This is a genomic window from Halioglobus japonicus (assembly GCF_001983995.1).
GTDB lineage: Bacteria > Pseudomonadota > Gammaproteobacteria > Pseudomonadales > Halieaceae > Halioglobus > Halioglobus japonicus.
Genome location: NZ_CP019450.1, coordinates 115,344 through 346,029, shown reverse-complemented (window position 1 = coordinate 346,029; position 230,686 = coordinate 115,344). Strand labels below are relative to the sequence as shown.

Genomic DNA, 230,686 nt, shown 5'->3' with positions numbered 1-230,686 from the left:
GGGAATCGCCATTGGACGCATCGACCACCTGGTCCGTACCACTGGCGTCAGTGACGTAGATTTTAGCCATTACTTGTCTCCTTGGTGTATCAGCGAGTTTTTCATTGCCTCGGGTGTGCGATGACCTGCATGTCCTTAATGCCGTGAACGAAGCTGTGTTCGACGCGCTCCGGTTCGCCGACCACTTCCAGCCTTTCGAAGCGCTTGAGGATCTCTTCCCATACGATGCGCAACTGGGCTTCGGCCACACGGTTACCCATGCAGCGGTGAATGCCAAACCCAAACGCCATATGGCGGCGGACATTGGCCCGATCGATAATAAATTTGTCGGCGTCTTCAAAGAACGATTCGTCGCGGTTGCCCGACGCATACCACATGGCAATCTTGTCGCCCTTCTTGATCTGCTTGCCGCCGATCTCCACGTCTTCCTTGGCGGTTCTGCGCATGTAGGACAGTGGCGTCTGGTAGCGAATGATCTCAGATACGGCTGAGGGGATCAGTGCCTCATTGTCCTTCACCTTCTGGAACTCCGCCGGGTTGTCATGCATAAACATTACACCCGCTGACATGGAGTTGCGGGTGGTGTCATTCCCACCCACGATGAGCAGCATCAGATTGCCCAATAGCTCGACGCCATTCATGTCGGCTGTGGCCGGGTTGTTTGCCAGCAGTGAAATGAAGTCCTGGCTTTCATTGCCTTCGAACTTACGTTCATGGAACAAGGAAGTAAAGGTCTGCAGACATTCACCGAGATGGTTTAGTCGCTCTTCAATTGTAAGGCCCATAAGAATAGGCGGGGTAGTGATCACTTCAGACCAATAGGTGAGTTTGCGACGGTCCTCGAAGGGGAAGTCGAACAAGGTTGCGAGCATACGCGTAGTCAGTTCGATAGAGACCTTGTCCACCCAGTTAAAGGGGGTGCCAACAGGCAATTCATCGAGTACTTCCACCGTGCGTTCGCGAATCAGTTTGTCGAGGTCCTTGAGCCTGACAGGCCCTACCGCGGGTGTGACCGCACCGCGCTGCTCATTGTGCTTTGGCGGATCCATGGCAATGAACATGGGTGCCCGTTCCTCGCCCAGCACTTCATCGTACAAGGCAATGGAGGGCTCGGAGGAAAACCGTTCGAAGTCGCTGTCCACAGCCATGATGTCTTCATAGCGTGTGAGTGACCAGTAGGGGCCAATCTCCGGGTTCTTGTCGTGATAGTGGACCGGGTTTTCCTGGCGCAAGCGTTTGAAGTATTCGTGGTGTTTCTGGGCCTGGAATATTGAGCCTGTGGCAAGGTCGATATCTTCCAGAGCCAGCGCCCAGGGGTCGGCCTCCGGCGTGGTGGTGGGGGAGCGGTAAAACTCTTCCGGGTTGGCTTCAACGTTCTGATCTGCGGCGTTATCCATGATCATCAGCCTCGTTTGTTGTCATCGTTAACATTATTGGCAACAGACTATACAACAGTTTAGTTTGTCGGGAACAGGCTTCGGCATCATGAGCTGGAAGTCGTTTTGGGCTACAGATGGGCAGCTGTTGTCAGGTGAAGATTCGCGCGGCTTTGAGGGGGGTGACGTATTTTACTGTCGCATCGTCTTTAGCCAGCGGCCGGGTGGCGTAGCGCCCCAATCGCCCGGCGGGTGCGGGGCTCATGGAAGCAAGGGACGCTACTCGGTTGGTAATTACTGGGGTGTGATTATCCAGCCCTGAGAGTCTGAGCCATTACAGGCGGTGGTATAGCTATTGCCACCCAGCAAGGGCCCAGCGCCTGCACTATTCCCGTCCATGCAATCATTTAGCGACTCTCTGAACTTCGATTGAAGTGTGATGCCGTGCTCTACAGGCTCTTCGTCTATCAGCGGTTGCAGGGTGCCGAATAGCCAGTCCCAGAACAAGGTGATAGATGTGTAGTTGGTGTCCATATACAGCAGGTTCTAACCGTGGTGGAAACGGTGACAGCTGGGGGTTGGCAGCACGTACTCCAGTGGCCCGTAGCGCCCTTGTACCAGTTTAGGGCTGATATGCAGGAACTTACCCCAGACACCATCGATCAGGCTGATCACTATAATTACTTCGAGGGGAATACCTACAAACACGACATTTTTGAGCGGCGCTGCGTAGGCGTGTACAAAGCTCTCCTGGTTACTGACGACAGTCAGGTAGAGCATCTCAGCCACTGAGATGGTAATGGACGCGGCAAAGAAAATGCCGCTGATCTGCGCGAAAGACACCGGTCCAATTGACCGGTACCCATTTGCCGGCACCACTGTTGGCGCCTGCGATGCTGTGGTTATTATGCCAAAAAGTATATCGTGAGATTATCGATAATCACAGCAAGTGGCTCCGCACTGGCCTAGGGTTCGTAGATGACGAACACCTTGGTGGTCGGCTCGAGCACTTCCCATTCACCCTCGAAGCCGGCAGGGATGCACAGCTTGTCTCCGGGGTTGAGCTCGACCTCATGGCCGGCGCTGTCCCGCAGAATGGACTTACCCGTGAGAATGTGAAAGTACTCATTCTCCGAGTAAGTCACTTTCCAGCAGCCTTCTTCCGCGCCCCATTCCCCAGCGAAGAACGTCTCGTCGACAGCAAAGTGGGTTGTAGCATGTTGCATCGGCGTGCCGCGCAGGCGCTTTTCCTCAGGGGTAGGGTAGCGCTCTGTTTCAGCTGTACTTGTCGCGAAATTGATAACGTCGTTTAGCGTCTTGGCCATGTTGGGTTCTCCATTGCGTTGCTGTAAAGCATAGGGGTGGGGGGCGACGCTGACTATTACCTCAGAGAGGTATGCCTCGGATAAAGCGGGTTCAACTGAACGGTCACACGGCTAACCGACACGCGGTTAGCCGTGGAATTGCTGGAGAAAGCCTTAGTTTCCCTGGGGTTTCATGGTGCCGATCTGAACGTCGACGCGACGATTCTGAGCGCGGCCCTCCCGAGTGTCGTTACTGACGCTGGGGCTTCGTTCGCCCATGCCACTAACGTCCATCAGGTTGGCGGGCAGACCCTGCTGGGCAAGGAAGTTCGCCACGGTCTCAGCACGGCGCATGGACAGTCCCTCGTTATAACTCTCAGCGCCCAGATTACAGGTGTGCCCAGTGATCTTGAGGTCTTTCAAGTCAGAGCCATGCTCTTTAATGTATGCGGCGAGTTTGCGTAGGTCTGCCTGACCTGTAGAAGACAACGCAGCGCTATTCAGCGCAAACAGAGTGTTGGCTGACAAAGTCTGCTTTTCGTAGGTCACTTTCGGTACTGGTGCCATGAGGGTGTCTGCCACAAAAGCCGTCATTGCATCCGGCGAGGCCAGGTCTGAGGCCGCGGTAACCCCGCCGCAGCTGGCACCGCCAGTAATGTCCGCGATCAACGCACCTTTATCTCGGTAGTCGCCGACGGGAATGGCATAGACGCAGAGCCTGTCGCCATGTGTGCCCCGCATGCTGGTCACGGCAGACAGCGCGGAGGCGGACTCTTCCCACTCGAAATCGCTGACAATGAACACCGCCAGGTTACCCGTGGCTTCGGCCAATGCTGAGGCTGTCTGGCCTAGTGCGTCGCCACTGGGAGTGCTACCTCCAGTGCACTCGATTGCGTTCAGAGCGTTGCGAAAGTCAGTTTTGTTGTGAGGGCTTACGCCGTAGATCTGCTTGGCCATGCTGTGGCCAGCACAGTTGCCGGCACCTTTGCCAAACAAGACCAATCCTGAATTGATGTCGATGGCTGGAACGGCCTGGTTAAAGCTGGCGACGCTATCCAGCGCCGTCTGAAACTTGTCTTTCTGGCCATCACTTTCTTCCATGGAATCTGAACTGTCCAAAAGCACGACAAAGGTATCGACTTTGGGCGTGAAGTCGTTGAGGTCGACGGCCTGGGTGCCACCGTCGGATGGCGTTCGCGGGCTGCCCGCGCATGCGGTCAAAAGGATGAGTGCGCCAATGCTTGTCATTAGCGATATACAGGGCTGTTTCATATTGTGCGGTCTCCTATAAGAACTTAAGGCCAATGGCTGCCCCGACGAGGCCCACGCGAATACCCGAGAATGGTTGGCTGCTCCAAATTGGTGCACGTTGTTCAGCGGAGCATCATCCCGTCGGCGTTTGCCAGAATTGGGGCGAAAGCCTGAGTGGCCTTTCGAGGCTGTTTTTTCAGCGTAGTTTGGAAGTGGAAAAGACGCAAGAAAGGGAAGAGCTAACCCGCGTGCAGGCCGCTCAATCTGTTTGATATTGCTGCTGTCTCTGCTTTAGCTGATGCAGAGGCAGCGCAATGCGTGGCTCACTCGCTGTCGTGCTCCGGAGCACCGGCTGAGATTGATGCGTCGTGAATATGCGGTATCTCAGGCGCCAACAAGTTGTCCAGGTAGCTGGCTTTTTCCAGAGGCTTGAAGCGCCCTTTTTTTCCACGGGGTAACGAATGGGTTGGCCCGGGACAACCTCTAGCACTTTCGAATCGTCCAATACAACAATGCCATTGACCAGCACATAGGGAATGCCGGTGGACGGCAGGCCATCCCTGCCTGCAAGTTAGTTGGCGGTATCGGTGATGGCGATGATACGGCCGTCGCGGATGCCGACATTGCGAACCTCGTCAAAATTGGTCTCCGGGTCCATCACCCGGCCATCGGAGATAACCACGTCATAAGTTTCGGCGTACACGGTGCCGGAGAAGCACAGGGCCAGTGTAGCGAGCAAAATTTTTCGAGAGGGCATACAGCGCCCTAAAGGCTGTGAAAGGTGATTCGCAGGTAAGAATGTCTTATCCCTTACTTCAAGTCTATGGCTGACACCAGGGCTCGGAGAAGTTACCACCAACCCCGCTTGACTAACACCTTGATATTAAGGCGCAGCGTAGCCAGGCAGAGATGGCTGCGATCCAGGTTTGTTGGACCGGTCGACAATAAATTGCGCTATTTCGCCTACTCTTCGCTCACCGGTATCAAGGTAACTGAGCGGAGTTGGATTGGGTTCCAGAGTGATTCTTGCGGATGTACCTGGATCTTTGATTCACCTGGCATCAGAGTCACTCGGCCGAGCGACTGCCGCTGAAATCGCGCCTCGCTATCAGTGGGTGTTAGGATGAATGGGGCCTCTGTATCGTTTACTATCATCAGGAATCCGGCGGAATTTTTCGCGCTAACCTCGGCATATAGCTCGAACGTCCCACCTTTGTCGATCTGCACCAACCAATCTATCTGGCTGCGATAGTCCGTCCACCCGTCCAGATAGGCTGGTGAATCATCCTCCTGGCGCAACTCCAATCTCCCCCCGTATCCAGGGTTATGAATATTGACGTCGTCCAGGGCCAGCACAAGGGCACCATCGCTGTCCTGTTTTGGGAGTATTCTCTCGACCTCAAGCGTACCTTTGACTTTTAGCACGATGACCGTCGCAGTCTTGTCGAGCGGTTTTTCCGGAAGTTGCAGGACGGTGCCGGTTGCGGTCTTTTCGACGGGGATTTGTTGTTGAAAATCGGCCATGAAGTAAGCGCCAGTAACTTCACTGTGCAAGCCGTCTACTCTAAGGATGCCGTCGCCCGGCCAGTCGAACACGTGCAGATACAAGACTGTTGCGTTGGGAAATTCCTTCTTGGTGGCCCGCCCCCATTTAAGACGCACGAAGGGGCTGGCGGTCGTGCCATGTATCGACGCGCCATTGATGCTCATCCATTCCCCGACATCGCTCAACCGCTCGATACTTGGCTGTGGAATCTCACCCGTTGCCATGGGTCCGACATTTAATAAATAGTTGCCGCCTTTGCTGGCGACATCGATAAGGTTTCTGATGAGCTGTTCGCTCGATTTCCAGTCGTCATCGTAGGATTTATAACCCCAGGTGGTGTTCATGGTTTGGCAGGCTTCCCAGTCGAAATCCAGGCCGGTTGCGGGAATGTGCTGTTCGGGTGTACGTAGGTCGCCATCAACGCCGTACAGCAGCCGGTCATTCACAATGATTCCAGGCTGAAGGTCGATCAGCCCGTCAAACATGGAGGCCCGCTCGGGTGTCATGTCGATGGGTGTGTCCCACCAGAGAATCGACACCTCGCCATAGTTGGTCAACAACTCCCTGACCTGGGGGACGGCGATATCGCGGAGATAGTCATCCATGCTGCCCTCCTGCGCAGGATCCCAGCGCCCCTCCCATGTCGAGCCACCAGGATGGACCCAATCCTGGGCCTGCGAGTAGTAGAAACCGAGTTTTATGCCGTGTCTCTGGGCCGCTTCTGCCAGGGGCTTGAGAACATCTTTACCATAAGGCGTTGCCTTCACGATGTTCCAGTCGCTTGCTGTCGTATCGAAGAGCGCAAAGCCGTCATGGTGTTTTGCCGTAATGACGATGTACTTCATCCCGGCGTTCTTGGCCATACGCACCCAGGCATCGGGGTCATAATTGACGGGGTTGAACCCTTTGGCGTACTGCTGATACTCGGCGACCGGGATCTGCCCATAGTGCATGATCCACTCACCAATATTGTCAATCTGTTGGCCCTTGTGGTTGCCCGCGGGCACAGCGTAAACGCCCCAGTGTATAAACAGCCCGAATCGTGCTTCACGCCACCAGGCCAGGCGTGCATCGCGTTGCTGTTCTGTCTCGCCGGCGTAGGGACCCTGGAAGACGGGCTCCGCTGTAAACCCGGCGACACAGTAACCGAGTAATAGGAGCGAAAGAAGAATGCGTTTACCAAAGATCTCCAAGTCAAAGGCTGTTTGGCTCATTAGCTTATCCTTCATGCGGACACGGGCCATCGTCACCCAACGTGCCTTACTGACGCGAGGTTAGCATTATGCGAAGACCGGTATGACATTGGTTAATTTTCTTTTTCAATCGCCTCAGCAAGCTTTCGTGAGGTCATGTGCCGCACGGGTAACCTTAACCGATTCTTTCGGAATAATCAGGTTTTACCGCGCCGAGTAGCGATTGTAATCAAACAACCCAAATTCAATGCCATCCTGTGCTCGGGATATCCGGTGGAACTTGTCGCTCACCCGCCAGAACCACGTAGCGTTACGGCGTACTCCGTAGCGTGCTTTTAAAGCAGCAAAGTCGCTGCGAGACTTCATCGCCTTCAGCTCTGCGGCAAATAGCGGAATCTGCTTCTCATTCACTTGGAAGAAATAGTTCGGGTAGGCTCCGAGAAAGCCGCGCGCCACGGTGAGCGTGTCTTCTGCAGGCAGGCGCCGTTCCTGCTCCCTGAACAGCTGGGCAATATTGGAATAGCCAGCATTGTTCACCAGCGTATACACATCGTCGCGCTGGTCGCCGATCACGTTGATAAAGCTCACCTGAGGCAAGAAGCTGTTGTGTATTCCCGTGGCTTTTTCTAGCTCGCTAAAAGCTTTTGCCATATCGGCACTGGCTGACTGTCGATAATCGTAGCGCTCGGCCTGGGCGCCGTGAATACGCTCGCGTAGCTTCTGTAGCAGCTCGGTTTTTGGATCGTCGGTTTCAAAGTGGATGTCTGAGGTTCTCACGTTCAGACCGCTGTTGTCGGCGAAATACTGCTTGCTGCCCTTGCGTGAATCTCGATACCAGTGTTTCCACAGCGCTTCCCGCTTCTCTTCGGGCATGTATAGCAGAAAGTTAAACTCGCCTTCCATACGCAGGAAGTCCATATACAGCCTCGACTCCAACTGGTGTGACGCTGCGCCATACACATCGAAGCCTGCCACGAGCAGGTAATGGATTTTCTCCAGCAGGGAATAGCCAATGACCCAGGCGGTCTTGGGTGTCTCGCCCACAAATCCTTTGACCACTGACGCGGTGTCGAAATGCCGGAATACGGTTAGCGCGGCATTGTCGTTGTGGCCTTCCCCGTCCCAGATCGACTCGATGTCCAGATTGCGCAGTTCGCCGCTGGAATGGTTCTCGATGTAGTTCGCCCGTGCCTGGTGGTAGTTACTGTTTGCCTTTGCGTAGCTTCGCCAACTAAACAGATCGAGTAGCGTGCCTGTCCGCGGCGTGGGTAGGTAGAGGTTGTCCATTTCCTGCGCCAGAAAATTACCGGCCTCGACGGGGTCCAGTCGCTCTGGATTGACGAATATCACCCAGAAATGATCGTCGATAACATTCAGGGCTATCCGCCCTCTACACACTGGGCCCTTGATGAAGTTCATGATAGTGAACTGCGCTTCCTCGAGGAGGAAACGGTAGCGGGCGTAAACCGGGATTGGTTCAAAGCGTTTGAATGGGTTTGCCCTTTGGTTGGGGTCGTAGGCTGGCGGAGCGTCCAGTTGCCAGTCATCACCCAGAAACAGGTCCCGATACCAGTTGAGCCGGGCCCGGTCGAATCGATAGGGCATATGCGTTTTCGCCAGCGGTGAGGTAGGCATGCGCTGTAGACGGTAATAGAAGCGATCAGTGCCCGGATCATCATAGGGCCGCCTTGTTGCGATGACGTCCAGTGGCTCGCCCGGGGCAGTGCGCGATCTCACCAAGCGGAACCAGGCAGGATTTTCCTCTGTTTCGAGATACAGTGCTGCCAGGAACAGGTGCTCGTAAAGGTAGCGGGCTACGAGTTGTGTACGGTTGTCCTTGGCATTAAGGAAGGTTTCCCAATCCTGCCAATTGGCCTTTTCCGCGCCGGTCAGGGCCGGCAGCTCTGGCGCGGGTGCGCCTCTTTGCAGCCAGGTGGTCAGGGTGGTGTGTTCCTCTGGGTTCAGGCCGGGCAGACCGAACGGCATACCCCATTGCGGGTGCTTGCTGGCGTAGCTGTTAAAGTCGTTCTGTTTGGGGCAGGTCTGTTCCCGGTACAGTGAGAAATCAAAGTGACTGGGCAGATCTCCTTCGGTGGGTAGCGGGTTGTCCTGCTTCAGCTGCAGCATGCGGTACATAACGCCGTGCTTGGGCTTCTCCTGGTCGATCACAGGGTGAAAGCCTTTGTCGCGCCATTCCTGCTCCGCTTGGGCGTCATCAAACAACCGGGTCAGTTCCGCGGCGCGCAGCCGCCCGCCATCGTACACGGGGGCCAGTGTGCCACCGCGCACCACGCCGTCGTGCGCCTCCAGCTTCAGCTGACAGGGAGCGTCGTAACAGCCGTGGCAAACGACGCACCGCTGCTCCAACACCTGGGTCGCCGTCAATGGCGTCTTGTCTGCGGCGCCAGCCAAGGAGCTGAGCATGCAAAAAACGAAAGCGAATAACGGGGGTTTCAAATACGGCATGGCGTGACAGTTGTAGGTTTGCGGGAAACCCAAGTATAGAACGGAATTGATCTCACACTGCAGCGGGCAGACCTCTAGACTTAATAGCGCTATGAAATACAAGCATAGAGCGGCCGCGATACTCAAAGATCACCCGCCTGAAAAAGGTTAGACGCCGAGCTGGTGGTTCTATCGGGCTTATTGCCTCATGACCCAAAGCAGAGCAGATTGACTCACCGCTTTGGCTTAAGAACCAGCTATCGTATGGCCCTGCTTCTCTTTCCGCTGATAGGACGGAGCGCGATAGCCAGTAGTGCTAGTGCTGTGAACAGCAGTGTAATGGCCGAAGATGTGGGTACCGCAACCGGAGGTGGCGCGGGAGCCGGCGGTGGAGAAGGCGTGGGAATGTCTCGAAACAGCCATGCGCCTATGTCCGAAGCGGGATTGTCCTCGGGGGCGCCAAAGTTGCTGTCAGCAGTGTCCTGAAGACCGTCGGCCCCATCAATCATCGTGGGTGCTGCCACAGGGAACCCTATGTTCTTAGTGTCACGAGACATAGCAATGATGCAAGTGCCACTACAACCTGTGGATATGAAACCGGCGGCGAAGAAGGCGGGCGCCCACGCCGAGTCGATTTCGCTGATTGATTCTGGTCCTACCAGCGGCGGTGAGATTCCGAAAGAATTAAACAGGGCGTTTACGTCATTAACATTGGCCCATGTGTAGCCCGTGACATCGATGGCGCCCAACATGCCATTACACGCGCCGGTATTCGAATCGCAAATGGCGGCAACATCCAGCCATGACAGGTTGAGAAATTCCATAGGCTGTAGCCATTCCCTGCTATCGACCTCCACGGCCTTGGCTGGAATGGAGACGACCATGGTAGTGATTACCAATAGAAATGCTCTGGAAAACATGTTGGCGCCTTTTATGTTGATGACTGTATCACTCGCTGTCGTGGCGAGAGATTAGCCTTATCCTTGTTAGAAAAAAGACTAAACGTTCTGAGTGGGGACTGCCAGTGTGACTGGGCACGATGTTGCCACAGATTCGTATCGGGATTCTTGGTGGTTCACACGTCCTCCATACGACTCAGGATCTCATGCGGCACGTCACAGCTTTGCCCCTGACCATAGTCATAGTATACGAGAAGTCCCTCACCCTCAGCGGCAATAGCATCGAGTTTTTCGCTGTAGACCGCATACTCCATATTGATTTTCTTAGGCGATGGAACGGTGTATCGCGCGCCAATATGGATGCGATCAGGGAAAGCTAGCGGCAGTCTGAAATCACATTTTGTTGCCGCTAAGATGGGGCCGATATTGTGCTTCTCCTTGTACGCATTCACCCCGGACCGATTGAAGAACTTCCATCGAGCGTCTTCAAAGTAACGAAAATACACCGTGTTATTGACGTGCTGAAACGCATCCATATCGCCCCAGACCACATCCTGAATGAGAATGATCGGATAGTCTTCTTCTAGCTTACTCATATTCGGTTACATCCTGTGTCTGCTAAATCTTATCAATATTCGGTAGGCTCGGTAATTGGGGAGGTACTTAGCGAGTCCGATTATGCACAAGCATCTCACATGCTCAACTTCGAAGGTTTAACGAACTCTTTGGTAGCGTTTGCGTAGCTCCCCGGGGGTCGTGTTGAAATGTTTCTTGAAGGCCTTGCTGAACGCGGCCTCTGAAGCGTAGCCGGCGCTCTCAGCAATGCTGAGAGTTGATTCAGCGGTAGATTGAAGCTTTATCCGAGCTTTCAGTAATCGAGTATTTGTCAGGTAAGCCTTGGGTGTAACACCGACCAGCTCTGCAAACCTCCGCGTAAATGTTGTGCCGCTCATGGCGACTGCACGGGACAGCGATTCAACCGACCATTTCTTTTCCGCTTCAGTATGTATGAGGTTCAAGGCTTGACCGATGTTTTGGTCAGCCAGAGCTGCCATATAACCGCTGGGGCGTTGTGCTTCGCGAATGTGTGAACGCAGCATCTGAATGAATAAAACCTCGCTAAGATTATTTACCATCAGACTTTTGCCAGGGTAGGATGAGGCGGATTCTTCGGCGAGTAAGCCGGTCAGAAGTTTAAGTGTCCTGCGTTCGTCATTGGTTCGGGGGCCTACGTGTATGAAGCAGGGGAGACTTCTGAGGAAGGGGTGCTTCAGGCTGGCGTCATATGATAGCGTCGTACAAAACAGCACTGTGCTTGTGTCAGAGCCCGGTGTTTCGTTGGGCGTTTCCGAAGAGTAGTCATTGGATGTGAATGCCCTAACGTCACCATTTTTTAGCAGTAACAGGTCCTCATCCCCGCTGACAGTAACCACGTTTTCTGACGGTAGGTTTTGGCTGTCGGGAGTATCGCTGATCCAATGAGCTCCACCGGTTGGAAAAGCCACAGCATCACCTTCCTGCAGCAGAATTGACTCCTTCTGGCCACCTTCCCGTAAGTAGCATTGCCCCTGCAACACGATATGGAAAATTCCCTCAGGACGATACTGGAATTGCATATTCCAGGGCCCGCTCAAACCCTCGCAGAAGTAGGTCTTGGCGGAGAGTCCTATGGTTTTCAGAATATGTGTGAGGGCGTCCATTTTCTCCATGGTAATCCAATGACCACTCGCTTGCATGAGTGGTCAGGGCTTATAGAGAGAAATGACAAGAAATACGGCGAAAAAACGTGTCATTATTGACAGCGTTTAGTGAGACTCGGCTTTTTTAAGCACCCGGACTATTTCCGAGATTGAAAAGAGGTTGTTTATGGCGGACATCAAGCTTTATGGATACTCCACAAGCCCCTATGTGCGAAAAGTGGGTTGTTGCTTGTATTACAAAGAGCTGCCTTTCGAATTCGTGCCCGTCAATCCGATAGAAAACAGCCAGATCCACTTTACGGGTCAGACTCAGGTCCCAGTGCTGGAGATCGATTGCGAGTGGCGTTTGGATTCTACACCCCTGGCTCTGTGGCTGGATGAAATGTTCCCGGAAAAGCCTTTGTTCGGCAAGACTCGCGAGGAGCGAGAAGAAATCGTGCTGATTGACCAATGGGTTTCCGAGAGCCTTATCGTCAGTGGTTTCAAAACTGTTTATGAAACACCAATGAACTCAAGGTTGCGTGCCATGGCGTGGCGTATGGCAAATATCGTCAGCAGCCAGACACCCCTGTCGGATGAGGTGCGCAATGCCTGGCCCAAACTGTTGCAGACGGCACCTTTTATTAAACAGATGGTCCGTTGTTCTGACACTACCGAGTCCGCCAAGGCGATGCGTGATCGGGTGGGTTTTGAACTGTTTCAGCACTTCGGGGGAGGACCCTACTTCGGATGTAGATCAGAGCCCTCGCTGGTCGATTTCGCGATCTTTCCCCAGATCGTATTCGCATACATGGTTGGTCTTGAAGATGAGCTGGCAATTGCTCAGGTTCCCGATTTGCACGATTGGCTACTCAGAATGTCCCACTGTCTGCCGAAAAATCCTCTGTTGGTAGAGGACTTCATGATTGTCAATTCGCTGGAATAAATCACCGTGGCAGGATGGCCCGTTCGATCACCTAACAGACAGTTAAACGCGAGATAGAAATTAGGTAGAGCCAGTGGAAGAAGCTTGGCAGCTTTTCTGTTGTCAGGAGAGCGCGCCGCAAAAACGGAAGCTATTCCGAACCTGGTCGAATTCGATCTGCCGGGTCGGTGGTAAAAGTTGGAAGGTTCCTAAGCGGCTTTTCGTGCCGATTTTCCAAACTGGTGCCGAAGCGCTAGATCACTCAATAGACGAGTATGTCTTATCATTCTGTGCTGATCAGGATGGCTAGCCGCGTCACCATTCTAGAGCGCTATCTCAATTAGGGAGGCGGATATTTGAAAAGGGTTCTCTCTGATCACGTTACTCGCTTGCAGCGTTGTGCCTCGCAAATTGCGAGATGAAGTCCGAATTTTGCTAGCAAACTGAGAACTTCCAAGCTGTGGTACAGATGAAAGACTTTCATCTAGCTACCACAAACCTCTGATATTAAACGAATAAAGAAAATTCCAGTCGCTGGCATTGATATTGCAAAAATGAGGTCTCGCCACAACAGACGGTGCCATCCATGCAGGGACTTAGCAGTCAGAGGCAGTTTTGGTCGGCTTTCGTGTCGCCGATATCGGCACGCTGTTCTGCGATTCCCTGTAAGTCAGCGAAGTTCCGCCTGTCGTCGGGCAAGCCACCCCAGCTATCAGCGCAAGGTGCGGAGGCGTTCCCAGTTCCGTGTAAATATGGACATTCTGGGGAACGAGCCCCAACAAAGACAACACCACCAGCTTTGCCCAGCTCGTTCCAATCGGGGAGCTTGCTGTGAACTCCCTCCTAAATGCTTGCGAACACCAAGCCCGTGAGCACGTCAAAGCTTCATTCAGACAAGGTTTCCTCAAGCTTACGAAGTTGATGTGTTGCCTAGTGGTAGTGGCGCTGTCAATGACGGTGTCCGCTCAAGTCACGAATCCTAACTTTAGCGTGTCTGTAAACGCTGGTCTGAATGCGCCGAACAGTACACTTGTGTACCCAGGTGAGAAAACCAGTCTCAGAGTTACTCTGTCTAACGGATCGACAACTACTGAAATTACTGGCGTTAGTTTCAGTAATGCGCTACCGACCAGCGCCCTCAGCGGTTTGTTGGTCGACGGCGAAGCAGAGATTAGCGGCCCAGGTTGCACTTCCGGGACTCTGACTACCCTTCCCGGTGAACCAGATATATCGCTTGGCAACTTGACTGTTCCAGTTAGACAAGAAGGTGTCGCTGGTTCTGGCGAGTGCTATCTCGATATTCCAATAGTGGCTTATTCTGCCGACGGTGAGAGCACGACGTTAGCGTATTCGCTACTCGCTGGCACGGTTAACTCTGACCTGGGCGACAATGAAACCGGTGGGGGGCAGGGCTTCACATTGCGTTCTACAGTGGCGCCGGAGTGGAGTAAAGGTTTTGTCGGGAAGAAACCTGGAAACACCTTGATCGTTGGAGGAAGCTCCAGCACTTTGCGGTTCACGCTGCACAATCGAGATCCGAACATCAGTCTGACTAATATTAGGTTCATTGATATCTTCCCTGTGGCTGGTAGTGCTGGCGCAATCATCGAGCCGACCGGCGCAGTGGCCTCCGGTAGTTGCGGCGGCTCTGTCGGATTGACGACCGGCGCTGATGCACGGGTAACGGTATCTGGCGTCGACCTGACGCCGAACAGTAGCTGTACAATTGATATAGCTGTGCAGGCCCGTCACTCCAACGGTGTACACACAGTCAGTCGAACTAATGTCGTCGCTTCTGACGCCTTCATAAGTGCAGAAGGACTAAAGCCGGTGAACAACGCTTCAACGAAAGTTCGGGCTCGCTCCCCCTTGGCAGTCGATAAGCGTTTCAGGCCCGATGTAGTGGCTAGCGGGGAGCCCAATATTCTTCGTATCACATTCACCAACAGCGGAACAGACGATCTACCCGTAACTAGCTTTACAGACAGCCCAATTGCTGCAGAACCCTTTGTTGGCCACCTTTCCATAGCTGCCGCAACCGACATTTCTAATTCTTGCGGTGGAATTGCATCCTTGGTTGATGCGGGCAACGGTTTCAGTCTCTCTGGGTTCTCGATTCCCGGAGGCGGCAAGTGCACAGTCGACGTCACCTACTCGGGCATTACTCCCAGTGACGATACACCCACGACTTACACCAATGCTATCCCCGAGGGTGCGGTTCAGACGATCGCTGGTGTGGTGAGTCAAGCGAGGTCGGCAACCGTTCTCGTCGCAGATCGTCTGCGGGTATTGAAGTCTGTCGCTGCGGACGATGCGGCCCCGGGTGACCCTGTGAACTATTTGATAGAGGTCCAAAACTACTCTACTAACTCTCTTACAAACGTTGACGTCACAGATCGACTTCAGAACGGATCGACTCTGCTGCTAGATGAGGGTTTTGCGCCTTCCTTAAGTGGTGAGTGTGGTGAACTTGACCTGAACGGCGCGGTCACCGGACAGACGTCGGTGACCTTCACCATATCCACTATTCCCGGACGTAGCTCGCTAACTAATACCCCTGGCAGTTGCGAGATTTCGTTTTGGGTTATGTTAGATCCAAATGGTAACGGCAACACTCAAAATGAAATTGCCGCTGGCGACGTGTGTTACGGAACCTCACCCCGAATCTGCAACAATGTCGGTTCCGGCTCTATCGGAGTGAAGCCAGTCCAAACCATGACTCTGGTCAAACAGTTTGACGGTGAGGATAGCTTGTCACTCAACGAGGGTACTCCTGCGAGAATGAGTTTTACCGTAAGCAACAGGTCAATCACCAATCTTATAAATCTTACACTCAGTGATACATTTCCATCAGCAGGCCCTTTTCAGCAACTGCGTGTTGCGGACCCAATGAACCTCACGAACACCTGTGGTGGGGATATTACTGTCAGCGCTGGTTCTACTTCTTTTGCTCTCAATGGAGGTAGTGTCCCTGCGCGCGACGGCAACAGTCCCGGTACTTGCAGCGTTGCGATCGACACAGTTGGGCCGGCTGGCAGTTATTCGAATACCGTAAACGGCTCTGCTGTGCATCAGAACGCAGATGGATCTACCAGTGTCCTGAATGAATCTGACAGCGCGACCCTTACTTATATCGACGCGCTTTCGGTGAATAAATATTTTCTCCTTGAATCTGTTGGATCGGGTGGGCGATCTACAGTTAGCATTGAGCTGGCCAGTTTTGATGACGCACGCCCGATTACAGGAATTAGTCTCACCGACGATTTGCCTACCGGTATGGTGGTGGCAGATCCTGACAACAGCTATACCACCTGTAGCGGGCCAACAATTATAGATGCTGTCCCCTTCAATAGTAGCGTTAGCTTTAGCGGCGCAACCCTGGCCCCGCTTGCGAGTTGTGAATTGCGTTTTGATGTTATTGCCACCGGTAATGCTAGCTGGGTGAATGAAATACCTCCAGGTGGTGTTACGGCTGATGGTGGATTACTTAACCGTAATCCAGTCAGTGCTACATTGAACTACATCCCATTGGAGTTTCCGCTGATATCCAAGTCCATTTCGCCGGGTACGGTAGTGCCCGGCGAATCGGCGCTACTAACCATTAGCATAACCAATGCGGATCAGAATCTTACTAATGTGGAGGTTACTGACTACTTTAGCCTCGATGGTACGAGCGGCGCGTTGCCCAACGGTATGAAGTTGGCACCAGCCCCAGAAGCAAGTACCGATTGTCCCGGAGGTATCGTGGCTGCGGTGCCAGGTTCAGACCGTCTCGGCTTATCGGGTGCATCGTTAGGAGCCAACGCGAGCTGCATAGTGCAGGCGAGAGTTATCTCAACAACCGTGGGTGCGATCATTAATACTATTCCTGAGAGCAGTATGATCTCTGATCAAGGCGCGACCAATGCGAGCTCATTTGCCCAGAGCACGTTGAGTACAACCTCAGATGCAGGTGTGAGTAAGACGTTTACCCCGTCTGTAGTTGGCCCTTATGAAGTGTCGACATTACGGATAACGATCTTCAATGCGAGGGCCGAAAGCATTACCGCTATGGAACTTGTCGACGACCTGCCGGTTGGAGTCCTCATTGCAGATGAGCCGAACGCGTTCTCAAACTGTGGCGGTAGCGCTGTGGTCGATTTCCCAAGTGAGGAGAGCGTTCGTCTTCAAGGAGGAGCCATTGGACCTGCCCAGGGTGATGAGGCAGCGTATTGCTATCTCGAAGTTGATGTGTTCTCCATTGCGGAGAACAGCTACCTCAATGTTATTGAGGCGGATGCGCTTACCTCCAACGGTGTTCCAATCCCCCACCCTGAGGCGACGGCCAATCTGGAAGTACGTCAACGCTTGATCGTCAATAAAGCATTTGATGACCTGACTTTGGATGCAGGTGATCCCATGGAATTTACGACCGGCGTTGCATCTCGCTTGCCTGGAGAGAACGCGTTAATGACTATTCGTATCGAGAACCCTAATACCGGGACTCTCACACAGGTAAATCTGATTGATAGTTTGCCCGATGGACTGGTGCTGGCAGAGTCACCGGACATTGCGACTGACTGCCTAGAAGGTGTTCTAATTGGTGTTCCTGCTGGTCGCGAGTTGCGCCTGATCGGTGCGACATTACCACCCACGGGTGAGCCGGGAGCGGTTTGTACGATTACGGCGGGAGTAGTAAGTAACATTCCAGGCACATACACAAATGAAATTGCTGCTGGGGATGTGACCAGCTTGGAGGGTATTGATAATCTGCCGGGCACGCAGGCTCAGATTGTAGTGGCGAAACTGCCATCAGTATCCAAAGAGTTTTCGCCGCCCGTAGTGGCGCCTGGCGTTGCCTCAACACTGAGCCTTGTAATCGGCAATGACAATGACGCCGATGCGACGCTTTTGGCTGATCTAGTCGACAACCTGCCCGTCCAGCCCGCTCAGATGGTAGTAGCCAACCCTCCAAACGTGACCACAAGTTGTCCCGGTGGTGTGGGTATTGTCGATGCTGATGCCGGTGATACTGTCGTTGCTGTCGAGAGCGAGACGGTTGTGCCTGCAGGAGGCTGCATGGTCACCGTAGAAGTGGTTGCACCGGTCTCTGGTGAGTACCTTAACGAAGTCCCGGTGGGAGCCTTGGTCACTGATTTTGGAACCAACCTAGTACCTGCTGAAGCTCCACTCAAGGTTAGTACTTTGGGCTATGTTTCCGGCAAAGTTTTCTTAGACAACCAGTTATACCCGGACGGGCAATTCCTGCCCGGTGATTCAACTCCGATCGTGGGTAACCCCATCGAGTTACGCAGTGGTTCTCAGTGTAGCGGCGCTTTACTTGAATCTACTTTGACTGATGATAGTGGAAACTATTTATTCAGTGAGCTGATTGCTGGTTCATATTCCGTATGCCAACCCATTCAGCCAGGCGGAACTCTTAACGGACTCGTTGTCGCCGGAACGATAGAAACCTTTGGCGACAGTACAGGCACACCAGGTACTGCGTCTAACCCCATAAACGGCTCTCCGACCAGTCAGATCGTAGCAATCACTCTTAATAATAGTGGTGAGCAAGACGAGGTCAGCGGCTCACCTGGTAATGATTTTACAGAGATAGCGCCAGTCAGCATCGCTGGTAGCGTGTACTTCGATGCCAATGATGACGGCATTTTCTCCGTCGATGAGAATGGGATCGAAGGTGTGACGGTAGCGCTATCTGGTCCGGTTGATCTGGCGGTGATTACGAGTCCGGATGGAAGCTATATCTTCGACAACCTACCTCCAGGTGATTACACAGTAACAGAGACGCAACCGGAAGATTGGACTGATGGTAAAGATACTGCAGGCAGCGTCGATGGTGTAACGCGCGGGAATGATTCTGTGAGCGATATTATCAGCGAGATCATTCTCGCGCCGGGCGAAAACAGCACAGGGAACAACTTTGGCGAAACCCTCTCGTCGGTTGCTTTGGGTATGAACGGCACTGCTGCATGTATCCAGAACGCCGCCTATATCAATTACAAGCTCGAAAATTACAGAGGTAACGATGTAACTGTGGAGTTGTTCAGCACTGGTGGCAGGCTGGTGCAGCGGTTACTAAACCAGCCATCGGGTGGGCGTTTACTATGGCCGGGCATGGTAGTCGATGCATCTGGCAATGGCGTTGGTTGGCCTGGTTGGGCGCTAGATTCAGGTGAATGGGTGCAGGTCGCTGACGATCGGGTGCCACAGTTAATATTGCGTCTCAGTGTTAACCCTGCAGTGGAGCAAACGTTTGACTACCCACCTGCCACGCCTGCATGTCTTACTCAGCCGCCGGAGACTTTGCCTGAGCCGCCCGAGCCGCCCGAGCCGTCTGAGCCGTCTGAGCCGTCTTTGCCTCCTAAAGCGCCCACGCCTCCTGCCGATATATCAAGGGATCTTGGTGTTCCCCCACACGTAGTCCCTGTGGCTCCGCGAGCAATGTTATGGATTCTGGTGCTGCTCATACTGGCTATAGGTGCCTATAAGACTCGGTCATCGGGTGGTTTCACGACGCAATGAGGATGCTTGCTCATAGAAATTCCAAGTCTCTCTGGAAGCCTTAGCACGCGTCTGTACATGGTTAAAAACTGTACTACACTGAACAAGACTCAACACAGGAGCGGCATCATGGAGAAATTTTTTTCACTCTCTAAGCGTTTTCTTGACCTTTGGATATCGGGCGCCCTAGTGGCACTTTCAGTGAGCGTTCACGCTTATGAGATGGATCGCTCGCACCTGCCGATAGCTGAGCCCGCGCCGCCAAAATTTAAAGAGTTGGATGTCCGCAATGTTGAGGCACCACCCCTGTTTACGGTGGAAGCGCCCGAGGGTGCGCCTAATGTCATCATCGTGTTAATTGATGATGTTGGTTTCGGTGCAACCACTCCGTTTGGTGGCCCCATTAACACGCCCACATTGGATCGTTTGGCAGAGGGCGGTTTGCGTTACAACAACTTCCACACGACGGCTCTCTGTTCGCCGACCCGTAATGCGTTGAAGACGGGCCGCAACCACCACTCGACCAATACGGGCTCCATTATGGAGACCGCGACGGCTTTTCCGGGTAACACCGGGCAGGTTCCTAACAGGGTTGCCCCTCTTGCTGAGATGCTCCGACTGAACGGTTACAGTACGGGAGCTTTCGGTAAGTGGCATGAGACAGCAGCGTGGGAAACGAGCGTTTCAGGTCCCTTTGATCGCTGGCCAACTCACTCGGGCTTCGACAAGTTTTACGGGTTTATCGGTGGTGAGACAGACCAGTGGTACCCGCTTGTTTACGATGGCGTGACCCGCGTCAATCCGCCGCATGTCGAGGGCTATCACTTTACTGATGACATGACCGATCAGGCGATTGGTTGGATGAAGGCACAGCAGTCCATGACGCCCGACAAGCCCTTCTTTATCTATTTCGCGACAGGTGCGGTCCACGCACCGCACCACGTCCCTAAAGAGTGGGCAGACAAGTACAAAGGCAAGTTTGATGAGGGATGGGACCAGACCCGGACTGCGACTGTCGCCAGGCAGAAAGAGATGGGCATCATCCCAGAGACCACGCAGTTGGCGGACCGCCCCGAGGATCTCAGTGCATGGGCAGATTTACCTGAAGATCATCGCAGGCTGTTTGCGCGGCAGGCTGAGGTGTTTGCTGGGTTTATGGAGCACACTGATGTTAACGTCGGGCGGCTTGTTGATGCCGTGGAGGATATCGGTGAGCTGGATAACACTCTGATTATCTACATCGCCGGTGATAATGGCACCAGCGCAGAGGGCGGTTTTATCGGAATGTACAACGAGATGACCTACTTTAATCAGGTTGTCGAGAAGGTCGAAGATCTGTTGCCGCGACTTGACGATTGGGGGGGGGAATACACCTTTCCGCATATGTCGGCGGGTTGGGCGGTGGCTTTCGACGCGCCGTTCAAGTGGACTAAGCAGGTTGCATCTGATTTCGGTGGTACCCGCAACGGCATGGTCATTCATTGGCCTGACAGAATCGAGGGCGGTGGCGGGATTCGCAGTCAGTTCTCCCATGTGATCGATATTGCGCCGACTATTCTTGAGGCAGCGAACCTGCCCGAGCCTACCAGCGTTAACGGTACAGTTCAGGAGCCCATGGCTGGCACCAGTCTGCTGTTCAGCCTGAACGATGCTGACGCACCCGAGCGGCATACCATTCAATACTTTGAGATGTTCGGTAACCGCGCACTGTACCAGGACGGCTGGTTCGCACGTGTGCTGCACCGGGCTCCCTGGCAGACGGGCGAGCAGAAACCACTCGAAGATGATGTGTGGGAGCTCTATAACGCAAAAGAGGACTTCAGCTTGGTGAACAATCTGGCTGATAAGTACCCCGAGCGTGTAGCAGCCATGGAAGCGAAGTTCATGGAGGAGGCGGAAAAGTACAACGTATTACCGATCGATGATCGTTCTGTAGAGCGCGTTAATCCCGCCATCGCTGGACGTCCTGATTTGTTGGGCGATCGCAAGTCACTCACGCTTTATGAAGGCATGAACGGCATTTTGGAGAATACGTTCTTAAACTCCAAGAACACCTCTAAGACAATCACTGCGGAGGTAGAGGTCGATAAAGGCACCACAGGCGTGATCCTGACACAGGGTGGGCGCTTTGGTGGCTGGTCGCTCTACATGAAGGATGGTAGACCCATCTACACCTACAACTTCCTCGGTCTTGAGCGATTTACCGTGGCTGGGAAGAAGCCGATCGCCCCTGGGCCGGCCACTATCGTGATGGACTTCGATTATGACGGTGGCGGTTTGGGGCAGGGTGGCGATGCGACGATCACGGTGAATGGCAAGAAAGTGGCCTCAGGTCGTATTGAACGAACCCAGCCGCTCATCTTCTCAGCCGATGAGACCGCTGATGTAGGCCTAGATAACCAAACGCCCGTAGCTGAGGATATTGGCGTTGGGCCGGTTGAGACGCGCTTTACCGGTACCATCAATAAGGTGGTGATCGCGATCGAGTAACTGCGGCATCGGTGGCATTGGTGCATGCCATCAGTCACCGAGTTGTGGGGCTTGTGGAGCGCCGGGGGTTGTTGGCACGTGATATGGAGAGCAGTTATCTGGCGTTGGAATCGGGTGACAACAACGCCAGATGGCCGCCGGTGGTTAAGCTGGATTCTGTACCCTGGACGTCCAGATCAAAAAAACAAAGCTATGATCACAAAAGCCTGTAACCGCAGACCACAGCACCATGGGCAAGGTCAGACTTTGCACCCATCGACTATGGATAACCAGATGTAACCGATATCTCCGGAATAATCGGGCGCACTAGCTAAATCTATATTTATGAATGGCTAGATAAATGGTGGGCCCAGAAGGACGTGAACCTTCGACCTTCCGATTATGAGGAGCTCGAACAGAGCCAGGCTGGAACAGTAAGCTGAAGAAAGTTACGGGATTTTGTTGGCCGATACCGAACTCACAGCTAGGAACGAAGCTATCCCGAACTTGCCCAGGGTCGGTTTCGGTGCCTGCTGGCACTATGTCCAGGATTTCTAACAGCTTTTCAAGACCGAACTCCGAACTGGAGCCGAACAATCTCTCTAGCCGACCTCGCACAGAGAGTGGCATGCGGCGATTCAAATCAACTGGGCAGGCCCCGAAGTTCCTGGTTGCCCATGCAGTGGCTTGAGGTCGCATTCGATTGCATGAATTAGATTTTTAGTCTCAGGTTACTAATTTAACGATATCGGCAGTGTTGGAACACTTCTCAAAAGGATGCCTTCTGGTATTGCTCCCTCACCTGCCAACTTAATATTAGGGAACCGATCAGCCGTTATTCGCAGCGCAGACGCCAAATTCTTTTGAGCCAGATGCATGCCCGGGCAGGTACGCAAGCCTGGGCCAAAGGTCAAAAGGTTTTTTGCTTTTCGACTAATATCGAAGATATCTGGATTGGGAAAAACACGAGGGTCGCGGTTCGCAGCAGCAATCCCAAACAGAACCGCGCTATTGGGTGACATAGTGACACCACTAAACTCAATTGTGCGATCTGCCGGCGTGAAGCGCGGTTGCGCCGCGACTGGAGGGTTCCACCTGAGAAGTTCATTGACGGCACCAACCTGCATCTCTGGCTCTTCCACACATTGCTGCCAGGCATCCTTATGGGTCAGCAATGCATGAAACAGGTTGCTCATGGCGTCGGACGTAGTGGTAGCGCCTGCCGTAAAGAACAACCGGACGTGAGCAAACATAGATTCATCACTAATTTGCTGTCCTTGAATTTCGGTATCTAACCAACGACTTATTTGGTCCTCCTGCCGTTCTTTACGCCGGGCATTAATGACATCCCTTACAATGGATGTAAGTATCCTATCCGCAGCCTGGCTCTTCTCCAGGTCCCGCCCCCCAAACATTAAATTCATAGACCACTGATAGTATTCTCCTTCCTCCTCTATCGGCAGGCCCAGCAGTCGGCAGATCACACGAAATGCAAATAGGCGCGTAAATGCGGTAACGAAATCTATGTTGTTTTGGGGCTCAATCTGATCTAGTAATTCATGGCCAATAGAGTCCAGTAAGTCTTCATCTATCTCATCAATGGCATGGCGACGGAAAGATGGCGTCATTGGAGGGCGCCATTCTCGATGCTGATCCTCATTCATTGACATGAAGGTCTCGCCAATAAAGGGTAAGGAAATAATTTGGTAGGCATGCCCTGGTGGAAAACAATCAGCGCTCTTGAAGGCATCGCTCAGGGCTTTGTGGCCGACAATATAGAAGATCGACATGGAGCCCTCCATGGCCATTGCAGGCACAATATCCGCCTGGTGCCGCAAGTTGTGGAGTTCAGCTGCAAACTCGCCTCCCCGCAACTTATCGTAATACCAATCAATCACTTTTTGCCTCCATCGCAATAAGACGCGTGTCTCATTTTTATCGAGGCCGAGAAAGGTGTCAAGACGCGTGTCTCATAAATAGGTATTATCCCAACTAATAGGTTCTTCTAACGATCAGCATTGGGCCGAATTTCATGACCGCACAACGCCAGCACGAAAGTATGAGCCGTACCCAGCAGGCCACGCGGGAGAAGATCCTGCATGCAGCATGGAATCTATTGGATGTAGAGGACCAAGAAAGCGTAAATATGATGGATATCGCAAAGGGAGCCGGTATTGGTCGAGCTACCTTGTATCGCTATTACGAGACAAAAGAATTCATCATCAGAGACCTGACCCTGGAATGGGGGCGGCGTTTCTCAGCCAAACTTTTTGCGCAACCGCTAGACGGCGTGACCGTTGGCGAAAGGATCTGCTATATAGTACGCAGTATTCTCGTGGAGGCCTACGCTCACCCCCACATTATTCGCGCAGCTTTGCCTGTAATTGTTGCTAAGAATGAAAGCATGTCTGGTTCACGAAGCGGAATTCGGAGTTTATTGCCGGGCCTTGTTGAGCCAGTTATTGCTGATATCAAGATTGTCGAGAAAGAGAAATGTCTGGCTGCGACTCACCGGCTACTGTTGGGTAGCTTGTACATGGTGAATTCTGGTAGCGATAGCATCAGCATCTCAATGGATACCATTTCGTTTACTCTTCGAAAGCTGCTCGGGGAAAGAGCCTGGCAGCGGGCACTGCCTGGTTAAGGTGCGGGAATTGCGCTCTCCAGCGCTACATCTGCTGACACCAGTCAAAGAGACAGTGACCATCGTCGCGTGCTCTACGCAGTTATAAGCCAATGATTTTTGCTGAAAATGGTGGGCCCAGAAGGACTTGAACCTTCGACCTGCCGATTATGAGTCGGATGCTCTAACCAACTGAGCTGTAGGCTTGTTGCGAGGGAGCGGAGTTTATAAAGAATTGGTCGCTCGCCCACCCGCGGATCACGCGCCATATCCTCGCAAAATGACTGTAACAGGGGGCCATATATGGGGTTGCACGGGTGGGTGGCTTCCACTCACCGTGATTGCAGTTCGCGCGTGCCCCATGAGTTGGCCGTTGCGTCCAGCGCTGTTATCGGAGCGACATGTGTCCCAACCGTAAGAAGTCTGGCTTCATGACATAAGAACGATTAGGGGCGGTAGGGCTCCCCATGAACGTAATGACACCACCATTCATGTGAACCCTTGTGCACATCCAACACGTCTGGATCTGCTATCGCGTAAGGTCGACGTGGTTGAGTACCTACCCCTCATAGTTGCCGGATGATGACACGGAGGTGCCCTGAGCCTCATTCTCTTTGGCTAGAGGCACGTCGCCAGTTGGCACCTTCGCGATCGGAGGTTCATCTACACCTGTGTCAGCGCAGCCCGACAGGGCATGACGGTTACAGGTCTTTCTCGCGTAACTTGAGCAACCAGGAACTCTTGTTTTTCTCGGCGTCATAAAACACCGCCATCGTGAAGAAAAACATGAGAATGAGCACAATATGCGCAGCAACGCTGAGCCCAAAATAAATGATACTACCGAAATATACTGCGAAGGCACCGCTCCACATAAACGCGAGTATAGTCATGATGAACATTCGGCTAGTGGGATCAGGTATGTGCCGCAGTGGATTTTTACTGGAGTCGAAAACGTAGTTGTAAGCGTCATAAACGCGTAAAGCAATTTTCTTCATGGTCTACCCTCATTCGAGAATATTCATAAATGATACGGTCGCCACTCGTGCTTGGATTTTTTGGGCTGAATGGCTTTTACGCTTGTGGCCAACGTAGTTTCATGCAATCAAAAGTGTTCACCTAGTACATTTGCGATGGTATGTCGTTCCTGCAGAAATCGCGCATGCCTGTGAGCAAGAGAAACTAACAATAAAGCCATTTGCTAAATGGGTATCTATCAAACTGGGATTGCGTTGAAACCGGCTGGCCCAAACAACTCAATCTTGAAATGTGAGTCCACGCTAGTCTGGGATACACATGTGTATTTCTCTGTAAAGGTGGCCGAGCGCGGTCACAAGGTTGCACCTCCAGTACATAGAAATACTGAGATAAAAAATATGCGTGTACGACGTGCAGTTGGAGTAAATGTGAGCTTTGAAAGGCGCTCGATATAGATACGGAACCGCAATTACGCACAAAAATTGTTTTTAATGTAAGCGTCCCCTCGACTTGGCCACACGTTGTCAAGTGACGCTGGATGTCGTCGGCCAGCTGCTTGATTGAGTTATGCGCGAAGAGGGCACCTGAGGTGCGTAGGGCAGAGATTGCCGCGAGGAGTTGGGACCTAAATGCACTTGATTTTTACCCGTGTGGACGCTGGAGTAGCAGTGTATAGAGCATAGACGTTCCTGTGCCTGGTGACAGCATGCTAAGTCGAATGCAAGAGAGTTGAAGTCAAACATAATGGGGCAGTGAACCTTGGCGGGGAACATCCGAGCCCATCAGCAGCTTGGTTATATTCGAGCAAATCAGGTTTCACTCACCGACTTCAGTTTATTAGTCGGTACACATAGTGTGGAGTAGATTAGCTTGCTTACAGCGATCCGGACGGCCTGTGGGTGGTTCCGGATGGCTGCATGAAAGACCTTAACAACCAAATGTTGGTGTATATCGCTTACGACATGGGGTATGCCCAGAGCATAGAAATCAAACGCCTGTTCACGGGTGTGATTGGCGATGAAACTACCAGCCTTATCACCACACGATATTGCCGGCACCATGTTCATTAACAAGCAGCACCACGGTAACGACGAAAGGCTGCTAGTAACTTACCTGCTTAGCCCTATGAGGTGACGACACGAGTGACAGCACCATCGTGATCGCGCGCAACGTTGGCTGTGTGGTCGGAGGCTGACCTCTTATTGTAGCCGAAGGGCGCCATCGCGGGCGTTCCTTTTTGTGTAGTCGATCTACAGGTAAATGAGCTATGGATATGAGTGGCATCGGAGTTTGGCAGTCCCTAATTATTCTCATGATCGTGAGTATTCTTTTCGGCACAAGCGCCTTGGGTCACTGGGCGCCGATCTTGGCAGTGCACGCCGGGGTTCTTTAAAGCGTGGGGGAGTTGACCCTCCGGAGGCCGCTGGGCAGTATAATGGTCAGATGGTGCGCGCAGCTATGACAGCGGCGGCTGAGCCCCACTCCACGAGCTTTCTCCAGCCGATGTAGAAAGGCCCTTCGTCTCCGCTGCGCCTGGTCCGAGCGTCCTCGCAGTGGTGGCCTTCATCGCGCATAAACTGGGTCAGGATTAACGCCACCTCCGGGTGAAGGTCGTTGAGCGTCAACCGGTCGATTTGCTGCTGATAATGTTTCACCACGAAAGTCTCCACGGCGTCGATGGTCGCAAAGACACCATTGCGACCCCCGGTCGACGCGAGTGCTCCCAGTATCCAGCCGGAAGCGCACCATGCAGGGAGCAACAAACTCTTGATCGATCGAGGAAGCCACTGCTCGAAAAGCTCTAGGTGGTCTTGTTCGGTCTCCAGGTGCTGCTCAGCGAAATCCCGCACCACCGGGTCGCGGCTGCATCGAAGAATACCGCGATAAATCCACACGGCCCCTGTTTCACCTGCGTGATCTGAACGCAGTTCGGCCTGGAGCCATGTAGGCAGGGTTCTAGGGTCCGGGAGTGCGCCGATGGCGGTCACGTTTGGCCTCATGTCGATTCCTTCATGCATTTACACAAGGTACGACTAGCCGCCGGATGCGGTTTGCGGCGATTAATGATTTGTCCAGTTTGAAACCAGGTTGGCCACTGAGTTGACTATAGGCGGACGAATCCTGGTCATATTGGCATCCTTAAAATATAACCCCGGTCGCTGTGGCTTGTTTGCTACAACGGTGTCGCGATAGCTTGAGCTACTTTCGTATGAATATTGAGTTCAATATTGGCTGAGAAACTAAGCACCCGGTCCGTCGGAGCGTCGCGACGAAGTGGGCTCTCACCTGGTGGTGAAAAACTAGTGATTCGTATGAGGCCCATTCTGTATAGAACGGAGCGTAGTACGATTCCACTATGAGTCCTTCCTCGACAAATCTCTGGTTCCTAACGCCGGGGAGCCAGGGCGTACGCGGAACCACATTGAGTCGGCTGGCAGAGGGTGATCACCCTGATATGGATCTGGAACCCTTGGATACAGCGATCTTCAGATCGAGGACGATACCGGGCAACGAGCTTGCTCCAGGTATGCCAGCCATCATAAGGGAGATAGCCTGGTCTTCGCCGATTTTGTCAGGCGATTAAGCCTGATGGCTCCGTTTCTTGTCAGCTACGCTCCTCCTAGCTTCACCTACATGATTACACAGCAATGGCCATCAGATGTTCGATATCTCGAAGGCTGCGTCCCAGTTGACTTGGCAGCACCATGAAAAAGCTAGAAAAACAGCGAGATATGGTGAGCGCAGAGGGACTTGAAACTTCGATCTGCGATCTTACGAGAAGCAACGGGAGACTGCTCCGAATGTTGCGCTCGCCTGTTAGGATGCACTGCGCCACCCGGCACGCCCAGCCATGGACGGTTTACTCCACGGCGATGGACGAGGCCTGCCAGAGGCTGTCTATCAATATCGCGAACATATAGAACGCGTTGGCTTTCACGTTGAGGCTTGAGGGGAGATTCGTGTTGTTGGCTAATAAGCCCTCTGTGCATAATCCCTGACAGCATCTCGACAGAAAGAGCAGCGAGAACTTATTCGAGCTACGGTTTCGTGACTGTCAGTTGGTGGCCTAGGGCTGATAGCGTATGCCAGGAGCTGGACTTTATCGGTCTGAGTGTGAAACTTGTGGGGGGATCTTGTTGAATCTATTTCGTCTTAAGCAGCGCAAGAGTGCTCTATTCGCAGCCGCACTGGGAGCCGCGCTGGCACTGTTGGCGAGCGCCGGTGTTCGCGGTTACGGCCAGGCTGATAACGAAGATATCGGAGCAGACGCTAACGAGCGTCAATATACGTTCTCATGGCAGCACGCGGTGTCGGGCGACATGGCGCCGCGCGGCGGTACCACGCAGGGAGCTGAGGTAATTTTGGTGACGGAACCATCACCAGAGTGGTTGCGTCTGCAGGAGCCTGGGATAAGCAAAAAAGAACGTGACAGGCGCGCTATCCTGAGCATGGCAGGCCCTTACCGAACAAGCTTCGATTTCATTGAGACTATTGGCTTTACTCACGGCTATGCGCCAAGCAATCCCTATCAATCTTGGGGGACTGAGTACGTCTATGTGGTCACCGATAAACCGGACATGATCCAGCTACAACACATCCTTGTGATGGAAGTGAAGAAAGAGGACGGTTCGGCCATGGATCCAATCGTTGTCAAACACTGGCGCCAGGATTGGATGTTCGAGGCGCCCACGATGCATACGTTTAAGGGTAACCGTGAGTGGAAAAAGCAAGCGGTTAGGGCTGAACGCCGCGGGCACTGGGTACAGGCCGTCTACCAGGTGGATGACTCACCTCGCTACACGGCGGCAGGTGAGTGGCAGCACACGGCCAACTTCTCCAGCTGGAAAAGTGATGAGACTTGGCGACCATTACCGCGCAGGGAATTTAGCGTGCGTCAGGACTACGACGTCTTGATTGGCACTAACCATCACACGATAACGCCGACTGGCTGGGTACAGGAAGAACAGAACTTAAAAGTGGTACTTAATGGCCGGGGTGGAGCCGCAGAGGTGCTCGCGCGAGAGAACGGCTTGGCGCGCTACGAGCGCATCGCTGAGTTCAACTGGCTGCCGGGGGATGATTACTGGGAACGCACTAAACCCTTCTGGGCTAAAGTCAGGGCGTACTGGAGCGAAACCTTTACACGCGAAGACCACATAGTGATCGCCAAGCAAGCTGATGGCGCATACATGTTTACGACTCTGTTCCAAATGGCCGAAGAGCCTGGCATCGACTGGAGTGCGAGTTCCGAGCAAGCTAACCTTGAGGCAGTTATGGCTCGCTATGTGACTTTCCCACCCTAAAGTTTTCTGTGCGGTGCCACTATGACGCATGTCATACTCGGACGGAGAGTCTATCCCCGGTCTTATGAATCCTGTCTATGACCTGTATAAATGAAAACCATACTCTGACAGGCGTAGCGTCGTATAATAGTGGTCAAAGAACGGTGCTGGAGGTGTTGCGTGGAATTCGACCCTATTGTCTTGGCCCGTATCCAGTTCGCGGCCAACATCAGCTTTCACATTCTCTTCCCGGCGATCACCATTGGTCTAGCGTGGTTATTACTCTTTTTTAGGGTGCGGTTCACTCTGACCGGTGATGCGGCGTGGGAATATGCGTATCAGTTCTGGGTCAAGGTCTTCGCATTGACCTTCGCGTTGGGGGTTGTTTCCGGCATCACAATGAGTTTCCAGTTCGGCACCAATTGGCCGGGGTTCATGGAGCGTGCGGGTAACATTGCCGGCCCGCTGCTTGGATATGAGGTGCTCACTGCCTTTTTCTTGGAGGCTTCTTTCCTCGGCATCATGCTGTTCGGCAAGCAGCGCGTATCCAATCGGGTTCACCTCATTGCGACTTCCCTTGTCGCCGTTGGAACGTCTCTGTCGGCATTCTGGATTCTCGCACTCAATTCCTGGATGCAGACCCCGGCAGGTTTCAGTATCCAGAACGGGGAGTTCTACGCCGAGAGCTGGGCGCAGATAGTGTTTAATCCCTCCTTCCCCTACCGGCTAGCGCATATGATGCTCGCGAGCTTCCTGACTAGTGCATTTTTGGTCGCCGGCGTCTCGGCCTGGCGAGTGCGCCGCGGGGTTGATGGGCCTGCAACCTGGAAAGTTCTGAAGACCGGTGTCTTCGTGGCCGCCGTCCTGATCCCCGTACAGGTGCTCGTCGGTGACCTGCATGGTTTGAATACCCTTGAGCACCAGCCGGAAAAAATCGCAGCGATGGAGGGAATATGGGAAACCGAGAAGGGCGCGCCTTTCACGATTATCGGCATCCCCAACGAGGAAGAGAAACGCACTGACTTTGCTTTGCAGATTCCCAACGCAGCAAGCCTGATCCTGACCCACCGGCTCGATGGTGAAGTTGAAGGGCTCGAAGCCTTCGAGCATCATCCCCCGGTGGCACCGGTCTTCTGGTCGTTTCGCATCATGCTGGCGACGGGCGGGTTGATGCTGCTCGTGTCCTGGTGGGGTGCTTGGACTTTTGCCCGCGGTCGTTCCCCGAGCACCGCGCTCATTACCGCGCTGTCGATCATGACCTTTTCCGGCTGGGTTGCGACACTGGCAGGTTGGTATGTCACTGAGATTGGCAGGCAGCCCTGGGTAGTGCACGGCCTGTTGTCGACATCTCAAGTCGCGGCTTCTCACCACAGTGCCACTCTCATAGGCACGCTGCTGGGCTATATCGGACTCTACGTGTTCCTGCTTTACTCCTATATCCACGCCCTGCGTCACCTCGCGACTAAACCTGCTGGATCGTTGGCGCTGTTGCCGCGACGCAAGGTAAACACGGTGGAAGGTGTCGCGACATGATCGAACTTCTGCCGCTATTCTTTGTGTTCGCCATGGGCTTGGCGCTGTTGATATACGTGTTGCTGGATGGGTTTGATCTTGGCATCGGCATCCTGTTGCCTTTTGGTAATGAGCGAGAGAAAGACATCATGGTCGCCTCGATAGGGCCCTTCTGGGATGCCAACGAGACGTGGATTGTTCTGGGTGTGGGCGTGCTCCTGATTGCCTTTCCGAAGGCGCATGGCATTGTACTGACTGCATTGTATATACCGGTGACGATCATGCTTTTCGGGCTGACGTTGCGTGGAGTGGCGTTCGATTTCCGCGTTAAGGCCGGGACGACCGGCGCTCACTATGGAATGCGGCGTTCTGTGCGGGATCGTTAACCGCGTCTATGGCTCAGGGCTGGATGCTCGGCGCCTACATCACCGGTTTGCAGAACACGGGCACCAGTCTCGCGTTTTCCTCCCTGATAGCGCTAACGCTGCCGGCACTGTATATCATGCTGGGAGGCGCCTGGCTGATGATCAAGACCGAGGATGTATTGTTCGACAAGGCGGTGCGATGGTGCCGGCGGGCGTGGTTACCCATGGGTCTGGCTTTGTTGCTGGTGTCTATTGCGACGCCACTGGTCAGTGAGAGCATTGCCAGTCGCTGGTTCACTATGCCCAGCGTGATCGGGCTGCTACCGATACCGGTGAGTTGCGCCATCGCTTACTTCGGCATCGGCTGGATTTTGCAGCGCCCCGAGATACTGCACGCGGGCTATGGCTGGCTGGTGTTCGTTGCGCTGGTGGTAATATGCCTGATGGCGGCCATTGGCCTGGCCTACAGTATCTATCCCGATATAATTATTGGACAGATGAACTTGTACGAGGCGGCGGCGGCCACCGGGTCGCTGGTCATTATTTTCTGGGGGGTGGCTATTACCTTACCCTTGATCGCAGCCTACTCTGTGTTTGTCTACCGGGTATTCGGCGGCAAAGCAACAGAACTACGCTACGACTGAGCGCGTACCGCGATTGTCATGAGGCGTTACGCCGGGCTTGCTGCTGCAGCTCGCTCACCGCGAGCGCAGGCAGCATGGTCAGTGTGACGAGGGCAGCCCCGAGAATCCCGACATGACGATAAGGTCAACGCCGCGATAGAGCTTGGTACCCGCGCCGGGCAGAAACACGAATGACGCGAGTCCAAACAGGGCTGTTATTGTTGACATGGCGGTGGGCCTCAGGCAGATCTCCACCGCTTCTGATACGGCTTCGATGGCCGCCATGCCGGCCTCTGAGAAATTCTGTACTGCACGATCTACCGGGATCGGGCTGTTGACGATCGTTCCCATCAGGATCTGACTTTTCCAAGTGACTAAACCAGACGTGTAAGACCCTTGATGGGGAAGCTGCCTGCAACCAGGATGGGCAGCGCGGCTAGAAAGCCCAACAATACGACTGGCAATGCTGGCACGCCATAAGGACTACTAGCTGCGATCAAAGGATTACTGCAAAACGCTCCTGCGCTCGGATAGGGAGCAATGCCATAACCTTCACCACCTCGACACTGGCAATTGCACCCGGCCCTGCACCGAAGGTCTCAGAAATCGCGCTTAATAACTTCCGCACACCTTCTGGGCATACCGCGCGGTAGTCCCGGAGGATCAGGGAAAACGCCATAGGCAGCAACATCAGGGAGGAGACGGGCATGGGCACGGACACAGCCCCCGGAGACGAGTTATCTGACAGCAAAACCTAGGTCTGTGCGCCCCGTAGATTGTGCATGAGTGAATTACGTATAAACAAGAGTCAGTGGAACAGGCGCAAGCCTTGCCGCGCTCATATAACGTCTCAGCGACTAACTTTGCAAGGCTAGTAGGCTGTCACTTTCTTATCCATTGAGGCGAGTACCCTAGTCGAAGAACCCCGAATTTCGGCAATGGCCTTGCTGATTCTGCCTGCGGGCCTGTCATGAAGAGCTGTCTTGTTAGACATCTCTGTCATTTCCTATGAGCAAGCAAATGCTATTTTTAAATTCAGGCTCGACCATCGTTGAGAACGAATCTAAGTAGTGTTGTAATCTTCCAAGCTGATCTCTTCGTGCAGCCCCTTATATTCCTTGAAATTTCCTGGAAACAGGAAAGGGGCGTGACCGGCCGCATTGCGGTAATAACTGTGACAGTCGCTGGCCCCCCAGGTAAACCGACCAAAACGATCGGCCATCCACTCGTTGTATTCATCAAACGCTGTCTTTTTGACTTCGATGGCCTTGGCATTCCCCGCTTCCTTCTCGACCAGTAACCGTGCAATCGTTTCGGCATTCTGCTCAGCGGTTACAAAATACGAGACGTTTAGTACCAGACCATTCGGACCTACCGCGAAAAAATAGTTTGGAAAGTCAGGCACTGCGATACCTTTGTGGGCCCTTGGATTGTCGCCCATTGCGTCCGCCATAGACGTACCGCTAACCCCGGTAACTTTGATGCGGTCGAAATCGAGTATGCGGTATCCGGTACAGTAGATAATAATATCTGCTTCAATGGCGCGTTTTTCCGCCGTAACAATACCGCTCGGAGTAACCTCCTCTAGAGCGCTGGCCACCAAATCTACGTTGGGTCGGTTTAAAGTTGGGTAGAAGTCATCAGACACCAGACCGCGCTGACAGCCATAAGGGGTAGATGGGACGAGCGCTTTTCTAGTGACGGGGTCGTCCACAGTCCTATCTATAAATCTTAGCACCCGGGATTCGAACTGCCCCATACGTTTATGACCCTTGGTGACTGCATATTCTACCTGTCCCATTAGCAATCGCTGCCATTTCCGAATGAGCTTAATAAGTGCAGGGTAGCGTCTCGCCCTGTGTATCTGCCTCTGAGTGTAGAACTTTCTACCGCGCGGCATGATCCAGTTGGCAGACCTTTGTAATACGGTCAGGTGACCAACTTTAGGAGCGATCTCGGGAATGATCTGGACGGCGCTAGCCGCAGACCCGACCACAACTACCCGCTTTCCGGTTAAATCTACGTCGTGGTTCCAACGCGTGCCGTGCCAGCTGTCGCCGAGGAAAAGGTCTAGGCCCGGTACGTCTGGGAATCGAGGTGTGTGTTGATTGCCCATAGCATTGATGACAATGTCAAAAACGTAACTTTCTCCCGTCCTAGTTTGCAGTTGCCACGTTCCATCTCCTTGATAGTCGGCGCTTTCGATATGGGTATTCAAGATGAGGTGAGGATCTAGCCCGAACACCGTGGCGCACTCTGCCAGATACGCCTGAATTTCGGGCTGTTCAACAAAGTTAGCTGACCAGTTTGGGTTGGGTGCGTACGAAAACGAGTAGGAGTGAGCCCAAACGTCGCAAGCTAGACCGGGGTAGGAGTGAAGATGCCAAGTGCCTCCGGGGGCGCTCAGAGAGTCAAAAATTGTCAAGTCACTGAAGCCTCGCTGCAATAGCTCTCGCCCTGCGGCAATGCCAGCGGGACCTGCACCGATTACAGCAATACGTAGGTTGAGCTTATCTATCATAGTGCCCCCACAATAATTGAAGTTGTAATCAAAAGTCGCTCCATGGGTTCTGTCGTATCATTCTTCAACTCGCGGGAGCAGCGAAAGCTGAGTTTCTGCCCCGATGGGCTTGATGTGACCGCGAACTTGCTGGCCCGCGCCAAGGATTATCTGCAGGCGGAAAACATAGAAATCATTGTGTTTGTCAGCTTTCAAAACACGTTCACCTAGGGCTCTCGGAGGCATAGGGTCTGCGGTACGAACTGACCTATACCGTGAACAATACCCCAATGATTCACTCGCAGTAGCCACACATGTTCATGCTCGGTCTGCTCCTAAACTTGTTCGCTGGTGTAAACGGTTTCGTTGATACACAGCATGTGTAAACTATCAAGTTGACCGCTGGCAGCCCATCGCATTGTCGCCAATGACTCGCCAGAGCCGTCACCGAGAACTGAGACGATCGCTTCAACGTCGAGTGCAGCGATATTTACCACCGGTTCGTCCAGTTTGTCATGTTCAATATTTGCTCGTACGACAGCCATTGCCGATTAGGCAAAAACTGGTTCTATTTACATGCAAGTAATGCTAGCAGCACCGGTTACTCTGGTATTTTCTTCTTCAAATAAGTTCATTGCTAAATCCTATATCCAGATTTGATACTTTACTATCAGTCGCGCTACACCACCGGACATCACGTTGCCTAGTGTCTCGGCGGCGTTATAAGTCACTACAGCGCAAGCTAATAGGGAGATTGCTGAAGGTCAACCGCCGGCGGTTCATCAATGTGATCAACGCGTCTGAACAAAGCGCGTCGTCATAAGATACTCTTTTAAAACGTCGCAGCCTCGAATTTGCCAGCGCTCATTGTGGAAGGAAGGAATGTAAGGCCACGCTCTTGCAGGGAACACCACAAACAGAGAAGTAGTCTCAGATAAGAATAAGTGATGATAAAAAGTATGCTTTTAGCGATCACAATCACCATCTGCTGTGCTTGCTTGCGTAGTTACGGCCTGCCCAGTGATTATATTTGCTATAGTTCTATTTGAAGCGTTGAATCTTGATCATCTATTTAGGCTACCGAATACTGACAAGTTATAAGTTTCGGCGCTGCTATTACTTCTGAATGCTTTTAGTTTCACGGCGGCAGCAGTGTAGCCGATAGATTATTTGTTAGCACTAAGGCCTTGAGTCTGATCATCTTCCGGTGCGCAAACCCGTAGAGCCCGTTCAAGCTCCGATGAAAGATGTGTCAGGTAGTGATGCAGCCAAGGTGCATATTTGGCAGGCTGGCCACGTACATCTTCCAACAGTTCTTCCCATGTTACATAGTCGTACTGCGCGATCTCGCTTGGATTTGGCTGAGGGCTCGCGTCGATTCGGCAAACAAAAATATGTGCTATTTCGTGCTCGACCAACCCTGAGTCAACATTAACGCAATATCGCGTAGCCGTCAGCGGCCTTAGGCAAGCCCGTAGCCCAAACTCTTCATTGAGTCGGCGCACTGCACCTGCCTGTACGGTTTCACCGGGACGGGGATGACCGCAACAGGTATTTGCCCACAGACCCCCACAGTGATACTTGGACAGTGCACGCTGCTGGATTAGCACTCGTCCCTCCGTATCGACACCAAATACAGAAAAAGCTCTGTGCAAGCTACCGTTTCGGTGTGCATCGAGTTTTCCGGCATAACCTATTACGCGGTCCGATGTGTCCACAAGTAAAACGCGTTCATAGTGGTCATTCACTTGCATAGGGAATGTCTCTGACAAAACCATCGATCAATATCATATGCGGCACCGTCAACGCTGCCAGTAACTGGAATGTCGCCTTGAGCGGAATACCTAACGCCTCATTTGCGTCCCATTGCGAAATGGCCAGCGCAAAACCAATAGCAATAGCCACCAGTGTATACGCAGATGCTATGAATACTGTACGCGAGTTTGGAAGAAACCCGGTGCTAACAAGGTGACGCATGCTATGTAGGCCGCAGAAATAAACTGTAAAATACAACAGAGGCGGCAGCGTCCAGGCTAGCGTGAAGATCATCACCATCTCTACAACAAGATGAGGGTTGCGACCTAAGGCGGCCGAGCTCACGACGACGGCACCCACAAGCGCTATCGGGGCCAACATGCCCTGTACGGCGACTAAGCTATGCAAAGACTCGCCCGTGATTGTCGAATACAAGACGACCATCTGCTCGGCGTTAAACGCCGCTGGCAGGCTTAAGACCATGATGCCCAGTATCCAGCAACCTGCGCGGTTGGTGACTCCACACCAGTCGCCGCCGAAGTGCCATGAAGAAATCAACAAAAAGCCGGCTAGGCACCAAGCCGGAGCGAATGACCAAATAACGAGAACGAAAGCTACTAGGGCGAGGTAAAACACATGAAAACCTAGTAAGCGCCTGGTAGTACTAAATAGGCCGAGACGCTGCGAGATCACCACATCCAAAGCCCCGTGAGGTAACCCAAACACTGCTACGACGATCACCACCAGCGCGATCTGTGAGTGAAACGAAAGGCTTAGATCAACAGCTGTCCACGCTACAAGGCAGACTAGGCCTACGAATATGAAGAAAATATTGTCAGCTCGCAGAATCATGACGCGCTTCCAAGGGATAACATAGTTTTGCGGGCAGCCCGCATGAAGGGAAGCGAGGGCAGTGCCCAGGCAACGCGCAGCCAGTCGAACATGCCTGCTTTTCCAGACATGAATATTGCAAAGCGCCTGGGGCCTAGTGCGCGAGCAATTTGCAAGAAATACACACCTCCTTGATCAGGACGATCAACTAGCGCCTGCAAGAAAATACGATCCATGAACTGCTCGATCCCTGGCTGGGGCGGATGCCCACAGGGAAGGCCTGTTTGACGAATGTGACGAGTGCAGAGCTCAGCCCAAGTTTGGATACGTGAAAAGCCATAGCCTGATGACGGTCGAAGTGCGCCACCAGCAATACCGGCCTGCACAATGCGCCCCGTTTGGTCTGGCACTTTCTTTGGCTGTGGCCAACCCATGGGCAGTATTGCGCCTTCTCGGTATTTGATTTGAAACTGAGCGTGGCCGCACACGGCATTGAGATCCTGCTCTAACTCTGAGCTTAGAGAACTAACAGTGCGGGGCGACGGGCTAAACCGTGTCGTTTCGACTAGTGCACGCGACCCCGAAAATGGCAAAATGTATCGGAACCTGAATCCGTCGGCGTCTGTCGACATATCGGTCATCAGCCCGGCACTCGCTGACTCGAAGATGGCTCTGTCTGTCTCAATTTCAACGCCGCTGAAACACTGATACAAGTGCGGTTTTTGCAGCGGTATAGCCGGATCATTGCGGGTATCGACGATTGCTCGCGTACGAATAACTGAGTCGTTTGTGTGTACAAAGATATCCCGCTCACCTCTCTCGAAATGTGTTACCGAGGTGTCCAGTCTCAGCTCACATTTCCCACTGTTATTTATCGCCAGCTGTGCATCCTGATAGAAATCAGAGCTACGAATGGCTTGGTATGAGTAAGCGTAAGAGCGGTGCGAGACACCTTCGCCATCAGCAGTATCCATTAGCCACTCGTTCCAATGGTTCGATACAAGATGCTGCAGAGCGTGCGATTTACTTTCCCAGAAGCACCAGGTGCGGTCGTTTCGATAGTGGCTCCGCGGCTCAAGAACCAGCACACGCTGGTCCAGGTCGGCGACGGCTAGATTGCGCGCCAAAGACAGGCCTGCACATCCGCCTCCGACGATCACGAGATCATAGCTTCTATGGTTCATCCTAACCGCCGGATAATGCGTTGACACCGGGCAGGCCGATAAGTGCTTCGTGCAAAGCTGCTCGATGTGAAGCTCCTGCTCGGTGTAGCTGTGGTGTTGAAAAAAAACGCAGGGCAGCGCCAAAGCCGTGCTGCATCTTTTCCGGAGTGGACAGAGAGGCGCGCTCGAGCCAATATGCGTAGTCGCGGGCAGCCAGAGCAGATCCGATGCGCCGATAGAGAGCAGATGCTAGGTAGATGGTAAATCGCGCGCGAAGTGGCAGGTAGGCCATTCCACTAGCGGCGCTGTCGTAGTAGGTGTCTGCTACAGAAAGCAGTCGCTTATTGGCGGCCCGCAGATCATCTTCAGTGGACGGCTCTGGCTCTACCAGATAGTTCAGGCTCGACGCATCAATCCAGCTTGCAGGCAAGTAGCGCCGACCCATCTTCGCATCCTCGGATATATCGCGAGCAATGTTTGTAAGCTGCATCGCTATACCAAGATCTATGGCGAACGGGTGAGCTTGATCAGTTTCTACGTCAAGGACCTTGCACATCATCAGCCCTACCACGCCTGCCACGTGATATGCATAACGCAGCAGACCGTGCTCATCGGCAATCGCAACATCCCCCAGGTCGCTTCGTACACCAGCAATCAGCAATACGCCCAGCTGCCGGTCCATTCTGGTTTCCTGGCACAATCCTATAAAGTCGTCTGCAATTGGGTCCCCCGTGGTTACACCCCTATCGAGGATGACACTAAGGACAGATAGCTCCTCACCTGCGCGTGATCGGTTTGGCGACTCATCGGCGAGGTCGTCGACGTAGCGACAGAATCTGTAGAGTCGGGCGGCTCGGTTAGCATGTCGCTTACTTAGGAAAGGTTGGGCGAAATGAAACGTTTTCCCGTGCCTTCTGAGCACCGCTTCTGGACTTTCGCCAGCCGCGGCGGAGACCGGAGCGCTCATGCCAATGCCAAGTTAGACTTGGACCGCGCGTCGACGCCAGCTGCTCGGGGCACTAACACTTCGAGTACTTTGGCAGAACACAATACACCGGGAAGGCCGGCTCCGGGGTGAGTACCAGCACCTACGAGATAGAGGCCATTAGGGCCTTCCGCTTTGTTGTGGTATCGAAACCAAGCAGATTGATAAAAAGTAGGGGCAATTGAGAAGCCGGCCCCGTCGGGGCTAAGATAATCCTGCTGGAAGTTCTCCGGAGTCATAAAGAAATCGCTGCGTATGCTCTCTTTGAGACCAGGCAGTAGTGTCGATCCCAGGGCTTCGACGATACGGTCTCGCAAACGAGGTCCCTCAATATCCCAGGCCACGCTGCCCTCCAGGTTAGGAACCGGGACTAGCGCGTAGAAGCTTTCGTGCCCCTCTGGTGCAAAAGATGGATCAGTCGCGGTCGGACGGTGAAGGTAAATAGAAAAGTCGTCAGCTAAAACCTTGTGAGTAAAAATGTCGGTCAACAACTCCTTATAGCGGCTTCCGAGCCAGATGGTATGGTGAGCCACGTCGGGGTATAGCCTGTTCGTTCCGAAGTAAAGTACGAATAGGCCCATGCTCTTGCGGGCATATCGGGTTTTGATCCGTGCACTTAAGCAGCTATCCTTGCGCTCCAGCATATTGTCATACAGGTGAGCGGGATCCACGTTGGATATCACTACATCTGCAGCGGTAAAACCATGCTCTGTGAGCACGCCTTTCGCACGGCCATTTTCGACGCAGACAGATTCCACGGTCTCTCCCAGGCGAATAGTGATGTCCTCTTCGGCCATCAGTCTGCCCAGCGCATCCGTCAAAGCTCCCGTCCCGCCCATGGCAAAATGGATGCCGTGAGCCCGCTCAAGAAAATGAATGAGATTGTATATGCTGGTGGTCTGGAACGGATTACCCCCAACCAGAAGCGGCTGTATTGAAAAAGCCTGGCGTAACCGCTCTGATTTTAAGTGCCGACTGACCAAGTCCCAGACGGAGCGATAGCTGCCGAGCTTCAACATCGCAGGCGCCTGAACGCATAGCTCGCTCAGACGGTGAAAGGGCTGGTGCGCGAGTTGCTCAAATCCCAGTTGATATATGGCCCTTGAGGCATCCAGCAGATCGAGGTAACCCTGCTTATCAGCCGGCTCTATCTGCTCAATCTGTGCGAGCGTGTCCTCTATAGAGCCGCCGTAGTCAAACTGTATCCCGTCTTGGAAGTGAAATCGGTACCAGGTGTCCAATGGTTTGATGGTGACGTAGTCTTGGATACGTTTACCAAACAACTCGAACAGTTCTTCGAACAAAAAAGGAGCCGTGATAACAGTAGGGCCCGCATCGTGGCGGTAGCCATCGCGCTCAAAAACCTGCGCGCGGCCACCAACTTTTGAACAACGATCTACGACCGTAACATTGTAGCCCTTCGCGCGGAGCCGCAGCGCAGCAGCGATGCCGCCGAACCCTGCACCGATGACAACGGCAGTTGTATTGGTCACGCTACTCGCTCCAGTGCCGATGACAAACGACGCCGGGCCATCTCGGCCATTGTTTCACCAGCTCCATCCGGCAAGGCAGACGCCTGACATGCGGCAGCTGCCCATGCCTCGTCGGCAACTCTGATAGCCATTGCGACTGGGTCCACAACGCCATCAACATTCTGCAATACGGCCACCGCGTTGGGGGAGCCCTGTGCGGCGTCCCGTAACTGATCCTCAATGTCGTCGCTGATTTGATAGGCAAGCGCAAAGTTGGTGGCTGCCTCTCTCGCTAACATCAACCAGTCATCCCGAGCGGCTGTAATTAAGCTAAGCTCTAGCGGCAATGCAAGGAGCGGGGCCGACTTGGCGGTTGCGATTCGTGAGTAGCCGCTGAATGACAGCCCGGCATTCGAAACGACCTCGAGGTCCTGACACTGCCCATGAATAGTTTCGAGGACACAGCGATTAAAAGTTAGTAAAAGTTCCGGAAGCACTGGTGCCCTGGTAAGCGCAAGCATTGTCGCTGCGTTGCTCAACATAGCGTCGCCAACACAAATGGCAACGTCCATCCCAAACTTAGTCCACACGGCGGGCCTACCCCGCCGCAGCTGCTCTCCGTCCTGTATATCGTCGTGTATCAAAGACGCATTGTGAACCAATTCGCTGCTTGCTGCGATCGCTGTAATGGTGGTTTCATCTAGGCTTAACGCGACTCCGGCGTCAACCGCCAGCCTGGCCCTAACTCTTGAGCCACCGCCCTCTAAATGATGTAGCGCAGCGCGCCCCAAAGTCTCGGAAGATGAGCCAAAGGCCGATACCATCTTGGCTTCGACCTTCGAGAGCAATTTCCTGCGAGTGCCCTTGCTCATAACGCCAACTCAGGCACTGGCTTTTTCGTCGGCATCTGCTGCTGTTGCAGCAGCCCAAATCACGACGCCGAAGGCAATCTTGTTGACAAAGTCCGCCAAGTTGTAAATCAGATTCAGTGTGTCGGCATTACCATCGGCGCCATATCCCCAGACATAACCGAGCGGGTAAATCGCCCAGCCAAAGGTCACGATCAGTCTAAGAGCGTTAAATGCTTGTTGGGATGCGATAGTGCCTTCCGCAGCGCTAATCTTGCTGGCTTCTCCTGCGAAAATCTCGTAAATGATGTACAGCCAGGCAGCAGTTCCAAGGACGAATAGACCCCATAACATACTGCTGTTGTTAGAGTTCACCTCCCCGAGGTACCCAGCTACCAGCATGACGACGGATGCGATCAGAAGCTTCCAGAAAAGCGCACTCCTTACGACCGCAATTGCAGCAAGGATGAGATAAAACTCGACGATCTGAAGAGGAACAGTGAGCAACCAGTCCACATATCTGAACACGGTTGGACTCTCGCCGGTCATGACCCACACTTCCCGCATGTAGAAATAGTGAATTGCGGCGATCCCTGTGACCATCGCTGCGACTGTGAGTGACGTTTTCCACTTGCCGGTGGCTCTATCGCGTTCGACCCAGAAGAAGAAAGTAGCTGCGACCATCGCTGCCGAGATGATCCAAAAGCTCACGCCCACGTAATCGGACGGGTTTAACATTAACATCTTTTCCATAGCGCACCCCTTTGGTGTTTGGCACTTGTTTTGTCGGTACGCTTTGCGACGATGCTGGAGATCAGAGCTGTACAAATTTTGACCACAAAGCCAGGCCGAAGCTTTTTCTGCGGCGAAAGAAGCCTAATTTTCCTCATGTCGACGGGGCTGAGTTGACAGATGACCTCAAGCTTATCGATCCCGTGTTTATGTCTTGTCGAGTTATTCCAATCATTTCGCGTACGTCTGGATGGTTTGTTTGTCTTATTCCCGTCTCTATCTTTGAGTCTAGACGTAGGTGAGAAGCGTCTAGCCGCGGATTTGCAGGGGAAGCCGCGCCCAACGACGTCAAGGATCTTTGCGCAGAATCTGCTGTCGTCGAAGAGGTCGTGGCCGAGGCACTCGTGGAAAACCGTTTGCTAGAAAAGCGTGACCGGGGACGGGGGCGGTATGCGTGAGAATTGGCCACAGAGGAATATGGAATTATCCGGCTGTCGGATCAGTCCAGCCTGTCGGTCAAACACACACTGCTTCGCGTGTATCCGCACTGAGATGCATTCTAGGCCTAGTTGAAACACTAAGGGGCCGTGGGTATTGATGTGCTTGAGGTTCGTAAACTTAGTCCCCGGTCAGCCTAGAATAAACTGCTTGAGGATGAACAGGGCGCCATCGTAGACCCGGCGCTGGAGAAAGCGGCACTTTCGCCTCGGGAAATTGCCTGCAACATATCGGCGAATGTATAAACTAGTGCTAACGCAGGCGTTACCCCGAAATACTCAAAAATCTGACGCCAGCTGACACGCAGTATGGTCGCTGACGGCAGGTCCTGAATCGCCGTGAGGAGATTAAACTGTAGACCTTGTTGATGCGCCGAAAGATGCATTGTGCTGATCAGCACAAACGACAGACACGTAAGTTCTGAAGTGCATCTCAAATCAGATCGAGATCTGTCCAGGGGGTTGTGACAACGTACAATTGTTAGTGTTAGTTTCCTTTAACCCATGGTAACCAACGCAGTGTCGGCGAGATTCTGCAAGCACTCCTCGATAGCTCCCTGGTGAACTAAGTACCAAGCTCCGAGATGTATTACTTGAAATCGTTGAGCACTGACAACATACCGCCAATGCAGTAAGGAACAAATAACGGCCCGTCGTAGCCAGGGTGCGAAATAGAAATCCCGTATCCAAAAAGCTGGCCACCCACCAACCGGTGGATGTCATCCTTAGTAGTAACCATCCGGAAAGCTCAAAACAAACCCCAAATGATGGCTAGATGTTTGTAACGTAAAGTCGCATTGTCCCGCCAAGATCATCTGTCGCTCCGGTAGATGCGTATTCACACGCAGTGTCATGTGTCTTAAAGCGTCGTGTTAACGGGAGGGATCAAGTTGAGCAGAACCGTGAATAGTGAAGAAATTAAACGCTACAATCAGCTTGCGCACACGTGGTGGGATCCAACGGGTCCGATGTGGCCCCTGCATCGACTGAACGCCGCACGCACTCCATTTGTCGAGCATACCATACGGACGAAATTACGCCCGGGAGCAAATATAGAGAGACCGCTGGCAGGCCTCAAGCTGCTGGACATCGGCTGCGGGGCAGGACTTCTGTCTGAATCCATGGCTAAGCTCGGTGCAAGTGTCACGGCGGTCGACCCGGCCGAGCGCAATATCGACATAGCTCGATCTCACGCTCGGTTGAGCGGATTAGACATCGATTATCGGTGTGCTGCGATAGAAGACATCGATGCGGAACCGTTCGATGTTGTGCTCAACATGGAGGTAGTTGAGCACGTGGAAGCGTTGCCCGATTTTATGGCTAAGTGCTGTTCGCTCACGGCGCGGGGGGTTTGCACTTCGTCGCAACGATAAACCGGAATCTATTGTCGTGGTTGGTTGCTATCGTCGGGGCTGAATATATTTTAGGCTGGTTACCTAAGGGTACCCATCAGTGGCGCAAATTCGTTACGCCAGAGGAAACCGCAGCGATGTTAGCTGGGGGAGATATGTCGATCGTTGAAAGGTGCGGCGTATCTGTCAACCCGGTTACTCGAGAGGTCAAGATAGGCAGCTTCACTGGCATTAATTATATGGTCGCGGCAATGCGTCATAGCGGGTAATTCAGCCTTCCTTAGGTGTTGGACAAGAGCGTGACATTCGCTGGTATTCCTGAACTGCGCCAACGATTGGCGCGTAGCAATGTTACCTACAGCAGAGGTATCCGCAGCATGCGCTATGAAGCCCCCCTCAACGACTTCTTATTTTTACTTTTCGACGTTCTTGGCGTAGAACAACTACAACATCATGACAAATATGCTGAAGCTACACCCGATCTGATAGGCGCCATCCTGTCAGAAATGGGCAAATTTTCTGCCGACGTCATACAGCCTACAAACCAGGCCGGCGATATCCAGGGTTGTACCCTTGATCCAGAGACTCACGATGTCACCACGCCAGAAACATTCAAGAATGCATATACGAGCTTTGTCGAAGCGGGATGGACATCGCTGGATGCACCCGTTGAGTATGGTGGGCAAGGGTTGCCGCACGTGTTGAAATTTATTGTAGATGAAATGGTGTGTTCATCGAATATGGCATTTGGCATGTACGCAGGACTTACCCATGGGGCTATCAGCGCGCTGTTCGCGCATGGTTCCGATGAACTGAAAAGCATCTATCTGGAGAAGTTAGTGAGTGGAGAGTGGACGGGCACGATGTGTCTGACTGAGCCCCAATGCGGTTCAGATCTTGGCATGATTCGCACGCGGGCGACCCCCAGGGATGATGGGAGCTATAGTTTAGAAGGCAGTAAGATATGGATCACCGGCGGCGAACACGACCTTACCAGTAATATCGTACATCTTGTCTTGGCTAAGCTTCCCGGCGCGCCCGACACAAGCAAGGGAATTTCACTGTTCGTTGTCCCGAAGTTTCTAGAAAACGGAGAGCGCAACGGCGTGTATTGTGGTGGTCTTGAGCACAAGATGGGAATCAAGGGGTCCGCCACATGTGTAATGAATTTTGAGGGTGCGACAGGGTGGCTGGTCGGAGCGCCAAATGATGGGTTGCGAGCCATGTTTACGATGATGAACGAGGCGCGGTTGATGGTGGGAATGCAGGGCCTTGGTATCTCCGAAATGGCTTTCCAGGAAAGTTTGGGATTTGCGCTAGATCGCTTGCAGGGGCGAGCTCTGAGAGGGGCTGAGAACCCTGAAAGCCCCGCCGACCCGATCATCGTTCACCCTGACGTGCGACGCATGTTAGTCCGGCAGAAAGTTGTGAATGAAGGCATGCGCGCACTTGCCCTGTTCACTGGACATCAATTGGATATCTCTGTTTCACACCCTAACCAAGAAAGTCGGCAGGTCGCAGACGATATGGTCCAGCTGCTGACTCCAGTCGTTAAGGCGTTCCTGACTGACGAGGGATTTACTAATGCTAATCTGGGATTGCAGGTTTTAGGCGGGGCCGGATACACCAGCGACTGGCCGCTGGAACAGTTGGTCCGCGATGCAAGAATCACTAAAATTTACGAGGGTACCAATGGCATACAAGCCATGGACCTCGTGGGCCGAAAGCTTGGCTTGGCCGGTGGTCGGGCGATCAGCGCTCTGTTTGCACTTATTGAGAATTTTATCACCGAGGATGAAGAAGTACCTCATGCCAAAGAGTTACGTGCAGCGCTTAACAGGTTGCAGGAAGCGACTTCTTGGATCGCTACAAATGGCGCGGTAGATCCTGAGCAGGCAGGCGCAGTAGCGACACCGTACCTAAGGCTGATGGCTCTCACCGTGATCGCTTATTTGTGGTCACGTATGTCCGCGGTCGCGAGTAGAAAATCCGCTATGGGGGAGGGCACCCAGGCGCTCATGAATGGTAAGGTGCTCAGCGCACAGTTCTACTACGACAAGGTGTTGCCAGAGACAGAGGGATTGCTTACGGATATTCTCAGCGGCGAAGGGGGCATGATGGGTCTCAAGGAAGACTACTGGGCGGCGTGAGCCATTGATGGCTCTGCAGGCTCCCTTAGAAGCGCTAGAAGGCTTTATCAAACTGCATCGTAACTCCGATGTGGGGTAGCACTGGACAAAATAGGACTTGCGCTGGCGTGAGTGAGATCCGGGTCGAGTGTTCGAGCGGCAAATCACTGGCATCCCAAACCCTATTCTTCCGGGCCGTAACGATCGAGTGAGAGCTTCCCGGTTGTTTGCCCTCCGAATAGACTGCATCGGGATGCTTGCGCATGCCAAAAGCGGTATGCCTACGCCAGGGCGGCCAGATCATTTAAACTAGAATACAGAGAGTAGTTTCGTCTATAAAACACTCTGCAGCACGGTGCGGCTATAAGACAGTTTCAGGCCCAGGCTATCAAAATATCTAAAAATGATAGTCTCGGACTACTAAAATCAATACAAAACTTGCAACACGATCCAATATTCCAGAGTACACATGACCCAGAAAACAGCCTTACTTTTAATTCAACTTGGGACGCCTGACAGTCCATCAACGAAAGATGTCAGGCGCTATTTACGAGAGTTTCTTAACGACCCGCGTGTTATAGACTTGCCATGGCTAGCAAGAAAAATTTTGGTTAACGGCGTTATCGTGCCGTTTAGAGCGCCTAAATCCGCCAAGATATATCAGGAGCTTTGGCAAAAGAGTGGAGGCTCATCTCCTCTCTTGTCCCATACTACCAACGTACAGGACCAGCTTCAGGCGCGTCTTCAAGGCGAGGTAGATGTCTACATGGCAATGCGCTATCAGAATCCCTCCCTGTGCTCTGTTACCGAGGCGATGAAGGAAAAAAACTACGAACACATCATTATTCTACCGCTGTTTCCTCAATATGCGAGTGCATCAAGTGGTTCAGCGATAGCGTTAGCTACAAACTTGATAAGTGAGTGGTGGGCTATTCCTCAGATGTCAATCATCAATCAATTTTGGGACAACGAAGGCTACATCGATTCTATTGTTGCAAGAGCGAGTGATTTCAATCTGGCAGACTATGACCACATTTTATTCTCATATCATGGTTTGCCGGAGCGTCATGTTGACAAGGTCTATCCGGGGGATCAGCTTTGTAGGGATCAATTCTGTGAAGATGAGATCAATGGCACAAACGCACTTTGCTACAAAGCAACCAGTTACGCCACTACGAGAGAGCTCGCTAGAAAACTTAGGCTTACTCCCGAGCAATATACAGTTTGTTTTCAATCACGCCTCGATAAGGAATGGCTTACACCTTTCTCTGATGAAGTCGTAAAAGAGCTAGCCCAAAAAGGCTCACAAAAGATACTGGTGTTCAGTCCAGCATTCGTGGCGGACTGTCTAGAGACCGTAATTGAAATTGGAGATGAATATCAGGAAATATTCACTGAACACGGCGGGAAAACGGTGCAACTTGTTCCGAGTTGTAACGACCATCCCCGTTTTCTGGATGGTCTCGAAGAAATAGTGCGTCAGAAGATGTAAGCGTCGTCTGATTGCTTCTGCTCCTGTCAAGAGGCAGTTTTATCCATAATTCTTTAGTCACTTATAGATACACATTCTTGTTTTGTGCCTCCAGATCTATGCGCTTGTCCGACAGGCCGCAGGTAAAGCTCGTGTTGGTTTGCCACCGTTCGAGCTCCTTCAGTGGCTTATGGCGAGCATTAAGTTATTCAGATGGTAACTATGAGAGGTTGGGCAGTTCAACAGCGCCGCAGCTTTGAGGGTGGTTCTCTGAAAACCAGCAGCTTTTGAGTCTTCTTAAAGATAAGGGCGAATCCACATGTTGGGGAAAGCTCCTTAGTCTACTTTATATAGGAGATACTGGTTTAGTACGGCAAGGTGAGGAAGCTGTTACGAATAACCATAGTGTCGTTATGGTCCAGCTGCATTGCTACTATAGTTGCTTTGTGCGCCGCCGAAATCCACCATGCACCTTGAAACAGATTTAGGTAAGCTGACACAAACAACAGCAAAAATTGAACGACCATGGACTCTTCAGATCTGGCCTCTCTGATTACTCGCTACTATCTGGCGTTTTTTTTTAGTGCTGTTGCACTTTTTTATACAATGAGGGTGCTAAAACTTAAACGAAGAACATCACGAGACATCATTTTTCCTGGAGATCGTTTCTGTCGTACATGGTGGAATCATTTCTTCTTCAGAGTATTCAGAGTCATCATTTGGCTGATTTGTGTATCTCGTGCTGTGTATTTTTCCGTTGATGAGCACCTGATTGTGTTTGAGTTTCTCTACCAGCCAATATTGCTTATCAGTGGCTGTATAATGCTTACAATTGGATTTGTCATAACGGTTCGAATTCATTGTAACTACGGAGATCAGTGGCGCTCAGGCATAGATCCAAACGGTCCAGATAAAATAATTACACATGGCTGGTACGGAATCTCCAGAAACCCAATGTTCTTATCTATTGGGCTTGCGCAAACAGGATTCTTCTTCGCTCTTCCCTCAGCCTTCAGTCTAATATGTTTATGCTTTGGATTGTGGACCCTTTTTCGTCAGGCCCATGCAGAGGAAAAACATCTAAAGCGCATTTTTCCAAATGAGTATTATATCTATGCCACCCATGTGCCACGATGGCTATAGGATACTGAAATTACTCACAATGATAGGATGACCCTTAGCGGCTCGCGTATTCGACGCCTCAAGAATACTGCAATAGTTGTATAAAATTTCCACTTCTCGGCGTAGCTACCATAGTATCCTGCAAGCTAGCGCCTTTTCGCATCAGCCCATATCCTATTGCCTATAAAGTCCTCTTACAGGCACCGAGCCACTATATAGAGAGTTCACAGGAGATTCGCTAGTGAGCTCGCATCCTTCATGTTCCAGCGACTAATTGCTGAAGTCGCGGGTTCGGTCACGTACTTGAAATCCGCTCTCCATTTCGACAACTGTGGGTTCGGTAATTGCGTTGATCACGGCCGTTACATTTACCGATTCAACTGCTTGAGTTACGTATGTTTTGTAATAATAAACGGCGTTCAATGTATCAGCTGCCGACGTCCACAGTGTGTAATCAGTGAATGGCACATCTTCATCTGCTTCACGGATGGCACCTTTGGGAATGTCGAAAACATTGAGGATATGGAACGCCTTGAAGATGGCCTCATCCACTGTTTCAGATGGAAGTGAACTGTTTGCAAAAGCCGCCGCCCGTACAAAACGTGTCGGCGACGTCATATCACCTGGCAGTCCGAGCATACCGCTGCCCTGCCCAAAAGGCGAAATGATCTCTGAGCCTACCTCTATCGCTTTCACGTTGCGTGGTTGAAGCCCGACGTAATTACTTAGGTTCGTGAGATGCCAATCATAGGTCGGGTTGTTGGTCACAACGTTTACAGTGTTCTGGTGTACTTTTAGTCCATCTTTAGTATATTCGATCACAACTGCTGCGCCTGTCCGATCTGTAACTGCATAGTGAAACGGAACTCGGCCACCTATTTCTTCAACGTAGGTACCAACCACTTCGATGGAAGGCAACGCGGCAATTACCTCGTCGACCGTGGCAAATTGGCCGAGAATCCAATTGCCCATTTCCTCAGAAGAAACGGCACGGTCGCGATTCTCATCGCTAACGGTTCCAAATTCAGCCTCGCCAGCGAAATAGAAAGCACCATAGTAAAGTCCCTGTGTATTCATTCCGTCGAATACGATCGGCTTGTCGAGGCCGTTTGCACCAAGGAAGCCGTATTTCGCCTTGAATGTGAAGCCGGTGTTGTCTCTGTCCAGGACTAAGGTGTCGATTTCTGTGCCAGCCGGAATAGCGAGTAGGTTAGATTCTATATCGAAAGCAAATTCCATGGTCCGTGCTGGAACAGTTGCACCATCATTTGAGCGTAGGATGATGCCCGTACATGCCAGCGCTGCTTGGCTGCCAAGAATCAATGCCATAATGACAAGAGTCAAAGTTTTCCCGTAGTTACGTTTCGAAATAAAAAGCATCGTTGTTCTCTCTTTGATTCATTCCGTCCAGCCTTAGTTCTGCGCAAAGCACCAGTCTAGAAAGGATCTCTATAAGTTTTGTTAAAACATTAGCTCAATTCTCGAGCTTTGGCCTGAGATTAGATCAAATAAATCGAGAAGATCGATCTTGTGAATCAAATCTAATCGCCTTCTAGCTACTACGGCGACTATGCTTAGGTAGCCCCTGCGTACCTATAGACTATTGATCCAGTGCTTAATCGGCAGTTGCCCATGAGAGACCTCTTTTTACTAGTTGAGGCTCGAGGAGGTCTGAAAATGGTGGCACGGCGAACTGATCGGTGCTTGGCCATGTGGAGAGCAAATAAAAGTCCTCGGGCTTTATGCTGCCCTTGTGGGGTTCCACCTGGCAATTCTGAGAGCGGCTCTCTTTGATCCTATTGCTGAAGCCAGGGCTGCTGTCGCTCATACCGCTGTCTTAAATTTTACTGCTCTCTCTGTTCAATTATGCAAACACAAGCCCTGAACCTACAAGCACCCCTAAAAAACACACAGTTTCGCTCCAAAATAGGGCAGAAGCGGTTCAGGCCGCATACCCGATAAATATTCCTTGCGCGCGGTATTTGGCGTAGGTCTAGTTGGATTTTGGCGCTACGCGTTGCGTGTAATTTGGGAACTGGCGAGACAGGGTTTGCTATTTTTGCAGCTGTGTAGCATGAGCTTTTTCCGAAATTAGGCACTGGTAACGAGTGCGGCGGTTAATCTTCGTCCCTTTCCAGGACAAGCACTGGAAGACGGCGGCTTGTCGCCTTCTGGTAGCGAGCGTACTGCGGGTTGAAGCGTACAAGGTGTTTCCAGATAGCCGCCCGTTCCGCACCTTTTAACTCACGGGCGTTCATCGGACCAACGTAACCCCGAAAAGTCGCGTAGCACTTGTCGTTGGCGCGCAGATTGTGCACCCAGGCCGGGTCGCGCTCCTGACCCCAGTTCGATCCCACCAATACAAGGTCGCGACCCATTGGCATACACAGTGTTGCAATGGTGCGCCTCTGACCGGAACGAGCGCCGGTGGTGTCGAGTAGGACCACTGATTGCAGGCCCGTGTTTAACCATCCCCTGGTAAGTCGCAGCAACGCCTTGTCAGTTGGGGGAACTGTCCTCTTCAAAACCGAAACGAATATGTCTGAGGCCAGGGCGTTTTTTAACAGGTCGGACCGGATAAGTTCCATGATAAATATCCTGATGCATGTAAATTAACCTACGGTTCGGCTGCATAGCTGGATTAGGTATCATGGAATGAACATTTAGATCTATTGAGGCCCAAATCATAGAGCGACTCGATCAAACACGAGCCTGAGCAGCGCAAAACTTCGCTGGAAAGTATCTTCGGAATCCGGCGACAGTTCTGCCCACGATGTATGCTAATCTCGGTGTCGTTTTAAGAATTGGAACATCTAATGTTAGGTGATGCTTTATATGCAGTTTTAAGAGGCGGCATACCAATGCTCGTGCTTTCTTTCGGTATGGTGTCATGGGCAATATACCGCGGGTGGCTATCGGGCGACAGTGTTAGTGAGATGCAAGAAAGTATTGCGGCTCTGGGCGAACACCAAAAGGATAGAAAGCGTCGACGTCGAATGAATCCTGTCATGGATAAGTGGTTTCAGTTCGGGGGAGGATTTTACGGCCTAGTGGCCTTTTACACCTGGCTGTTGCTCGAGTGGCCTGACGTTAAAACTTTCATCAGCAGCATGAGCGAACTGTTATTCAGCTTTGAAGCCGGTGCGGTTTTTCATGTTGTTCTGCAACTGTTCATCGACTCGCTGATCAATTTCGGGCTGGCGATCGCCTGGCCCGCTTATTGGCTGCAAGATAACCGCGGCCCCTGGGAGTTGCTGTTCGTGGCTTACGGTGGGTACTGGCTAGGGATCAGAACAGCACAATATGCATGGCAACAGGGGTGGACGAAGTCAGCCGCTGAAGGCCTGCAGGCACGATGGAAATCGCTGATCGCCACCACCGACCGGGAGTAATATCCAATGGGCAGTATGACGCGCGAGAGGCGAGAAGCATACTTAGCAGAGCCCCGCATCGCCGTACTGGCGCTGATTGAGCAAAACAGCGGGCCACGGGCAGTGCCTGTTTGGTGTTGAGATGAACCGGATAGTGATCTTTAGTTTGAGACAAAACCTGAATCGCGTAGAAGTCCAGTACTGGCGGTCGATACGCGCGTTGGCTTCTGTGTACAGAAAACAGAAATCTGATCGCCTATGCAAGCATTGAAGGGCCCGTTATAGAAATCGCCGAGGGTGATCGGCGGCTGGATGAGATCCAGATGGACCAGTGTTACCTGGGCGAAGGAAGAGGTCTGGCTTATACTTAGGGCTTTACGACTACCAGTCGGAACAGCCGATGGGGTGTTATCGTGATTATTGAGCAAATTATTGATTTTTTAAAAGAAGCAGCGAAAATATTCTTAACTAAATTTGCTCAAATGCTATCCATATTTTCGATCGGCACCGGGGCCGCGGCTATTGCATGCTGGGTGTATGACGCGCCTATGAGCCTTTCTCTAGTTGGCGGCATAATGGCTCTTGGGATTTCATTAGGTGTTTATTGGTATTTGACCGAATGGTAGTGCCTTTAACAACTGCGATATCGCCCTTGCTGGCGGGTTTTTTTCATGATTACCGCCCTTTTTCATGCCGCGCTATTCGATCGCTGCCTGCCACTGCTCGTGCCAAAATTGCAGTAATGGTTCGTTACGCCCGATAATAAGATCGGCTCTTGACGCTGCGATACCCTGCTGACATTGGGGTGCTATTGCCAAGTCCTCATTCTCGAACACGTCGCCACCGAACTCATAAGCTAACCGTGCCTGATCCAGATCGCTCCCGGGTTTGCTAACACCTGCGTAAGTTACACGACAGTGACCGGGGTCTTTCCCGGGCTCCGCCCTTATCATTTGTGCGCCTAGCGCGTTGACCACAAACATCACTCCGGGATAGAGGGTGTAGGTACAAGAGCCACGAAGTATATCCGGCCACGCACTTTCTTCTGTGTTACTCAGTTCGGTGATGGTTTGCAAGGGGAAGGCCCAGCGACTGTGACGACCTATCACGTCAAACACCGCGTTGCTTTCCAGTAGCTTGGCAACACTGTTGCGATGCAGCGCCGCGAAGTGATAACTCTCGAGGCTCAGATCTGTCACCAGTTTCCAGTTTGCCGCGACTTCAAATTCGCGTCTTTCGATCGCGCGGTACTCATGGAAACCGTATGATTTCAGCTCTTGCTGCAACCCGGCCGGCGCGTTGTCAAGATCGGCCTGAGGCATACCGGTTTGAAGCGATACAAATACTACGCCGCACTGTTCAGAAACGGGCAGTGGTTGAAGTTTGAGCTGGTCTGCGTCGGTGCAGAAGTAACTATCACCAGGCCTTCCCTTCAGAGCGCCATCGTGGTCATAGGCCCAGCCGTGAAATGGGCATACCAGCGAGCGGCTAGCGCCGCTACCATGACTGACCTGCGCGCCGCGGTGCCGGCAGGCGTTGATGAAGGCTCGTAATTGTCCTGCTGTGTTGCGCGTAAGCAGCACCGGCGTATCTAGCACATTAATAGCCAGCGATGTTAGAGGCTCGGGCAGCTCACCTGAGAATGCCACAGGCTGTGGTGTATGGGTGAATAGTCTGTCACGCTCAAGTGCGTGGGCAGCGGCGTCTAGTAAGATATCGCAAGACAGACGGGCCTCGCTGTCAGCAAGCTCTGTGGTCCCGCTCGTTACATGCGCGAGCAGGCGTCGGTTGAGAGCGGTAGCTGTTTCTCGGTTCACGATAGCGCCTCAGTTGGTTGGATGGCAGGCAGGGGCAATACTGTTCTATATTTCCCCAGATGGCCAGCCCGCGGGTGGGATACTGTCACAGTGGTTGCATGTGGTTGGATGTCCGGGTTTGGCTGTCTCATCGCTTCGCTAACCTATGGCAGGACGATCGCGTTAGTGATGCCTTGGAAGCCATATTGGCAGCCCATACAACCGTGACGCTGTCGATTTTCACACAGCCATCCTAGTGTCGATGATAATCTCACTTTTCTTTTCAGTTGAGTAGGCTGTTACTAGCGTATCCCACGGTGCGGGCACCAGACTAGCGCAATGACAGAACACAGAGTGGCCCGCGATGCTGTGTCAGCGGCTATTCGCCGAGGCCTTCGCTTGGGTGAGCGCTATGCCGGCCAACACGAACAGCAGGCCCAGAAACTGGCTTGGACGCGCACTTTCACCGAGGAAAAGCACCCCGGCCGCGAAAGCGATCGCTGGGATGATGTAGTTAATGATCGACAAAAAAGATGGACCGCAGTCTGCCACGACGCGGAAGTATATCCAGGTGGCCAGGCCAGTGGAGGCGACGCCCAGCGCTAAAGTTGCACTGAGCGCAGGCAGCGTCGGTGCTGTCCAGGTCTCAGCCTCGAGATACAGCGTAACAGGCAGGAGGAGGACAGCGCCGACCGATAGCGACCCGGTCGCAACCGCGAGCGAATCAATAGGCGGTAACCGTTTGGTCTGCACCGCGTTACTGGCGTAGGCGAGTGTTGCGAGTAATACTGCAATTTGTGCCAGCAGGGTCCCGTCGCTTCCTTCCCGCAGCGGTGCGCCGCCTATCAGAATCACAACGCCAGAAAATCCTAGCGCTACGCCGAGTAAACGGCGCGTAGTCAGCGCTTCTTCGTGTACGAAAAAATGGGCGAGAACCATGGTGCTGATAGGCATCAAGGCCATGAGCAACCCCGCCTGGGAGCTACTGATCTCAGTTTCGGCCCAGGTTATGAGCGAAAAGGGGATAAGGTTACCGAGCAGAGAAAGTAGCGCGAACCGCCCCCACCAAATCGGTTCGTGCGGCAGCCGTTGCCCTTGCCATCGCATGATGACGTACAGTGTGGCCGCGCCCACGACGAGACGGATATTCACGATAGTCAGAGGAGCAAACGCGTGCAGCGCAACTGCGATGAGGTAGAATGCAAAGCCCCAGGCAAGGCTGAGCAGTAGGAGAAAAAACCAGTGTTGTACTGTTGGTGATTGCATGTTTTTTTGTCACTGCTTTAACTAGGTGCGGTTTGATACGACAGTGCATCTGCACTGTCTGCGACGCGTCAAAAATCAAGAAGAACACCGGCACTCGACATTCCGGAGTCAGCTTCCGTATCCCACTTCAGGTGGCCCGCGCTGATGTATATTTTATAGAAAATGTAAAAAGTAAAGCATTTGCCAAGAAATGCCATGTCTCCGTCCAGTTCAACGGAACTCATCGAGACAATGTCTGCGGAAGCTAGCCCGCCTTTTCATATGTCAGATATCGGGACACGGGGTAAATACGCGACGCCGAAGAGGTTCACTGAAGAACCATCAAATTCGACGTTGCTATCGTCTTACTCACCTAGATCGTAGCAGCCCAGCTCAGGCGAGAATATCAAGAAAAACGTGTCGGGAAACTGGTATCTAAGAAACGCTTTGTACTCAGTTGGCCCCGTCACCTTATCGACAGGAATCATATTCGCAGTTCTGTCGGAGTGAGTTCTGGATTCTGAACTTCCTTCTGTGAAATGTGTGAGTCCGCATCGGCAGGCCAAACGTTTACATCCTGCCGAGCCTGATGAGGTTCTGGGTTGCCGCACGACTCATCTGAGACTGATCGCCGATCGAAAAAGCCCGCCCTTTGGCTCTTCTAGGTTATTGCAACGCACTTTACTCTGAGCCAAAGGATTCTATGTCGCTAAGATAAACTGCTTCTTCATTAGAATTGACTCAGTTGCTGGTTACAGGCCAAAGAAGGTGTGGTACAAGACAGCATGAATAGTACAGACTTCGATAGAGCTAGTGGTAGATTGTTGCGCGCAGGAGATTTTCGCCGGCTAGTGGCGCTCTGCAGAGCGATGCGAGCTGAGAACCCCCTTTACGCCGACGCATGGTTTCTCGAGTCGGTCGCTGCCGAGGTGGGAGGAAATCTGGGTGCGGCGTTGAAGTTGGTTGATAGGGCTCTTGAGATCGATCATGCGAATCCTGAATACCTGACCCAAAAGGCAAGGTATCACTCATCGGCCAACCAAGACGCCGAAGCCGGCAATGCCGCCGATATGGCAGTTAGCGTAGGTGTCCGATCGCCTCAATCAATGAATACCCTAGGTGTGGTCTACACCCGATTGGGTAGACACGAGAATGCGCTGAAATTGTTGACTCAAGCTGCTGGCCTTAAGCCTGCGGACCCGGAGGTAATTTTCAATCTGGCAGCCTCAATGCAGTTTATGGGCAGGCATGATGATGCTCGTAAGAATTACGAGCGTGTGACTCAGTTGCAGCCTGACAATGCGAGAAGTTATTGGGCGCTTTCTGAACTGGAAAAAGTGGACGTCAGCGATCGTTATGAGAGTGCGATGAGAACGCTGGCCCAAAGGCCTGGGCTTAGTGATCGGGACGAACTTTACTTAGCCCATGCTTTGTCTCGCATAGAGGAGTCTCGTGGAGAATATTCTTCGGCGCTGCGAAGACTTCGTGCCGCTAAAACTCGGCGCAGGGAGTCTCTCGAATACGAGTTTGATCAAGACGCTGCGCTTTTCAATGCCGTGATCGAAAGCTTCACGACGCTACAGCCGACAAAGAATGCGGATGCCTCGTCGGTGCCGTTGCAAACCCCTCTGTTTGTCGTGGGGCTTCCGCGGACCGGCACAACGCTAGTCGAACAGATACTGACGGCTCACAGTAAAGTTGCCAGCTTAGGTGAACTTCAAGACTTACCATCCGCCGTAAAACGTCTGTCTGGTGACACTGGTTCCAAGATCATATCCCCCGAGGTCATTGAATCAACAGCACGCGGCGAAATTCCCTTAGAGCGTGCTTACATACATTCGATCGCCCCCCGGCTCAAAAATATACCCGCCGGTACTAGCTACTTCATTGATAAAACACCGTTGAATGTTTTTATGCTTGGATATGTCATGCGATTCATGCCAAGGGCAAAAGTAATACTTTTGCGCCGAGATCCAATGGATACGGTGCTATCCAACTACCGCCAACTTTTTTCAACTGACTACTCGTATTACAACTACAGCTACGATCTAGAGGATACGGCGTGTTACGTAGCAGCATTCGAGGCATTAGTAGATCACTGGAAGACAGTGCTAGGAAAAAGAATGCTTGTCATCGACTACGAGCTTTTAGTTGGAGATTCCGAATCCTACTCACGGGCCATGTTTGACTATCTGGACCTAGATTGGGAGCCTAGTTGCCTTCGCTTCTTCGAAAATAAACGAGCTGTAGCCACACCCAGCGCGCCCCAAGTTCGGACGCCTGTTTACTCTTCCGCTGTCGGGCGCTGGAGGAAGTACGGCTCTATTATCGAGCCTGCTAAAAATAAGCTAGCGGAGCTAGGTATTACTCGCACCGCGAGTTAAAACGTGATTCAAGATGGGTCGCACTAACGGCATTAAGGTAGCTCTGCTACGTCCGATACCTCAACTCATGAGGCTGTTTGAGATCGGAGTACTTTCCACGGCTTAGACAAAGACGCCGTCATTGCTGACGACGTCGCAGGAGACGTCAAAAGCCGTAGGTGGCGCGCAAACCGATAGTACGCGGAGCTCCCACGAAGTTTCCATATGATCTCAGCGTAAATCCACCGATATTGTTTCCCGGCCCCGTCCGCTCGTCCTGTAAGAACCTTCTCGTTGTTCGGGTACCAGTTACGTACTCCTCATCAAGAAGATTGTCCACAAAAGCCTGCAACGTCCAACTGTCTTTGCTGAGCGTCGCCGAGAAGTGATGCACGTCGTAAGAGGGTATAGCTTCGCCACCAAAATCCCCGGGGTTTCCATCGCTATCAACTAGGGGATCGTCGCCACCGCCTGTGACATTCAATACATCGCTGGAGTATACAAAGCCGTAGTTAATGTCTAGATCCATTTCCCCGAGACTCGTGCTGTAGAAAATATTGAAAGTGCCTTGATGCTCTGCGTGTCCTGGCAGGCGTGCCCCGCTAAGTGCTGTAAAATTGCCTACCAGGCCCGGCGCGTCCTCGACTAACTCCGCGTTCGTATATGCATACGTCAACGTTGCTTGCAGCTTTGAGGTCAGCGCCCAGGATCCCTGGAACTCCAAGCCCTTACTCTCGGCGGCAGAGCCATTGCCTGTGATTGGCAGGCTACCGAAATCGGTGACCGTGCCGACCTGTAGGTCAGTCCAGTCGATATAGAACAGGGCGGCCTGGATAGACATGGCTCCTTCAAGTAAATAGCCCTTGTAACCGAGCTCATAGTTGTCGATCTGATCAGGGTCTACAAAAACTTCGTCGGGGAGAGCACAGAGTTGCTGTGTACCACTATTGATCTGCTCATCGGTGCAGGCAGGCACCGCATTGACGCCGCCATTCCGATATCCCTCAGAATAAGTCGCATAGATCATGTTGTCTTCGTCGATGTCAAACGAGGCGTTGAGCTTTATCAGATCTCCATCGTCGTCCCCCACGTTGGTACCTAAATCGATATTTATAGAATCCTGCGGTTCGCCTAGGAATACTGTTTCGAACAGTGGCAGACCAAAACCACTGGTGTTGTCCACCTCGAACTCGTACGCCCGATAACCAACCGTAAATTCAAGGCGTTCGTCCAACATTCTGTAAGAGATCTCACCGTAGAATGCGGTTTCTTTTTCGCTGTTAAAACCACGAGAGATATATTCGAGGCTATCGGGGCGCAGTTGAACACCGCCAAAGTTTTCAACGGCAAACTGGTCAAAGCCTGGCGTGAACTCGCGAGACTCATTAAACGCTTCCAGTTCGTTCTGGAAATAGCCAGCTACCCAGGATATTGGTCCGTCATGCTGCGAAACTAAGCGAATTTCAAGCGTGTCGGTTTCCTGTTCCACAACTTCTCTGGTGAAAGATGAAAACTGTGGGAAAGCCTCATATCCATACTCGAAATTGAGCAGCAGGTCCGTTTGATCACGCTGTCCCAGTTCGTCAAAGTCAGTTTCGCCGTACACGAAAACTGCCTCTGCGAAACCAAGATCGGCCTTCACATCAACGCTGATGAGCTCGTTTTCATAATCGTTTGGCTCTAAGTAGCGAAGTCCTGACTCATAGAAACTCGTCCCAAAGGCCAACTCGTGGGATATTTGTCTGCCACCGCTTTCGGTATCCTGGTTGAGATACCACAGGCTAGCATCCAGCCAATCGTTTGGAGTCCAGCGAAGATTGACCCGGATGGATAAGGTTTCTTCGAAATTGACGTCTTCAGCGTTTCGAAGGTTCGCCTCTACTTCATCAGGGTTATCAAAGTCTGGTTCTGGATCGGAAGCCCCAGACTCCCGAACTACGAATGAATAGTCGATGAAGCCTGGGTCGTCCAGGCGGTCAACATTTGCTCGGAGCGCCAATTGACCCTTGATGATCGGGAGGTTGACTGTGAAACCGGCGTCATTAAGGAAATCATCGGCCTCGCCACTTTGACTAATGACCCCACGAACGTCGAGACTGAACTCCTCTGAATCAGCGCGCTGTGGTAGGTATCGGATGGCGCCGCCCATGGTGCCTTGACCATAGAGGGTTCCCTGCGGCCCGATGAGCACCTCCACGCGCTCAAGGTCGACAGGCTTTACATCGAAGGCTACGGGTATGTCTCCGAAGTATGTAGCCACTGTATTTGAAGAAAATCCTGGTCCCAGTCCTGTGGTGTTCAATCCTCGCACGAGAATATCTGGCACTTCGTCTCTTGGGCCACGGTCTATCACTTGCAAACCAGGTACATATCTAGAGATCTCGTTGATCCCAAACAAACGCAGCTCGTTGATTTTTTCGCCGGTGACCGCCGAAATATTGATCGGGATATCTTGGACTGATTCACTACGGCGAGATGCGGTAACAACTACTTCTTCGAGCATGGCTCCGCTAGAGTCTTGCGCGAAGGTATGAGGTGTGGACATCGCAATAGCTGGTGCAGATGCCATCGCTACAGCGTGTGCAAGGGGATTTCTACGTTTCCTGATTCCAGCAGGCATTTTGTTGGTTCTCCTCTCGTTAGAGTACGGGTGATCTCGCATTCTCTGCGGTTAATCGCCGTCAAAGACGGCCGATAAATGGTATCCATCGCTTTTGGGTGATATTTTCCTCGAGATCATGGGGAGGCGGTAAGGCAATACCTTAAGAGTACCCCCTCTTATGAATTAGATTAAAGTATGCAATGTTTGCGCCAGTGACGAAAAGTTATGCGAAAGCCACAGAATGACATCAAAAAATAGCGCTGCGCTGTGGATAGGCACTTTAGATGAAGCCGATATTGAACTCGCGCTGCGCCATATTGGTGCATGACTCTTGCCGGTCGTGCAAATTTCTTCGTTGGCGATGTACTTGATACCTTTTCCGCGCCTAGCTGCTGTGACTAGTGCACAATATCGCTTTCTTGGCGCCAGGACGCCTTGGTAACGAGTGAGGTTGACGCATGCTTTGGGTTCCAGGGTAGTCAGACGGGCAAAGAAATCCATTGGTTCGAAGGCCACCTCGCTCGCTCCATCCCGGTGCGGTCTCTTCAGGGTCTAGATCACTTTGCCCGTGGAACTCAATGAAAGCCGGTGAGCTGCCACGGCGAGTCGGGAAATGTATCGACACAGGCGCTCAGGCCCGTCTTTCTGATATCCCTTACAGCTGACCTCGGCGTGCACAGAGACGCCTTGGGCCTTGGCCACTCGCTCCAGTCCAGACTCAGGCTGGTAGCGAAGCGCTCACGGGTTCCTGTTCTAGCAAGTCTTGGCGTTCGAGGCAGCGGCCAACGCGCTGGCTGATCAGTTGAGCCAACTCTCCCAGCTCGCCTTTGTCCGGTGGCTTGACGCGTTGAAATCGGGACGGCCTGTTGTAGCGATAAACATAGATGCCCTCCAGGACCTGGATGTGACAGTGAATATTCAAGTTGAGAGCGAATCCGAGCGGCCGAGTGGCAGGCGTACGAGGAGGTCAATCAACAGTTTTGCGATGCCCAGCGGACCTTCGACGAGGGTATGATCGCGGGCAACGTTGATCTCATATATCGATTCGACAATGGCATGCTACAAAATGGTGATGTCAATTTGACTGCCTGCACAATCATGGTAGGTGGCTACTTGGTGGATCTGGAACTCAGATCGCCGCTTGCCGGCATGAAGTTATGACAGCCTATGCGTTTGTCGCTATGTGGGTGGTCTGCGGTGGTATCGCCTGGAACACCGCATCAGGTCGAGGCGGGAGCAGCGGTCTATGGGCGCTATTCAGCCTGTTGCTAGGACCGTTTTCGATTCCCCTAACGTTGCTCGTCAGTCCACAGGGCAAGTCCTGGTGCCGCACACGAACACTGGTGGGGGGCAAACAACGTGACTTTTGCGGCTGTATACGTGCGTTCGCTGGCGCTATCATGCCCACATCCCCTTGACTGAAAGAGATCGTCCCCGATGATGCGTTTAATTCGCGTTGTACTATCGCTAGGTGCCTTTTTCTTCGCTGCGCCTTCGCAAGCGGCCAGCCTGGCAGACTGTGCCACGATCACTGCCGACACGCAGCGACTCGCCTGTTACGACAAGCTGGCCCGGAATGCGGCGCAGTTCTCGGTCGAGCCGGTCGCCGCTGAAGAGCGCGAGGAACACACAGGCCCACTCACCGCGCGCCTGGAAAAGGAGGAGGAACTCGTCGACCAGATCTGGGCCATTATTCCTCACAAGCGCAATTATCTGTTGCCCGTCACCTACAACAGCACACCGAACGAGGAAGCCTGGACCGATATCTTCCCGGACGCCGAGATGGATAAGATTGAGGCGAAGTTTCAGATCAGCTTCAAGGCGATGTTATGGCGGGATATTTTCGGCGAGGGCACCGATCTGTGGGCTGCCTATACACAGGAAAACTGGTGGCAGGTATACAACTCCGATGAATCTGCGCCGTTCAGGGAAACCAATTATCAGCCCGAGGTGATGCTCACCCGCTCGAACGACTTTAAAGTGCTGGGTTTCCGCAATACCATGCTCGGACTCAGCCTGACCCACCAGTCTAATGGACGCGGCGACCTGCTCTCACGCAGTTGGAACCGGGTGATAGGCAGTGCGACCTTTGAACGCGAAAACTTTGCCCTGATCGCCCGCGCCTGGTATCGACTCCCAGAGAGTGAGGAAGACGACGACAATCCCCGTATTTATCGCTACATGGGCTACGGTGACCTGAACGGTGTGTGGCAGCTAGGTCGGCAAGAGCTCGGCTTTACCCTGCGCAACAACCTGAATAGCGAAAACAAGGGCGCCATCCAGCTTGACTGGACGTTCCCGCTCGGGAGCAGCGATCGTTTTCGAGGATATGTGCAGTATTTTAATGGTTATGGCGAAAGCCTGATCGACTATGACGAATCCACCAATCGCATCGGCATCGGTGTGACCATGACGGATTTACTGTAACCACAATACATTGCGGGCGATATATATCTGTGGCTTAAGTCCCGGTTTTGCCTGGCGCGGAGGACGATCTCGGCGCGATCCGGTTCGATAATTGCCTGCGCCTCCAGCCTCGAAGCTCCTTGCTGGCGGTGTCTACCTCGGGATAGGCCTGCTCCCAGAGCGTGCGCAATTCTGCTGCGGGGTTGGCGTGGCTCTGGGTGCCCCCGACACAGCGGGTACGGTCCCGGGCTCAGGAACGGGCGCTCCGCCGTGGTGTCGTTCGCGAAAACCCTATTAGATACAGTGCCCTCGAGCCAGATTAGGTGCGGCCTCCTGGACTGGAAAGGCAGTACATTCTCTGCGGTGATCGATGCGTTCAAGGCCTGCGCCAGGTGCTGAGTGGTAGCGCCTGTCCCGCTGCCCATATCGGCGAAAGCTGGCTCTTTTGCTATCTTCCAGGTCGCACAGAACCGTTGAAGTCAAACACAGTGTGACTGTGAGCCTTGGCGGAGAATATAAGAAGTATCAGTCGCTTGAGTAAATTCGAGCCGCTCTGGTTACTTCCAACGATTGGTGGACAGACTGTGGTGCTCAGAATGAATCGGGTATTTATTCACTTATACTGACCCATTATTTAGTCGGTTTAATAAAGGTTACTCTTAAGAATGAATACGATTAAGTTGGTTGAGGAGAGCTTCGCGAAACTGCCCGATGGACAGAGGTTTGCAGAGCTCTTCTATCAAAGAATTTCAGAGCAATCGCCGCATCTGATGCCACTCTTTGCGAACACCTCGATGACAAAAATGGCCAATAAACTGCTTGCTGCTTTAACCGCCATGGTTGCGGCTTTGCATGACCCTGATAAATTGCAGAATATGCTGGGGCCACTGGGGCAGCGACATTTGTCTTATGGTGTGCTGGAGTCACATTATTCTATAGTGGGCCAAACTCTGCTTCAGACCCTTGAGGAGCAGCTAGGTGAGCTATGGACGGATGACTATGCCGTAGCCTGGTCAGAAGTTTATAGCAACGCTGCTAAAATCATGCAGGCGGGTGCGGCGAGAGCGCAAGCGCAAAACCCAAGCACAAGCGATTCCGCAAAGAAACCACAAAAAATCAGTGCTTTAGGCTGGCTATACTCTTTGGAGGTGCCAGCGTTATTAGTATATTGGTTGGTGTTTTCGGCGGTGGTATTGCAGATTGCCGCGATTTATGGGGTTCCGGATTGGACCAGGTTACTCAGCGCGTGCTCCTTGGTGCTGTTAGTGCTGACGATGCTTCGCGGCAATAACGACGCAGTAAAGGCCGGACTGCTTGAATGCTGGAAAACGATTGACAGTTCCAACGGCGTGAAGATATCACGGGCGAGACAGATTGCGATGGAGCGTCTGAATCAAAAGAAATGCGCCATGAACAGAATGGAGCTGTCAGAAGCAGGCCTGATGGATATGTCATTAGATGGTGCTGACCTGAGTGATTCAAATCTCAGTAAGGCAGACCTAACGGAATCATCGCTAGTTGGCGCGAACTTTACGAAAGCCAGATTAGATAAAGCATTATTGGTGGGTGTCTATGCGCCGAAAGTAGACATGTCATTTGCCACTTTGGCGAAGGCTAATCTATCTTCATCTGATTTGGAAAAGGGCTCGTTCCTTTTCTGCAATATGAAAGGCGCCAATTTGTCGGGCGCCAATTTGCAGGGTGCAAACTTAACCGGCGCACTGATGGATAACAACACCTATTTATCAGGGGCTGATCTCCGAGGTGCTGTTATCGATGACAACACCTTGAATCAAGCATACGCCATTGGAGCGATCAGACCAGACGGCAGCGTAGTGACCGAGGGGTAGGGCTCCACTGAGTGGGCATGTTATTTTGAGATTAGACCCCCTCGTTGATTTCGTCGACTGAGCCAGCTTATCAGGGGAAGTGTCCCCTTGTTGATCCAAAAATCCTGTTCACTGCCTTGGGCATGCTATTCATATCCGTTCATTCCCAAACGAGAATAGGCAACAACTCGTACCACGAGATTTTCATTAGCGTCCTTGCTGACTTGGGTTCGTGGATTTGCTTCCTGCGAAAAGTAGTTATGCCTAAGTCGACGTTTTTGGCCGGTGTTGCCACGTGTGGCAGTGCAGTGGCGTTCTGCTCCTTTCTCTCAAGATGAGCAAGAAACCTATCGATGATGTACTGACCTTCGCTTCACGTGATAACTCTGTCAGATCTACTGCAGCGACCACAAACTGCAATATCGATACTGAATACTCGCTTTGTGCGCCGCTGGTCTGGTTGTGCGCTCCGGATGGGAAGGCGGCCCTGTATGCTTGGTTGGGCATGAGCACGACTTAGTTTAGTTTTCTGCTACTCGTTGCCACCCTTCCCCTTGCGGCAGTCGGTGGGTGAAAGACTCTATAAGTCTTTGAAAATCGATGAGAAATGGTGGGCCCAGAAGGACTTGAACCTTCGGCCTGCTGATTATGAGTCGGAGCCGCTAACCGATCTAGTGACGGGCTGAAGCTGGTCAGCCCCTCTGATCGCGGTTGCGGTTGAGCGATAGTTTCCGCACTTTGAATTTGCGGCCCTTGATCTTGCCGTTGGACAACTGCTTCAGGGCGAGCTTGGACTGCGACCGCTCGATGGCGACATAAGCCACGTGCTCCAGCACGTCTATTTTGCCCACTGCATTCCCTTCGATACCGCCTTCTCGGGTCAACGCACCGAGTATGTCTCCCGGACGTACCTTATTTTTGCGTCCGCCGGCAATGGCCAGGGTCACGAAGGTGGGCGGTGGCAGACTGGCCGCTGTGGGGCGCAGCGTCTCGACGGCTTCGAATTCCACTTCGCGATCAAGGTATTGGCCGATCGCATCCAGGCGATAGCGCTCTTTGTCTGTGAACAGGCTCAGGGCCAGGCCGGACTTGCCTGCTCTGCCGGTACGGCCGATGCGGTGCACGTATTGCTCGGTTTCCCTGGGGAGGTCGTAGTTGATCACTGCGGGGAGGTCGTCGATGTCCAGGCCGCGGGCAGCTACGTCCGTCGCCACCAGCAGGCGCACGCTGTTGTGCTTGAATTGCACCAGCACCTGGTCGCGTTCGCGTTGATCGAGGTCGCCGTGCAGGGCCAGGGCGTCATCGTGGGCGTCGCTGAGAGCTTGGGTTACTTCCCGCACGCTCGCTTTGGTGTTGCAGAACACCACTGCCCTGTCGGGCTGGTGTTGGGCAATAATCTGCAGTAGGGCCTCTCGCCTGGCGGCAGGCTGGCAGATGTAGAACAGTTGCTCGATCTGCTGGTCCTCGGCCTGAGGCGCCACCTTTATCATCTGGACGTCGTCTGACTGGTAGCGGTGGCTCAATCGCCTGATATCGTCCGGGTAGGTGGCAGAGAATAGCAGGGTTTGCCGCGATGTTGGTGTGGTGCTGATGATGTCGCCGATGTCCTCTGCAAAGCCCATCTCGAGCATCCTGTCCGCCTCATCCAGTACCAGTGTGTTGACGCGGGATAGGTCCAATGTCTGTTTACGCAGGTGATCTTTAATTCGCCCGGGAGTGCCCACGATTATGTGGCCACCGTGTTCAAGTGAGCCAATTTGTGGGCCGATGGACTGGCCGCCACACAGGGTGACCACCTTGATATTGGCCTGATAGCGCGCCAGTCGCCTGATCTCTGTTGCAACCTGGGTGGCCAGTTCACGGGTTGGGCACAGCACCAGGGCTTGTGCGCCAAAATCCCGGGGGTTCAGCTTGCAGAGCAGTGGCAGGGCAAAAGAGGCGGTTTTACCGCTGCCGGTTTTGGCCTGGGCGATCAAATCCTGGCCCGCCAGGGTGAGCGGAAGTGAAGCAGCCTGGATCGGCGTCATCTCGCGATAGCCGATTTGCTCGAGATTCTCCAACTGGGCAGGTGGTAGCGGTAGCTCTGAGAAGGAGCTGTTCATCTGATTAAAGTGTCCTGGAGCCTATGGCCAAGTCTGTTGCCGGAAATGTGGTGCGTTAACAGCGATTCGAGGCCTGAACCTTCGCTATCCGATCTCTGAAGGTTTCGGGTACCTCGATGACGCAGCTGGCCTGATAATCAAAGAAAAGTAGTGTTGTGACTACCCGGGCCAGCTCGCGGTCCTGAGTCAGATTCTGGATACGATACACCAGATTAAAACTCTTTCGGCCCAGGTTGCTGGGTGTGAGTTCAATCAGCAATTTCTCTCCGTACTTGGCTTCCGACAAATACTGTACTTCAGAGTGCGCCATGATCAGCCCTGCATCTTCGAACGCCATGGCGTCTGTGTAGCCCAGGCGCTTGATAAAGCGCAGTTGGGCCTCCATGGCGATGGGGAGCACTCGATCTGCACCGAGGTGATTGGCGGAGTTCACATCCGAGTAGAGAACCTCGTACTCGGTCGAGAAAATAAAGCTTTCGGGAAGATCGATGTGCTTCCGCTGTACGTTTTCGTCCTGTTGCTTCATCGGAACCTCATCATTCCGTGCGTTGATTGCGTTCGCAGTTGCCGCCCCTGCAATACGCAACCAGCGGGGTGGGCCAGAGCCCGCTTTACGCCGCCTCATCCTCCGTCCCCAGGCTCGCCTTCAACTGCGCCAGCTCATTCCTGACTTCCTTCAACTTTTGGTTTTGCTCGGCGTTCGCGCCGCGAGCTTCCTTGAGCGACTTTTCGAGCAGTTCATTGGCTTTGGTCTTCTCAGCCAGTTTTTTCTTGTTCGCGTCCAGGTTCTTCTTCATTCGGGCGGGATCAAACTGGGCCAGGGTCTTCACCTGCTGGCGTTCTTCAGCCAGGTCTTTCTGCAGATTTTTGATTCGCTGCTTCAGTGTAGTCACCTCGTCCTGCAAATTCTGGCTGCGGTTACTCAGTTCGCGGTTCTGCTGCTCCACTTTCTCATTGGCTACCGCGCTGGCGGTAAGCTGCTTAATGCTTTCCAGTTGCTGGTCGATGGTCGTCTGCAGCTGCTCCTGCTGATCAGCCAATGCCGCTCTATAGCGTTCGGCCTCGGCGGTGAGCGCATCCAGTTTGTCCTGGTATTCAGCGCGAAGGTTTTGTTCGAGTTCGATGATTTTTTCGAGTTTACTTGCGGTTAGCATGAGCGGTACAGCGGGCCTCTTGGATATCGGGGAGGCCTCCGACCATGGGCTACTCGTTGCCACCCTTCCCCTCGCAGGCAGTCGGTGGGTGAAAGACTCTATAAGTCTTTGATAATCTATAAGAAATGGTGGGCCTAGAAGGACTTGAACCTTCGACCTGCCGATTATGAGTCGGATGCTCTAACCAACTGAGCTATAGGCCCTTTGCGAGGGAGCGGGGATTATAAGGAAGAATCGGTCGCTCGCCCACCCCCGAGTCACGCGCTGTCCCGACGTGTAGCTTGCACTTACTGCCATTCCGGGCAGAATTGACCACACTGATAATAACAAACGTGGGTCGGTTCCAATGCAACGACGTTCAGGTGTTCTGTCCTTAGTGGCGGGTTGGGTGGTTCTGTTTTCTCTTATGGGGTGTAGTGGCAAAACCCTGGATCCCGGGGTGCCAGCGGCGCAGGAGAATCCAGGTGAGGTCGAGAACCTCAGCTGGTGGAGCCGGGCCGCCATGGATGCCTATCTGCGCCAGGATGTCTGGCGCGGCAACCGCGCCGGCTATGTGCTGATGTTTGCCCGCGACGGTGTGCCAATTCACGCCAATGCCTACGGCTGGGCCGATATCGCCAGCGAACGGCCGATGATGCTCACCACCCCTATGCGCTTCGCCTCGATGACCAAGCCCGTGATCGCCGTGGCCGCTATGCAGCTGGTCGAGCAGGGGCGCATGGATCTGGATGATCCTGTCGCAAAATATATACCTGCTTTTGCTGACAGTCAGGTCGCGGTAAGTCAGGCCCGCAATGCACAGGGTGACTTTGATACCCGGCCTGCTCAGCCGGTGCTGGTCCGCCACCTGTTGATGTTTGCTTCGGGTATCGGCCCCGGGCGGGATGAAGAAACCGAACTCTGGCAACACTGGCAGGCCAACAGCCCCCGCGAAGAGGGCGCCGGCACATTGCAGGGACGCATTTCGGCCATGGCCTCATTGCCCTTGTTTGAAGAGCCGGGCACCCGTTGGCGCTATGGCTGGTCGGCGGATGCCCTGGCCGCGGTCGTGGAGGTTGTATCCGGGCAGCGTATCGATGCCTATTTACAGGCAAATGTGTTTGAACCACTGGGCATGGGGCACACGCGCTACCTGGTCAATATGGCGGATCGCAGTGGCCTGGCCACTGTGTATCGTCACGATGCCTCGGGAGAACTGATCGATTTTGGTTCTACCATTGATGCTGATTTCCCCGAGGGCGGCAGCGGGTTGGTGTCTACGGCAGGGGACTATCTGCGGTTCGCCCTGATGCTGTGGAATGATGGCACTTACCAGGGCGTGCAGGTGCTGCAGCCCGACACGCTCGCACAGATACAGGCCCTGCATGTCCCTGGTGGGGTGATGGCTAATGAGGGAATTGAAGGCATTGGCTGGGGCCTGGGGTTTGCGGTGGTGGCTGATGACGAAGCGAGCGTGACACCCGATCGCACGGGTGACTTCTGGTGGGCGGGGTACTTCGGTACCCATTTCTTCGTCAGCCCGGAAACCGGGCTGGTGGGGGTATTCCTGTCCCAGACCGAGCCCTCCCCCGGCAACGAAGTTCCCTTTGCCCTGTACGTGGCTCAGGCTATTGCCTTTGCCGGGCTCTGATCAGTCCACCACTTTGGCTTTACCGTGGATGAGGGGGAGGTCCAGGTAGGTCTTGATCCCGGGTTCGGCGCGGCATACGAAGGGGATGCTGTTCACACAGTGCATGGCCGTGGCCACCATGCCGGGGTTGCGCCGGTGGACTTCGCTCCAGTCCATGTCCCGGGTGGGGTGTACGCCGTGCGTCTGTATGTACACTGGCGGATCACCCTCTACCCGCATAGCAAAGCACTCACCGCTGGCTGCGATTTTGTCCGCCTCAAACCAATCGGTTTCGATATTGTCGGTGCCCATGTACCAGTTCACCTCAGCCTTCACCACCGGCTCGCCGTTGCGCAGGCCCTCCCAGCGAAAGCGCTGGGCGGCCACGTGGTCAGGCTGTATCGCACCCATGGGAGTGTCGATGGGGGCGGTGGCGAGGGCGAAATCGTGACTGGCGCGCAGTGGGCCATCCAGAGTAAAGCCCATGGCGTCTGCGATCATGTGCACTGACTGGCCGAAGCCTGAGCCCAGCAATTGCAACATGGGACTGTTGGCGGCGTCCTCGGGTGTTCTGCCGAACAGCATAATGTCGTGTAGCACATCGGGTGCGCCGTAGGTGCGACAGTCTGAATACTCTTCGCAGCTGACATAGGTCACATCGCGTGAGAACGAGGACATCACCAGCGGCCATTTTTCAGTCACGCCGCCGGGGTGAATGCCAGTGCCATGTAGCGTGCTCTGGCCCTGCTCACAGGCGGCGTCGATGGCGGCTGTTTTCAGGTCGCGGGGATAAAACCAGCCCAGTGGCGTCACCACGTTAATACCCGCCTGGAGAAACGCGAGGATCTCGCTTTCGATGGGGACCAGCGGGCTGTAGAGAATACAGTCTGGCGCAAGCCCGATCAGGGCATCGATATCGTTGGTGGCTTTAACGCCGGTCACCAGGTCGGGGCGATCAGCCAGCGCGCCAGCATCCTGGCCAACCTTGCTGTCGCTGTGCACCCATACCCCCGCCAGTTCCAGTTCCGGGTGGGACACAATGCCCTCAATGGCGGGCCTGCCGAGATTGCCGGTTGCCCACTGCACCACTTTATACGTCATGCTCCGAACTCCTGTTGTGATTATTGTTGGTGTTACTGGCTGCGGCTTAGCCGCGGTATAAACCCTTGCCGGAAATTTTGGGCAGATCAAAGGCCGCGACCATGCCGGGGGCGTGGTTCACCACGGCCGGAATGGCATTGACGATGGCGGTGGCAGTCTGGATAACACCGGCCACGGCATGATCACCGTGTTGATCTTCCATATCCATGCTGATTTCCATGCGCGGTTCGCCCTCGATAATGACGCGATAGCCCTTTCCCATGGGCCATTCAGGCGCGATGTTATCGGTGATGCGGGTAATGTGTTCCAAGACGATGGCGTCTTTGCCATCGATCACGCCGCGCACTTCAAAGCGCATGGCCCCGGTGGTGCCGGCCTTGAAAATACCCATAGCATTTTCAGTGTCAGATTCCAGCGGCAGGCGCTCGTGTACCTCGTACACCCGTTCCAGTTCGACCCCCAGCCCGGCTGCCACCGAACGCACCGCGCCGCCCCAGCCCAGGGACAGGGCGCCGGGTTCGAATAGCATGCACTTGTGATCCACGGGGTAGCCGAAGCCCATCACCTCACGAATCGTTTCTTCCTGCTCGTAGGTCGAATAGTTGATGATTTCCTGCATGCGCACGTGAGTCCAGTATTCGGACAGGCCGGTGAATACCAGCGGCATCGTGTCGTTGGCAAAGCCGGGGTCGATGCCGTTGTTAAAACAGGTGCTCTGGCCTGCTTCACAGGCGGCCTTGATGGGTTCGGCCAGGAAGCCCACATCGGGACTGTCAGGCTGTTGCAGCATGAACAGAGAGCTGGCCACCACGTTAATGCCCTGTTGCAGGCAGCGGGCCTGGTCCTTGGCGGCCTCCAGCATGCGGGTTTCCGAGTGGGCGGTGTAGCACACGCAGTCGGGTTTGAGCGCGAGCATGGCGTCAATATCGTTTGAGGCGAGGATGCCGGTTGGCGTGTCCAGCCCGGCGAGTTCGGCGGCATCCTTGCCGGCCTTGGCATCGCTGCTGACGATGTGGCCCACGAGTTCGAGTTCAGGGTGGTTGATAACGGCGCGCAGGGCGTATTTGCCTACATTGCCAGTACCCCAGGTAACGACGCTTAACGGCATGGTAGCTCCTTATTTTTATGCAACGTACAGAGCTTATACGGCGTTGGTATATCGCTGGACTGTTAGAGTGCAAGGGAGTGCGCGATTCTTAGCGGTGGGATGACATGCTGGACTACCGCGCTGAGCGCAGCGCCGATCTGGGCGGGATCCTGATATTCGTCTAACGCGACTATGCGTCCGTCTGCAACCTTGCAGATCGCAAAGGCTTGCAGCGCGATCTCGGTGTAGTCTGCTGTGCTGGGTGGAGCACGGGCGGCTGGGATAAGCCTCGCGCTGACCAGCCAGCCGAACCAGTTGCTAAGGGCATCCCGCTGTAGTCCAGCCGCAGCGCGAATACGCGCCCAATCCTCCCCGAGCAGAAAACGTGACGCCACAGCTTCGTCGGTAGCGACATCGACCGCATTGATGTTGACTTGTCGGTCGGTTTAGAGCGTGGCCATGGTGGCCGGGTCGAACAGGGTGGTGGTGCCGGAGAGGCCACAACCAGGGTCGCTAATATTGGCTTTACCCGACATGCGCGCCAGTGGCGTGTCGAAATAGGGCGAGTGCACCCTGCCCAGCACATTGCCTACATCATCAAACAGCAAAGCCGAGTGGTCATCTAGCGATGCAATTCACTCTGCCTCCGGCGCTGGTGTACCGTCGCATATCCACAGTTCCAGATTACGCAGTGCCTCGCGCGCCATGTGGGGCCGATGTAGCCAGTGCCGCCGAGTATCAGCGTCTTGCGTCAGGGATAGTCACTCTTTCACCAGCCCCGCGCCTTGGTCAGTGTTGCAGAGGCGATTGCCCTGGCGGTGATGCCGGCCTGGATAGAGCGAAATCTGCGTGCGTCCATGATGGTCTTTTCCTAGGTCTCTCAATGACTGCTTCGAGCGAATAGTAGACCTGATACCCACACGGCACTGATATGTTATGGCGTTATCTAGGACTCGCCACCAAAATCGGCCGCAGTGTGGCTGGCCATGACCTCCAGGAACCAACCCGGAAACTGGCTGATAAATTTGTTCATGTCCCAGTAATCGCTCCAGCGATAAATCAGGCCGTTGCGTATCTCGTGCATCGTGGCGAAGGTGTGCTCGGCTGTTTCACCAGTTTTGAAGATCCACTTCTCGGTGTGGTCGAGAAAAACTACATCGCCATCGGCAGCAATATGGTGGGTGATCTGTTCCTGTCGCTCGATATGATCCCAGGCGATGGAGAGCCGGCGAACAACATTTTCCGGGCCGTGAGCACCTGGGTCGTCACTGGGCATATCGCGGTAGTGAATGTCTGGATGCAGGCAGCTCTTGAGAGTGTCCCAGTCGTGCTCGGCCAGGGCGCGCCACATCTTCAGTGCCAGCGCTTTATTATTTTCCGACATTATTTCTATCCTGTGGGATGGCGGGTCGCAGGGCTTATTAGCGCAGGTTCACCGCAGCGCGTCAATGTGCTTTAACCGCAATAGTGGATGCACTAGACTGGCGCGCCCTTCTCCAAACGGTATTTTCTCGTGAGCGGCAATGCCCCGGGTCTAACTACTATGACAGCGCGCAGCCAGCAGAACTTCCTGCTCGCTGCGGCGTTCATCATGCCGCTGACGTTTTCGGTGTGGCAGGCGCTGCTTAACAACTTTGTCGTCGAGCAGGCGGCCTTTACCGGTGCTGAGATCGGCATGCTGCAAAGCCTGCGTGAGGTGCCAGGCTTCCTCGCGTTCACCGCGGTGTACGTGCTGCTGGTGATACGCGAGCAGCGCTTTGCATTGGTGTCACTGCTGGTGATGTCCGTGGGCGTGGCGCTAACGCCTTTCTTTCCCACAACCTATGGGCTGTATGCCACAACCGTGTTGATGTCGCTGGGCTTTCACTATTTCGAAACCATTAATAAGTCCCTCACGCTGCAGTGGGTGCCCAAAGCCGAAACCCCTCACTTTATGGGCCGCGCCATGGCGGTTAAGGCAGCCGGTGCGATGCTGGCTTACGGCGGCATCTGGGTGCTGATGGAGCTGGCGGGCGTAGGGTTTAGCGGCATGTACCTGTTGGCGGGCGGGTTGGGCATTGTCATCACTTTGGCGCTGTGGGCGCGCTTCCCGCAGTTTCCCGAGCAGGCGCAGCAGCACAAGAAGCTTCTGGTACGTAAGCGCTATTGGTTGTACTACGCACTGACGTTTCTGGGCGGGGCCCGCCGTCAGATCTTTATGGTGTTTGCCGGATTTATGATGGTGGAGAAGTTCGGCTACTCCGTCGCAGATATCAGCTTGCTGTACCTGGTGAATTACCTGTTTAACCTTTTCTTTGCGCCCAAAATAGGCGCCTGGGTAGGGCGAGCGGGCGAGCGTCGCGCGCTACAAGTGGAATACGTGGGCCTGATCGTGGTGTTCACTGGTTATGCGTTTGTGGAGAGCGCTACCGTGGTGGCGGGGCTCTACATTGTCGATCACCTGTTCTTCGCCCTGTCGATTGCCATCAACACCTATTTCCAGAAAATCGCAGACAGTCGTGATATTGCCGCTACCGCCAGTGTCAGCTTTACCATCAACCACATTGCAGCGGTGTTTATCCCCGCGCTGCTGGGTATTCTCTGGCTGAGTTCCCCGCCCGCGGTGTTTCTCATTGGGGCGGGGATTGCGGTGGTTTCGCTGGTGCTGTGTAACCTGATTCCCAATACCCCTGAGGACGGGCATGAGCTGCGCTGGGGACGCGCTGCCTAGTTCGAATCTCGCAGCCGGCCCCGGTATTTGTTGCGGGCCAGTTCCTGCATGTCTTCAACCGTGTCGCTTTCGTCCATGATCTCCCGGCCCAACAGGGTTTCCACGGCATCCTCGAGCGTGACTATACCTTCGGTCTGGCCATATTCGTCCTCCACCAGGAACATGTGCTCGCGGCGCTTAATGAATAAATCCAGCAGCCTTAATACGGGCAGCTCGCCGGACACGCGGTTGATCGGAATTATGAAATCGCGCAGCGGACGGTTCTCGCCATCCTCCCGTTCGACCTCATGCAGTGTTGGGCGCAGGGCCATGCCGACGATGGTGTCGAGGCTCTCCTCGTAAACCGGCAGCCGGGTAAACGGCACTTGCGCCAGCTTCGCCAGGGCCTCACCGACGGTGAGCGAGGCATCGATGGCGCTGACCACGGTACGGGGGGTGAGAATATCCTCGGTGCGGGTCTGGCGCAGCTTGAGCATGTTCTCCAGCAGTTCACTTTCCTGGGATCCCAGCGAACCGTGGCTGGCGCCAAGACGTGCCATGGCGGCTAATTCGTCGCGGCTAATGGCGCTGGAGTGGCCGCCGCGGCCAAACAGGGCGGTGAGCTTGGCCGAGAACCACACCAGGGGGTACAGGAGTTTTACCAGCACCTGGATCACCTGCGCTGCAGGCAGGGCTAGCTGCTTCCAATAGCGAGCGCCGAGCGTTTTGGGAATGATCTCTGAGAGATACAGAATCGCCAGGGTGAGCAGAAAGGCCACCAGTGTTTCGTATTGGGTGCCGAACACTTTCAGGGCCTGAGCGCCGACGCCGGCTGCGCCCATAGTGTGGGCAAAGGTGTTCAGAATCAGAATGCTGGAGATGGATTCATCCAGATTCTCTTTGACGTTTTTGAGTGCTTTGGCACGTCGTGGTTTGTCAGTTTGTTGGCTGGCGACAAAACCCGGGGTGACCGAAAGCAGGACCGCTTCAAGAATCGAACAGAGAAAAGATACACCGATTGCGATCAGCAGGTAGGTGAGCAGTAGTGTCATTCAGGGTTCAAGACCGCGTGTTTGGGAAACACGATTATAGGTCAATAGTGGGTTTGTCCCAAGGCGTGCTTGGCAATGTAGTGTGTGAGGTGTTTAGGGGAGAAAGCGGCCGGCACAGGGGTGTGCCGACCGAAGCGGGATAGTACTGAGAAATCTTACAGGGCCGGCAGCAGTACGCTGTCTATGATCCACACAGTGCCGTTGTCGGTCTTAACTGCGGTGCAGTCAACTTCTGCCATGTTCACCCTGGCCTTGCCGTCTGCACGGCCGAAGTACACTGACTGGCCCTGGAGCGTGGCTTTACGCTTCGCGATATTGTCGAAAGCGCGACGGGGGTCGGGAGCACCAGTGGTCACGTGGTAGGTCAGTACCGCAGTCAGCAGATCGGTGTCTGCGACCACAGCATCAACCAGCGGTGCAGGCAGTGCGCCGAACGCGTCGTTGGTGGGGGCAAATACAGTGATGTCGGGAGTAGTGGCCAGGGTATCTGCCAGGCCTGCTGCTACCACCAGATCAACCAGGGTGCTCAGGTCCGGGGTTGCGATAGCGGCGTCAACAATGGTGCCATCAAAGGTTACCTTGTTGGCAGAGGCACAGTCGCCGAAGCTCTGTGCATTCGCGCCAGTGGACAGGGACATTGCCATGGCAGCGGAGGCGGCCAGCGTCATTAATTTTTTCATAATCAGCTCCAAAAAAGTTCAGGGTTCAAAGAGTAAGCCCGGTGTTTGGCAGCTGTTGCTGTCCGTGCAGCGCTTACTTGAACAAAACTACGGGGCCATGATTTGTCCAGATCAGGGGGTGGTAGCAAAAAGCGGGTTTTGTCCGATATTTGTCCAGAAGAGGGGGCGGGAAAATTGATTTTTGTTTAAAAACTGACCGGGACGAACGTGCTACACGAGCGCCCCGGCGCTTGATCAGCTTACTCGTCGAGGAAGCTGCGCAGGTAGTCGGAGCGCGTGGGGTGACGCAGCTTGCGCAGCGCCTTGGCTTCGATCTGGCGAATCCGCTCGCGAGTTACGTCGAACTGCTTGCCCACTTCCTCGAGGGTGTGGTCGGTGTTCATGTCGATACCGAAACGCATGCGCAGTACCTTGGCTTCGCGGGCGGTGAGGCCGGCCAGTACTTCCTTGGTGGCTTCCTGCAGGCCCTGGCCTGTGGCGGCGTCCACCGGTGAGGAAATGGTGTTGTCCTCGATAAAGTCGCCCAGGTGCGAATCTTCGTCGTCGCCGATGGGCGTTTCCATGGAAATCGGCTCTTTGGCGATCTTCAGTACCTTGCGGACCTTGTCTTCCGGCATGTCCATGCGCTCGCCCAGCTCTTCAGGTGTGGGCTCGCGGCCCATTTCCTGCAGCATCTGGCGGGAGATACGGTTGAGCTTGTTGATTGTCTCGATCATGTGCACCGGAATACGGATGGTACGGGCCTGGTCCGCAATAGAGCGGGTAATGGCCTGGCGAATCCACCACGTAGCGTAGGTCGAGAACTTGTAACCGCGGCGGTATTCAAACTTGTCCACGGCCTTCATCAGGCCGATATTGCCCTCCTGGATCAGGTCGAGGAACTGCAGGCCGCGGTTGGTGTACTTCTTGGCGATCGAGATCACCAGGCGCAGGTTGGCCTCAACCATTTCTTTCTTGGCACGGCGGGCACGGGCTTCACCCATGCTCATGCGGCGGTTGATTTCCTTGATCTCCGTGACCGTCAGGCCGCACTGTTCTTCCAGCTGCTGGATGCGGCGCTGGCAGCGCTGAATGGCTTCTTTCTCGGCGCTCAGCTTGGTGCCGTAATCTTTCTTACGGGCGTGACGAGAGACCCACTTGAGGTCGGATTCGCTGCCCTGGAAGGAGCTGATGAACTCCTTGCGTGGCATGCCGCAAATGCGGGTGGCCAGACGCATGATCTCGCGCTCCTGGTCACGCACGCCAACCAGGATGTTGCGCGGCGAATCCGTCAGGGGATCGAAGACACGGGGGGTGAGCTTGAAGAACTTGAACAGCTCGCCCAGCTTTTCCATTTCTTTCTGGCTGGTGGCGTCATCGCGGCCTTTGGCGGCAATGGCCTTCTCGGTTTTGTTGTACTGGCGCTTGAGCGCTGAGAAGCGCTTCTTCGCTTCTACCGGGTCGGGACCGTTGTCCGACTCTTCGTCGTCATCATCGTCGCTCTTGTTGGCAGCGGCCTCGGCCATTTCTGCCGCAGAGGGGACATGCTCCGCCGGATCCAGGTAGCCGACCATGATGTCAGCCAGACGGCGCTCTTCCTTGGCCACCAGGTCGTATTCGTCGAGAATGCTTTTCACGGCACCGGGATACAGGGCCAGGGCGGCCATCAGCTCACGGATACCCTCTTCGATACGCTTGGCGATGACAATCTCGCCTTCGCGGGTCAGCAGCTCCACGGTACCCATTTCGCGCATATACATGCGCACCGGGTCGGTGGTGCGGCCGGCTTCGGTTTCTACCGCGGCCAGGGCGGCAGCGGCTTCGGCTGCGGCGATGTCGTCGGCGGAGGAATCGCCTTCGGTCATCAGCAGCTCATCGGCATCGGGGGCGGTCTCGAATACCTGGATGCCCATGTCGTTGATCATCTGGATGATGTCTTCGACCTGATCCGGATCGGAAATATCCTCCGGCAGGTGGTCGTTAACCTCGGCGTAGGTCAGGTATCCCTGTTCCTTGCCTTTGGCGATTAGCGACTTGAGTCGGGACTGTTGTTGGACGACATCGTTCATGTAACTGAACCTTTGAAATTCGCGGAAAAAAATCAGCCGGCAATTATATCCGGAAACTACACGCTTAACTACAGCTAAGTAGGGCGAATTAGCCGTTTATTTGGCGCAAATACCCTCACAATCGCCCCAGAATCAGCTTTGCTTATGTATGGGCGACCAGCTCGATTACAAGGGGGTCACGCTCTTCGGGTGCGGAGGTCCATCGGGGCGGGTTTTCCGCCTCCCCAGCGTCGGCAACTTATGCCTTTGGCACGCCTATGTTTGGCGATGTTGGCACTTACTTGCGCTGCGCATCCCGCTGCTGCTTCTCTTGCAGTAGCTCCCTCAGGCGCTGCTTTTCCAGCTCGCTGAGATCAGCGTAGTTGGTGCTTCTGAGTTTGTCGACCTGAGCGGTCAGTTTTGAATGATGCGGGAGCTGGTGGGCCAGCTTGTCGATCGTGTCGAGGAATTGCTGCTCAATGCCCTCGGTGGGGATCAGGCGCTCCAGCCCCGCCAGGCGATTCAGCAGTTCGCCTTCGGTAGTGCCATACCAGTGGCCGAGCAACATGCCGGTATTGGATTCCGGGCGCCGGTGTACCAGCTCCAATAGTTGGCGTAACAGCGCGCCGTCACTGTCGCCGAGCTCAGCCAGGCTGCCGGGGTCAACGCCGCGTGCAATCTCGGGCTTGTGGAGTACCAGGGCAATGGCGCCCTGGGCGAGGTTGGAGTAGCCCGCGGGCAGTTGCATGGCCGGCCGTTGGCGGGGTTGGTGCTCGTCACCGGCCTCCGGGTCGTAGTCGGGGTAATCGGCCAGTTCGGGCGGTGGCGCATCGTCATCCGGTCCGGGGCCCGCCTCATTTGCAGGCCACCCCTGTGCCTGATTAGCATGTCTCGTTGCCTGCCCATCGGTGCCCTGGCTGGGCCCCTGGCTTGCCAATGGCGGAGGCTCCGGTGCGCTCACCTCAAGTTTCATGAGGCTTTCAAGTTCCAGCCCGGTGCGCTCGGCGAGGGCCTGGAACATGAGCTGGCGATACACCCCTTCCGGGAGCTGGCGCAAGTAGGGCAGGGCCAGCTTGCTCATGCGCGCCCGTCCATCGAGTGTGCTGGTATCCAGCCCCTCGGCAACCGCTTCGAACAGGAAGGTTTCCAGGGGCATGGCCTGGCTCAGCAGTGTTTCAAACTGTTCCTTGCCGTTGGCGCGTACCATGGTGTCCGGGTCTTCGCCTTCGGGCAGGAACAGGAATCGGGCCTGGCGCCCGTCTTCCATGCACGGCAGGGCGGCCTCTAAAGCGCGAAAGGCTGCCTTGCGGCCGGCCTCGTCGCCATCGAAGCAGAAGATGACTTCAGGGCAGCGGCGATAAACTCGCTCCAGGTGGGCTTTGCTGGTGGCGGTGCCGAGGGTGGCGGTGGCGTAGTTAATGCCGTACTGAGCCAGCGCTATCACATCCATATAGCCTTCGACGACCAATAGGCGGTCGAGCTTGCGATTGGCCTGCAGTGCCTCGTAAAAGCCGTAGAGTTCGCGGCCCTTGTGGAAAATCTCGGTTTCCGGGGAGTTGAGGTACTTGGGTTTATCGTCGCCCAGTACTCGCCCGCCAAAGGCGATTACCCGGCCGCGCTGGTCGCGGATCGGGAACATGATGCGATTGCGGAACCGGTCGTAGACGTTGCCCTTGTCGTTTTCCACCAGCATGCCGGTCTGCATGAGTTGCTGGTTGTGAGCCTGGCTGTCGCCCAGGGTCTCGCGCAGGTTCTGCCAGCCGGGGGGCGCAAAACCGATGCCGAAATCCCGGGCAATCACGCCGGTGAGGCCGCGATCCTTAAGGTAATTGACGGCCTGGGCGGCCTGGGGGTGGCTGCGCAACTGCTGCTTGTAGAAATCCGCTACCTGCTCCATGAGTTTGTAGAGCGATTTTTTGCCGTCTTCCTTTTCGGCGCGCGCCCGGGCTGCAGGCCCCTCTTCCCGAGGTACTTCCAGGCCGACGCTGGTCGCGAGGGTTTCCACGGCCTGCGGGAACTCTACGTTCTCGTAGTCCATGACGAAGCCGAGGGCATTGCCACCGGCGCCGCAGCCAAAGCAGTAGTAGAACTGCTTGTCAGGGTTCACGGTGAAGGAGGGTGTTTTCTCCTCATGGAAAGGGCAGCAGGCGGAGTAGTTTTTGCCGGTTTTTCTTAGCTTGACGCGCCGGTCAACCACGTCGACGATGTCGACACGGTCCAGCAGGTCATCGAGAAAAGCTTGTGGAATTCGTCCGGCCATAGGGAGAGTAGTCTAGCCTTGCCGGTGCCGTTGGCGCCACCGATGTTGCGCCGGGAATGTATTCAGGCGGTGAGGCGCTGCTTCACCAGGCCGCTGACGGCGCCCATATCGGCGCGGCCGGCCAGTTTTGGCTTGAGCTGGCCCATGACCGGGCCCATGGCCGCCATGCCCTCGGCGCCGGAGGCGGCGATGGCCTCGTCAATCAGGGCAAAAATTTCGTCTTCGGAAAGTTGCTGGGGCAGGAAAACCTGCAACACCTCGATCTCGGCGTTTTCTTTTTCCGCCAGTTCGGTGCGGCCCGCATCAATGTACTGCTGGGCAGAATCGCGGCGTTGCTTGACCATTTTGTCCAGCACAGCGAGCGCCCGAGCGTCGTCTACTTCGACGCGCTCGTCCACTTCGATTCGCTTGAACTCGGCCTGAATCAGCCGGATGGTGCCCAGTCGCTCTTTGTCCTTGGCCTTCATGGCCGCTTTCATGGCGGCCCTGATGGTGTCCGTGAGGGACTGATCACTCATAGGAGGGAAGCTCTAGCGTCTGTTAGTACAGACGAACGCGCTTGCGGTTCTCGCGAGAAACCTTCTTCAGGTGACGCTTAACAGCAGCAGCGCCAGCGCGCTTGCGTACAGTAGTGGGCTTCTCGTAGTGCTCGCGCTTACGAACTTCAGCCAGAACGCCAGCTTTTTCACAGGAACGCTTGAAGCGACGCAGTGCTACGTCGAAAGGCTCGTTTTCCTTGACCTTGATGTGGGGCATTAACTCTATACCTATTTCTGTGTTGGGTGCATTTCCCGGGCTTTCGGTCCGAGATTGCCTAAAAGGGCGCGCATTCTATACTCACAGGCCCCCGTAATCAAGTATGATGCGCGTCGTGAAACAGAGTGAATTTTCCCTATGCTAATCCTCGGATTGGAGACGTCCTGCGACGAGACAGGCGTGGCCCTATACCACACAGAACGGGGGCTGCTGGCGCATGCCCTGTTCAGCCAGATAGACATCCATGTGGAGTATGGCGGCGTGGTGCCGGAGCTGGCCTCGCGCGACCATGTACGCAAGACCTTGCCCCTGCTTGAGCAGGTGATGGCCGAGGCCGGTGTGACCGCGGCAGATATCGATGGTGTGGCCTACACGGCGGGCCCCGGGCTGGTGGGCGCCCTGATGGTAGGTGCCACCCTGGCGCGAGCGCTGGCCTGGGGTTGGGGGTGCCTGCCCTGGGTGTACATCATATGGAGGGCCATTTGCTGGCGCCCATGCTGGAAGAGGAACACCCCGAATTCCCGTTTGTGGCCCTGCTGGTGTCCGGTGGCCATACCCAGTTGGTGCGTGTCGATGGTATTGGCAAGTACAAGCTGCTCGGCGAGTCCCTGGATGACGCCGCCGGCGAGGCTTTCGATAAAGTGGCCAAGATGCTCGGTTTGCCCTATCCCGGTGGACCACATGTGGCCAAACTGGCGGCCCAGGGCAACTCAGAGCGGTTTGATTTCCCCCGGCCCATGGTCAATCGCCCCGGGCTGGATTTCAGCTTCTCCGGGCTCAAGACCTACACCTTGAATACGGTGGAAGACTGCAAGATTGATGGCGTACTGGGGGAGCAGGACCGGGTGGATATTGCCCGTGCCTTCGAGGATGCCGTGGTATCTACCCTCACCATTAAGTGCCGCAGGGCGCTGCAACAGGAAGGGCTCAAGACCCTGGTAATGGCGGGCGGAGTAAGCGCTAACTTAAACTTAAGGGCAGAGCTGAAAAGGGCTCTGGCGAAAGAGCAGGCGGCGGTGTTCTACCCTGCGCCGCAATTTTGCACCGATAACGGCGCCATGATTGCCTATGCGGGGCCCAGCGCCTGCGCGCCGGACAGATCGATGCTGCCGATGTCGCCGTGCGCCCGCGCTGGCCGATGGATCAATTGCCCCCGATCGAGGCCGCGTAATGGACATTGTGTATATAGAAGGCCTGCAGGCTGATGCCGTAATCGGCGTGTATGACTGGGAGCGCGATATTCGCCAGCCCCTGGTGATCGATCTGGAGCTGGCCTCAGACAATCGCCGGGCCGCGGCTAACGATGCCATCGCAGACGCGGTGGATTACGACGCCATCTCCCAGGCGGTGGTGGCCTATCTTCAGGCCAGTGAATTTGAGCTGATTGAAACCCTGGCAGAGCGGTTGGCGACGCTGGTGCGCGAGGAATTTGGTATTGGCTGGGTGCGCCTGCGTTTGGCCAAGCCCGGGGCCGTCAAGGCCGCTACCAGTGTCGGCGTGATCATTGAGCGCGGGGAGCGCCGCTGATGGCGCAGGTGTACCTAGGCCTGGGGAGCAATATTGAGCGCGAGCGCTATATCACGGCGGGCCTTGATGCCCTGGCCCAGCGTTTCGGTGAGTTGCAGGTGTCGCCGGTGTACGACAGTGCCGCTGTAGGTTTCGAAGGTCAGCCCTTTCTTAATCTGGTGCTGGCGCTGAATACGGACCTGCCGCTGGGTGAGCTGGCCCGCACCTTGCGCCACATTGAGATCGAGCATGGGCGGCCGCCCAATGCGCCGAGGTTTTCACCGCGCCAGCTGGACATCGATATTCTTACCTATGATGACCAGGTGGGGATGATTGAAGGCGTGGAGCTGCCGCGGGGAGAAATTCTCGAAAACGCGTTTGTACTGCGGCCGTTGGCTGACCTGGCGCCGGCGGGTGTGCACCCTGTTGCGAAATGCACGTACCGTGAACTCTGGGCAGATTACGATCAATCCTCTCAGGAGATTGTTGCGGTGGCTTTCAGCTGGCGAGGGCGAACACTCTAGCGTAGGTGCGCTTAGTCGACGCCCTGGCTAGCGCGCAGTGCATCCAGTCGACGAATCTGCTCCTCTGCCATGGCCTGGCCAATGGCGGGCCCTTCAAGATCGGGGAATTGCGAGGCGTTCACTGTTAGCGCGATGTCCCGGGCCTCGCGCAAGTAATTCGCCTGGGGATAGGGGCGGTCTTCCAGCCCCGTTCTTCCGCGGGCATCGGCCTCGCAGGCGAGCAGAAAGTTTTCCCACCGCTGGGGCTGACGCAGCCCGCCGGTTTCCTTCAGCAGCTTGAGCAACGTTTTGCCTCGCAATTCCATCGCGCGATGGCTGTGCAGGTGGTATTCGCACACAGCCAGGGCCAAATCCCGGTACTGATTGGGGCCTTGAGCCGTTTGCACGCCTTGCGCACGAGTTTGACGCCGCGTTTCTCATGGGCGAGATGGCGCGGCCATTCGGCCTCTGGCGTGGTGCCCTTACCCAGATCGTGCATCAGTACCGCAAAGCGCACGACTTTGCTGCCGCCCAGGACAACGGCCTGTTGCAGAGACAGCAGCGTATGGATTCCGGAGTCGATCTCCGGATGATGCTCTGGCGTCTGGGGTACGCCGAACAAGGCCTCGAGTTCAGGGATGAGGTGTTGCAGTGCCCCGCATTCACGTAGGACCTCGATGAACACCTCGGGATTGCGTTCTCCCATTGCCTTTTCCAGCTCCACCCAAATGCGCTCTTTGCTCAGGTGGGCCAATTCGCCTGCGGCAACAATGTCTGCCATAAGCGCCATGGTTTCCGGTGCCACTGTAAAACCCAGGTGATGGAAGCGGGCCGCAAAGCGTGCTGTGCGCAAGACCCGCAGCGGGTCTTCCACAAAGGCATCTGAAACGTGCCGGAGCAGCCTGGCTTCCAGGTCCTGCTGGCCGCCATAGGGGTCGATAATGTGGCCCTGGTCATCCTGCGCCATGGCATTCACCGTCAGATCCCGGCGCAGCAGGTCTTCTTCCAGGGTGACTTCGGGTGCGCAATACACATCGAAGCCATGGTAGCCGTGGCCGGCCTTGCGCTCGGTGCGGGCCAGGGCGTGCTCGTCTTTGGTCTGGGGGTGGAGGAAAACGGGGAAGTCTTTGCCTACCTGCTGGTAGCCGAGGTCGAGCATTTGTTGGGGGGTGGCGCCGACAACGACCCAGTCCTGCTCTATTATCGGGTAGTTCAGGAGTTGGTCGCGCACGGCGCCGCCGACGAGATAGGTATCCATGTCAGTGTACTGGCTGGCCGTCTTTGCAGCGGCAGTGGGTCCAGGCCCTGGTGTCCAGGCAATACAAGGAAAGCGAGCCCCCCCATATGCAGCCGGTGTCCAGCCCAATGGCATTGGGCGTACTGGTGCGTCCCTCGAGTGCTGCCCAATGGCCAAACAGAATGGGATCGTCGGCAGCTTTGCGATGCTTGTGGGCAAACCATGCGTCGACCTTCTTGCTGCCCTTGGGGGCTTCTGCGCCCTTGCTCTCCAGGTCCAGTTTCCCTTTGCGGGTGCAAAAACGCATGCGCGTCAGATAATTGGTGATGACGCGCAGCCGCTCCATGCCTTCCAGGTCGCCTGACCAGATCGCGGGTTCATTACCATACATCGCTTTAAAGAACGCGATGCAGTCTGGCCCGCGCAGCACGGACTCTACCTCGCGGGCGCGTTTCAGGGCCTTTTTGATCGACCACTGGGGCGGGATGCCGGCGTGCACGAGGGTGTAGCCGTGTTCGTGGTGAATCAATGGCTGATGGAGGAGCCAGTTCAGCAGTGGCTCACGATCGGGTGCTTCGAGAATGGCGTCCAGGGTATCGGAGCGCGAGGGTCGACGGGCGCCACTGGCCACCGCCAGCAGATGCAGGTCGTGGTTGCCCAGCACCATCACCAGGCTGTCGCGCATGTCGTAAAGGAAGCGCATTGTACCCAGGCAATCGGGACCGCGATTGACGATGTCGCCGGCGGACCAGAGCACATCTACCTCGGGGTCGAATTTCACCGTCTGCAGCAGGCACTTCAGAGGCTCGAGGCAGCCCTGTATATCGCCCACGACATAGGTGGCCATGTCAGTTCAGCGCCGTGGGCGTGTGCAGGGTAAACGCAGGAATGGGCACTTCGAAGGTCGGCAGATCTTCCGGGGGAACTTCCATGGGGTCGCGTACGACCATAAAGTAGCTCCCCTCCATAAAGCCGACCGGCGTCTCCAGACTGGCCCCGCTGGTGTAGCGGAAGGAATCGCCCGGTGGAATTACCGGCTGTTCGCCCACCACGCCTTCGCCTCTCACCTCCTGAACCTCGTTGTTGGCATCGGTGATGACCCAGTGACGCGACAGCAACTGCACCGGGCTGTCACTCGCATTGCTGATTGTAATGGTATAGGCGAACGTGTAGTGATCTTCGTCCGGGCTGGAATGGCTGGGCAGATAGGTGGTGACCACGTTAATCCCGATCAGGGATGTCTTGAACGGTGCGTTAGGCATTGAGCCCCCTGGCAATGTCTACAAACTGATCGAGTTCCAGCGTTTCCGCCCGGGCGCCCGGATCGATGCCCAGGGATTCCAGCTGCCCGGCGCTGACCAGGCCCTTCAGGTTGTTGCGCAGGGTTTTGCGCCGCTGGGCGAAGGCGGCCTGTACTACCTTGCCCAGCTCGCTTTCGCTGCAGTCCGGCCAGGGCGACTCGCTGCGAGGCGTGAGTCGCACGATTGCCGACTGGACCTTGGGCGGCGGGAAAAAGGACTCTGGCGGCACGTCAAACAGGTGATCTACCTGGCAGTGGTATTGCGCCATGATGCCCAGGCGCCCCCAGTGTTTGCTGCCCGGGGTAGCTGCCAACCGCTGCACGACTTCCAGCTGCAGCATGAAGTGCATGTCCTGAATGATGCTGGCGTTCTCAAGCAGTTTGAAAATTAGTGGCGTGGAGATGTTGTAGGGCAGATTGCCCACCACCCGCAGCCTCTCGCCCTCATCGGTGAGCGCGGCAAAGTCAAATTTCAGGGCATCGGCGCTGTGTAGCTTGAACCCCGAGTAGACGCTGAAAGCGGCCAGCAGGCCCGCCACCAGATCGCGGTCCAGTTCCACCACATCCAGCCGGCATCCCGTCGGCGCCAGGGTCTCGGTGAGCGCGCCCTGGCCGGGGCCGATTTCCACAATATGGTCAGCCTCCTGTGGGTTGATAGCGGCGGCTATGCGGCCGATGACGCCTTCGTCGGTCAGGAAATTCTGGCCGAAGCGTTTGCGGGGGCGATGGCTTGAGGGTTGTTTTGACATAGGCGCATTGTACCCGTCGATTGGTTAAATACTACCGACCCGCGGCATTGTGGTGACGAATTCTGTTACACTCCGGCACCATTAGTTGGACCGATCGGGCACTCGAATTCACACCATGACGCTTTACCAGTATTTCAGTCTTATCAATGTGCAGGCACGTATGCTGCTCAAGGCTGATGCCTCCAAGTTCAAGCTCGGTTTCATGTGGTGGTTTCTTGAGCCTCTGATGTGGGTGGGCGTGTTCTACATCGTGTTCAGTCTGATTCTGGATACCGGGCGTAAATCCGGTGATTTTATTTTCTTTCTTGCCTGCGGCAAATTCGCCTTTATCTGGTTTTCCAAGACGGTTATCCAGGCCTCGGGCAGCATCGTGGCCAGCCAGGGCCTGATCGGCAAGGTGAACATGCCCAAGTCACTGTGGCCCATGTCGGGGATTCAGGAGAGTTTGTATCGGCAGTCGTCTGTGTATCTGCTGCTACTGGTAATCCTGTTAATAGGCGGCGTATCGCCCAATGCGGGCTGGTTGCTGCTGCTGCCGATTGCGGCGGTGATGTATCTGTTAATCGTAACCTGCGGATTAATCGGCGCGTGCCTTGTCTGTATTGCCCGTGATTTCCAGAAGTTCATCCCCCTGGGTATGACCTTCCTGCTGTTTACCTCCGGTATTTTCTGGGATGTCCGTGACATACCCAACCAGGATAAGGCCGAGATGTTGCTGACGGTCAATCCGCTGGCCTTCCTGCTGCACTGTCATCGTCAGGTGCTGCTCTATAACGAGACACCGGATATGGCGCATCTGCTATCGCTGGCGGCGATCTGCTGTGCTCTGATTGGCCTGACGGTGTTGTATATGCGTCGCTACAGCAAGTACCTGGCGCTGAAGGTGTTGACCTGATGAGTGACGACAACCGCAAGGTCATGCTGGAACTCAAGGACGTGTCCCTGAATTTCCGCACCAGTCGAGGCACCTTCGATCACGGCGTACATCACGTGCTCGACCAGGTGTCATTCAAGCTCTACGAGAACGAGACGCTCGGCATTATTGGGCGCAATGGGGTGGGTAAAACCACGATGTTGCGGATTATGGCGGGAATTCTGGCGCCGACAGCGGGTGAGGTTGACACACGACCGGGCAAGACGGCTTCGCTACTAACCATCGGGCTTGGCCATAAGGTGGATTTGAGTGGTCGAGACAACGCTATGTTGTCTGCCATGCTACAGGGCGCAACGCGAGACGAGGCGCTCGGCTTTCTGGAGCAGATCAAGGAGTTTTCCGAGCTGGGTGACTCCTTCGAGGAACCCGTGAAGACCTATTCTGCGGGCATGAAATCCAGGTTGGGTTTTACCACCGCACTGCTTACTCGTGTTGATATCCTTTTGGTAGATGAAGTGCTGAGTGTCGGTGATGCTGCGTTTCGCCAGAAGGCAGAACAGGCGATGAAAGAGCGAATCAGTGGCGAGCAGACGGTTGTATTTGTGTCCCACTCGGATGCTCAGGTAAAGGCGCTTTGTGATCGGGTGATCTGGATCGATGAAGGGAAGATATGCGGTGAGGGTGAGCCGAAAGTAGTTATCGCTAAATATCGAGCGTCGCTCAAGAAGTAATTTCTCTATTCAATGTCAACGCTGCAATTCTTGACTACTTCCTCGTGGCTTTTGCTGTAGTCTCGCCTTAGCCCGTCCCACACCGCGCTGGCTGTGATCGACAGGAACTTTTTGTACTCGAATTTTTCATAGAACCTGAAGGTCATGAAAAAGCTTGGTATCTTCACTAGTAATACCAGTGGATACCATATTCCGGAAGCAATGCGGAATAGTTCTAGCCGGTTTCGGTAGGTGTAATAGACCTTCCACAGTGGGCGGTAAACGTCCTGTTGGTTGACCAAAGTCTCGCAGTCGTGGCGAAATTTCATAGTCGGCACAAACCAGTGGCGTAATCCTGCCTTGCGTGAATCCAGCAAGTAGATGATATCGTCTGCATATATAAACAGCTCGCTGCGAGGTAGCCCAATTTTTCCATCACGAATGTTCGCGACGCGGATGAAGCAACCCACGAACGAAGAGGTATCAACATCCAGAGGTATTTCGCTGTCGTAGGATTCATCGCTGACGTGAAAGCCCATCCGGCCTTTGCGCGCGGTTCCTATAAATTGACCAAAATGCCAGAACGGGTTGTTGCTGGGTCTGTTCATTTCACTGATTCGTTTGCCATCCGGCAGGTAAACGGCTCCGGCCATACTGCCCACATCTGAGGGAATCGATAGTGCGTTGAAAATATCAACTACACCCTCTTCCGGATAGGCGTCGTCATCAAAGCAGACCAGCCAATCGGCTTTCGGTAACTTCTCGACGACGTAGGCGAAACCTTGGTTGAATCCACCGGCGCCTCCGAGATTGGTTGGGCTGTGAATGATTTTCAGCCTTGTGTCTGAGAGGGAGTCTAACCAGTCTCGGCTGTTGTCGGTAGAGGCGTTGTTGACTACGACGATCTTGTAAAAGGCATTATCCAGGGTGCGGGCTATCGTCTCTTTCAGCTTTTCGAGGCGATTGAATGTGACGATGACAGCAACGAGATTTACAGGATGAGACACGTTAGATTGGCTCTACGAAGAAGGGAGGAATTTTCCTCCCCTGTTCCACCAATGTCAAAAACTCATTGGCAGCCTCGAGGGCCTCGGCGATCGTTACGTCCATGTCGAGATAGCGATAGGTGCCAAGCCTGCCCACAAAAGAAACCCCTTCCTCATCCCGAGCTTTTTGAACGTAATCCCTGAGCATGGCCTCTTCCTGAGTAAGTCGGATAGGGTAGTAGGGGATATCTTTTGGTCCACAGGCGCGGCTGTATTCTTCGAAGCAGATAGTTTTCTCGTGTTTTTCCCAGGGGGAAAAATGCTTGTGTTCGGCGATCCTAGTGTAGGGAACGGACTCGTCACCGTAGTTCATTACCGCACAGCCCTGATAGTCGCCCTCGGCACGAATCTCCTTGAAATCAAGTGTCCGGTAACCGAGGCGCCCCAATTCGTAGTCGAAAAAACCGTCTATTGGACCGCTGTAAAACACATGGTGGAACTCTTGGACATGCTCCCGGGTGAATTTGGTCCCGAGTTCTACCGAAATGCCGGGGTGATCGAGTATTTTCTCTACAATGGCGGTATAGCCATCCCGCGGCATCCCTTGATACTTGTGGAAGAAATAGTTGTCATCGTAATTGAAGCGTATTGGTAACCGTTTGAGGATGCTGGCGGGGAGCTGGTTGGGCGAGCAGCCCCACTGCTTCTGGGTGTAGCCCTTGAAGAAAGCCTCGTAGAGGTCTCGACCGACAAAGCGCAGCGCCTGTTCTTCGAAAGTCTGTGGGTCCGCGATGTTGAGATCAGCCTGCCCTTCGATAAATGCCATTGCTTCAGTTGGTGACATTGCCTTGCAAAAAAACTGGTTGATGGTCAGCAAGTTGATGGGTAGAGAGTAGACTTTATTGCCGCTGGTGGTCTTTACCCTATTGGTATATGGCATGAGTTCTGTGAACTGGTGCAGATATTCCCAGACTCGTTCGCTATCGGTGTGGAAGATATGTGGCCCATAGCGATGTACCATCACGCCCGAATCAGGGTCACGCTCTGTATGGCAGTTGCCGGCAACGTGGTCACGGATGTCGAAAACCTTGACTCGATAACCGGCCTCAACAAGACTTCGAGCGATGACTGCGCCGGAAAAACCTGCGCCTACTGCGGCAATATGCTTCATAGGTGTGGTAGTACTCGAGTCAATATGCGTTTTTGTGGATAAAGCCCCTGAACAGGGTGAGGAAGATGATTTTCATGTCTAGCCAGAACGACCAATTGTCTATGTAGTAAAGGTCGTGCTCAACCCTTTTTTGCAAATCGGTATCGCCGCGCCAGCCATTGACTTGGGCCCAGCCGGTGATGCCGGCTTTGACCATGTGTTTTTGCATGTAACTGGGTATTTCGTCCTTGAAGCGTTCGACAAAGACCTTTCGTTCCGGCCGGGGCCAACGACGGACATGTCACCTTTGATGACATTCCAGAACTGGGGCAGCTCGTCCAGGGAGGTCCTACGCAGCAATCCGCCTACCGCGGTAGCCCGTTTCTCGCCGGCCTTTGCCCAGACTGGACCACTCTGGTTTTCTGCATCAACCGGCATGGTCCGAAATTTGTACATTTCGAACTCGCGACCGTTCCAGCTTAGGCGAGTCTGTTTGTAGAATACCGGGCCGGGGCTACTCATCTTGACAGCGAGTGCAATTACTAACATCAACGGACTAATTAGCAGCAGAGTCACCAATGAAATAACCTTGTCTTCCAGTTCCTTAATCCAGCGGTTGACGCCGTCCATCGGTGTCACAGAGAGATTTATTACGGACATACCGGCTATGGAGCTAATGGAGTGATTGATAAGTCGGTAGCCGAAAAGGTCTGGCACTAGGCGGATGTCTGCAGTGACATCGCGTAATTTCCCCATAATCTCCTCAATCAGGTCCTCTTCCCGCAATGGCATTGCCAACCAGACTTGGTCAATTTGGTGAGTTGTCACATACTTTATGCCTTCTTCTATGCTGCCGGTTTGGGCTGTTTCGATGGCTTCGCTGGGCATCTTGGAAGAGTAGTATCCGACGATATTGAACCCCGTCTCGGGATTTTCGCGAAGTTTTTGGAGTACTTTTTCGCCCGTTTCACCCTCAGCCAATAAGATGATATGTCGCAAATTTAAACCTTTTGCACGCATTCGACGTAAGACCGCGCGCAGCAGGACACGCTGTGCCATTAGCGTGGCGTATCCAACCACGTACCACATCATTAGCCAGGCCCGTGAGAAGCTCGCAGTTGTCTTTGTGATTACCGCAATGAAAATCAGGACGCCAAACACGATGGTCCAAGCCAATAGTAACCGAGTGAATTCTTGCACCTGGTCTTCGCCGCGCCAGGCACGATAGAGTTCGGTTGCGTTAAAAGTCACCAGCTGCAATAGCAGTGCAAGAATGACGGAGATCTGATAAAGGAGAAAGCTAGGGGGGGTCGAATCCGCGAAAACAATCCTATAGGCAAGTGCACAGCAAAAGAGTGACAGCAATAGGTCTGACGTACGCATTAGCCACAGAAGCAGGTCTGAATGTTCGCGTAGATAGCCTTTGTGCTGCATATGCAGGATTAGCCTGTATTGTCGTCAAGTGTTGCCTAGGTTACTGTGAGGCGTATTCAGTGGCAATATAATTGAAAATTGCATTGCGAAGGTAACATTGAATTGTGAATCATTGAACAATGCTTACAGCTCCTCGTTGAGATAGCTTCGATCACTAGAGAATCAGTTGAAAGGCGCAACCCGTGTGTAAGTGGACAATTCCACCGAAGAGGCTTTATGGGATCCGATTGCTATTCGATAGGAATTCTGCCCGTATCCCTGCAAAGGGTTCCTGGCGGTTTATTTAGCTCACCAAGCTACCTTCGAGCTTGATATAGCGAGCGGAGCTGGTCGTCAATCCCGAGTTGGCTCAGTATCACCACGGTATCATTATAAGAAGCCACTATTAGAGTAGAGCGTTGGTTGTTCCTTCTAGCACCGCGGTGATCGGGTTTATGTCTTTCTTGTTACTAATTCGGTTCAATGTCAACACCCGAATAGTTAGGCCGCTTGCGGACAGTCATCAATTCAAACAGCGGCAAGTGATTATCTGCAGGGCACTGTTATCTCCGTATTTTCTATTATTTTATACGGGCGTCATCATTGATCGCTGGGGCCGCAGTTTTATATACGTTGTGGCTTATCGGAAGTAGGTGGTGCCGTTCAAGTCGCCAGCCTGTAGTTAAACCGTTACGGGTGGTAGCATCTGGGCTTCAATATATAAAAGTCGCTGTTGGTGATAGGGTACAACCTCTGAGTAGCACAAGTTAAGCAGCGTCAAATGTTCAGGGTCACGTTAATTCTTTAGGCGATGTCAAATCAGCGAAAACTCATACTGCACCTCGGCTGCCACAAAACTGGCACCTCGGCTATTCAGGGTGCGTTGTATAAGTCGCGAGCTCTCTTGAGCGATCAGGGCTTTACGTTGTTTTGCAAAAATCCTGATGGCACTGAACGAGTCTCAGGCGATGCGTTGACCTGGGTGCGTTTTAGGTTTTGTCCGCACAGGCGGGTTCACGGCCTCGTTAGGCCCGGTTTTGCAGAGGCATTGGCTGCAAGCGAGGGTAATGTGATTGCATCTGCAGAGACTCTCTCTTGGATTTTCGACCCGAAGGAAATTCATCAACTGGCAGAAAACTTATATCAACATTTTGATAGTGTCCGGCTTGTGAGTTACGTTCGGAGGCAGGATGAGCAAGCGGTGTCCCACTACCAACAAGCGGCCAAACACAGCGGATTCATTGCCTCCAGGTATTTTGGCACCGGAAACAGGGCTTTACCTGAGTATGGCGAGCACCTGCAGCATTACCTGAATTATAGCTGTCGCTTGGGCTACTGGGCGGACGCTTTCGGACAATCTAATGTTAGTATCAGAGTTTTCGATCCGAGAAAACTAGTCGGTGCCGACGCTGTAGCCGACTTTTTCGAACTGACCGGGCTGCCTTGGAATGGGAAGTCCGAGAGGAAGAACGAGTCGCGTGGACTTGTATTTACCAAAACAGCCAGGCTGCTTAGCCAAGGTAGGCTTGACTATACTAGCTGGAAAGACCTGATGCAGCATATTCCGGACTCGCAACCCATGCTTCCTTCGCGCAAAAGTGCCCGAGAGTTTTACGAGCACTTCAGAGAGGGAAATCTTTTGCTGAACGAGAAATTCAAGATTTCTAAGGATACAACGCTCTTCACCGAAGACTTCAGTAAGTATCCGGAATCGGATATGGATTGTTGGGATGAAGATAGCGCGAATGCGGCTCTTGAAGCGTTAATCAAGGGTTTTCTGTCCGCAAACCCGGTTTCAAGCCCGGATATTGAGGTGATTCGACGTGCTGCAAATGCGATTCAACCGTTAGATCCGAGCTTGAGTTACGATCTGATAAACGTTGCTAATTCCTTGGGCGGGATCCGACCAGACCTTAAAATTGAAGCCGGTTTTCGCTCTAGAGTTAGGTCTTTCTTGCGCAAGCGTCCTCTTTTTCCATGGGGGCGATAAAATTGACAGGCTTTAGTCTACTTTAGCGGCACTGCTGACTCGCCTTTCGAGGTCAAAGTCTTATTATGGTCCAGTATCCGGTTAAAGCTGAGAAAGTGCGTTTTGAGATAGTGCAATAATGAAAACAGTATTCATTCATATTGGCAACTTCAAAACTGGAAGTTCTGCCATTCAAGAGTATTGTCTCGAGCATCGCGGCGCCCTTTTGTCTGCCGGGTTTGATTACATACTCTCGGGGCGACCCAGTAATCGGAAAAGTCCTAACCATGGTAAAATCCCACTCAGCTTTCTATCTGATCTTGGAGAGCACACTCCAGAATGGTATGTCGATTCCGAGCGCTTTGAATCTGTTGTGCAACGCGTAAGAGCTGAGATAGAAAACAGTTCGGCTGCGAACATCATATTGTCCTCTGAAGAATTTTACTTCCTCGGCACCCGAAGTCACGTTGTGAAAGAACGAGCAAAAGAATCCTTTCAAGCGTTGTTTCATGGAATGACAGTTAAGACAATCTTGTTCGTCAGAGAGCCATATGACTTTATTTGCTCTTGGTACAATCAGGCGAATAAAAGTCAGAGTTTGCGTCCCAATCGACGTTTCACGGATTTTTTTTTCATTACCAATGATAAATTGATGCTTCCGCGAGAGACTTCTGATTTTTGGCGTGATTGTTTTGGGTACGACAGTGCCATTATCCTTCCGTATCGAAATGAGCCGCAAGAACATCTGAATATGTTCAAGTGTGCTCTAGGGATGGAGTGTCAGGACCTCAATGCTTCATCACCCTCCCGGGTTAATGTAAGTGGCAATCTTAGAGCGCTAGAGATAAATCGGCTCAACAAAATCAGACTCGTTTGGCCAAGAGAAACTCGCCGAACCTATTTATGCAGCCAGATCTTAACGAGTCGCGAGAATATGGAAAAGCTGCATCGTAAGGTAGATCAGATCAATGAAAGGTATGAGTCTTTCTGTCGAGAGGAGGGGCTCCCAGCTGCCAAGTCGCGATTTACGATGAACGATCTGATTGTTCACGAGGAGCTTGTTAACAGAAACGATGCCATTCTTGATCAGCGATTCTTTCCGTTTCTCGGGCAGGTTTTGAAACTGTTGTCTGTGAAAAGCTATCGGAAGCTTAAAAGAGCATTGTGGTAATGCAAGACCCAAGACGGGAAAATGAATCAGCTTATCGCCGGTTTTTACGGCGAATCTACTACACCAAGCCTGGCCAGTTGCTTTGGCGCGCAATCAGCTCGATAATTTCGCATCCTCGCAGCAGAGTCTTTATCGATAAGGCCCTGTCTTCAGAGTTCGCGCGTGGAAAGCTGCCGCACGGTCAATGTTTGGTGCCCACTATCGAAGCATCCTCTGACCTTGACCGAAGGGCGATTCTCCTGGTTCTACCGTTCCATGGGTCTGATGCGTCGAGCATTTATGTCGACAGTATTTGTAGGCAGTTTGTTGCCCAAGGTTACAAGATCGATACGGTAATCTATGGGCACAATAGCTGGCAGCCTCGGTCCAAGCTATGGGACAACGCCTATTATCTGCGATCCGGCGTAGATGTCACCAAGTTAAGTGAGTCGCTTACGCCGACGAATATTAACAATTTAGATGCTCTATGCGGTTTTGACCTTATCCAGTTTATAGCCTCCCTAGTGCACTTAAAGCGATATGAGCATTGCATAGTTAGTTATGTGTATTTGAGTCGTGTTTTCGAGTATCTGAAACCTGAAACCAGTAAGATATTGGTCAGTCACGATGTTTTTTCCGACAGAAACCAGCGCATTTTCGACAGTATTGGTGACAATACCGCATTTTTCTATTCACTCGATCGGAATCAAGAAAAGAAAGGTTTGGAGCGTGCTGATCTGACTATTGCCATCACCAACGAAGAAGAAACATTCTTTAGGAGTGAATTGGGAATAACTGATACGATCACCTTACCCTATATCCCGGCAGAATCGATTTCCATAAACGAGCTCAAACCTAGAGCGGGCTCACCCCTTATTCTCGGATATTTGGCCTCATCCCATAGACCAAACGTCAACGCAATACGCAATTTCATCGCGCAGATTAGGAAGCGCTGTAGTTATAGGCTCATAGTGGCTGGTAGCGTCTGCGGTGATTTGGCCGGTGATCGCTTGCCTCCGGAGGTAACGTTGCTTGGTTTTGTAGACAATGTTGATCAACTGTATGAACAATGTCACATTGTTATTAATCCGGATACTTTGGTCTCTGGTCTTAAAGTCAAGAATGTGGAGGCACTTGCGCACGACAAACCCCTACTGACTACCAGGGCTGCGAGTGCAGGCCTGGATGCGACTTCCATATTTCATTTGTCTCAGGACAGTAAAGCATTGGTTGCACTTGTCGAGAAAATTGCCGAGTGCCCGGAGATGCTTGTTGAGGCACACCGGGATAGCCGAGACCTTTACAAGGCTTACATCAAAAAATTCGAAGGTGTCGATCTCGTTTCGACGATTTCAGGTGTGGTTAATAGAGATGCTCCCGCTTCAACCTGAGGATGCTATCCGAGGTTACATTTTACAGTCTTACGAGGCTTCGCGAATAATCGCTAGTAGCGGCTTCGACATGACAGCTTCATTTACGGCTTCGCGAAGTGCATCAGACGGCTGAATACGCAGGTGTGGGGGCCAGTCGTCAACCAACTGGATACTCCCAAAAGAAGACTCAGTCGGGCGAATCCCGGTGACCTGTTGGAAAACATTTTCAAGATAACCTGCTGATTGCTTCCTGGCAATTGAGAAAGTGGTTACGGGTGCGCCGCGTTCTATTATGGCGTCGAAGCCATCCTGGCTCTTTGCGTACTCTTGTTAAATATAATTGGCAAAGTTCTCTGCCTTTTCTTTTGTGCTGTCGCCCACTAACCCTCCGCACCAAGGCATGGACAAAATAGATTGTGCCACCTCAAGAGGGTCCCTAAGACATTGTACTACACTGATTTCACACCCTGCGAAGTCGTCAATGAGTTCTGGCAGATATTGTTCGATGCCTGGAGTTTTGTTACCTACGATTTGGCACTCTTCGACTTTATTCCGACTACCTGAGTCCCACAGCGCTAAATGAATTCTACGTCGCCCTTCTAGCAACATGTGATCATTAAGACCTCTCCAAGACTCCCGTTCGTGAGCAAATCCTTGGTTATAGTCGCGCCAGAATGTCCAGAACGACGGATGACGGTAAGCATGTCACTCATCCGTAATGTGAACTGCACTGTGCTGATTCAATAGTGACGCCGCAAATGTTGTAGAGCTCCGTGGCATTCCGCCGATAAATACGAAACGCCCAAAGTTCGACATTACTAACAATCCTTCAGGGCTACAAGTGTCCAGATACCTATGTACATCTTGTATTCGCGGTCGATTCTGTAATGAAGACTTGAAAGGTATTCTTTGCAACTTGCTGCTGTTGCATCGGTCACTTCCACGACGATGACGGGGCTGTCTCGTTGAATCAACTTCTTCGCGCTCTTAAGCACATCTAACTCCATTCCCTCAACATCGACTTTGATTAGACCGACAATATCTCTTATGGGAATTCTATCGATACTTATGCTCGGAGATCCTTGCCCTTCTCGCGGTGAGTATGCGACGCCTCCAAGATTGCCCTCTGGATTATGTGAAATCTCATACTCAAGATCGAGATGGCTGACAACCCGTCCCAGGTACGCGAGGTTAATATTCGTCAGCCGGTTGAGTCTGCAATTCTCGATCAATGTTTGGTATGCAGCCGGGTTTGGCTCGAATGGGATCACCTCCTTCGCTCCATAATATTTTGCGTAGAATACTGTGTGGTTGCCCACGTTTGCACCAATATCGAGTATAAGCGTATCTTTGGGGACGAAATCTTGAGTATATTTGAGCAGAGATTCTTCGTAGAACCTTCCTGATCCGTGATAGCCCCCTGAATGGCGTCTTCCGAATCGCAAACCATAAAAATTGAGCCATCACCCTCGAAATTCACTACTGAGCAATAAGGTGTGCGTCCTACAGGAATTGCATTGAATGGCCGGACCGTTCCAATGTTGAACTCTCTATCTCCAGCGCATGCGACCAATCCGAGCCCTTCCTCCGCGATTTTCTCAACTTGCAGTGTAAGAAGAAAGCCAGACTTGGAAGCGCCGGGCTCATCAGGGAATCGAGTTGCCATAAAGTCAGTTTCTAAATTTATTTCCGCACTCGAGACAATGCCTTTTTCAGCATCGACTAGTGATATTCTCTGAATAATATCCTTTCTAAAGACGGCATAGCCTTTTATAGAAATTATTCCGGCTTCTGACGCAAGGTAGTTTCGCTCGTCTACGAACAAAGACAGGAACTCTGCTGGCTTTACGATATCGACTAGCAGGCCTTGTTCAGGTTTAGCAATCATTGGATAAGGTTTGACCATTTTGACTCGTAAGACTCCTTCGAAATTTGAACCTTGAGCTTCCTCGAAGTCTCTAATCGCTGCTCATAAACCTCGGGGTCCGATAAAAGCGCTACAATATCTGCTGCCATGTAATCAGATTCTGCAACAGACTTGCCTCTGACATTCCATAGGCCATCAAGATCGAAGCCTCGCATAGCGAACTCAGTAGCGGCAAAACACAGCTCTTTAGATATTACTGTATGCGTCTTGATCGGTATGCCCGCGCCATCAATATCTGGAAGTATATTGATCAGCGCAAAGTCATAGATATTGGCTAGGCTATGCAGATAGCCGACTCTATGTATTCTTTTGTTTAACTCCGAAGAAATATTCAATTTAGATCCGATCGACCCTACCACTAGTAGAGAGGTATTTTCAGTCTGACGGAAGACCTCTTCAATAAACCAATTTAGTGAGTTTACATTTGCCGGATGTCCGTCTCCTATAAAAATGAGGTCGTATTGCTCCTTCAAATCAACGGATAAAGCAGTCTTATCATGTGATTCACTTTCAATGAGGCGATGGAGTGTTTCGTAGCTGGTATCTTCTGAACTTTCGTTGATATAGGGCGAAATAAAGACTGATTCGGTCGATACCAGTTTCTTGAAAAAGCAATGCTCCGCATGGTTAAGGTTTACCAGAACGTCAAACCTCTCCAGAAGTTGAAGTTCAGATATCAATGACTGCTGATAGCTGACTTGGTTACCTAGTTCGATCTTCTCTTGTCTCGCTTGGACATCATGTGTCTCGATAATACGCCTATTTGGGGTGAACAGCTTTTCCATCATGAGCGTATTATAAATATGGTTTGTGATCTCAATCTCAACTGGATTCTGCTTAAAAAACCTCGCGAGCGGTTTGTCGATCTTACCCCAAGCCCGCTTGATCGTTCGCTGCTTCAAACTACTTTCACGCCGACGCTGTAAAAGATAGCTTAAAAGGTCGGATAGGTTCGGTGATTTTGGAATTACACGAGCGATTGAGGCACCTACATACTTTCTGTTGCTCCTAAGAATCTCCGCCTTCCAGCGGGATAACTTACTGTCATCAAAGACAGGGAGACCACTATTGATAAATAATTCAATAACAAAGTAGTCGTTATCCAGAGTAGACTGAAGCTGGGCTTCAAAGATGGAAGTACTTCCACATCTATGCCAGGACGGTTTACTTTGTACTGCTATAGGCTTGTTCTTGAAGTGAGTCCAACCATCTGCGCACTCAAGGTGCTCGAAAACTGTTCTATTCGAATTTTCATTATAAAAATCTGAGCAATCGTAAGATGAATTTACTATTTGAGCTGTTGCTTTTGCGGCAGTCTCTACATTCTCAAAGGTGCCAATGGGATCCTTAATGTGAACTGCATCTGCGATCCTCTTCCAGCATAAGCATGGGGTACCAACAAGCGCCGCCTCGTTCAGGATTCCTGAAATTCGATTAATATACTCTTCGCCATAAGGAATGAATATGACATCGGCATCAGCAATAAGCGTTATATATTCTACGTAGCTCGGCAAAGTTTCGTAATACGTCACAAAGGAATACTCCGCGAGCTTCGGGCCTAACTCAAGGAGAACGCTTTTGTGAACCATCAAACAAAGCTCTGGAATTCCCAGAGAATCTAGGTAGTGCGCATAATCGAGGACGGACGAAAAATTCTTGTCGCCGCGATATGCTCCAGGAACAAAAACCAACTTCGTTCCTGGCTGTGCTCCTTTCTTTCGGTCGACATTAGCTAATATGGCTTTATCATTGACATCGGCAACGACTTCCGTCCTTGCTCCATACTCTATGTCAGCAACACGTTGTAAGTTGCTGCTTGTGACCAGTATTTTGCTTTTAATAAAGGGTAGATTCTCCTGCACTCGCTGATAAAACTTTCGCAGTGGAAACTGGTTGTAATGTGAATAATAGGTTCTGGCATCATCATGGACCACGAACAATGCATGAGCTTCGTACGGCTTTTTCTCGGTCAGAACAAGCAATTCCATCATAGAGTCGAACTGAGGCCACAGCATAGTTTGAAAAACTACGAGGTCGTGTTCAGTCAGACTGAGTGGCTCAAGAATTTTGTGAAGGCTAGAAGCGAAATCGTCATCGAATTTGGTGTGTCTGCGGAATAAGCTGCCCAGAAACTCTGATAGCGAAATCGTGAGCTTCGATAGCATCAAGCAGGCTCGAAGAACAAACATCGCAGCTTTCGACAGCCCCGACTTTTGATTAAATTCATCCACGTTTGCTTGGTATATGTACTCAGCTCGGCGAAGGATTCTATGTTTTAATGAGATTCGCCCCAATTTGGTCGTATCGTATATGTCTTCAACCACGGCTGGTAACAGTTTTACTCCCGCTCCTGCGTCAGATAGATTCTTGGTGCCCGCCGAGAGAAAGATTTCAGATTTCGGATAGTTCGCTGCCAGAGTCCTCACATAGCGATAGCTGTGCCCAAACGTGTCTTTAAGATTTGGGTCTATGATAACTATTCGTTTGTACATCGTTGAAAAATTACTCCTAGGATATTTCGCCGCGATTCCATTTTCTTTGCGACGGTCGTCACCGCGCGCTCTAAATGGTTAATTTTTTTTGAACGTGGATTTCAGGGGGCGCAATTTGTTTCTGATTTTACGCACTATTCTTCGTAGATGAGTTTGATTCTTGTATCCACAATTTATTGCGAAAATGCAGGCTTTGGATTGATGCCAGTGCATACTATTATAAATTTCTAGAAAAACGGGATTAAACTGTCTTATAAATTTGCGATCGATACTGTGAACGTGACCCGGAATTAGGTTTGAGCTAGGTTCTTCAAAGGGGCACGCGATGATGACGAACTCTTTGGCAATATCACACAGCCTATCTATAAATGCGGCAGGATTAGAAACATGCTCGATAGTATGGCTACAGATAACAATTTCTCTAGAGTTAGCGGGTAAATCAAAAATATCCCCCACTGTGTAACTGATCTCAGGGGAAAAGGCATTAACGTATGGCTCAAACTTTTCTTCAATGTCGATTGCTTCAACTTGCATTCTCACTGCACTGAAGGACTCTGGATGATGAATTTTTTGAAGCAGTGCGCTGCCTGCGCCTGTGCGTGAACCCACGTCTAATACGCGCTTTATGCCTCCATCAATTTCAGGGTAAAGCCGACGCAGGTGAAACGCGATATCGGAGTAGAAAGAAAGGGTTTGCGGGTCGCACTTGGTCAGGGTGAAATGCACGTCGTCCAATGTCAGATCTCGAAGTCGGTCCTGTGCTTTCTCTTTGTGGTAAAACGCCTGTTCAAAGTTCATTGAATCGTATTCGAATTGCGTTCCGCTAGCTTCTCTCTCTGTCAGCATGCTTTGATAGGCCTCATCTACTGGTTTAAAGATCTCTTCATTAGCTTCGCGAAAATTTTGCACAATTTGCTGATTGTCACGATAGATTTGGTAGTAGCGTTGAACGATTTCCAATGTGCTCATTGGATTACCTTGTATTACATAGTCATGTTCACTTCGTATGGAGCACGCTTGCAGGCTATCTCTTACTTCATTTTGAAGTGGGAAAATATCGAATCCGAGTAATTCGTGGGGTACGGAGGGGATAGGTGTGTGTTCAAGGCCAAGTTTACTTAAGAGTTGTTTTACAACTTCATAAAGGATCTTGTTGCTTGGATGATTGAAAGTGAAAAAAAGGCGATCATGAAAGCAGTTCTCTGCGATGTAATGCTTCAGCCTTACACTTAAATTCTGCTCGTTCTCTCGCCGTTCGAGTTCCTCTAGAGATAGCTCAATATTTCTTCTCACTGTCTCTCTGTGTAGCTGAAAGTCCCCTAGCAGTCTTGCTGTTTCATACTCGGGAAGGCCCATTAAGTAGCAGTAAATTATTCTTTTATCGTGATAGTCGCATAGACCATTATTTAAATGACTTCCATCGGGTTTTCGGACGTAGGTGAGTTCCGGGCTATACCCGGAAAAGTAAATCGACGGAAAGCTAATGATTTGGGTCGCCACGGTAGTTCTAGTCCAGTAGTCGCTAGTCTTCCATGATGGTAACCAGGTATGAGCAATATGCGGCTGATACAGCAATATATCAGCGTCAGCGAGCGCTGAGTTCACGGCGGTTTCGTCACAATCCTCCCATAGGAAAGTTGGCTTTCTAAAAATGACTTCAAATCGGGGGGTATAGATTCCATCAACTAGGATTGCTAGTGCTTCGGCTTGACAGTTAGCGAATATGGCAATCTTCATTGGTTAAGAAACGAGCTTTTAAGATCAAACTGTATGCGGTCTGCTTGTCGCTGAAATTCGTCCCAATTGTTTACTTTTTCCGAGTAAGACTTTGACCGATCTTGCTTTTGCAGAAGATTTTCTAACTCTCCTTCACGACTCTCAACTTCGATCCCCACACTGCTCAAACTGGAATGGAAATCGCGGACAAGGTCTTCTGGAGACAAAGAGGAAATCTTAGAATACGGGTAGTAGATATAATCCTGTCCGCTGGACTGCAATATTTCGAGAGCATGGGAATACCATCTCCGCCTTTCCTGCAGCCACTTTTCAAATCTGCCGAAGTCGATCATGACGCGGATTTCCGAGGTGTCTTCGTGTCCCCATTTCTGGATATGGCCCGCTTTTAGCTCGCTTATATAAACGTCGATTACGTTGCGGTCAACTATAACTTTCTGAACCTTCTGGTTTTTAAGGATTTGCCTACGTACCTGTTTCGCATTTAGGTGATTCGGGAAAATTTTGAAAAGCGAAGTTTCTTCGAGCCCGGATAGGTATGTGACCATGCCGCTACAGTTTTTTCTGACCAGAGAAGCACGATCGATGTCGGACATTTTTTGTACTCGCTCTATTGAAATATTGCACCCCGAAGCAATGTCCTCTGGCGTGAGCCCAAACGGCACGTGTGGGTGAAAAATTTCCCACATCTGCTTTAGCTGCAGTCCTTTTCCAACGAGGTCGCAAAAGTAGTTGGTGCCTGTGCGTTCAGTCGCGATAATCGCTATTAGTTTTGATGGGTGTTGCATCATATTTTCTCTAGCGGTGAACCTTGGTCTATCCTTCGTAGTAGGGGATTGGTGAAGCGAGGTGGCCAGGCTCTTGAGTTCCATTTCATTAAAATCACTAAGTGGGCCAACATGTTGTGGCCTTGTTTAACTTTGGCATCAAGTCCCCAAAAAATTGTAGCATATACAAGACTCGCTATGTTGCTGACATGTGTGAGCATTAAGGTGAGCCTGTGAGGCGCTCTTTATCCTGTCTCACATCGAGTGGTCTTCAGTTCTTTGCTGCTGTTCTTCGTTGCCTATTGTTTAATCCCGAAAATCTGAAGAATTCTTCTGATGAGAGGAGAATCGTGTTTGCGGAAGAGGTGCAAATCTCAGCCATAAGTTCGCGGATGACCGAAGCTGCAGTTTTGCCGCGGCTTTACCACTCGGGCGTGTGCTCACCAAACTCGTCTAGGGTGCTAAGCGAAAGGACTCCATAGCTGATAGGCTTGCTCCGTGGCCTTGCCGAGGCAGGGTAGTTAATGCCTCGTTGGTAGAGTTTGTCTCGATTTTCACTGAGGGATGTTTGCAGGGCTGTCGAGCCTGTATTGAAGTCACCGATATGGAGTGTCAACCGCTTCTTCATGGTTTCCTCCCAAAAAATCGGAACTTTTTTCTGATTGTACATTTCAGCGTCGCTCGCAACGAATCTTCCGCGTGCAGTTGCGGATCGCGACTCTGATATTTCTCACTTAAATTGGCCAATTCTTGACTCAATGCTGGGTCACTTTCGAACAACGCTGCAGCGGCTAGTCCAATGAGCTCGAGTTCACTATCTGGGATCTCTTTCATTTCTCTTACTCCCTGTAGCATACCCGTGATGGCGGCATTTGCGGACTCTTCATTCGATTTTTCATTAGCGATTGTAGGATGGGGATCGAAGTCTGAGCTAAAAGGAGCGCCTTTTGATCTGATCGTGAAACGTGAATTCAATTGCTTATTGCTATTGATGAAATTGGCATAAAAAAACGCTTGCGTGGTCTCGACTCGGTAGCATTTTTGTGATTTAGGAAAGTGATTCGCCAATTGGTCCCAGCTGCCTTCGGAAAAACTAGATAAGCTAAGCAGCCTGCCAACTTTGGTGCGGATCTTTCCTGCGGATTCATTCTTAGTTTTAGACTTGCCTGGCCATGGACGCCCTGTGGTGTGGAGAAATTTTCGACCACATCATTGTTGGTGAGAGTTCTTTTCGAACACCCGCATTGAGATATTGTCGCCACCAAATGCGTCAGCCTAATGTCCGAGCCTTTGGTTGTAGTTGAGATACTTTTCAAATGTGGGCGGTACACAAGCAAGGCTTGGTTCCCTAGTCCATAAAAGCACGATGCTACAAACCCGGAGTAACTTGCAGCTTGTTGATACTGCGATATCGCTTGTTGATCCTGTCGCCGTATATAGGAAATGACCTTGATCTAGCTGAAATATTTATCCAGCTGGTCTTATAGTTTGAATATGCATTTTCTGTCGAATATCCAGGGAAAAGTCTCAGCCGAAATGACCACGTCGCCATCCAATCTGGCAAACCTTTTGGCAAAACCCGGGCGCACTCATCCCTCGATTCTGCTAATGGGATTTAGCAGGAATCTTATCCATGTAATGGCGGCTCCGGTGGTGCGCTCCGTTCCGTCCGGGTCTTGGCAGAATAAGCTGATCCCAGCTTTGGACAATTGATCGCTGGATTCATACAGGCAGTTTTGTATTGATGAGGAGCCCGTCTCGTGGGAGCCAATGCGCAGCTATAGCGTTCTGCTATTGCTCAAGCTTTCAGGTCTCTACACTGGGCCACTCCTGGCACTTGAAGTATCAGTAGCAGTACGGGCAATATCGCGTATATCAGCGCTCTATTTACCTGAGTGTAGTCATTGGCGAATTCATACCTCCCGGTGAAGTAGTAGACGAAAAAAATAAACCCAAGCGTGACGGAGGTCGCTCTAAGTTCAATGCTGTATAGCATCACCGCCGGTTGTTTGAAAATCGAGATCAGCAGTGCTGGCGCTAGAAAATACCATATTATGTTCCAGTTAATCATAAATAGCATAGTATTTGTCATTGCGATGCTAACGTCGTGAAATTGGAGCGGGAAGCTACCAATAAATGGCAGCGCTATGATGTTTGAGCTGATTGAAATATCGCCTATGCCTTGCAGATTCAGGTGGATTCCGAAAATGAAGGCATACGTAATTGTCAGCGTGAGCATTACGAAGAACCCGATCATAACTGTGCGGCTGACGGGAAAAAATGTAGTGGCGAGTATTGCGACAATAAAGCCTCCCATGATTATTCCTGGAGTCTTGAGTAGGGCGCAGAACAGCGCCATCAGAACTGCAAGTATCGTATAGGGCCACGATCTCGAGGCATTCCATTCCATAATTGTGAGAATTCCCATTCCATAGGCCACCCCCACCCATAAGTCAGCATATCCTGCCAGCGCCGAATGCACGTTGACGAAGGGCATGCTGAGCAGCAGATAGCCGGCAACGACTGCAATCAATGTGCTATGCCCCAGTAATTTGAGGTGACCATAGAGCGCCAGCCCCATCGCCAGCGCAATCATGCCCCAGGGCAAATATATTAGTGTGCTGTCATTGGTGCCCAGAGCCAGCATTCCCCACAGTTGCACCAGTGGTACGCCGATGGGATACCTCCAGGCATTCTTGGCACCTTCAATATGGACCAGTTCACTAGCGGGGGCGTTGAGCCAAACCTGCTGCGCAGCGAAGGGCACCATGGATTTGTGCTCAAACCACACGATGGCTTTTGGCGCCCAGTTCATCCAGGCATCCCAGGGGAACAGCGGCCGGAGAATGATTTCCTGGAAAATGGTGAAATAGCGATAAGCTATGAGTGCAAGTAGCACAGCAATAATCGCCTTTTTCCAGGCTGGCATGGTGGGTGAGGGGGCAGCAGCGGCTGGCTGCCCGGGTTGCAGCTTGATCAGCGCGGCGCCAAGCAAAGTGACACCAGCTAGCAAGCCAGCTATTCCTCCAAACTGTAGCTGCAGGCCGGCAGCGTCCCACATCCTGATGCACAGCGTCATGATGAACAGGCCGAGCACATAGCCATGCCCGGCGACAATGGCCCAGTTCCAGCGCTCATTGCGTGACACCAGCCAGTATGTCCATACCGCGCCGGCCAGCCAGGGAAGTAGCAGGGCTACCGTCGCCGTCATGATCCCTCACCTCTGTAGCGGTATAGTTGAGCGAATTCACCCTCATCCACAAGCTCGACCGGGATGGATTTATTTTTGGGCCACCGCAGTTCACTGTGGTCGGCGTTAAATCTGAGCCCCTTTACTTCATCCAGTACCAATAGATAGTCGCCATCCTGTAGTTTGTCTGGCGTGGGGTACCAGCCGAAATTGAACACATTGTGCGGCAGCAGGTAGTACTGCATGCGCAGACGGCGGTAGTCGCGTATTGGTCCTTTGTTTAGCAGGAAAATTCTTACGCCCGGCGTCGGCAGCACATTCTCTTTCAAATGCAGGCCATAACTGTACAACTCGTGCTCACGGTCAGCCAGGTGCTTCTCGTGCTGAGTTTTACCTGCAAACAGGTAGCGCGTTTCATCCAGTTGCGTGTTGAGGTTCTTTTGCCACAGCAGATCGAGTGCCAGCCACGGAATCAGTACCGCAGCCGCGCAGGCCACAGGGCTGTGGCGGTGGCGTGCGAAGCCCAGCAGCACCAAAAGCAGAACAGCGGTGCCCGCCCATGCGGCCATGGCTGCTGTGACAGACTGGGTTTGGCGTGGTGGTGTGCCTTTCAGGTGGTGGGCTGATTTTTGGGTCCATACCCGGAAGGCGGTCCACTCACCCCAGATGGCGCGCAGTAAATGTGAGGCGGACGTCGGTTGTAAGGTCAGTTCGCTGACCAGTGGGCCCTGGTTGCGAAGATCGCCATACACATCAATACCGATTTCGGTAATGGTGCCGCGCCACTCTTCATGCTTGGCCAGCAGCTTGAGCTGTGGTTTGTCGTTCGTCCAGTAAATGGGCAGGTAGAAAACCTCTTCGGGCGCCCTTGCGGTGCGCCAGATAAAGTACATGTGCGCACCGGGGTGACGGTCGGCGATCGTGCTTTCCAGGAAGGGGTAGTCCGCCGCCTGCAGCCGGGTCCGGCGGCTGAAGATGGCACGCTCGTCGACGCCGCTGGCAAGCTCGGTAATGCGCAGCGATTTGTCTTTTGGAAGGGCTTTGCCCATGCGCGGTGCCAGGTCGGTACCCACAAAGGACCAGGGGCGAATATTGTCTCGGGTCGCCTCCTGATCAAAGCGATCGAGTAGTGGCGACAGGCAGATATAAGTGGCGATGACGATCAGCGCACTCAGGGCGAGTGCCAACAACGCCCAGCCAAACTCTACCGCAAATGCGCGGTTGCTGATTGTCTGCGCACTAGCGGGAGTGGAAATGGCGGGAGTGTGTGTGGAGGTCATCGCCAGCGGTCTACGGTGCTGATACCCATTGGTCGGCTTGCTTGGCAGCCTCCTGGCGAATATCGCTCCACGCGTTCAACGCCTGAGCGAACGAGCTGCAGTAGCCCTTGAAGCGGGGTAGCAGTTGCTCCGGGGCAATCGCCAGGTCCTTGAAGTCCCCCAGCGCGGCGGGCTGCTGCATCTGTGTCGCAACGCTATTGGCGCTGCGTTGTAGCCAGTCCTGCCAGGAGGGTTCGCGAATGGTGCCATCCTGAAGATGCCGCGACAGACGGCTTAATTCCGCTCCCTGGTTCTCAGCCACCTCTTTCCGATAGATCGTGGTCAGGCTGCGATCATCTGCCTCGCCCAGTTCAGCGGCCATGGTTGCCAATGATGCGAGGCGGGTCTGGGCGGATACACCGGGTTCATAGCGGGTGCGGTCAGTAATGTACTTGTTCACGCTGGCTTTGCCTTTGCCGGTAATTGGCGCTGGCTCAGGGTTACCCGGGCGCGGCTCAAGGGGGAGGTGGGGAACGGCCCATGCGTAGTCGAGCACGGCAGCGTGAGGATGCAGGTATTCCGTCATCGCGCCAAACAGATAGTCTTCGCCGCGGTGCGCGGGGAAGTAGGGCGGCAGCAACTGGCTGTTGTCCAGGCCGGTCATCTGCGAAATCACGGAGAGCTTGGTGAACAGTGGCTGCGGTTGCCCCAGCCAGTAGTGGCGCGAGGCGAGGGCGCCGGCGATCCCACCGTTGAATTGCTGTAGCCGCTTGGTGGAAGCCGGATCGAGCGTGAGCAGCCATTCAGTACCCGGTGTGCCAGGGTCGCCCATGGTGCCGCTTTGGGTAACGAGCACGGGAGATTCTGCTGACCACAGGCTGACATAGGCGGCATTGGCGCCTTCAAGGTCGGCTGGGGTGATGGCTTTGCCGTTTAGCTTGGTAATCGCCTGACCCATGGTCAGGCCCAGGCACTGGGCGTGGCCGCTCAGTGGGTCAAAGTCTGCTCTCTGGGTGCGCCCCAGCATTTCCTGCTGATCGGTGTAGATGTCCACTTCGCGCGGTGTGTGGCCGAAGTGTAGGCCCGGGCGAGTGTGTGGGGCATTGATTGCCGCGCAGATGATGTCGTCGTCCATTACGATTGCGCGGCGGTCCATGGAGAGCAACAGGCAAAGGTTGCGCGCCAGCCCGTAAGTTTTGTCCGCTGCCCATTGTTCGCGATCTACCAAGAACCGGATGGCGGCCTCATGCTGCGGCAGTGCCGCGATCAGTCCATTCATCAGGGCCTTTGCTTCTGCAGCGCCGATATACTGAATTTCCTTCGGACAGGTGATGTTGAAGTCTTCCATGGCCTCGCGATTCAGGCGTGCGTTTTCCGGGTCGCGGGAATCGTCGATCAGGAACAGGGCCTCGTGGCGGGTCAGATTGCCGGCGTGGAGCATGGATTCCAGCAGGCGTTTCACCGCAGCTGGCCGATCACAGGTAATGATAAAGGCACGGGTCGCCGGCAGATCCACGGCGGGTGGCACAGGCGCATTCAGCCGCTCGCACACGCTTTCGGCGCTGACCAGCAGACCGGCACTCTGGAGCATGCCGAACACGTTCATCACGTCCGCCTGCTGGCCCTTGAGTTCGGGAATAGCATTGGTGAGTACACGGGCATGGTGATCCAGCGTACGGAACTCCCGGCACATTTGCATGGCCTGGGCTACGGTAGGCGCTACCATTAACTGGCCATCACCGTGCCGGTCGATGAGCATTACAGCCCCGTTTTGCATATCGACGACTTCACATTCGGCGAATGCGTAGAGGCCGGAAGGGGCGGAAGTTTGCTCAGACATTGGGGGACTCTTGGGTTAGCGAAAACAAAGCGTAATTTTAGGGTTGTGCGAGAGGGGTGTAAACCGGCGGGGTGTTTACTGACTGCTGGCTGATGCCATGGCGATCGCGGCATCGAGAGCGGCAGCCAGGCTGCCCGCGTCGGCCTTGCCACTACCGGCCAGATCCAAGGCCGTGCCGTGATCAACCGAGGTCCGGATGATGGGTAGTCCCAGGGTGATATTGACCGCTTCGCCAAAGCCCGCATATTTGAGGGTGGGTAAGCCCTGGTCGTGGTACATGGCGTACACCGCATCGCATTGGTCCAGCACTTTGGGGTTAAACGCGGTATCGGCCGGCAGGGGCCCCTGCAAGTGGATTCCCCGCGCGCGCAATGTCTCCAGGGCGGGGATAATCGTGTCGATTTCTTCGTGGCCCATATGGCCACCTTCGCCGGCGTGGGGGTTGAGCCCGAGCACGGCAATACGGGGTTCGCTGATGCCGAATTTATCCCGTAAATCGGTGTGGAGGATGGTCAGCGTCTCTTCAAGCAGCGCCGGCGTAATCGCATCGGGTACGTCCCGCAGTGGCAGGTGGGTGGTGGCCAGGGCCACACGCAACTCGCGGGTGGCCAGCATCATGACGACGCGGGGGGTGTCAGTGAGTCCGGCCAGCAGCTCGGTGTGGCCGGAGAAGGCCACGCCGGCGTCGTTAATGACCGACTTCTGCACGGGCGCGGTGACCATGGCGGCATAGGTACCTGCGGTGCAGCCCGCAATGCCGTGCTCAAGCGTCTTCAATACATAGTGGGCGTTTGCGGGGTCCAGTTGCCCCGCATGCACAGTGTTTGCCACGTTGATGGGGGCGACCAATAATCGCCCGGGCGCAGCTGGCTCGGCCGTGGCGCCGGGGTCAAAGGGTTGAATCTGGATGTCCAGGCCCAGCTGTGAGGCCCTGGCCTGCAGTAGATCCGGGTCGCCGATGGCGACCAGCTCAGCGTCCCAGGCCCGCTGGGCAACAGCCAGGGTAATATCCGGGCCAATTCCCGCAGGTTCACCCGTGGTAATGGCGATTCTGGGCGTCAAACGGGCTATGCCTCGGTGTCGTAACGGCGGTCAGCGCCGTTACTTGATGTCGACAAACGCCTCATCGCGAATCTGGCGCAGCCAGGCATCCAGTTCTTCCTGGTATTTGCGGTTGTGCAGGTAGTTTTTGGCGCGATTACGGATGGCCATGCTGGTCATATCTTCGTCGCGGCGATCTTCCACCTCGATAATATGCCAGCCGAACTGGCTGCGCACCGGGCTGGAGATGTCACCGATTGCGGTGATGTTCATCTCGTTCTCAAACTCGGGCACCATCTGGCCGGGGCTGGTCCAGCCCAGCTCGCCGCCCTCCTGGGCGGAGCCGATGTCTTCGGAGTATTCACGGGCGAGGTCGGCAAAGTCTTCACCCCCTTCAGCGCGGCCCTTGAGTTCGGTTGCCAGCTGTCTGGCCTCGTCGTCGGTCATGATTTCGGAGGGCTTGACCAGAATGTGTCGGGCCTTGGTCTGGGCGACCATCATCTGCTCGGTGCCGCGGCTGTCGGCCATGTTGATCAGGTGAAAGCCGCTGTCAGAGCGAATCGGATCTGAGGTTTCGCCTTTTTTGAGTGTGGGGGCGACATCGGCAAACAGCGAGGGCAGATCTTCTGCCGGGCGCCAGCCGAGATTGCCGCCGCTGAAGTTGTAGGTGCCGGGTGCGCTGACCGCCTGATCAAAGGGCGTACCACTGCGAATGTCGGCGAGCACCTTGTTCACGTAGGCCTCGGCACGCACCACTTCGTCAGCCGGGGCATCTGGCGATATTGCTACCAGGGCGTGCAGTACCTGGTACTCAGGCTGCGTCAGCTTCTGTCCTTCTTCGGTTTCCAGGAAGTTGTCTACTTCCTGATCGGTGATCTCAATGCGTTGGTTCACATTACCCTGCTGCACCCGGGAGATGATCATCTCCTTTCTGATCTGATCGCGCAGGGCCGCATAGGACTGGCCATCTGCTTCCAGAACACCGAGGAACTGCTCGAGGCTCAGGCCGTTCTGGGCCGCGATGCGCTGCACCGCCTGGTTGAGCTGGGCGTCGGAGATGCGCACACCCACGCGAGCGCCTTTTTGAACCTGAATACTCTCCAGGATAAGGCGATCGAGGGTTTCGCGTACCAGCTCGTCTTCCGGGGGCATTTCGCCGCCGCGGGATGCCATGCTGGTCTTGATGTCACCAATGCGTTCGCGCAGTTCGCTGGCCATGATGACGTCGTCATCGACGATGGCCACCACCTGGTCGAGCATCTGGGTTTCGGCTTGCAGGGCACTTGCGCCCAGTGTCAGGGCGGCGAGGCTGGCGCCCAGCAGGGTGTTCTTAATATTCACTGTCGTTAAAACCTCGAATCATATCTTTCATGATGCTATTTGCCCGGCTGCCAAAGCCGCCCATGCCCTTGAGTACGATCTGGAATTGGGTGGAATGTTCCCGCGTGAGCGTCGGGTCGTCGAAATCGGTCGTTCTCTGGCCGGAGTCGGTATCGTAGTAGCGCAGGTGCAGCAGGCGCACCATCCAGCAGCAGCTATCATATTCCACTCCGAACATATCTTCCACGCTGGTGTGGGCTTCCACCGAATAGTTAATTCCTGCAAATACCCGCCAGTTACGGCCTGCCGGCAGGTAGAAAGAGAAGTGGGCCTGCTCGGTGGGTGTGGTGTTGGACGTGGTCGTCAGCGGGCGACGATAGGAGTAGCCGACGTTGTACAGGCTGCCATCGCCCGGGTCGTAGGTTGTCTGGAAGCTGCCGGAATTCATCGAATCGGTATAGGGGTCGTACACCAGGCTGGTGCGCAGGCTCAGGCGCTCGTTGGGGTAGAACGTCAGTTCGCCCGCCACCTCGGAGCCGCCGGTCTTCAGGGGTTCGTCGCGAGGGTCTAGTCGCACCTCGCGATCGCGGAAATAGAAAATCTGGCCAATACTGGCGCTGAATTCCTCGCGGCCATCGGTGTCGTCAATAAAGCGGGTGGTCAGGCCCAGCGACAGCTGGTTGGCGTCGTCGATCCGGTCGCGGCCTGAAAAGCGCGTGCCCCGGAACAGCTGGTTGTAGCTGAAGGTGAGCTCGGCGCTGTCGAAGTCGGGCTGGTCCGTCTGGTCGTCATACTCGCTGTACAGGTAGTAAACCCGCGGCTCCAGAGTCTGTAGCAGGCCCCGGCCGGCGATGTTGGTGCTGCGATCGAAGAACAGGCCGCCGTCGATGGTTGCGGTGGCAGCGCCCGAGGTGGGGTTATTTTCCTCGAAGTCCGGGTGTTCATTGAGGTCGTAGTGCAGATAGCGGTATTTGGCGCTGGAGTTCAGGAAGCCGTATTGCCATTGCATGGGATATGACGCGCCGGCCTCGGTGTAGAGTCGGTTACCGGTTACGCGCTCATCATCGGTGTCAAAGCTGGAGTACTGTGCCAGCAGAATCGGGTCAATTTTGAAGGGCTCGCCGGAAGGCCTGTAGCGGCCGGTGATCTGTGGCAGCTTCTTGTAGTCGTTGTTAATGTCGTCCGCCAGGCTCTGGAACTGCTGCACTTCCAGGTTGGCCATCCATTTGTCACCCAGGTAGTCGAGCGAGCCCAACTGGAGCAGGGCGGTGCGGCGCTTGGCGTCGAGGCTGGAGGTTTCCAGGTCCTTCATATAGTCGACGTCACTGGCGCGGCTGTAGTCCACGCGTGAGCGCCAGCGCTGGTTGAACAGGCCGTTGTGTTTCACCACGCCGAGCCAGCGGTCGTGGTTGCGCTCCTCTGGCTGTTCATCTTCATAGCGCTTGTCGTCGTTCATCCACGCGCCACCCACGGTCCAGCTGCCGACAACCGGGCTGAGGTAGCGGGCCTTGGCCTCGTGGTTGACGCCGCGCTCCTGGATATAGCGCGGGGAATAGAGCAGGTCGTAATCGGGGGCGAGGTTAAAGTACACCGGTACCGAGACGTCCAAGCCACCCTTGGTGTCGCTGCCAATGTCGGGCCACAGCAGGCCGGTGCGGCGTCGGTCATCGATCGGGAACTGCACCCAGGGGCTGTAAAACACGGGCACACCCGCGACGTCGATGCGGGCACCACGGGCGACGCCCAGACCCTCCTCGGTATCCAGTTCCAACTCGTCGGCGCGAATCAGCCAGTCTTCCTCGCCGGGAGGACAGAAAGACAGCTGTCCACCGTGAATATGCAAAATGCCCTCGCTGTCCCGGTCGACCTCCTGGGCCATGCCCTGCAGGCGCTGTTGGTGTAGCACGTATTCGCTGTAGCGGAGTTTGGCCTCACCTGTATCGGAATCGAACCAGGCACTCTGGCCGCGCAGCAGCAGGCCGGGTTCGCGCAGCTCGATATTGCCTTGTAATTGCGCTTCGTTCTCGGTCCGGTCGAGCGTGGCGCTGTCGGCGCTCAGGTGGCGATAGCCCTGGCGGACCTCAACCCGGTCCGAGAGGGTAATGGTATTGCCCTGAATGGCGGTGCTGCCGGCAGAGGCATGAATGTCTGAAAGTTCCGGTGATTCGCTGCGATCGAGGTGCCCCAGTGGGTCTATATAGCTGCCGTCACAACGCAGGCATTGCTCGTCGATCTGTTCAGCGGGCACCTGGCGCCGGTGCACCCAGTCAAGCCGCGCGGGGCTCGCCTGCGGGTCGAGTCGACATTCGCTTAGCACGCCCTCGGCATTGGCTTCGCAGACCCAGCCGCTGTTATCCTGTGCGCTGGAGTTTGCACTCAGTCCGAGTGTTACGAGCAGCACAGCCAGGCTGATAGGGCTTTTGGGTGTCGGGGGCCCAGTGGGGCTGTCGATCATAGTTACTTGTTCTGGATCGGGCGTTAAGTGAATGGCGAATTCTAAAGCATCCCCTGCCGATTGTCCGGCAAAATTGTGAGTGTGGAGACTCCCCGACTATGCGGCCAACGCCGACCGATCTGCAACCCTGGGCCCTGAGTGAGTTAACGCGTCGAGGCGAGGGTCCAGCGCCTTCGACCGAGGTGGCATTCGCGCCTCTGACCGGCGACGCCAGTGCGCGCCGCTACTATCGCCTCGAGTGCGGCCAGGCCGGCTATATTGTTGTCGATGCACCGCCTGCTACCGAGAAAAATCGCGAGTTCCTGGGCGTGCAGCAACTGTTGGCCGCGGGCAATGTGCGTGTGCCGGCGGTGCTGGCATCTGATCTCGAGTGCGGGTACTGGCTGCTGGAAGATCTGGGCGATCGGCAGTTGCTGGCGGAGCTCAATGAGGACTCGGTGGCGTCTCGGTATGGCCAGGCTTTCCAGATGTTGCACCAGTTCGGACGCCTGTTGCCGGATGATCCGACCTGGGCCAAATATGACCATGCGCTGTTCAGCGAAGAGCTGAGCCGGTTTCCCGAGTGGTTTGTCGGACAAATGCTCGGTCTGGCCTCACCGCCGCCGAGCTGGCAACACCTGGAAGCGATACTGATTGAAAGTGCCCTGGAGCAGCCCCGGGTGTTGGTGCATCGCGATTTTCACAGCCGCAATCTGATGATCCTGCCCTCCGAGGCGCTGGCGCTTATCGACTTCCAGGATGCCGTCGTCGGCCCCGCCTGTTATGACCTGGTGTCCTTGCTGCGCGATTGCTATGTGCGTTGGCCCGCGGACAAAGTCGAGGCCTGGGCCCTCGAGTATCTTGCCCAGGCCCAGCAGGCGGGCGAGCTTGTTGGCGTGTCGCCGCCGCAGTTTCTGCGCTGGTTTGATCTCATGGGGCTGCAGCGACACATCAAGGTGTTGGGCACATTCGCGCGCCTGTATTTGCGCGACGGCAAGACCGCTTACCTAGATGACCTGCCACTGGTGGTCAGCTATGTGCGCGAAATGCTGGCGCGTTATGGCGAGACGCCGGGTCCGATAAGCGAGGCGGCAGCCTGGTTTGAATCGGATGTCATGGCCGCCGTTCGCCAGCAGCCCTGGGGCAGTGCACTGTGAAGGCCATGATCCTGGCCGCCGGCTTCGGCGAGCGCATGCGCCCCTTGACTGAGCACACGCCCAAGCCGCTGTTGCGGGTGGCGAATACGCCGCTGATGGAACATCACCTGCGCCGCCTCGCAGCGCTGGGGGTGGTTGATATCGTGATCAATGTGGCGCACCTGGGCGAGCAGATCGAACACTACTTCGGTGATGGCCGTGCCTTTGGTGTAAACATAACGTACTCGCGTGAGTTGCAGCCGCTGGAGACCGCCGGGGTATTCAGCAGGCCCTGCCGCTGTTGGCAGGCGCGCCGTTTATGGTCATCAATGGCGATGTCTGGACCGATTACCCCTTTGAGCGCCTGCGCGAATACACCCTGGCACCCTGGGAGCAGACGCATCTGGTTATGGTCGATAACCCCGAACATCATCCCCTCGGTGATTTTTGCCTGGATGAGGCGGGGCGGGTCAGCAAGCGAGTGGGCAGTCGCCCCGGTCATACCTATGCCGGCGTGGCCCTCTTTACCCCGGCCTTCTTCGCTGGCCTGGCCCTGGCCGCCTGGCCCTGCGGCCGCTGCTGGATGCGGCGATAGCCGCCGGTGCCCTGGGCGGAGAGTACTACCCCGGTGAATGGGTTGATGTGGGTACCCCCGAGCGTCTGGCGGAACTCGATACGCTGGTCACAGCGAGGGTGCGTTCGGCGCAGGAACAGGTAGAATAGCGCCACTATTTGAAGGAGCCCTCCCATGGCTGATTACCTGATCGCCCCCTCTATTCTCTCCGCCGATTTTGCCCGGCTCGGAGAGGAGGTCGACAATGTCCTCGCCGCCGGTGCCGACGTGGTGCACTTTGATGTGATGGACAATCACTATGTGCCGAATCTCACGATCGGCCCGATGGTTTGCAAGGCCCTGCGCAACCACGGTGTGACGGCGCCCATCGATGTGCATTTGATGGTGCAGCCGGTCGATCGCCTCATTGGCGATTTCGCCGAGGCGGGCGCAACCTACATCACCTTTCACCCGGACGCCTCCACCCACGTGGATCGCTCCCTGCAGATGATTCGCGACGCAGGCTGTAAATCGGGCCTGGTATTCAACCCCGCCATGGGCCTGGATGCGCTTAAGTACGTGATGGACAAGGTCGACATGATTCTCCTTATGTCGGTCAACCCCGGCTTTGGTGGTCAGTCGTTCATCCCGGGTACCCTCGACAAGTTGCGCGAGGCGCGGGCGCTGATTGACGCCTCTGGCCACGACATTCGCCTCGAGATTGACGGCGGTGTGTCGGCCAAGAATATTCGCGAGATCGCCGCTGCAGGCGCGGACACCTTTGTGGCGGGTTCCGCCATCTTTAACCAGCCCGATTACGCTGCAGTGATTGCTGAAATGCGGGCCGAGTTGGCTAAAGTCTAAGTACGGTGAAGCCGCACCGGCAGGGGGCGGCCGCTGCTAATCTCCCCGGTTGCGATCACTAAGCGGCCATGTACAATAGCTGCTCCACTTATCCGGAGATCGCTGTGCAAACAGCAATGCGTACAGGCATCGACCTGCTGTCGATGCGAGAGGTCACCTGCTGGCGATGGTAGCCAGGGCATTCGTTCGACCTTATTTCTACGCAAACTGACTTCTCCGAGGACTTCCCATGAATCCGCAGGACTTTGCCGCGCTGGCGGCACAAGACTACAACCGTATCCCGGTCAGCATTGAAGTGCTGGCCGATCTGGAAACACCCATCAGCGCCTACCGCAAACTGGCGGAAGGGCCTTATTCCTTCTTCTTTGAATCTGTTCAGGGCGGCGAAAAGTGGGGCCGGTACTCCATTATTGGGCTGCCCTGCCGCACGGTACTGAAGGTGTTCGGTTACCGCGCCGAGACCTGGGTCGACGGTGAACTCACCGAGAGTGAGGAAGTGGCTGATCCGCTGGCCTATGCCGAAGCTTTCCAGGGCCGCTATCGCACCGCGCCCCGGGAAGATCTTCCCGTGTTCCACGGCGGACTGGTCGGCTACTTTGGCTATGATACCGTGCGCTACGTTGAGCCGCGCCTGCGCGCCGGTACGCCGGAAGACGATCTGGGTAACCCGGATATTCTGCTTATGGTGGCAGACGAGGTACTGGTGTTTGACAATCTCGCCGGCACGATCCGCCTGATCGTCAATGTCGATCCCGCTGAACCGGATGCATTGCAGGCCGCAGAAGCGCGCTTGCAGGCATTGGTGCTACGTTTGCCCGAACCCATGCCGGCACTGCCCCCGGTAGTGCTGGATGCCGCCGATAGCGCCAACCTGGAACAGCAGGCCGATTCCCACTTCACCGAAGAGGCTTACTTTGAGGCCGTCGACAAGGTGAAGGAATATGTGCTCGCCGGCGATGTTATGCAGGTAGTGCCCTCGCAGCGTATGAGCGTGCCCTTTGATGCCCCGCCGTTGAACCTGTATCGCGCCCTGCGCAACCTCAATCCCTCGCCGTACATGTACTACCTCGATCTCGAGGATTTCCATATAGTCGGTTCCTCGCCGGAAATCCTCGCCCGCGTAGAGAAAGGCCTGGTCACCGTGCGCCCGATAGCCGGCACCCGCCGCCGGGGCTATACCGCAGAGGAAGACAAGGCGCTGGAAGAGGAGCTGTTGGCAGATCCCAAGGAAATCGCCGAGCACCTGATGCTGATCGACCTGGGGCGCAACGATGTCGGGCGCATTGCCGAAACCGGTTCGGTGGAGCTCACCGACAAGATGGTGGTCGAGCGCTACTCGCATGTCATGCACATCGTGTCCAATGTGACCGGTGAGCTCAAAGGCCAGAAGTCAGCCATTGATGTGCTGCGGGCCACGCTACCTGCTGGGACCCTCAGCGGCGCGCCGAAAATCCGCGCCATGGAAATCATCGATGAACTCGAGCCGGTGAAGCGTGGTGTCTACGGCGGTGCTGTGGGCTACATCTCCTGGGCCGGCGATATGGATACCGCGATTGCCATCCGTACCGCGGTGATCAAGAACGGTCGCCTATACGTGCAGGCCGGTGGCGGCGTGGTGGCCGATTCCGTGCCGCGTCTGGAATGGAAGGAAACACACAACAAGGCCCGCGCCATGTTCCGCGCGGCATCCATGGTATTGGCAGGGGAGGCAGACTGATGCTGTTAATGATCGACAACTACGACTCCTTTACCTACAACGTGGTGCAGTACCTGGGCGAGCTCGGAGCCGATGTGCATGTAGTGCGCAATGACGAGATTGCCGTGGCTGACATCGCTGCGTTGGCACCCGAGAAAATCGTGATCTCTCCCGGCCCCTGTACCCCCAATGAAGCCGGCGTCTCCATGGAGGTCATCCGCGAGTACGCCGGCAAACTGCCTATTCTAGGGATTTGCCTGGGTCACCAGAGCATTGGCCAGGTCTTTGGCGGCGATGTGGTGCGCGCACGCCAGGTCATGCACGGTAAAACCTCGCCGGTTCATCACCGCGGCGAGGGGGTCTTCCGGCGCCTGAGCCAGCCTTTCGAAGCCACCCGCTATCACAGCCTGGTTGTGGCTCGCGACACGCTGCCCGACTGTCTGGAGATTACTGCCTGGACCGAAACCGAGTCTGGCGAGATGGATGAAATCATGGGCCTGCGCCATCGCGAGCTGGCCATCGAGGGGGTGCAATTTCACCCCGAATCAATTTTGACTGCGCACGGGCACGATCTGCTGCGCAACTTCCTGGAGCAATAACATGGATATTCAGCAGGCGATTACCGCCCTGGTGGCAGGCGAAAATCTGGACCGCGAGGCCATGGCCGGCGTTATGCGCCAGGTCATGTCGGGCGATGCCACTGATGCGCAGATTGGCGGCCTGCTGGTGGCCCTGCGTATTAAGGGTGAAACCACGGATGAAATTGCCGGCGCTGCCCAGGTCATGCGCGAACTGGCGACGTCGGTCGAGGTGGATTGCGAGCATCTGGTCGATCTGGTGGGCACCGGGGGTGATGGTGCGAACCTCTTCAATGTCTCTACCGCTTCCACCTTTGTGGTCGCCGCAGCGGGAGCCCATGTCGCCAAGCACGGCAATCGTGGTGTGTCCAGCAGCAGTGGTAGCTCCGACGTACTGGAAACGCTGGGTATGCCGCTGGATTTAAGCCCTGATCAGACCGCGCGAGCGATTGAAGAAATGGGCCTTGGCTTTATGTTTGCGCCGGCCCATCACAGCGCCATGCGTTATGCGATTGGCCCTCGTCGGGAGCTTGGCATGCGCACGGTATTCAATGTGCTGGGGCCGCTCACCAACCCGGCTGGGGTGAAGCGCCAGGTCATCGGTGTTTTTGCCGAGGAGCTGTGCGAGCTGATGGCGAAGGTCTCGCAGACCCTGGGTGCAGAGCAGGTCATGATTGTCCACTCCGAGGATGGCCTGGACGAAATCTCTATTGCCGCACCCACCAAGGTGGCCGAATTGCGTGCCGGCAGCCTGTCTACCTACACTATTCAGCCTGAGGATTTCGGCATGAGCCGGCGCAGTCTCGACGGCCTCAGCGTGCAGGACTCCCGGGCGTCCGCGCAGTTGATTCGCAATGCGTTGTCAGGCGCTGAAAGCGAAGCAGCCGACAAGGCGCGGGATATCATTGCCCTCAACGCCGGCGCTACGATTTATACGGCGGGTATTGCCGCCACCCTGGCCGACGGTGTTGCGATGGCACAGGATTTAATGGCCTCCGGCCAGGCCAATGAAAAACTGAATGGATTCATCGACTTCACCCAGCTGATGCGGGGCAAGGCGAACTAAGATGGCAGTGAATACCCCCACCATTTTGCGCAACATTCTGGCGCGTAAGGCCGAAGAGGTGCGCGAGCGCCGGGCCAAGCGCTCCCTGTCGGATCTCGAGAGTCAGCTCGCTTATCAGGATGGACCGCGCGGTTTCGCCGGTGCGCTCGCCGCCAAAGTGGCCCAGGCTCAGCCTGCAGTCATTGCCGAGGCCAAGCGCGCTTCACCCAGCCAGGGTGTCATCCGCGAGGATTTTCAGCCCGCCCAGATCGCGGCCAGTTACCAGGCCGGTGGCGCCACCTGCCTGTCAGTTCTCACCGATATCGATTTTTTCCAGGGGGCCGACGAGTACCTCAAGAAGGCGCGTGCTGCCTGTGACCTGCCTGTAATCCGCAAAGACTTCACTGTCGATCCGTATCAGGTGATAGAGGCGCGAGCCATCGGTGCCGATGCCGTGCTGCTCATTGTGGCGGCGCTGGATGACGTGCAAATGGAAGAGTTGGCCACCACGGCCGTAGAAGCGGGGCTTGATGTGCTCGTTGAAGTGCATGACCGGGCCGAACTTGACCGTGCTCTGGAACTGGGCACGCCCCTGGTGGGAATTAACAACCGCGATCTGCACACCTTTCATATGCGGCTGGAGACCACGCTGGAGTTGCTACCGCATATCCCCGGGGATCGCGTGGTGGTAACCGAGAGCGGTATCCACACGCCGGCAGATGTTGCCGTTATGCGCGAGCAGAACGTTCATGCATTCCTGGTGGGTGAGGCGTTTATGCGTGCTGATGAGCCCGGCGAGAAACTGCGCGAGTTGTTCTTCTGATAGTGTCTGCGGCGTCTAGCGGGCGCCGAACACGACCATGGTCTTGCCGGAAACCGAGACCAGGCCGTCTTCTTCCAGTGATTTGAGTACGCGCCCTGCCATTTCCCGGGAACAACCCACAATCTTGCCCAGCTCCTGGCGTGTGATCTTGATCTGCATGCCGTCCGGGTGCGTCATGGCATCCGGCTCCTTGCACAGGTCCATCAGGGTGTGGGCGATGCGCCCGGAGACATCGACAAAGGCCAGGTCCGAGAGCTTGCGGGTGGTCTGGCGCAGGCGTTTGCCCAGCTGCCGAGAGATCGCGTACAGCACCTCTGGGTGCTGGCTGCTGATCTGGTGGAATTTTTCGTAGGGAATTTCCGCGACTTCGCAAGCGGTCTTGGCGACGACCATGGCGCTGCGCGGTTGAACGTCGTTTTCAAACAGGCCCATCTCACCGACAAAATCGCCGGTATTGAGATAGCTCACCACCATCATGTGGCCGGGCTGGGATGCGTCTTCAACCATCACCGATACCGACCCATCGAGGATCAGGTACAGCGTATCGCCGGCTTCACCCTGCTTCATCACTGTCGCTTTGGCTTTATAGGCCTTGCGCTGGCAGTGGCGGAGGAAACCCTCAATGTTATCGATGGAGTTAACTAGCTGAGGCTTGAGCACCGCTATATCCCTGTATTCCCGACATATATCCCCGATTCTAGCCCACTCGGGGGTCAAGTAAAACGGTACTTGTTGTGCTAAGCTGCGGCGCGTTTTTGCAAATCCCGGGTGAAAATTTAATGAAAGCAACAGTGAAATGGACGGATGGCGCCATGTTCGTCGGCGAATCAGGCAGTGGCCATGCGGTGGTGATGGACGGCTCTGAGGAGCTCGGCGGGCGCAATCTGGGTCCCCGCCCCATGGAAATGCTGCTCATTGGTACCGGCGGTTGTTCCACCTATGACGTGATGGCCATGCTCAAAAAGTCACGCCAGCAGGTGGTGGATTGCCGTGTCGATATTGACGCCGAACGTGCCGATGCCGTGCCCGCCGTATTCACCCGCATCAATATGCACTTTGTGGTGACCGGCGTTGGCCTCAAGGAAAGTCATGTTAAGCGCGCGGTAGAGCTCTCTGCCGAGAAGTACTGCAGCGCCTCGATTATGCTGGGCGCCGGTGGCGTGGAGATCGGCCACAGCTATGAAATAGTCGAGTTCGAACCCGGCCTCTGAGGCTTCAGCCAAAAAAGCAATGCGCCCAGCGCAGTGCCCAGCAGGCCGGCGGTGCAGTTAAACGCCACGTCGCGCCAGTCGCCCACCCGGTTGGGCAGCCCCCACTGAATTAATTCGTCGATGGCGCCTACCGCGCAAACAAAGGCGAGTATCACCAGCCATTGCCGCCAGCCCGGATGGCGGCCGGTGGCCACCACCAGCACCCCCAATAAGCCGTACTGAAGAAAGTGCACCCGCTCTTCAGCGACCTCCAGTTGTGAGGCAATCGCGGCGATAGCCAGCAGGGGGATTAGTGCCATGGCCGCGGTCAGTAGGCCCGGCGCAGGGCCAGCGCCAGCAGGGCCACGGCGGCCAGTACCAGGGCGATATTCACCAGCACGCCGATAGTTTCGGTGCCCACGCCGTCGCGCAGCGCGCGCAGCACCGAGCGCATCAGCGGCAGGGTGGCGTAGGTCAGGCCGATATATACCCAGATCACTGCCCATAATCGGGAGCGATAAAAAATCTGTGTGGCTGAGATGGAGGCGTCGCCTGACACAGGTTCACACCCGGTATGCGGTTTCCGTCATGACTTTCGACACCGTGGTCATGGCGTCTTTGACCGGGGTCGGGAAATCTTTGCCGCCCGCTTCCAGGGCCTTGTGGCCGTGGCGCTCTTCGTCTTCCAGCATTTGCTGCAGAATCAGCGCTGATTTGCGGTCGTCTTCAGGCAATTGCTTGAGGTGGTCGCGCAGGTGATTGCACACGCGCTCTTCGGTGGCGGCAACAAAGCCCAGGCTGATATCGTCGCCAATGGCGCCCGCCAGGGCGCCCATGGCAAACGAGGTGCCATACCAGATCGGATTGAGCAGGCTCGGCCGCGCATTGAGATCGCGCAGGCGTTCTTCGCACCACACCAGGTGGTCGATTTCCTCGTCTGCGGCGGTCTGCATTTTCTCGCGTACCTTGGGCAGCCGGGCGGTAAGGGCCTGTCCCTGGTACAGGGCCTGGGCACAGACCTCACCGGTGTGATTGACTCGCATCAGTCCGGCCACATGCTTGCGCTCGCCCTCGGAAAGCTCACAGTCGCTGTGGCCTTCGGCGGGTGAAGCCCGGCCTGCCGAGTGGCCTCGGTTGGTAATCGTGCGCATCACCGAATCGACTTCGGTGATGGCGCGGTCCAGCAGGGAAAAGCGGCGATGGCGCATGGTGCGTTTCCTGAAAGTCAGGTCGAATGATCAGTCCTGACTATACCGCGCGATGGCACGCCAGCCAATGTCACGGCGCAGGGTCACGCCGTCCCAGCTGATCTTGTCGGAACCGGTGTAACAGGCCTGCTGCGCGGCGGCGATGTCATCTCCCAGGGCGGTGACACACAATACGCGTCCACCGCTGGTCACGATATCGCCCTCTTTCTGGGCGGTTCCCGCGTGGAAAACCTTGGTGTCGCTGCCGAAATCGGCGTCCAGGCCACTGATCACGCTGCCCTTGGCGTAGCTGCCCGGGTAGCCGCCTGCGGCCAGCACCACGCCCATTGCCGGGCGCGCGTCCCAGCTGGCACTGGCTGTGTCGAGTTGCTTGTCCAGCGCCTGTTCACACAATTTCACCAGGTCCGACTGCAGTCGCACCATAATCGGCTGGGTTTCGGGGTCGCCGAAGCGACAGTTGTATTCGATGACCTTGGGTTGCCCCTCGGGGCTGATCATCAGGCCGGCGTACAGGAAGCCAGTGTAGTCATTCCCCTCGGCGGCCATGCCGCGTACGGTGGGCATGATGACCTCGTCCATGACGCGCTGGTAAACAGCGTCATCGACCACAGGCGCCGGAGAATAAGCACCCATGCCGCCGGTGTTGGGGCCAGTATCGCCCTCGCCAATGCGTTTGTGGTCCTGGCTGGTGGCCATAGGCAGCACGTTTTCGCCGTCGACCATGACGATAAAGCTGGCTTCTTCGCCCTCGAGGAATTCCTCGATGACCACACGACAGCCGGCATCACCAAATGCATTGCCGGACAACATGTCGCGTACGGCTTCTTCTGCCTGATCAAGTGTTTCGGCAACGATGACGCCCTTGCCCGCGGCGAGGCCATCGGCTTTGATGACAATCGGTGCGCCTTGCGCGCGCAGGTACTCCAGCGCCGCTTCAACGTCAGTAAAGTTCGCATAGGCAGCGGTGGGAATGTTCTGCCGGGCCAGGAAGTCCTTGGTAAACGCCTTGGAGCCTTCCAGCTGTGCAGCACCTGCGCTAGGGCCAAAGCAGCGCAGGCCACGCTCGGCGAAGTAATCGACGACACCGTCGACCAGTGGCTGCTCCGGACCGACGATGGTGAGTCCGACATTGTTGTTGCTGGCAAAATCCGCCAGCGCTTCGAAGTCGCCGACGCTGATCGCGACGTTTTCAAGGCCGGACTCTGTGGCGGTGCCAGCATTTCCAGGCGCCACATATACGGTGTCAACGTCCGCTGAATGGGCTGCCTTCCAGGCCAGCGCATGCTCGCGGCCACCGGAACCAATAACTAATACATTCATGAATACCGAAACTCCAGATCAGGGTAACAGCGCGGGGCTGGCTGAATGCAAACGCATCCAGCCAGCCCAACTGCAATTAGTGGCGGAAGTGACGCATGCCGGTGAACACCATGGCCATGCCGTGTTCGTCGGCGGTGGCGATCACCTCTTCGTCGCGGATGGAGCCGCCGGGCTGGATGACCGCGGCAATGCCGCGCTCGCCGGCAGCATCAATACCGTCGCGGAAGGGGAAGAAGGCATCTGATGCCATGACCGAACCTTTTACCTCGAGTCCGGCGTGCTCAGCCTTGATGGCCGCGATACGGGCAGAGTTCACCCGGCTCATCTGACCGGCACCAACGCCCACGGTCTGGCCGTTGTTGGCGTAGATGATGGCATTGGACTTAACAAACTTCGCCACTTTCCAGGCAAACAGCAGATCTGCCATCTGGGTAGGGGTGGGTTGTACCTTGGTCACGATCTGCAGATCGCCTTCGGTCACCATGCCCAGGTCGCGATCCTGGACCAGCATGCCGCCGTTAACCCGTTTGTAATCCAGCGCCGGTGTTGCCTGGCCCCATTCGCCGCAGGCCAGCAGGCGCACGTTCTTTTTCTCTGCTACAGCCGCAGCCGCTTCATCGCTCACGCTGGGGGCGATGATGACTTCAACGAACTGACGCTCGCAAATCGCTGAGGCGGTCGCGCCATCGAGTTCGCGGTTGAAGGCGATAATACCGCCAAAGGCAGATTCCGGGTCGGTTTCAAACGCCAGGTCGTAGGCCTTGCCAATCGTGTCGGCAGTTGCCACACCACAGGGGTTGGCGTGCTTGACGATGACACAGGCAGGCTCGCTGAAGTTCTTTACGCACTCCAGGGCAGCATCGGTATCGGCAACATTGTTGTAGGACAATTCCTTGCCCTGAATTTGCTGCGCCGTGGCGATGCCGGCCTCGGCAGGGTTCTTCTCGACGTAGAAAGCCGCTTTCTGGTGCGGGTTTTCGCCGTAGCGCATTTCCTGCACTTTGTGGAACTGGGTGTTAAAGGTGCGGGCAAAGTTGTCTGAGCCGCCGGGCACCAGTTTGCCGAAGTGGTTGGCAATCGCACCGTCGTAGGCGGCGGTGTGTTCGTAAGCCTTGATCGCCAGGTCAAAGCGGGTGGCCATGCTGGTGGCGCCGTCATTGGCCTTCATCTCTTCGATAATCGTGTCGTAATCGGAGGCGTTGACTACAATGTTCACAAAACGGTGGTTCTTGGCCGCAGCGCGCACCATGGTGGGTCCGCCGATATCGATATTTTCAACCGCATCCTCCAGGGTAGAGTCGGGTTTGGCGACGGTAGCCTCAAAGGGGTAAAGGTTGACGACAACCATGTCGATGGCATCGATACCGTGGTCAGCCATGACAGCGTCGTCCTGGCCCCGGCGAGCGAGAATGCCGCCATGCACTTTCGGATGCAGGGTCTTCACCCGGCCATCCATCATCTCCGGGAACCCGGTGTATTCGGACACCTCGGTGACGTCCAGGCCATTGTCTTTGAGCAGGCGGTAGGTGCCGCCGGTAGAGAGTAGCGCCACGCCCTGCTCGCGCAGTGCGGTGGCAAATTCGACGATGCCGGTCTTATCGGACACGCTGATCAGGGCGCGTTTGACGCTGACGAGTTCGCTCATGGCTTCAGTCCTTGTTGCCGATCAGGTTGTATTGCTTGAGCTTCTTGCGCAGGGTGCCGCGATTCAGGCCGAGCATCACCGATGCCTTGGTCTGGTTGTTGCGGGTGTAGGCCATGATTTCTTCCAGCAGCGGCGCCTCAATCTCGGCCAGTACCATCTGGTACACGTCGGTCGAGAGCTGGCCGTCAAGCTCTGCCAGGTACTGGCGAACGCTGGTGGTAACAGCATCGCGCAGGCTGGAGGCCTCAGGTGTCAGATCGTGGGTTTCGGTGGTGGGAGTGTCTTCCGCGGGGGCGTGGAATGGTTCAGCCCTTGTCATGCTGCGAGTTCCTCATTGCATAGGTGGTGAAAGTAATTCTGGATATGGCCCAGCTGTGCCTCGGCACTTTCCAGGCGGTTAAAGGTCTGGCGCTGGGCGCGGTAGTCGCGCTGGTGTTCCAGGTACCAGCTGACGTGTTTGCGGGCGATACGAACGCCCATAAACTCGCCGTAAAATGCGTGCAGGTCAGTCAGGTGTTGGAGCAGAATGTCGTGTTGCTCCAGCAGGCTGGGCGGGGCAAGTTCCTGGCCAGTGGCCAGGTAGTGCGCAATCTGGCCGCATAGCCAAGGGCGGCCCTGGGCGGCGCGGCCAACCATGACGCCGGCAGCCCCGGTGTGCTTGAGCACCTCCGCTGCCTTGGCGGGCGAGGTAATGTCGCCGTTGGCGAACACCGGAAACTGGGTGGCTGCCGCGATGGCGGCAATGGTGTCGTACTCCGCTGAGCCGGCGAATTTGCAGGCCCGGGTGCGGCCGTGTACGGCCAGAGCGGCAATGCCCGCGTCTTCAGCGATCCGCGCAATGGTCACGCCGTTGCGGGCGTCAGGTGCGGAGCCGGTGCGAATTTTCAGGGTCACGGGTACATCGACCGCGGCGGTGACGGTTTGCAGAATATCTGCCACCAGCGCCTCATCGGCCAACAGCGCCGAGCCGGCGGCTTTCTTGCACACCTTCTTGGCCGGGCAGCCCATGTTGATATCAATAATCTGTGCGCCCAGCTGCAAGTTGTAACGCGCCGCCTCAGCCAGTTGCTCAGGTTCGCTGCCCGCTATCTGCACCGAGCGAGGTTCGACTTCGGCATCGTGAATCGTGCGCAGCGATGTCTTGCGCGTTTCCCGCAGGCTCGGATCACTGGTAACCATCTCCGAGACCACCAGGCCGGCACCCATGCGCGCGCACAAACGCCTGAAGGGCAGGTCTGTAACGCCGGCCATGGGGGCCAGTGCGACAGGGTTTGCCAGCGTGTAGGGTCCGATTTGAGGCATGGGTTCGCTTTTGAAGAAAGGCTGCGAAAAAGAGGCGGTATCATACTCCTCAGACCCAGCGCGGGGAAGAATTTCTGCACAAAAAACACCCAGCTTTTTTCTCGCTGGGTGTTGACAGCGACGTTATGCGGGGCGCTCGCCTCGCAGGCACACCCAGCCCTCGTGTTCCGAGGCGATTCGCAGCGAAAGTTCGGAGGCGTAGTGCGCGATAATGCCTTCGGCCTGGGTATTCAGCAGCCCGGAGAGTAGCAGTGTGCCGCCTGGTTTTAGCAGGTGTAACAGGGTGGGCGAGAGTTCTATCAGTGGACCGGCCAGGATGTTGGCGATGACGGTGTCGGCACGTGCCTGCCAGGCCTCGGAGTCGTAAGCGCCAGGTAAAGCCACCGGGAAAGCATCGGCGTCGACGCCATTGCGCTGGGCGTTGTCACGGCTAGCCACCAATGCCTGGGGATCGTTGTCGACACCCAGCGCCTCGACGGCACCGAGCTTGAGGGCGGCCACCGCGAGAATCCCGGAACCGCATCCGTAATCGACCACGATCTGGTCATTCAGCGCCATGCCGTCCAGTTCCGCCAGGCACAGGGCGGTGGTGGGATGGGTGCCGGTGCCAAAGGCCAGGCCGGGATCAAGCAGCAAATTGACCGCACTGGGTTCCGGGGGTTCCAGCCAGCTGGGGCAAACCCACAGGCGCTGACCAAACTGCATGGGCTGGTAGTGTTGCATCCACTCCCGTTCCCAGTCCTTGTCTTCCAGAATCTCCACTCGCGAATGGCACTTCTCGAGCAGTTCGTCCGGGAAGTGCGCGAGGATGGCTTCGATGTCAGTGTCGGCGGGGTACAGACCGGTGAGGCGGGTCTGGCGCCACAGCGGCGTTTCCCCCACGGCTGGTTCCAGCACTGGCTGGTCGGCGTTGTCTTCCAGAGTGACGGCTACCGAACCGCTGGCCAGCATCAGGTCCTCCAGCGCTTCCACCTGTTCCGGGTGGGTGTCCAGTCGCAGTTGAATCCAGGTCATGGGACGATTCCTGTGGGGGTGGTCAGGGGTCGTGACTCCCTCAGAAAGCGTGATTCCTGAGGGGTCGCGGCGCCCGGGGTAGAGCTGATTTCCGTCAGTCTTCCAGCTTGCTTTCGAGGTAGTGAATGCTCACACCACCCGCCTGGAACGCGCTGTCGCGGCACAGCTCCCGGTGCAGCGGGGTATTGGTGCGAATGCCCTCAACCACCAGCTCATCCAGCGCCTGGCGCATGCGTGCCAGGGCGACATCGCGGCTCTCGCCAAAGGTGATAATTTTGGCGATCAGCGAATCGTAGAAGGGCGGGACGGTGTAGCCGTCATAGAGGTGCGAGTCACAGCGTACGCCCAGCCCGCCCGGGGCGTGGAACGTATTTACCTTGCCCGGCGAGGGCAGGAAATTCTGCGGATCTTCGGCGTTAATCCGGCACTCAAAAGAGTGCCCGTTGAAGCTGATCTCGTCCTGGGTGACGGACAGTGGCATGCCTGCGGCGATGCGCAGCTGCTCCTTGACGATATCGAAACTGGTCACCATCTCAGTGACCGGGTGCTCCACCTGGACCCGGGTATTCATCTCGATGAAGTAAAATCCGCCATCCTCGTACAGGAATTCGAAGGTGCCGGCGCCGCGATAACCGATCTCGATGCACGCGTTGACGCAGGCCTCGTAGACCTGGTTGCGCAAGTCCTCGGGAATGCCGGGCGCAGGCGCTTCTTCGATGACTTTCTGGTGGCGGCGTTGCAATGAGCAGTCACGGTCACCCAGGTGAATGGCGTCGCCCTGGCCGTCGGCCAGAACCTGGACCTCGACATGGCGGGGCTTCTGTAGAAATTTCTCCAGATACACCACGTCAGACCCGAAGGCCGCGGCAGCTTCCGACTTGGTCACTTCAATCGAGGAGATCAGCACCTCTTCGTTGTGCACCACGCGCATGCCGCGACCACCGCCGCCAGCGGCAGCCTTGATGATCACCGGATAGCCAACGCGCTGGGCGATTTCCCGAGTGCGGTCGTGGTCGTCGGTGAGGGGGCCGTCGGAGCCCGGTACCGTGGGAACGCCGGCCCGTTTCATGGCCTCAATCGCAGATACCTTGTCGCCCATCAGGCGAATGGTTTCGGCGCGCGGGCCAACAAAGGTAAAGCCGCTTTTCTCGACCTGGTCGGCGAAGTCGGCATTCTCAGAGAGAAAGCCGTAGCCGGGGTGGATGGCGGTGGCGTCAGTGACCTCGGCGGCACTGATCAGTGCCGGCACATTGAGGTAGCTTTCCTTGGAGGGCGCGGGGCCGATACATACGGATTCATCAGCCAGCCGCACGTGCATCAATTCAGCGTCGGCAACGGAGTGCACCGCAACGGTCTTGATGTCGAGCTCTTTGCACGCGCGCAGTACGCGCAGTGCAATCTCGCCGCGGTTGGCGATAAGAACCTTGTCCAGAATGGGCATCTCGATGTGCCCTCCTTATACGATGGAGAACAGCGGCTGGTCGAATTCCACCGGCTCGCCGTTGTCCACGAGGATGGCTTCAATGGTGCCCGACTTGTCGGCCTCGATCTGGTTCATCATTTTCATCGCTTCGACAATACAGATGACGTCGCCGACTTTGACGGTCTGGCCAACCTCTGCGAACGAGGGTGAGCTGGGTGACGGTGCGCGGTAGAAGGTGCCCACCATGGGTGATTTCACGACATGGCCCGTGGTGGCCGGCGCGGCGGGCTCAGCAGCAGGCGCGGGTTCCGGTGCCGCAGCAATAGGTGCGGGTGCCGGCGCAGGTGCCGCGGCGGGCACGGGTGCGTAGGCAGGCGCCGCGGGCGCAGCCATCATGGGCTGCATGCTGTTGCGACTGATGCGCACAGATTCTTCGCCTTCCTTGATCTCAATTTCGTCGATATTCGACTCTTCCAGCAACTCGATCAGTTTTTTTACTTTGCGAATGTCCATGGTGTTGTTCTCTTCAAGTTGAGGTTTCGTTAATGGGGCAGGGCAGGTCAGGACTGCTCGATATACTTGATCGCCGCCTGCAGGCCGAGTTCGTAGCCTTGGGGGCCGAGGCCGCAGATCACGCCTTGAGCCAGGTCCGAGAAATAGGAATGCTTGCGGAATTCCTCGCGGGCATGAACGTTGGACAGGTGGACTTCTATAAAGGGAATCTCCACCGCCGCCAGCGCATCGCGCAGGGCCACACTAGTGTGGGTGAATGCCGCGGGGTTAATCAGAATGAAGTTCACGCCTTCGTGGCGGGCGTCCTGGACGCGCTCGACCAGCTCGTACTCGGCGTTGCTTTGTACATAGAGCAGGTGGTGGCCTTTGTCGCGGGCTTGTTGCTGTAGCGTCTGGTTGATATCAGACAGCGTGGTGCTGCCGTAAATCTCCGGCTCGCGTTCACCGAGCAGGTTCAGGTTGGGGCCGTGCAGGACAAGTATGGTGGCCATGTTGGGTTCTCAGGCGCTATTTATTGCAGCAGTGTGGCGTAATATCGACATTTTGTCCACGTCTTTGGTAAAAATCGGCATTTTGCCAGCATTTAGCAGCGCGATAGCGGAAGTTAGCAATATTTAGGAAGTTGTGGGCTTCTCCGGGCTGTTGCTGGGCGGTTTCGGGGAAGAAGAACGATCTTCTCTGAAACCGCGCGTAAAGTCAGCTAACATGCCGACAAGTGCGGGCTATTTGCCAGAAACGGCGTTCAGGGCATCGATGACCAGTTGGTCGGTGAGGATTTGCGGCAACAGAAATGGTTCGCCGGCCCCCAGGGGCGGGTACATCACGTACAGGGGAATGCCGGTACGGCCGTGACTGGCGATAAATTCGGCGATCTCGGCGTCATAATTGGTCCAATCGGCGACCATATAGGTGACGCCGTGGTCGGCGAAGGCAGCGGTGATGTCGTCGGTGAACAACACTGCCCGCTCATTGGCGAGGCAGGTAATACACCAATCGGCGGTCACATCCACAAATACGGGCTTGCCGGCGGCGCGCAATTCTTCAAGCGTTGGCTCAGACCAGGCTACCCGGCCCTCGCCCAGTGAGGCTTGGCCGCCTCGCACTGGGTCGAGGTTGTCGATGCTCGCCAGGGCAATGGCGCTGATCACAGCTGCGGCCGCCATCCAGCGGCGCTTACCGCCCTGTTGCCACAGCCACAGCCCCAGGGTGAGCAATAGCGCACCGCAAAGCACGGCCGCCATGGTATTGACACCAGTCTGGCGACCCGCCACCCATACCAGCCAGATGGCTGCGCCATAGAGGGGAAAGGCCAGGAATTCCTTAAGGGTTTCCATCCAGGGCCCGGGCGCGGCATTAGCGCACGGGCGCCACCGCTGTAGCTGAACAACAACAGTGGGGCGGCCATGCCGACACCCAGGGCGGCGAAGACCGACAGTCCCACTACCGGTGGTTGGGTGACGGCAAACCCCAGGGCGGTGCCCATAAAGGGCGCCGTGCAGGGGCTGGCCACCACCACCGCCAATACGCCGGTGAAGAAGCTGCCGCTGAGGCCGCCGCGGTCTGCCAGTGAACTGCCGGTATTCATCAGATTACCGCCGAGGCTGACCAGCCCCGACAGTGACAGGCCCATCACCAGGAACAGGTAGGCCAGCGCGATCACAAAACCCGGCGACTGCAACTGGAAGCCCCAGCCGACGGCGCTGCCCGCCTGTTGCAGGCCGATGAGTACAGCGGCGATCGCCACGAAGCTGATCACCACGCCGGCGGTATACAGCCAGCTGTGCAGGTGGCGGTCCTCGTCAGTGCTCTGGGCGAAACTGAGTACCTTGAGCGACAGGATCGGGAAGACACAGGGCATCAGGTTGAGAATGGCGCCACCGAGAAAGGCCAGCAGCATCATGTAGGGCAGCGAGCCCAGGCCCTGGGCCGGGCTGGCGCCATCGCTCTGGGGCGCACTCTTCTGTGTAGTGACGACGCTGGCTTTGCGCGCTGGCGGCGTGGTTTCGGTGACGGTGCCAGCGTCTGGTGCCCAGCTGAAAAACTGTTTGCGCGGTGGGTAGCACAGGCCCGCATCTGCGCAGCCCTGGGACGTGACGGTCAGCTGTACGGTGTCGTCCCCCTGGCGCTCGGCCTCTACGGTGACGTCGGCCTGGTTGTAGTAGACGGTGACATCACCGAAGAACTCATCGGTGCGGTCTATGCCCTGGGGGAGTTGGCCCTGGAGCGCCAGTGCGCCCTCGTCATCCTCACCCTGGAATTTGAACGCGTGCTGATACAGGTAGTAGCCGTCGGCGATCTGCCAGTAAAAGCGCAGGCCCTCATCACTGGGTTCGACCTCCAGTTGATACGCTTCCTCAACCGGCAGGAAGTCCGGCTGCTCCGCCGCGAACGGATTGTTGGTGCCGGGTAACTGGGCCTGAGAAAAAGTGGATGTAAGAAGTAGCAGTGTGGCCAGTAGCAGGCGCATAGTGGTTCCGTATGTTGTGGCCCCGTCGGCACCGTGCCGGCGGTTCTGGGCCTAAATTCTATCAGTCAAAGGCCCGTGGCCCAATTCGCTGGCTGAGCGAGCCAACCGTGGTGTAGTCTAGGACGCCTTTTCGCGTAAATAGTTTCCTTTGGAGTCACCGTGTTGTTTCGAACTCGCGTTTTCGCGGCAGTGCTCGCCGCTCTGCCGCTGGTAGCCACCGCTTCTTCACTGACGATAGACGATGCCTGGGTCAGGGCCCTGCCGCCGGTGCAGAAGACAACCGCTGCCTATTTATCGCTGTCCAATAGCGGCAGCGAGCCCGCGGAAGTGGTCGCCGCCACAGTATCCGGCGCCGGCAAGGTGGAAATCCATACCACGGCCGAGGTCGACGGCCTGCTGCGGATGATGGAATTGACTACACTGACAGTAGCCCCTGGCGACACGGTTGCGCTTGCCCCTGGGGGGACGCACCTTATGCTGTTCGATCTTGAGGCCATGCCCCAGCCGGGCCAGACCCGCACCCTGTGTCTGACCTTTGCCTCGGGAGAAGAGCTGTGCACTGAGGCCGAAGTGCGCAAGAGCGCGGCCAGCGCGGGCGATCATCACCACCATCATCACTGACAGTAGAGACTAGGGTATGAGTGCAGTAAGAGACACCTTGGACGAATGGCGCGACAGCCTGTTGAACGTTTTGCCCGAGAAGGGCCCCGGCAAGTGGATTCTCTTGGCCGTACTTGTGTACGCGCTGATCATCCTGGTGCTGGCCATTTACTGGAGTGGCACGCCGGATCGCTTCGATCCGCGCGAGAAGGCTGCCGAATACGCCGCGACAGACGGCGGTGAAGTCGTCACCGGTTCAGTGACGACGGCGGCCTTAATGGGTGTGATGGAAACCTTGCTGGACAAACCCGGTGGCTATATCCACAACGATCGTTTCCCGCCCGGCATCTTCCTCGACAACATGCCCAACTGGGAATACGGGGTATTGGTGCAGGTGCGCGATATGTCACGGGCCATGCGCGAGGTGTTCAGCCGCTCGCAGTCGCAGTCTACCGAGGACGCTGACCTCGCGGTGGCGGAACCCCGCTATCACTTCGATTCCAACAGCTGGATTCTACCCTCGTCCGAGTCGGAATATCGTGAGGCCCTTTCCTATACCCGCGCCTATTTCACCCGGCTGTCCGACACCGATGATCCCCACGCGCAGTTCTATGCGCGCGCCGACAATCTGCGTTACTGGCTGTCCACCGTGAACACCCGGCTGGGCAGTCTGTCCCAGCGCCTGTCGGCCAGTGTGGGTCAGCGCCGGATCAATACGGATCTGGCGGGCGACACTGCGGCCAGCCAGTCCACCAATGCGCCGGGCGAGGTCGTGGTGAAAACGCCCTGGAATGAGATCGATGATGTGTTCTTCGAGGCCCGCGGTACCACCTGGGCCCTGATCCATTTCCTCAAGGCGGTGGAGGTGGACTTCGCCGATGTGCTGCGCAAGAAGAACGCGCTGGTCAGCCTGCAGCAGATTATTCGTGAGCTGGAAGGCTCTCAGGAGCAGCTGTGGAGCCCGGTGATTCTCAATGGCACCGGCTTTGGTCTGTTTGCCAACCACTCACTGGTGATGGCGTCCTATATCAGCCGGGCAAATGCGGCGATTATCGACTTGCGGGATTTGCTACTGCAGGGTTGATGGATTATTGCGCCGAGCTAGGCTCGGCGCATGGGCAGGCCTACTTGGAGCTTTCGTAACGCAGCCGGGTGCCTGTATCCAGGGACAGGCGAATTTCTGTGGCGGACAGTTCCTGCGGGAAGTAAGTGCCCGACAGCTTGGCATCCAGCAAGCTGGCCCCTTCCAGATTGGTATTGCGGAAGTCGATGCCGCTGAGGTCCGCGTTGCGGAAGTAGGAATCGCTGAAGTCAAGGCCGTCGGCGTTCATGTTACGCAGATCGCGGCCGCGGTAGTCGCCGCTCTTCAGTTCACCGGTATCCAGCGTGTCGCGTTGCTCGTTAAAACCCTTGATGTCCTCATTGCGCAGGAGCTGGTATAAGGGATCGGGTTTGATCACAGGTTTGTTCATGATAGGTCCTTGTCTACCGTTGCCGGCCCATTCAGCGGGCACATAGCTTAATCGCCGACTGGCCCTCAATTCAATAGATGACCGTATCCAACCTCAAAGGTTTCCTGCTCAGCCGCAACTGGCGCGATACCCCCGCCGGTATCGAATTGGAGCTGTGGTTTACCACGGACAAGGGCCCGCTGTGTGCGTTGGTGCAGGGACAGCGCAGTACCTTTTTTCTGTCCAGAGACGAACTCGGCATTGCCGGCCCGCTATTGGAAGGCACGCCCGGGGTGGAGGTGCAGCCGCTGGAGCTGCGTGATTTTGCGCATACGGCGGTAGTGGGTGTGTACTGCCGAAGTTATCGCCAGGCAAGGCAATTGGCCGACGCGCTCGAAGAGCGTGGCTGCGAGCCCCTGGAGGCGGATATCAATCCCGTCGACCGCTATTTAATGGAGCGCTTTGTTGCCGGTGGCGTCGAGCTCGCTGGGCACATCACTACCCGGGCAGGGCACCTGTGGGTGGAAAACCCCAAAATCCGCGGCGCCGACTACCAGCCCTCACTGCGGGTGGCCTCCTTTGATATCGAGACTGCCATGGAGGGGGTGCAGCTTTTCTCCATCGGTGTGCATGGCTATGGCGGCGAGGGCCCGGAGCAGCGGCGGGTATTCATGCTCGGCGAGGGCGCAACCCAGGATTACGTGCAGGTCTGTGTTAACCAGGAAGCAGTGCTACAGGCCTTTGTCGACTGGTTGGGCGAGTTCGATCCGGACGTACTGATCGGTTGGAACGTGGTCAACTTCGATACCTGGTACCTGCAGCGCGTGGCGGATGTTTGCAACCGTCGACTGCTGTTGGGCCGCGGCCGCCGGCCGGTGCACTGGCGGGAGCTTGACGAGGAGGGCGAGCGCCGCACGGTGCAGTGTCCGGGCCGGGTAATTCTAGATGGTATTGAGCTGCTGCGTGCGGCCTTCTACCGGTTTGAGAGTTTTTCCCTGGAGAACGTGTCCCGGGAGTTGCTGGGTAAGGGCAAGCTTATTCACAGTCCTGATCGCGGCGAAGAGATCAGCCGCCAGTTTGAGGAAGACAAAACCGCACTGGCGGAATACAACCTCAAGGATTGCGAGCTGGTCTCCCGTATTTTTGAACACACAGATTTGCTGGCCTTCGCCGTCGCCCGCTCGCGCATGACGGGTTTGAACATGGATCGCCTCGGCGGGTCGGTGGCCTCTTTCGACAACCTGTATCTGCCGCGTCTCCACCGCCAGGGTTATGTCGCACCCAATGCCAGTCGCGATCTCACCGCCAGTCCCGGCGGCTTTGTGCTCGATTCTGCGCCGGGCATTTATGACCACGTGCTGGTGCTGGATTTCAAAAGCCTGTATCCGAGTATTATTCTTACGTTTGCCATCGATCCGCTGGGACTGGCACTGGGTACCCTGCCGGATATCGCCGCTGATGAGACCGTGCCTGGCTTTCTGGAGGCCCGGTTTATCCGCGAGGGTCATATCCTGCCGGGACTAATCGCTCACCTGTGGGCGTTGCGCGATGATGCGCGGGCCGCTGCCGATGCGCCGCTCTCGCAGGCCATTAAGATCATCATGAATTCATTTTACGGTGTCCTCGGATCCACCGGTTGCCGCTTCTTTGATGCGCGGCTGGCTAGCTCCATCACCCGGCGTGGGCACGAGATTATTCAGCGTACCCGCGAGCAGATCGAGGCGGCGGGACACCGGGTGATATACGGTGATACCGACTCCGTTTTCGTGTGGATTCACGAAGCCGCCAATGACGCGGAGGCGGAATCAGCTGGCCGCGATCTGGAGCGCTCGCTGAACCAGTGGTGGTGCGAAACCCTGATGCAGGAATTCGGCATCGACAGCGTATTGGAACTGGAGTTTGAGACCCACTATCGACGCTTTCTCATGCCGACCATTCGCGGCTCGGATAAGGGCAGTAAGAAGCGCTATGCCGGTGTGGTGCGTAGCGGGGGTGAAGATCGGCTGATCTTCAAGGGGCTGGAGAATGTGCGCACCGACTGGACCCGCCTGGCGCGTGACTTCCAGGAAGAGTTGTACCGCCGGGTATTTGTTGGCGAGCCCTTTGAGGGCTTTGTGCAGCAAACTGCAGCACAGCTCAGGGCCGGCGAACTCGATCAGCAACTGGTGTACCGCAAGCGCTTGCGGCGACGGTTGGATGAATACCAGCGCAATGTGCCGCCCCATGTGCAGGCCGGGCGCTTGTATGAGGCGCGCGGGCTGCCCCCCCCCAGGCGCGGGGCCTGGGTGGAGTATGTGCTGACAACCGCTGGGGCGGAGCCGGCGCAGGCTGCGCTGGCCCCGTTGGACTACGAACAGTACATCGAGCGTCAGCTACAGCCCGTGGCTGACGGAATACTGGGCTTTGTGGGCTCGTCTTTCGACGAGCTCGTCAATAGCCAGATCGGCTTGTTCTAGCCGCCGAAGAATTCGTTGCGCAGGGCGGGGTATTCTTCGGGCTTCAGGCGCGGGCCGTAGTTGGCGACAATCTTGCCGGCGGCCAGGCTGGCAAAGCGGCCGGCGGTGGGGAAATCTTCGCCGCGGGTAATGGCGTACAGGAACGCACCGGCAAACATGTCGCCCGCACCGTTGCTGTCCACCGCGTGTACCTTGTGGGGTGGAATCTCTGCCAGGTTGTCACCGTCGTATGTCAGTGCGCCTTCGGCGCCGCGGGTTATGACAAAGGTGTCCGCTACCTGCTTGAGCTTTTCGATGGCGACCTCGATGTTGTCGGTGTTGCCCCAGCCCAGTGCCTCGGCTTCGTTGCAGAAGATAAGGTTGACGCGCTCGCCAATCATTTCCTGCAGCCCGTCACGGAAGAATTCGACCATGCCTGGGTCCGACAGACTGATGGAGGTTTTGACGCCTGCCGCTTCGGCAATTTCGCGGCCGCGAACGGCCGCGGCGCGGCCGGTGGGTGAGGTGACGACATAGCCTTCCATGTAGTAGTACTCGGATTCGCCAATGGCCTGGGCATTGAGCTGGTCGGTGGACAGCGTTTCGCTGATCGACAGGTTGGTGTTCATGCTGCGCTCAGCGTCCGGTGAAATCAGCACCAGGCATTTGCCGGTAATACCTTCCTCGCGCTCGCCAGTGAGCGCATGGTCGACGCCCGCCGCTTCCAGGTCGGCGATATAGATATCGCCATCGGCGTCGTTGGCCACCTTGCACGACATGAAGGTCGGCTTGCCAAACTGGGCAGTGGCAATCATTGAGTTGCCCGCACTGCCGCCGCTGGCATGGCTTGCCTTGACCAGATGCCCTTCGAGGTGGCCCAGCAGTTCACTCTGGCGGTCGGCGTCGACCAGGGTCATCATGCCCTTCTCGACGTTCATGGCGGCCAGTTCGCTGTCCTCAACCTTGATCTCGGTGTCGACCAGGGCTGCGCCGATTCCATAAGCGGCATATTTTTTCATGGTTACATCATCCTCAGTAAGTTCAGCCGGGTATTATCCGGATTCGTTGATCTATTGAAAGTGGGCTGGTGTACACTCCCGACCCATGGTTAAAACTCGCCGTCTGCTCTTCAAACTCTTTCTCGTGGCCCTGGTTGTCGGTGTCGGCTTCCTGATTTACCTCGACGCCCGTATTACCTCCACGTTTACCGACAAAATGTGGGAACTGCCCGCCAAGGTATACGCCCGCCCCCTGGAACTGTATGTGGGGGCCGAGCTGACCCCGGAGGACCTCGCCTACGAGCTTGAGGTGCTGGGCTACCGCAAGGTGCGTCATGCCAGCGGCCCCGGGCAGGTGGCGCGCAATCGCAATCGCTTTGAGGTTTATACCCGCGGCTTCGATTTTCCCGGTGAAAGCGAACCCGCCCGGCGGGTCACGCTCGATCTTGGTGCTACCCGGCTGCAGGGTATTACCAGCAGCGGCGCCCCCGTCGATCTCATGCGCCTGGATCCCGTTCAGATCGGCGGTATTTATCCTTCCCACGGTGAAGACCGACTGCTGATCCGACTTGCTGACGTGCCGGATGCGCTGTGGCAGGCGCTTCTTGCCGTGGAAGACCAGGACTTTTATGAGCACTGGGGGTTCTCGGTCTCAGGCATCGCACGTGCGGCCCTCAGCAACCTGCGCTCCGGTCAGGTGGTGGCGGGTGGCAGCACGATTACTCAGCAGTTGGTGAAGAACTACTACCTCACGCCAGAGCGTACCCTGGTGCGCAAACTCACGGAAGTGATCATGGCGGTGCTGCTGGAGCTGCACTATGAGAAAGATCAAATTCTCGAGAGCTACCTGAATGAGGTGTATCTGGGACAGGAGGGGCCCCGGGCGATTCACGGCTTTTCCCTGGCCGCCCGGCACTATTTTGATACGCCACTGGAGCAACTGGGCCTGCATCAACAGGCGTTGCTGGTGGGAATGATTAAAGGCCCGTCGCTCTATAACCCGCTGCGCAATCCCGAGCGAGCGATGAAGCGCCGCAATGTGGTGCTCGATGTCATGGCCGAGCAGGGGGTGATCTCTGATGAGCACGCGCTGGTGGCCAAGGCCATGCCGCTGGGGCTCAACAACGCGCCGCGCATTCGCAACAGCTTCCCCGCCTACCTCGACCTGGTGCGTCGGCAGCTGCGCCGCGACTACCGCGAGGAAGACCTGACTACACTGGGCCTGAGCATATTTACCGCCTTTGATCCGATTTTGCAGCGCAAGTTGGAGAGCAGTACTACCAGCGTTCTCAGGGCCATCGATGGCAAGGGCAGTCTGCAGAGTGCATCGATTGTCACCCGCTTTGACAGCGGTGAAGTCGCCGCGCTGGTTGGTGGGCGCAAGGTCAGTTATGCGGGGTTTAATCGCGTCCTCGACGCGCGCCGCCCGGCGGGCTCTTTGTTGAAACCTGCGGTTTACCTTACCGCGCTGGAGCGCCCGCGGGATTACTCCCTGGCCACCCTGCTGGCGGATGAACCGATCAGCGTGCCGGTGCGCGGCAGCGACGACTGGCAGCCGCGAAATTTTGATCGCCAGGCCCACGGCCAGGTGCCGCTGTATATGGCTTTGGCGAAATCCTACAACCTCGCCACGGCAAGTCTTGGTCTTGAGCTGGGTATTGAGAATATTGCCGATATGCTGGCCCGGCTCGGGGTTGAGCGGCCAGTGCCCCAGGTGCCGGCGCTGACCCTGGGTGCCGGCGAGTACTCACCGATGGATATGGCCGCCATGTACCAGACCATTGCGTCCGGTGGGTTCCGCACTCCGCTGCGCAGTATTCGCGATATTGTCGATGCCCGCGGTGAACCGCTGCAGCGCTACGACCTGCAGTACGAGCGTGAGGTGAGCCTGCAGGCGGTCTACCTGCTGCAATACGCCATGCTCGAAGCCATGAAAAAGGGCACGGGCCGCGGCGCCTATCGCGACCTGCCAGCCAATATGCTGGTGGCTGGCAAGACCGGTACCACCAATGATGGTCGCGATTCCTGGTTTGCCGGTTTCTCCGGGGATCTGCTTGCAGTGACTTGGATGGGCCGCGACGACAATGGCGAAACAGGCTTGACCGGCAGCAGTGGCGCCCTGCGGATCTGGTCGCGCTTTATGGCGGGTGCTTCCCAGCGGTCCCTGGCTTACCGTATGCCCGAGGGTGTGGAGGTCGATTGGGTGGATAGCAGCAACGGTATGATTACCGGCGAGGGCTGTCCCAACGCGGTGCAGATGCCGTTTATTGAAGGCTCGCAACCGCGGGCGCATACCAACTGTGCGCCGCGAACGTCACGCATCAAGGGCTGGTTCCAGTCCATTTTTGATAACTAGCCCGGGGCCGCTGGCTTGTGCGGCCTGTTCGGTTACACTGCATGGCCACTACCGCCTCTTTGGAGTTTGCATTGCGCCACCCTGTCGTTATTGCCCGCGTATTGCTGGGAGCATCTATTGTTGCCCTGGCTGCCTGTGGCACCAACCCGTATTCCCTGCCCAAAATTGAGAGTGGCGAGCCCAGTTATGAAGACACCTCGCCTCCTGAGGCGCCTGAGCCTGCGCCGACTCCGGCGCCGGATTCAAGCACGGGGAGTGGTGGCCACAACGTGTTGATTGACCGGGCGGTGCAGGCGCGCAGCAGTGGCGATGCCGATAGGGCACTGGGGTATTTGCAGCGTGCCCAGCGCATCGATCCCGACGATGCTGAAATTTATCTCGAACTGGCGCGCACCCACGCGGTACTGGGCAATACTGCCCAGGCCAAGGCGGTGGCCGAGCGCGGCCTGCTGTACTGTTCAGGAAGTCGTCAGTGCAATGCGCTTGCGGGGTTTGTTGACTGAGCCGCCAGGTTCAGTCCGAACACACCACATCAAAACCATTGTCGCGGGGCTCAAAAACTAGGTGCTGGTTAATGCACGCGGGTAACTCGCCCACCGAATGGCTGACAAAGATCACCTGGGTGTCGGAGTTTGCGGCGATGTGGTCAATGGCCTGCAGCAACTGGCGCCGGTGCGGGCCGTCCATGCCCAGGGTGGGTTCGTCCAGCAGCAGAATGGCCGGCGACTTCACCATGGCGCGGGCCAGCAGCACGACCCGTTGCAGGCCAAACGACAGCGCATCGAACGATTCGCGCAGGTAATCTGCAAGGCCCAGGGCGGCCAGCCATTGGGTTGCAGTGGCGCGCTGCTCGTCGCCCCAGTCATCGTACAGGCCGACCGAATCGAAAAAGCCCGAGATCACCACTTCCAGCACTTTCATACCCGGGCAAAGTTGAGGTGTAACTGGTTGTCCAACTGGCCGTACTTCTGTTTGATGTCCCAGATGCTTTCGCCCGAGCCGCGGCGAATACCGAACAGGGTAATGTCCTGGCCATAGGCCTTGTGATTGTCCCCTGTCACCAGGCTGAGCAGGGTGCTCTTGCCACAGCCGTTGGGTCCGGACACCGCGCAGTGCTGGCCCTGCCGGAACGTCCAGTTAACACCGGTCAGTACGTCCAGCTCGCCATAGCTGACATTGACGTCGCGCAGGTGCAGCAACGGAGTATCCGGATTTAGTTGATAGGGTCGCGGCGCGGGCGCTGGCAGTTGCGCCAGCGCTGGTAAAGTTGGATTCATCAGTGCCGCCACCCGGGGATCGTTGAGTGTGGTGTTCCTCAGCCCCTCGGTGACAATGGCGCCATCGTCGAGTACCAACAGGTGCGAGATGGATTCGGGAACGTCGCCGGCCTGTCGGCACAACAACACAACTTGTTGGCCCGATTGCAGTAGCTCTTCGAGTGCCGCGCGCATTGCTGCCTGGCTGGCACGGTCGAGCCCATCCATCGGGCTGTCGAGTATGAGCAGTGCCGGTTGCTGCAAAATAGCGGCGACCAACAGACTCTTGCGCATCTCGCCGGTGGAGATATAGCGCAGGCCGCGGTCCAGGATATGGCCGATACCGAGTCGCTTAATCCATTGCGCAAAGGCCTCATCCTCGGCCCTGCCGGCGAGTATTAGGTCGCGTACCAGGGTGCCTGGATCGCTCGCATCGGCCCGGGTTTCTGAATCATCGAGCTTGCGGTCGCGCTCGATCAGCGCCCGGGTTTGCTCAAAGCAGACATAGGCAACGCCCTGTGCGCCAAGGGTATCAGCAGCAATGAATTCGCCCGAGTAATGTTTGGCCTGGCCGCTGATGATTCTCGCCAGGCTGGTCTTGCCGGCCCCGTTGGGTCCCAACACGGCCCACTGCTCCCCGGCCCCTATGTGCCAATTGACGTCGCGCAGTGCCGGCAAGGCGCGATACACAAGCTGCACCTGGTTTAGCGTGAGTAGGAGAGTACTGGGCATGAAAATTCCTCATCGGCCGCCCTTGTTGCCTTCATTCGGGGCTGGCTTAATATTGCTCGACAATCACTGGAGCTCACAGTGTCCGTACCACTGCTGCAAATGATAGAGACTGGCCTTGCGGGCCATCGCCCTCATCGCCCCTGGCTGCGCCGGCTGCGAAAACGCTCGGCGGTCGCGCTGATTCTCCAGGTGCGCGATGGCGAGCTGCATATCCTAATGATCAAACGCGCAGAAAGGGAGGGGGATCCCTGGTCCGGGCACATGGCATTCCCAGGTGGGCGCATGGATAAGGCCGACGCCAATGGCTTTGCGGTGTCCTTGCGTGAGACCGAGGAAGAGGTCGGTCTGCAGCTTGAGCCGAGTGACCGCTGTATCGGCCGGCTCTCGGATATCAATGCCCGGCCCAGTCGTGGCGCGCTGGGCATGATTGTCAGTGCCTTTGTGTTCCGGCTGGAGCGCGCGGTGGTGCTGACGCCGAACTACGAGGTGGCCGAAGTGGTGTGGGTGCCACTGGAATTTCTGCTCGACTCGGACAACCGCGAGGAAATGGTCTGGAAGTACAAGAACGTTGAGATCCCCATGCCCTGTTATTTCTACGAGGGGCGACGTATCTGGGGGTTGTCACTCATGATGCTCGATGAGCTCATGGATCTGGTTGAGGGGGATAACCCGAGACGCAAGCGCTGGCGCAAACGTTAGCGCATGTGCCTCGCGTGATTAATCCGCAGCGGTGATGGTGAGCGTTACTTGCCCGAGGCAGGCCCATTGGGCGCGCCAAGCGTGGGCCGCTGACTAATGCCAGATTCGATAACTTCGATGGACTTGCCTGACTGCAGGAACAAGCGGGTCTGTTCTGCGATCGAATCAGATGTCTCGACGGCTGCTGCAGGCTTCTTTTTGGCGTTGCTCTGGCGTGTTGGTTTCCCAGCCATAATGGTCTCCCTGTGTTTGGTATTCTTTATATATGGAGTGGCCGGCGCGGGAGCAATGCCCGCACCTGGCCTGGGGGTGCTTCAGGAAATGACAGTGATGTTCTCTGCCTGGGGGCCTTTCTGACCCTGGGTAACAGTGAACTCAACTTCCTGGCCTTCGACGAGGGTCTTGAAGCCGGAGCCCTGAATGGCACTGAAGTGCGCAAATACATCTGGACCTGACTCCTGCTCCAGGAAGCCAAAGCCCTTGCTCTCGTTAAACCACTTTACTTTACCAGTTGATCTGGACATGAAAATTACCTTCTAGTTACGACATAGATAAATGACCCGCGTGAACGGGAGAAAACTTGAGGGAAAAACTATCTATGTACTGAGGCAGGGAAGGTCGTAAGACGGTTTGCAATCGAGGGACACAAATAAAGAATCAGACAAGCAGGGGGCGGAGTATACAGCTCCGGGCGGTTAAATAATACTCAGATTGTGACCGGTTGCTTCATCGGATGCGCGGCTCTCGTGGCAAAAGCCCGTATTTATTCCTCGTCACCGCGCAGAAACGCACGCGTATTCAGCCGCAATTCCCGCAATGCCGGGTCCTCCTGGCTGGCCGCGAGCAGAGCCGCACTATCGGCCTTGCCCGCGACAAAAGCGGCGATCAGTTCCAGTAACACCGGTGTCATTTTGGGTTCATGGTCCCAGCGAGGGGCGTCCACCAGATTGCCGGTAACGGCGTCGCCTTCCCACTTCAACCAGTAGCCGCCGCAGTTCGAAAGCATGTAGTCGCCGACTCGGCCGTAGCTGTAGTTGGGCGTGTTGGGGTTAAAGCCCCGCTGACCTTTTCGTCGATGCGAGTCAGGGCCATGACCCAGCGACTGCCCACAGGGAAGGTATCTGTTGGCGGCCGGCAGTGGTCTTCATAGGCCAGCCATACGCGCAGTTCCACAGGCGGCAGCGTGCCCCGCAGCACTTGCGCGGTATTCAGGTCGATGGAGTTGCCCTTGGTAGAGGCGACCTCGGCGGCCACCACCAGGTCGGTTTTTGCCTGTACCTCATCAAAGGAACCCTGCCACAGGCATTCACATTCCGCAGCAGCCCACGGTGACAGTGAAGCCAGCGCAACCAGCAGCAGGGCGCGTGATATCACTGCAGGGCTCGCGCCGCTTCCAGTGCAAAGTAGGTCAGAATCCCATTGCAGCCAGCGCGCTTGAAGGCCAGCAGTGACTCGAGCATCACCGGCTCACGCTCAAGCCAGCCTTGTTCGAAGGCCGCCTGGTGCATGGCGTACTCGCCGCTTACCTGATAGGCAAAGGTGGGCGCCTTGAGTTCGTCCTTTACGCGTCGGGCGATATCCAGATAGGGCATGCCAGGCTTGACCATAATCATGTCCGCGCCTTCCTGGAGATCCAGGGCGCATTCGTGCAGGGCCTCGTCGGAATTGGCGGGATCCATCTGGTAACTGAACTTGTTGCCGCCTTTGATGTTGCCGGCGGAGCCTACCGCATCGCGGAATGGGCCGTAGTAGCTGGAGGCGTACTTGGCAGCGTAGGCCATGATCAGGGTATTGGGATGGGCCTGCTCTTCCAGCGCGGAGCGAATCGCGCCGATGCGGCCATCCATCATATCCGAGGGCGCTACCACATCGGCCCCGGCGGCGGCGTGGGAGAGGGCCTGTTTCACCAGCACTTCGGTGGTCACATCGTTCAGCACGTAGGCTGCCTCGTCGATAATGCCGTCCTGGCCGTGGGTGGTGAAGGGGTCGAGTGCCACGTCGGTGATAATGCCGAGTTCCGGTAGTGCGTCTTTCAGGGTCTTGACCGTGCGCTGCACTAGACCTTCGGGATTGTAGGCCTCCTCGGCCATCAGCGATTTCTTGTCACTCCCTACCACCGGGAATAGAGCCAGGGCCGGCACGCCGAGGCTGTGCAGCTCTTTTGCATGCTCCACCAGCAAGTCGGCGCTGAGGCGCTCGATGCCGGGCATGGACGGGATGGCTTCCCGCTCGCCGCTGCCTTCCAACACGAACACCGGGAAAATCAGATCCGCGGGGGTGAGCTGATTCTCCCGCACCAGATCGCGGGCAAAGGCATTGGCGCGTAACCGGCGCATGCGGGTCTGGGGGAAGGGGCCTCGCTGGCTCGAAAAGGACATGTTTGTGCTCCGTTACAGGGCGGCGAATGCACCGCGGGCGGCATCGACGGTGGCGTCGATGTCGGCATCGGTATGTGCGCTGGACATAAAGCCGGCCTCGTAAGAGGCGGGCGCCAGATACACCCCGGCCTCCAGCATCAGGTGGAAAAAGCGGTTAAAGCGTTCGGTGTCGCAAGCCATGACCTGAGCATAGTTGGTCATGCTGCTGGCGTTGGTGAAAAACCCGCCGAACATGGTGCCGCTATGATTGGTGGTGAAGGGTACGCCGGCGCGATCTGCTGCTTCTTGTAGCCCTTCACACAGGCGTGTGGTGTTGGCGAACAGTGGTTCGTAAAATCCATCGGCAGAAATAATGTCCAGGGTCGCTAGGCCCGCGGCCATGGCAATGGGATTGCCCGACAGCGTGCCCGCCTGGTAGACCGGGCCGAGCGGGGCGATCTGTTCCATAATCTCGCGCTTGCCGCCGAAGGCGCCCACGGGCATGCCGCCACCTACCACTTTGCCGAGCGTTGTCAGGTCGGCCTCGACACCAAAGAAACCCTGAGCACCCTGCAGGCCGAAACGAAAACCGGTCATGACTTCGTCGAGGATAAGCACCGCGCCGCTGACGTCACAGCACTCACGCAGTGTCTCGAGGAACCCGGGTTCGGGAGGAATACAATTCATATTGCCCGCAACCGGTTCAACAATCACGCAGGCAATACTGTCGCCGTGCTCAGCGAAGGCTGCGCGCACCCCTTCCGGGTCGTTGTAGGTCAGGGTCATGGTGTGATCCGCCAGTGCCGCGGGGACGCCAGGCGAACTGGGTACGCCCATGGTCAGCGCGCCGGAACCGGCCTTCACCAGCAGTGAATCGGAGTGGCCGTGGTAACAGCCTTCGAATTTGACGATGGTATCGCGGCCGGTATAGCCGCGCGCCAGGCGAATGGCGCTCATGGTGGCTTCGGTGCCGGAGTTGACCATGCGCACCAGGTCCATGCCCGGCATGATCTCGCAGATGCGGTCGGCGAGCTGGATCTCGAGTTCGGTGGGGGCGCCGAAACTGAGGCCTTTCTCGCTCTGCTTGATCACCGCCTCGCGTACCGCGGGGTGATTGTGACCCATGATCATGGGGCCCCAGGAGAGTACATAGTCGATGTAGGCCTTGCCCTCGCAATCGTATACCCGGGCGCCGTCGCTGCGGTCGATGAATACCGGCGTGCCGCCCACAGCCTTAAAGGCGCGGACCGGTGAATTAACACCGCCGGGAATGTGCTGACAGGCGCGATCGAAGAGATCTGTAGAACTGCTCATGGGCCGGGAATCCTTGGTCATTGTTGGCCGGGAGGCGAATTATCCGGTGTTGGCAGGAGAATATCCACCAGCGCCGCTGCCCCGTCCAGGCTGTGACTGGCTACAGCTAAAAAGGTTTCAGTACCGCCAGTAGAATCATGGCAAACAGAAAAATCACCGGCACTTCGTTAAACCAGCGGTAAAACACGTGGCTACGGTCGTCGGTGTGCTCGGTAATCGCCTTGACGTAGCGGCCGCACTGCAGGTGGTAGAGCACCAGTGCCAGCATGCAGCTCAGTTTTGCCCACATCCAAACGGTTTGCAGGTAGTAGCCGGGGTTGGTGGCCAGCAGGCCAAGCCCGAGCAGAATCACCAGCACCATAAATGGCGTGACAAACCGGTACAGGCGCCGCGCCATGCCCGCGAGTACCTCCCGGGTTTCGTCGCTCTCGGCGGCTGCATAGTTGACGAATATGCGCGGCAGGTAGAACAGGCCGGCAAACCAGCACACCACAAAAATGAGATGGAAGGCTTTAATCCACAGCACGTTGGTTTTCTCCTTATTACAACCTGCCCAGGGTGAATTTTTCGATGGTCTCGCGCGTGACGACGCCGTGCAGTATACGTTTGCCCGAGGTGCGGCTGCGTTCATACACGCAGGCGATCTCCGCGGTATTGGCGTTAATGCTGTCCAGGGCCTGGCGCAGGCTGGCCTGTACTGGCACGGAAGAGGTGGTCCAGCGCCGAATGCCCGCATCGGTAATATCCACCGGCTCCTCGCTGTCGTCCTCCCGCGGATGTTCGTGCAACCAAGCCAGTAGTTCCGGCCCCTGCACCAGGTAGAGATCTTCCCCTTCACGCGTGACCAGACACCAGGTGGGGTTGAACTCCAGCAGTGGTTCCAAATCCTCGTCAGTGAGCTTCACTGGCACGCGCACTGCGCGATTGTCCATGATGGCTGTGACGTGCGTGCGGTGTAGCAATTGATTGAGGGGGTCGTCGGGGACCACGCGGCGCAGCTGCTTGAGCACCGTCTGGTGAACTGAGCGCTGGCGGAACAGCCCGGTGCCGGTCAATGTGGCCGTTACGATCGCCAGCATGGCTGGCATGCCAATGCTGGTGGTGTGGGTAAGCTCAACCACCGCTAACAGGCCGGCCAAGGGGGCATTGAGTGCGGCGGCCATGCAGGCACCCATACCGATAACTACATACAGCACCGGGTCGGAGGCGTGTTCGGGCATGAACTGCATGCCCAGCAGGCCGAGCGCGCCGCCGATGCAGGCGCCGATTAACAGGTTCGGGCCGATAATACCGATGGGCATGCCTGCGCCGGCACTGACGGCAGTTGCCACCAGTTTGGCACCCGCCACCACCAGCAGTGTGAGCAGGGTGAGCTCGCTTTGCAGGGCCATGTATAGGGTATCGTAGCCAATACCCAGAATCTCCGGTGCCGCCATGGCCAGCGCGCCGGTCACCAGCCCGGCCAGGGTAAAGCGGATGGCCACGTTCCAATGGGCCAGGCGGGCGGTGGCTCGGGAAATTTTGCTGAAAGCCACTACGGCGAAGCCGCAGCAGAATCCCAGGAAAATAATGTATGGAATCTCCAGCAGAGAGTTGAGCTCGAGTTCCGGGATGGCGAAAAATACACCGCCGGTGAGCAGTGTGCGGCTGACCGCTGACGCGGATACCGCGGCCAGAATCACCGGGATAAAGCCCACCACCGTGTACTCGGCGATAATCACTTCCATCGCGAAAATCACGCCCGCCAGCGGCGTATTAAAAGCGGCCGCGATGCCGCCGGCAGCGCCACAGGCAATCAGTACCCGCAGACTGTTACTCGGCAGACCCAGTCGCTGGCCCAGCAGGCTGTTAATGGCGCCCCCGAGATGCACGCCAGGGCCTTCACGGCCGCCTGACTGGCCGCTGGCCAGGGCAAAGCTGCCGGCAAAGAACTGCACCACTGCGTTTCGCGCCGGGAGAGCGCCGTAATTGGAGTGCATTTTGCTCAGCACGTGAACAATGCCGGTTTCGCGATCTTCCGGTTTCAGGAAGTGGTAGCAAATACCCAGTAACAGGGCGCCCCCAACGGGTAGTGCGAATTGCAGGTGGCGAGGCAGTGCCTCGAAGCCATCGCCGTTATTGCCTACACCCCATATCAGCGCCAGTTGGCTGATCAGCATTTCAAAGGCGATCACCACCAGGCCCGATGCCAGGCCGGCCACAATGCCGAGCACAGAGTACGCCAACACCGACTCATAGTCGGCCAGCAGGCGTCGGTATTCAGCGATCAGTTTGCGCACGGTTTAAGGATTGGCCCGAAACAAAAATCCAATATTACCAGTTATTTGCGCAGGTAATGCTTCTATAATGTCCGGCCCCGGGAACCGGCGGCAGGTTGCGCCCCGTGGTAGTGAAGATTTCGAGGAAGTAGACACATGGTCAAGGTTGGCATTGTAGGTGGTACCGGTTATACCGGTGTGGAACTGTTGCGCCTGTTGGCGACGCACCCGCAGGCGGAGGTGGTGGCGATCACCTCGCGCGCCGAGAGTGGCCGCCGTGTGGACGACCTGTACCCCAATCTGCGCGGCCATTACGATCTGGCGTTTTCCGAGCCGGATGTCGCTACGCTGGCGGCCTGTGACGTCGTGTTTTTTGCGACCCCGCATAACGTTGCCATGAACATGGTGCCGGAACTGCTCGCCGCCGGTGCCCGCATTGTCGACCTGTCTGCTGACTATCGCATCCGCGATGCTGAGCTGTGGTCGCAGTGGTATGGCGAGCCCCATGCCAGCCCCAATATCCTGCGCCAGGCGGTGTACGGCCTGCCTGAGGTGAACCGCCAGGCTATTGCCGGCGCGCAGTTGGTGGCCTGTCCCGGCTGCTACCCCACTTCTGTGCAGCTGGGATTGATTCCGCTGCTGGCCAAAGGGCTGGTGGACCCAGCACGACTGATCGCCAGCTCCGCCTCCGGGGTCAGCGGTGCGGGGCGTCAGGGCAAAGTCGACAATATTTTCCCGGAAGTGGCCGACAGCTTTAAAGCTTACGGCGTCGCCGGTCACCGGCACCTACCGGAAATCGAGCAGGGTCTGGGTGATGTGGCAGGTTCAGCGGTACAGCTGACGTTTGTCCCCCACTTACTGCCAATGATCCGCGGTATTCACTCAACTCTGTTTGCCACGTTGCACGAGCCGGGCACTGACCTGCAGGCGCTTTACGAAGAATGGTATGCGGATGAGCCCTTCGTCGACGTGCTGCCCCAGGGGATGTTCCCCCAAACGCGTACGGTCAAAGGTGCAAACCGTTGTCAGATCGGCCTTCAGGTGCCTCAGGACCGCGACACCGTGGTCGTGATGGCGACCATCGACAATCTCGTCAAAGGTGCGTCAGGTCAGGCGATCCAGAACATGAATATCATGCTCGGCCTGCCTGAGATCATGGGCCTGGAGCAGGTCGGGCTGTTGCCCTGATTTCGGCGTGGTCAGCGTACGGGACAAGCAGCGCCGCTATCGCCGACTGCAGGTGATTGTGGCCACGCTCGCCCTGGCCGTGGTGCTGCTGGCGGGCTTTTATCTTGGTCAACGTGCCGCCTACAGCGGCATGGGGTTGGACCCGGCAACGTATCAGGCTCTCGGTGAAGAGGTGCCGGTTCTGCGTGCCGACGTGGCCCGCCTGGAGGGTGAGCTGGATGTGCAGGAAGCTCGCCATGAAATGGACCAGCAGGCGCTCGAACTGGTGCGTCAGGAAATTGCGGCCCAGAAAGAGCACATCGCCACCCTCGAAGAAGGCCTGAGATTTTACAAAAGTCTGATGGCCCCCGGAGAGATAGCCCAGGGTCTGAGCCTGCGCTCACCGGAACTGGTGGCCCTGGAGCGCGAGGGCCAGTATGCCTATCGTATGGTGGTTCAACAGGAGACGCTCAAGCACTCCCTGCTCAAGGGCTATCTGAGGGTCGAAGTAGAGGGGCAGCTCGACGGCGAGCCGGTGACCATTCCGCTGGCTGAATTGAGCCCGGACGTGGACTCGGACCGAATCAATCTTCGCTTTCGCTATTTTCAATCGATAGAAGGCCAGCTGACCCTGCCTGAAGGTTTTGTTCCCAGCCAGCTGCGCCTCGCCGCGACGGCCACCTCACCGCGCAAAGCGGAAGTGACCGAACTCTTCCTCTGGCAAGTCCAGGCGCGCTTCACCCGCGTCGGTAAATAGTTGTTTGTCCCCCTTTTCTAGAGGCCGGGCCGCTCGTACCGCACAATACCGTGTATGGTGGTATGCCACAGCCGCCCTTCCTGGTCGATCAGTACACCCGAGAACTGGGTGTTAAACCGGCTTGATCCCGTTACCCAGGTGAACTGGGTTTCCCCGGTCGACCAATCAATACCTTCCATGGTCCAGTGGCCGTCTCTGGCGCCGACGGTGTACACCATGTCGGAACCGTTCGAGACCAGCGGCACGCAGTTTACTGAAGCGACGTCTGTGTTTACCCAGGCCACTTGCAGAGCCTGGACCCCAGGATTCCACTCGAATTTCTGTACCCCGTGGGGGGTGAAGTCGGGGTGGTGGCCGGCCAGGCCGATAAACGCACCGTCCGGGGCCTTGCTAATGGGTTTGCTGGCGGGGGCGTTGTTGACCACCAGCGCGCCGTAGCCACCGACGACCACCGATTGCTCGGTCTGAACTTCGGTTTTATCGGCCTGGCCGATATTGGCCGGCAGCATACCGGCGATGCGTCGTGTCGGGGCCTGGGGTAGCTGCTGCCAGTCCTCGGGAATGTCATCGCGCCAGAACAGGGTCAGGTTCATCAGGGTGTCGCCGTCGGTCATCACTACGAACTTGTCCTCTTCGCCGAAGCCCATCAGGCTCATGGTCGAGCCGGTACCCACGTTGACGTTCTCGAAGCGGTAGGCTTCACCGGTCGCCGGATCGATAATGTCCTCAAAGGTCACGCTGATATCGCCCTTGTTACTGTAGGGCTCAACCCAGGCGCCATCGGTCGGATCTGTAGACAGCTGATCGCCGTCCCAGATGACCTTGTGTAGATGTTCCAGCGAGGCGATAAAGAGGTTGTTGTCCTTATCAATGGCCGGGGCATTGCGTACCCAGGTCGCTGCACCCTGGCTGCGGCCGATGTCGAGCATATGCTGGTTCCAGGCCTGGGCGACCTCTGCGCCAGTCAGCGCGATCGTGCGGTATTCGGCAAAATCCTGCTTGATCATGACCAGCCAGCCATCATCAGATGACGACACAATCCAGCCATCGTAGGTCATGTTCATGGAATTGAAGCCACCCTTGATCTCCGGGGGCTTCTTCCACTCCCGCAGCAGGGTGATTTCAGAATCGTGTTCGCCGGCATTGACGTCCCCATAGGCCAGGATCGAATCCTTGCCACCCACGTATAGCGTGTTATCCGCACTGAGCATGAAGTAGACGCCTGCGAGGCCGGCGCCGTAGTACTCTTTGGCCACGGGAATGGTACGCAGCACGGTCAGCAGGCCGGAGTTGGCGAACAGCGGCTGGCTGTCGAGCATGTCGAACAGGTCGTCTGCCTCCTCCTCGCTGTAGAGCTCACCCTTGTTCTGGTAGAGCGGTCCGAAAGTAATCGGGTATTCGGCGATCACGTCCAGTGTGTCGTAGTCCAGTTTGGAGATGCGATCGCCGCCATTGCTCCAGATGACGCGTTTGCCATTCGGGTATTCCGGCGAGATGGCACCACCAAAGTGAGCCGGGCCCAGATGGGTGTAGGTAATGCCGCCATTTTCCACGGTCAGGGCCTCGGCCTTGCCCCGCGGCCCGGCGATATTCACGCCGGTAGACTGTGCGGGATTCACGTGGCCCAGTGGGTATACCGAGTCGGCCAGATGGGGGTTGTGAGGCGCAAAGTTGGGGGCGTCCTCGGCGGCACGAGCCACAGCGGCAGGCTTTGCCGTGGGCAGGCTGGCCGCCACGGCGGCAGGATCTCTGCTTGAACAGCCGGATATCACCAATGCGCCGAGGCACAACAGGCAGGCAGATCGAATCAGGTGAGGCGTCATGTGCAGTTCCATAAATTATTGTTGGCCATAATTTGGTCAGGTTACGGCACTTCGCCCGATGTGGGTATGGCGCTACCGGTCAGCTTTCGCTCACGAGAACGGTCGAAAAAGTGATTTATCGCTAGGCTTTGTTGGTTTCGGCATGGGTCTGGCGGTAAGCTATCCTGTCTGTACAGGCCATGCATTGCCCCGGCAGGGGTGAGATCCAGTGCCAGAAAGTGTTAAGCGAGGTTTACCCATGTGGGGAAGTAAGAAGGGAAAGTTTGGTTCAGCGTCGGGCACCACGCTCGTGGCGCGGGACACAACCATTGTGGGAGATGTCCATTTCAGCGGTTGTCTGGAAATAGAAGGCATAGTTCAGGGCAATCTGGTGGCCGACGAGGGCAGTAGTGGCGAAGTCAGCGTGGCTGAAAACGGCCGCGTCGAAGGGGAAATTCGCGCACCGGTAGTGGTTATTGACGGCACCGTTGAGGGTGACGTCTTCTCCACCGAACGATTGGAGCTGGCGTCCCGTGGCAGAGTGCTGGGCAACGTTCATTATGCGATGCTGGAGATGGCGGCAGGCTCGGAGGTTAACGGTAGCCTGACCCACTCGGATGCAGTGTCGACCCCCGCTGCTAAACAGCCCGATCCCTTTATCGAGGTGACCGAAATGGGCGCTGATGGTGTGGTCCAGGCGGTGCCGTCGAAAGCGGCGAAAAGTTGACTAAAATAGTCGGTTTTACGATAATGGCGATCGATTTTTAACCCTCAGCGGGTGCCGAGAGCAATGTCTGTAGCAGCTTCATTCAATCCAACCAGTATCAATCTCACTTCAAATGCCGTGCAGAAGGTACAGCAATTGGTGGCCGAGGAAGAGAACACCGCACTCAAATTGCGGGTGTATATCACCGGTGGCGGCTGCTCCGGTTTCCAGTATGGATTCTCCTTTGATGAGGACGTTGCCGAGGACGATACTGCGATCACTGAGGAAGGTGTAACCCTGCTGGTGGATCCCATGAGCTTCCAGTACCTGGTGGGTTCCACGGTTGATTACACCGAGGGCCTGGAAGGTTCGCGCTTTATTATCGAAAACCCCAACGCCACCACCACCTGTGGTTGCGGCGCATCGTTCTCCATCTAGGAACGCCTTCGATGAATCACGCCCGGCAGTGCCTGTTTGTACTGCTGGGCTTTTTTTTGGCCGTGCAATCGCTCGCCCAGGGGGGCAGCGATGAGGCGGTGCGTTATGTGGCCGAGATTGAGTTGCAAACCGAGGCCGATCTGGGCGAAATTCTCGGCCGGGCCGACTCCTTGTTCGCCGCCGGTGAATTGACCCAGGAGCAGGGCGCGCCACTGACCATTGTTTTGCACGGGCCGGTGCTGCGCAGCCTGTTGCGTGATAACTACCTGCAGAGTAAGGCGGTGGTGGATCAGGCGGCGAGTCTGAGCGCGCTGGGTATTGTTGAATTCAAGGCTTGCCGCTCCTGGATGGGCAAGAACGGCGTCGATGAAACAGGTCTGCAGCCCTTTGTTGAAACTGTCTTTTATGGCGCTGGTGAAGTCCAGCGGCTGATTCGCGAGCAGGGCTACCTGGTCTTCTAAGCTCCTGGCCCTCAGCCGGCCGGGTATATTCCTCCCAGAATCCGCTCCCCCTGTGCACCGGTGACCTGCGCGGCGTTGCCGCTCTGGTGATTGAGGGTGCGATACGCCAGCCATCCAAACAGCGCGGCTTCCACCCAATCCGGATCAATGCCTAGAGCCGAGGTGTCAGTGACCCGCGCGTTGGGTAAGTGCTCGGCAAGGCGCCGGCGCAACTCGGCGTTATGGGCGCCGCCGCCGCAGAGATACACCTCGGTGGTGGCGGGTTGTTCCCCGGTAATCGCCACGGCAATGGTACGCGCCGTAAATTCACATAAGCTGGCTTGCACATCGACCGGTGTTGTCCCGGAATGTCCCTCTAATTGGCTGTCCAGCCACGCCAGGTTAAACGCCTCTTTCCCTGTGCTACGTGCACCCTTTAGCTGGAAATACTCGTGCGCTAACAGGCCTTCGAGCAGTGTCTCCTGAGCCTGCCCCTGGGCCGCCCAGGCGCCGTCGCGATCGAAGTGGCCATCGCGGTGACGCTGGTGCCAGTGATCCATCAAGGTGTTGCCCGGCCCGGTGTCAAAGCCGGCCTCCAATCGGGTGCCGTCGAGCAGGCTGACATTGGCGATGCCGCCGATATTTACGATCGCCCGCTGTGTTTCAGCTGCGCCGAAGGCGAGCGCGTGAAAAGCGGGCGCCAGCGGGGCGCCCTCGCCGCCGGCGGCCATATCCCGGCGCCGAAAATCGGCCACGGTGGTGATTCCCGTAAGTTCGGCAATCGTATTTGGGTCGCCTGCTTGTAGCGTAAACGCGTATTCACCGTGGCCCGCAGATGGCGGCCGATGGCGCAGGGTCTGGCCGTGGCTGCCGATAGCCCTGATGTCGCCGGCAGCGATATTGGCGTCGGTCAGTAATTGTGTCGCAGCCCGGGCAAACAGCTGGCCCAGGGCCCGGTCGAGCCGGCCTAGCTGCTCTATCTCGTCGTTGCCGCTGTGGCTGAGGGTGTGAATCTGCTCCCGCAGCCCGGCGGGAATGGCTTCTTCATGGGTGTGAATCAGGCGGGTACCCTGTTCGCTGCACGCCACGATGGCGGCGTCTATGGCATCCATACTGGTGCCCGACATCAGCCCCAGGTAAAGCCCTTCGGCCACTGCCTCAGCCCCGGTCGTCGGCTTCGGCCGCGGCGAGGGCCAGTTGAGTGTCTGTAGCGGTCTGCAATTGCGCCAATTGCTGGGCGATTGGCTCGATGGCGGCTTTGAAGCGCGGCAACTCGTCCGTGGGCAGGGATTTCGCCTTGGGCAGCTTTTTGTGGATGGTGCGCGGATTGCGATGCACGCCGTTCATCAGGAACTCATAGTGCAGGTGTGGCCCGGTGGCGGCACCCGTCATGCCCACGGTGCCGATGACCTGCCCCTGGCTGACGCGCTGGCCCTTTTTGGCATGTCGCTTGTGCAGGTGCAGGTACTTGGTTTCAAACTGCTCGCCGTGCTGGATAAAAACGTAGTTGCCGTTGGCTTTGCTGTAGCCTGCCTTCACTACCCGGCCATCGCCCGCGGCATAAACCGGGGTGCCCGTGGGGGCGGCATAGTCAGTACCTCGGTGGGGTCTGGCAGTTTTGTAGATCGGGTGTATCCGGGCCGGATTGAAGTTGGAGCTGATGCGGGTGAAATCCACGGGGGCCAGCAGGAAGGCCTTGCGCATGCTAACCCCGTCGGCGTTGTAGTAGCCGGTTTCGCCGTGGACATCCACGTAGCGATAGGCCGTGAACATTTTGCCCTGGTTATTGTAAGAGGCAGCAATAATGTCGCCGTCGTCGAACTTGGTACCATCGAGCAGGTGTTCCTCAAACACCAGGTTCATCGTATCGCCCTTACGTGGATCGCCGACAAAATCGATGACACCGCCGAAGATATTGGCCATTTCCATGATCGTGGTTTGCGACAGCCCGGCTTCCTGACCTGCCATAAACAGTGACGAGGTAATGACGCCGGAAGCGGTTGAGCGCACCACCTCTGGTTCGCGTTCGAGGATCTCGCTGGTATAGGTGTCGCCATCGAGGCGATACAGCACGGTCTCGAGGCGGGATTTAACGTGCTTGACGCCGGCCAGCTCGCCGTTGTTACCGGCCTGGAAGGCGATCGTCTGGCCGGGGTGGATCCTGGCCAGGCCCTTGCCGTGCTCTGGTTCAGTAACAACCCGGTGGACGTCGCGCTTGGTATAGCCGGCGCGTTCAAAAATCAGCGACAGGTTGTCGCCGCTGCGCACTGTATCTTCCACCCAGGGTGCTTCTGCGGGCAGTGCCGGTGCGGGCGGGGCAGGCGCAACTTCTGGCGAGGCAATTTCAGGTGGCGTAACTGGCTCTAGGGTGGCGACGTCCTGCGATTCGGGCGCGGATTCGTCGTTGCCGCTCAGGCCAAGGCCAATAGCCAGACAACCGGCTACCGCCAGCCCCAGTGTCAGGTGGTTGCGCTTAACTTTGACGGTCGGCAGTGCCCACCGCGACAGGGGTGCTTTGGGTTCGCGAATTGCAGTGGCGCCCCGTGGCCGCTTCGCTCCTGACATGGTCTGACAGAATTTCCGGTTATATCGAGCTGCCAGTATATTAAATAATCAACAACTTCTATAGCGAAGACTGGCGGAAGCTTGCATTTGAAGGTCGGTGTTGTATGGTTGGCGCCCGTTTTTTAGCCACCTGAGAAGGCCCCAATGAGTAGTGCACTGCTTGACGATCTCCGCGCTCGCGGATTGATATTCCAGATTGCCGGTGAGGACGCCCTCGCCGACTGGTTAGATGGCGGATCGCGCACCCTTTATTGTGGCTTTGATCCCACGGCAGACAGCCTGCATATCGGTTCGCTGGTGCCGCTGCTGATGCTGCGCCGCTTCCAGCAGGCCGGTCACAAGCCCCTGGCCCTGGTCGGTGGTGCCACTGGTCTCATCGGTGACCCGAGCTTCAAGGCGGCAGAGCGCCAGCTCAATACGCCCGATGTTGTGGGCGGTTGGGTCGAAAAGCTCAAGCAGCAGGTGTCCCAGTTTATCGACTTTAAGGCGGGCGATGCCTCCGCGGAAGTGGTTAACAACCTCGATTGGACGGCGGATGTGGATGTGCTCACCTTCCTGCGTGATGTGGGCAAGCACTTCTCGGTGAATGCCATGATCCAGAAAGAGTCGGTGAAGCAGCGCATTGAGCGTGAGGGCAGTGGCATTAGCTTCACTGAATTCACCTATATGATTTTGCAGTCCTACGACTTTGCCGAGCTGAACAAGCGCCACGGTTGTTCCCTGCAGATTGGCGGCTCCGACCAGTGGGGTAATATCACCGGTGGTATCGACCTGACCCGGCGCATGCATGGCGAGCAGGTATTCGGTCTGACCATGCCACTGATAACCAAGTCTGATGGCACCAAGTTCGGAAAGACCGAGTCTGGCACCATCTGGCTCTCTGCGAACAAGACCTCGCCCTATGCCTTCTACCAGTTCTGGTTGGGCTGTGCTGATGCCGATGTCTACCGGTTCCTGAAATACTTTACCTTCCTCGATGTTGCCGAGATCGATGCGCTTGAAAAGGCCGATGCAGAGCGCCAGGGCAGGCCCGAGGCGCAAAGCGTGTTGGCCCGTGAGGCTACCCGCCTCGTGCATGGTGATGAGGGGCTGGCAGCAGCCGAGCGAATTACCGAGAGCCTGTTCAGTGGCTCGATTGAGGGGCTGTCCGAGAGCGATCTCGACCAGTTGCGTCTCGATGGGCTGCCTTCCAGTGCTGTAGCGCGCAGTGAGTTTCCTGAGACCGTGACCCAGTTGCTTACGGAGGCTGGCATGGCATCCTCAGGTAAGCAGGTGAAAGACGCGCTGGGCCGCAATGCGGTACTGGTAAACAATCAGGCGATTGGCTGGGAGCAAAATGCCGATGTGGCAGCGTGCTTTACCCCTGATGCAGCCCTGTTTGGGCGTTACTACCTGGTTAAGCTGGGTAAGAAGAAGTATCACCTGTTCGAAATTGCCTGATCGTTGCCGCGGGTCGGCCCGCGGCGCGCTTTGCCAAGCGCCTTTGAGGCGCTCAAATGGTCGAAAAACGATCGTTTGAAATGGCAAAAATCCACATTCAATAATTAATTTGAAAAAGTGCTTGCGCAGCCACTGCTGGCTACGTATAGTTCGCGTCCCTCGAGTGACGACGGCGCCAAAAACGCTCTCGGATCCCACCTGAAAACCCAAGGGTTTTCAAAAGCTTAGGTTGAAAAGGTGAGACGTTTGCTCAGGGCAGCCAAGGCAACATTTTTTCAAAAAAGTGCTTGCCAATCGGAAGGCCGGCTGTATAATGCGCCTCCACTGTTTCGGGGATGACCCGGGACAAAATCCCAACCCTGGCGGTTCGGGAGTTGCTTAACAAGAAGACGAAGACAGATGTGTGGGCACTTGTTGGGATAGTTGTACACGACTATTCAGACACAACAAGTGACCATTGATTCATAAGTTTTATGGAACATTGATTTCGAATTGTGTCTGAGCCGAGATTTGATTGTTATCGCGAGGTAATCGCGCAAACAATCCCTCTTACAGCCGGTAAGGTGTAGAGGTAAAAGATTTAAACTGAAGAGTTTGATCATGGCTCAGATTGAACGCTGGCGGCAGGCCTAACACATGCAAGTCGAGCGAGAAAGCACTTCGGTGTGAGTACAGCGGCGGACGGGTGAGTAACGCGTAGGAATCTACCCAGTAGTGGGGGACAACAGTCGGAAACGGCTGCTAATACCGCATACGCCCTACGGGGGAAAGCGGGGGACCTTCGGGCCTCGTGCTATTGGATGAGCCTGCGTAAGATTAGCTAGTTGGTGAGGTAAAGGCTCACCAAGGCGACGATCTTTAGCTGGTCTGAGAGGATGATCAGCCACACTGGAACTGAGACACGGTCCAGACTCCTACGGGAGGCAGCAGTGGGGAATATTGCACAATGGGGGAAACCCTGATGCAGCCATGCCGCGTGTGTGAAGAAGGCCTTAGGGTTGTAAAGCACTTTCAATTGGGAGGAAAAGCTTGTCGTTAATAGCGGCAAGCCCTGACGTTACCTTTAGAAGAAGCACCGGCTAACTCCGTGCCAGCAGCCGCGGTAATACGGAGGGTGCGAGCGTTAATCGGAATTACTGGGCGTAAAGCGCGCGTAGGCGGTTGCCTCAGTCGGATGTGAAAGCCCCGGGCTTAACCTGGGAACTGCATCCGATACTGGGCGACTAGAGTACGAGAGAGGGGGGTAGAATTCCACGTGTAGCGGTGAAATGCGTAGATATGTGGAGGAATACCAGTGGCGAAGGCGGCCCCCTGGCTTGATACTGACGCTGAGGTGCGAAAGCGTGGGGAGCAAACAGGATTAGATACCCTGGTAGTCCACGCCGTAAACGATGTCTACTAGCCGTTGGGAAACTTGATTTCTTAGTGGCGCAGCTAACGCACTAAGTAGACCGCCTGGGGAGTACGGCCGCAAGGTTAAAACTCAAATGAATTGACGGGGGCCCGCACAAGCGGTGGAGCATGTGGTTTAATTCGATGCAACGCGAAGAACCTTACCAGGACTTGACATCCAGAGAACTTTCTAGAGATAGATTGGTGCCTTCGGGAACTCTGAGACAGGTGCTGCATGGCTGTCGTCAGCTCGTGTCGTGAGATGTTGGGTTAAGTCCCGTAACGAGCGCAACCCTTGTCCTTAGTTGCCAGCACGTAATGGTGGGAACTCTAGGGAGACTGCCGGTGACAAACCGGAGGAAGGTGGGGACGACGTCAAGTCATCATGGCCCTTACGTCCTGGGCTACACACGTGCTACAATGGAACGCACAGAGGGCTGCAACCTCGCGAGAGTGAGCGAATCCCACAAAACGTTTCGTAGTCCGGATTGGAGTCTGCAACTCGACTCCATGAAGTCGGAATCGCTAGTAATCGTGAATCAGAATGTCACGGTGAATACGTTCCCGGGCCTTGTACACACCGCCCGTCACACCATGGGAGTGGGTTGCTCCAGAAGTGGTTAGCCTAACCTTCGGGAGGGCGATCACCACGGAGTGATTCATGACTGGGGTGAAGTCGTAACAAGGTAGCCCTAGGGGAACCTGGGGCTGGATCACCTCCTTAAACGATAGTGGCACTATTTCTTCAAGTGCTCACACATTTGTCTTTGTCTTATTCGGTTGATGCGTAGTTATGGGGCTATAGCTCAGCTGGGAGAGCGCTTGATTTGCATTCAAGAGGTCTGCGGTTCGATCCCGCATAGCTCCACCAGTATTGGGAAACCATAGGCCTGTAGCTCAGTTGGTTAGAGCGCACCCCTGATAAGGGTGAGGTCGGCAGTTCAAATCTGCCCAGGCCTACCAATTCTGTCTTTCGCATCAATTGAAGTTAGAACAGAGCGCATGGTTGTGCGCTGTGTTCTGGTTTCAACAACCGGAAAGTTCTTTAACAAGGTAAATCAAGCTGAGTCTTTGGACTGACATATAGCACCAGATTGTATCGGTGGGATATGCGGTTCATAGATAAAATTGTTCTGATGGCGGGTTTCAATTCCCCGCCATCAACGAGTTGTAATACAACACTGTGACTTAAGCGTCACAACATCCGGCGGACATACATTTTGATCGATGTATGTCTACTAAGTATCCAACCTATGCTTAAGGGGGTTGGGTACAGTCTTCTTGATAAGGCCTTCGGGTCTAAACAGATAACTTCGGTTATATGGTCAAGTGACTAAGCGTATACGGTGGATGCCTTGGCAGTTGGAGGCGATGAAGGACGTAGGAGCCTGCGAAAAGCATCGGGGAGGTGGCAACCAACCTTTGATCCGGTGATGTCCGAATGGGGAAACCCACCTGGTATAAGCCAGGTATCTTGCACTGAATACATAGGTGTAAGAGGCGAACGAGGGGAACTGAAACATCTAAGTACCCTTAGGAACAGAAATCAATTGAGATTCCCCCAGTAGCGGCGAGCGACCGGGGATCAGCCTGCAAGTGATAGCTTGAATGTTAGTGGAACGCTCTGGAAAGTGCGGCGATAGAGGGTGATAGCCCCGTACACGAAAACATTCTTGTGGTACTAAGCTTGCGATAAGTAGGTCGGGACACGTGATATCTTGACTGAAGATGGGGGGACCATCCTCCAAGGCTAAATACTACCAACTGACCGATAGTGAACCAGTACCGTGAGGGAAAGGCGAAAAGAACCCCGGAGAGGGGAGTGAAATAGAACCTGAAACCGTGTACGTACAAGCAGTGGGAGCCCTTCGGGGTGACTGCGTACCTTTTGTATAATGGGTCAGCGACTTATTGTCTGTAGCAAGCTTAACCGTTTAGGGGAGGCGTAGGGAAACCGAGTCTTAATAGGGCGTTTAGTTGCAGGCAATAGACCCGAAACCGGGCGATCTATCCATGGGCAGGTTGAAGGTTAGGTAACACTGACTGGAGGACCGAACCCACTAACGTTGAAAAGTTAGGGGATGACTTGTGGATCGGAGTGAAAGGCTAATCAAGCCCGGAGATAGCTGGTTCTCCTCGAAATCTATTTAGGTAGAGCGTCGTGTCTTACCCTGGGGGGTAGAGCACTGTTTGGGCTAGGGGGTCATCCCGACTTACCAACCCCATGCAAACTCCGAATACCCAGGAGTACAATCACGGCAGACAGACGGCGGGTGCTAACGTCCGTCGTCGAGAGGGCAACAACCCAGACCGCCAGCTAAGGTCCCAAATACCAATTAAGTGGGAAACGATGTGGGAAGGCTTAGACAGCTAGGAGGTTGGCTTAGAAGCAGCCATCCTTTAAAGAAAGCGTAATAGCTCACTAGTCGAGTCGGCCTGCGCGGAAGATGTAACGGGGCTAAATTGGTAACCGAAGCTGCGGATGCATGCTTGCATGCATGGTAGAGGAGCGTTCTGTAAGCCGTTGAAGGTGAACCGGGAGGTTTGCTGGAGGTATCAGAAGTGCGAATGCTGACATGAGTAACGATAAGGGGGGTGAAAAACCTCCCCGCCGGAAGATCAAGGTTTCCTGCGCAACGCTAATCGGCGCAGGGTGAGTCGGCCCCTAAGGCGAGGCAGAAATGCGTAGTCGATGGGAAGCAGGTTAATATTCCTGCACTTCTTATTATTGCGATGGAGGGACGGAGAAGGCTAGGCCATCAGGGCGTTGGTTGTCCCTGTTTAAGGTTGTAGGCTGGTGACTTAGGTAAATCCGGGTTGCTAAGGCCGAGAGCTGATGACGAGCTCAAGGAGAAATCCGCGAGTGAAGTGGTTGATGCCATGCTTCCAAGAAAAGCTTCTAAGCTTCAGATAATGAGGAACCGTACTGTAAACCGACACAGGTGATCAGGTAGAGAATACCAAGGCGCTTGAGAGAACTCGGGTGAAGGAACTAGGCAAAATGGTACCGTAACTTCGGGAGAAGGTACGCCGGCTTTGGTGATGGGACTTGCTCCCTAAGCTGAGGCTGGTCGAAGTGACCAGGTGGCTGCGACTGTTTATTAAAAACATAGCACTCTGCAAACACGTAAGTGGACGTATAGGGTGTGACGCCTGCCCGGTGCCGGAAGGTTAATTGATGGGGTTATCTTCGGAGAAGCTCTTGATCGAAGCCCCGGTAAACGGCGGCCGTAACTATAACGGTCCTAAGGTAGCGAAATTCCTTGTCGGGTAAGTTCCGACCTGCACGAATGGCGTAACGATGGCCACACTGTCTCCACCCGAGACTCAGTGAAATTGAAATCGCTGTTAAGATGCAGTGTACCCGCGGCTAGACGGAAAGACCCCGTGAACCTTTACTACAGCTTCACACTGGACTTTGACCTTACTTGTGTAGGATAGCTGGGAGGCTTTGAAGCGGTGGCGCCAGCCATCGTGGAGCCAACCTTGAAATACCAGCCTGGTAATGTTGAGGTTCTAACTTAGGTCCGTAATCCGGATCGAGGACAGTGTGTGGTGGGTAGTTTGACTGGGGCGGTCTCCTCCCAAAGTGTAACGGAGGAGCACGAAGGTGCGCTAATCATGGTCGGAAATCATGAGGTTAGTGTAAAGGCACAAGCGCGCTTGACTGTGAGTCTGACAAGACGAACAGGTACGAAAGTAGGTCTTAGTGATCCGGCGGTTCTGTATGGAAGGGCCGTCGCTCAACGGATAAAAGGTACTCCGGGGATAACAGGCTGATACCGCCCAAGAGTTCACATCGACGGCGGTGTTTGGCACCTCGATGTCGGCTCATCACATCCTGGGGCTGAAGCCGGTCCCAAGGGTATGGCTGTTCGCCATTTAAAGTGGTACGCGAGCTGGGTTTAGAACGTCGTGAGACAGTTCGGTCCCTATCTGCCGTGGGCGTTGGAGAATTGAGGGAAGCTGCTCCTAGTACGAGAGGACCGGAGTGGACGAACCTCTGGTGTTCGGGTTGTGTCGCCAGACGCATTGCCCGGTAGCTATGTTCGGACAGGATAACCGCTGAAAGCATCTAAGCGGGAAGCCCCTCCCAAGATAAGTTCTCCCTGGGAATTTAATTCCCCTGAAGGGCCCTTGAAGACTACAAGGTTGATAGGCTGGGTGTGGAAGCGTTGTGAGGCGTTGAGCTAACCAGTACTAATTGCCCGTGAGGCTTGACCATATAATCCAAGTTATTTGCTCACCGCCAGGTGAGACAAAAGAAGACAGTTGGATGTTGTGACAAGTCCAGTGTTGAGAAACACGAAGAACAGACAGTTTGATTTACCACCCTATTTGTTGAGACGAGGCAGCGCAAAGTGCGCGTGAGACCAACGACAGCAAGCCAGTTTGCCTGGCGACAATAGAGCAATGGAACCACCTGACCCCATCCCGAACTCAGAAGTGAAACGTTGCATCGCCGATGGTAGTGTGGGGCTTCCCCATGTGAGAGTAGGTCATCGCCAGGCTTCTAAAAAAGAAAACCCCAGTAGTGCTTTGTGCTACTGGGGTTTTGTTTTTTAGGATGGGTTGATTCTCTGCCCCGTTAAGCAACCCGCAGGGTTGCCATGTGACGCAGCCTGTTCACCAGCCGTGAACGGCGAAGGGGTGCCGCAGGCATCGCGAAGCGATTGCGAGCACCGCTCGCAACCCAATGTAGGTCATCGCCAGTGGCGGAGGCGCCCCCCGTTCTAACCCAAAATCCCGCCAATCGAATCGAATGTTCCCATTCACGTGTGTCGGTTGTCCATTCAAGCTCGCATTTAATGATACAATGTATCATTAAATGCGAGGCGGCAAGCTTTAGATGTTGGCCGGCGTTACGAATCTCAAACACCCGAGCGAAGAGGATTGACATGGCTGAGAAGTCCCAGGGATCTCGCAAAAGCACTACCAATGGAACCGACATGCTTGTGTATGGAGTTACGCCCTACAAACCTAAGCGCAAAGAAGAATATATGAGCGACGCACAGCTCGCCCACTTCCGGACCATTCTTGAGAATTGGAAACAGGAACTCATGCAAGAGGTGGATCGCACAATTCACCACCTGCGTCATGAAGCCGGAAACTTACCGGATGCCAACGACAGGGCCAGCCTCGAAGCAGACTTTGGGTTGGAGTTGAAGGCTCGTGATCGCGAACGAAAATTGGTTCGTAAAATTGACATGGCGCTCGAGCGTATCGCCCAGGGCACCTATGGTTTTTGCGAAAAAACAGGTGAAGAGATTGGACTTGGCAGGCTGGAAGCGCGGCCTATAGCAACGATGTCTGTTGAGGCTCAGGAACGTTATGAGACAACCGAGCGTCATTACGGTAGTCGCTAACTCCCCCCGATTAAAGGTGGAATTCGACGAATTTGTCCGCTGGTTTCGAACCTCCTGACGAATTATTGACACAGGGCGGGCAAAAAGTGGTCCGGTGGTACTTTTTTTGACCAGCCGCACTCAAAATCGAGATGCGCAAAGCCCCACTTCCCGCTATGATATGCCCCCCTCGAGTACTGGGACATCCACACATACAGTATGACGACACAAGGTATTCATCATGACTGATTCTCGCCCTGTTGACCGCCCGGTCAATCTTGATCTGGCGACTATGAAATTCCCCATTACGGCCACTGCGTCGATCCTGCACCGGGTCAGCGCCGTCGTCATCTGGGTGGGTTTCGCATTTGCGCTCTACCTGCTCTGGACCATCCAGGCTTCACCCGAAGGCTATGCATCCGTGGCCGCCATGTTTGCAGACAGTTTCCTCGCCAAGTTTTTTGCCTGGGGTTTCCTGACAGCACTGGGCTACTACTGCATGGGTGGCTTGAAGCACATCATCCAGGAAATGGGCTATTTCGAAGAATTTGAAAGCGGCCAGAAAATCTCCTGGCTGGCGATTGGCCTCGGCATCGTACTGAGCGTGGTAATGGGAGTCGTGATATGGGCGTAAATGAGTGGATTTTCCAGCGCGTCAGCAACCTGCTGATTATCGCATTCGGTCTGTGGCTGATTGCCACTGTTATTAGCAGCGGCGGTTTCACCCAGGAAGCGCTTGCTGGCCTGCTTGGCTCCACAGTATTCCGCGTGTGGGCCATGGTGACGCTGTTGTTTGCTGGTCTGAATTCCGTGCTGGCAGGTTGGCAGATTGCCGGTGATTACGCTGAGAAGTTTGGCATTAACCACGGCCTGATGGTGTGGGGTACTGCCATTGTCAGCGCAGCTTACGTCGTGATTGGAGCGATGCTGCTGTTTTAACTAGATTGGGTGCACGGCTGTGCACCCAGCTTTCATGCTCGGCCGCGCCGGTTCTGTGCGCGGCCAGTCAACATTCTTGTTACAAATCCCACTTTACCAGCGTGAGCGTATCGGCAGGTACATTCATGACGCTGGCAATGTGCTCGCGCGCTTCATCTTCAGAGCCAAAGTGACGTTCCTGATCGTACAGGCCCTTGTACATGTTACCGTTCTCATCTTCAAAACGAGCCAGCTGAAATTTGTCGCCGCGCTCGCCGCGGCCGCGGATGGGATAATACTTAACCTGCATGTGGATACTCCGTGTCGTTGAGTCGTGCCCCAGGGCAAGACAACTGCTTTTCGAGGCTGCGAATTATACAGCGAAATCTTGCCGGGCGTGAGTCATGTCACAACAGGGGTAAATCACCGACCGAGCCGATGCATATTGGTCAGGAACGGCCAGCCCAGTGACACATACAGGGCATCGAGACTGTCTTCAGTCCGACCATAGGCCAGGTAGATCGGCCCGATCGGTGAGTCCAGGGCCACATAAACGCTGCCCGCGTTCTGGAAGTCACCACTGCTTACCTCCGAGCGTTCTGACCAGAGTTGTCCGCCCTCGATCGATGCGCCGACGTAAGCGGGCATATCAAAGGGCAGTACCGAACGCTCAGACAGACGATACTGGTACTGTGCCATGGCAAAGGCCATCTGCCGCCCCGAGAAGTAGTTCTGGGTGAGACCGGAGAGGTTGAACAGGCCGCCCAACTGGAAGTAATTATTGGGCTGATTGGGCGCATCCAGTGATTGGCCGGTTTTGCCCGTCAGAATCATGGTGTGTCTGCGGTGGGTGAAGGCCGCCTGGCCCAGTGCCTCCCAGCGCTCATAGTTTGCGTCCGAGCCGAGGTCCTTACTGTATGCCTGGTAGTCGGCGTACAGGAACTGCCCCTGGGTGGGGAAGAACACGTTGTCCATGTTGTCGTAGCGGATGCTGGCAATCACTCCGCCTTCATCGAACGATCCCTCGGGCAACTGGCCGGACACTTCCTTGTCGGAAGCGTTATCGCCCCGGTTGCGGAAAACCCCCAGCCGTCCCTGAATGCTGTCGAACAGGTTGACGCCAGTATCGAGCTGGGCGCTAAGGCGCCGCACGCGCCAGGTGCCAACGACTTCATTAGGATCGTATTCCGGCCCGAGTGTCGTGGCATCGTGGTCCCGGTAGTTTATCTCAGGGACCACAAAAAAACGCGACATGACATCCAGCGGTTGGTAGAACTGGGCGCCGAACAAGATCGTGTCACCCACCTGACCGCGGGCGTAAAGCTCTCCGCCCAGGTCGGTGAGGCCGGTCCAGCGGTAGCTGGTGCCGAGGTTTATTTCGCTGCCACCCTCGAGGTCGCTCGCCAGGTTCATACCGAGCTTGAGCTGGTCGTCACCCCAGGATTTGGCACGGGCATCAATGGCCAGTACATCCCCTTCCGGCTCCCGCATCACCTCGTAGTCGATAATCTCCCAGTGGCCCAGTGCATAGATTTCTTCGATATCCTCACCCAGCTGGTCTCGGTCCAGTGCTGCGTCGGTTTGCTGATGCAGGCGTGCGCGTATCAGGTCGTCGCTGACATTGCTGTTGTTCTCGATGTCGATCCTGGCAACCATCGGTTCTGTTGCAGAGGGAATGGTTCGATGTGCCAGGTAGTCTGCCCAGGCAGCATCGGACACAGCCAAGGGTAGGAGTTGGTTGCGCATGGCCATGGCAGCGTCGTAGCCGCGCTGAAAAATCACCTCGGTTTCTTCGAAGTCGAGCATGCCGATGCCGGTGAGGTCCGGCTTGATCAGGATATCGTTGTCACCAAGGGTCGACAGCTGTTCCAGCGAGTTCTTGCGCGTGAGGAAATTCAGCATCTGGTCGGTCACGCCGAGTATGCTGGTAATCTCTTCGCGGGTGCGTAGCGGCGTGCCAATGTCGACCACGATAAGCCGTTCGCCGCCTATCTGGCGGCCTACTTCCACCGGGATATTCATAGCGAGGCCACCGTCCACCAGCAGTCGCCCATCGTGTTCGACCGGCGCCAGCAGTGCCGGCAAGGACATACTGGCACGCATGGCGGTGACCATATTGCCTTTGGAGAAGATGTAGGCGTCACCGCTCTCGATGTCGGTAGCCACCGCGCGGTAGGGAATAGCGAGTTCGTCGAAATCGCGAATATGTTCTGCCCGGATCACCAGATCCTTGATGATTTGCCGGACCTGTTGGCCCTGCACAATGCCCAGGGGGATGGAAAACTGGCCGTCTTTAAACGCTACCGAGAGGGAAGTAGGGTAGTCGTAGTCGTCGCTCTTACGGCGCTGCGGCAGGTTATTGCGATCGACCGAATCCTGGAAGGCCTCGCCCCAGGCCATGTTGTCGACCACCAGCTTGAGCTCTTCCGGCGTCATGCCAATGGCGTATAGCCCGCCCACCAATGCGCCCATGCTGGTGCCCGCGATGGCGTTCACCGGTATCTGCATCTCCTCGAGAGCGGCAATAACACCGGCATGGGCAATGCCCCGTGCGCCGCCGCCGGCCAATACCAGTGCATTGGTGGTGGTTGCATCATCCTGGCTAGCGATGGCGGTGCTGGCAGTGCTGGCACAGAGTATCAGCGCGGCTATCCTGATCAAGGATTTCATAGATAAGTACCTGATGGTCTTCAGGTTAATTATCTCCGGCGAGTCAAAGTTTTAGCAACTAGCAGGATTCACACTCGCATCAGGGCGGGGCCGCGGGTGAGGCTCAGGGTTCGGCGTACTGGCGCAGCAGGTTGGTATAGGTTTTAGAGCTCAGATCAAACTCGCGACACTTGCCGTTGCGCTTGAAGATGCCATTGCGCACCTGGCTGAGGTCGTACAGCATTTCGCGGACGCCCGCGTCGCGTACCAGGCTGTGAATCCAGCCCACCACCACAATCCGCTCGCCGCGGGTCACCGGCATAACCCGATGCAGCGTGGTTGAAGGGTAGGCAATAATGGAGCGCGGCTTGAGTTTGAAGCGGAAGTCGCCGCTGCCAGATTCAAAGCACAACTCGCCGCCATCGTAGTCGTTGGGATCGGTTAGAAACAGGGTCATGGAGCCACTGTACATCGCGCCCCATCAGTGCGTTGTCGACGTGAAAACCGTACTCCATGCCCGGCTCGTAGCGGCTGACCAATACCGAGTGCAATTGCTTCGGCTGGGTGCCGGCGCGAAATTCTTCCTGTCTGCGCAGTGCATTCAGAACGATTTCATTGACGGTCTTGATGGCGCCGGTGCCGCTTTTGATCTGAGTGTTGTTTTTGACTTCCCTAGCAGCCCAGCCAGCGGTGGCCTTGCCGTCAACAAATTCAGCCTGGGAAACGGCCTGCATAATTTGAGCGTGTTCCGCTTCGTTGATGACGTCGTCGAAGGTCAGGATCATAGGCAGTTCCGTGGTGGGCTGTTAACGAGGGCCAATCTAGCGGGAATGTTCCGACTCGACAACCCGCGGCGTAATCGCATCGACATCAATGTCAGCACGCTGGCCTGTCAGCAGGCGCTTTAGAACATGGGGTAGCAGGCGCCGATGACAACACTCCGGTTTCAGGGGAGCGTCTTGCAGTGCGAACTTTTACCAGCGAGGCTGCCGGTTTGCTCGCCGGGTCACCCAGTAGCGGCATCACCGTGCGCAATCCTTTCAGTTGCGCCTGTTCCTTGCCAGCCAGCACCAGCGGTGTTGCGGTGAGGCCGGTCAGGGTCAGCCCGGGATTAAGCGTTGCCAGCTCGATCCCGTGTTCACTTTCCTCTTTGGCTAGAGACAGGGTAAGAGTCCGCACCCAGGATTTGCTTGCGCTGTAAAGCAGCGTCTTTCACCGGCCCGTTCTCGCCGCGGCCAGTGAGATTGATAATGCGCCCCTCGCGCTTGGCGAGTGACTCAACCATGTCCGGGTCGGTGACATCGAAGACCAGTCCGCATAAGCGATCGCTATCGCCACCCATTTCACTGAGAGTGGCTTCCAGGGCCGCGGAATTTTCGGAACATATCACCAGCCTTGCGCCTGCGCCGGCCTGGGCCAGTGCGGTTGCTTTGCCCAGACCACTGGTCGCTCCGGTGATTACCACTCGTTTTGTCATGCACGGTCTGAATTATGGTTATACTCGCTGCAGCATAGCAGCATCACTTACCTTAAGGAGAATCTCATCATGATTGGTTACGTAACCATTGGCGTTAACGACATGGACAAGGCCAAGGCCTTTTACACCGAACTGCTGGCTGATCTTGGTGCCACTGTGTTGATGGACATTGGCCGGATTGCGTTTATCGGTTCAGGTATGGATGCACCCATGCTGTCGGTGTGTATTCCCTACGACGAGAATGATCCGCAGCCGGGCAATGGCAACATGGTGGCGATTACTGCGCCCAGCAAGGAGAAGGCCGACGAGCTCTACCACAAGGCGATCGCCCTGGGTGGTAGCTGTGAGGGTGAGCCCGGGCAGCGTATCCCCGACATGTTTTACGGCGCCTATGTGCGCGACCCCGACGGCAACAAGCTGGTCTTCTACGTCTTTGGCTAAGGCGTAAACCGTGGTTGGCCCAGGTCGTTTCGCGGCGCGGTTCGCCAATGGCCTGGTATTGGTAATGATCCTGGCCGGCTCCTCCCCTGGCGTTGCCCAGGACGAGCCCGCCGACAACACGGCGTCCCGCTATCAGCGCACGGTGAGTGCCCTGGTCACCGGTGAGGAAACCGAGCGGCGTCGCTTCGCCACCATTGCCCTGCTGGAACTGGCGGAGATCTACCTGGCCGAGGCGGATCTCGCCCGGGGCGAAGCCCGTGAATCCGACCGGGCAGGGCGCTTGCTGGGATGGTCGCGGGCAGTGGAGCAGTACGCCGGCCAGCTGATGCTAGTGCGCGATGATATCGAGCTGGGATTGCCGGTAGAACTGCGCAGCCACGCGCACGAGGTACCGGCTGTGTCGGTAGCGGGGCGGACCATTCTGCTGGCGCATCCACGTAAGGATCAGCAGCCCGGTTATGAACAAGCTGTCCTCACCCGCTTCTGTACCGGCACCCGGTGTAACGAACTCACTCGCACGCTGGTCGCTGAAGCGCCCATTCCGATGTCGGCAGCCAGTGTCAGCCCGCGCTGGGAGTTCAGCGCCGCTGGCCCGGTGTGCAGCCATGCGGGCCTGTCGCTGACGTTCCGGGCGGGTGGTCAGCTCGGTTTGCAGCGCAGTTTATGTGAGCAGTTGATGCAGGAGGCTGAAGAGCTGGCGACGGAACTGGCCTGGCAGCAGCGCCATAGCGTCGCAGTAGACTGGGACGCACTGGAGATTTTGCCCACGCCACAGCGGCCTGAGCATCTGATCTTATTAAACAGTGCCGGCGATTCCCTGCTGCTGACCTTGCCGCTGGTCTATGGCACTCCGGCATTGCTGGGGCAGCTCGCTCCCTGGTTGCAGCAGCGCCACCGGCGTGAGGGTGCTTCGCCTCTGCATCTACATGCCGCCGAACTCGGTTGGGAATGATTTCGGGCCGGGCGTGTCCAATAGTGAAAGAGCTTATCTCAGGAGAGTGCTATGACTGACAAAGTGTTACCCCCGGGTGTCGGCCTGAGCCCCGAGGAGCAGGCGCGTATCGCGCGGATTGAGGATGAATTGCGCGACGGCATCTCCAGCCTCTCGGATATTGGCGCGGCGGTAAGTATATTTGGCAGCGCCCGTTCCAAACCTGAAGACTGGGAATACCAGGCCGCCCGCGAACTGGCCCGCCAGCTTGCCGCCGAGGGCATTACCGTGATTACCGGCGGTGGCCCCGGCGTTATGGAGGCAGGCAATCTCGGCGCCTACGGTGAGCCCGGGCAGTCAGTGGGCCTCAACATCGAGTTGCCGCATGAGCAGCTGGCGAATCCATATCTGGATATCGACATCGATTTTCGCTACTTCTTCACCCGCAAATTCATGCTCATTCGCTACGCCATCGGGTTCGCGATTTTCCCGGGCGGCTTTGGCACCGTCGACGAACTGTTTGAGTTACTCACCCTTGTTCAAACAGGCAAGTTGGAACAGCGTCCGATTGTGTTGGTGGGGCGCGATTACTGGGCGGGGCTGCACGATTGGGTGGTCAACAAGGTTCAGGCCAATCACTTTATCAGTGACGACGACCTGAACATTGTCGACTTGGTAGACACGCCAGATGAGGCGGCGCAAATCCTGCTCGGCTATTACCGTGAACGCTGCGCTTAGGTACCGCGAACACTGCGCCTAGGCAGCGGCCGGCGGTTTACTTGCGCTGCTTGGCGTTGGCAAACGCGGCGGCAAAGGCGTTATTGGCCGCTGGCTTTTCCTGGCGCTGCTTGAAGTTGCGCTGACCACCGCGCTTGTCGCGGCGCTGGCCGCCGCCGCGCTGCTCCTGTTCGCCGGCCTTGTCGCCCATGCGCATGGACAGGCCGATGCGCTTGCGCGCCTCGTCCACTTCCATGACTTTGACACGCACAATATCACCGGCCTTGACGACGTCCCGCGGGTCTTTGACAAACTTGTCCGCCAGCGCGGAGATGTGCACCAGACCATCCTGGTGGACACCGATATCCACAAAGGCGCCAAAGTTGGTCACGTTGGTCACCGTGCCTTCCAGGATCATGTCCGGGCGCAAGTCGGAGATTTTCTCCACCCCGTCCTGGAACTCGGCCATTTTGAATTCCGGGCGCGGGTCGCGGCCGGGCTTATCCAGTTCGGCAATAATGTCGCGCACCGTGGGGAGGCCGACCTGGTCACTGGTGTAATCTGCCGGGTTTAGACCCTTGAGGAAGCTGCTGTCGCCGATGATGCCGCGCACTTCACGTTGCTTCTGGGCGGCGATATCCTCCACGACACCGTAGGATTCCGGGTGTACCGCCGAGGCGTCCAGCGGGTTGTCACCACCGCTGACGCGCAAAAAGCCCGCGGCCTGCTCAAAGGTTTTCTCGCCAAAGCGCGACACATCCATCAGCGCCTTGCGGTTGGCAAATTTGCCCTGAGCGTCGCGCAGGCTGACGATATTGGTGGCAATACTCTGGTTGAGCCCGGAGACCCGTGCCAGCAGGGGGACCGACGCGGTATTCACGTCCACGCCCACGGCGTTTACACAGTCTTCCACTACGGCATCCAGCTGGCGTGCCAGTTGCACCTGGCTGACATCGTGCTGGTACTGGCCGACACCGATCGACTTGGGCTCGATCTTCACTAGCTCTGCCAGCGGGTCCTGGAGGCGGCGGGCAATGGAAATGGCGCCGCGAATGGTCACATCCAGATCCGGGAATTCGCGCGCAGCGAATTCTGATGCGGAGTAGATAGAGGCGCCGGCCTCGTTCACCATGACTTTGCGCACGTTGAGATCCGGGTTGGCCTTGAACAGGTCGCCGACAAACTTGTCGGTTTCACGGCTGGCGGTGCCGTTGCCGATGGCGATCAGTTCCACATTGTGCTGGCGAATCATATGCAACAGGGTAGCTTCCGCCTCCTGCAGTTTTTTCTGCGGCGGATTGGGGAAGATGGCCCCGTGGTCCAGCACTTTGCCGGTGGCATCGATGACCGCGACTTTGACGCCGGTACGCAGGCCGGGGTCCAGGCCAATGGTGGCTTTTTGTCCAGCGGGCGCGGCCAGCAGCAGGTCTTTGAGGTTGTGGGCGAACACCTCGATCGCCTCTGCCTCAGCGCGCTCACGCAATTGCCCCAGCAGGTCGGTCTGCAGGTGCGTGAGCAACTTGACCCGCCAGGTCCAGCGCACGGCTTCGCGCAGCCAGCGGTCGGCGGGGCGGCCGTGATCTTCGATCTTCCAGTGGTCGGCCACCATGGCTTCACAGGGGTGTGCGTCGGTGGGTTTCTCGTCGGCATCCATTACCAGGTTGAGGTTGAGAATGCTCTCGTTGCGGCCGCGGAACATGGCCAGCGCCCGGTGTGAGGGCACCTTGGCGAGTGCTTCGGTATGCTCAAAGTAATCGCGGAACTTGGCGCCTTCGTTCTCTTTGCCTTCCATCAGGCGCGACGCCAGCAGGGCATTGTCGGTGAGGAACTGGCGCAGTTTGGCCAGCAGGTCAGCGTCTTCGGCAAAACGCTCCATGAGGATCTGGCGAGCGCCGTCCAGCGCAGCCTTGTTATCCTCGATACCCGCTTCCTTGTTGTAGTAGGCCGGGGCGAGTGCTTCCGGGTCCTGGGTGGGGTCGTCCAGCAGTGCGTCCGCCAGCGGTTCCAGGCCCGCCTCGCGAGCGATCTGGGCCTTGGTGCGGCGCTTGGGTTTGTAGGGCAGGTACAGGTCTTCGAGGCGGTTCTTGGTGTCTGCCTCGAGCAGAGATTTCTTCAGTTCAGGGGTTAGCTTGCCCTGTTCATCGATGGAGGCGAGGATGGTTTCCCGACGCTCTTCCATGTCCCGCAGATAGTGCAGGCGCTCTTCCAGGTTGCGCATCTGGGTGTCGTCCAGGGCGCCGGTGACTTCTTTACGGTAGCGGGCGATAAACGGGACAGTGGCGCCCTCGTCGAGCAGGCCGATGGCGGCGTTAACCTGTGCTTCACGCACGCTCAGTTCTTCAGCAATACGCTGGGGAATCGATTGAATCATTGGATATTGTTCTTGCTGTTACCGGTGGAGAATACTGCGTAGAGCTGCATTATGCGGCACAGCCGCTCACATGAGAATAGGGTATTTCGTTAAAAGCCCTTAGCGTTGGAACTGGGCAATGGCCTTGAGTAACTGGCGGCAGGTGACCTGGCCAATCAGGCGGCCGTTTTCCACGACCGGGCGGCGGCGTTTGGTTTTGGCGAGCATATCCTGGGCGACATCGATAATGTCTTCTTCCGGGTGTGCCACGATCAGGCCGCTGTCGGCCATGTGATCCCGCACCAGGCCGATGCCGCTGTCGTTATAAAGCGAGCCCAGTGAGGCATTGAGGCAGTCGAGCTCCGAGAGAATACCCACCAGATTGTGTTGGTCGTCCACCACGCAGACGCCGGAGATCTTGTTATTGATGATGATTTGCATGGCATCCAGCACGCTGTCACCGGGTTTGACCGTGGCCGGGTTGGGGATGAGGTAGTCGCGGAGCTTCACCGAATGGGCCATTGTTGGTTCCTCGCGTAGACAGCTAACCAAGTATAGACTCTATTTCGTGGCCTCTGCCGGGAATGCCCATGAAAACACTTCACCTGTTGCGCCATGCCAAATCCTCCTGGAGCGAGCCCGGGCTTGCGGATCCAGAGCGCGGCCTGAATAAACGCGGTCGGCGCGACGCGCCCCGTATGGGTGCCGCATTGGCCAGGGATCTGGCTCCATTGGTGATGAGGGTCAGCCCGGCCCGGCGTGCCCAGCTGACCCGCGAGGGGCTTTGTCAGGGCTGGCCGGCACTGGCGGACTTGCCGCATATCACCGACGAAGCCCTGTACACCTTCTCTGTAGACGTCCTGTATCGCTGGCTACAGCGGCTGGATGACAGCCTCGTTGAAGTGTTTGTGATCGGCCACAATCCGGCGCTGACAGAACTGGTGAATGAGCTCACCGGGCGCCATGCACTCGATAACTTGCCAACCGCCGGTTATGCCCGCCTGTCACTGGGCCTTGAGCGCTGGTCTGAACTGCGCCCGGGCTGCGGTGAGTTGGCACTTACCCTGTTGCCACGTACCCTCCAAGACGGCTGACACAATTGCCAGCCAGTGTTAGGCTTGCGCACAAATAACGCCTTTACTGGAGCTTCCCCCATGCGCACCGCCCTGGGTATTTTGCTGTTGCTGTCACTCGCTGGCTGCCAGAGTTCGCAGCCCACGCCTTCACAGGCCAACCAATGTAGTGGTGAGCGCCCCCAGGTCTGTACCATGGAGTACAACCCCGTGTGCGCTGATCTGGCGGCCGGTGGTCAGAAAACCTATGCCTCCCCCTGTAACGCCTGTGCCGACGATGCCGTGACGGGTTACGAGCTTGGGGAGTGTCCCGAATGAGTCTCACCAATCGCATCCTGATTGCTATGGTGGCGGGTATCGTCACCGGCTCAGTGATTAATCTGATTATGCATAGCGCCGGTATCGGCGACGGCATTAAGCAGATTATCGACGGCTATCTGGTGGGCGGTCTGTTTGACGTAATTGGTCGCATCTTCGTTGCATCGCTGAAGCTGCTGGTGGTGCCGTTGGTGCTGGTGTCCTTGATCTGTGGTTCATCGTCACTGGGTGACAGTGCGCGTATGGGGCCGATTGCGGTCAAAACACTGGGCTTTTACCTGGCAACCACCGCCATTGCGATTACCCTTGCCCTGGTTTTCGCGGCCCTGATCAGCCCCGGCTCCGGCGTCGAAATGGCTGGCGCTGCCGCCTTCGAGCCGCGCCCAGCGCCGCCGCTGGGCGATGTGCTGGTCGATATCTTCCCTTCCAACCCCGTGCGTGCCATGGCTGACGGCAAGATGCTGCAGATCATTGTGTTTGCACTGTTGTTTGGCTATGCCATTTCCCACGCGGGCGAGCCCGGCCGGCGCATGGCCAGCTTCTTCCGCGACATGGATGCCATCATCATGAAGATGGTGGAAATTCTCATGACCCTCGCGCCTTACGGCGTGTTTGCGCTGTTGTCCAAGCTCTTTTCCAACCTCGGTATTAGCGCGATCCTCGATCTGGCCACCTACGTGTTTACGGTCATCGGTGTGCTGCTGTTGCATGCCCTGGGGGTGTATACCTTGCTGCTCAAGAGCATGACCGGTCTGTCGCCGCGCATGCTGCTGAAGAAAATGCGCCCCATCTGGGCCTTTGCATTCAGTACAGCTTCTTCAGGTGCCACCTTGCCGATTACCCTGCGCACGGTAGAAAAACGCCTTGGCGTACACAACTCCGTGGCCGGCTTTACCGTGCCGCTGGGTGCCACGATCAACATGGATGGCACGGCGATCATGCAGGGTGTGGCCACGGTGTTTATCGCCCAGGTTTACGGTGTCGACTTGTCCATGGGTGATTTCATCACCGTTATCCTGACCGCGACCTTGGCCTCTATCGGTACCGCGGCCGTGCCGGGCGTGGGCTTGATTACTCTCGCTCTGGTGTTGGAGCAGGCAGGTTTGCCGGTCGAAGGCATTGCCCTGATCATTGGTGTCGACCGTTTGCTTGATATGGTGCGCACTGCGGTCAATGTGACCGGCGATGCGACGATTTCGGTGATTGTCGGCAAGTCCGAAAATCAGTTCGAACAGGGCGTTTACGACGACCCGAAAGCCGATCAGGAAGCCGACGACGCGGCGGTACCCGCCCGGGCCTGAGAGCCTTTGAATGCCACAGCCCGGGACCGGGCTGTGGTATCCTTGCCGCCCGATCAACAGCAGGGCCTATCCATGTCCATTCAGTGCACCATTGTGCCGGTGACGCCGTACCAGCAGAACTGTTCCATCATCAAGTGCCAGTCCACGAACAAGGCGGCTATTGTCGACCCGGGCGGTGACGTCGAGCGCATTCTTGAAGCGGTCGAAAAAATGGGTGCTACCGTCGAAAAGATTATTCTCACACATGCGCACATGGACCACTGCGCTGCCGGCGATGTGCTGCGCCAGCAACTGGGTGTAAAGATTGAAGGCCCTCATGTCGAGGACAATTTCTGGCTCGAGAAGCTTCCGGAGTGGTGCAAGATGGCGGGCTTTCCCCACGCGGATGCCTTTGAGCCGGACCGCTGGCTGGACGACGGCGACACTGTCACCGTGGGTGAGCAGACACTGCAGGTGTTTCACTGCCCTGGCCATACGCCTGGTCATGTGGTGTTTCTGTATCGGCCCCAGCAGGTCGCCTGGGTTGGTGATGTGTTGTTCCAGGGGTCGATTGGACGCACTGATTTCCCGCGCGGCAACCATGAAGAACTGGTGAGCTCGATTCGCGACAAGCTGTTCCCCCTCGGCGATGACATTACGTTTATCCCTGGCCATGGTCCCACCAGCACCTTCGGCCAGGAGCGACGCACCAATCCCTTTGTGGCGGATGAGAAATATGGCTGATAACCCCCAGACGCCTGCGGACGATGCCCTGTCGGAAGACCGCGAGACCTTGCTGCGCCGTGAATACCACGGCCAGACCGCCCGCATCCAATGGCATGAATTGCAGACCTACTATGCCCGCGGCGCTGTCGTTCGGGTGAGCAGCGAACTCGATCTCGTGGAGGTGGCCGTGCAGTTGGGCCTGGATAACACCGAGCAGTTCCAGCAGTGGATTACCAGTGGCGCAGTGGCCGCGGTGAAGGAATCGGAGGCGCTGGCCTGGTACGAGGCCAATCAGGAACTGTGGGCGGTGGTAGCTGCACCCTGGGTGCTAGTGCAACAGCGCGAGCAATAGCAATAAAAGCCAGGCCTGTGCCTGGCGTCATGAATACTCGGGTTCTTCAGCGAACGACTTTGAACCAATCCCCTGTGCGCGGCTCGCCGCGTGGGTAGAGACCATTGATCAGGCGCAGCTGCGCCTCGGCCTGGGGAATGTTCATGTCTGCGGCAATGCTCGCCACCGTTGCGCCCCGCGGTACCCGGATATAGCGCAGATACTGGCCTGCGCCGGCGGCCCGCTCCTTGGGATGCGTGGGGCGGAAGCTCTTGATACTGGCCAGCAGGGCCGGGTCGGCGGCGGCGAAATCGTCCGCTTGGCCCTCAAGCAGATAGCTATACTTGTAATCGATCACCGCCAGTCGGCGGGCACTGCCGGCGCCGCTGGCGATGGCGGTATAGCCCTTGAGGCCTGCCTGTTCCAGGGCTTCGCCGGCGCTGAGGTCGCCCTTGGCATTGTCTTCCAGAACCTGTTGCGGCGAGGCGTTGGCATCGCGACGGCGCAGGGAAATCGTCAGTGACGCACTGCGATCCGGGGCGCTGGCCACCACCGCCTGTCCTGTGGTCTGCACCGTCCACCCCTCGGGCGGTTCGAAGGTGAATTCGAGCTTGTTGTGGTAGAAGCGGTTGTCGTCGCGCTCGCTCTGGACGCTTTCACCCCACACCAGGCCTTCGGTGCGCTGCTTGAACTCACCGGGAATTTCCGGGCTCTCGATATAGGTGCCGTCATCCAGTTCTGAGGCTGCGCCAATGACCGTTTGCAGGCGTTTGTCATTGCGCGGGTGGGTGGCATACACCCCGTGGTAGGTGCCACCGGGTCTGCCGCTGGCCCGGGCGGCGGTGCGCTGAAACTGTTCGTGGTCCTTGAGTACGCCAATGACCTGCAGCAACGCCTGCGGGTCGTAGCCGGCGCGATACATATACTCTGCACCCAGGCCGTCGGCCTCCAGCTCCATTTCCCGACCAAAGCCGCTGATCAGCTCGGCGCCGTACATGCTCGAAGCGTCCGCAAGATCGCCGCTGCCGGTAAAGATATACGCCGCGGTGGAGATGATTTTGCTGGTGACATCAGCGGTTTTGCGTCGGCCGTGATGATTGCCGGTGATGTGGCCGATTTCGTGGCCGATGACCCCTGCCAGCTCGTCCTCATTTTCGAGGTAGGGCAGCAGGCCGCGGCTGATATAGATATACCCACCCTGGGCGGCAAAGGCGTTGATCACATCGGTGTCCAGCACGCTGAAGGTGAACTTGCCATCCGGCTCGTCGCTGTGGGCAACCAGGCGCTGGCCTATGCGATCGATATAGGCCTGCAGCTCGGGGTCGTCATAGAGTTGCCCGGCGTCGACGATCTTCTGGTGCGCCTCGTCGTATTTGCTGGCGGCCTGGGCGGTGAGCGCGAGGGTCAGCAGGAGTGTGCAACAGGCCAGAAAACGCATCGCCTCAGTACTCGCTGGAGAGGAATTCCAGTAACTGGTCGCCAATGCCATCACAGGCGGTGCCCTGCACCGGCGCGATAATCGGTATGGGCACCACCACGGCGGGCATGTAGGACTGGCCGCTGGCGGTGGTATTAACCCGTCCCACTTCCGCCTGGTCGGTAAAGTCCCAGATCACCGCCTCGTAGTTGGAGTCGTCGCTCCAGGTGCCAAAGCCAAAGCAGCCCGCACCGCCGGGGCCGATGCCGCAGGTCATGGAACCCGCTGAATCGCCGCGCTCGGTGCGCCCGTCGATCCAGATCATATACTCGGTTTTCAGTTCTGCCATGCGCTCGGCAACCGGCTCCTGCTCCAGCAGCCGGTTGATGTCCTGGGGATGCAATGGCGCCGTGCGCGGCTCAAACCAGGGGTAGAGCGAATTGACGAAATCCAGCTCGCCTACCACTGTAATGCTCGGGTCGCGGCTGGAAATATGTTTGCCAACGCAGCGAATAAAATCCGGCTCGGTTTCGTAGTCTGCCGCGTGGCGGCGACCGAGAATGACCACAGTGGAATCGCCGATGCCTTCCACTGGCTCGTTGAACACCATTTCGTCCACCGTAGAGGTGACACAGCCACTGGTGGCAATGCCGATCAGGCCGATGGCAGCGCTGCGCCAGAGCTGTTTAACAACACTCACAACCCGGTCTCCAGCGGTTCGACATGCAGTTCATCGAGGAAAGTTTTCACCTCCGGTACCCGTGCAAAGTTGGTGGCAAAATTGGCCCCGGCATCCCGCAGGGCCATGACCGCCGCCAGGTTTACCGCCGCCGCGTCACTCTGCAGGAAGGCAGTGGGCGTCTTGCCGTAAGCGGTCATGGTCCAGTCGGTAATCGGGTCACCACCGGTTGTCACCAGACGGAAGCGATAGCGCATCCAGATCTCGTAGACCTTGACGTTGGTGTGGGCGGGAATGGCGTACTGCAGTTCGTCGACCTCGGGTATCAGTACGGCATCGACCAGCTGATTCATCTGCCCCGGGCCGGGCTCGCCTTTCATGTGCACGGTTTCAACGAACATGCCCGCCAGCAGGGTGTCCCACATCTGCACCTGGGCGGCGCCGGTTTGCACAAGCCAGTCTGAATCGGAGCGACTCTTGGCCTGGTCGAAGAACTCGTGGCCGCTGAAATCCTCGGGATACCAGATACCGAGTTTCATGGGCAGCGGCGCCATTAGCGGCGGGGGAAAGTTGCCTTCAACAATGACTTTGGCCGGGCCACAGCCAGCCAGCAGCAGACCGAACACGGCCGCCAGTAACCAGCGCAGGTCAGGGGCGGAAATCGTTGAGCGCGACAAAGGTTCCTCCATTGCGATAAGCCAGTTCCCTCATGAGTGTAGCGAAGCGTATGCCTGTCGTCTGCAAATGTGGTGCCCGGATAAATTGTACGGGAAATCCAACGCCGTGGATTCGCACCAGGCGGTTGCCGTTGGCGTCCTCACGATTAATGCGATCGACTGTCTCCACCACCTCGGCAATCGACTGGCCGGTGAATTCGTCGCCGAACACGTACAGGCTGATCTTCTTGCCGGGATCATAGAACGTGCGGATCGCCGCAGTAATGCCCTCGACCGGGCTGGAATTGCTAAACACATTCCAGTTGCGCAAGTTCTGCATAATGACCTGGCGGCGCCCCGGTGTGTCTGGAATCCACTGGCCCCGATAGCGGCTGAACATGTACTGGCCCATGTCGTTCATCACCTGAATGCCCTTTACCTCCGGGTAAATACTCAAGGTAGCCTCCACCTCGCGCACCATGCGTTCCCAGGCAAACGAGAACATCGAGCCGGAGGTGTCGATAATGAAAATAATGTATTCGCTGTCGACCGGGATGCCGCCGATCAGGTTGTTCTTGGATTGGTATTGTCGGCCCAGCAAGCGCTCCATTTCATCGCTGAGTTGCTGGCGCGCCACCGCCAACTGGTCGGTAATGATTTCGTTGCTGCTGGTTTCGGTTTGCAGGCTGTCGTAGCGCGAGCGGGTGGCGGCGAGCTTGCCGCGCAAAATGGCGATGCGTTCGTCCCGTTCCGAGAGTTGTTCCTGCTTGGCGTTGAGATCGCGATTGAGGATAACGGTCTCACCGCGAATTTCGTGGACCTGCTCCTGTAACTCGGCCAGCTTGCCCTCAAGATTGACGGTGGACGCCTCGATGATCTGTGGCTGCACGGTTTTGGTAATCATCAGCAGCAGAATCACCGCGCCGAATCCACAGCAGATCACGTCGAGGAACGACAGCGAGAACTCTTCGGTGGCTCTGCGGCGGGCCATCAGGGCCAGTCCTTGGAAGGGCTCAGGAAAGAGCCGCGGGTATTCTGGGCGAGCTGCCAGAAGGCCGATGCGGCGGCCGGGTCACCTTCCATGGGCGCGAGAATCACGTTCACGGGCACGCCGGCCGGCAGCTGTTGAATGGCTCGCTGGTAGTGGCCCAGCCGGTCGCGGCCGCTGACCTTGCTGCCTCGCGGTGCGGCGCGGCCCTGGGTGGGCAGGCCATCGGTAATCAGGAAAATGTTGTCCGGCGCCGGAGACAGTTTCTGCAGCGCCAGAAACGCGTTCTCCAGGCTGGTGCCACCAGCGGGGGTAATCTTGGTCAGGCGTTCGGAAATATCTTCCAAACGGGCCTGGTCGGCTACCTCCAGCCACTGGCCGGCGGTATCCGGCACCGCCCAACTGGGCTCGGTATTAAACGTGATGATCTGGTAGTCGGCTTTCACTGGTAGCTGCGCCGTCAGCCAGTTCACGGTGTTTACCGCGCGTGTCCACTTGTCTGCCTCGCGCTGCAGCCCCGGGTCCATATTGCGCAGGCGGATGATGTTTACCAGTCGATCAGCGAGCATACTGGCGGACGTGTCCAGCAAAATAGCGATATTGCGGCCGCCGAGGTTGAGCCCGGTCAGGTACTGGCGGTTGCCTTCGCCCAGATAGGAGCGGGCACTGCGACCCCCGTCTTGCTCGGCCGCCGACTGCAGCTTCTTTAGCTCTGACTCCAGCGCCAGAATCTCGGCTTTGAGGGACTCAATATCTTCATCGTCGTCAAAACCCTCGGCGCGCAGCGATTCAATCAGCGCCTCGTACTCCTCGATCTCCTCGATAATCCGGGTCGCCAGTCCCTGGGCTTCCACCATTTGCAGGTCGATATCCGAAAGCGTGTTGCGCAGGCGTACCAACCCCTCCTGGCCCTCGGTGACCTCTTCTTCCAGGAAGTTCACCTCTGAGAGTAGGTCCTGGTTCAGCTCGTCCGATTGCACCTCGATTGAGTGATCGATAATCAGGAACACCAGCACCACCGCGCCGAAGCCACAGGACATGATGTCCAGAAAACTCAGGTTGAAGGTGTTGAACTGACGCTTGCGCCTGGCCACGGTTTACGCTCCGGCGGACCGTACTTCAATGAGCAACAGCCGCTGCCCGTCGGCCGTGTGCAGCTCGTCGCCAATCACCAGACCCCGGCCGGTGCGCCAGGTGTCACCGTTGACTTTGACCGGTGCGGGAGAGCGGACCAGCCACTGGCCGCCGCGTACATACAGCGTCGCCTCAGGACCGATGGGGGTGCCGGCCGGGTCCAGGGGGGTAGCCGTGCTGCCGATGAGTAAATGGCTGGGACCGTCTGCGGGCGCGGATTCCGGTTCGCCGCGCATCTCTTCCACGGCCGGTTGGGTATCGGCCGAGGGGGTGGTCGGGGCTGGCTCCGGCGTGCTCGCTGGCGCGGGACGGTTGGTTGCCAAGCGGGGCAGGCGGTCCACGAAACTGAGGCCTGCGCTGCCCGCACGCAATACGTCGCCGTGGCTGAGCGCGGCCTGCCAGCAGCTGTCGCCGTCGGTTGTGCTCAGGCCAGGCAGATGCTCGGCTGCAGCCGGTAAAAGCGCCAGCAGGGGCTCCACCAGGACGGTGGCGCCAGCGCCCTGGTTTCCCAGCGCAGCGCTGGCGGTCGCAAACAGTTTTTCACCACAGGCATTGAGGTCGTCGCGGCCAATGCGCGCCTGGTAACCCTGGATTTCAAGGTTACTTTCAGCCGTGCCGGCCAGGGTGCGCAGCAGTTCGGGGATAGCATTGTAGAGTTGTTGCTCACTGGCTGCCTTGCGGCGCGGGTCGAAACGGGTCTGGCGAATAAATTGGGCGGCCACAACCTCGACAATCCGTTCCTGCAGCTGCAGCAGTCCGCACCCCGGCAGGGCCTGGCTGCGGCCGACCTGCACGTGTCCGCCATCGTCCTGCATGGTGCACAGCACCGCCTGGTGCAGTTGGATTTCCAGGTGGTAGCTCGCTTCCAGTGGGGCATGGGCGCTGGCCAGCAGGGTGCTGCGGTTAACCAGTCCTACCACCTCGAAGGGGCACTGCTGGGCGATGCCCAGCAGCAGGGATAATTGCTCCCGGCCCATGGTGGCGGGGGCTGCAATCACCAGCTCGCCTGGAGCGCCAGCCTGTTGGTGCAGGGCCAGTAAATGGCCGTGTACCAGGTCAGCGGTGTGGCGCGCCGGCCCCAGCGGCGGCTGCAAAGGTTCGGTGTTCAGTTGCCACCAGTAGCGCGTATTCACTTTGCGCGGCTCCAGCCTGGCCGCTGCCCGGGCGTCGGCACCGTAGCGATAGTCTTTGCCCTGCAGCAGGGCGTAGCCCGGGCTGGGCTGCGGGGAATTGCCGTGCCACAGACGCAGGTTGCAGTCGTTTATGTCCAGCAGTGCCAGTGACATATCAGTTCACCAGGTGGCGCAGCAGGCGTTTGTCGGAGTAGCGCTGGCAATCCAGTACCAGGCGCTCCTGGGAGAGCTGCAGCTGGTGCAGGCAGAACATGATGATGATCGACAGCACCAGCGCCACGAAGGTGCTGTTAAAGGCAACGCCCAGGCTCACGGTCACGCCGGAGATATCGCCTTCAACGGCCTTGTAGGCCTGGCCGAGGGCGTCGCCAATACCGCGCACGGTGCCGATAAAGCCGATCGACGGAATGGCCCAGGCGATGTACCGGACCATGGATAGCTCTGAGTCGAGGCGGTCGGCCTCAATCTCGCAGCTCTCTTTAACGGTATCGGATACCGCCTGAATATTGCCGGTAGTGGCAAAGCGCTGCAGCGCGGCGAGCAACGTGCGCGGCAACAGGTAATCCTGTTCCTGTTCAGGCAGGGCCTCCAGGGAGCGGCTGTACTCCCGGGCGTCTTCCGGCAGGACGCTGGTCCCTTCGGGAATGTCCAGTAGGCGCTGGTCGAGCAGCGATTGCTCAGCCATGGTGCGGCGGCCCTTGTAGCCCATGATGGCCAGGGCCCAGATCAGCAGGATAAAACAGGCCTCCTGCTCGAAGTCGCGAATCACTACCGCCAGGGTGCGCTGGGGCACGTAATCCTCGCCGCTGGCCTGTAAGGCCTGCTGTTGCTCTATTTGGGCCTGCGCCGCCGGGCGGATGGCGCCGACGTAAGCGGCGTGCACCACGATCACCGCGATCAGCAGCGCGAACAGCTGGTAGATAAACTCGGATGACATCCGTTGCTTCATATGCAGGTCCTATATGTCCACCGGAAAGGATACGGACAAGTCTTCTGAAATCTGTTCCGAGGCCTCGTAGTCAAACGGCGACCCCGAGCCACGCTCACTATTATTCGTGTCGCTGGCTTCACTCGCTGGCGCAGACTCGGTCTCAGAAACGTCTGACGTTTCTTCTTGCTGATCAGTATCACTCTCCTGCGCAATCACTGCAGCTGTACTCAACAACACCGCCCACCCCAGTATGACAGCCCGCAGTGTAAAACGTGCGCTACTCATCCGCATAGCGCGCCACCCTGAAGCCCACATCGTCACGCCCACCGGCGCCGTAGTCGCGATAGGATAAACGCAGTTCGCCGATGCGGCTGTGCGACCAGCTGGCGCCGCGAATTACGTAGTTGTCACCGGTCTGTGCCCCCAGCGGATCGGTGCTGGTCGCGCCATCGGCGCTGGGAATGCTGTACACATCGTGGACCCATTCCGCCACATTGCCACCCAGATCGAACAGGCCGCGATGGTTGGGTTTGAAGGAACCCACCGGCGCGCTCACCACAAAGCCATCCTTATAGCCATTGAGGATCCGCCCCGTGACATAGGCTGAGGTGTTGTCCGCGTAGTTCTCGGCGGTGGCAGGCGGCGGAAAGACATCGCCCCAGGGGAACTTCAGCAGTGTGCCTTTGTAGGTGCGTGCCGCCCAGGACCACTCCGCTTCGGTGGGCAGGCGATAGCCGGTCGAGGAGGGGTTAAAGCCGGTGATAATGCCCTGGTTCTCGCGGTAGAAGGGCGGCAGGCCTTCACGTTTACTCAACCAGTTACAGAACGAGGCAGCCTGTTGCCAGCTCAGGGCCACGGCGGGTTGATCGTTGCGGTTGAGGCTGTTGCCCTCGATCTGGCCGGATTTGTGATCGGCCTGGTATTCGCGGAACTGGGCGTTGGTGACCTCGGTGGTTTGCAAATAGAACATGCGCTGCAGTGATACCGGGTGCAATACCTCATTGGCTCGCCGGCCCGCGTCGCGCCGCGATGCCCCCATGGTGAAGTCACCCATGGCCGATGCCTGCGGATCGAATAACAGCAAGGTCTGGCTCACGGAGTTTTCCAGTTCGGGTTTGTTGCGCGCCAGTCTCGCCTGTTGCTCGGTTTGCAGGGTGATCGCCACTTTCTGCAGCAGCCCGGGGCGGGGTGTGACCTGTTGGCTTTGTGCGGCATAGCCCGGCAGCGAGACTTCAATGCGATGGGCCACGGCCGGCAGAGCCAACGTGCGGCTCCCCTTGCCGACGAGCCGTCCATTGACGCGCAGTTCGGCCGACGCCGGAGCGATGCTGAACTTCACATCGCCAGTCTGCGCCTTGAGCACGACGGTGCGCGATTCGGTTTGCGCGGCAGCCAGCTCAATGGTCTCAGTGCTGCGCCCATAGCCAGGCTTGGACAGGGCAATTCGATGGCTGCGGCCCGGGGCAATCGTCAGCTCCAGTGGCGTCTGACCCTGGAATTCGCCGTTCATGGTGACATTGGCGCCACTGGGCGTGCTGTTGAGGCTGAGAATGCCTGCGGCGGGTGTCAGGGTAATAGTGCCGAGATCCTTGTCTGCCCCCGCCGTGACCTCCAGCGCCTGGCGCCAGGGTGCAAAGGCGGGTTTTTGCAGGGTGATTTCCCGCTGGCCCTGAATAATCTCCACTGTGGCCGGGGTCTGCCCCTGGGCCTCGCCGTCGACCAAAATGTCAGCTCCAGGTGGTTCAGAGTTGACCTCGTATGTCGCCCAGGCCGGTGCGAGGGCAACGCTGAGCTGCTGAGCCTTATTGCGGCCGTTCACTTCAAGGTCACGGGTTACCGGCAAATAGCGGGGGCTTCGAACAGCAGTTGGTGTGGTCCGGCTTCGATCGGTAGCGCTTCGAGCGGTGTTATCCCGAGGGGCTCACCATCGAGGATGACAGTGGCGCCGGGCGGTTCGGTGGTGATCGTAACCAGCCCGGGGAGCGGGGCAAGTACCAGCGTTGTGCGCTGGCTGGTCTCGTCGCCCACGGTGATCTCGGTGGTCAGGGGGTGGTATCCGGGGGCAGTGGCCGATACCTGGTACTGGCCGGGGCGCAACAGATAGCGGTCGCCAAAGGGGACGGCCAGGCCGGAGACGCTCACCTCGGCCGGCACTTGTGCTTCAACCACCACTTCCAGTGAGCGTGAACTGAGCAGAAACGCCATGGGCAGACCGAACAGCAGCGCCGCACCACCCAGAATCCAGCGCCGGGTATTGCGCTCGGTGGGTGCAGCGGATGCGGCGGCATCGAGGGGTTCAAACGCACTCGGTGTGATGCTGGCCGGTTGAATGGGGTCGTTGCGCTCGCTCAAAGAATGGGCTCCTGACAGGCAATGAGAATGGTTCCCTCAGGGCCATCGGGGGTAATGGTGATTTTTTCCAGAACGTCGCGAAAGCCATTGCGACTGCCTCTGATGGTATACGTACCGGGGCGCAGCGTGAGCTGTTGTTGCTGAAATTTGCCCAGCCGCGCCACCTTGTAAACAATCACCTCGGTCTCGCCGTCGGAGGTCAGTGTGACATCCACTTCTGTATTGGCCAGGCGCAGTAGTTTGTCGAGCGTAGCGATTTGTTGCTCGAGCACCGGCCCCTGCGGTGTTGCGGCGCGGGCGTCTTCGAGCAGCACGGCGCTGTCCCTGGCCACGGCAATATCGGCGAGCCGCTCCGGCGCATCGATGACGGCGCTGAGTTGCTTGTCCAGCTCGGCTCGGGCGGCGGCGCGGCTCGCACCTTCGCTGGCATAGCTGACGTTGCTGTCAATGCCCAGGGCGCGCTGATAACTGGCCAGGGCCTGTTGCCAGTTTTCGTTTGCTTCGAAGCGCGCGCCGTCACGCTGCAATTGCACCAGCGATGCGCTTTGCTCCGCGCCGGCTAATTCCTGCAGGGCACTGCTGGCTTCGCTGGAGCCCGGTCGTAGCTGGGCGGCCTGCCGGAAACGGTCCCTTGCGCGCTTGAATTTGGCGCTGTCGAGCGCCGCGTAGCCCTCACTCATGGCGGCATTGAATTGCTCGGTGGTGAACGCCTCGGTGACCCGGGCCAGTTCGGCTTCTGCCCGCAAGTGGGCGGCGTCCAGGTTGTTGGCCTGGCTGAGGCTCGCCTGAGCCAGTGCGAGATCGCCGTTGGCTTCGGCCTCCGCCGCAGTAGCCAGTTGTTGCAATAGCTCGGGGTAATTGGCGGCCCGCTGTGCCAGTACCGGCAGGGCGGCGTTCTCCGGTTCAATCAGGGTTGCCAGCGCCAGTGCGGTGTCGACATCATCGGCGGTGCCGGTTTGCAGCGCCTCCTCTGTCTGGGCCAGTAGCGCATCGACGCGCTCTCCAATACCGTTGTTGATGGCTTGCAGTTGCTCCAACCCCTGCTGATAGCGAGCGGTCGCCTGCTCATACTCGCGCTGCCGGTACAGCTCGTCACCCTCCAGTGCCGTGGCGTTGGCGGCAGCGAATTCCTCTCCGGCCCATTGGGCCACACCGCGCTCCTCGAGCTCGAACTGAATATCCAGTAATTCGGCGAGCACATCCTGAGCGGCCTTGCGCAGTTTCGCATCCTGAGCATCGGACCAGGGCGAGGGCGCCGGGTCGCCGGAGGTATCCGCGGGGGCGGGCCGCTGGTGGCCGTGCCGGCGGGTGTTTCCTGAGTGGGCAGTGGCTCCGGGGCGGTGGGTGTGATTGCACTGGGTAACCAGAACACCACAATCGCGGCGAGCAGCAATAAACCTCCCAATGCAGGTAGCATCCAGCTCGGGGTGGTCGTCTTCGGCGCGCTGTCCGGCGTCGCCGTGGGGGCGACGTCAAAGGGAGTGGGCTTGAGTTGCTCGTTATTCGCAGACATTCAGTGAGACAGTCGAAAAACTAGAGTGTATCAGCTGACGCTTCGGGTTGTTCCAGGTTGCCAATCTCTGTGGCGTAAATTTCTGCCAGCAGCGAGCGCCACTGGGCGTACTGGTCGTCCACACTGCCCTGCAGTGTGATGCTACGGTCCTCCAGTTCAATCACCTGGGGGGTGATTTCCGATTCCAGTGACATGCCCACTTCTTCCAGGGCCTGCACGTGGATTTGCGCTTCGTTACGTTTTTCCAGACCGCTCTTGAGCAGGTAACCGCCACCGATAATGGCGACGTTACTGGCTGCGGCCTGCTCATAACTGTCGGAGTTGGCAGCGCCGGCAATACCGGCGGCCACTGCGACCGCGCCGGCGATCAGACGCCGACGGCTCTCGGCGCGCAGTTCCTGCATGGCGATGACTTCCTCATAGCTGAGGCGGCGCCACTCGTCGTAGGGGCCGAGCATCTCCTCGCCAAAGCTGTCGTAGTAGGCCTGCATGGTGTCGATGTACATGTGGTCGCGCTCGCGAATCGTGCGCACCCGTTCCAGCATGGGGTCGTTGTCGGCGGGCAGGCGCATGACCAGATAAACATCCTTGGGATTGCGCGCCAGGTAGCCCTCAAAGGCCTCTGGGGAAAAGTCCTGGGCAAACAGCAGCTCACTGACCAGGCGCACGTTCTGGCGGTCGATGTCGCGTAACTCTTGCAGTGCCTGTAACAGGTCGTTGGCGATGGTGTTGTACACCGCCTGGAAAGGATCATTGGTGCTGCGCGTGGTGGTGCGGTAAGCGTAACTGCTGGCGTGGGACTCGTAGCGTTTGTCGAGCCACTCATAGCCCCGTGAGTCTATCGCCTGAATTTGTAGCTCAATCCGTTCGCCGTCGGAGTGCAGAATTTTACCGTGCACCGAGAGATCGGATACGCGCTCAGGGTCTGGAACCACGCGTACCGCGCCCCAGGCACCGCTTTGTTGCATGGCTTGCGCCACCTGGTTAGGCATGAAGCGGGCTTCCGCCTTGCGCACTTCGGTGTAGACCGGTTGCTCGTCGTCGTCGGGTACTTCGTCAAGGCCCGGGTCAAACACCGCAATACCCACGTCCAGCAGCAACGCGTCGGCGACGGTTTCGGTGGGCGAATTAATCGGCGGAACCGAGGTGCTCTTCACCGTCTGGCTGACGCAGCCGGCGGCGAGCAGGCACACACTGGTCAGCAGGACGACGGTGGCGCTGCAGCGCCAGATGCATTTGTCACTCACTGTGAAATGCCCTTGTACTTGCGGTACTCGTCCCAAAGTTTTTCGCGCACTGCGGGGTCGGCTTCACGCATGGCGGCCTCGCGTAACTGGCGAGCAACCACGTCGTCGTCATCTCCCGAGGGGATGTCCTCTGGCGGTGGGAAGCGAGCGGTATTCTCTGGCATGGGTTGTCCGCCGCCAATACCACCCATGCCGCCGCCGTAGGTGCTGGATGCATCGGCCACTTCGCCACCAGGGTAGCGCGTGTCCAGGCCGCCGTAGCCGCCGCTGCCGCCGGCGCTTTGTTCGCTGGCATCAGTGGTGCTGGTTGGCGTGCTGCTGCGAGTGGCGGAGCGTTGCCGATCCTGCTCTTCCAGAATCATGGCGTCGAAGTCACCGGTACCTGCTTCCAGTTGGGCGTCGAGAATAGCCACTTGCTCAGCAGGCGTTAGCGGGCCACCGGTGCCTGCACCCGTGCCCGGAATAACACCGGTGATCACTCCTGGGATCGCGCCAGCACTGCCTGCGGTGCCGCCGCCCTGACCCTGGCCGGGATTGCTTCCGCCGCTGCCATTGCCCTGGCCTTCGCCTTGTCCTTCGCGGCCGACCTGCTGGCCCTGGCCGCCGTTGCCGGCAGCATTGCCGCTGGCGACACTGTCTTCCATGCTGGGCACGTCTTCCATACTTGGCAGCCCGGCACCGTCACCATTTTCAAAGCCCGGCTCGGCACCACTGCCGCCCGCCTGGCCGCCGTCCTCGCCGGCACTGCCCGCCTGCCCCTCGAGGCCGTTGTCACCGCCGCCAGTGCCTCTGCCCCACCATTCACCGCCATCACCCGATTCGCTGCCATCGCCGCCGCTGGCGCCGCCAGACGTGCCGTTGCTGCTCGTACTGCCACTGCCTGAACGGCTGGCACTGTTACCGGAAGAGGACGAAGCGCCGCTTGCGCCACCCGGGCTGCTACGGCCGGGAGCGCCCGCACTGCTTGCGTTGGACCCGCTGGAGCCGGAGCTCCCGGAACTGCTGCTGGAGCTTGAACTTGAGCTGGAACTGCTGCTTGAGCTGGAATTGCTACTGGAACTTGAGCTGGAACTGCTACTCGAACTGGAGCTGGAACTAGGACTGCTGGGAGGTGTAGTGGGGGTGCTGGCACTGGGGCAGCCAGCCAGCATCAAACAGGCGGCCGTCACGGCAGCACACAGGCTGGCGCGGTGCAGTGCGTTGCGGGTGTTCCCTGGTGCGTCACTGAATGTCATAGGATCGCAGCACCCTTTGTGTGTCGATAGGCTCACCCATGGCCAATTGTGGGCGGAACCGGGTTTTGCGCAATTTGCGCATTAATTTATTGGCGCGTGCGTTGTTGAGCTCGTTGCTGTCTACGCGCTCAAGGTTGCGTACCTTGCCGTCCGCCGTCACTGTGAAGGCCAGTTCTACCGCACTTTCCCCAGCCGGCACTGTCGGCGGAAGGGGGTGTACACCCTCGTAGTTGGGCAGCGCTACGGGCTCTGCAAACGCCGCTTCTATATTGGCTTGGTCAGCGCCCTGAGCAACAAGTTCCGCGGTGACCTCCTGGTAAGTTTGCCATGCGGCTTCCTTTTCACCGTTCCAGAGCATCCAGTCGCCCATCATTACCTGGGTCTTGGTCACTTGCGGGCTGTCTTCTCCATAGAGAGACAACTGCAAGTCGTAGATGGCCTGGATGACGGCGCGACCGCGCTTGTAGCTCTCTCGCTGGTAGCGGTAAAAACGGTTGCTGACGTATTGCTGTTTGATATTCAGGTCCTGGGATTGGGAGTTGCTGCCGGTCTGGGTCCCGCTAATCAGATACTGGGCCAACAACATGCCTTCCAGGGGTTCCAGCAGCGCTGCCGACTGCTGGCCCTGTACCTTGATAATGTCGTTCAGGGCCAGGCGGTACAAGTCCCACATACTCATGATGCGCAGGTACGGCACATCGCCCAGCTCCAGCTGATAGGCATTGTATTGCCACTGTGCCTGCTGAATGAAAGCCTGCGAGCGATCCAGGCTCTTGTCCATGCTGCGCATCTGCACCCGATACATGTAGTGCTGGCGCTCATCGGCCTTGGCGTAGTCTCCCATGGCCATCAGGCTGATAATTTCCTGTTGCAGTAGCGCCACCTGGGCACCGCTGTAGAGACCGTTGTTGATCCGGTTCAGATGCACGCCGCGGCGGAATACCTCGACAGCATCGGCGTGATCGCCTTGCTGTTGCAGAGTGAGTCCCAGGCTGAGAAGTTGTTCGGGGAGTTCCGAGGCGTAGGCGCCACCGGCAGATTCCAGGGCGGCAATGGCTGCACGGAAGTCCTCTCCGCTGGCGCGGCTGACGCGCAGCGCCGGCTCGCCACTAACCGGTTCGGCTGTGGCCGACACTGCTTCGGGCGACGCTGTTGCCACCAGGGGCATGCCACTGGCCAGCGGAGCCAGCAGCAGGGCGCGCAACAGGACCGCAGTGATTGGCGCTGGGTACATAAACGTTGTTTACGGCGAGTTCGCGCCGTGTGGATCTCTTATTAAACTTCAAGCAAGTATATACACTATAGACGCCTTCGGAAGGCTCGGCATGGAGGGAAACGTGGACAATTTGCTCGAGGAGTTGCAGCAGCGCTGGCAACAGCTGTTCACCGCGCTGGCGCGCGGCGAAGATGTCGCGCCATCCGCCCGGTTGCGCGCGGAGGGTATGATGGAAGCCGCTGTGCTGGTAGGCGCCGCAGATCCTGTTGCCCTGGATGCGCTGCTGGAGGCGACCAGTCAAGCGACCCGGGGGAGCAGCCTGGCCGATGAGCTCGGCGCCGACTGGCGCAGTTTTTATCCGTTCCCACAGTTGCCACTGTACATGGGCCGGGCGCCGGTGGTCCCCAGTACGAGTGATTGACTATAATGCTGCTCCAACTTTGAGGATGAACCTATGATCAAACGCAGTCTGCGAACGCTGGGCGCTCTGACCGTACTCGCCCTTGTCAGTGCCTGTAGTACCACCGCCTTCGAACCCACCATGGATTTCGATGACAACTTCGATTTCAGTGATGTGAAGAGCATTGCCCTTCAGCCCGTAGACCGGGTCGGTATGGGCGCGATCAAGATCAGCGATATGCAGGTGTCGCGCATCGACGGCGCTCTCGCGGATGAATTGACCCGCCGCGGTTTCAAGGTAGTGGATGACAACGCTGACGCGGACTTGTACCTGACCTGGCATCTTGTCACCGAGGAGCGCACCGATGTGCGTTCCTATAACAGCATGAGCTACTACAATTGCTGGCGTTGCGGCCCCAGCGTGTCCGATGTGAGTGTGCGCCAGTACACCCAGGGTACGTTTATCGTCGACATGATCGATCCCGAACGCAGCCGCTCGGTGTGGCGCTCGGTGCTCGAATCCCGGCTGCAGTCCAACCCTGATCCGGCTTCCGCTGAGTCTGCCGCGCGTCGTGCCGAAGCAGCTCAGGCTATCCTCGCGGAGTTCCCGCCGAAGTAGTTGCCGGGCGCGCCTCGCGCCACATAAACCAGACCCGGGGTCCATCCCCGGGCAGGCTTTCCTCACCAATCACTTCAAATCCGTGTCGTTCATAGAGCGGCACATTGCGCTCGTTCGAGCTTTCCAGATACGCCGGCATGCCCGCATCATCGACAATGCGCAGGCCCTGTTTGATCAGTGCTGAACCCACACCCTGGCCCTGGCAGTTTTGCCGTGCGCCGACGAAGAGCAAATGATAATGCGGTGCCTTGGGGTGGTATTTGTCGAACACGGCGGCCTGCTGGGGAATGCGGCGTATGGGCGCCAGGCCTGACTTCAGTAACAGTTTCGCCACCAGCGCGACAAGCCCCGCGCTGGGTTTCAGGTCGAATTTTTCTCCCGGCGGTAGCCACAAACCCGCACCGCGGTCGGCGTCGTCGAGGTGACAGATCCCCCTGGGCAGAAAGATGTCCTGGATAATCCGGCGGAAAAATCCGGGGTAGATATCGGGGGCGGGCATGACCCAGTTCATCACCGGGTCGGTGCTGAAGGAGTCGGCCAGGGCGTCGGCCATGCGGGCCTGTTCGCCGGCGGTGCCGTCGATAATATGCGGTGCGCTGACCATAGCGGGTGTTTTGCCTCTGCGGGATTGTGGGGCTACTATGTTGGCCCCGATTCGGGGCCTTTATTTACTGGGCGCAGCGTAGCAGGAATCTCCATTGCATTACGAGGATTACAGGCGGGAATACACCGCGGGTGGGCTGAGCCGCGACATGCTCAATGCCTGTCCGATCAAGCAGTTTGAGCAGTGGCTGGAGCAGTCGGTGCGTGCCGAACTTGAAGACCCCACGGCCATGGTGTTGTCCACCATTGATGCCGAGGGCATGCCCTGGCAGCGGATTGTGCTGCTCAAGGGGCTGTCCCGGGCGGCTTTGTCTTCTACACCAATTACGGCAGTAACAAGGCCCAGGCCATAGCTGCCAACCCTCGCGTGTCGCTGTTGTTCCCCTGGAATGAAATTGATCGGCAGGTCATCGCCACCGGCACCGCTGAAAAAATAACCGTGGCTGAATCTGCCGCGTATTTTATGAGCCGACCCCGGGGGAGCCAGATCGCAGCCTGGGCATCGCGCCAGAGCCGGCCGGTGTCGGCCCGGGCCATGCTGGAAAAGCAGGTGCAGGTGCTTAGGGATAAGTTCGGCAGTGGCGAAATACCCGTGCCCGATTTCTGGGGTGGCTACCGGATTGTCCCCGAGCGCATCGAGTTCTGGCAGGGCGGGGAGCACCGCCTCCACGACCGCTTTCTGTACAGCCGCGACGGCGACGGCTGGTCTATTGAACAATTGCAGCCCTGAGGGCAGACATCATGATTAGTAAAGACGACCTGATAGGCACCTGGGAGCTTGAGTCTTGGACGATTGGTTATTCCGACCGGGATGTCTTCAGCTATCCCTACGGCGAAGAGCCTCGAGGCCTGCTGGTATACGCCAATGATGGTTGGATGAGCGCATCCATTGCTCGCCACGAGCGCGACGGACTGCCAGAAGATGTGCCCTACCGGAAGATTTCCGACGCCCTCAAGGCGGAAGCGTTCTCCTCGTATTTTCACTATGCGGGACGTTACCGGGTGCGCGATGGCGATGTGATTCACTACGTGACCCAGAGTCTCAATCCCGACTTTCCCGGTACGGAGCAGCTGCGCCACGCCGAGCTCGATGGTCAGACCCTGGTGCTGTCGGGCAAAGACCAGGTGGGTGACGTCGTTCGCTTCCACTCTCTGGTGTGGCACCGCACGGTGCCCACCGCGGAAGCGCCCCCGCTGGAGGGGTAGCGCCCCCGCGGGAGAGATAGCCCCCTGTTTGAGCGCTAGGCCTGGGCTTTGGTGCTGCGCTGACGGAAGTATCGCGGTTCACTGTCGATGCCCAGCAGCATGCGCCGAATCATATCCAGGCCCGCGGCGGCTACCATGGTTTGAAACAGGGTGCGCTCCACCGGCCAGCACAGGCAGCGGGTGCGGATGTCATCTTCGCGTCCCCAGGCCAGCCACACCGTGCCTACCGGTTTTTCCTCGCTGCCCCCATCGGGGCCGGCGATGCCGGACACGGCAATGGCGTAGTTGGCGCCGCTGCGCGCCAGCGCGCCTTTGGCCATGTCTCTCACGACTGCTTCACTGACGGCGCCTTCTGTCGCCAGCGTTGCTTCATCCACCCCAAGCACCGATGCCTTGATGTCGTTGGCGTAAGTGACAAACCCGGCGTGAAAGCCCGCTGACGACCCGGGAATCCTGGTCAGCATCGAGGCGATCAGGCCGCCAGTGCAGGATTCGGCCGTGGTCAGGGTCTGGCCGCGATCTGCCAGCAATTCCAATACCCGCTCCGCCAGCAGGGTGTCGCCCTCGCCGATAATGTGCTCACCGAACAGGCTTTCCAGCTGCTCCCGACATCGTTGGCGGGCGGGCAGGTCAGTGCTGCGGCTCACCGTGAGCTTGATTTCCATTTGCGGTGCGCCGGCCCGAAACCCCAGCTCTACCCCGGCGGGCCAGTCCGGGATGTTGTCGGCAATGATTTGTTGGGCCGAGGATTCGCCCAGGCCGAAGGTCTGCAGGCGAAGAATGTCGTGCTCCACCGGTGTGTCCTGCGCAGCCGCGAGCTGGTCGAGGATGATGTCCATCATCGCTGCGAGTTCACTGGGCACGCCCGGCGTGCAGATGACCCGGCAACCGTTGATCTCCAGTGCAAAGCCGACGGCGCTGCCGATGGGATTGTCGACGATCTCACAGCCGGCCGGCAGCATGGCTTGTTTCAGGTTGGCGGTATTCAGCGCCAGGTTGCGGCCCGCGCACCATTGTTCGAGGTGGGCCACGGCCGTCGGGTGTTCAGCGATGGGCGCGCCGGCAACATCGGCGAGGATCTCCGCGGTCAGGTCATCCACAGTGGGGCCCAGGCCGCCGTTGACGATGACCAGATCAGCGTGCTCAGTCATATAGGCCAGTTCGGCTTTGAGCAGGGCGACGTCGTCGCCGACGGTGACTTTGCGATACACGCTCATGGCGAGCGTCGCCAGCCGCTGGGCGATCATGGCTGAATTGGAATCCACCGTATCGCCGCTCATGATCTCGTTGCCGGTGAGCAGCAACTGCACGCGGGGAGGCTGGTTTGTCATATTGAAATACCTGGCTAATCGTTTGCGGGGCAAGCATAGCGCCAATGCTTTCATCGGGGCAAAGTGCTATTTTGATGTGACGTCTATTGAATACAGCGAGATCTGGTTTTGCCCGGCAACCGATACTGCCCCAGCTGTGGTGCAAGCCTTGCCCGCAATGTGGTCGGTGGCGAGCAGCGCAACCATTGGAAGTGCACCGGTTGTGGCCAGCGCCACTATGACTACCCGATGATTGTGGTGACGGCGTTTGTCGCCTACGAGGACCGCCTGCTATGGGTGCAGCGCGGCATTGAACCCCAGCGTGGGCGCTGGGCGATTCCCGGCGGGTTCATGGAACAGCGTGAAACCCTCGCCGGTGCCGCCGCGCGCGAACTGCACGAGGAGTCTGGCGTGTTGTTGCCCGCCGATCAGCTACAGCTCTACATGACCGGCACCATCACCTTTATCAACCAGGTGTTCGTGGCGTTTCGTGCTCGGGTGGATACTGATTATTGTGCGCCGGGCCCTGAATCCGAGGCCTGCGCATTCTTCTCGCGGCGCGACTGTCCCTGGAGCGAGGTGGCCTACCCAGAGGTGAATGACTCCATCGTTCAGGCCTATGACGACCTCGACAGCGGCCGCTTCGATGTCTGGCAGGCGGAGATGACCGAGGGGCGATATGACTTCTGGTCGGTGTCGCAGTCCGGGCGCTGAGCCTAAGGTTTAGCGCCCGGCTCGCCGGCCCGCAGTGTGCTTACAGCAGCCGCCGTGGTGGCGCTAACTCCGACTACTCTGATTCGGCCCCTGGCGCTACTTTCTGGTAGAAACCCTCAAACCACGGCTGCCACTGACCGCTGTCATCCTGCTGCTCACAAAATTGCCGCACCCGGCCGTCCTACAGTGGCCTCCAGCGCCCGCGGAAGGGGTGGCGTTGCTCGGCTTCGAGATAAAAGATCGTGCCTTCCAGCACCATGCTGTCCCCGATCAGCCCACCGCTGATATCGATGATGCTGTAGCCGGCGTCCAGCCATAGCTGGTGCCATTGACCCGTTCCGGGTGGTAGTAGTTGAGGCTTTCGCCGCTGCCGCCACCGGCGCTAGACCAGGACTCGCGCAAAGCACAGTCTTTCTGCACCTTTTCAATTCGGTTATGGCCGGCCAGTTGGCCTTTGGCGTTTTTAACCTCCAAGTGCCCCACCCAGAAATCGAATTGGCGGTGGGCGGCCGAGGCCTCGCAATCCAGCGGTTTGGGCTGGGCTGCCGCGGAGCTGGCTGTAAGGGCCAGCAGGGCGAGCAAGAGGCTCATTAAAAGCCTCCGTGGGTGTTTATGTGTGCCTGCTCCTCAGGGGTGGATTCCCGGCCGAGCACAGCGTTGCGGTGTGGGAAACGGCCGAAACGGGCAATCACATCCCGGTGTGCCACCGCGAAGCGGCTGTAGCCGGCCATGGCCTCCATGCCGGTAATGGCTTCCAGCTCGGCAAAGAGCTCCACGCACTCTTCCTGTACGTCCAGATCCTCGCTGTGCTCCAACGGCAGGAACAGAAACACCTGATGGGCCGCAGGCATGCGTTGATGGTGGCCGTGGGCGATCTGGTGCTGGGCCAGGGCCAGGGCGCGTGCATCGCCGGCAAAAGCCCGGGCGTCGCCGCGAAACAAGGTGCGGGTGAATTGGTCCAGCAGCAAGATCAGCGCAATCACGCCCCGGTCGGAGCTTTCCCATTCGCTTAGCCCGCCTTCCAGTGCAGTCTCCACCAGTTCGCCAAACAGCGCGCGGCAGCGCTCGTCATCCTCGGGGGTGGATTGAAACCACAACTTGTTGCGGCTGGCATCGGCAATGCCGTATTCGTCGAGGTCGCCAAACCAGTACTGGTGGATCGCTTCGATGCTGTCAGTCATAGCGCTGCTCCTGCCAGACGCGGCGCGTCTGATGTGGTAAATTGCGCGTCCTTTTTTTGAACAGCATAGCGGAAATTTCCCATGGCATTACAACCCGAGGTGGAACTGGCCACCGATGAGCAGAAAGTAAGTTACGGTTTTGGCCTGCAGTTTGGCGACCAGCTCAAGCGCAACGCCTTTGAAGGCCTGGACGTGGACGCCGTATGTGCGGCCATCCGTCACTGGTACGTGAACGGCGAAACCGCCATGAGCGACGCCGAACTGAACCCCGCGTTCCAGCGCATCCAGGACAAGGCCAAGGCCGCCGAAGCCGAGCAGGCCAGCAAGCACCTGGCCCTGGCCGAGGAATTCCTCAAGCGCAACGCCGAGCGCGACGAAGTCAGCGTTACCGACAGCGGCCTGCAGTGGGAAGTACTGGAAACCGGCAGCGGCGCCAAGCCCAGCGCTGCGGCGACGGTTGTCACCCACTACCACGGCACCTTCCCTGATGGCCGCGTGTTCGACAGCTCCGTAGAGCGTGGCGAGCCCGCCGAATTCGGCGTCAACCAGGTCATCCCCGGCTGGACCGAAGCCCTGCAAATGATGTCCGTGGGCGACAAGTGGCGCATCGTCTGCCCCCCAAGCTCGCCTACGGCGAAGCCGGCGCCGGCGGCTCCATCCCCCCAACAGCGCCCTTGTCTTCGAAATCCACCTCATCGACATCAAATAACCCCACGGGGTCAGGTCTCGTTTTTCTCAGACAACCCTGGGGTCAGGTCTTAAATTTCTCAGAAATTAGAGACCTGACCCCGAGGTTTCGCTTACACTGGTCGCTCTTCTTTCCAGTGTGACCAGAGAGCGGTTTCCAGCCATGCGACGCGTTGTTTTTAACCAGAAAGGCGGGGTCGGCAAGACCAGCATTACCTGTAATCTCGCGGCCATCAGCGCCAACATGGGGTATCGCACGCTGGTGCTGGACCTCGACGTTCAGGGCAATACCACCCACTACCTGGTGGGCGAAATCGACGCTGAGGCTTTCCCCGCGGAAGCGCAGGGCGTTGCAGGGCTGTTCAAGCAAACCGTGGGCTCGCGGCGCATGCAGAAAAACCCGGATTCGTTCGTCTGGGAAACTCCGTACGAAAATCTATTCCTGATGCCCTCCAGTCCGGTGCTTTCCGATATGGAGAAGGAGCTGGAATCGCGCTACAAAATTTACAAGCTGCGCGACGCCTTGGACAAGCTGGTGGATGAGTACGACCGGATTTATATCGACACGCCGCCCAATTTCAACTTTTACTCGAAGTCCGCACTGATCGCGGCAGATTCTGTGCTGGTGCCTTTCGATTGCGACAGCTTTGCCCGGCAATCTCTGTACTCGCTTATGGACAACATGGCCGAGCTGCAGGAGGACCACAATCCCGAGCTGGTGGTTGAAGGCATTGTGATCAATCAGTTCAACTCCCAAGCTCGCCTGCCAGGCGAGCTGGTGGCTGAGCTTGAGGACGAGGGTTATCCGGTATTTGACACCTACCTCAACACCTCAGTGAAAATGAAAGAGTCACACCGCGAACACCGGCCGCTGATCGATCTTGCGCCCAGCCACAAGCTCACAGGCCAGTTTCTGGATTTACACGCCGAGCTTGAGAACTCCCCCTCGGTGGCTGCTGCCTGAGCAGGTCGCCTGTCTGAGAAAAATAAGATCTGACCCCATGGGGTTGGGGAATATGTATATAAATTTCGGTTATTTGTAAGCGCCGTATTGATTCTTTAAAGTTCTTTCCCTCGACTATTTTGAGCGAATTCCCCGTGTTGGATCTGGATCTGGACAGTGTAAACGCTTCCCTGCGCGACAAGAGCGCCGCGGAGATTGTGCGCTGGGCGCTGGATTTACAGGTGCCCACCATCTCCACCACCAGCATGGGCAAGAACGCGGCGGTGATGCTGCATCTGGTGAGTGAACAGGACGAGAATGTGCCGGTGGTCTGGGTAGACTCCGGGTACAACCTGCGCGACACCTACGTGGTGGCCGAGCGCCTGATTCAGCAGCTCGATCTCAACATGCATGTGTTTTCGCCGCTCATGACCTCAGAGCGCCGCAACGCCATTATGGGCGGCGTACCCACAGTGGATGAGGAAGAGCGTCATCAGGAATTCACCCGTCAGGTGAAACTCGAGCCGTTTGCCCGGGCGCTAGACACTTTCAAGCCCGAGATCTGGCTCACAGGCATCCGCCGCGAAGAAACCGAGCACAGAAAAACCCTCGACATTGTGTCGATGGACAACCGGGGCATCATCAAGGTGGCCCCGATTTTTAACTGGTCAGATGACGATGTAGAGGATTACATGGAGCGTTTTGAGCTGCCCACCTGCCGTCACTACTTCGATCCCACCAAGGTACACGACGGCCGCGAGTGCGGCTTGCACACCGCGGCGTAATCGCGCTTAGTCGGGGCTTAACCCACAAACATTCTTACGCCGACGATCAGCACGATGGTGGCAATCGTAAAGCCAATCATGATGATGCCTAGCGTGCGCAGGGCCTGGCGATCCGCCTGAGTGTCATCTTCGAGTAGGTGTTGGGTCATGCTCTCACTCCTGTTGGTTTTGTTGTCTAAGAGTTGACTAACTATAGAGATAGCAGCGCTTGGCGCCGCTGTCGAGAAAACTATGCCCTGGAGTCGGCTGCGCTATACTGACGGAGGAGGTTGGTATGCGCCCAACACTGCATGAATACACTCGGCTGCTGTCGCCCGCGAGAGGGTGGAAAGGGCTGTTTTTTGCGGTTGGTGCCAGCCTGCTAGCCGCCTGCACGACCGCCCCTCCGTCATTATCGCAGTTGGAACCTATCCAGCTCACCGGCACTTTGATGACAGTCGATGAGGCTGTCTCCTCAGCGGTGACCCCGGATCTACTGGCGCTCGATGACGACATGCGCGAGTTTGTGGCCACCTATGCCGGTGATGATATGGGCAGGCGCCAACGGCTGCGCTCATTGCACCGCGCGGTATCCGGCCCTGCCATTCTCGGTATGGAGTACGACCCCGCTGCCGAAGGCACCGCCATTGAGGTGTTCCACCGCGAGACCGCCAACTGCCTGTCTTATGCCAACATGTTCGTGGCCCTGGCCCGCGAGTCGGGGCTGGATGCCAACTACCAGTGGGTGGAAGTCAGGCCGCAATGGACACGTATGGGCGAGCGCATTGCAGTTCGCATGCATGTGAATGTCGTGGTGAAGATGAACCGTGACGAGCGCTACATGGTGGACATCGACCCGCTTCCCTCGCGCGATTTTGCCGGCTCTCAGGAAATGACTGATCAGGATGCGGCGGCGCTCTATCACAACAACATCGCCATGGATGCGCTCTATCGGGATGAGTTGGAAATGGCCTGGGCTGAAGCCGTGCGTGCGCTGCAGCTGGCCCCGAAAATGCCCCAGCTGTGGGTGAATATTGGCGCAGTCTATCGACGTGCCGGCCAATACGATGCCGCGGAGGCGGCGTATTTGCAGGCGCTGGAGCTCGACAGCACCGAGCGTTCGGCGATGAATAACCTCTTGGTGCTGCACCAGATCACCGGCGATACCGATAAGCGCGCGCATTGGGAAAAGCGGGTGGACCTGTATCGCGACCGCAACCCCTACTATCACGCCTGGCTGGGCGATATGGCGGCGGAGGAGGGCGACTGGCGGCAGGCCAGTGACCACTACCAGTACGCCGTCGGGCTGCAGCCGGAAGACGCCAACCTGTTATTTGGCCTGGGACTGATCTATGAGAAGCTTAGCGAGCCCAAGGCCGCTATGCGCTATGTGCAGCTGGCCCTGGACAAGTCGTCAATCATGCGCGAACGCGAGCTCTATCGGGTTAAGCTCGATGAGCTCAACCGGGCGCAAATGGCCGTTTACTGAGGGATCTCAACGCGTATATAGGCGCGCTTGTCTTTCTTACCCGTCAGGCCCGACAGTAAATCAGTAATCTTCATGCTTAGGCCGTACTTTTTGTGCAGGGCGTTTAGTGCCGTGTCGATATCTTCCGGTGACTCCAGCAGGTACGCCTGCGTGTCCATAAATTCGCCCTTGAGTTTGCCGGAGACAGTACACGGCGCCAGACGCGCTTCGCTGAAATTGCGGAGCCGTTTCACCTTGCCGGCATCCTCGGCGGAGAACAGGTAGTAGTAGCCATCCAGCGGCGCAAACCATACGGGCGTGGCCACGTAGTCACCGGAGCGTTTCAGGGTGGCAAAGCTCACGTATTTGCCTGCCTCCAGTTGTTTGATCTGTTCTTTACTCACGTGCTTCCCTTGTTATTGAGATTGTTTTCGGACACAAGTAATTGGCCCAAGCGACCATTAAAGCGCTATTGTGCCGGGGCGACAATCATTGGTTAACCCCAGAGGAGACAGTCCATGAGCCAGTTCGACCACACTTCCACCACGAATGACGTTATCGCCGATATTAATCTGCACGGGAAGCGGGTTGTCGTAACAGGTGCCTCCTCGGGGCTGGGTGTTGAAACAGCACGGGTGATGGCAGCTGCAGGAGCGGCGGTTACGTTGGTGGCTCGTGATCAGGATAAACTGGCAACCGCCCTGGCGGGTTTGCAGGAAGCGGTGCCCGGCGCAACATTTGATGCCGCCATAGCCGACCTTGCCGACCTCGACAGCGTGCGTACCGGCGCGGCAGCGATTCTGGCGCATGCGCCGCAAATCGATATTCTGGTGAACAACGCTGGCATCATGGCCTGCCCTTTGCTGCGCACCGCCCAGGGGTTTGAGATGCAGTTTGGCACCAATCACGTGGGCCACTTCCTGCTGACGTCGCTGCTGATGCCGGCGTTGTTGCAGGGCGCCCCGGCGCGCGTTGTCAATCTCAGCTCGGCGGCACACAAGTTTGCCCCCGTGAATCTCGAAGACCCCAACTACCAGCAACGCGACTATCAGAAGTGGCAGTCCTACGGCGAATCCAAAACAGCTAACGTGTTGTTCAGCGTGGGCCTGGAACAGCGCTTTGGCGCGCGCGGTGTCCACGCTCTTGCGGTACACCCGGGGATGATTGCCACGGAACTGGGCCGCCACATGGACCAGGCAGATTTTGAAATGATTGCAGGCGACACCGATCCCGCAGACATGCCCTACAAATCCATTCCTGCCGGTGCGGCCACTAGCGTCTGGGCCGCCACCTCACCTGAACTGGCAGGGCGGGGCGGGCTCTACCTCGAAGATTGTCATATAGCCGAGCCGGCTGCCGGTGATTCTCGCGGTGGTGTAGAATCCTACGCACTGGACGCGCAAGCCGCCGATCAACTCTGGTCGCTGACTGAGGAATTGATCGGCGAGGCGTTCGCCACCGGCTGATCCTGGAGGTCTTGTGAAGCACGCCCATCTGCTGACCACGCTGTTCGTCATTCTCATCTGCCTGAGCGCCCCGCTGCGCGCGGATTCGGTAGAAGAAATCAACGCCAAGAGCATGAATGCGCTGGTCGTGTTACGCGATTCAGTGGAAGGGGCAGGAGACTTGCTGCAGGAGGCCGTTGGCGTCCTGGTGTTTCCGGATATCGTTAAACTCGGTTTTGGCGTTGGCGGCCAGTACGGTGAGGGGGCCCTGTTTATCGACGGTAAGCCCACCTACTACTACGCCACCGCCGGTGCGTCTTTCGGCCTTCAGCTAGGGGGCGTCACCAAGTCAGAAGTGATTCTGTTCATGACCGACGAGGCGCTGCAGCAATTTCGCGGCAGCCGCGGTTGGGAGGTGGGCGTCGACGGCACCGTCGCCCTGTTCAAGGCCGGCGCCGGCACCCGTGTCGACAGCCGCACCGTGCAATCCCCGGTCGTCGGCTTTATCTTCTCCAGCGAAGGCCTCATGGCCGACCTATCCCTCGAAGGCGCCAAAATCACCCGCCTCGCCCGCTAACCCTGGGGTCAGGTCTCGAATTTCTCAGACAACCCCGGGGTCAGCCACCGCTTGTCTGAGAAATTCGAGACCTGACCCCATGGTTTGGCTGGGGGTTTCTAGTATGCTCCGCGGCTTTAGTGCCTCGGAGAATCCGCCATGTCTACATTCACTACAGTTGCTGCCGCCCTCAAGGGCGAAATTGCCACCGGCACCCAGGTGACGGTAAAGGGCTGGCTGCGCAGTAAGCGCGATTCCAAGGCCGGTATTTCATTTCTGGCCGTGCATGACGGCACCGCCTTTGACGCCATTCAGGCGGTGGTACCCAGCACGCTCGACAATTATGAGAGCGAAGTACTGAAAACCGGCACAGGGTGTTCCGTAGTGATCAGCGGTGAACTGGTTGAGTCCCAGGGTAAGGGCCAGTCCGTGGAAATTCAGGCCTCGGCGGTGGAAGTGGTTGGTTGGGTGGATGACGCGGAAAGCTACCCCATTGCCAAAAAGCGCCATACCTTCGAGTACCTGCGCACCCAGGCGCATCTGCGCCCGCGCACCAACACTTTTGGTGCCATTACCCGGGTGCGCACCACCCTGGCCAACGCCATTCACAACTACTTCCACAGTAACGATTTCAATTGGATTAACACGCCCATCATCACCGGCAGCGACTGTGAAGGCGCCGGTGAACTGTTTCGCGTGAGCACCCTGGATATGGCTAACCTGCCCAGAGCCGAGCAGGGCGGTGTGGATTACGGCCAGGACTTTTTCGGTAGCGAGGCGTTCCTCACTGTATCTGGCCAATTGGAAGTGGAAGCCTACTGCCTGGCCATGAGCAAGGTGTACACCTTCGGTCCCACCTTCCGCGCCGAGAACTCCAACACCAGCCGCCACCTGGCCGAGTTCTGGATGGTAGAGCCGGAAATTGCGTTTGCTGATCTCGATGACGACGCCGACCTCGCCGAAGACCTGCTCAAGCATGTGTTCACTCGCGTGCTCGAAGAGCGCGAGGATGACATGGCCTTTTTCCAGCAGCGTATCGATAAGACGGTTATCGACCGGCTTCGCGCTGTGATCGACAACAGTTTCGAACGCATGAACTACACCGATGCGATCGAAATTCTCCAGAACTGCGACAAGAAGTTCGAGTTCCCCGTGGAGTGGGGCATTGATCTCGCCTCCGAGCACGAGCGCTACCTCGCCGAGGAGCACGTGGGCCGCCCCGTGGTACTGATGAACTACCCCAAAGACATCAAGGCCTTCTACATGCGCCTCAATGACGATGAGAAAACCGTCGCGGCCATGGACGTCCTGGCTCCGGGAATCGGCGAGATTATCGGCGGCAGCCAGCGTGAAGAGCGCCTGGATGTGCTCGAATCGCGCATGGACGCCGAGCTCAAGGAAGAATTGTGGTGGTATCGCGACCTGCGCCGCTACGGCACCGTGCCACACGCGGGCTTTGGTCTCGGGTTTGAGCGTCTGCTCAACTATGTGACCGGCATGGAGAATGTGCGTGACGCCATTCCCTACCCTCGCACACCGGGAAATGCGCATTTCTGACCAAGTTTTTGTCGGCTGTTGCGCGACAGTTGGTTAATAAATGATCGCTTAATGCGAAATATTGCCTAATATTTGATCAGTGGGGCTCTGGAATTCGCCCATAATCAAATAGACGAACCATGAAACGCCATGGGCCGAGGCAGGCATGAAGCATTCGCACAAGAATATGGATGGCAGCGGAATATCCGAAATGGCCATTGTCGACACCTTTACTAAGCTGATTTTTGGTGAGGAAGACCGCTACTCCCATCGGGAGCTGCGTATTATTCAGGCGTTTCGATCGGTGGATACGAATGTGGTGCTTGACTCACACCGCGATATGGGTGCTTATCTACGCGCGCTGGGTGTGCAGGAAATGATTCGACTGGTTGCCCGGGTGCAGCAATGGCTCGCCAATGACGAGCCGGTGGTCCCCGAAGCGGGTGTGATGAACCAGTCCGGTGATGGCGCCCTCGGGCGCCAGGTGCACTAGCCGCCTAGTCCTCGGCTTTTTTCTCTTTCGATTCCTTTGGCGGTTTCAGGCCGCAACCTTCCACCAACGAAAAGCTTGCCTGGTACTGATTGGCCGGGTCTACTCCGTCAAAGTTCACTTCCACTTCGTGATCCAGCGCGAAGCGGCGAGTGGTGCTGGTCAGGCTGGCTGTCCACTTGTCGTAGCTGAACTTCTCTGGATCTTTGCGCAAATCCACAAACCCATCCAGCCCGGAATCGAGCAGCCGCACGTTAAAGCCGGAGCTGTTCACGTGGGTGATCTGGGCCTTGAAGTTGGGCTTGGTCTCGCCTTCACACTGTCGGGTCAGGTGCTTGCCTGCCAGCCAGCGCTCGGCTTCGAGCGTGGCGGAGCGAGCAATGGTTAAGCGTTCACCCAGCTTGTCCAGAGTGGCTTGTTCTACCAGGTTGCCTTCCTCGCCGTGCAGTAGCGCCTTGATCTGCAGGTGCACCAGGAAATCTGCGTACTTGCGCAGCGGCGAGGTGCAGTTGCTGTAGTGCTCCAGCGCCATGCCCATGTGTGGACCGGGTTCGGCCGTAAACTGGGCACGGGTGAGCAGGCGGTTCACCATGCCACGAAGTGGCAAGCTCTGGTCCGGTTTGGAGAGGGTGCGCATGATGTCCCGGTAACCGGTGACTTCTTTGGGGTCCAGTGCAGTGGTGTCCGGTACATGCATCTCGAGAAACTTTTGGGTTTCCTCGATCCGGTCGCCGCGAAAGCCGGGGTGGGTCACAAATGGCCCGCTCGCGCCTTTCTCTGCGAGAAAACGCGCCGCACAGCGATTAGTGGCGATCATGCATTCTTCCACGAGCTTCTGCGACAGCATCTTCTCGAAGGGCTCGATGTGATCAATCTGCTTGTTGTCACCCATGATCCAGCGGTACTCGCGCCGGTCTTCCATCACCAGGTGGTTCTCTTCGCGGTGCGTGCGTAGCGCGCGATACAGCTGGTACAGCGCTTCTAGCGGTGTGGCGTGCGACATCAACTCGTCGTCCTGGCCGGTGAGGTAGCGGTCGACGTTGTAGTAGGACAGCTTGGCCCGGGAGCGGATGGTCGCTTCCATGAATTCGTATTCGCCGACTTCGCCATCGTCGCCCACGTGGATCTTGCACACCAGCGCAGGGCGATCGGCGCCTTCGGACAGCGCGCAGGTGTCCTGCGAGAGCTCTTCAGGCAGCATCGGCAGTACGTCGCCGTGAAAATACACCGAGGTGCCGCGCGAGGCGATGTCACGGTACAGGCTGGAGTCGGTATCGATATACGACGTCGGATCGGCAATGGCCACGAACAGATTCCAGCCGTTGTCGACCACTTCGGCGTAGAGCGCGTCGTCGATGTCCTGGGTTTTGGCGGCGTCGATCGACACGAACTCCAGGTCCGTCAGGTCGCGGCGCCGCTCATCATCCAGCGGCTTGCACTCGGCCAGCTGCTTTTCGAGATCCTTGCGGCTGCTGCTGCCCCACTCGGCCGACAAGTGGTACTTGGCCATGCTGTACAGGTTTTCAATGCCGGGGCTGTCTTCGTTGCCCACCACGCCCAGAATCTTCGCCTGCGGCTTACCGTCGCGAATTGGGTGACGCAAAATGGCGCAGCGCACGTAGTCGCCTTCTTTCACGCCGTTGCGGGCGTGAGGCGGAATAAACAGCCAGCGGCGCAGCTGCGGCAGATCGGGTTCGACGAACATTGCCTTGCCCTTGCGCACACAGCGGCCGGTAAAGTCACCGAGGGGGCTGTCGATCAGCTTCTCGATGTCGGCAATGGTCTTGTTGTCCTTGGCCGGGCGGATGCAAACCCTTACCCGGTCGTCCGGGAAGGCTTTGAGCATCTCATCGGGGGAATAAAGACTTCCCGGCCGTCATCCAGAATGGCAAACCCGTAGCGGGCCTGGGTGCCCTTTACCACGGCCTCGGCGCGCTCCTTTTCAGCCTCCATCTGGGTTTTGAGGCCTTTGAGCTGGGCGAGAGAGTCCTGGTTAAGCATTCAGAGGGGTTCTTAAAATCAATAAATCAAGCCGCCTATCGTAGCTGAAAACCGCCTCCCTGTCAGGAAATAACCCTGGGGTCAGGTCTCAAATTTCTCAGACAGCCCTGGGTTCAGGTCTCAAATTTCTGAGAAACTTGAGGCAGGGCCCCGCAGGTGTTGACAGCGTGGGGATTCCGGTTTGTAATCGGTATCAAGGCTGTAGAAACAACCTCCCGGTTGGATGTGTATTTTGAATGACTCCGGGACGCAGGGCAGGTGAACATTTGAGCCCATACGCGTCGATCAACAAGCGCACCAGCGCTGCCACTGAGCCCCTCGAGCTCCGGCCTTCTTCGCGCTTTCAGATAGCCACTTCTCTCACCCAGTATCACAACCCTCGCCGAACGCAGAAGTCGGCCACTCTCACGGAAACACCACAACCAGCAGTGCCGCGCACTGGCCCATCCCGTGCGCATCTATCGCAAGACTTCCGACCATTACCCAGTGAACACCTCGTGAGGATTCCTATATGGATTCAGGCTCCACCCTGCGCGTAGAAAAGACACCCACTCAACTCAAGCCCGTCGTTAAAAAAACGTATGTTCTGGACACCAACGTCCTGCTCCACGACCCCACTGCGGTCACGGCTTTCAAGCACAATCACGTGGTCATTCCCATGACCGTTCTCGAAGAACTCGACCATATCAAGGACCGCCGCGACAAAACGGTCAGCCGCGAGGCGCGAATAGCGATACAAATGATCGACAAAGTGGTGGACGCCGCGTCGCCACAGGAAATTCAGGAGGGCGTTGAGGTGCCGGGGTCCGAGCTCGAGGGGATGGGCTCTGGCACCCTGGCCATTTACCCAGACCAGCTCATTACCGATACCTCTGATATTCCCTTCCTGGATGGCACTCAGGATCAGGCCAACGACAACCGCATCATCAACGTGGCCCTCAAGTTGCAGGCGGACAACCCTGGCGAAACGGTCTGCCTGATCACCAAGGACATCAACATGCGCATCAAGGCCAAGGGGTCGGGTCTGATGCATGTGGAAGATTATCGCCGCGACCGGGTTCTCGACGATATCGACCTGCTGGCCAAGGGCTACGAGCACATTGAAGGGGATTTCTGGTCCAACATTAGCGAGGTGGATACCCTGCGTGAGGGCGATATGACCCTGCACCGCATTCCCCGCGAATCCATCCCCTATGCCTACCCCAATATGTTCCTGCACGATGATCAGGAGTTCATGGCATTCGTGAAACGGGTCGACAAGGAGTACGTGTACCTGCGCTGCGACAGCCGCGACAACCTGATGCACAAGCGCTTCTGGGGCCTGGCGCCGCGCAATCTCGAGCAGGCCATGGCGATGTCGCTGCTCAATGACGACAGCGTGGATATGACCGTGATGACCGGCCCCGCCGGCTCTGGCAAAACGTTGCTGGCCCTGGCCTACGGCCTCCACGCCATTCTCGAGCAGAAGAAATATTCCAAGCTGATTGTGGCCCGTTCCACGCCACCGATTGCCGAGGAAATCGGCTTTTTGCCCGGCACCGAGGAAGAGAAAATGGCTCCCTGGCTGGCGGCCTTTGATGACAACCTGGAGATTCTCCACGGCACCGACGAATCCTGCCACGGCAGTATCGACTACGTGAAAGAGCGGGCGAACATACAGTTCAAATCGCTCAACTTCATGCGCGGCCGCTCCTTCAATAACGCCTACATTATTATTGATGAGAGCCAGGGTCTGACCCAGTTCCAGCTCAAGAGCGTGATCAGCCGCGTGGGCGCCGATTCCAAAATTGTGGTACTGGGAAACCTCGCCCAGATTGACAACAAGTACATTTCACCGCTCACCTCGGGACTCACCTACCTGGTGGAAAAGAGTAAGCGCTACCCGCATGCAGGCATCATGCACGTGAACGGCATCGTGCGCTCGCGCCTGGCGGCGTTTGCGGAGGAGAATCTCTAGTCAGGGTGTGAAGTGGGGCTGGGCTGCGGCCTAGTCCCGCTTCTTTTTGGAGAAGTCGCGCGCCAGGTGAATTTCCAGGCGCAGCATGATTTGCCAGGCGACCTCGCGGTCTTCCTCGTATTCCGGCTGGCGGTAGTTCAGCGTGGGCTCTACTTCAAAAAACAGGAAATCCCGGTACACCTGGCGGCGCCAGAGTGTGCCAATGGTGTAATTTTGTACATAGGATTTCGGCTTTGTTTCGCCGCGCACGGTGACGAAGTGATTCATCGCCAGCGGACGTTCGGTGTCGGGCCAGAAGCGCTGGAACAACGACAACCGGGTGCGCCACTCAACGCCGTCGGTTTCCTCACCCCACTTGTAGCGGTTGCTCCAGCGGATTACGTCCTCGTTTTCCAGTGCCTGGTACAAATCCAGCTGGCCGAGGGTGAAAAACTGCTCGTCGTTATCCCACTGCACGCGCTGTACGTAGCGATAGCTGCGGCCTTCGCGAATATCACCCTCGTTTCGAAAGCGAATGCCGGGTTTGGGCGCGCCAGAGGACCAGCTCAAAGTGCCGTCCAGGCGCGATCGTCTACTCTCGCGCACGTTCACGTTGAGTGAGATTTTGTCTTGATCGCCGCGTTCTTCGCGGTCGCCGTCGGCGGTGTCGTCGTCGCTGAACAGCAGGTTTACGCGCTGGCTGATTTTGGGCAGCTGAACCTTACCGCGCAGGCGAACGCCAAAATCGTTGCCGTCTTCCTGGTCCCACTCGTTTTCAAACTCCAGCCGCAGGAAGGATTCTGCCTTCTCCAGGTCGTAGTTCGAATCGCCAAAAAAGTCGTCCATCCATTCCACCAGCGCCTGAGCAGATTCAGCGGCCGCGGTGTGAGAGCTGTCAATCCAGTTGGCAGGCGGTTCGCCCCCGTCGGTGGTTGCCGTGGGAACGGGGGTGTCGCTGAACTCTGGAATCGCCTCGGGCGAGGCGGTTTTGTCAGGATCGGGGCTGTCGACAGCAGGTGCCTGGGCCATTGCCACTGTGGGCAACATTACCAGCAATGCAAGCCAAATCTTCACGCCATTGAATACCGCGTTTCCCCTGATAAGCGATACACTACGCCTCATGGACAAAATTTTCATCTTTTTGCAGTATATCGTGCCCCAGCATCTCCTGTCGCGGATGACCGGCTGGCTGGCGGAACTTGAACACCCGGTCTGGCTCAAGAGCTGGGTCATCGGCCTGTTTATTAACCATTTCAAGGTGGATATGTCGGAGGCCGCCGAGCCCGATCACGAGAAATATCCCAATTTCAATGCGTTCTTCACCCGGCCGTTGCTGGAAGGTGCGCGGCCGCTGGCATCGGCGGATGTCGTCTGCCCGGCCGACGGCGCGATCAGCCAACTGGGGGATATCGTTGGCGGGCGAATCTTTCAGGCCAAAGGCCAGGACTATTCAGCTTTTGAACTCCTCGGTGGCGATGCCGAATGGGCGGAGCGCTTTGCCGGCGGCAAATTTGCCACCATCTACCTTTCGCCCCGTGACTATCACCGCGTGCATATGCCGGTGGCAGGGCGCCTGCTGGCCACCACTTATGTGCCCGGCGATTTATTTTCGGTAAATGGCACCACCGCAGAAAATGTCGATCGCTTGTTCGCCCGCAACGAGCGATTGGTGTGCTATTTCGAAACCGGCTTTGGCCCTATGGCCATGATTCTGGTGGGTGCGATGGTCGTAGCTGGCATTGAAACCGTGTGGGGCGGCCAGGTCGCACCGCCGCCGAAGACACCGCAATCCCAGCGCTTCGACGGCCAGGTAGATCCGGTTGAGCTGGCGCGCGGGGATGAAATGGGCCGCTTCAAGCTGGGCTCCACGGTCATCTTGCTGTTCCCGGAAAACAGTGTGGAATGGGATGAGCAATACCAGGCAGGTACATCGACCACGCTGGGCCAGGCTTTGGCGAGCGCCGTCGACTGATCTACTGGTTCAGGCTGGCCACAATGTGCCGGTAGCTGTGCAGGCGCTCATCGCTGATGGCGCCTTGCTCCAGCGCTTCCAGAATTGCGCAGCCCGGCTCTGACTCGTGCTGGCAATCGCGAAACTTGCACGTACCCAGCCAGGGCCGAAACTCCCGAAACCCCTGCTCAACTTCCTCGCGGCTCATATGCCACAGGCCGAACTCGCGGATGCCGGGTGAATCGATCAGGCTACCTCCGCAATCGAGGTGAAACAGCTGGGCCGTTGTGGTGGTATGCGTGCCCTTGAGGGTGTTCTCCGACAGCGCACCGACGCGTAAGTCGGCCTCCGGGAGCAGCGTGTTCACCAGCGACGACTTGCCCACGCCGGACTGTCCGACAAAAACACTGGTTCGCTCGCGCAGCGCATCCTGTAGCTGCTCCAGGCCGCCTGCTTTACTAGAGGTATGCAGAATGCGGTAGCCGAGCTCCGGATAACCCTCCAGCAACATGTCCATGAGCGTCTGTTGGGCCGGGTCCTCGGCCAACAGGTCTGTCTTGTTCACCACCAGCACCGGTTCAATGCCCACCACTTCGCTTGCTACCAGGTAGCGGTCCACCAGGTTGGCATGGGGCTCAGGGTAGGGCGCTATTACAATCAGGATCTGGTCAATATTGGCCGCCACCGCTTTCAGCTTCCCGTGAGGGTCGGGCCGCGACAGCACGCTGTCGCGCTCCAGTTGCGCCACCACCACACCGGTGGGCTCACCTTCGCACCAGACCACTCGGTCGCCGGTGACCAGCCCCTCGATATTGGCGCGAATATGGCAGCGCTGCACCGCGCCCACACCGGACTCCACAGCCACCTGCGTGCCGTAATGAGCGATCACGGTGCCTTCCTGTTCAGGCCCCAGTTCACCGCCCGCCAGTGACTCTTCCGCCACCTCGGCACGCCGCGCAGCCCGCTTGGCCCGCTCCTGCTGAATTTTCTCGACCCGCCAGGCCTGTTGCCGGCTGAGTTTACGCTTGGACATGCCGCCATTATTGAGCCCCCGCCCCCTCCCGACAAGTGATAAACTCCCAACCACGGGGTCAGGTCTCAAATTTCTCAGACAACCATGGGGTCAGGTCTCAAATTTCTCAGACAAGCAACAAAGGCAAGCGCATGCCGGACGCGAATAATCTGATTTGGGTCGATCTGGAAATGACCGGGCTGGACCCCGACAATGATGTGGTGATCGAAATTGCCACGATTGTGACTGACAGTGACCTGAACACCCTCGCTGAGGGCCCGGTGATAGCCATTCACACCAGTGATGAGCGCCTGGATGCCATGGACGAGTGGAATACCACGCACCACACCCGCTCAGGGCTGGTGGACCGGGTTCGTGCCAGCGTCCACGATGCCGATGGCGCGACGGATGAAACCATCGCCTTCCTGCAGGAATGGGTGCCCGAGAATGCGTCCCCCATGTGCGGCAACACCATCTGCCAGGATCGCCGCTTTATGGCGCGCCATATGCCGCGTTTGGAAGCCTACTTCCACTACCGCAACCTGGATGTGAGCACGCTGAAAATTCTCATGCAGCGCTGGCGCCCGGATCTGGAAGGCGGCTTTCGCAAAACCGCCACCCACCTGGCGCTAGATGACATTCGCGAGTCAATCGACGAAATGCGCTACTACCGCGAGCACTTCCTGCTGCTCACCACCTCGGGGTCCAGTCTCTAATTTCTCAGACAACCCTGGGTTCAGGTCTTATTTGTATGATTCGGTGACGTTTTGCGCGTCACGATGTACCCAATGGTTGATGGGTGTAGCCCAAAGCGTGCGGCAAGTTGCCGATAAGTGTACGCGCCTGACGCGTGTGCCTTTCGAATAGCGTCATTCCTGCCGGATGTATTTCTTTCTACCTTGGGTATTGTTGGTGCCGGGGGGCGACACTGCACCTTGGGCACACCGGCTTCATGGTGTGGCGCACAGCGTTGCACCTGGGCAATAAATGCGTCATCCCCTAGGTAAATCTGTTGGTTCAGCTTGTCCCAGATAGGGCGCTCGATTCCGCGGAGCACGAACTGCTCAAACGCACTGTTGTTTCCTTCGAACCTGCCTAGCAGCGCCTCCTGGTGCAGCCAGTGGGGTGCGGGCGTCGTGCCAAACGTGGCCTGATAGCTGCTCCATGACCACCGCGCCGGGTGCGCAATCAGCCCCGCTCGCACAGGGTTGAGCAGGATGTATCGCGCGACTTCCAGTAGATAAGCCTGACCGTCGACGAGAATCGATTTGTACCGCCCTTGAAACACATGCCCAACCCGCTCGTGGCGTCTGTTGGTAGCTTGGGTAAATACGCCATTGAGATGCCGCATCCCGCGCGACAAGTTTGCGTTAGGGGTTCTGACCAGCAAATGGTAGTGGTTACCCATCAAACAATAGGCGAACACTTGCCATTGGTAGGTGTCAGCGGCATCTCCCAGCGTGTTGAGGAAAATATGTCGGTCGCGATCGTCCTCGAAGATTGACTGCTTGCGGTCACCGCGGGAGGTGACGTGATAGAGCGCACCGGGAAATTCGATTCTAAGCGGTCTGGCCATAAGCGTTTGCCTAGTTTTTCAAATACCCTAGCCTGACGTGAGATGCTCGCGCCACGTCACATCCAGCCAAATTTCATCAAGATACTCCAGACCCGGCCTCAGGCTTGTCTGAGAAAAATAAGACCTGACCCCAGGGTTGTCTGAGAAATTAGAGACCTGACCCCAGGGTTTTGAGGGCCCAGGCGATGTGCTCGCGGACGAGGGGGGAGGGGTGGCCGCTGCGGTGTTTCAGGGCGCTGATGGCGGCTGGGCTGGCAGGGCCGTTGCCCAGGCCAATGGCCAGGTTGCGCAGCCAGCGCTCGTAGCCGATTCGGCGGATCGCCGAGCCTTCGGTGCGAGTGAGGAACGTCTCTTCATCCCATTCGAACAACGTCACCAGGTCCGCTGATTCCAGACCGTGGCGCGGTTTGAAATCGTCCTTGTCTGTGGGTTGAGCGAATTTGTTCCAAGGGCACACCAACTGGCAGTCGTCACAGCCGAACACGCGGTTGCCCATGAGCGGCCGCAGCGCTTCGTCAATCGAGCCGTGGTGTTCAATGGTGAGATAGGAAATACACTTGCGGGCGTCGAGCTCGAAGGGGCCCACGAAGGCGTCCGTGGGACAGGCTTCCAGGCACGCTGTACAAGTGCCGCAGTGTTTGCTGGGTTGCGGCGGGTCGGCCGGCAATGGCAGATCGGTGTAGATCTCACCGAGGAAGAACCAGGAGCCAGCGTCGGAATTGATCAGCATCGTGTTTTTGGCAATCCATCCCAGCCCCGCCTGCTCGGCGATGGCCCGCTCCAGCACCGGGGCGCTGTCGACAAACGCGCGGTAGTGACCGCCACCCGCTTTCTCCTGGATGTATTTCGCCAGCTGCGACAGACGCTTGCGAATCAACTTGTGATAATCACGCCCTAGCGTATAGCGAGATATATAGGCCTTTTCGCTACTGGCCAGCACGTCTTCGGCGCCGGCCTCCGGTACGTGGTAATCCATGCGCAGCGACAGCACCCGGCAGGTGCCGGGCACCAATTCGTCGGGCCGTGAACGCTTCGTGCCGTGCTTGGCCATGTAATCCATGCTGCCGTGGTACCCGGCATCAAGCCACTTTTGCAGATAGGCTTCGTGCTCCGCCAGATTCACGTCAGTCACGCCCAATTGCTGGAAACCCAGTTGCGCCGCGTGGGCGCGGATATCGGCGAGAAGTTGTGAAGGCTGATCAGACATGTGGGTATAATTCTCCCACAACTCAGTGAGGACAACACCGTTGGATTTAAGCTACGCCGACAGGCTCTACACCGCCGAGCAAACTCGCGCCCTCGACCGCAGTGCGATAGATGGCCATGGCGTTCCCGGCATTACCCTGATGTCGCGGGCGGCCCATGCCACGTTTGATGCCATGCTCGACCTCTGGCCAGAGCCGGAACAGTTACAGGTGCTGTGCGGCACGGGAAACAACGGCGGCGACGGTTTCCTGATTGCTGATCTAGCCCACAAGCGAGGTATTCCTGTCGTCGTCTATCAATTGGGTGACGCTGCCAAAATCAGTGGTGATGCATTACTGGCGCGCCAACAGGCCGAGGCCAATGGCGTGGATATTCAGCCCTTTGAGGATACCCAGCTCATCCCATTGGGCATTGTCGTAGACGCCATGCTGGGCACCGGCCTCGGAGGCGATGTGCGTGGCCCCTATGTCGAGACAATCGAAACAGTGAACGCGGTGGGCGCCCCCGTAGTGGCCGTCGATATCCCCTCCGGGCTCTGCGCTGATACTGGCCGCGTGCTGGGCTGTGCGGTAGTGGCGGATCTCACGGTGACATTCATTGGCATGAAACGTGGCCTGTTCACCGCCGCGGCGCCTGACTATGTCGGGGAGCTACAGTTTGACGACCTGATGGTGCCCCCTGAGATCTATCTGCAGGTGGATGCCGGCGTGTTCGGCCTCGACGTTACCGAACTGCTGGAGACTTTGCCGCAACGGCCGGCCAATGCCCATAAGGGCATGTATGGCACGGTGTTGGTCGTGGGCGGTGACTACGGCATGGCTGGAGCTGCAGCACTGGCCGCAGAGGCCGCACTGCGCTGCGGGGCTGGGTTGGTGCAGGTGGCAACTCGGCCAGAGCACGTGTCTGCTCTGGTGGCGCGCGCGCCCGAAGTGATGCCCAGAGGAGTGGAGTCGGGCGATGATCTGGCGCCCATGCTCGCCGCCGCTGACGTTATTGTGGTGGGCCCAGGCTTGGGTCAATCGGACTGGTCCCGGTTTCTCGCCCAGGCGGCGCTCGCCAGTGGCAAGCCGCTGGTGCTCGATGCCGATGTACTGAATTTACTCGCTGCCGGCGAGCTCACATTAACCGGCACCGACCATATCCTCACCCCGCACCCCGGGGAGGCTGCGCGGCTTTTGGACTGCGCCAATGCCGAAGTGCAGCACGATAGATTTGCCTCCGCCCGCGCCTTGCAGGAAAAGCTGGGCGGCGTGGTTGTGCTTAAAGGTAACGGCACCCTGATTACCGGCACGGGTCCCATCATGCTGTCAGATTACGGTAACCCTGGCATGGCCAGTGGTGGTATGGGTGATGTTCTCAGCGGCGTCATCGGCTCGTTCGTTGCCCAGGGTTTGGAATTTGATGAAGCTGCGGCCCTCGGTGTGTGCCTGCATGGCGCCGCGGCGGATCTGGCTGCCGAGGACGGCATGCACGGCTTAATCGCTTCTGACCTCATGCCTTGGCTGCGGGAGTTGCTCGAGTGAGAGAGCCTTATCTGCAGCTTAAAGCCCCCGATGAAGACGCCATGGTGCGGTGCGGCAAGCTGCTGGCGCGCGCGATAGAGCCCGGCACCGTCGTACACCTGGTGGGTGATCTGGGTATGGGCAAAACCACCCTCAGCCGCGGCATCGTGCAGGCGCGCGGCCACAAGGGCGCGGTAAAGAGCCCCACCTACACGATTGTCGAACCTTACAATTTCGGGGAACTAAATCTCTACCACTTCGATCTATATCGTCTGGGGGATCCCGAAGAGCTCGAGTTTATGGGGATTCGTGATTACTTCACCCGCGACAGCATTTGCCTGGTGGAATGGCCAGAGCTCGGCGCAGGTGTTTTGCCCCCGGCAGATTTAGTGATTAACATAGACCGTGACGGCGCCGGCAGGCGACTGCAGGTGCACTCCAATACCGATCAGGGCAACAGGGTGTTGGAAAGACTGCGTCTGGCTCTTTGAGCCACGAGACATAATAAGTACCTCAAGGTGCGGGAGTGACATGGACAGGGCGTGGATCGGGGCGACCCTAAGTTTTCTGGTAGCGGCAACGCTTGTGGTATCGACGGCAAGTGCGGCTGACGTCAAGGACGTGCGCCTGTGGCGCGCGCCAGATCATACCCGTGTGGTATTCGACCTAACCGGCCCGGCCGATCACAAGCTCATGGTGCTGAGTAACCCCTCGCGTATTGTGCTGGATGTGGAAGACACTCGCCTGCGCACCGATTTCTCCGACCTCAAGCTCGATAACACACCCATCCGCCAGGTGCGCTCCGGCGTGCGTGACGGCGACGACCTGCGCGTCGTGCTCGATATCAGCGCCGCAGTAGATCCCCGCAGCTTTGCGCTTAAAGCCAATGACCAGGCCGGCGACCGCCTCGTCCTCGATCTCTACGATAAAGGCACGCAGGCCAGCAAACCCGTGGTGAAAAAATCCGCCACGGCGGCGGGCAAGCGCGACATTATCATCGCCATCGACGCGGGCCACGGTGGGGAAGACCCTGGCGCACTAGGCCCCGGCAAGCGCCGCGAAAAAGACGTGGTGCTGGCCATCTCCAAAGAAATACACCGCCTGTTCAAGGCCGATAGTGGCTTCACGCCCACGCTGATCCGCAGTGGCGACTACTACATCAGCCTGAAGGGCCGTCGCGATCTCGCCCGCAAACGCAAGGCTGATCTGTTCGTGTCCATCCACGCCGATGCCTTCACGCGCAAAGAGGCCAACGGCGCCTCGGTGTACGCGCTGTCCACCCGCGGTGCTACCAGTACAGCCGCCCGCTACCTGGCCCAGCGCGAAAACGCGGCTGACCTTGTCGGCGGCGTCAGCTTGTCAGATAAAGACGACATGCTCGCGGGCGTATTGGCCGACCTTTCCATGACTTCAACTCTGGACGCCAGCCTGCAGGTGGGTTCTCAGGTATTGGGGCACATGGGCGGCGTCGCCCGGTTACACAAGAAAAACGTGGAACAGGCCGGCTTCGCGGTGCTGAAATCACCGGATATTCCCTCCATCCTTGTGGAAACCGGCTTCATCTCGAACCCGGGCGAGGCCAAGAAACTCTCCACCCCGAGCTACCAGAAGAAAATGGCCCGCGCCATTCACGCCGGTATCAAGAACTACCTGATCGCGCACCCGCCCTCAGGCACCCTGATCGCCTACAACAAGGCCCAGGGCGGCGCTGAATACACCATTGCCCGCGGCGATACCCTGTCCGGCATTGCCCAGCGCTTTAACGTCTCCCTGGCTTCCTTGAAAAGTGCCAACGGCATCGACGGCTCTAAAATCATGGTCGGCCAAAAACTCACCATCCCCGCCACATAACCCTGGGGTCAGGTCTTATTTTTCTCAGACAACCCCGGGGTCAGACCTCATTTGTCTGAGAAAAATAAGACCTGACCCCAGGGTTGTCGGAAGCCGAGGTGTTGCGTGGCGCGGGAATCCAGTACCATCGTCTTTTGCCCTGAATATTGTCATTCCATGTCCAAGATCCATCGCTTATCGACCCGTCTAGCCAACCAGATTGCCGCTGGTGAAGTGGTTGAGCGGCCGGCCTCGGTGGTTAAAGAGGTGTTGGAGAATAGCTTGGACGCCGGCGCTACCCGGGTCGACGTCGATGTTGAAGGCGGCGGCGTGAAACTCATCCGCATCCGCGATAATGGCAGCGGTATGCCGCCGGACGATCTCCCGCTGGCCATGGCTCGCCATGCCACCAGTAAGATTGTGTCCCTGGAAGATTTGGAAGCCGTAGGCAGCCTGGGCTTTCGCGGCGAGGCGCTGGCCAGTATTGGCTCGGTGTCGAGGCTTACCCTGACCAGCAATGCCGATGAAGAAGGTAGTGGCGGCAACAGCGCCTCCTGTGAGGGGCGCGACATGGACGTGGTTGTTAAGCCAGCGCCGCACCCGCAGGGCACCACCGTGGAAGTGCGCGACCTGTTTTTTAATACGCCCGCGCGGCGCAAGTTTCTACGTACTGAGAAAACAGAGTTCAACCACCTCGAAGAAGTGGTGAAGCGCCTGGCGCTGTCGCGCTTTGATGTGGCGTTCAGCCTGCGTCACAACGGCCGAACCATTCACCAGCTCAAATCTGGCACCAGCCAGGCGGAACAGCAGCGGCGGGTGGCCACCGTGTGCGGGCCTGCGTTTATGGAGCAGGCCATTTACGTGGAGAACGAGGTGCCCGGACTCCGTTTGTGGGGCTGGGTAGGCTTGCCGACCTTCTCACGGAGCCAGGCGGATCTGCAGTATTTCTTCGTTAACGGCCGGGTGATTCGTGACAAGCTCATCGCTCACGCCGTGAAGCAGGCCTATCGCGACGTGCTCTACCACGGTCGCCACCCGGCGTTTGTACTCTATCTGGAACTTGACCCGGCCCTGGTGGATGTCAACGTACATCCCACCAAGCATGAGGTGCGTTTCCGGGATGGTCGCAGTGTCCACAACTTCATCTTTTCCAGCCTGCATCGGGCTCTGGCCGATGTGCGCCCGGCCGATCAACTGCCGGAAAATACTGTGGCCACCGGCGACGGCATGGCCATCAATACCGAAACCGGTGAAATCACCACTCAGTCAGCACTGACCTGGGGCAGCGAGCGCGCGCCTCTCAATGCGCCGCCGGTCAATGAACCGCGCCCTATGGGCTCAGGCTTTTTTGGAGGGTCGGGCGCCGGCGCAGCTGGCCAGGCGCAGATGGTGGCCTACCAACAAGTGCATCCACCCCTGCCCGAGCAGGAGCGCAAGGAAGATGCTCCGCCGCTCGGCTATGCGCTGGCCCAGCTCAAGGGTATATACATTCTGGCCGAAAACGCCGCCGGCCTGGTGCTGGTGGACATGCATGCCGCCCACGAACGTATTACCTATGAGCGCCTGAAAACCGCCCGCGACGCGGAAGGCATTCGCAGCCAGCCCATGCTGGTGCCGCAATCGATAGCGGTGAGCCAGCGCGAGGTCGCAATAGCGGCAGAAAATGGCGCGCTGTTTCAGCGCCTTGGCATGGCTGTGGATGTGGCCGGTGAAGAGGCACTGGTGATTCGTGAAATCCCCGTAAGCCTGCGTGATTCCGATGTTGAGCAGCTGCTCCGGGATGTGCTGGCTGACCTCATCGAGTTTGGCAGCTCTGAGCGCATCGAAGCCCACATGGATGAAATTCTGTCCACCATGGCCTGTCACGGCTCGGTGCGCGCCAACCGCCGCCTAACCGTGCCTGAGATGAATGCCCTGCTGCGCGACATGGAAGAGACCGAACGCTCAGGCCAGTGCAACCACGGCCGCCCCACCTGGACCCAACTGGGCCTCGATGAACTCGACAAGCTCTTCCTCCGCGGCCGCTAACACCATGGGGTCAGGTCTTAAATTTCTCAGACAAGCATGGTCAGGCCTCTCGTGTCTGAGAAATTTAAGACCTGACCCCAAGGTTGTGGGCGCATGAGCAAGCCGCCGCTGATCTGCCTGATGGGGCCGACGGCCTCGGGGAAGACAGATCTTGCCATCGCGCTCTGCGAGCAGCTCAACTGTGAGTTGGTCAGTGTTGACTCCGCGCTCGTGTACCGTGGGTTGGACATCGGCAGTGCCAAGCCGGATTATCCGCATCATCTCGTGGATATCCGTGACCCGGCTGACCCGTACTCCGCAGCAGACTTTGCGGCCGATGCCAACCGCCTGGCCGTGGAGATCACCAGCCGCGGGAAAATTCCGCTGCTGGTCGGCGGTACGATGCTGTACTTCAAAGCGTTTCTCGAGCCCATGGCGGACATGCCGCCCGCAGACCCAGCCATTCGCGCAAGCATTGAGGCAGAGGCGACAGAGCATGGCTGGCCCCATATTCACGCCGAGCTAGCCAAGGTCGACCCAGCCGCTGCGGCACGCATCCACCCCAATCATTCCCAGCGTCTGGCGCGGGCGCTCGAGGTGTACCGCGCCACCGGAAAGCCCATGTCAGAGTGGCATGAGTTGCACCAAAATAGTGCGCCAGTACCGGCCGACACCTACGACATTAAACAGCTGGTCATCTGCCCCACAGACCGCGCCGTGCTCCACCAGCGGATCGCGCTGCGCTATGAGCTGATGATGCAGGCGGGCTTTCTGGACGAAGTCAAAGCACTCCAGGAGCGGGGTGATCTCACGTCCGATTTGCCAGCGTTGAGGGCCGTGGGGTATCGCCAGCTGTGGGAGCATCTCGAAGGACAAACCAATCTGGAAGAGGCGGTCGAAAAAGGCATCGCCGCGACACGCCAATTGGCCAAGCGCCAGCTCACCTGGCTGCGCAAATGGCCCGATCTTGCATGGACATACACCGATGCAGACGGGAACCTGAAGGAATTTGTATCTCCCGAGGAACCATCGCCCGACGTCTCTGGTCTCACTACTGTGGAGGCGACCTTGAACTATTTGAACATCGCCCCCATGTAGAAATCTGCGGATGCACTATAATGTGCTCAGCGGTAGTGAGGGCCCGCCCCCTCGCTGGACGTCAAGGGGTACGCAAGTACGACACCAGCGCGGGCAGAAGGCCAGTTTTTAATTTTTTTCGGCTCGAGTTGAGCCTGCTAGGAGAGATCCCATGTCAAAAGGGCATACCCTACAAGACCCTTACCTGAATATTCTGCGTAAGGAACGTGTACCTGTATCCATTTACCTGGTGAATGGCATTAAGTTGCAGGGCCAGATTGAGTCCTTCGACCAGTTTGTCGTGCTGCTGAAGAACACCGTCAGTCAGATGGTTTACAAGCATGCGATTTCTACCGTTGTTCCCAGCCGCGTGGTGCGCCTGCCCATGCAGCATCCGCCGGAAGAGGGCGGTGACAGCTAAGAACGCCGGCCGCGGTTGTCAGCGCAGCCGCCCCCCGATTCTCCGCTGCGGGAAAGACTCCCGAGGTAAATTTGTTTTTTGATCGACCCGAGTCCGGGGAACGCGCTGTGCTCGTTCACCTCAACCTCGACAGCGAATCCGAGCGGGAAGACCCCCGCGAATTTGAAGAACTCGTGCTCTCCGCAGGAGGGGACCCTGCTGCCTACATTATGGGCTCGCGCAGTGCCCCCATCCCGGCACCTTTGTCGGCGCCGGCAAGCTGGAAGAAATTTGTGACGAAGTCGCCCTGCACGAGGCCGAGGTGGTGATGTTTAACCACAGCCTCAGCCCCAGCCAGGAACGCAATCTCGAGCAGGAGCTCAAGTGCCGGGTGCTCGACCGCACCGGTCTCATTCTCGATATTTTTGCCCAACGCGCTCGTACCCACGAGGGTAAATTGCAGGTTGAACTCGCCCAGTTACAGCATATGAGCACGCGCCTGGTCCGCGGCTGGACCCACCTCGAGCGCCAGAAGGGCGGTATTGGCCTGCGCGGCCCGGGTGAAACCCAGCTCGAAACCGACCGACGCCTGCTGCGGGTGCGTATCAAGTCGATTACCGCGCGTCTCGAAAAAGTGCGCAAGCAACGCGACCAGGGTCGCCGCTCGCGCAAGCGCCAGGAAATCCCCACCGTGTCACTGGTCGGCTACACCAACGCCGGCAAATCGACACTGTTTAACTACATTACACAGAGCGGTGTGTACGCCGCCGACCAGCTCTTCGCCACCCTGGATCCCACCCTGCGTCGCCTGGAGCTTGAGAATGTGGGCCCGGTTGTGTTGGCCGATACCGTGGGCTTTATCGCCCATCTGCCCCACAAGCTGGTAGAGGCGTTCAAAGCCACACTGGAAGAAACCCTCAATGCTGACCTGCTGCTACATGTGATCGATGCAGCCAGCGACGAGCGTGAAGACAATATTTACCAGGTGCAGGACGTCCTTCATGAGATTGGCGCCGACGAAATACCGCGCCTGGAGGTGTTTAACAAACTGGATCTACTCGAGCAGCAGCCACGTATAGATCGTAATGCCGAAGGTAAACCCGAGCGGGTATGGTTAAGCGCCGCTACCGGCGATGGCGTGGAGCTGCTCCTGCAGGCCGTCAGCGAGCTGGTGGGACAAGATATGGTCAACGAAGAACTGGAACTGGCCCCCGATCAGGGCCAATTACGCGCCGCTTTTTATGCGCTAGGCGCTGTGGAGTCAGAGAACTATGCAGACGATGGCACCGCCCACCTGCAAGTACGCCTGCCCCGCGCCGATTGGAACCGTTTAATGAAGAAAGGCCCCGAGCCTTTGTTCTAACGCCTGGGTTTCAGACAAACCTGGGGTCAGGTCTTAAATTTCTCAGACATTTAAGACCTGCCCCCAGGTTTGTCTGAGAAATCAGAGACCTGACCCCAGGGTTTTAAAATTTGGTAGACTCATTCGACTTTGGATTAAGGAGTTGCAACATGGCCTGGAATGAACCGGGTGGCGGTAACAACAAGGGACCCAACGACCCATGGGGTGGTGGGAACCAGGGGCCGCCGGATCTTGATGAAGCGCTGAAGAAGCTGCAGGAAAAACTGGGCGGCATGTTCGGTGGCGGTTCATCGTCGCGCGGCGGTGGCAGCGGGGGTTTCCCCTGGGCGGCCATGGTGATTGTGGCTGTGGTAGGCCTGCTGCTGTGGGGCCTGCTGGGCTTCTACCAGGTCGACCAGCAGGAGCGTGCCGTGGTGCTGCGCTTTGGTAAGTATCACGACACCCGCCAGCCAGGCCTGCGTTGGAACCCGCCGGGTATCGACGAAGTGATCAAAATCAACACCACCAAGGTTCGCGCCTCTACGCTCAGCGAGACCATGCTCACCCAGGACGAGAACATTGTCGAGGTGAAGCTCTCCCTGCAGTACGTGATCGACGATCCCACCAGGTTCGTGCTGAAAGTGCGCGATCCGGAGCGCTCGCTGCAGCACGCCGCGCAAAGTGCCCTGCGTCATGTCGTGGGCGGCACCAGCATGGACCTGGTGCTCACCGAGGGCCGTGCCAAGATCGGTATCGATGTGAAGCAGCGCCTGCAGGAATACCTGAACTTGTATGAAACAGGCATCCTGGTATCCACCGTGAACGTTGACGATTCCAAGCCCCCAGCCAGGTTGAGGCCGCGTTTAACGACGTGATCAAGGCCCGTGAGGACGAGGAGCGCGTGAAGAACGAAGCCCAGGCCTACGCCAACGCGGTGGTCCCTGAGGCCCGCGGTCAGGCCCAGCGCCAGGTGGAAGAAGCCAGCGCTTACAAGGAGCAGGTTATCGCCAACGCAGAAGGTGAGGCAGACCGCTTTAACAAGCTTCTGACGGAATACCAGAAAGCGCCAGAGGTAACCCGCGAGCGCCTGTACCTCGATGCGGTACAGGGCGTCTACACCAATACCAGCAAGGTCATGGTCGATGTCGAAGGAGGCAACAACATGATGTACCTGCCGCTGGACAAGCTTGCCGAGCAGAGCCAGAGCCGCAGCGCCGGTGGGGCCACCATTGATTCCGCCACTCTGCGTGAGCTCACTAACCAGGTGACTGAGCAGCTGCGTCGCGATGCGGCCGCCGCCGGAAGTTCCAGCCGTCGGGGAGGGCGCTAATCATGTCTAATCGCAATATGATCTTTATGATTCTGTTTGCCCTGGTGATCTTCGTGGGCAGCAAATCCGTTTACGTAATCAAGGAAACCGAGCGCGGCGTACTGCTCAAGTTCGGTGAGGTGGTCAACCCGGATATTCAACCCGGTCTACACTTCAAAGTGCCGTTCGTGAACAACGTGCGCAAGTTTGATGGCCGCGTACTCACAGTGGATTCCCAGCCAGAGCCATTCTTCACCCAGGAGAAAAAAGCCCTGATCGTGGATTCTTACGCCAAGTTCCGCGTGTCTGACACCACCAAGTTCTACACCGCCACCAACGGTGAAGAAGCCCGGGCCATGGGCCTGCTGGCGCAGCGGATTAACGACGGCCTGCGTAACCAGGTGGCTGTGCGCACCATTCAGGAAGTGGTTTCCGGTGAGCGCGACGAGCTCATGGAAGACCTGGCCAACGACCTGCGCGACGTGGTGAAAACCGAACTCGGTGTTGAACTGGTCGACGTGCGCGTGAAGCAGATCGACCTGCCTCGCGACGTATCCGATTCCGTATACCGACGGATGAATGCCGAGCGTGAGAAGGAGGCCCGTGAGCATCGCGCCCAGGGTCAGGAACTGGCCGAGGGTATTCGCGCAGCGGCCGACCGCGAGGTCACCGTTATCGCGGCGAACGCCTACCGCGACGCGGAGCAGATTCGCGGTAACGGTGATGCCGAGGCCACGCGTATCTACGCCGAATCCTTTAACCAGGACCCGGAGTTCTACTCCTTCACTCGCAGCCTCAAGGCCTACCAGGAATCCTTCCAGGGCCAGGGCGACGTGCTGCTGGTGCAGCCCGATAGCGAGTTCTTCCGCTACTTGAAGGATTCTTCAGGCGGGAAATGATCCTTGCACAGAGTGGTCCATTCTGATGTTCCATCGTGAGCGGGAATTGGACTACTCTGTACGATCCGGGGGTTTTCCATGGCCACAACGACATTTGATACACTGAAGTCTGCCCGCCATCGACAGGAGGCCGGCTTTAGCCGTAAACAGGCTGAAGCTCAGGGTGAAATGCTTGCTGAGGCATTCAAGATCACTATGGAAGATTTGGTGACAAGAGAATATCTGGATGCGCGCCTGGAGGCGTTCAAAGCACAGGTTGATGCCAAGTTTCGCCTCGTCATATGGGCGCAGGGTCTCACTATCGCTGTGATCGTCCTCCCCCAACTTCGCGCCTTTTTCACAGCATAATCCATTCCCTTCCAGACACCATTCTGTGGTAGCATCCCGCAGCCGTGGGATTTGTCGTTTGAGCCACAAGCGATGAAGCCGCGGTTTTTTTGTGTCTGGCCGTTTTTGAGGGGAAAAAGTGGACTTTTGGCAGGTTCTCCCGGTGGCCCTGGCACTGGTTTTTATTATTGAGGGCGCGATGCCCTTCATCAGCCCCAATCGCTGGCGCAACATGCTGGCGCTCGTGGCGCAGATGGAAGACCGCGTGATTCGCAACATCGGCCTCGGCAGCATGCTGCTGGGGGTGTTTTTGCTTTACGTTTTTAACTAGGGTTCCAGGTAGGATTCCAGATGACATCGGTTGATCGCTGGCAATTGCCAGACGGCATAGAGGAAGTGCTTCCCGCACAGGCAGCCACGGTAGAGCGCCTGCGCCGCCGCCTGCTCGATTTATTCCGGGCCTGGGGCTACGAACTGGTGATTCCGCCGCTGGTGGAATTCACCGATTCCCTGCTGATTGGCCTGGGGCAGGACCTCGACCTGCTCACCTTCAAGCTCACCGACCAGCTCTCCGGCCGCACCATGGGCGTGCGCGCGGATATCACCCCCCAGGTGGCGCGTATCGACGCCCACAGCCTGGCCCCGGAAGGGGTGTCTCGCCTGTGCTATGCCGGCTCCACCCTGCACACCCGGCCCAAGTCGCTCATGGCCTCGCGTTCGCCCATCCAGTTGGGCGCCGAGCTTTACGGAGACGACAGCCTGGCCGCCGATGTGGAGGTGATTCGCCTGATGCTGGCCACCCTCGACGCGGCCCAGCTTGAAAACACCATTACCCTGGACCTCGGCCACGTGGGCATTTACGAGGCAGTGCTCGCTAGCGCCGGACTGGACGCCGAGCTCGAGGCCACTATCTTCGATTGCTTGCAGCGTAAATCTGTCCCTGACCTAACCGAAGCGCTGGCCAAGGCCGATATCCCCGAGGCCACGGCTGAGCTCATTGTCGGACTGGTGGATTTACACGGCGACGACAGCGTACTGGCCGACGCCCGCGAGCTGTTCGCCGAGCACGCTCCCGAGGCCCTGGCCGCGGTAGAAGCCCTGGCAGACGTGGCCACCGATATCCGCCGCCAGCGCCCGGACATTAACATTTACTTTGACCTCGCAGAGCTGCGCGGCTATCACTATCACACCGGCATTGTATTTGCCGCCTATGTGCCCGGCCACGGCCAGGCGCTGGCCAACGGTGGGCGCTACAATGATGTAGGTGAAGTCTTCGGCCGGGCCCGTCCTGCCACCGGCTTTGCCACCGATTTGAAGGCGCTGATGGCGCTGGCCCCGGTTGCTAAGGCAGCCCAGGGCGCGATCAGCATGCCCGACAGCGACGACCCAGAGCTGCTGGCGAAAGTAGAGGCACTGCGCGCGGACGGCGAGATTGTGATCAACACCCTGGGCGGCGCGTCAGATGCCCGCTGTGACCGGGAGCTGGTGGGTTCCGACGAAGGTTGGATGGTTCAGAATTTATAGTTCACTAAAGTAATCGTCATTCCCGCGAAAGCGGGAATCCAGAAACCGTGAGTGGCAAACCCAACCCTCACTGGATTCCGGCCTTCGCCGGAATGACGGCGGAGAAAGCAACACCATGAGCAAAAACGTAGTAGTTCTCGGCACCCAGTGGGGCGACGAGGGCAAAGGTAAAATCGTCGATCTTCTCACCGACCAGGCTAGCGCTGTAGTGCGCTTCCAGGGTGGCCACAATGCGGGCCATACGCTGGTCATCGACGGCGAGAAAACCGTTCTCCACCTGATCCCATCCGGCATTTTACGCGAGAACGTACAGTGCCTGATCGGCAATGGCGTGGTGCTGGCCCCCGACGCGCTGCTCAAGGAAATGAACGGCCTGGAAGAGGCCGGTGTCCCTGTGCGTGAACGCCTGAAGATATCTCCGGCCTGTCCGCTCATCCTGCCCTACCACGTGGCCCTGGATCAGGCCCGTGAGGCCAAGCGCGGCAATGAGAAAATCGGCACCACCGGCCGTGGCATCGGCCCCGCTTACGAAGACAAAGTCGCCCGTCGTGGCCTGCGTCTGGGCGATCTCCAGGACAAGGACCGCTTTGCCCGCAAGCTCAAGGAAGTCATGGAGTACCACAACTTCGCCCTGGAGCATTACTACCAGGTAGAGCCACTGGATTACGGCAAGGTGCTGGAAGAAACGCTGGCCATGGGCGAGGAGCTCAAGCCGCTGATCGCTGACGTTACCGCCATGCTGCACGAGTGCCGCCAGACCAACGCCAAGATCATGTTCGAAGGCGCCCAGGGTTCGCTGCTGGATATCGACCACGGCACCTACCCCTACGTGACTAGCTCCAACACCACCGCCGGCGGCACCGCCACCGGCTCCGGTTTTGGCCCGCTGTACCTGGATTATGTGCTGGGTATTACAAAGGCCTACACCACCCGTGTCGGCTCCGGCCCATTCCCGACTGAACTGTTTGATGAAACCGGTGCCCATCTGGCCGAGAAGGGCCACGAGTTTGGTGCCACCACCGGGCGTCCGCGCCGCTGCGGCTGGTTCGACGCCGTGGCCCTGCGCAACGCCGTTAACATCAACTCGGTAAGTGGCCTGTGCCTGACCAAGCTCGACGTGCTCGACGGTCTGGAGTCCATTCAGATTTGTGTGGGCTACGCCGATGCCGATGGCAACGCTGTACCGAACCCCGTGGATTCCGACGACTACGAAGGCCTGCACCCGGTGTACGAAGAAGTCCCCGGCTGGAGCGATTCTACCCTCGGTGCCCAGTCGCTCGATGCGCTGCCCCAGGCGGCCCGCGATTACATCAAGAAAATCGAAGAGGTTGTCGGTGCACCTATCGACATCATCTCCACCGGCCCGGATCGTGTTGAGACGATCGTGCTGCGTCATCCCTTCGGTTGATCATCTGCATCAGGATAAAGGGGCCCTCCGGGCCCCTTTTTTTCGATATGTCTCGAAAAATAAAACGTGATTTGCCTATCAACGTTTTGCAGCTAACGCTGGTTCAGCGCTTAAGGCCTGCTGCTACTGGGCCGGTCCATACTGGGCAAGTTATTTGCCCATTACCTGTCTATTCGTAGGTGAAGAGGCAGGCTGATGAAAACAATCTTTTGTAAATGGCTTCTGGCTATCATGACGGCTGTTTTGGTCGCGGGTTGTGCGTCGACCGAACAAGGCCAATCTATAGATCGCGCTAATATGGCCGACCTGGCATCCACGGGATACGCACTTACAGTCGTGGAAGGCGCGATGGAGGCCAACCCCTTAGGCCCTATCCTCATCCCTGTAAAACTCATGATGGGGTCTGTGGTTGAGAAGAGCTACAACTGTGCTGATCGCGCCAAATACGCCAGTACCGTTAACCCCATTTGCTATGGTCTTAGTTGTTCCAACCTCGCGGGCTTTAATCTCCTCATCGGCGCGGCCTGTGGTGTGGGTTACCACATGGCCAAATCCTTCCTTGAGCCGCAAGCGTTCGAT

The 230,686-nt window shown here is 56.7% G+C and carries 214 protein-coding genes, 4 tRNA genes, 3 rRNA genes and 7 pseudogenes (2 of these 228 only partly in view); 102 read left to right on the top strand and 126 right to left on the bottom strand.

The window, feature by feature from the left end:
* The 11 genes from BST95_RS01620 to BST95_RS01565 all read right to left on the bottom strand — a co-directional run.
* Positions 1-70, bottom strand: the beginning of a protein-coding gene (locus BST95_RS01620) for a 2Fe-2S iron-sulfur cluster-binding protein (protein ID WP_066053540.1). Its footprint begins 251 nt before the window's first position; 70 of the gene's 321 nt are visible here — the first part of the coding sequence; the start codon lies at positions 68-70; its stop codon lies off the left edge, out of view.
* Between the two features lie 31 nt (positions 71-101).
* Entirely contained in the window at positions 102-1,397 is a 1,296-nt protein-coding gene (locus BST95_RS01615) for a cytochrome P450 (RefSeq protein ID WP_102106429.1), read from the bottom strand.
* Positions 1,398-1,922: 525 nt separating this feature from the next.
* Complete coding sequence (locus tag BST95_RS01605) at positions 1,923-2,219, bottom strand: sterol desaturase family protein (protein WP_084197875.1); 297 nt, start codon at positions 2,217-2,219, stop codon at positions 1,923-1,925.
* 122 nt (positions 2,220-2,341) lie between these two features.
* Positions 2,342-2,701: a cupin domain-containing protein gene (locus BST95_RS01600; RefSeq protein ID WP_084197874.1), complete on the bottom strand. Its 360-nt coding sequence runs from the start codon at positions 2,699-2,701 to the stop codon at positions 2,342-2,344.
* A gap of 153 nt (positions 2,702-2,854) precedes the next feature.
* Complete coding sequence (locus BST95_RS01595) at positions 2,855-3,952, bottom strand: OmpA family protein (RefSeq protein WP_084197873.1); 1,098 nt, start codon at positions 3,950-3,952, stop codon at positions 2,855-2,857.
* A gap of 550 nt (positions 3,953-4,502) precedes the next feature.
* Complete coding sequence (locus BST95_RS01590; protein ID WP_084197872.1) at positions 4,503-4,688, bottom strand: hypothetical protein; 186 nt, start codon at positions 4,686-4,688, stop codon at positions 4,503-4,505.
* A gap of 206 nt (positions 4,689-4,894) precedes the next feature.
* Complete coding sequence (locus BST95_RS01585; protein WP_084201019.1) at positions 4,895-6,691, bottom strand: alpha-L-fucosidase; 1,797 nt, start codon at positions 6,689-6,691, stop codon at positions 4,895-4,897.
* Positions 6,692-6,874: 183 nt separating this feature from the next.
* Positions 6,875-9,094, bottom strand: a complete 2,220-nt coding sequence (locus BST95_RS01580; RefSeq protein WP_229801828.1) for a fatty acid cis/trans isomerase — start codon at positions 9,092-9,094, stop codon at positions 6,875-6,877.
* Between the two features lie 278 nt (positions 9,095-9,372).
* Positions 9,373-10,035 carry a hypothetical protein gene (locus BST95_RS01575; protein ID WP_084197871.1) on the bottom strand — a complete coding sequence of 221 codons (663 nt, stop codon included), beginning with the start codon at positions 10,033-10,035 and terminating at the stop codon, positions 9,373-9,375.
* A 155-nt stretch (positions 10,036-10,190) separates the two neighbouring features.
* On the bottom strand, positions 10,191-10,610 hold the full coding sequence (locus BST95_RS01570) for an acyl-CoA thioesterase (RefSeq protein ID WP_066053563.1): 420 nt from the start codon (positions 10,608-10,610) through the stop codon (positions 10,191-10,193).
* 117 nt (positions 10,611-10,727) lie between these two features.
* Positions 10,728-11,723 (bottom strand): AraC family transcriptional regulator, encoded by a 996-nt coding sequence (locus tag BST95_RS01565; RefSeq protein WP_169843822.1) that lies wholly within the window; start codon positions 11,721-11,723, stop codon positions 10,728-10,730.
* A 157-nt stretch (positions 11,724-11,880) separates the two neighbouring features.
* Here BST95_RS01565 and BST95_RS01560 point away from each other — a divergent pair, with 157 nt between their 5' ends.
* The 4 genes and pseudogenes from BST95_RS01560 (at position 11,881) to BST95_RS01550 (ending at position 21,612) form a co-directional block, all read left to right on the top strand.
* The gene (locus BST95_RS01560) at positions 11,881-12,639 is read left to right on the top strand and encodes a glutathione S-transferase family protein (RefSeq protein ID WP_102106412.1); all 759 of its coding nucleotides are present in this window, start codon (positions 11,881-11,883) and stop codon (positions 12,637-12,639) included.
* A gap of 900 nt (positions 12,640-13,539) precedes the next feature.
* A pseudogene (locus BST95_RS21485) lies at positions 13,540-14,397 on the top strand (DUF7933 domain-containing protein); the annotation flags it as partial.
* Between the two features lie 51 nt (positions 14,398-14,448).
* Positions 14,449-19,143, top strand: a complete 4,695-nt coding sequence (locus tag BST95_RS01555; RefSeq protein WP_169843821.1) for a DUF7933 domain-containing protein — start codon at positions 14,449-14,451, stop codon at positions 19,141-19,143.
* Positions 19,144-19,251: 108 nt separating this feature from the next.
* The gene (locus BST95_RS01550) at positions 19,252-21,612 is read left to right on the top strand and encodes an arylsulfatase (RefSeq protein WP_229801822.1); all 2,361 of its coding nucleotides are present in this window, start codon (positions 19,252-19,254) and stop codon (positions 21,610-21,612) included.
* 713 nt (positions 21,613-22,325) lie between these two features.
* Here BST95_RS01550 and BST95_RS01545 read toward each other — a convergent pair.
* On the bottom strand, positions 22,326-23,489 hold the full coding sequence (locus BST95_RS01545; protein WP_084197867.1) for a cytochrome P450: 1,164 nt from the start codon (positions 23,487-23,489) through the stop codon (positions 22,326-22,328).
* Between the two features lie 134 nt (positions 23,490-23,623).
* Here BST95_RS01545 and BST95_RS01540 point away from each other — a divergent pair, with 134 nt between their 5' ends.
* Complete coding sequence (locus BST95_RS01540) at positions 23,624-24,235, top strand: TetR/AcrR family transcriptional regulator (RefSeq protein ID WP_084197866.1); 612 nt, start codon at positions 23,624-23,626, stop codon at positions 24,233-24,235.
* Between the two features lie 109 nt (positions 24,236-24,344).
* On the opposite strand, the gene BST95_RS01535 is transcribed toward BST95_RS01540, so the two are convergent.
* Positions 24,345-24,420: transfer RNA gene (locus BST95_RS01535), tRNA-Ile, on the bottom strand.
* Between the two features lie 495 nt (positions 24,421-24,915).
* Positions 24,916-25,104 carry a hypothetical protein gene (locus tag BST95_RS20245; RefSeq protein ID WP_240500245.1) on the bottom strand — a complete coding sequence of 63 codons (189 nt, stop codon included), beginning with the start codon at positions 25,102-25,104 and terminating at the stop codon, positions 24,916-24,918.
* Positions 25,105-26,106: 1,002 nt separating this feature from the next.
* Here BST95_RS20245 and BST95_RS19535 point away from each other — a divergent pair.
* Positions 26,107-26,259 (top strand): hypothetical protein, encoded by a 153-nt coding sequence (locus BST95_RS19535; RefSeq protein ID WP_157114439.1) that lies wholly within the window; start codon positions 26,107-26,109, stop codon positions 26,257-26,259.
* 369 nt (positions 26,260-26,628) lie between these two features.
* Here the strand turns inward: BST95_RS19535 and BST95_RS01525 are convergent, their stop codons facing one another.
* On the bottom strand, positions 26,629-27,189 hold the full coding sequence (locus BST95_RS01525; protein WP_084197865.1) for a demethoxyubiquinone hydroxylase family protein: 561 nt from the start codon (positions 27,187-27,189) through the stop codon (positions 26,629-26,631).
* Between the two features lie 356 nt (positions 27,190-27,545).
* Here BST95_RS01525 and BST95_RS21240 point away from each other — a divergent pair, with 356 nt between their 5' ends.
* The 5 genes from BST95_RS21240 (at position 27,546) to BST95_RS20810 (ending at position 31,993) form a co-directional block, all read left to right on the top strand.
* Positions 27,546-27,773 carry a hypothetical protein gene (locus tag BST95_RS21240; RefSeq protein WP_373295107.1) on the top strand — a complete coding sequence of 76 codons (228 nt, stop codon included), beginning with the start codon at positions 27,546-27,548 and terminating at the stop codon, positions 27,771-27,773.
* Between the two features lie 553 nt (positions 27,774-28,326).
* Positions 28,327-29,493, top strand: coding sequence for a DUF6607 family protein (locus tag BST95_RS01515; protein ID WP_084197863.1), 1,167 nt, complete (start codon positions 28,327-28,329; stop codon positions 29,491-29,493).
* A 159-nt stretch (positions 29,494-29,652) separates the two neighbouring features.
* Complete coding sequence (locus BST95_RS01510; RefSeq protein WP_084197862.1) at positions 29,653-31,005, top strand: cytochrome ubiquinol oxidase subunit I; 1,353 nt, start codon at positions 29,653-29,655, stop codon at positions 31,003-31,005.
* Positions 31,002-31,370, top strand: a complete 369-nt coding sequence (locus BST95_RS20815) for a cytochrome d ubiquinol oxidase subunit II (protein WP_276205908.1) — start codon at positions 31,002-31,004, stop codon at positions 31,368-31,370. The genes BST95_RS01510 and BST95_RS20815 overlap by 4 nt, the downstream gene beginning before the upstream one ends.
* An 8-nt stretch (positions 31,371-31,378) precedes the next feature.
* Positions 31,379-31,993 (top strand): cytochrome d ubiquinol oxidase subunit II, encoded by a 615-nt coding sequence (locus BST95_RS20810; protein WP_276205907.1) that lies wholly within the window; start codon positions 31,379-31,381, stop codon positions 31,991-31,993.
* A gap of 78 nt (positions 31,994-32,071) precedes the next feature.
* On the opposite strand, the gene BST95_RS01500 is transcribed toward BST95_RS20810, so the two are convergent.
* Positions 32,072-32,323 (bottom strand): efflux RND transporter permease subunit, encoded by a 252-nt coding sequence (locus BST95_RS01500; RefSeq protein ID WP_084197861.1) that lies wholly within the window; start codon positions 32,321-32,323, stop codon positions 32,072-32,074.
* A gap of 712 nt (positions 32,324-33,035) precedes the next feature.
* Complete coding sequence (locus tag BST95_RS01490; RefSeq protein ID WP_084197859.1) at positions 33,036-34,493, bottom strand: flavin-containing monooxygenase; 1,458 nt, start codon at positions 34,491-34,493, stop codon at positions 33,036-33,038.
* 42 nt (positions 34,494-34,535) lie between these two features.
* On the opposite strand from BST95_RS01490, the gene BST95_RS19530 reads away from it, so the two are divergent.
* Entirely contained in the window at positions 34,536-34,703 is a 168-nt protein-coding gene (locus tag BST95_RS19530) for a hypothetical protein (RefSeq protein ID WP_157114438.1), read from the top strand.
* 104 nt (positions 34,704-34,807) lie between these two features.
* On the opposite strand, the gene BST95_RS19910 is transcribed toward BST95_RS19530, so the two are convergent.
* The 8 genes from BST95_RS19910 to BST95_RS01450 form a co-directional block, all read right to left on the bottom strand.
* Positions 34,808-35,017, bottom strand: coding sequence for a hypothetical protein (locus tag BST95_RS19910; RefSeq protein ID WP_084197858.1), 210 nt, complete (start codon positions 35,015-35,017; stop codon positions 34,808-34,810).
* 621 nt (positions 35,018-35,638) lie between these two features.
* Entirely contained in the window at positions 35,639-36,226 is a 588-nt protein-coding gene (gene idi / locus BST95_RS21235; RefSeq protein WP_169843820.1) for an isopentenyl-diphosphate Delta-isomerase, read from the bottom strand.
* Positions 36,213-37,079, bottom strand: coding sequence for a Brp/Blh family beta-carotene 15,15'-dioxygenase (locus BST95_RS01475; RefSeq protein WP_084197856.1), 867 nt, complete (start codon positions 37,077-37,079; stop codon positions 36,213-36,215). The genes idi and BST95_RS01475 overlap by 14 nt, the downstream gene beginning before the upstream one ends.
* A complete protein-coding gene (locus tag BST95_RS01470; protein WP_084197855.1) occupies positions 37,076-38,242 on the bottom strand; it encodes a lycopene cyclase family protein in 1,167 nt (388 codons plus the stop codon). The genes BST95_RS01475 and BST95_RS01470 overlap by 4 nt, the downstream gene beginning before the upstream one ends.
* 1 nt (position 38,243) lies before the next feature.
* Positions 38,244-39,188, bottom strand: a complete 945-nt coding sequence (locus BST95_RS01465; RefSeq protein ID WP_084197854.1) for a phytoene/squalene synthase family protein — start codon at positions 39,186-39,188, stop codon at positions 38,244-38,246.
* Positions 39,185-40,699: a phytoene desaturase family protein gene (gene crtI / locus BST95_RS01460; RefSeq protein ID WP_180962048.1), complete on the bottom strand. Its 1,515-nt coding sequence runs from the start codon at positions 40,697-40,699 to the stop codon at positions 39,185-39,187. Before crtI ends, BST95_RS01465 begins: the two co-directional genes overlap by 4 nt.
* A complete protein-coding gene (locus tag BST95_RS01455) occupies positions 40,696-41,502 on the bottom strand; it encodes a polyprenyl synthetase family protein (protein ID WP_229801853.1) in 807 nt (268 codons plus the stop codon). The genes crtI and BST95_RS01455 overlap by 4 nt, the downstream gene beginning before the upstream one ends.
* Positions 41,503-41,559: 57 nt before the next feature.
* On the bottom strand, positions 41,560-42,279 hold the full coding sequence (locus BST95_RS01450) for a bacteriorhodopsin-like (protein WP_308428324.1): 720 nt from the start codon (positions 42,277-42,279) through the stop codon (positions 41,560-41,562).
* 1,378 nt (positions 42,280-43,657) lie between these two features.
* Here BST95_RS01450 and ubiG point away from each other — a divergent pair.
* The 4 genes from ubiG (at position 43,658) to BST95_RS21230 (ending at position 48,850) form a co-directional block, all read left to right on the top strand.
* Positions 43,658-44,128 carry a bifunctional 2-polyprenyl-6-hydroxyphenol methylase/3-demethylubiquinol 3-O-methyltransferase UbiG gene (gene ubiG, locus BST95_RS20025; RefSeq protein ID WP_205737313.1) on the top strand — a complete coding sequence of 157 codons (471 nt, stop codon included), beginning with the start codon at positions 43,658-43,660 and terminating at the stop codon, positions 44,126-44,128.
* Between the two features lie 278 nt (positions 44,129-44,406).
* A complete protein-coding gene (locus BST95_RS01440) occupies positions 44,407-46,257 on the top strand; it encodes an acyl-CoA dehydrogenase C-terminal domain-containing protein (RefSeq protein ID WP_205737312.1) in 1,851 nt (616 codons plus the stop codon).
* 448 nt (positions 46,258-46,705) lie between these two features.
* Entirely contained in the window at positions 46,706-47,728 is a 1,023-nt protein-coding gene (gene hemH, locus BST95_RS01435; protein WP_084197849.1) for a ferrochelatase, read from the top strand.
* Positions 47,729-48,232: 504 nt separating this feature from the next.
* Positions 48,233-48,850, top strand: coding sequence for a methyltransferase family protein (locus tag BST95_RS21230; protein WP_084197848.1), 618 nt, complete (start codon positions 48,233-48,235; stop codon positions 48,848-48,850).
* A gap of 249 nt (positions 48,851-49,099) precedes the next feature.
* Here the strand turns inward: BST95_RS21230 and BST95_RS01425 are convergent, their stop codons facing one another.
* Together BST95_RS01425 and BST95_RS01420 are read right to left on the bottom strand one after the other, a co-directional pair.
* Positions 49,100-50,209, bottom strand: a complete 1,110-nt coding sequence (locus BST95_RS01425; protein WP_084197847.1) for a linear amide C-N hydrolase — start codon at positions 50,207-50,209, stop codon at positions 49,100-49,102.
* A 737-nt stretch (positions 50,210-50,946) separates the two neighbouring features.
* The gene (locus BST95_RS01420; protein WP_084197846.1) at positions 50,947-51,417 is read right to left on the bottom strand and encodes a nitroreductase family deazaflavin-dependent oxidoreductase; all 471 of its coding nucleotides are present in this window, start codon (positions 51,415-51,417) and stop codon (positions 50,947-50,949) included.
* Positions 51,418-51,645: 228 nt separating this feature from the next.
* Here BST95_RS01420 and BST95_RS01415 point away from each other — a divergent pair, with 228 nt between their 5' ends.
* Positions 51,646-52,221 (top strand): hypothetical protein, encoded by a 576-nt coding sequence (locus BST95_RS01415; protein ID WP_084197845.1) that lies wholly within the window; start codon positions 51,646-51,648, stop codon positions 52,219-52,221.
* Between the two features lie 392 nt (positions 52,222-52,613).
* On the top strand, positions 52,614-52,826 hold the full coding sequence (locus BST95_RS01410; RefSeq protein WP_066053647.1) for a hypothetical protein: 213 nt from the start codon (positions 52,614-52,616) through the stop codon (positions 52,824-52,826).
* 72 nt (positions 52,827-52,898) lie between these two features.
* On the opposite strand, the gene BST95_RS01405 is transcribed toward BST95_RS01410, so the two are convergent.
* Positions 52,899-54,017, bottom strand: a complete 1,119-nt coding sequence (locus BST95_RS01405) for an aromatic ring-hydroxylating oxygenase subunit alpha (RefSeq protein ID WP_084197844.1) — start codon at positions 54,015-54,017, stop codon at positions 52,899-52,901.
* Positions 54,018-54,368: 351 nt separating this feature from the next.
* On the bottom strand, positions 54,369-55,262 hold the full coding sequence (locus tag BST95_RS01400; protein ID WP_084197843.1) for a DMT family transporter: 894 nt from the start codon (positions 55,260-55,262) through the stop codon (positions 54,369-54,371).
* A 764-nt stretch (positions 55,263-56,026) separates the two neighbouring features.
* Here BST95_RS01400 and BST95_RS01395 point away from each other — a divergent pair.
* The gene (locus BST95_RS01395; protein WP_084197842.1) at positions 56,027-57,625 is read left to right on the top strand and encodes a tetratricopeptide repeat-containing sulfotransferase family protein; all 1,599 of its coding nucleotides are present in this window, start codon (positions 56,027-56,029) and stop codon (positions 57,623-57,625) included.
* A 145-nt stretch (positions 57,626-57,770) separates the two neighbouring features.
* On the opposite strand, the gene BST95_RS01390 is transcribed toward BST95_RS01395, so the two are convergent.
* Both BST95_RS01390 and BST95_RS21225 read right to left on the bottom strand, forming a co-directional pair.
* The gene (locus tag BST95_RS01390) at positions 57,771-60,224 is read right to left on the bottom strand and encodes a TonB-dependent receptor (RefSeq protein ID WP_084197841.1); all 2,454 of its coding nucleotides are present in this window, start codon (positions 60,222-60,224) and stop codon (positions 57,771-57,773) included.
* A gap of 534 nt (positions 60,225-60,758) precedes the next feature.
* On the bottom strand, positions 60,759-60,908 hold the full coding sequence (locus BST95_RS21225; RefSeq protein ID WP_169843817.1) for a transposase: 150 nt from the start codon (positions 60,906-60,908) through the stop codon (positions 60,759-60,761).
* A 735-nt stretch (positions 60,909-61,643) separates the two neighbouring features.
* Between BST95_RS21225 and BST95_RS01375 the strand changes: the two genes are divergently transcribed.
* Both BST95_RS01375 and BST95_RS01370 read left to right on the top strand, forming a co-directional pair.
* Positions 61,644-62,633 carry a phospholipase A gene (locus BST95_RS01375; RefSeq protein ID WP_084197838.1) on the top strand — a complete coding sequence of 330 codons (990 nt, stop codon included), beginning with the start codon at positions 61,644-61,646 and terminating at the stop codon, positions 62,631-62,633.
* Positions 62,634-63,277: 644 nt separating this feature from the next.
* Complete coding sequence (locus BST95_RS01370) at positions 63,278-64,462, top strand: pentapeptide repeat-containing protein (RefSeq protein ID WP_084197837.1); 1,185 nt, start codon at positions 63,278-63,280, stop codon at positions 64,460-64,462.
* 671 nt (positions 64,463-65,133) lie between these two features.
* Here BST95_RS01370 and dbpA read toward each other — a convergent pair.
* The 4 genes from dbpA to BST95_RS01350 form a co-directional block, all read right to left on the bottom strand.
* On the bottom strand, positions 65,134-66,543 hold the full coding sequence (gene dbpA, locus BST95_RS01365; RefSeq protein WP_084197836.1) for an ATP-dependent RNA helicase DbpA: 1,410 nt from the start codon (positions 66,541-66,543) through the stop codon (positions 65,134-65,136).
* 55 nt (positions 66,544-66,598) lie between these two features.
* Positions 66,599-67,069: an acyl-CoA thioesterase gene (locus tag BST95_RS01360; RefSeq protein WP_169843816.1), complete on the bottom strand. Its 471-nt coding sequence runs from the start codon at positions 67,067-67,069 to the stop codon at positions 66,599-66,601.
* A gap of 85 nt (positions 67,070-67,154) precedes the next feature.
* The gene (locus tag BST95_RS01355; protein WP_084197834.1) at positions 67,155-67,697 is read right to left on the bottom strand and encodes a hypothetical protein; all 543 of its coding nucleotides are present in this window, start codon (positions 67,695-67,697) and stop codon (positions 67,155-67,157) included.
* Positions 67,698-67,823: 126 nt separating this feature from the next.
* Positions 67,824-67,900, bottom strand: a tRNA-Ile gene (locus tag BST95_RS01350).
* A gap of 143 nt (positions 67,901-68,043) precedes the next feature.
* Here BST95_RS01350 and BST95_RS01345 point away from each other — a divergent pair.
* Complete coding sequence (locus BST95_RS01345) at positions 68,044-69,327, top strand: serine hydrolase domain-containing protein (RefSeq protein ID WP_084197833.1); 1,284 nt, start codon at positions 68,044-68,046, stop codon at positions 69,325-69,327.
* Here BST95_RS01345 and BST95_RS01340 read toward each other — a convergent pair whose 3' ends face one another.
* The 5 genes from BST95_RS01340 to BST95_RS01325 all read right to left on the bottom strand — a co-directional run bounded on the left by BST95_RS01340 (position 69,328) and on the right by BST95_RS01325 (position 72,878).
* Positions 69,328-70,407 (bottom strand): NAD(P)H-dependent amine dehydrogenase family protein, encoded by a 1,080-nt coding sequence (locus BST95_RS01340; protein ID WP_084197832.1) that lies wholly within the window; start codon positions 70,405-70,407, stop codon positions 69,328-69,330.
* Positions 70,408-70,453: 46 nt separating this feature from the next.
* Positions 70,454-71,515, bottom strand: coding sequence for an NAD(P)H-dependent amine dehydrogenase family protein (locus BST95_RS01335; protein WP_084197831.1), 1,062 nt, complete (start codon positions 71,513-71,515; stop codon positions 70,454-70,456).
* Positions 71,516-71,577: 62 nt separating this feature from the next.
* Complete coding sequence (locus BST95_RS01330) at positions 71,578-71,889, bottom strand: hypothetical protein (RefSeq protein WP_084197830.1); 312 nt, start codon at positions 71,887-71,889, stop codon at positions 71,578-71,580.
* Positions 71,890-71,940: 51 nt separating this feature from the next.
* Positions 71,941-72,102, bottom strand: coding sequence for an alpha/beta hydrolase domain-containing protein (locus BST95_RS19520; RefSeq protein ID WP_157114437.1), 162 nt, complete (start codon positions 72,100-72,102; stop codon positions 71,941-71,943).
* Between the two features lie 338 nt (positions 72,103-72,440).
* The gene (locus BST95_RS01325) at positions 72,441-72,878 is read right to left on the bottom strand and encodes a nuclear transport factor 2 family protein (protein WP_084197829.1); all 438 of its coding nucleotides are present in this window, start codon (positions 72,876-72,878) and stop codon (positions 72,441-72,443) included.
* Between the two features lie 159 nt (positions 72,879-73,037).
* Between BST95_RS01325 and BST95_RS01320 the strand changes: the two genes are divergently transcribed.
* Positions 73,038-74,204: an MFS transporter gene (locus BST95_RS01320; protein ID WP_084197828.1), complete on the top strand. Its 1,167-nt coding sequence runs from the start codon at positions 73,038-73,040 to the stop codon at positions 74,202-74,204.
* On the opposite strand, the gene BST95_RS01315 is transcribed toward BST95_RS01320, so the two are convergent.
* The 6 genes from BST95_RS01315 to rpsU form a co-directional block, all read right to left on the bottom strand.
* Positions 74,201-75,235: a CNNM domain-containing protein gene (locus tag BST95_RS01315; RefSeq protein WP_084197827.1), complete on the bottom strand. Its 1,035-nt coding sequence runs from the start codon at positions 75,233-75,235 to the stop codon at positions 74,201-74,203. The genes BST95_RS01320 and BST95_RS01315 overlap by 4 nt on opposite strands.
* 155 nt (positions 75,236-75,390) lie before the next feature.
* On the bottom strand, positions 75,391-75,915 hold the full coding sequence (locus tag BST95_RS01310; RefSeq protein WP_084197826.1) for a fasciclin domain-containing protein: 525 nt from the start codon (positions 75,913-75,915) through the stop codon (positions 75,391-75,393).
* Between the two features lie 239 nt (positions 75,916-76,154).
* Positions 76,155-77,963 carry an RNA polymerase sigma factor RpoD gene (gene rpoD / locus BST95_RS01305; RefSeq protein ID WP_066053702.1) on the bottom strand — a complete coding sequence of 603 codons (1,809 nt, stop codon included), beginning with the start codon at positions 77,961-77,963 and terminating at the stop codon, positions 76,155-76,157.
* A 277-nt stretch (positions 77,964-78,240) separates the two neighbouring features.
* The gene (gene dnaG / locus BST95_RS01300) at positions 78,241-80,202 is read right to left on the bottom strand and encodes a DNA primase (protein ID WP_084197825.1); all 1,962 of its coding nucleotides are present in this window, start codon (positions 80,200-80,202) and stop codon (positions 78,241-78,243) included.
* A 62-nt stretch (positions 80,203-80,264) separates the two neighbouring features.
* Positions 80,265-80,720: a GatB/YqeY domain-containing protein gene (locus BST95_RS01295; protein WP_084197824.1), complete on the bottom strand. Its 456-nt coding sequence runs from the start codon at positions 80,718-80,720 to the stop codon at positions 80,265-80,267.
* 22 nt (positions 80,721-80,742) lie between these two features.
* A complete protein-coding gene (gene rpsU / locus BST95_RS01290; protein ID WP_066053713.1) occupies positions 80,743-80,958 on the bottom strand; it encodes a 30S ribosomal protein S21 in 216 nt (71 codons plus the stop codon).
* 138 nt (positions 80,959-81,096) lie between these two features.
* Between rpsU and tsaD the strand changes: the two are divergent.
* From tsaD to folK, 3 genes and pseudogenes are all read left to right on the top strand, one after another.
* Positions 81,097-82,129 (top strand): annotated as a pseudogene (gene tsaD, locus BST95_RS01285) (tRNA (adenosine(37)-N6)-threonylcarbamoyltransferase complex transferase subunit TsaD).
* On the top strand, positions 82,129-82,485 hold the full coding sequence (gene folB / locus BST95_RS01280) for a dihydroneopterin aldolase (RefSeq protein ID WP_084197823.1): 357 nt from the start codon (positions 82,129-82,131) through the stop codon (positions 82,483-82,485). Before tsaD ends, folB begins: the two are co-directional and overlap by 1 nt.
* The gene (gene folK / locus BST95_RS01275) at positions 82,485-82,988 is read left to right on the top strand and encodes a 2-amino-4-hydroxy-6-hydroxymethyldihydropteridine diphosphokinase (RefSeq protein WP_084197822.1); all 504 of its coding nucleotides are present in this window, start codon (positions 82,485-82,487) and stop codon (positions 82,986-82,988) included. The genes folB and folK overlap by 1 nt, the downstream gene beginning before the upstream one ends.
* Before the next feature lie 11 nt (positions 82,989-82,999).
* Here folK and BST95_RS01270 read toward each other — a convergent pair.
* The 4 genes and pseudogenes from BST95_RS01270 to rsmA form a co-directional block, all read right to left on the bottom strand.
* Positions 83,000-84,225: pseudogene (locus BST95_RS01270) on the bottom strand (multifunctional CCA addition/repair protein).
* A gap of 1 nt (position 84,226) precedes the next feature.
* Positions 84,227-85,051: a symmetrical bis(5'-nucleosyl)-tetraphosphatase gene (locus BST95_RS01265; protein ID WP_084197821.1), complete on the bottom strand. Its 825-nt coding sequence runs from the start codon at positions 85,049-85,051 to the stop codon at positions 84,227-84,229.
* A 1-nt stretch (position 85,052) separates the two neighbouring features.
* Positions 85,053-85,466, bottom strand: coding sequence for a Co2+/Mg2+ efflux protein ApaG (gene apaG / locus BST95_RS01260; protein WP_066053731.1), 414 nt, complete (start codon positions 85,464-85,466; stop codon positions 85,053-85,055).
* Positions 85,459-86,253, bottom strand: a complete 795-nt coding sequence (gene rsmA / locus BST95_RS01255) for a 16S rRNA (adenine(1518)-N(6)/adenine(1519)-N(6))-dimethyltransferase RsmA (protein WP_084197820.1) — start codon at positions 86,251-86,253, stop codon at positions 85,459-85,461. Before rsmA ends, apaG begins: the two co-directional genes overlap by 8 nt.
* Positions 86,254-86,368: 115 nt before the next feature.
* Between rsmA and BST95_RS01250 the strand changes: the two genes are divergently transcribed.
* Together BST95_RS01250 and BST95_RS01245 are read left to right on the top strand one after the other, a co-directional pair.
* Entirely contained in the window at positions 86,369-87,148 is a 780-nt protein-coding gene (locus BST95_RS01250; protein ID WP_169843815.1) for an ABC transporter permease, read from the top strand.
* Entirely contained in the window at positions 87,148-87,858 is a 711-nt protein-coding gene (locus tag BST95_RS01245) for an ABC transporter ATP-binding protein (protein ID WP_066053738.1), read from the top strand. Before BST95_RS01250 ends, BST95_RS01245 begins: the two co-directional genes overlap by 1 nt.
* A gap of 5 nt (positions 87,859-87,863) precedes the next feature.
* Here BST95_RS01245 and BST95_RS01240 read toward each other — a convergent pair whose 3' ends face one another.
* The 3 genes and pseudogenes from BST95_RS01240 to BST95_RS19515 all read right to left on the bottom strand — a co-directional run bounded on the left by BST95_RS01240 (position 87,864) and on the right by BST95_RS19515 (position 91,356).
* Entirely contained in the window at positions 87,864-88,844 is a 981-nt protein-coding gene (locus BST95_RS01240) for a glycosyltransferase (RefSeq protein ID WP_084197819.1), read from the bottom strand.
* 1 nt (position 88,845) lies between these two features.
* Entirely contained in the window at positions 88,846-89,994 is a 1,149-nt protein-coding gene (gene glf, locus BST95_RS01235) for a UDP-galactopyranose mutase (RefSeq protein WP_066053745.1), read from the bottom strand.
* A 19-nt stretch (positions 89,995-90,013) separates the two neighbouring features.
* Positions 90,014-91,356 (bottom strand): annotated as a pseudogene (locus BST95_RS19515) (undecaprenyl-phosphate glucose phosphotransferase).
* A gap of 934 nt (positions 91,357-92,290) precedes the next feature.
* Here BST95_RS19515 and BST95_RS01225 point away from each other — a divergent pair.
* From BST95_RS01225 to BST95_RS01215, 3 genes are all read left to right on the top strand, one after another.
* A complete protein-coding gene (locus BST95_RS01225; protein ID WP_146004241.1) occupies positions 92,291-93,376 on the top strand; it encodes a hypothetical protein in 1,086 nt (361 codons plus the stop codon).
* Between the two features lie 118 nt (positions 93,377-93,494).
* The gene (locus BST95_RS01220) at positions 93,495-94,526 is read left to right on the top strand and encodes a hypothetical protein (RefSeq protein ID WP_084197817.1); all 1,032 of its coding nucleotides are present in this window, start codon (positions 93,495-93,497) and stop codon (positions 94,524-94,526) included.
* Positions 94,526-95,896 carry a glycosyltransferase family 4 protein gene (locus BST95_RS01215; RefSeq protein ID WP_084197816.1) on the top strand — a complete coding sequence of 457 codons (1,371 nt, stop codon included), beginning with the start codon at positions 94,526-94,528 and terminating at the stop codon, positions 95,894-95,896. The genes BST95_RS01220 and BST95_RS01215 overlap by 1 nt, the downstream gene beginning before the upstream one ends.
* 800 nt (positions 95,897-96,696) lie before the next feature.
* Here BST95_RS01215 and BST95_RS01210 read toward each other — a convergent pair.
* The 12 genes from BST95_RS01210 to BST95_RS01155 all read right to left on the bottom strand — a co-directional run bounded on the left by BST95_RS01210 (position 96,697) and on the right by BST95_RS01155 (position 113,903).
* The gene (locus tag BST95_RS01210) at positions 96,697-97,197 is read right to left on the bottom strand and encodes an FkbM family methyltransferase (protein WP_169843814.1); all 501 of its coding nucleotides are present in this window, start codon (positions 97,195-97,197) and stop codon (positions 96,697-96,699) included.
* On the bottom strand, positions 97,146-97,784 hold the full coding sequence (locus BST95_RS19905; protein WP_169843813.1) for a hypothetical protein: 639 nt from the start codon (positions 97,782-97,784) through the stop codon (positions 97,146-97,148). Before BST95_RS19905 ends, BST95_RS01210 begins: the two co-directional genes overlap by 52 nt.
* Entirely contained in the window at positions 97,763-100,297 is a 2,535-nt protein-coding gene (locus tag BST95_RS01205) for a glycosyltransferase (RefSeq protein WP_084197814.1), read from the bottom strand. Before BST95_RS01205 ends, BST95_RS19905 begins: the two co-directional genes overlap by 22 nt.
* A gap of 78 nt (positions 100,298-100,375) precedes the next feature.
* Positions 100,376-102,034 (bottom strand): WcbI family polysaccharide biosynthesis putative acetyltransferase, encoded by a 1,659-nt coding sequence (locus tag BST95_RS01200; protein WP_084197813.1) that lies wholly within the window; start codon positions 102,032-102,034, stop codon positions 100,376-100,378.
* Complete coding sequence (locus BST95_RS01195) at positions 102,031-102,903, bottom strand: hypothetical protein (protein ID WP_146004240.1); 873 nt, start codon at positions 102,901-102,903, stop codon at positions 102,031-102,033. Before BST95_RS01195 ends, BST95_RS01200 begins: the two co-directional genes overlap by 4 nt.
* A gap of 519 nt (positions 102,904-103,422) precedes the next feature.
* Positions 103,423-103,773: a hypothetical protein gene (locus BST95_RS19510; RefSeq protein ID WP_146004239.1), complete on the bottom strand. Its 351-nt coding sequence runs from the start codon at positions 103,771-103,773 to the stop codon at positions 103,423-103,425.
* Positions 103,774-104,596: 823 nt separating this feature from the next.
* Positions 104,597-105,946: a hypothetical protein gene (locus BST95_RS01180; RefSeq protein WP_157114435.1), complete on the bottom strand. Its 1,350-nt coding sequence runs from the start codon at positions 105,944-105,946 to the stop codon at positions 104,597-104,599.
* Positions 105,947-106,005: 59 nt separating this feature from the next.
* Positions 106,006-107,268, bottom strand: coding sequence for a hypothetical protein (locus BST95_RS01175; RefSeq protein WP_084197808.1), 1,263 nt, complete (start codon positions 107,266-107,268; stop codon positions 106,006-106,008).
* A 10-nt stretch (positions 107,269-107,278) separates the two neighbouring features.
* The gene (locus tag BST95_RS01170; RefSeq protein WP_084197807.1) at positions 107,279-109,087 is read right to left on the bottom strand and encodes a hypothetical protein; all 1,809 of its coding nucleotides are present in this window, start codon (positions 109,085-109,087) and stop codon (positions 107,279-107,281) included.
* Between the two features lie 75 nt (positions 109,088-109,162).
* Entirely contained in the window at positions 109,163-110,149 is a 987-nt protein-coding gene (gene pdxA / locus BST95_RS01165; RefSeq protein ID WP_084197806.1) for a 4-hydroxythreonine-4-phosphate dehydrogenase PdxA, read from the bottom strand.
* Positions 110,150-110,188: 39 nt separating this feature from the next.
* Complete coding sequence (locus tag BST95_RS01160; RefSeq protein WP_084197805.1) at positions 110,189-111,469, bottom strand: peptidylprolyl isomerase; 1,281 nt, start codon at positions 111,467-111,469, stop codon at positions 110,189-110,191.
* Positions 111,459-113,903, bottom strand: coding sequence for an LPS-assembly protein LptD (locus BST95_RS01155; protein WP_084197804.1), 2,445 nt, complete (start codon positions 113,901-113,903; stop codon positions 111,459-111,461). Before BST95_RS01155 ends, BST95_RS01160 begins: the two co-directional genes overlap by 11 nt.
* 98 nt (positions 113,904-114,001) lie before the next feature.
* Between BST95_RS01155 and BST95_RS01150 the strand changes: the two genes are divergently transcribed.
* The 8 genes and pseudogenes from BST95_RS01150 to trpC all read left to right on the top strand — a co-directional run bounded on the left by BST95_RS01150 (position 114,002) and on the right by trpC (position 120,577).
* Positions 114,002-115,039, top strand: a complete 1,038-nt coding sequence (locus tag BST95_RS01150) for an aminoglycoside phosphotransferase family protein (protein WP_084197803.1) — start codon at positions 114,002-114,004, stop codon at positions 115,037-115,039.
* A 5-nt stretch (positions 115,040-115,044) separates the two neighbouring features.
* A pseudogene (locus tag BST95_RS21220) lies at positions 115,045-115,236 on the top strand (nucleotidyltransferase family protein); the annotation flags it as partial.
* A 101-nt stretch (positions 115,237-115,337) separates the two neighbouring features.
* On the top strand, positions 115,338-115,613 hold the full coding sequence (locus BST95_RS21215; protein WP_420866366.1) for a nucleotidyltransferase family protein: 276 nt from the start codon (positions 115,338-115,340) through the stop codon (positions 115,611-115,613).
* A gap of 153 nt (positions 115,614-115,766) precedes the next feature.
* Positions 115,767-116,435 (top strand): ribulose-phosphate 3-epimerase, encoded by a 669-nt coding sequence (gene rpe, locus BST95_RS01140; protein ID WP_084197802.1) that lies wholly within the window; start codon positions 115,767-115,769, stop codon positions 116,433-116,435.
* A 229-nt stretch (positions 116,436-116,664) separates the two neighbouring features.
* Entirely contained in the window at positions 116,665-118,152 is a 1,488-nt protein-coding gene (gene trpE, locus BST95_RS01135; RefSeq protein WP_084197801.1) for an anthranilate synthase component I, read from the top strand.
* Entirely contained in the window at positions 118,152-118,730 is a 579-nt protein-coding gene (locus BST95_RS01130; RefSeq protein ID WP_066053795.1) for an anthranilate synthase component II, read from the top strand. Before trpE ends, BST95_RS01130 begins: the two co-directional genes overlap by 1 nt.
* Position 118,731: 1 nt before the next feature.
* A complete protein-coding gene (trpD, locus tag BST95_RS01125) occupies positions 118,732-119,775 on the top strand; it encodes an anthranilate phosphoribosyltransferase (RefSeq protein WP_084197800.1) in 1,044 nt (347 codons plus the stop codon).
* Between the two features lies 1 nt (position 119,776).
* Entirely contained in the window at positions 119,777-120,577 is an 801-nt protein-coding gene (gene trpC, locus BST95_RS01120) for an indole-3-glycerol phosphate synthase TrpC (RefSeq protein ID WP_205737311.1), read from the top strand.
* Between the two features lie 15 nt (positions 120,578-120,592).
* On the opposite strand, the gene crp is transcribed toward trpC, so the two are convergent.
* Positions 120,593-121,237, bottom strand: a complete 645-nt coding sequence (gene crp / locus BST95_RS01115; protein ID WP_084197799.1) for a cAMP-activated global transcriptional regulator CRP — start codon at positions 121,235-121,237, stop codon at positions 120,593-120,595.
* A gap of 119 nt (positions 121,238-121,356) precedes the next feature.
* Between crp and BST95_RS01110 the strand changes: the two genes are divergently transcribed.
* Complete coding sequence (locus tag BST95_RS01110; RefSeq protein ID WP_066053804.1) at positions 121,357-121,788, top strand: OsmC family protein; 432 nt, start codon at positions 121,357-121,359, stop codon at positions 121,786-121,788.
* On the opposite strand, the gene BST95_RS19900 is transcribed toward BST95_RS01110, so the two are convergent.
* From BST95_RS19900 to BST95_RS01055, 13 genes are all read right to left on the bottom strand, one after another.
* A complete protein-coding gene (locus tag BST95_RS19900; protein WP_169843812.1) occupies positions 121,755-122,087 on the bottom strand; it encodes a VanZ family protein in 333 nt (110 codons plus the stop codon). The two genes, BST95_RS01110 and BST95_RS19900, sit on opposite strands and share 34 nt — an antisense overlap.
* Before the next feature lie 8 nt (positions 122,088-122,095).
* Positions 122,096-122,266, bottom strand: coding sequence for a hypothetical protein (locus BST95_RS19895; RefSeq protein WP_205737310.1), 171 nt, complete (start codon positions 122,264-122,266; stop codon positions 122,096-122,098).
* A 64-nt stretch (positions 122,267-122,330) separates the two neighbouring features.
* Positions 122,331-122,975, bottom strand: coding sequence for a 2-polyprenyl-3-methyl-6-methoxy-1,4-benzoquinone monooxygenase (coq7, locus tag BST95_RS01100; protein ID WP_084197797.1), 645 nt, complete (start codon positions 122,973-122,975; stop codon positions 122,331-122,333).
* A gap of 30 nt (positions 122,976-123,005) precedes the next feature.
* Positions 123,006-124,295, bottom strand: a complete 1,290-nt coding sequence (purD, locus tag BST95_RS01095; protein ID WP_084197796.1) for a phosphoribosylamine--glycine ligase — start codon at positions 124,293-124,295, stop codon at positions 123,006-123,008.
* A 76-nt stretch (positions 124,296-124,371) separates the two neighbouring features.
* Positions 124,372-125,940: a bifunctional phosphoribosylaminoimidazolecarboxamide formyltransferase/IMP cyclohydrolase gene (gene purH / locus BST95_RS01090; protein WP_084197795.1), complete on the bottom strand. Its 1,569-nt coding sequence runs from the start codon at positions 125,938-125,940 to the stop codon at positions 124,372-124,374.
* A 4-nt stretch (positions 125,941-125,944) separates the two neighbouring features.
* Entirely contained in the window at positions 125,945-126,259 is a 315-nt protein-coding gene (fis, locus tag BST95_RS01085; protein ID WP_066053818.1) for a DNA-binding transcriptional regulator Fis, read from the bottom strand.
* Positions 126,256-127,242, bottom strand: coding sequence for a tRNA dihydrouridine synthase DusB (gene dusB / locus BST95_RS01080; RefSeq protein WP_084197794.1), 987 nt, complete (start codon positions 127,240-127,242; stop codon positions 126,256-126,258). Before dusB ends, fis begins: the two co-directional genes overlap by 4 nt.
* Before the next feature lie 123 nt (positions 127,243-127,365).
* Entirely contained in the window at positions 127,366-128,256 is an 891-nt protein-coding gene (prmA, locus tag BST95_RS01075) for a 50S ribosomal protein L11 methyltransferase (RefSeq protein ID WP_084197793.1), read from the bottom strand.
* A gap of 94 nt (positions 128,257-128,350) precedes the next feature.
* The gene (accC, locus tag BST95_RS01070) at positions 128,351-129,691 is read right to left on the bottom strand and encodes an acetyl-CoA carboxylase biotin carboxylase subunit (RefSeq protein WP_084201014.1); all 1,341 of its coding nucleotides are present in this window, start codon (positions 129,689-129,691) and stop codon (positions 128,351-128,353) included.
* A 21-nt stretch (positions 129,692-129,712) separates the two neighbouring features.
* A complete protein-coding gene (accB, locus tag BST95_RS01065) occupies positions 129,713-130,192 on the bottom strand; it encodes an acetyl-CoA carboxylase biotin carboxyl carrier protein (protein WP_084197792.1) in 480 nt (159 codons plus the stop codon).
* A 47-nt stretch (positions 130,193-130,239) separates the two neighbouring features.
* Positions 130,240-130,683: a type II 3-dehydroquinate dehydratase gene (aroQ, locus tag BST95_RS01060; protein ID WP_084197791.1), complete on the bottom strand. Its 444-nt coding sequence runs from the start codon at positions 130,681-130,683 to the stop codon at positions 130,240-130,242.
* 231 nt (positions 130,684-130,914) lie between these two features.
* Positions 130,915-131,355: a thioredoxin family protein gene (locus BST95_RS20235; protein ID WP_240500244.1), complete on the bottom strand. Its 441-nt coding sequence runs from the start codon at positions 131,353-131,355 to the stop codon at positions 130,915-130,917.
* Positions 131,337-132,659 (bottom strand): protein-disulfide reductase DsbD family protein, encoded by a 1,323-nt coding sequence (locus tag BST95_RS01055; RefSeq protein ID WP_240500243.1) that lies wholly within the window; start codon positions 132,657-132,659, stop codon positions 131,337-131,339. The genes BST95_RS20235 and BST95_RS01055 overlap by 19 nt, the downstream gene beginning before the upstream one ends.
* 159 nt (positions 132,660-132,818) lie before the next feature.
* Here BST95_RS01055 and BST95_RS01050 point away from each other — a divergent pair, with 159 nt between their 5' ends.
* Both BST95_RS01050 and BST95_RS01045 read left to right on the top strand, forming a co-directional pair.
* Entirely contained in the window at positions 132,819-133,280 is a 462-nt protein-coding gene (locus BST95_RS01050) for a copper chaperone PCu(A)C (RefSeq protein ID WP_169843810.1), read from the top strand.
* A gap of 16 nt (positions 133,281-133,296) precedes the next feature.
* Positions 133,297-134,343: a DUF2333 family protein gene (locus tag BST95_RS01045; protein ID WP_084197790.1), complete on the top strand. Its 1,047-nt coding sequence runs from the start codon at positions 133,297-133,299 to the stop codon at positions 134,341-134,343.
* A gap of 40 nt (positions 134,344-134,383) precedes the next feature.
* On the opposite strand, the gene BST95_RS01040 is transcribed toward BST95_RS01045, so the two are convergent.
* Positions 134,384-134,731 (bottom strand): pentapeptide repeat-containing protein, encoded by a 348-nt coding sequence (locus BST95_RS01040; RefSeq protein WP_084197789.1) that lies wholly within the window; start codon positions 134,729-134,731, stop codon positions 134,384-134,386.
* Between the two features lie 77 nt (positions 134,732-134,808).
* Here BST95_RS01040 and BST95_RS01035 point away from each other — a divergent pair, with 77 nt between their 5' ends.
* A complete protein-coding gene (locus BST95_RS01035; protein ID WP_084197788.1) occupies positions 134,809-137,166 on the top strand; it encodes a DNA polymerase II in 2,358 nt (785 codons plus the stop codon).
* Here BST95_RS01035 and BST95_RS01030 read toward each other — a convergent pair.
* Positions 137,163-138,164 (bottom strand): adenosine kinase, encoded by a 1,002-nt coding sequence (locus BST95_RS01030; RefSeq protein WP_084197787.1) that lies wholly within the window; start codon positions 138,162-138,164, stop codon positions 137,163-137,165. The genes BST95_RS01035 and BST95_RS01030 overlap by 4 nt on opposite strands.
* An 85-nt stretch (positions 138,165-138,249) precedes the next feature.
* Here BST95_RS01030 and mrcB point away from each other — a divergent pair, with 85 nt between their 5' ends.
* A complete protein-coding gene (mrcB, locus tag BST95_RS01025; protein WP_084197786.1) occupies positions 138,250-140,499 on the top strand; it encodes a penicillin-binding protein 1B in 2,250 nt (749 codons plus the stop codon).
* A gap of 41 nt (positions 140,500-140,540) precedes the next feature.
* Positions 140,541-141,002 (top strand): tetratricopeptide repeat protein, encoded by a 462-nt coding sequence (locus BST95_RS01020; protein WP_084197785.1) that lies wholly within the window; start codon positions 140,541-140,543, stop codon positions 141,000-141,002.
* A gap of 10 nt (positions 141,003-141,012) precedes the next feature.
* Here the strand turns inward: BST95_RS01020 and BST95_RS21210 are convergent, their stop codons facing one another.
* Positions 141,013-141,420, bottom strand: a complete 408-nt coding sequence (locus BST95_RS21210; protein ID WP_084197784.1) for an ATP-binding cassette domain-containing protein — start codon at positions 141,418-141,420, stop codon at positions 141,013-141,015.
* Positions 141,417-142,487 (bottom strand): ATP-binding cassette domain-containing protein, encoded by a 1,071-nt coding sequence (locus BST95_RS01010; protein WP_084197783.1) that lies wholly within the window; start codon positions 142,485-142,487, stop codon positions 141,417-141,419. The genes BST95_RS21210 and BST95_RS01010 overlap by 4 nt, the downstream gene beginning before the upstream one ends.
* 78 nt (positions 142,488-142,565) lie before the next feature.
* Here BST95_RS01010 and BST95_RS01005 point away from each other — a divergent pair, with 78 nt between their 5' ends.
* Complete coding sequence (locus tag BST95_RS01005; protein WP_229801810.1) at positions 142,566-143,186, top strand: NUDIX hydrolase; 621 nt, start codon at positions 142,566-142,568, stop codon at positions 143,184-143,186.
* A 44-nt stretch (positions 143,187-143,230) separates the two neighbouring features.
* Here the strand turns inward: BST95_RS01005 and BST95_RS01000 are convergent, their stop codons facing one another.
* The 8 genes from BST95_RS01000 to BST95_RS00970 all read right to left on the bottom strand — a co-directional run bounded on the left by BST95_RS01000 (position 143,231) and on the right by BST95_RS00970 (position 149,136).
* Positions 143,231-143,419: a hypothetical protein gene (locus BST95_RS01000; protein WP_066053855.1), complete on the bottom strand. Its 189-nt coding sequence runs from the start codon at positions 143,417-143,419 to the stop codon at positions 143,231-143,233.
* 81 nt (positions 143,420-143,500) lie between these two features.
* Positions 143,501-143,710 (bottom strand): cold-shock protein, encoded by a 210-nt coding sequence (locus BST95_RS00995; protein ID WP_066053858.1) that lies wholly within the window; start codon positions 143,708-143,710, stop codon positions 143,501-143,503.
* A 239-nt stretch (positions 143,711-143,949) separates the two neighbouring features.
* Positions 143,950-144,192, bottom strand: coding sequence for a hypothetical protein (locus BST95_RS20020; protein ID WP_205737309.1), 243 nt, complete (start codon positions 144,190-144,192; stop codon positions 143,950-143,952).
* Positions 144,162-144,560 (bottom strand): hypothetical protein, encoded by a 399-nt coding sequence (locus tag BST95_RS00990; protein WP_205737308.1) that lies wholly within the window; start codon positions 144,558-144,560, stop codon positions 144,162-144,164. The genes BST95_RS20020 and BST95_RS00990 overlap by 31 nt, the downstream gene beginning before the upstream one ends.
* The gene (gene hemB / locus BST95_RS00985; RefSeq protein WP_084197782.1) at positions 144,557-145,564 is read right to left on the bottom strand and encodes a porphobilinogen synthase; all 1,008 of its coding nucleotides are present in this window, start codon (positions 145,562-145,564) and stop codon (positions 144,557-144,559) included. Before hemB ends, BST95_RS00990 begins: the two co-directional genes overlap by 4 nt.
* Positions 145,565-145,576: 12 nt before the next feature.
* On the bottom strand, positions 145,577-146,857 hold the full coding sequence (gene hemL, locus BST95_RS00980) for a glutamate-1-semialdehyde 2,1-aminomutase (protein WP_084201012.1): 1,281 nt from the start codon (positions 146,855-146,857) through the stop codon (positions 145,577-145,579).
* A gap of 106 nt (positions 146,858-146,963) precedes the next feature.
* Complete coding sequence (locus BST95_RS00975) at positions 146,964-147,383, bottom strand: CopD family protein (RefSeq protein WP_066053866.1); 420 nt, start codon at positions 147,381-147,383, stop codon at positions 146,964-146,966.
* A gap of 16 nt (positions 147,384-147,399) precedes the next feature.
* Positions 147,400-149,136, bottom strand: a complete 1,737-nt coding sequence (locus BST95_RS00970; protein ID WP_084197781.1) for a chloride channel protein — start codon at positions 149,134-149,136, stop codon at positions 147,400-147,402.
* Between the two features lie 135 nt (positions 149,137-149,271).
* Here BST95_RS00970 and argC point away from each other — a divergent pair, with 135 nt between their 5' ends.
* Positions 149,272-150,303 carry an N-acetyl-gamma-glutamyl-phosphate reductase gene (argC, locus tag BST95_RS00965; protein WP_084197780.1) on the top strand — a complete coding sequence of 344 codons (1,032 nt, stop codon included), beginning with the start codon at positions 149,272-149,274 and terminating at the stop codon, positions 150,301-150,303.
* Between the two features lie 7 nt (positions 150,304-150,310).
* Complete coding sequence (locus tag BST95_RS00960) at positions 150,311-151,039, top strand: DUF6776 family protein (RefSeq protein ID WP_084197779.1); 729 nt, start codon at positions 150,311-150,313, stop codon at positions 151,037-151,039.
* Between the two features lie 17 nt (positions 151,040-151,056).
* Here the strand turns inward: BST95_RS00960 and BST95_RS00955 are convergent, their stop codons facing one another.
* Positions 151,057-152,862: a hypothetical protein gene (locus BST95_RS00955; RefSeq protein ID WP_084197778.1), complete on the bottom strand. Its 1,806-nt coding sequence runs from the start codon at positions 152,860-152,862 to the stop codon at positions 151,057-151,059.
* 238 nt (positions 152,863-153,100) lie between these two features.
* Between BST95_RS00955 and BST95_RS00950 the strand changes: the two genes are divergently transcribed.
* The 3 genes from BST95_RS00950 (at position 153,101) to BST95_RS00940 (ending at position 154,446) form a co-directional block, all read left to right on the top strand.
* Complete coding sequence (locus tag BST95_RS00950; RefSeq protein ID WP_084197777.1) at positions 153,101-153,568, top strand: bactofilin family protein; 468 nt, start codon at positions 153,101-153,103, stop codon at positions 153,566-153,568.
* 63 nt (positions 153,569-153,631) lie between these two features.
* Positions 153,632-153,985 carry an iron-sulfur cluster insertion protein ErpA gene (gene erpA / locus BST95_RS00945; RefSeq protein WP_066053882.1) on the top strand — a complete coding sequence of 118 codons (354 nt, stop codon included), beginning with the start codon at positions 153,632-153,634 and terminating at the stop codon, positions 153,983-153,985.
* A gap of 11 nt (positions 153,986-153,996) precedes the next feature.
* On the top strand, positions 153,997-154,446 hold the full coding sequence (locus BST95_RS00940; protein WP_084197776.1) for a DsrE family protein: 450 nt from the start codon (positions 153,997-153,999) through the stop codon (positions 154,444-154,446).
* A gap of 11 nt (positions 154,447-154,457) precedes the next feature.
* Here BST95_RS00940 and BST95_RS00935 read toward each other — a convergent pair whose 3' ends face one another.
* Positions 154,458-155,579 carry an anhydro-N-acetylmuramic acid kinase gene (locus tag BST95_RS00935; protein WP_102106399.1) on the bottom strand — a complete coding sequence of 374 codons (1,122 nt, stop codon included), beginning with the start codon at positions 155,577-155,579 and terminating at the stop codon, positions 154,458-154,460.
* A 4-nt stretch (positions 155,580-155,583) separates the two neighbouring features.
* Positions 155,584-156,990 carry a peptidoglycan DD-metalloendopeptidase family protein gene (locus BST95_RS00930; protein WP_084197775.1) on the bottom strand — a complete coding sequence of 469 codons (1,407 nt, stop codon included), beginning with the start codon at positions 156,988-156,990 and terminating at the stop codon, positions 155,584-155,586.
* 144 nt (positions 156,991-157,134) lie between these two features.
* Here BST95_RS00930 and tyrS point away from each other — a divergent pair, with 144 nt between their 5' ends.
* The 9 genes from tyrS to sdhD all read left to right on the top strand — a co-directional run bounded on the left by tyrS (position 157,135) and on the right by sdhD (position 166,106).
* On the top strand, positions 157,135-158,430 hold the full coding sequence (gene tyrS / locus BST95_RS00925; RefSeq protein ID WP_084197774.1) for a tyrosine--tRNA ligase: 1,296 nt from the start codon (positions 157,135-157,137) through the stop codon (positions 158,428-158,430).
* A 582-nt stretch (positions 158,431-159,012) separates the two neighbouring features.
* Positions 159,013-160,546: ribosomal RNA gene (locus tag BST95_RS00920) — 16S ribosomal RNA — on the top strand.
* A 71-nt stretch (positions 160,547-160,617) separates the two neighbouring features.
* Positions 160,618-160,693: transfer RNA gene (locus BST95_RS00915), tRNA-Ala, on the top strand.
* 15 nt (positions 160,694-160,708) lie between these two features.
* Positions 160,709-160,785, top strand: a tRNA-Ile gene (locus tag BST95_RS00910).
* 360 nt (positions 160,786-161,145) lie between these two features.
* Positions 161,146-164,047: ribosomal RNA gene (locus tag BST95_RS00905) — 23S ribosomal RNA — on the top strand.
* Positions 164,048-164,217: 170 nt separating this feature from the next.
* Positions 164,218-164,333: ribosomal RNA gene (rrf, locus tag BST95_RS00900) — 5S ribosomal RNA — on the top strand.
* The 16S, 23S and 5S rRNA genes sit together here with 2 tRNA genes alongside, the layout of an rRNA operon.
* Positions 164,334-164,720: 387 nt before the next feature.
* Positions 164,721-165,188 (top strand): RNA polymerase-binding protein DksA, encoded by a 468-nt coding sequence (gene dksA, locus BST95_RS00895; RefSeq protein WP_084197773.1) that lies wholly within the window; start codon positions 164,721-164,723, stop codon positions 165,186-165,188.
* Between the two features lie 220 nt (positions 165,189-165,408).
* Positions 165,409-165,801, top strand: a complete 393-nt coding sequence (gene sdhC, locus BST95_RS00890) for a succinate dehydrogenase, cytochrome b556 subunit (RefSeq protein ID WP_084197772.1) — start codon at positions 165,409-165,411, stop codon at positions 165,799-165,801.
* Positions 165,792-166,106 (top strand): succinate dehydrogenase, hydrophobic membrane anchor protein, encoded by a 315-nt coding sequence (gene sdhD / locus BST95_RS00885; RefSeq protein ID WP_084197771.1) that lies wholly within the window; start codon positions 165,792-165,794, stop codon positions 166,104-166,106. The genes sdhC and sdhD overlap by 10 nt, the downstream gene beginning before the upstream one ends.
* A gap of 79 nt (positions 166,107-166,185) precedes the next feature.
* Here sdhD and BST95_RS00880 read toward each other — a convergent pair whose 3' ends face one another.
* The 3 genes from BST95_RS00880 to BST95_RS20015 all read right to left on the bottom strand — a co-directional run bounded on the left by BST95_RS00880 (position 166,186) and on the right by BST95_RS20015 (position 169,191).
* On the bottom strand, positions 166,186-166,395 hold the full coding sequence (locus BST95_RS00880; protein ID WP_066052688.1) for a hypothetical protein: 210 nt from the start codon (positions 166,393-166,395) through the stop codon (positions 166,186-166,188).
* A 113-nt stretch (positions 166,396-166,508) separates the two neighbouring features.
* Positions 166,509-168,755 carry a patatin-like phospholipase family protein gene (locus tag BST95_RS00875; RefSeq protein ID WP_084197770.1) on the bottom strand — a complete coding sequence of 749 codons (2,247 nt, stop codon included), beginning with the start codon at positions 168,753-168,755 and terminating at the stop codon, positions 166,509-166,511.
* A gap of 103 nt (positions 168,756-168,858) precedes the next feature.
* Positions 168,859-169,191: a 2OG-Fe(II) oxygenase gene (locus BST95_RS20015; protein ID WP_205737307.1), complete on the bottom strand. Its 333-nt coding sequence runs from the start codon at positions 169,189-169,191 to the stop codon at positions 168,859-168,861.
* On the opposite strand from BST95_RS20015, the gene BST95_RS20010 reads away from it, so the two are divergent.
* A complete protein-coding gene (locus tag BST95_RS20010) occupies positions 169,190-169,642 on the top strand; it encodes a hypothetical protein (protein WP_205737411.1) in 453 nt (150 codons plus the stop codon). The two genes, BST95_RS20015 and BST95_RS20010, sit on opposite strands and share 2 nt — an antisense overlap.
* Here the strand turns inward: BST95_RS20010 and BST95_RS21205 are convergent.
* Both BST95_RS21205 and BST95_RS00865 read right to left on the bottom strand, forming a co-directional pair.
* Positions 169,611-169,913, bottom strand: coding sequence for a hypothetical protein (locus BST95_RS21205; protein WP_169843809.1), 303 nt, complete (start codon positions 169,911-169,913; stop codon positions 169,611-169,613). The genes BST95_RS20010 and BST95_RS21205 overlap by 32 nt on opposite strands.
* Positions 169,873-170,211: an SDR family NAD(P)-dependent oxidoreductase gene (locus BST95_RS00865; RefSeq protein ID WP_084197769.1), complete on the bottom strand. Its 339-nt coding sequence runs from the start codon at positions 170,209-170,211 to the stop codon at positions 169,873-169,875. The genes BST95_RS21205 and BST95_RS00865 overlap by 41 nt, the downstream gene beginning before the upstream one ends.
* 69 nt (positions 170,212-170,280) lie before the next feature.
* Between BST95_RS00865 and BST95_RS00860 the strand changes: the two genes are divergently transcribed.
* The 3 genes from BST95_RS00860 to BST95_RS00850 are packed head-to-tail and all read left to right on the top strand — an operon-like array spanning position 170,281 to position 172,321.
* Complete coding sequence (locus BST95_RS00860; RefSeq protein ID WP_084197768.1) at positions 170,281-170,652, top strand: VOC family protein; 372 nt, start codon at positions 170,281-170,283, stop codon at positions 170,650-170,652.
* Positions 170,653-170,662: 10 nt separating this feature from the next.
* Positions 170,663-171,604 (top strand): hypothetical protein, encoded by a 942-nt coding sequence (locus BST95_RS00855; RefSeq protein ID WP_084197767.1) that lies wholly within the window; start codon positions 170,663-170,665, stop codon positions 171,602-171,604.
* A 51-nt stretch (positions 171,605-171,655) separates the two neighbouring features.
* Positions 171,656-172,321, top strand: a complete 666-nt coding sequence (locus BST95_RS00850) for an LOG family protein (RefSeq protein ID WP_084197766.1) — start codon at positions 171,656-171,658, stop codon at positions 172,319-172,321.
* 37 nt (positions 172,322-172,358) lie between these two features.
* Here the strand turns inward: BST95_RS00850 and BST95_RS00845 are convergent, their stop codons facing one another.
* Both BST95_RS00845 and BST95_RS00840 read right to left on the bottom strand, forming a co-directional pair.
* Positions 172,359-174,671 carry a Tex family protein gene (locus BST95_RS00845; RefSeq protein ID WP_180962057.1) on the bottom strand — a complete coding sequence of 771 codons (2,313 nt, stop codon included), beginning with the start codon at positions 174,669-174,671 and terminating at the stop codon, positions 172,359-172,361.
* 99 nt (positions 174,672-174,770) lie between these two features.
* Positions 174,771-175,172: a CBS domain-containing protein gene (locus BST95_RS00840; RefSeq protein WP_066052706.1), complete on the bottom strand. Its 402-nt coding sequence runs from the start codon at positions 175,170-175,172 to the stop codon at positions 174,771-174,773.
* Positions 175,173-175,240: 68 nt separating this feature from the next.
* Here BST95_RS00840 and BST95_RS00835 point away from each other — a divergent pair, with 68 nt between their 5' ends.
* The 5 genes from BST95_RS00835 (at position 175,241) to BST95_RS00815 (ending at position 178,399) form a co-directional block, all read left to right on the top strand.
* Positions 175,241-175,744 carry a SixA phosphatase family protein gene (locus tag BST95_RS00835; protein WP_066052709.1) on the top strand — a complete coding sequence of 168 codons (504 nt, stop codon included), beginning with the start codon at positions 175,241-175,243 and terminating at the stop codon, positions 175,742-175,744.
* Between the two features lie 60 nt (positions 175,745-175,804).
* A complete protein-coding gene (locus tag BST95_RS00830) occupies positions 175,805-176,041 on the top strand; it encodes a hypothetical protein (protein WP_066052710.1) in 237 nt (78 codons plus the stop codon).
* Positions 176,038-177,342, top strand: coding sequence for a dicarboxylate/amino acid:cation symporter (locus BST95_RS00825; RefSeq protein ID WP_084197765.1), 1,305 nt, complete (start codon positions 176,038-176,040; stop codon positions 177,340-177,342). The genes BST95_RS00830 and BST95_RS00825 overlap by 4 nt, the downstream gene beginning before the upstream one ends.
* 72 nt (positions 177,343-177,414) lie before the next feature.
* Positions 177,415-178,065, top strand: a complete 651-nt coding sequence (locus BST95_RS00820; protein ID WP_084201009.1) for an MBL fold metallo-hydrolase — start codon at positions 177,415-177,417, stop codon at positions 178,063-178,065.
* Entirely contained in the window at positions 178,058-178,399 is a 342-nt protein-coding gene (locus tag BST95_RS00815; protein ID WP_084197764.1) for a DUF2288 domain-containing protein, read from the top strand. The genes BST95_RS00820 and BST95_RS00815 overlap by 8 nt, the downstream gene beginning before the upstream one ends.
* Before the next feature lie 46 nt (positions 178,400-178,445).
* Here BST95_RS00815 and BST95_RS00810 read toward each other — a convergent pair whose 3' ends face one another.
* The 10 genes from BST95_RS00810 to BST95_RS00765 all read right to left on the bottom strand — a co-directional run bounded on the left by BST95_RS00810 (position 178,446) and on the right by BST95_RS00765 (position 188,867).
* A complete protein-coding gene (locus BST95_RS00810; RefSeq protein WP_229801910.1) occupies positions 178,446-179,867 on the bottom strand; it encodes a M48 family metalloprotease in 1,422 nt (473 codons plus the stop codon).
* Positions 179,821-180,405, bottom strand: a complete 585-nt coding sequence (locus BST95_RS00805; protein WP_229801909.1) for a hypothetical protein — start codon at positions 180,403-180,405, stop codon at positions 179,821-179,823. Before BST95_RS00805 ends, BST95_RS00810 begins: the two co-directional genes overlap by 47 nt.
* Positions 180,406-180,491: 86 nt before the next feature.
* On the bottom strand, positions 180,492-181,151 hold the full coding sequence (locus tag BST95_RS00800; protein ID WP_229801905.1) for a hypothetical protein: 660 nt from the start codon (positions 181,149-181,151) through the stop codon (positions 180,492-180,494).
* Positions 181,123-182,121, bottom strand: a complete 999-nt coding sequence (locus BST95_RS00795; protein ID WP_066052730.1) for a coiled-coil domain-containing protein — start codon at positions 182,119-182,121, stop codon at positions 181,123-181,125. Before BST95_RS00795 ends, BST95_RS00800 begins: the two co-directional genes overlap by 29 nt.
* On the bottom strand, positions 182,121-183,212 hold the full coding sequence (locus BST95_RS00790) for a vWA domain-containing protein (protein ID WP_084197761.1): 1,092 nt from the start codon (positions 183,210-183,212) through the stop codon (positions 182,121-182,123). Before BST95_RS00790 ends, BST95_RS00795 begins: the two co-directional genes overlap by 1 nt.
* Positions 183,213-183,215: 3 nt before the next feature.
* Complete coding sequence (locus BST95_RS00785) at positions 183,216-184,538, bottom strand: hypothetical protein (RefSeq protein ID WP_084197760.1); 1,323 nt, start codon at positions 184,536-184,538, stop codon at positions 183,216-183,218.
* 1 nt (position 184,539) lies between these two features.
* Complete coding sequence (locus BST95_RS00780) at positions 184,540-185,334, bottom strand: MotA/TolQ/ExbB proton channel family protein (RefSeq protein ID WP_084197759.1); 795 nt, start codon at positions 185,332-185,334, stop codon at positions 184,540-184,542.
* 259 nt (positions 185,335-185,593) lie between these two features.
* Positions 185,594-187,135 carry an SUMF1/EgtB/PvdO family nonheme iron enzyme gene (locus BST95_RS00770; RefSeq protein WP_240500242.1) on the bottom strand — a complete coding sequence of 514 codons (1,542 nt, stop codon included), beginning with the start codon at positions 187,133-187,135 and terminating at the stop codon, positions 185,594-185,596.
* Positions 187,136-187,149: 14 nt separating this feature from the next.
* Positions 187,150-187,668: a PEGA domain-containing protein gene (locus BST95_RS20225; RefSeq protein ID WP_240500241.1), complete on the bottom strand. Its 519-nt coding sequence runs from the start codon at positions 187,666-187,668 to the stop codon at positions 187,150-187,152.
* Positions 187,665-188,867: a coiled-coil domain-containing protein gene (locus tag BST95_RS00765; protein WP_084197757.1), complete on the bottom strand. Its 1,203-nt coding sequence runs from the start codon at positions 188,865-188,867 to the stop codon at positions 187,665-187,667. The genes BST95_RS20225 and BST95_RS00765 overlap by 4 nt, the downstream gene beginning before the upstream one ends.
* Positions 188,868-188,987: 120 nt before the next feature.
* Here BST95_RS00765 and BST95_RS00760 point away from each other — a divergent pair, with 120 nt between their 5' ends.
* Entirely contained in the window at positions 188,988-189,188 is a 201-nt protein-coding gene (locus BST95_RS00760; protein ID WP_084197756.1) for a hypothetical protein, read from the top strand.
* A 13-nt stretch (positions 189,189-189,201) separates the two neighbouring features.
* Here BST95_RS00760 and BST95_RS00755 read toward each other — a convergent pair whose 3' ends face one another.
* Positions 189,202-190,428, bottom strand: coding sequence for a hypothetical protein (locus BST95_RS00755; protein ID WP_229801903.1), 1,227 nt, complete (start codon positions 190,426-190,428; stop codon positions 189,202-189,204).
* Positions 190,425-191,090 (bottom strand): hypothetical protein, encoded by a 666-nt coding sequence (locus tag BST95_RS19500; protein ID WP_146004266.1) that lies wholly within the window; start codon positions 191,088-191,090, stop codon positions 190,425-190,427. The genes BST95_RS00755 and BST95_RS19500 overlap by 4 nt, the downstream gene beginning before the upstream one ends.
* Here BST95_RS19500 and BST95_RS19495 point away from each other — a divergent pair.
* Complete coding sequence (locus BST95_RS19495; protein WP_146004265.1) at positions 191,071-191,748, top strand: hypothetical protein; 678 nt, start codon at positions 191,071-191,073, stop codon at positions 191,746-191,748. The genes BST95_RS19500 and BST95_RS19495 overlap by 20 nt on opposite strands.
* Here the strand turns inward: BST95_RS19495 and BST95_RS00745 are convergent.
* A complete protein-coding gene (locus BST95_RS00745; RefSeq protein WP_084197754.1) occupies positions 191,650-192,897 on the bottom strand; it encodes a hypothetical protein in 1,248 nt (415 codons plus the stop codon). The genes BST95_RS19495 and BST95_RS00745 overlap by 99 nt on opposite strands.
* Positions 192,898-193,000: 103 nt before the next feature.
* On the opposite strand from BST95_RS00745, the gene BST95_RS00740 reads away from it, so the two are divergent.
* Both BST95_RS00740 and BST95_RS00735 read left to right on the top strand, forming a co-directional pair.
* Positions 193,001-193,300: a hypothetical protein gene (locus BST95_RS00740; RefSeq protein ID WP_146004264.1), complete on the top strand. Its 300-nt coding sequence runs from the start codon at positions 193,001-193,003 to the stop codon at positions 193,298-193,300.
* Between the two features lie 33 nt (positions 193,301-193,333).
* Positions 193,334-193,897 (top strand): DUF4136 domain-containing protein, encoded by a 564-nt coding sequence (locus tag BST95_RS00735; protein WP_084197752.1) that lies wholly within the window; start codon positions 193,334-193,336, stop codon positions 193,895-193,897.
* On the opposite strand, the gene BST95_RS00730 is transcribed toward BST95_RS00735, so the two are convergent.
* Complete coding sequence (locus tag BST95_RS00730) at positions 193,869-194,501, bottom strand: GNAT family N-acetyltransferase (RefSeq protein WP_084197751.1); 633 nt, start codon at positions 194,499-194,501, stop codon at positions 193,869-193,871. The two genes, BST95_RS00735 and BST95_RS00730, sit on opposite strands and share 29 nt — an antisense overlap.
* 94 nt (positions 194,502-194,595) lie before the next feature.
* On the opposite strand from BST95_RS00730, the gene BST95_RS21080 reads away from it, so the two are divergent.
* From BST95_RS21080 to BST95_RS00720, 3 genes are read left to right on the top strand one after another with little or no spacing between them, the layout of a single operon-like run.
* On the top strand, positions 194,596-194,853 hold the full coding sequence (locus tag BST95_RS21080) for a pyridoxamine 5'-phosphate oxidase family protein (protein ID WP_338073398.1): 258 nt from the start codon (positions 194,596-194,598) through the stop codon (positions 194,851-194,853).
* Positions 194,766-195,230 carry a pyridoxamine 5'-phosphate oxidase gene (gene pdxH, locus BST95_RS00725; protein WP_338073429.1) on the top strand — a complete coding sequence of 155 codons (465 nt, stop codon included), beginning with the start codon at positions 194,766-194,768 and terminating at the stop codon, positions 195,228-195,230. The genes BST95_RS21080 and pdxH overlap by 88 nt, the downstream gene beginning before the upstream one ends.
* 11 nt (positions 195,231-195,241) lie before the next feature.
* A complete protein-coding gene (locus tag BST95_RS00720; RefSeq protein WP_084197750.1) occupies positions 195,242-195,706 on the top strand; it encodes a lipocalin-like domain-containing protein in 465 nt (154 codons plus the stop codon).
* Positions 195,707-195,741: 35 nt separating this feature from the next.
* Here the strand turns inward: BST95_RS00720 and BST95_RS00715 are convergent, their stop codons facing one another.
* The gene (locus tag BST95_RS00715) at positions 195,742-197,037 is read right to left on the bottom strand and encodes a CinA family nicotinamide mononucleotide deamidase-related protein (RefSeq protein WP_084197749.1); all 1,296 of its coding nucleotides are present in this window, start codon (positions 197,035-197,037) and stop codon (positions 195,742-195,744) included.
* A gap of 108 nt (positions 197,038-197,145) precedes the next feature.
* Between BST95_RS00715 and BST95_RS00710 the strand changes: the two genes are divergently transcribed.
* Positions 197,146-197,730: an NUDIX domain-containing protein gene (locus BST95_RS00710; RefSeq protein ID WP_084197748.1), complete on the top strand. Its 585-nt coding sequence runs from the start codon at positions 197,146-197,148 to the stop codon at positions 197,728-197,730.
* Positions 197,731-198,000: 270 nt separating this feature from the next.
* Here BST95_RS00710 and BST95_RS00705 read toward each other — a convergent pair whose 3' ends face one another.
* Complete coding sequence (locus BST95_RS00705; RefSeq protein ID WP_084197747.1) at positions 198,001-198,321, bottom strand: hypothetical protein; 321 nt, start codon at positions 198,319-198,321, stop codon at positions 198,001-198,003.
* Positions 198,321-198,911: a DUF924 family protein gene (locus tag BST95_RS00700; protein WP_084197746.1), complete on the bottom strand. Its 591-nt coding sequence runs from the start codon at positions 198,909-198,911 to the stop codon at positions 198,321-198,323. Before BST95_RS00700 ends, BST95_RS00705 begins: the two co-directional genes overlap by 1 nt.
* An 81-nt stretch (positions 198,912-198,992) precedes the next feature.
* Here BST95_RS00700 and BST95_RS00695 point away from each other — a divergent pair, with 81 nt between their 5' ends.
* From BST95_RS00695 to BST95_RS00685, 3 genes are all read left to right on the top strand, one after another.
* Positions 198,993-199,673: an FKBP-type peptidyl-prolyl cis-trans isomerase N-terminal domain-containing protein gene (locus tag BST95_RS00695; RefSeq protein WP_420866355.1), complete on the top strand. Its 681-nt coding sequence runs from the start codon at positions 198,993-198,995 to the stop codon at positions 199,671-199,673.
* 88 nt (positions 199,674-199,761) lie between these two features.
* Complete coding sequence (locus tag BST95_RS00690; RefSeq protein ID WP_066052784.1) at positions 199,762-200,562, top strand: ParA family protein; 801 nt, start codon at positions 199,762-199,764, stop codon at positions 200,560-200,562.
* Between the two features lie 134 nt (positions 200,563-200,696).
* Positions 200,697-201,326: a phosphoadenosine phosphosulfate reductase domain-containing protein gene (locus BST95_RS00685; RefSeq protein ID WP_229801902.1), complete on the top strand. Its 630-nt coding sequence runs from the start codon at positions 200,697-200,699 to the stop codon at positions 201,324-201,326.
* Between the two features lie 17 nt (positions 201,327-201,343).
* Here BST95_RS00685 and BST95_RS20800 read toward each other — a convergent pair whose 3' ends face one another.
* Complete coding sequence (locus tag BST95_RS20800; protein WP_268245017.1) at positions 201,344-201,475, bottom strand: hypothetical protein; 132 nt, start codon at positions 201,473-201,475, stop codon at positions 201,344-201,346.
* A 125-nt stretch (positions 201,476-201,600) separates the two neighbouring features.
* Between BST95_RS20800 and BST95_RS00680 the strand changes: the two genes are divergently transcribed.
* Positions 201,601-202,794, top strand: a complete 1,194-nt coding sequence (locus BST95_RS00680) for a tetratricopeptide repeat protein (protein WP_084197745.1) — start codon at positions 201,601-201,603, stop codon at positions 202,792-202,794.
* Here the strand turns inward: BST95_RS00680 and BST95_RS00675 are convergent.
* A complete protein-coding gene (locus BST95_RS00675) occupies positions 202,788-203,177 on the bottom strand; it encodes a PPOX class F420-dependent oxidoreductase (protein WP_084197744.1) in 390 nt (129 codons plus the stop codon). The two genes, BST95_RS00680 and BST95_RS00675, sit on opposite strands and share 7 nt — an antisense overlap.
* A 114-nt stretch (positions 203,178-203,291) precedes the next feature.
* On the opposite strand from BST95_RS00675, the gene BST95_RS00670 reads away from it, so the two are divergent.
* The 4 genes from BST95_RS00670 (at position 203,292) to BST95_RS00655 (ending at position 206,803) form a co-directional block, all read left to right on the top strand.
* Complete coding sequence (locus tag BST95_RS00670) at positions 203,292-204,239, top strand: SDR family NAD(P)-dependent oxidoreductase (RefSeq protein WP_084197743.1); 948 nt, start codon at positions 203,292-203,294, stop codon at positions 204,237-204,239.
* A gap of 13 nt (positions 204,240-204,252) precedes the next feature.
* Positions 204,253-204,795, top strand: a complete 543-nt coding sequence (locus BST95_RS00665) for a lipid-binding SYLF domain-containing protein (protein ID WP_205737306.1) — start codon at positions 204,253-204,255, stop codon at positions 204,793-204,795.
* A 138-nt stretch (positions 204,796-204,933) separates the two neighbouring features.
* Positions 204,934-206,331 carry an asparagine--tRNA ligase gene (asnS, locus tag BST95_RS00660; RefSeq protein WP_084197742.1) on the top strand — a complete coding sequence of 466 codons (1,398 nt, stop codon included), beginning with the start codon at positions 204,934-204,936 and terminating at the stop codon, positions 206,329-206,331.
* 145 nt (positions 206,332-206,476) lie between these two features.
* Positions 206,477-206,803 carry a hypothetical protein gene (locus BST95_RS00655; RefSeq protein WP_084197741.1) on the top strand — a complete coding sequence of 109 codons (327 nt, stop codon included), beginning with the start codon at positions 206,477-206,479 and terminating at the stop codon, positions 206,801-206,803.
* 4 nt (positions 206,804-206,807) lie between these two features.
* Here the strand turns inward: BST95_RS00655 and BST95_RS00650 are convergent, their stop codons facing one another.
* Both BST95_RS00650 and BST95_RS20220 read right to left on the bottom strand, forming a co-directional pair.
* The gene (locus BST95_RS00650; protein WP_240500240.1) at positions 206,808-208,646 is read right to left on the bottom strand and encodes a ribonuclease R family protein; all 1,839 of its coding nucleotides are present in this window, start codon (positions 208,644-208,646) and stop codon (positions 206,808-206,810) included.
* On the bottom strand, positions 208,616-208,801 hold the full coding sequence (locus BST95_RS20220) for a hypothetical protein (protein ID WP_240500239.1): 186 nt from the start codon (positions 208,799-208,801) through the stop codon (positions 208,616-208,618). Before BST95_RS20220 ends, BST95_RS00650 begins: the two co-directional genes overlap by 31 nt.
* Positions 208,802-209,312: 511 nt before the next feature.
* Here BST95_RS20220 and BST95_RS00645 point away from each other — a divergent pair.
* The gene (locus BST95_RS00645; RefSeq protein ID WP_084197740.1) at positions 209,313-210,758 is read left to right on the top strand and encodes a PhoH family protein; all 1,446 of its coding nucleotides are present in this window, start codon (positions 209,313-209,315) and stop codon (positions 210,756-210,758) included.
* A 30-nt stretch (positions 210,759-210,788) separates the two neighbouring features.
* Here BST95_RS00645 and BST95_RS00640 read toward each other — a convergent pair whose 3' ends face one another.
* Positions 210,789-211,811: a hypothetical protein gene (locus BST95_RS00640; protein ID WP_146004263.1), complete on the bottom strand. Its 1,023-nt coding sequence runs from the start codon at positions 211,809-211,811 to the stop codon at positions 210,789-210,791.
* A gap of 46 nt (positions 211,812-211,857) precedes the next feature.
* Between BST95_RS00640 and asd the strand changes: the two genes are divergently transcribed.
* Entirely contained in the window at positions 211,858-212,709 is an 852-nt protein-coding gene (gene asd, locus BST95_RS00635; protein WP_084201004.1) for an archaetidylserine decarboxylase, read from the top strand.
* A 1-nt stretch (position 212,710) separates the two neighbouring features.
* Here the strand turns inward: asd and rsgA are convergent, their stop codons facing one another.
* Positions 212,711-213,721 carry a small ribosomal subunit biogenesis GTPase RsgA gene (gene rsgA / locus BST95_RS00630; protein WP_084197738.1) on the bottom strand — a complete coding sequence of 337 codons (1,011 nt, stop codon included), beginning with the start codon at positions 213,719-213,721 and terminating at the stop codon, positions 212,711-212,713.
* A 131-nt stretch (positions 213,722-213,852) separates the two neighbouring features.
* Between rsgA and orn the strand changes: the two genes are divergently transcribed.
* Complete coding sequence (gene orn, locus BST95_RS00625) at positions 213,853-214,416, top strand: oligoribonuclease (protein WP_084197737.1); 564 nt, start codon at positions 213,853-213,855, stop codon at positions 214,414-214,416.
* A gap of 20 nt (positions 214,417-214,436) precedes the next feature.
* On the opposite strand, the gene BST95_RS00620 is transcribed toward orn, so the two are convergent.
* Together BST95_RS00620 and queG are read right to left on the bottom strand one after the other, a co-directional pair.
* A complete protein-coding gene (locus BST95_RS00620) occupies positions 214,437-215,276 on the bottom strand; it encodes an REP-associated tyrosine transposase (protein ID WP_084197736.1) in 840 nt (279 codons plus the stop codon).
* A 148-nt stretch (positions 215,277-215,424) separates the two neighbouring features.
* On the bottom strand, positions 215,425-216,483 hold the full coding sequence (gene queG / locus BST95_RS00615) for a tRNA epoxyqueuosine(34) reductase QueG (protein ID WP_084197735.1): 1,059 nt from the start codon (positions 216,481-216,483) through the stop codon (positions 215,425-215,427).
* 40 nt (positions 216,484-216,523) lie between these two features.
* On the opposite strand from queG, the gene BST95_RS00610 reads away from it, so the two are divergent.
* The 14 genes and pseudogenes from BST95_RS00610 to BST95_RS00545 form a co-directional block, all read left to right on the top strand.
* Positions 216,524-218,005, top strand: coding sequence for an NAD(P)H-hydrate dehydratase (locus BST95_RS00610; RefSeq protein WP_084197734.1), 1,482 nt, complete (start codon positions 216,524-216,526; stop codon positions 218,003-218,005).
* Positions 218,002-218,475 carry a tRNA (adenosine(37)-N6)-threonylcarbamoyltransferase complex ATPase subunit type 1 TsaE gene (tsaE, locus tag BST95_RS00605; RefSeq protein ID WP_268245016.1) on the top strand — a complete coding sequence of 158 codons (474 nt, stop codon included), beginning with the start codon at positions 218,002-218,004 and terminating at the stop codon, positions 218,473-218,475. The genes BST95_RS00610 and tsaE overlap by 4 nt, the downstream gene beginning before the upstream one ends.
* A 40-nt stretch (positions 218,476-218,515) precedes the next feature.
* Positions 218,516-219,835 (top strand): N-acetylmuramoyl-L-alanine amidase, encoded by a 1,320-nt coding sequence (locus tag BST95_RS00600; protein ID WP_084197733.1) that lies wholly within the window; start codon positions 218,516-218,518, stop codon positions 219,833-219,835.
* 156 nt (positions 219,836-219,991) lie between these two features.
* On the top strand, positions 219,992-221,842 hold the full coding sequence (gene mutL / locus BST95_RS00595; protein ID WP_084197732.1) for a DNA mismatch repair endonuclease MutL: 1,851 nt from the start codon (positions 219,992-219,994) through the stop codon (positions 221,840-221,842).
* Between the two features lie 93 nt (positions 221,843-221,935).
* Complete coding sequence (gene miaA / locus BST95_RS00590; protein WP_084197731.1) at positions 221,936-222,919, top strand: tRNA (adenosine(37)-N6)-dimethylallyltransferase MiaA; 984 nt, start codon at positions 221,936-221,938, stop codon at positions 222,917-222,919.
* Positions 222,920-223,070: 151 nt separating this feature from the next.
* Positions 223,071-223,319: an RNA chaperone Hfq gene (gene hfq / locus BST95_RS00585; RefSeq protein ID WP_066052834.1), complete on the top strand. Its 249-nt coding sequence runs from the start codon at positions 223,071-223,073 to the stop codon at positions 223,317-223,319.
* 71 nt (positions 223,320-223,390) lie between these two features.
* A pseudogene (gene hflX / locus BST95_RS00580) lies at positions 223,391-224,661 on the top strand (ribosome rescue GTPase HflX).
* Between the two features lie 149 nt (positions 224,662-224,810).
* Positions 224,811-225,970 (top strand): annotated as a pseudogene (hflK, locus tag BST95_RS00575) (FtsH protease activity modulator HflK).
* Between the two features lie 2 nt (positions 225,971-225,972).
* The gene (hflC, locus tag BST95_RS00570; RefSeq protein WP_084197730.1) at positions 225,973-226,848 is read left to right on the top strand and encodes a protease modulator HflC; all 876 of its coding nucleotides are present in this window, start codon (positions 225,973-225,975) and stop codon (positions 226,846-226,848) included.
* 78 nt (positions 226,849-226,926) lie between these two features.
* Positions 226,927-227,196, top strand: a complete 270-nt coding sequence (locus BST95_RS00565) for a CCDC90 family protein (RefSeq protein WP_084197729.1) — start codon at positions 226,927-226,929, stop codon at positions 227,194-227,196.
* Positions 227,197-227,338: 142 nt separating this feature from the next.
* Positions 227,339-227,506 carry a DUF2065 domain-containing protein gene (locus BST95_RS00560; protein WP_229801901.1) on the top strand — a complete coding sequence of 56 codons (168 nt, stop codon included), beginning with the start codon at positions 227,339-227,341 and terminating at the stop codon, positions 227,504-227,506.
* A 20-nt stretch (positions 227,507-227,526) separates the two neighbouring features.
* Entirely contained in the window at positions 227,527-228,699 is a 1,173-nt protein-coding gene (locus BST95_RS00555; protein ID WP_084197728.1) for an ATP phosphoribosyltransferase regulatory subunit, read from the top strand.
* Positions 228,700-228,814: 115 nt separating this feature from the next.
* Positions 228,815-230,107 (top strand): adenylosuccinate synthase, encoded by a 1,293-nt coding sequence (locus tag BST95_RS00550; RefSeq protein ID WP_084197727.1) that lies wholly within the window; start codon positions 228,815-228,817, stop codon positions 230,105-230,107.
* 297 nt (positions 230,108-230,404) lie between these two features.
* Positions 230,405-230,686, top strand: the 5' portion of a protein-coding gene (locus BST95_RS00545) for a hypothetical protein (protein WP_146004262.1). The gene runs 189 nt beyond the window's last position; only the first 282 of its 471 coding nucleotides appear in the window; its start codon is at positions 230,405-230,407; its stop codon lies off the right edge, out of view.

Excerpts from the sequence above, each read along its gene's own strand:
- BST95_RS01615 (WP_102106429.1), bottom strand. The coding sequence starts at position 1,397 with ATGGATAACGCCGCAGATCAGAACGTTGAAGCCAACCCGGAAGAGTTT.
- BST95_RS01600 (WP_084197874.1), bottom strand. The coding sequence starts at position 2,701 with ATGGCCAAGACGCTAAACGACGTTATCAATTTCGCGACAAGTACAGCT.
- BST95_RS01595 (WP_084197873.1), bottom strand. The coding sequence starts at position 3,952 with ATGAAACAGCCCTGTATATCGCTAATGACAAGCATTGGCGCACTCATC.
- BST95_RS01590 (WP_084197872.1), bottom strand. The coding sequence starts at position 4,688 with ATGCCCTCTCGAAAAATTTTGCTCGCTACACTGGCCCTGTGCTTCTCC.
- BST95_RS01585 (WP_084201019.1), bottom strand. The coding sequence starts at position 6,691 with ATGAGCCAAACAGCCTTTGACTTGGAGATCTTTGGTAAACGCATTCTT.
- BST95_RS01580 (WP_229801828.1), bottom strand. The coding sequence starts at position 9,094 with ATGCTCAGCTCCTTGGCTGGCGCCGCAGACAAGACGCCATTGACGGCG.
- BST95_RS01575 (WP_084197871.1), bottom strand. The coding sequence starts at position 10,035 with ATGTTTTCCAGAGCATTTCTATTGGTAATCACTACCATGGTCGTCTCC.
- BST95_RS01570 (WP_066053563.1), bottom strand. The coding sequence starts at position 10,610 with ATGAGTAAGCTAGAAGAAGACTATCCGATCATTCTCATTCAGGATGTG.
- BST95_RS01565 (WP_169843822.1), bottom strand. The coding sequence starts at position 11,723 with ATGGAGAAAATGGACGCCCTCACACATATTCTGAAAACCATAGGACTC.
- BST95_RS01560 (WP_102106412.1), top strand. The coding sequence starts at position 11,881 with ATGGCGGACATCAAGCTTTATGGATACTCCACAAGCCCCTATGTGCGA.
- BST95_RS01550 (WP_229801822.1), top strand. The coding sequence starts at position 19,252 with ATGGAGAAATTTTTTTCACTCTCTAAGCGTTTTCTTGACCTTTGGATA.
- BST95_RS01540 (WP_084197866.1), top strand. The coding sequence starts at position 23,624 with ATGACCGCACAACGCCAGCACGAAAGTATGAGCCGTACCCAGCAGGCC.
- BST95_RS20245 (WP_240500245.1), bottom strand. The coding sequence starts at position 25,104 with ATGACTATACTCGCGTTTATGTGGAGCGGTGCCTTCGCAGTATATTTC.
- BST95_RS19535 (WP_157114439.1), top strand. The coding sequence starts at position 26,107 with ATGAAAGACCTTAACAACCAAATGTTGGTGTATATCGCTTACGACATG.
- BST95_RS01525 (WP_084197865.1), bottom strand. The coding sequence starts at position 27,189 with ATGAGGCCAAACGTGACCGCCATCGGCGCACTCCCGGACCCTAGAACC.
- BST95_RS21240 (WP_373295107.1), top strand. The coding sequence starts at position 27,546 with ATGAGTCCTTCCTCGACAAATCTCTGGTTCCTAACGCCGGGGAGCCAG.
- BST95_RS20815 (WP_276205908.1), top strand. The coding sequence starts at position 31,002 with ATGATCGAACTTCTGCCGCTATTCTTTGTGTTCGCCATGGGCTTGGCG.
- BST95_RS20810 (WP_276205907.1), top strand. The coding sequence starts at position 31,379 with ATGGCTCAGGGCTGGATGCTCGGCGCCTACATCACCGGTTTGCAGAAC.
- BST95_RS01500 (WP_084197861.1), bottom strand. The coding sequence starts at position 32,323 with ATGGGAACGATCGTCAACAGCCCGATCCCGGTAGATCGTGCAGTACAG.
- BST95_RS01490 (WP_084197859.1), bottom strand. The coding sequence starts at position 34,493 with ATGATAGATAAGCTCAACCTACGTATTGCTGTAATCGGTGCAGGTCCC.
- BST95_RS19530 (WP_157114438.1), top strand. The coding sequence starts at position 34,536 with ATGGGTTCTGTCGTATCATTCTTCAACTCGCGGGAGCAGCGAAAGCTG.
- BST95_RS19910 (WP_084197858.1), bottom strand. The coding sequence starts at position 35,017 with ATGGCTGTCGTACGAGCAAATATTGAACATGACAAACTGGACGAACCG.
- idi (WP_169843820.1), bottom strand. The coding sequence starts at position 36,226 with ATGCAAGTGAATGACCACTATGAACGCGTTTTACTTGTGGACACATCG.
- BST95_RS01475 (WP_084197856.1), bottom strand. The coding sequence starts at position 37,079 with ATGATTCTGCGAGCTGACAATATTTTCTTCATATTCGTAGGCCTAGTC.
- BST95_RS01470 (WP_084197855.1), bottom strand. The coding sequence starts at position 38,242 with ATGAACCATAGAAGCTATGATCTCGTGATCGTCGGAGGCGGATGTGCA.
- BST95_RS01465 (WP_084197854.1), bottom strand. The coding sequence starts at position 39,188 with ATGAGCGCTCCGGTCTCCGCCGCGGCTGGCGAAAGTCCAGAAGCGGTG.
- BST95_RS01455 (WP_229801853.1), bottom strand. The coding sequence starts at position 41,502 with ATGGTATCGGCCTTTGGCTCATCTTCCGAGACTTTGGGGCGCGCTGCG.
- BST95_RS01450 (WP_308428324.1), bottom strand. The coding sequence starts at position 42,279 with ATGGAAAAGATGTTAATGTTAAACCCGTCCGATTACGTGGGCGTGAGC.
- hemH (WP_084197849.1), top strand. The coding sequence starts at position 46,706 with ATGACCCAGAAAACAGCCTTACTTTTAATTCAACTTGGGACGCCTGAC.
- BST95_RS21230 (WP_084197848.1), top strand. The coding sequence starts at position 48,233 with ATGGACTCTTCAGATCTGGCCTCTCTGATTACTCGCTACTATCTGGCG.
- BST95_RS01425 (WP_084197847.1), bottom strand. The coding sequence starts at position 50,209 with ATGCTTTTTATTTCGAAACGTAACTACGGGAAAACTTTGACTCTTGTC.
- BST95_RS01420 (WP_084197846.1), bottom strand. The coding sequence starts at position 51,417 with ATGGAACTTATCCGGTCCGACCTGTTAAAAAACGCCCTGGCCTCAGAC.
- BST95_RS01415 (WP_084197845.1), top strand. The coding sequence starts at position 51,646 with ATGTTAGGTGATGCTTTATATGCAGTTTTAAGAGGCGGCATACCAATG.
- BST95_RS01400 (WP_084197843.1), bottom strand. The coding sequence starts at position 55,262 with ATGCAATCACCAACAGTACAACACTGGTTTTTTCTCCTACTGCTCAGC.
- BST95_RS01395 (WP_084197842.1), top strand. The coding sequence starts at position 56,027 with ATGAATAGTACAGACTTCGATAGAGCTAGTGGTAGATTGTTGCGCGCA.
- BST95_RS01390 (WP_084197841.1), bottom strand. The coding sequence starts at position 60,224 with ATGCCTGCTGGAATCAGGAAACGTAGAAATCCCCTTGCACACGCTGTA.
- BST95_RS01375 (WP_084197838.1), top strand. The coding sequence starts at position 61,644 with ATGATGCGTTTAATTCGCGTTGTACTATCGCTAGGTGCCTTTTTCTTC.
- BST95_RS01370 (WP_084197837.1), top strand. The coding sequence starts at position 63,278 with ATGAATACGATTAAGTTGGTTGAGGAGAGCTTCGCGAAACTGCCCGAT.
- dbpA (WP_084197836.1), bottom strand. The coding sequence starts at position 66,543 with ATGAACAGCTCCTTCTCAGAGCTACCGCTACCACCTGCCCAGTTGGAG.
- BST95_RS01360 (WP_169843816.1), bottom strand. The coding sequence starts at position 67,069 with ATGAAGCAACAGGACGAAAACGTACAGCGGAAGCACATCGATCTTCCC.
- BST95_RS01355 (WP_084197834.1), bottom strand. The coding sequence starts at position 67,697 with ATGCTAACCGCAAGTAAACTCGAAAAAATCATCGAACTCGAACAAAAC.
- BST95_RS01345 (WP_084197833.1), top strand. The coding sequence starts at position 68,044 with ATGCAACGACGTTCAGGTGTTCTGTCCTTAGTGGCGGGTTGGGTGGTT.
- BST95_RS01340 (WP_084197832.1), bottom strand. The coding sequence starts at position 70,407 with ATGACGTATAAAGTGGTGCAGTGGGCAACCGGCAATCTCGGCAGGCCC.
- BST95_RS01335 (WP_084197831.1), bottom strand. The coding sequence starts at position 71,515 with ATGCCGTTAAGCGTCGTTACCTGGGGTACTGGCAATGTAGGCAAATAC.
- BST95_RS01325 (WP_084197829.1), bottom strand. The coding sequence starts at position 72,878 with ATGTCGGAAAATAATAAAGCGCTGGCACTGAAGATGTGGCGCGCCCTG.
- BST95_RS01320 (WP_084197828.1), top strand. The coding sequence starts at position 73,038 with ATGACAGCGCGCAGCCAGCAGAACTTCCTGCTCGCTGCGGCGTTCATC.
- BST95_RS01315 (WP_084197827.1), bottom strand. The coding sequence starts at position 75,235 with ATGACACTACTGCTCACCTACCTGCTGATCGCAATCGGTGTATCTTTT.
- BST95_RS01310 (WP_084197826.1), bottom strand. The coding sequence starts at position 75,915 with ATGAAAAAATTAATGACGCTGGCCGCCTCCGCTGCCATGGCAATGTCC.
- rpoD (WP_066053702.1), bottom strand. The coding sequence starts at position 77,963 with ATGAACGATGTCGTCCAACAACAGTCCCGACTCAAGTCGCTAATCGCC.
- dnaG (WP_084197825.1), bottom strand. The coding sequence starts at position 80,202 with ATGGCCGGACGAATTCCACAAGCTTTTCTCGATGACCTGCTGGACCGT.
- BST95_RS01295 (WP_084197824.1), bottom strand. The coding sequence starts at position 80,720 with ATGAGTGATCAGTCCCTCACGGACACCATCAGGGCCGCCATGAAAGCG.
- rpsU (WP_066053713.1), bottom strand. The coding sequence starts at position 80,958 with ATGCCCCACATCAAGGTCAAGGAAAACGAGCCTTTCGACGTAGCACTG.
- folB (WP_084197823.1), top strand. The coding sequence starts at position 82,129 with ATGGACATTGTGTATATAGAAGGCCTGCAGGCTGATGCCGTAATCGGC.
- folK (WP_084197822.1), top strand. The coding sequence starts at position 82,485 with ATGGCGCAGGTGTACCTAGGCCTGGGGAGCAATATTGAGCGCGAGCGC.
- BST95_RS01265 (WP_084197821.1), bottom strand. The coding sequence starts at position 85,051 with ATGGCCACCTATGTCGTGGGCGATATACAGGGCTGCCTCGAGCCTCTG.
- apaG (WP_066053731.1), bottom strand. The coding sequence starts at position 85,466 with ATGCCTAACGCACCGTTCAAGACATCCCTGATCGGGATTAACGTGGTC.
- rsmA (WP_084197820.1), bottom strand. The coding sequence starts at position 86,253 with ATGTCAAAACAACCCTCAAGCCATCGCCCCCGCAAACGCTTCGGCCAG.
- BST95_RS01250 (WP_169843815.1), top strand. The coding sequence starts at position 86,369 with ATGACGCTTTACCAGTATTTCAGTCTTATCAATGTGCAGGCACGTATG.
- BST95_RS01245 (WP_066053738.1), top strand. The coding sequence starts at position 87,148 with ATGAGTGACGACAACCGCAAGGTCATGCTGGAACTCAAGGACGTGTCC.
- glf (WP_066053745.1), bottom strand. The coding sequence starts at position 89,994 with ATGAAGCATATTGCCGCAGTAGGCGCAGGTTTTTCCGGCGCAGTCATC.
- BST95_RS01220 (WP_084197817.1), top strand. The coding sequence starts at position 93,495 with ATGAAAACAGTATTCATTCATATTGGCAACTTCAAAACTGGAAGTTCT.
- BST95_RS01215 (WP_084197816.1), top strand. The coding sequence starts at position 94,526 with ATGCAAGACCCAAGACGGGAAAATGAATCAGCTTATCGCCGGTTTTTA.
- BST95_RS19905 (WP_169843813.1), bottom strand. The coding sequence starts at position 97,784 with ATGGTCAAACCTTATCCAATGATTGCTAAACCTGAACAAGGCCTGCTA.
- BST95_RS01205 (WP_084197814.1), bottom strand. The coding sequence starts at position 100,297 with ATGTACAAACGAATAGTTATCATAGACCCAAATCTTAAAGACACGTTT.
- BST95_RS01200 (WP_084197813.1), bottom strand. The coding sequence starts at position 102,034 with ATGAAGATTGCCATATTCGCTAACTGTCAAGCCGAAGCACTAGCAATC.
- BST95_RS01195 (WP_146004240.1), bottom strand. The coding sequence starts at position 102,903 with ATGGAACTCAAGAGCCTGGCCACCTCGCTTCACCAATCCCCTACTACG.
- BST95_RS01175 (WP_084197808.1), bottom strand. The coding sequence starts at position 107,268 with ATGACCTCCACACACACTCCCGCCATTTCCACTCCCGCTAGTGCGCAG.
- BST95_RS01170 (WP_084197807.1), bottom strand. The coding sequence starts at position 109,087 with ATGTCTGAGCAAACTTCCGCCCCTTCCGGCCTCTACGCATTCGCCGAA.
- BST95_RS01155 (WP_084197804.1), bottom strand. The coding sequence starts at position 113,903 with ATGATCGACAGCCCCACTGGGCCCCCGACACCCAAAAGCCCTATCAGC.
- BST95_RS01150 (WP_084197803.1), top strand. The coding sequence starts at position 114,002 with ATGCGGCCAACGCCGACCGATCTGCAACCCTGGGCCCTGAGTGAGTTA.
- BST95_RS21215 (WP_420866366.1), top strand. The coding sequence starts at position 115,338 with ATGGTCATCAATGGCGATGTCTGGACCGATTACCCCTTTGAGCGCCTG.
- rpe (WP_084197802.1), top strand. The coding sequence starts at position 115,767 with ATGGCTGATTACCTGATCGCCCCCTCTATTCTCTCCGCCGATTTTGCC.
- trpE (WP_084197801.1), top strand. The coding sequence starts at position 116,665 with ATGAATCCGCAGGACTTTGCCGCGCTGGCGGCACAAGACTACAACCGT.
- BST95_RS01130 (WP_066053795.1), top strand. The coding sequence starts at position 118,152 with ATGCTGTTAATGATCGACAACTACGACTCCTTTACCTACAACGTGGTG.
- trpD (WP_084197800.1), top strand. The coding sequence starts at position 118,732 with ATGGATATTCAGCAGGCGATTACCGCCCTGGTGGCAGGCGAAAATCTG.
- trpC (WP_205737311.1), top strand. The coding sequence starts at position 119,777 with ATGGCAGTGAATACCCCCACCATTTTGCGCAACATTCTGGCGCGTAAG.
- BST95_RS01110 (WP_066053804.1), top strand. The coding sequence starts at position 121,357 with ATGAAAGCAACAGTGAAATGGACGGATGGCGCCATGTTCGTCGGCGAA.
- BST95_RS19900 (WP_169843812.1), bottom strand. The coding sequence starts at position 122,087 with ATGGCACTAATCCCCCTGCTGGCTATCGCCGCGATTGCCTCACAACTG.
- coq7 (WP_084197797.1), bottom strand. The coding sequence starts at position 122,975 with ATGCGCCATCGCCGCTTTTCCCTGCTGGACCGCGCCATCACCGAAGTC.
- purD (WP_084197796.1), bottom strand. The coding sequence starts at position 124,295 with ATGAATGTATTAGTTATTGGTTCCGGTGGCCGCGAGCATGCGCTGGCC.
- purH (WP_084197795.1), bottom strand. The coding sequence starts at position 125,940 with ATGAGCGAACTCGTCAGCGTCAAACGCGCCCTGATCAGCGTGTCCGAT.
- fis (WP_066053818.1), bottom strand. The coding sequence starts at position 126,259 with ATGACAAGGGCTGAACCATTCCACGCCCCCGCGGAAGACACTCCCACC.
- dusB (WP_084197794.1), bottom strand. The coding sequence starts at position 127,242 with ATGCCTCAAATCGGACCCTACACGCTGGCAAACCCTGTCGCACTGGCC.
- prmA (WP_084197793.1), bottom strand. The coding sequence starts at position 128,256 with ATGACCTGGATTCAACTGCGACTGGACACCCACCCGGAACAGGTGGAA.
- accB (WP_084197792.1), bottom strand. The coding sequence starts at position 130,192 with ATGGACATTCGCAAAGTAAAAAAACTGATCGAGTTGCTGGAAGAGTCG.
- aroQ (WP_084197791.1), bottom strand. The coding sequence starts at position 130,683 with ATGGCCACCATACTTGTCCTGCACGGCCCCAACCTGAACCTGCTCGGT.
- BST95_RS20235 (WP_240500244.1), bottom strand. The coding sequence starts at position 131,355 with ATGGCGGCCGCAGCTGTGATCAGCGCCATTGCCCTGGCGAGCATCGAC.
- BST95_RS01055 (WP_240500243.1), bottom strand. The coding sequence starts at position 132,659 with ATGCGCCTGCTACTGGCCACACTGCTACTTCTTACATCCACTTTTTCT.
- BST95_RS01045 (WP_084197790.1), top strand. The coding sequence starts at position 133,297 with ATGAGTGCAGTAAGAGACACCTTGGACGAATGGCGCGACAGCCTGTTG.
- BST95_RS01040 (WP_084197789.1), bottom strand. The coding sequence starts at position 134,731 with ATGAACAAACCTGTGATCAAACCCGATCCCTTATACCAGCTCCTGCGC.
- BST95_RS01035 (WP_084197788.1), top strand. The coding sequence starts at position 134,809 with ATGACCGTATCCAACCTCAAAGGTTTCCTGCTCAGCCGCAACTGGCGC.
- BST95_RS01030 (WP_084197787.1), bottom strand. The coding sequence starts at position 138,164 with ATGAAAAAATATGCCGCTTATGGAATCGGCGCAGCCCTGGTCGACACC.
- mrcB (WP_084197786.1), top strand. The coding sequence starts at position 138,250 with ATGGTTAAAACTCGCCGTCTGCTCTTCAAACTCTTTCTCGTGGCCCTG.
- BST95_RS01020 (WP_084197785.1), top strand. The coding sequence starts at position 140,541 with ATGGCCACTACCGCCTCTTTGGAGTTTGCATTGCGCCACCCTGTCGTT.
- BST95_RS21210 (WP_084197784.1), bottom strand. The coding sequence starts at position 141,420 with ATGAAAGTGCTGGAAGTGGTGATCTCGGGCTTTTTCGATTCGGTCGGC.
- BST95_RS01010 (WP_084197783.1), bottom strand. The coding sequence starts at position 142,487 with ATGCCCAGTACTCTCCTACTCACGCTAAACCAGGTGCAGCTTGTGTAT.
- BST95_RS01000 (WP_066053855.1), bottom strand. The coding sequence starts at position 143,419 with ATGGCTGGGAAACCAACACGCCAGAGCAACGCCAAAAAGAAGCCTGCA.
- BST95_RS00995 (WP_066053858.1), bottom strand. The coding sequence starts at position 143,710 with ATGTCCAGATCAACTGGTAAAGTAAAGTGGTTTAACGAGAGCAAGGGC.
- BST95_RS20020 (WP_205737309.1), bottom strand. The coding sequence starts at position 144,192 with ATGCTTTCGAACTGCGGCGGCTACTGGTTGAAGTGGGAAGGCGACGCC.
- hemB (WP_084197782.1), bottom strand. The coding sequence starts at position 145,564 with ATGTCCTTTTCGAGCCAGCGAGGCCCCTTCCCCCAGACCCGCATGCGC.
- hemL (WP_084201012.1), bottom strand. The coding sequence starts at position 146,857 with ATGAGCAGTTCTACAGATCTCTTCGATCGCGCCTGTCAGCACATTCCC.
- argC (WP_084197780.1), top strand. The coding sequence starts at position 149,272 with ATGGTCAAGGTTGGCATTGTAGGTGGTACCGGTTATACCGGTGTGGAA.
- BST95_RS00955 (WP_084197778.1), bottom strand. The coding sequence starts at position 152,862 with ATGACGCCTCACCTGATTCGATCTGCCTGCCTGTTGTGCCTCGGCGCA.
- BST95_RS00950 (WP_084197777.1), top strand. The coding sequence starts at position 153,101 with ATGTGGGGAAGTAAGAAGGGAAAGTTTGGTTCAGCGTCGGGCACCACG.
- erpA (WP_066053882.1), top strand. The coding sequence starts at position 153,632 with ATGTCTGTAGCAGCTTCATTCAATCCAACCAGTATCAATCTCACTTCA.
- BST95_RS00940 (WP_084197776.1), top strand. The coding sequence starts at position 153,997 with ATGAATCACGCCCGGCAGTGCCTGTTTGTACTGCTGGGCTTTTTTTTG.
- BST95_RS00930 (WP_084197775.1), bottom strand. The coding sequence starts at position 156,990 with ATGTCAGGAGCGAAGCGGCCACGGGGCGCCACTGCAATTCGCGAACCC.
- tyrS (WP_084197774.1), top strand. The coding sequence starts at position 157,135 with ATGAGTAGTGCACTGCTTGACGATCTCCGCGCTCGCGGATTGATATTC.
- dksA (WP_084197773.1), top strand. The coding sequence starts at position 164,721 with ATGGCTGAGAAGTCCCAGGGATCTCGCAAAAGCACTACCAATGGAACC.
- sdhC (WP_084197772.1), top strand. The coding sequence starts at position 165,409 with ATGACTGATTCTCGCCCTGTTGACCGCCCGGTCAATCTTGATCTGGCG.
- sdhD (WP_084197771.1), top strand. The coding sequence starts at position 165,792 with ATGGGCGTAAATGAGTGGATTTTCCAGCGCGTCAGCAACCTGCTGATT.
- BST95_RS00880 (WP_066052688.1), bottom strand. The coding sequence starts at position 166,395 with ATGCAGGTTAAGTATTATCCCATCCGCGGCCGCGGCGAGCGCGGCGAC.
- BST95_RS00875 (WP_084197770.1), bottom strand. The coding sequence starts at position 168,755 with ATGAAATCCTTGATCAGGATAGCCGCGCTGATACTCTGTGCCAGCACT.
- BST95_RS20010 (WP_205737411.1), top strand. The coding sequence starts at position 169,190 with ATGGAGCCACTGTACATCGCGCCCCATCAGTGCGTTGTCGACGTGAAA.
- BST95_RS20015 (WP_205737307.1), bottom strand. The coding sequence starts at position 169,191 with ATGACCCTGTTTCTAACCGATCCCAACGACTACGATGGCGGCGAGTTG.
- BST95_RS00865 (WP_084197769.1), bottom strand. The coding sequence starts at position 170,211 with ATGACAAAACGAGTGGTAATCACCGGAGCGACCAGTGGTCTGGGCAAA.
- BST95_RS00860 (WP_084197768.1), top strand. The coding sequence starts at position 170,281 with ATGATTGGTTACGTAACCATTGGCGTTAACGACATGGACAAGGCCAAG.
- BST95_RS00850 (WP_084197766.1), top strand. The coding sequence starts at position 171,656 with ATGACTGACAAAGTGTTACCCCCGGGTGTCGGCCTGAGCCCCGAGGAG.
- BST95_RS00845 (WP_180962057.1), bottom strand. The coding sequence starts at position 174,671 with ATGATTCAATCGATTCCCCAGCGTATTGCTGAAGAACTGAGCGTGCGT.
- BST95_RS00840 (WP_066052706.1), bottom strand. The coding sequence starts at position 175,172 with ATGGCCCATTCGGTGAAGCTCCGCGACTACCTCATCCCCAACCCGGCC.
- BST95_RS00835 (WP_066052709.1), top strand. The coding sequence starts at position 175,241 with ATGAAAACACTTCACCTGTTGCGCCATGCCAAATCCTCCTGGAGCGAG.
- BST95_RS00830 (WP_066052710.1), top strand. The coding sequence starts at position 175,805 with ATGCGCACCGCCCTGGGTATTTTGCTGTTGCTGTCACTCGCTGGCTGC.
- BST95_RS00825 (WP_084197765.1), top strand. The coding sequence starts at position 176,038 with ATGAGTCTCACCAATCGCATCCTGATTGCTATGGTGGCGGGTATCGTC.
- BST95_RS00820 (WP_084201009.1), top strand. The coding sequence starts at position 177,415 with ATGTCCATTCAGTGCACCATTGTGCCGGTGACGCCGTACCAGCAGAAC.
- BST95_RS00815 (WP_084197764.1), top strand. The coding sequence starts at position 178,058 with ATGGCTGATAACCCCCAGACGCCTGCGGACGATGCCCTGTCGGAAGAC.
- BST95_RS00810 (WP_229801910.1), bottom strand. The coding sequence starts at position 179,867 with ATGGCATTGGCGACCAGTTACTGGAATTCCTCTCCAGCGAGTACTGAG.
- BST95_RS00805 (WP_229801909.1), bottom strand. The coding sequence starts at position 180,405 with ATGGTGTTCAACGAGCCAGTGGAAGGCATCGGCGATTCCACTGTGGTC.
- BST95_RS00795 (WP_066052730.1), bottom strand. The coding sequence starts at position 182,121 with ATGGCCCGCCGCAGAGCCACCGAAGAGTTCTCGCTGTCGTTCCTCGAC.
- BST95_RS00785 (WP_084197760.1), bottom strand. The coding sequence starts at position 184,538 with ATGTCACTGGCACTGCTGGACATAAACGACTGCAACCTGCGTCTGTGG.
- BST95_RS00780 (WP_084197759.1), bottom strand. The coding sequence starts at position 185,334 with ATGAAGCAACGGATGTCATCCGAGTTTATCTACCAGCTGTTCGCGCTG.
- BST95_RS19495 (WP_146004265.1), top strand. The coding sequence starts at position 191,071 with ATGCTGGGCACGTCTTCCATACTTGGCAGCCCGGCACCGTCACCATTT.
- BST95_RS19500 (WP_146004266.1), bottom strand. The coding sequence starts at position 191,090 with ATGGAAGACGTGCCCAGCATGGAAGACAGTGTCGCCAGCGGCAATGCT.
- BST95_RS00745 (WP_084197754.1), bottom strand. The coding sequence starts at position 192,897 with ATGTACCCAGCGCCAATCACTGCGGTCCTGTTGCGCGCCCTGCTGCTG.
- BST95_RS00735 (WP_084197752.1), top strand. The coding sequence starts at position 193,334 with ATGATCAAACGCAGTCTGCGAACGCTGGGCGCTCTGACCGTACTCGCC.
- BST95_RS00730 (WP_084197751.1), bottom strand. The coding sequence starts at position 194,501 with ATGGTCAGCGCACCGCATATTATCGACGGCACCGCCGGCGAACAGGCC.
- BST95_RS00720 (WP_084197750.1), top strand. The coding sequence starts at position 195,242 with ATGATTAGTAAAGACGACCTGATAGGCACCTGGGAGCTTGAGTCTTGG.
- BST95_RS00715 (WP_084197749.1), bottom strand. The coding sequence starts at position 197,037 with ATGACAAACCAGCCTCCCCGCGTGCAGTTGCTGCTCACCGGCAACGAG.
- BST95_RS00705 (WP_084197747.1), bottom strand. The coding sequence starts at position 198,321 with ATGAGCCTCTTGCTCGCCCTGCTGGCCCTTACAGCCAGCTCCGCGGCA.
- BST95_RS00700 (WP_084197746.1), bottom strand. The coding sequence starts at position 198,911 with ATGACTGACAGCATCGAAGCGATCCACCAGTACTGGTTTGGCGACCTC.
- BST95_RS00695 (WP_420866355.1), top strand. The coding sequence starts at position 198,993 with ATGGCATTACAACCCGAGGTGGAACTGGCCACCGATGAGCAGAAAGTA.
- BST95_RS00690 (WP_066052784.1), top strand. The coding sequence starts at position 199,762 with ATGCGACGCGTTGTTTTTAACCAGAAAGGCGGGGTCGGCAAGACCAGC.
- BST95_RS20800 (WP_268245017.1), bottom strand. The coding sequence starts at position 201,475 with ATGACCCAACACCTACTCGAAGATGACACTCAGGCGGATCGCCAGGCC.
- BST95_RS00680 (WP_084197745.1), top strand. The coding sequence starts at position 201,601 with ATGCGCCCAACACTGCATGAATACACTCGGCTGCTGTCGCCCGCGAGA.
- BST95_RS00670 (WP_084197743.1), top strand. The coding sequence starts at position 203,292 with ATGAGCCAGTTCGACCACACTTCCACCACGAATGACGTTATCGCCGAT.
- asnS (WP_084197742.1), top strand. The coding sequence starts at position 204,934 with ATGTCTACATTCACTACAGTTGCTGCCGCCCTCAAGGGCGAAATTGCC.
- BST95_RS00655 (WP_084197741.1), top strand. The coding sequence starts at position 206,477 with ATGAAGCATTCGCACAAGAATATGGATGGCAGCGGAATATCCGAAATG.
- BST95_RS00650 (WP_240500240.1), bottom strand. The coding sequence starts at position 208,646 with ATGCTCAAAGCCTTCCCGGACGACCGGGTAAGGGTTTGCATCCGCCCG.
- BST95_RS20220 (WP_240500239.1), bottom strand. The coding sequence starts at position 208,801 with ATGCTTAACCAGGACTCTCTCGCCCAGCTCAAAGGCCTCAAAACCCAG.
- BST95_RS00645 (WP_084197740.1), top strand. The coding sequence starts at position 209,313 with ATGGATTCAGGCTCCACCCTGCGCGTAGAAAAGACACCCACTCAACTC.
- asd (WP_084201004.1), top strand. The coding sequence starts at position 211,858 with ATGGACAAAATTTTCATCTTTTTGCAGTATATCGTGCCCCAGCATCTC.
- rsgA (WP_084197738.1), bottom strand. The coding sequence starts at position 213,721 with ATGTCCAAGCGTAAACTCAGCCGGCAACAGGCCTGGCGGGTCGAGAAA.
- orn (WP_084197737.1), top strand. The coding sequence starts at position 213,853 with ATGCCGGACGCGAATAATCTGATTTGGGTCGATCTGGAAATGACCGGG.
- BST95_RS00620 (WP_084197736.1), bottom strand. The coding sequence starts at position 215,276 with ATGGCCAGACCGCTTAGAATCGAATTTCCCGGTGCGCTCTATCACGTC.
- queG (WP_084197735.1), bottom strand. The coding sequence starts at position 216,483 with ATGTCTGATCAGCCTTCACAACTTCTCGCCGATATCCGCGCCCACGCG.
- BST95_RS00600 (WP_084197733.1), top strand. The coding sequence starts at position 218,516 with ATGGACAGGGCGTGGATCGGGGCGACCCTAAGTTTTCTGGTAGCGGCA.
- mutL (WP_084197732.1), top strand. The coding sequence starts at position 219,992 with ATGTCCAAGATCCATCGCTTATCGACCCGTCTAGCCAACCAGATTGCC.
- miaA (WP_084197731.1), top strand. The coding sequence starts at position 221,936 with ATGAGCAAGCCGCCGCTGATCTGCCTGATGGGGCCGACGGCCTCGGGG.
- hfq (WP_066052834.1), top strand. The coding sequence starts at position 223,071 with ATGTCAAAAGGGCATACCCTACAAGACCCTTACCTGAATATTCTGCGT.
- hflC (WP_084197730.1), top strand. The coding sequence starts at position 225,973 with ATGTCTAATCGCAATATGATCTTTATGATTCTGTTTGCCCTGGTGATC.
- BST95_RS00565 (WP_084197729.1), top strand. The coding sequence starts at position 226,927 with ATGGCCACAACGACATTTGATACACTGAAGTCTGCCCGCCATCGACAG.
- BST95_RS00555 (WP_084197728.1), top strand. The coding sequence starts at position 227,527 with ATGACATCGGTTGATCGCTGGCAATTGCCAGACGGCATAGAGGAAGTG.
- BST95_RS00550 (WP_084197727.1), top strand. The coding sequence starts at position 228,815 with ATGAGCAAAAACGTAGTAGTTCTCGGCACCCAGTGGGGCGACGAGGGC.